Origin of the sequence: Rhodococcus sp. WS1, from assembly GCF_003797745.1 — a bacterium.
GTDB classification, from domain to species: domain Bacteria; phylum Actinomycetota; class Actinomycetes; order Mycobacteriales; family Mycobacteriaceae; genus Rhodococcus_F; species Rhodococcus_F erythropolis.
In genome coordinates this window covers 1,447,719-1,678,404 of the sequence record NZ_RKLZ01000002.1, presented here as the reverse complement: position 1 = coordinate 1,678,404, position 230,686 = coordinate 1,447,719, and the positions used below count along the sequence as shown (strand labels likewise).

Below are 230,686 nucleotides of genomic sequence, written 5' to 3'. Positions count from 1 at the left end.
ACCGCTTCCGATACCCCCGGCGTCCCCAAGACGGTCATCGCCGCCATGGCACCGAACGTGAGCACCGCCGCAAATCAGCTTCTCTCGGGTGAACTCAATGCAGCTCCGATCGCCGGGCCGGACAAGGACCGAGTCGCGGCAGCCAATCTGGACTCGGTTGGCCGGCCGGTGCCCGCAGGCCAGATGTACTTCAACCAGATCGCCAGCAACCCCACCAGTGATCCGGCAGTGCGCAAGGCGCTGATCCAAGCGGTCAATCTCGACGACCTCACTCAGGTCATCACCGCCGGAAACGGGGTCCGGGCAACCAGTCTCGTCGCCGTCGAACCGCGCGCCTGTGTCTACGACTCTGTCGCAGGCAACATTCCGGACTTCGACCTCACAGCTGCAAAGGCAACACTGGACGGCGCTGGTTGGACTGCCGGCGCTGACGGCAAGCGAAGCAAGGATGGCAAGCCGCTCAATCTCCGCCTCGTGTACGACGGCACCGACGATCCCCGCAACGCGGCGGCAGAACTTGCTCAGTCGGCGTGGTCCGAACTCGGCGCAAACGTCGAGGTGACCGGGGGTGACTCGAACAAGATCATCGACGTCATTCTGAGCGGCAAGGACAACTCTGCCTGGGACATCGCCTGGGTCCAGATCAACTCCTCGCTGCCCAGCACGTTCACCGCGTACTTTGCCGGGCCGGTTCCCGCAGCAGGCAAGAATTTCGGATCGGTCAGCAACCCCGCCTACGAAGCAGCAGCCACCAAGGCTTCCGGTCTGACCGGTAGCGACGCTTGTGACGCTTGGGCCGACGCCGAGTCGGAGCTCACCAAGACGATCGCGGCCGTGCCCTTCGCAGATTCCGTCATGAACGTGTACTTCAACAAGGCCGGACTCTCATTCGGTAAGACGCTCACCGGTTCTGCGTTGCGTCTCTACCAGTAAGTCGTTTTCCCGCTCAGCATCTCTTCCCGCCCTGCATCTGTTCCCGCCCTCCGGAAAGACAGCCCATGAGTCAAACTATTGAAGCCGCGAAACCAGAAGCGGCGCCTCAGGCTCGAGCAAAGTGGCTCGAGTCCGACAGCTGGCCCGCATATCTTCTGCGTCGTTTCGGCACCTTCGTGATTTCACTCTGGGCGCTGGTGACTGCGGCGTTCCTGATGCTCCAACTGATTCCGGGCGACCCGGTTCGGTTGGCTCTGGGAATGAACGCACCGGTCGAACTGGTCGAGACAACGAGGTCTCAGCTCGGTTACGACCTTCCCTTGTGGCAGCAGTACTTCCGATTCGTCGGCGGGTTGCTGAGCGGGAATCCCGGTGACTCGATCACCTTGAGGACTCCGGTCTTCGAGGTGATCGCGTCCCGCCTACCGGCAACACTCGAACTGGCTGTACTCACAGTGGTCACGGTGCTGCTACTGGGCATTCCGATCGGCCTCATCTTCGCTGCACTGACCCGCAACGGTCGACGACGCGGAGTCGAGATCGGTTACACCGCAACGTCGGGCACCATCGCCGTGATCCCCGAGTTCATGTTCGGTACGGCGCTGGTCTACCTCTTTGCCGTCACGTTCCCTGTTCTGCCCGTCGCCGGCCGAGGTGGACCGGAAAGCTACATCCTCCCGGTCGCGGCCATGTCGATCGGTGCCATCGCCTCGATGTCGCGCATCGTCCGTGCAGAGGCACTCGGCGTGTTGGACATGGACTACATCCGTACGGCGCGCGCCAAGCGAATGCCCGTGGCACGAATCTACTTCCGTCATGCAATGCCCAACCTCATGACGTCGACGCTGACGCTCGCCGGACTCCTCCTGGGTGGTCTGATTGCCGGCACCGTGCTCATCGAGAGCATCTTCGCCTGGCCCGGCATGGGCATGGCGCTGGTCAAGTCCATCACCGAGAAGGACTACCCGCTCGCCCAGACACTGGTCGTGATCTACGGCGCCATCGTCCTTCTCATCAATTTCATCGTCGACGTGGTGCTCGCTCTCATCGACCCACGATCCACAATTCGGGAGAACTGAGTTGAGCACCTCACCTACGGCCCCCACTGCGGCCCCCAAGACGCCCCCGCGACGACACTGGATCGTCGGAACGTTCCGCACCCCATTGGGAATCCTGGCCCTCACCTTCCTGACCGCTCTGATCGCCCTCGTCATCTTCGGACCGATGATCTGGGGTGACGCCGCTGTCGCAGCCAACCCGAAGGCACTCTCTCAGGGACCGAGTTCCGAGCACATCTTCGGCACCGACGCCGGCGGGCGTGACGTCTTCGCCCGCACGATGACCGCCGCGAGACTGTCGGTGCTCATGGCTCTCGGAGCCGTCGCACTCGGTGTCACAATTGGCCTGATACTCGGTACGCTCCCGACGCTCGCTCCCCGCTGGGTCGGACGAATGGTCGTGGCATTCCTCAACTTCGCCATCGCGTTCCCCGGACTGCTCCTCGCGATCTTCCTGTTGGTCGTTCTCGGACAGGGTGCGGGCAGCGCGGTGATCGCCATCGGCCTCGCCCTGGCCTCGCCGTTCGCGAGGTTGACGTACGCACTGGCTTCGTCGGTCAACGGACGCGACTTCATCGACGCAGCACGCATCCTCGGGGTCACCAAGCCGGGGCTGCTGTTCCGCCACATTCTCCCCAATATCCGTGAACCACTCATCGTCAATGCCAGCATCGCTGTCGGCAGCGGCCTGGTGGTCTTCGCCGGACTCTCGTTCCTCGGCTTGGGCATTCAGCCGCCTGCATTCGACTGGGGCCGGATGCTCAACGAAGGTCTGTCGAAGATCTTCGTCAACCCGGCCACCGCACTTGCCCCCGGCATCGCCGTCGTGCTCGCCGGCTTGACCTTCACGCTGCTCGGCGAGGCCATTGCTCGCGGCGCGGGAGTTCGCAGCCCGATCAGCAGTCGCCTGCCGAAGTGGAAGCCGATCAACCGGAAAACTGCCCAGGCCGATTCGGCGCCCAGTGACGAGGACGCAGTTCTCACCGTCCGCAACATGTCCGTCGCAGTCCCCGCGGGTGACGACTGGCGTCGCCCCGTCGACAACATCAGTTTTACAGTTCATCGCGGCGAAACCGTGGGCATCGTCGGTGAATCCGGCTCCGGAAAGTCACTGAGTTGCATGGCAATCGCGCAGCTGACCGACCACCCCACCGTGGTCGACGCCGGGCTCATCGAGTTCGACGGCACCGTGCTGATGAAGGACGGGAAGCGGCCGGACAACGCGGCTTCGCGCAAGGTTGCCCGCCAACTCGGCACACGTATGGCGATGGTGTTCCAGGATCCGATGTCGTCCATGAATCCGTCTCTCAAGGTCGGATACCAGGTCGCCGAGATCGGTTGGCTCCACGAAGGTATGAGCAAGGTCGACGCGAAGAAGGCGGCAGTCGAGCGACTGAACGCCGTCAAGATCCCCGACGCGCCCAGGCGTGCGAAGCAGTACCCCCACGAGTTCTCCGGCGGTATGCGTCAGCGCGCGATGATCGCCATGGGTCTGATGGGCAAGCCCGCTCTGATCATCGCGGACGAACCCACCACTGCGCTCGATGTGACCGTTCAGCGTGAGGTTCTCGGACTGCTCCACGAGGTTCGCGAGGAAACCGGCGCCGCAATCCTTCTCATCTCGCACGATATGGCCGTCATCACCGGCATGTGCACCCGTGTCCTGGTCATGTTTGCCGGCGAAATCGTCGAAGACATCGCAGTCGACGATCTGATCGCCGGTCGTGCAAAGCATCCGTACACCCGCGCGCTGATCGCCGCGGTCCCCACCATGAGCACCGATCGCGACAAGCCGCTTGCCACCGTCGACGAAGCCTGGCAGGTGGAGAGCCTCGACGCCGAGGAGAGCACCGCCGACCTCGAGTTGGAAGAACTGTTGGCTGTTGCAGAGGAGATCCGATGAGCAGGCTCGAATTCCGTGACGTCAACGTCCACCTCGGTAGCGGTTCGAAAAAATTCCACGCCGTCAAGAACATCAATCTCGACATCCCCTCCGGATCGGTGGTCGGTCTCGTCGGTGAATCGGGTTCCGGAAAGTCGACACTGGCGCGAGCAACTGTCGGCTTGGCCGAGCCCAGTTCCGGCCAGATCCTTCTCGACGGTGTGGACGTCGCTCACGCCCGCGGCGCGACGGCTCGTCTGCGCCACCGGATCCAGATGGTCTTCCAAGATCCGTACTCGTGCCTCGACCCGCGAATGACCATCGGCCAGTCACTCGCCGAGGCGCTGCGGTCCACCGAGCGTCGTGACAAAGCTCGCCGCAGCCGCGGCGACCGCGCTGCCGAGGTGGCTCGACTCCTCACCACCGTCCAACTGCCGGTGGAGAAGGCGCACGAATACCCGTCGTCGTTGTCTGGTGGTCAGCGCCAACGCGTTGCCCTCGCGCGGGCATTGGCAGCCGCACCGGCAGTTCTGCTTGCAGACGAAATCACCTCCGCTCTGGACGTGTCCGTGCAGGGCGCGGTTCTGAATCTGTTGGTGGATCTGCAGAAGCAGCTAGGTCTGACGGTTCTATTCGTCAGTCACAACCTGGCGGTGATCCGCTATGTCTGTGACCACGTCGCAGTCATGCTCGGCGGCGAGATCGTCGAACACGGGCCGGTTCTCGACGTGATCGATTCGCCCAAGGAGCCGTACACGGCAAAGCTGTTGTCCGCGATCCCGACCTTCGGGGAGCCGATGTTCCAATGACAACGCCGACCACTCTCGACTCCCCCGCTGCCGTAGCCCGTGCCGAAGAACGTCGTTCGGCGAGAATCCAGGATTACGCGTCCGTGGTTACACCGACCAGCATCGCCGTCTCGGCGTCGGGACGCATTGCATACGTACGTACCGAAGCGAATCCGGCCGCGGATACCAACGAGCACTCGATCTGGTTGGCTTCCCCGCAACTACAGCTCACCGCGGGACCTGCCGACACCTCGCCGGCATGGCATCCCGTTTCCACGCTGTTGGTCTTCGTTCGGCCGGATTCCTCGGGCACACCGCAACTGTGGAAGGTCGACGCCACCGGCGGGCCCGCCGTTCAGATGACCACCACGGCGCAGCTCCCGCTCGGCGCTGGGGCACCAGTGTTCTCTCCCGACGGTGCTCGAATCGCCTTCAGTGCCCCGGTCGACCGCACTGCCGCCGGATCGTCACACCTCTTGGTGGCGAAACGCCTCAACTACAAGGTCGACGGATCCGGTGTCCGGGGCAGCGTTCGGGCGCACTTGTTCGAGTTCGATCTGGCCGCCGGCTCGCTTCGGCAACTGACGGACGGCGATTGGGACGCTTCGCATCCCGCGTACAGCCCCGACGGCACCGAACTTGCTTTCACCGCGGCGATGGACGGCAATGCCGATCTGACACGGGCGAGCTCCGCGTGGACCGTATCGCTGACTGATCTCGCCTCGGCTCCGCGGATGCTGGGGCACGCACGCGGCATCGCCGGACCACTTACGTGGACACCTGTCGGCGACGCCGTCGTAGCAGTCGGTTGGCACACGCCGATCATTCACAACAACGAACTTCTTGTCCTGCACCGCGACCAGCGAGTGGAAGACCGCAGTCTGACATCCGAACTCGACCGAAACGTCATGCCTGGCGGGACCGGTTATCCCGGCGGCGCACCGTGTTTCACCGCCGACGGCGACATCGTCTTCTGCATCCGCAACCACGGCTCCACCGAACTGCACAAGGTCGATTTCGGATCAGGCTCCGTCTCACCACTTCTCACCGGAGAACAGACAGTGGTCTTCGGTCTTGCCCTGACGTCCGAGAAGGCCGTCGTCGCGCTTGCAACGGCGACGTCCTTCGGTGAGGTCGCCGTCATCGACCTCGAGACTCGTGCAGTCGAAACCGTCACCGAATTGAACACGGAACTGACAACTTCCGTCGCGTTTCCAGTCGCCTCCGAGCGTTGGTTCGACATCAGCGACGGCACCCGTGTTCAGGGTTGGATCTTGCGCGACCCGAACGTCACGGGCGCCGGTCCGCTGGTTCTGGACGTCCACGGCGGACCACACAATGCCTGGACCGGTACACCCACCCCGATGCACGCGTACCACGCGGAACTGGTCGCGCTCGGATACACGGTCTTGATGATCAATCCGCGGGGAAGCGACGGCTACGGCAACGAGTTCTTCGACGGTGTGCGTGACGGTTGGGGTGAGGCGGATCGCGCCGACCTGCTCGAACCAGTCGAAACCCTTGTCGCCGAGGGGATGGCCGATCCGAAGCAACTGGTGCTCACGGGCTACAGCTACGGCGGATTCATGACGTGCGCCCTGACGTCCGTCACCGATCGGTTTGCCGTCGCAGTCGCTGGCGGCCTTGTCTGCGACATCGCGAACACGGCGGGCCCCTCGGACGAGGGCATCTTGCTGCAGACGGTCGAATTCGCCCCGCAGTCATCTCGGGTACAGGAACTTTCGCCGCTGGGGCGAGTCTCCCAGGTGACGACACCGACACTGATACTTCACGGCGGTAGCGACGTCCGCTGCCCGGTCAACCAGGCTGAACAGTGGTTCGGTGGACTGCGTTTGGCCGGCACCCCTACCGAACTGGTGGTCTTCCCGGACGCGTCGCATGCCTTTGTGTTGACTGGTCGGCCCTCCCACCGTCTGGATTACAGCACCCGTCTCGTCGACTGGATCGAACGTCATCTCTCGCCTACGCCGGCACTGACCACGGTCGATCCCGACTACTGGCAGTACCGACTCGACACCCTGAGCGCGAAGTACGGGGTACCCGGTGCTTCGCTCGGAATTCTGACCACTACCCGCAGCGGTTTCGACCGCACCGTGGTGACGTCCGGTGTCGTCAGTACCCGCACCGGTGTCGCGGCCACTCCCGACACGTTGTTCCAGATGGGTTCGATCAGCAAGGTCTGGACGGCCACCCTGATCATGCAACTCGTCGAAGAAGGATTACTGGACCTCGACTCGCCTGTCCGGAACATTCTGCCGGACTTCGCAGTTGCCGACGCGGTAGCCACTGAAACGGTCACCACTCGCCACCTGTTGACTCACACCAGTGGCATCGACGGTGACGTCTTCATCGACGGCGGACGCGGCGACGACTGCGTCGAGCGATACGTCGCAGCCCTGACATCGACGGTGCAGCTCTTCGCACCCGGTACCGATTGGTCGTACTGCAACACCGGCTTCGTCATCGCCGGACGAATCATCGAGGTTCTCCGAGGCAAGAGTTGGGACGCGGTTCTGCGTGAGCGGATCATCGAGCCTCTCGGCCTGACCAAGACCACGACCTTGCCCGAGGAGACGGCACTGCACCGCGCTGCGGTCGGGCATGTCGGCGGTGCCGACAATCTTGCGCAGACACCACAATTCCTCATCCCTCGCTCGATGGGCCCCGCCGGTCTCATCAACAGCACCGCCGAGGACCTTCTTCTGTTCGCGCAGGATTCGATTCGCGAGGATCCGATTCTGCTTCAGCGGTCCACCCATCTGGCGATGCTCGAGGAGCGCCGCCAGATCGGAGAGGTGTCATCTGCAGACATCATGGGAACCACGTGGCTGCTGCACAATTGGGACGGGGTGCTGGCGCATGGTCACAACGGTGGAACCCTCGGACAGCAGTCCTTCTTGCGGGTGGTCCCGTCCTGCGGCATTGCGGTAGTCCTGATGGCCAACGGCGGTGCAATGGACGCCCTCTCGGGCGACCTTCTCGCCGAGGTGATCGGTTCCATCGGCGGCGTCGCCGTGACACCGGCATTTTCGCCTGGAGACCCCGCCACCCGCACCACGTCCTCACCTGAGGAACTCGATGCGCTGTGCGGTCTGTACCGCGATGCTGCTGCCGATTTCGTCCTGGAAAGAACCGGGAGTTCCTTGACCGCCCGCCGCACCGATCACATCGACCCTTCGGTCAACGCCGAAAGCGCAGAGTCCGTCTCTCTCAGCCTGATCGAAGTTCAGCCTGGAGTATTCGCGACCCAACTACCTCAATCAGCGGGTTGGATCCGGATCACTTTCTCCGACAACGGGAGTACACAATTGCTACACGTCGGAAGCCGCGCGTATCCGCGAGTGAACAACCGATGACCATTCTCCGCGATCTGGCCGCGCGCCAACTTCCTCAGATCCTCGAGGACGCCATCGCGCTCATCGAAGTCGAGTCGCCGTCGCACGATCTCGAAGCTGTTGCCCGAAGCGCGAAGTGGACGTCAGACCTTGTCCACGAACGACTCGGAGTGACACCGGAGTCGATAGTGACGGAAGGCCGAACCCATCTGGTGACCCGTTTCGGCAGCTCACCGACGCGGCTGATGCTGCTCGGTCACCACGACACCGTGTGGCCGATCGGAACCCTGACGCGCCTACCCGCAGCGGTCACCGACGGCGCACTTCGAGGTCCGGGTGGCCTCGACATGAAACTTGGTGTCGTTCAGGCAATCCACGCCCTCGCCATCGTCCGAGAGTTGCACGGCGACGATGCACTCGACGGAATCACACTCCTGGTCACCGGTGACGAAGAAATCGGTTCGCCCACGTCGCGGTCACTGATCGAGAAACTCGCGGCGGGCGCGGTACTGGTTCTCGAGGCCGGCGGTGACGGCGGCGAACTGAAGACTGTCCGCAAGGGAGTGTCGCTGTATCGGATCCATGTTGCCGGTCGCGCCGCGCACGCCGGGCTGGAGCCGGAAAAGGGCATCAATGCTGCAGTAGAACTGGCTCGTCTCGTGATCGCGGTCAACGACTTGTCCTCGCCGGCGCAGGCAACCACCGTCACCCCGACTGTCATTTCGGCCGGAACCACCACCAACACCGTTCCGGCAGAAGCCTTTGTCGATGTGGACGTGCGCGCAACCAGCGCTGCCGAGCAGGAACGGGTCGATGCGAATATCCGAGCCCTGCAGGCAATCCACCCTGAAGCCGTAGTCACGGTCTCGGGTGGCGTCAACCGTCCACCTCTCGAAGCGACGATGTCCGCACCGTTGCTGGCGTTGGCGGAACGTGTTGCGCTCGAGCATGATCTGACTCCTCCCGTCGGGCTCGCCGTAGGCGGAGCCTCGGACGGAAACTTCACTGCCGGTATCGGTATCCCCACCCTCGACGGCCTCGGTGGCGTCGGCGGCGGTGCACACGCCGAGACCGAGCATGCGCTCGTGTCCGCGATCGCCCCGAGGACGGCGTTGGTTGCGGGCCTTATTCGTTCGATCACGTCTGAAGGGGGCCCTCGTGTCGAAAAGCAAAGCGGTTGAGTTTCGAGAGCTGGTCGACAATCGCGAAATAGCCGATCTATCCGCCGTTTTCGATGAGATCTGGGCTACCAGCCCCGGACCGGCTCATTTCGGCACGGCGATGTTGGTTGCGCTTCATCACGGTGGTCACTACGTGGTGGGAGCCTTTTCCGAAGGCGAAATGATCGGTGGTTGTGTCGGATTCTTCGTCGAGCCTCTCGGCGAGGTTCTGCACTCACACATCGCCGGAGTACTACCGGGACACGCAGGCAAGGGAATCGGCCGCGCCCTCAAGCATCATCAGCGAGACTGGTGCATCGAGCGCGGTGTCAGGACGATCCGGTGGACCTTCGATCCACTGGTCGCACGAAATGCCTATTTCAACATTCAGCGTCTCGGTGCCGCACCGACCGAATACAACCCGGATTTCTACGGTTCGATGGCAGACGGCATCAACGCAGGCGACGCCAGCGATCGTATGCTCGTCAGTTGGGATCTCGACGTCGATGGATCTCCGAGTTCTGCTGTGGCCGTGAATGATACATTCAAGGTGCTTCAACCCACCGAGGACGGTACGCCTCGAATGCTCCCGATCCCACCCGACTGCATCGATATCGCAGTCGGAATACCCCGAGACATCGAGCATCTGAGAACAGTCGACCGCGCCTCTGCCTTTGCCTGGCGACACGCGCTTCGCGAGTACCTCGAACCACTGATCGCCTCGAAGGAATGGCAATCGACCGGCTTCGACCCCAGCGGCTATTACACGTTCACGAAAATCTGCGAGACAACCGGAGAAGAGCAAGTCCATGCACATTGAGTCCGTCGAATTGCGCGAACTGCGCATCCCTCTCGTCTCCCCCTTCACCACGTCATTCAGCACCCAGCTCGAGCGCAACACCCTCGTCCTGAAGGTGAGCGGCACCACCGACGGCCCCAACGGTCCGGTGGAGACTGTCGGCTGGGGCGAGTGCGGTTCGCTGAGCGATCCGTACTACAACTCGGAGTACACCGCTGGTGCGCGGGCGATGCTTCGCGAGTATCTCGTTCCGACGCTACGTAAGTCGCAGTCGGATCAGCCGCTCTCGGCCGAGACGGTCGGCAGCGTACTTCACCACATCGTGGGCCACCAGATGTCCAAGTCGGCTATCGAAATGGCAATTCTCGATGCTGAATTGCGCGCTCGCGGACAGTCTTTCGCTCGGTACCTCGGTGCCACTCGCACGCGAGTTCCCTCGGGAGTGTCCGTCGGCATCCAGGACAGCATCCCTCAGCTGCTCGAGACCGTCGGCAACTATCTGTCGCAGGGGTACGTGCGAATCAAGCTGAAGATCAAGCCGGGCTGGGACATCGCTCCCGTGGCTGCGGTGCGCAAGGAGTTCGGCTACGACGTTCCTCTGCAGGTCGACGCAAATGCCGCGTACACCCTCGTCGACGCGCAGTTGCTCCGTCGCCTGGACGAATTCGCACTGCTCCTCATCGAACAGCCGCTGGCCGAGGACGATTTGGTGCAGCACGCCAAGCTCGCCCAGTCCCTCTCGACTCCGATCTGCCTCGACGAGTCGGTCGAGTCGGCCAAGGATGCGGCGGATGCCATCACGCTCGGTGCCGCTTCGGTCATCAACATCAAGCCGAGCCGTGTCGGTGGATATCTGGAAGCCAAGCGCATCCACGATCTCGCCTCGGCACACGGTATCGCGGTGTGGTGCGGCGGAATGCTCGAGACCGGAATCGGCCGCGCCGCCAACGCGGCCCTCGCGGCGCTGGACGGGTTCACGCTGCCCGGCGACATCTCGGCGTCCGATCGCTTCTACAAGGAGGACATCACCGAACCGTTTGTCATCGAGGACGGCCACATCGCCGTGCCGCAGGGACCGGGCTTCGGTGTGACTCCACGTGAAGACGTCATGGATCGCTTCACGGTCGGAACCGAGACTCTGTAGGTCCACACAGTCACGCAGCAGCCACCTCCACCTTCACCCGGCGGAGGTGGCTGTTCGTCGTTTCTGTCGGTAGGGAGGTGCATAGTGATTCGGACATGACGTTCTGCACCGAAAGGCCCCCGATGAGTAGCTGGTCCGATCGCCCGATCTGCGCGTTCGACCTCGAGACCACGGGGCGGGATCCGTCGACCGCTCGCATCGTCAGTGCCTGCGTCGCGGTCATCGACGGTTCGAATGTCGAAACACGCACGTGGTTACTCGATCCCGGCGTCGATATCCCCGCCGACGCTTCGGCTATTCACGGAATCAGCACCGAGTACGCGGCGCGGCACGGCCAGAACTACGCCGAGGGCTACGAAGAGATTCGCGATGCTCTGCATAATTCCTGGGCGCGCGATCACGCCGTCGTGGCGTTCAATGCCTCCTATGATCTGACGGTCATGCATGCCGAGGGTCTGCGCATCGGCAAGCCCGCATTCGTTCCCGGGTTGGTCATTGATCCGTACGTGATCGATCGGGCGATGGATACGTTCCGCAAGGGCAAGCGAACGCTTGCGGCCGTGTGCGAGCACTACGGAATTTCATTGGAGTCGGCGCACGAAGCCGAGGCCGATGCCAAAGCGGCGGCGGCGTTGGCCCGCGAGTTGGCCGTGCGGTTCCCCGACCTCCTGGGGCTCGATCTCATGGTCGATCAAGCCGATTGGCACGCCGAGCGCCAGCGTGATTTCGCCGAGTACCTACTCAGCCAGGGCCGGGACGTAGGAGACGTCGACGGCCAGTGGCCGATTCGCGTTATCGCCTGATCCGGGCAATCGAGTACGCCGTCAGTCGGGAGTCACGATCGCGAAGTTCTTGTCGCCGGGATCCAACACCGCGGCAAGTCGCGCCAGAACCGACTCGTCCCCGGTGAGCGCGATGCCGGCATCGGCAAGCCCTTCGGCGGACAATCCGCCGAGAGCCAACGCAGGCAGCGATCGTTTGGTCGTGGACAGGATCGCGTCCGCAGGATCCTTTTGACTGTGCGCACTGTAGGTCAGGACTCCGTTGGCGAGCCGCAATCGGTAGCGTTCGTCGACATCGGTCAGCACGACGTCGATGGACAGTCGTTCATTCCAGGCACTCGGACCGTCAACTTGAATCGCTATGGCGTCGAACAACATTGCAGGTGTCAGCTGCGCGATGACATCCGGGGCGGTGGTTTCGGTGGGGGTGCCGAACTGGCCACCACGCAGTTCTGTGGTACCGGAGAGATACCAGTTGCGCCAGGTGCCGTTCTCCGCACCGTAGCCGAGCTGTTCGTAGGTGTCGGCCAACAGCGCTTTGGCTCCGGCGTGACCAGGCTCCGAGAACACGACGTGATTGAGTACCTGTGCGACCCAACGGTAGTCGCCGGCGTCGAACGAATCACGCGCTTTGGTGACCACTGCGTCGGCGCCACCCATGAATTCGACGTACCTAGTGGATTGCTCAACCGGAGTGTGTTCCCACAGACTGGCCGGGTTGCCGTCGAACCAACCGAGATAGCGTTGATAGATCGCCTTCACATTGTGGCTGATCGAACCGTAGTAACCTTTTGCGCTCCAGGCATTCTCGAGCGACGGTGGCAACTGGATCTCTTCGGCGATTTCAGGTCCGGTGAGACCTTTGTTGATCATGCGCAGCGTCTGATCGTGGACGTAGGCGTACAGATCACGCTGCGTGGCAAGGAATTCGACGACGCGGTCGTTGTCCCAAGTCGGCCAGTGGTGCGAGGCGAAGACAACTTCGACGTCGTCACCGAACATGTCGATGGTTTCGGTGAGGTACTGCGACCAACCGTGAGGATCACGCACAACAGCGCCGCGTAGGGTCAAGAGATTGTGGAAGTTGTGGGTGGCGTCTTCGGCTGCACACAGAGCTTTGAAGCCGGGAAGGTAGATCAACATTTCCGACGGCGCTTCGGTATCGGGTGCCATCTGGAAGATCATGCGGACACCGTCGACGGTCTCTTCGTGTCCGGTGGTGGTGACGATATCGGTCGGCGCGATGAGAGTGACGGTTCCGACCGACACAGTCTGTCCCAGACCTCCACCGACTTGTCCCTGCGGACCCCTGGCCAGTGCGGCACCGTACATGTAACCCGCACGTCGTCCCATCGCGGTACCCGCATACACGTTTTCGGAGACCGCGTGCTCGACGAATCCCTCCGGCGCAAAGATTTTCACGCTCCCGCCGTCGACTTCCTCCTGCGTGACGAATCCCTTCACACCACCGAAGTGATCGACGTGTGAGTGAGTGTAGACGATCGCCTTGATCGGCCGATCTCCCCGATGTTGTCGATAGAGTTCGAGCGCCGCCTTTCCCGTTTCGGCAGACAGGAGGGTGTCGATGACAACTACCCCCTCGTCGCCTTCGATGAAAGACGTGTTCGACAAGTCCATTCCGCGGACCTGATAGATGCCCGGGACTACTTCGAACAATCCGTCGATCGCGGCGAGTTTCGACTGCCGCCACAGACTGGGATTCACAGTCTCGGGTGCATCCCCTTCGAGGAACGAGTAGGTGTCGTTGTCCCAGAGAACTGTTCCGTCTTCGGCGGTCACCGCGTTCGGTTGACGGCGAGCAACAAGCCCGCGAGTGGCGTCGTCGAAATCCTGTGTATCGGCGAACGGCAGACTCCCGAGGAGCGCCTTCTGCTGACGAATGATGGTCTCGGATGCCGCGTTCGATGTCGTAGCCATACCGACATTTTGGCGCGCTGCGGTCGTCTTCGCCTCACCTTCTACGGGTGAATGATGTTCGTGACCAATGTGTCTGACCCGCGAGCGGAGAAACGAGCTTCCTTCGATCTGCGCCGGCCTCGTGATCGACGCAGGCGGGGGTGTTGCAGTCGCGGGTGTATCGGCGGATAGATCAAGCTCAGTGTCGATCCGAGTGTGAAGTAGCTGCGAAGCAGACGGAAGACGAGGTAGGCGGGAACGTACTTGACCGAACTCGGCCGCCAGACCAGGCACACGACGACCGTCATGATCATCGACATACCCAACAATGTCGCGACGATGGGTTGCCATTGCAGAGTCGTGAATGTCGATTGGAATGCGATTCCGGCGATACAGGCGAAAATGAGCAGTGGCGCCAGCATCGCTCGGCGTGCGGCGTTGACCAGGTTGAACGGCAACACGAACGTTCCGATCATCGTCTGCCGATCCAGGAGCAGCGCCCGGTTGCGCGCCGCGAGGTGGTAGATACTGCGAAACCACCGGGTTCGCTGCTCGAGTAGGTGCGCGTAGGACGCCGGAGTCTCGCTGTAGTACACAGCTTTCGGATCCGCCACACTGTGGTAGCCGGCGGCGGTCAGCCGCATGCAAATGTCGGTGTCTTCGCCATTCATCCCCTGCACCATGCCGCCTACCTTGATCAACTGGCTCCGCCGATAGACCGCGAACATCCCGGGAATGCCCATGACGCCCTGATACCCGTCGAGCGAGACCTGGAAGAAGCCGTGGCGCATGTACACCTCGATCAGGCGACACTTGTCGATCCAGGTCTTTTCCTCGCGCGGCATGGGGATCCCACCGACGCAGCCGACGCGCGGGTTCGCGAAATGTCGCATCGCTGTCTCGAGGCAACCCGGGCCGATGACAGTGTCAGCGTCGATCCTGGCTACGAACTCTTCGGTGATGTGGTCGATTCCCTTATTGAGTGCGATTGCCTTGCCCGGTGTCGGGCAGTCGAGGACGGTACCGGTGATGAAGCTGCATTCAGCAATGATCTGTTCTGCGACTTCGTGTGTGTTGTCGGTGGAGGCATTGTCTACGACGTAGAGGTGGATTCGTCCCGGGTATGTTCGCGCTGCGGTGTCGACGGCAGCGATGGTAGCGGCGATATCGTGCGCCTCGTTGTGAGCCGGAACAAGAATTGCCGTAGGCGGCGAGAACTCGTGACCGCGCGACTTCTTCAGCGCACGTACTCCGAGCAGTGCCGTCGAGATCGCCAGGAGTTGCTGCATGAGGAAAACTCCGGCACCGATACCTCCGAGAATTGCCCAACTCTTGAGGAGGTCGACGAGGTCGTACAGGACGTGCAATGCGATCGCGGCTCCAGCGATCGCCAGTACCAGGCATCCTGACAGTTTCAGGAACGCGCTCAGCGGTATTCGCGGGTCGAGTGGCAGCGGCCCCTGCGGGGGAAGTTGTGCCTGACGGAGGATGGTGTGAGGGAAGATCGCGAGGGCGATCAGCCCGGAGATCATCTGAGCTCCGAAGACGGAGATGGAGATGATCCCGGCGTTGTGGAGCAACCACGCCACAGTGTCGACCGCGACGCAGAACAACGCGTACTTACCCAGCAGGGAGAAGGCGAGGAATACTCTGCGCCAGATGTTCGAGTAGGCGCAGAGTGCGTAGGTGAAGAAGAACATGATCAGAAACAGCCGCAGAGGGAAGACGACCTTCCCTCGTCCCTCCGAAAAGATGACCAGGTCTCGCGGCATGTCGGTCAAACCTGAATGTACGAGGAATGTTCGGATGCACATGACGATGATCGACAACCCGGCAAAGGTGATCAGAAATCCGTTGGTCCCGCTCGACGGCCGATCGACGGCGTAGTCGGCCGGCGCGCTGTCGACAGACCGGAAATGATCGACCAGCGCACGGTCCTCGTCAGGAGCACGCAAAGCGTCAGTCATCGCACTCCCCCACTCACCGGGGTCCGTTCGCACGTGCCGGAGCGCCGGGACCCGTTGTGCCGTCGGCGTTCACGATGACGCTGCCCTGAGCCGTCATCAGTCGAGCGGATTCCGTCCCGAACGGCGGTACCGGAATCTTACCGGGTTCCCCGACAAACTGAATGGCGAGTCCCCCGGCACCTGTTGTACTGGTGGCAGTTTCGACCACCATGCCGTTGTCGAACGAGGAAATGTCGAGGGCGGATTGCTCAGGGCCGGCCAGAATTCGTCCATTGTCGATGCGCACCGGTGGATTCACTTCCGGGCTTTGCCCGATCAGCACGAATGGCTGACCCGATGCCGGTTGGGAATTCCAGAGAAACTCCGGGTCGTACCCATTCGGAATGAACTTCGTCAGCACCGGGACGACTGCGTTGAGTTCGTCCACTGCACTCACGCTCGAAGCATCGGGTCGATAAACGGCGAATCCTGGCGCAAGCGTTCGCGGTACGGCCGTGAATCCGATCCCCGGGTCATCACCGAGCACAAGAGCAGAAGTTGTTTCGAGTTGCATCGGGTACGTGGTCACTCGCACATCGCAGCCACCCAGATCACGGTCACGCTGGATGCTGAGGGTCAGAGCATTTTCCAGTAGCTGCGACGTCGGCAAAGGGATCACAGTCTCCACCGAGGTCGCGCGATCGAGGCGGCGACTGTCGACCAACTGATCGTTGAGTTGAACGTTGAGAATCCAGGTGAGGTCGTCGGGAGACGCCGGGAGTTACATCCCGACCCGAACTGATTGCGGTAGACGCCCGCCGGGTAGATCGGCGAGTGAGTACCCGATGCGCCACCGATGGTTTTCGGTGACCTGCACGACGGAGTTGTCACCGCCGAGTGCATCGAGAGCCACGTCGTTGCCGCTCAACGGTTTTGTCACGAGCGCTTGCGGATCGCTCCCTTCTGAATCGGCCGTGGACACAATCGGAGTCGTGAGGAATCTCGAAATCAAGTCACCGTTCGGTTGGGTCATCGCCACCACCGCTGTGCCCTCGGCCTTTCCGAGCGTGATGGGCTCAGCTTGTCCTTCCGGGGCAGACCAGCCCTGATCGACGAGTGCGTCCGTCGGGCCCACCATCACTACGTTTTCATCGCCTTCACCTGGCAACCGGTCCGAGTACGTCACCTCGTACCCTGCTCGGGTCAACGCGATTCCCATTTGTGCTGCGGCGGTTCGCCACTGGTCACTCTGATCGACCAGGACCACGGTGAGTCGACGATCCCAGGAGACGACGGCGTCGCGAACTGTGTGTACAGGTTCCGACAAGGCCGCTTCTACGACGCTGGTGGGATCCAGGTGCACCTGCATTCCGGCCGCATGGTCGGGTGTGCAGGTCCGATTGTCGAGGGTCCCTTGTACCTGCACCTGTACGCGCACCTGTCCGTCGCTCGACAACTGCTCCGGAACGTCGACCATGACGTCCAATCCGGTTTCCCCCGTGTCCAACTCACTCTTGTAGACCTGCTGACCGTCCATCCTCACGATCAGGAATACGACACTGTCCCGGGCCACCTGCGACGTCCCGGTCAATCGCAGTCGGGTCTGTTCCCGCGCCGAATCGACCGGGAAAGTGACGTCGAAACTAGTCGACGGCGAATCGTCGGTGAGCCAGACGCCGTCGTCGAATCCCGCTCCCGACAGCGACTTCGTGTAGTGACGATCCGCCGGAACATCGAGGCGGTTGTCGTCGACGTCGCGCGTGAACCACAACGGCCGCACGAACACGAACACCAGCAAGAGTACGACGGCGGCCGCAAGTACCCACCATGCCGATCGTGGAACCGAACGCCCACGTTCCCCCGGAAAGTATTCGGGCTCGGAATCTTTCGCTCCCGAGCCCGGAGTGCCATCAGGTGGATCTATGGCCGGGCCATCTGTGTCGTCGTTCATGCATCGGCTCCTGCGGCAGATGATCTCCTTGCGCTGTTCCAGTACGAGGTGGACGGTATTCGGCTCACATCGACCCGATCTGCATACTTCTGTGCGATTTCCACCGACTCCTGCAGCAGTCCGGAATCCAGCCGAGTCGGCTCCAGACCGAGGCCGAGCAAGTGGTCGTTGCGTGCACTGAGCAGGTTTTCATCAGCCTCGGCGCGGGGGTTCGGGACCTCACTGATGCGCGCGCCGATCGTCTCGGCAACCAGGCGTGCCAGATCGGATACGCGGTGAGTTTCGGTCACTTGATTCATCACGCGTACCCGGCCTTCGACGGCGTCCCCGGATTCTGCGGCTAATCGTATGCACCGCACTGTGTCACGAATGTTGATGAAGGCCCGAGTCTGCCCTCCGGTCCCGTGCACGGTCAAGGGATGACCGACGGCTGCTTGAACCAGAAAGCGGTTCAGCACCGTTCCGAAATCACCGTCGTAGTCGAAGCGGTTGATCAAACGGGAATCGAGCGCAGTCTCGTCCGTCTGCGTGCCCCAGACGATGCCCTGGTGGAGGTCGGTGATCCGCACGCCGTCGTTCCGCGCGTAGAACTGGAACAGCAACTGGTCCAAGGACTTGGTGAGGTGGTAAACGCTACCGGGCGCCGTCGGGTACAGAATTTCGCGTGAATGAAGATGTCCGTCTCGGTCCGGGTAACTCACGGTCAGATAGCCTTCGGGCAGATCTACCGGCACCGACTCGTATCCGTAGACGCCCATCGTCCCGAGATGAACTACATGGGCGTCGAGGCCGGTCTGAACCACCGCGGCAAGCAGGTTGTGAGTTGCGTTGAGATTGTTGTCGACGGTGTAGCGCTTGAGTTCCGGCGATTTCATCGAGTACGGAGCAGCGCGCTGTTCCGCGAAGTGCACGATCACCTCCGGACGAACCTTGCTGAGGACATCGAGTAAGACGTCGTACTCGTGGGCCAGATCGAATTCGACGACGTCGATTCTTCGGCCGGTCACTTCCGACCAGGCCCGCACACGCTCGGAGAGAGTCGAAATCGGGGTAAGCGACTGCACCCGCAGTTCGTCGTCGATTCGACGACGAACAAGACTGTCGACGATGGTCACCTGATGCTCGTGCGCCGAAAGATGCAGAGCGCTCGGCCAACCGCAGAATCCGTCACCACCGAGTATCAGTATGCGCATGGTTCTCCCTCTGCCGTGGCCATTACCTTTTCATCAGTGTGTAGCGCAGAATCCACGTTCACCTCCCCTTTTGCGCAGCCTCACCCCGCCGCGATCCTCGTCCCGACGGTATGGACGATCTGCACGTCCGGGTTCCACGGAATCAGTGCGTCGATCGATGCCTCCAGTTCATCCAGTGGGGGAAGGGTTTCCGGGCCGAGCACGTCGATGGTGGCGGTGCTGCCCTGCCAGGTGACATCGGTGACCTCGGCTCCCGGAGTGTCTGCGAGCCACTGTTGCGCCGCGCTCCCGATCTGCCTCGCCCACAACGACGACAGGGAGTTGCCGACCATCGGAATCGCGACGACGATCAACAGAGCGGCAAGCACGAGGTATGCCCGCCGCCGCGACGTCTTCAAGATCCCGGCGTCGCGCGCGTACCCAGCTGCGACGAACACGCCTGTCGCAGTGATGATCATGGCAACCACGTTCGATGCGAACAGTACAAACGCGCCCACCGCCAAACTCGGTGACCCCGAGCCGAGACAGACACCTACCACCGCCAACGGTGGGACAAGCGAAATTGCGATGGCAACACCGGGAAGTACGTCGCCGACATCCTTGCGCGCGATCGCGATGGCCCCGACCAAACCGGTCGCAAGTGCTGCCGTCAAGTCCATCAACGTCGGCGAAGTACGCCCAAGCACTTGGGAATTGGTCAGCACGTTGGAGGGATTCGGCAATACCTGAGCGAACGCGACACCCAATACGACGACGAGGCAGATTCCACCGACGACATAGACCAGGCTCCGCCCGACCAAAGCGCCTTGGCCAGTTGTGATGCCCAGCCCGACCCGAGAATCGGCGTCGACAAGGGAGCGACGATCATCGCTCCGATGACGGTTGCCGTGGAATCGCCCACGACACCGGCCACGGCGATCACGGCAGACAGCGTCAGCATCACCCAGAAGGCGGATCGCTTCGAATCTCGTTCCCCCACCGAAAAATTGAGCTTTTCGTCGAGCTCCGCCAATGTGCGCCGTTGTGCTTGCGGAACGACCCCGTTCACGGTCGATACTCCATCACACGCCGATACGGCGAGTGGTCTGCGCTGACCCTGCGACCCCGGTGAGCAACGAGACGATCGCGATGCCGACGACGAAGTAGATTGCGGCGCTGGCGACTCGCGATGCGGTGGTCGCTGCGATCGTGAACGGCCACAGCGCGGTGGCGATCGTTGCGAGGATTCCGATCCACGCGAAGAAGTTCGACGCACGTGGTGTCGACACCATCAACGCATGCAGAAGTGCGGTAGCGACCAGCGCTGCGATCGCGGCGCTGAGAGCAAGCGAGCCGGCTTGGGAATTCCCCGGCATCCGCTCCGGTGTGATGACCGGAGTGTCGAGGATTCCCCGCACGATCAGTAGTCCGACGACCGCGGCCAGGGCCGCGACGAGCGCAGTTGCGGCCCCGCCCGCCCACAGTCGTTGTGCATTGACGGCGGGAGTCGCCGGACTGTCTGGTTGGAACTGGCTCATCGAGAGACTCCTTCACCGATACCGGATAGGGCTGTCCTTCCGAACTGTATGCGTTTCGGGACGGCCCACATTCACCCTCGACGGGTGAAAAGTACGGTGTTCTCGACTCTTCGACGGTGCCGGGGCTACGCCGGGACGGGCGGCCACACTGGGGCAATGCTCCACGGGCGCGCCACCTCGAGCTGCGACGCAACCCGGATCAGCAAATCTTCACGCCCGAACGCACCCACCAACTGCACGCCGATAGGAACGCCGGCCGTGTCATGACCCATCGGCAAGGAAATCGCGGGCTGACCTGAACTGTTGAACGGACTGGTCAAACCGCTGTACCCGGCCGAATGCTCCCAGATCGACATGGGATTTGCCGTATCGAGCAGACCGAGCGGAGCTGCCGGTCGAGCCATCGTCGGCGTCAGCAACAGGTCGTGATCGACAAAGAACGCACCGATCACCTGGGCTGCCCGCTCGAGTTCCTGCAATGCCTTGACGACGTTCGTCGCACTTTCGGACTTCGCGCGGTCGTAGATCATCCGAGCCATCGGCTCGAGGTCGTCGTCGCGGATTGCGCGGTTCAGGGCCTCGAGTCGTTCGTCGACCTCGATCGTCATCGGAATGCCCATCAACACGGAAAGCCCGGCAGTGAGCGCATCGAGCGGAAAGTTCGGGGCACCCTCGGTCACATCGTGACCGAGTTCTTCGAGCAGGCCGGCAACACTGGTTGTGACGGCCGAGCACTCCGGGTCCACCGGGGTGCCATCAGGAAGAGTGTTGCTCAGACCGATCCGCAACCGTCCGGGATCCGCACCAACTTCCTCGACGTACGGCCGCTTCGGCGCCAGGATCACGTAAGGATCGCCGACAGTCGGTCCGGCGGAGAGATCGAGAAGCAGTGCAGTGTCGCGGACACTTCGGGTGAGTGCGTGATGAACACTCATCGGCGACGAGAACAGCGTGCGCGCCGGTGCCGTCGGAGTGCGTCCGCGGCTGGGCTTGAGGCCTACCAAGCCACAGGCCGATGCGGGAATGCGGATCGATCCACCGCCGTCACTGGCATGGCCGCCGGGCACGATCCCGACGGCAACCGCTACAGCCGTGCCACCCGAAGATCCGCCGGGTGAACGATCAAGGGCATAAGGGTTGCGGGTAGACCCGAACAGCGCAGGTTCGGTACTCGCATTCTTACCGAACTCCGGGGTGTTCGTCTTGCCGATGACAACCAGACCGGCCTCACGGTACCGCTCCACGAGCGTCGAATCTTTTTCTGCCACAGCATCGGCGAACAATCGAGATCCGTTGGTGCTCGGCAATCCTGCGACGTCCATGCCCAGGTCTTTGATCACGAACGGGACGCCGTGCAGTGGACCTTCCGGCAAGCCGCCTGATACCTCGTTGCGTGCCTCCTCGCGACGCTCACTGATCACCGCGTTGACTGCCGGGTTGCGCTCGTCGAGTCTGTCCAGGCTGAACTCGAGAACTTCCTTGGCGGAGACGTCGCCGCTCTTGATCGCTTCGGCCAGGCCGGTCATGTCGTTGTTGTCGAACAAATCCTGCATCGATGCCCTCATCACTCGTGTCGAACTCTGCCGATAGTGAGGTCCGTCATACCAACCATGGCGAAGGCATAGCTTTGAAATTCCGCTTGGCGGGACCGGCCCACCGATTCAGCCTTACAGAATCAAGCCCTGCCGCCGCGCTTCCACAACTGCTTCGTGCCGACTGCGGACGTCGAGTTTTCCCATCAGATTCCGCATGTACGTCTTGATCGTTTCGACGCTCAGGGACAACCTCTCGGCGATCTCGGCATTGCGCAGTCCCAGAGCTACGTAGCCCATCACCTCCCGCTCGCGGGGCGACAGGACAACGGTGTTCGCGACTGGAGTGTTCGCGGAAGGTTTCGGCGACGCCAACGCCCGCAACTTTGCCTCGACGGCGAGGACCTGCGCGCTGAGAGCCATGTCCTCGAGGTTCGCCGCGATCTCGCCGAGCGCCAGGACGCTCTCGGTCAACCCTTCGGATATCTGGGCATCGCGATTCGAACCATGTTCCACCGCAGCGGTATCGAGCATCGCCACCCGACGATCCACTTCGTCGCGAATCTCGAATTCGCGGGCCAACGCGTACGACGATCGCATCATCGTCTCGGCGATCACGTCGCCGATCGGCAGGTTGGCGCGCAGTCCTCCGTAGATCGCTCCGCGAGTAACCCCGCGTACGACGATCGGGACTGCCATCAAGGATTCGATGGCTTCGGTGCCCACTTCGTAGTCGTAGTCATGGGTGATGTGCGACGAGTTCGCGTAGTCCTGCACCGCGCCCGGTCGTTGTTCTGCGATCGCACGACCACCGAGTCCGCATTCGGCGTCGATCTTCAAATTTCGCAGGATGTTGCTACGAGTCCCGACGTAGCCGGTGATGGTCAGCGACCGGTCGTCGACACAACCGCCGAACAGAACCGGCAACTCGGTTCGGGGGTGCAGTCGACGCAGTTCGGCGCGCAACGCGTCGTCGTCGCTCGGTCTCAGTACCCTGCTCACTCTCACCTCCACATACCCAATTCAGAGGGTAGCGGCACCTTTGACTGGGCAATAGCGTGCATCCAGGCCATTTGTAGTGCCGATCACAACTACCGTGACACCAACCGTGTCACGTCGCCTTCGGAGGAACCGTGTCTGTCTCGACAGCTCTCGCAGCCAACAACACCCCGCTCAGTCCGCTGCGCTTTCTCGAGCGCAGCGCTGCGGTGTTCCCCGATCGCACCGCCGTCATTCACGGCGACCGGAGCTACACGTACCGAGAGTTCGGTGACGAGGTCGCAGCGCTGGCCCGCGTCCTGCGTGAACGCATTCAGCCCGGTGACCGCGTTGCATACCTGGCGCCGAACGTTCCCGAGATGCTGTTCGCGCATTTTGCCGTCCCACTCGCCGGCGGAGTCCTGATCGCCCTTAACTCACGCCTCGCCGGTCCCGAACTCGAGTACATCATCGATCACTCGGGAACCACGATCCTGTTCGTCGACTCCGAATTCGTCGGCTCGGTCACCTCGTCCAAGGCGAACGTGACGAGCCTGCGCGAGATCATCGAGATCCCGGACTCCACCGTCCCGTCCCCGGAGGTTCCCACCGGAATCGTCACCGGGCAGTACGCCGATCTGATTGCCGAAGGTCAGGCTCTCACCGATCAGCCACTGCACTGGGGCGTCGACGACGAGCAGCAGTGCATCGCCATCAACTACACCTCTGGCACCACCGGAAAACCCAAGGGCGTCATGTACTCCCACCGCGGGGCGTACCTGAACTCGCTCGGCGAGACCTTCCACAACGGCTTCGACGGAGCGACGAAGTATCTGTGGACACTGCCGATGTTCCACTGCAACGGGTGGTGCACGCCGTGGGCCGTCACTCAGGCCGCAGGCACACACATCTGCCTGCGCGCGGTCCGCGCCGACGCGATCTGGGACGCCATCGACAATCTGGGCGTGACGCATCTGTGCGGCGCTCCTACCGTCTGCTCCACCATCGCCGACGCAGACCAGGCCCACAAGGTCGAAGCCCTGCGCATCACCACCGCCGGCGCTCCCCCGTCACCGACGATCATCGGAAAACTCGAAGACATCGGTGTCACCGTCGTCCACGTCTACGGTCTCACCGAGGTATACGGCCCGTACACGATCTGCGAGTACCAGGAAGCCTGGGACGACAAGCCGCAGTCCGAGCGCGCCGCACTTCTCTCCCGTCAGGGAGTCGGCATGGTGCAGGCCGAAAATGCTCGCGTTGTCGATGCCGAGATGAACGACGTTCCCGCCGACGGCCAGACCATGGGTGAGATCGTGCTCCGCGGCAACAACGTGATGCTCGGTTACTACCGTGACGAGGCCGCGACCGCCGAAGCATTTGCCGGTGGTTGGTTCCATTCCGGCGACCTCGGCGTCATGCATCCCGACGGTTACATCCAGCTCAAGGACCGCGCGAAAGACATCATCATCTCGGGCGGTGAGAACATCTCCACCGTCGAGGTGGAGCAGGCGATCATGAGTCACCCTGCCGTGATCGACGTGGCAGTCGTCGGCGTTCCCGACGAGAAGTGGGGCGAGCGCCCGAAGGCATTCGTGGTGCTGGGCAAGGGATTACAGGCTTCCGCCGAAGACATCGTCGAGCACACCCGTGCATTGCTGGCCGGGTACAAGGTTCCCCGCGACATCGTCTTTCCACTCGACCTTCCTCGCACCCCGACCGGCAAGGTTCTCAAGTTCCAATTGCGTGCGTCGAAGTAATTCGGCCGTAGGGTCTCAGCGCACCGAAGTGTGACGCCGGCGCAGATCGACAGGTTGCCCGTCCGAAGGGAACGGCAAGGACGTGAAGTCGAGCGGAGCGACGTAATCTGCGTCGACGTTCCAGTCGAAGCGCATGAGGAGGTGGTGCATGATTGCCTTGATCTCGGCGCCGGCGAAGTGCATTCCCAGGCATTTGTGCACTCCACCGCCGAACGGTTCCCACGCGTACCGATGAACCTTGTCTTCGCGTCGATTCTCGGCGAAACGTTCGGGATCGAAACGCTCTGGATCAGGCCAGTACTGCGCCATGTGGTGCGTGAAGTGAGGGGCGACAGAAACATACGTTCCCGCAGGCACGAAGTGACCCCGTACTTGAGTGTCGCGGACCGCTCGCCGCGCCATGACCGGTACGGGAGAGACGAGTCGGAGGCATTCCTTCATCACCAGGTCAAGGCTGCTCAGGCCGTCGAGATCTGCATAGCTGGGCGTCGAGGTCCCCAGAGCGAGCGACTCGGCACGGCACCTGTCCTGCCACTTCGGATGTTGACCTAGATATTGCATCATCGTGGAAAGGGTGATCGTCGAAGTGTCGTGTGCGGCCATCAGGAGGAAGATCATATGGTCGATCACTTCGTCGTCACTGAAGCGTTGTCCTCCTTCGGATTCGATGTGACAAAGCACGGAGAACAGATCATCGGTTGCGCGAGCTCGACGCGCCGGCAGGTAGCGACGAAAGAAGTCTTCCAGGACCCGGCGGCCGTCGAGTCCTCGCTTCCATCTGGTCCCCGGCACGCGGTAGCGGACCAGAGAAGTAGCCGCCTGCACACAATCCACGAAAGCCTTTTTCACCGAAGATATTTCGCTTTCGGTACTTCCTTCCGCACCGCCCATGAAGATGTCGGTAGCGAGATCGAGGGTGAGTGTCTTCAGCGCTGTGTATGCACGAAATCCGTCAGTGGGGGTCCATGTGTCGAGCGCCGAGTCGATTGCCGGATTGAGAACGTCGACAGACTTCTCGATCCGCGTCCGAGTGAACGCCTGCTGCATGATTCGACGGTGTCGTAGATGTTCTTCCGAATCGAGAAGCATCAGCCCACCGTGAAAAAAGGGGCCGATAAGCACCGACCAGCCGTCGCTGTTCACAAAAGCCCGATCTTTGTTCTGCAGCACTTCCTGGCACGCGTCGGGTCCGAGAACAGCGATCCACTGCCGACCGACCATCGAGAACCAAGAGACCTCGCCGTATCGATCCCAGTTCTCTTGCATCAATGCGAGTGGATCGCGGATGTATGCAAGAGCGTGCCCGACGAGAGGCAGCCCGGAACGGCCCGAAATCGGGTGCAACTGCGAGTTCACGGGGGGACGAGCCAGGATCTTGGACACTGCGACCTCTACTCTCGTTCAATCTGACAGTGCATCCTGTCAGATGGACTGTAGTCTGCGTCACAGTGGTTGCGTCTGTCAATATCGACCTATGACTTCTCCGACGCCGCGGCGGTATGCCGGCCTCAGCGGCGACCAGCGCTCAGCATTGCGGCGCGAGAGCTTGCTAGAGGCAGGGCTGGAACTATTCGCTGTCGCAGGCAGTCGAGGCGCCACGATGACCGCGATCTGTGCGCGAGCCAAGTTGACGGAACGCTACTTTTACGAAAGTTTTTCCAGCAGAGACGAACTGCTGAAAACAATCCTGGACGGAATTGCCGACGAGGTTCGCGACGCCGGCCTGACCGCACTACGAGCGAGCGACGGAACGCTCGAGCAGCGCGTACGAGATGCCATCACGTCGTTCGTCACCCTCCTCACCGACGATCCCCGCAAGGGGCGTGTGGCAATGATCGAATCCGCTGCATACGAGCCCCTTCGCGCACACCGGCGCGCGGTACTGCACGGCTTCGCGCAAATGGTCGCGGACGAAGCCTCGCGAATGTACGGCGACCGAGCTTGGCCATCTCATCAAGGTCAGATCAACGGACTGCTCTTCGTCGGGGGCCTTGCTGAATTGGTCACCGCGTGGCTGAACGAGGAGATCGCTATTACCCCTGACGAGATCGTCGAGGCGGCAACCTACCAATTCACGTCCACCGCACACCGTTGAGATGGAACCCATCGGCATGCGGTTGCTGCCCGCCACACCGGGATGGCGCGAACAGGCGCAATACTTGTCCCCATGAGTGAACGCGCAGACCTGCCCGGAACTGACCCAGCACAGTTTCGGGTACACGTCGCGTCTCAAGCGATCCGGTTGTTCTCGGAGAACGGGTACGAAGCCACCACCGTCGAGCAGATCGCCGCTGCCGCCGGTGTGTCGCGCCGGACGTTCTTCCGGCAGTTCCGCTCCAAGGAAGACGTGATCTTCGCCGATCACGAGTCCCTCCTCGAACACGTGGCCGAGTTCCTCGCGTCCGATTCCGCCGACCCCTGGGCGTCCGTGTGCGAGGCCGCGGGACTGGTCTTCGATTTCTTCCGCAAGAACCGTGACCTGTCGATGCGGCGATACCGCGTCGTACAGCATGTTCCAGCTCTTCGCGACCGCGAACTCGTCACCGGATTCCGCTATGAGCGCCTCTTCGTCGACTACCTGCGCAGCGCTGTTCCCCGCGAACCGGTCCTCGAGGTTGTCGGTTTTGCCGCAGCTGTCACCGCGTGCCACAACTACCTCTTGCGAAGCATGATCAAAGGCGACGAAGACGCCACAGCCGAAGCGCTGAGCCAGGCATTGCTCGACGTTCGGCGGACGTACGGCGTGGCACCCGGGTCCAAGACCAGCACGCCAGAATCGAAGTCTGTGCTGGTAGTAGCATTTCCCCCGGGCACGTCCGCCGAGGAGATCAGCAGAAAAATCCACGAACAACTCGGCTGACGCCGCTCGTGCACCGGAACTTCACACTCCCATCCCTTGACCTGGCACTCAGTGCCGTGTTTGACTGGGGTCATTGGCACCGGTCTGTCCGCGAATCTCGTTGGTAACGCCGGAGCCGCACCGACCGCCTTCAAGCAACCTTCACCAAGGAGCGTTCCCATGGCAGGAAACCCGGATTTCAATCTCTTCGCACTGAACGAAGAGCACGACGAACTGCGGGCTGCTATCCGCGGACTCTCCGAGAAGGAAATCGCGCCGTACGCCAAGGACGTCGACGAGAACGCACGCTTTCCCGAGGAAGCACTCACCGCCCTCAACGCGTCTGGCTTCAACGCCATCCACGTTCCCGAGGCTTACGACGGCCAGGGCGCCGACTCCGTCGCCACCTGCATCGTCATCGAGGAAGTCGCCCGCGTCTGTGGCTCCTCCTCGCTGATCCCCGCCGTGAACAAGCTCGGCACCATGGGCCTGATCCTCAAGGGTTCCGAAGAGCTCAAGTCCAAGGTGCTCCCGGATCTGGTCAACGGCGGAATGGCGTCGTACGCGCTGTCCGAGCGTGAAGCCGGATCCGACGCGGCCTCGATGCGTACCCGCGCGAAGGCTGATGGTGACGACTGGATCCTCAACGGCTCCAAGTGCTGGATCACCAACGGCGGCAAGTCGACCTGGTACACCGTTATGGCTGTCACAGATCCCGACAAGGGCGCAAACGGCATCTCCTCCTTCATGGTCCACAAGGACGACGAGGGCTTTGTCGTCGGACCGAAGGAAAAGAAGCTCGGCATCAAGGGCTCCCCCACCGCTGAGCTGTACTTCGAGAACTGCCGCATCCCCGGCGACCGCATCATCGGCGAACCGGGCACCGGCTTCAAGACGGCACTCGAGACCCTCGACCACACGCGTCCCACCATTGGCGCACAGGCTGTCGGCCTGGCCCAGGGCGCACTCGACGCGGCTCTGGCATACACCAAGGATCGCAAGCAGTTCGGCAAGTCCATCAGCGACTTCCAGGCTGTTCAGTTCATGCTCGCGGACATGGCAATGAAGGTCGAAGCCGCACGTCTGATGGTCTACACCTCCGCTGCTCGCGCCGAGCGCGGCGAGAAGAACCTCGGTTTCATCTCCGCTGCGGCGAAGTGCTTCGCTTCGGACGTTGCCATGGAGGTCACCACCGACGCCGTGCAGCTGTTCGGTGGCGCCGGCTACACCACCGACTTCCCGGTCGAGCGCATGATGCGCGACGCCAAGATCACGCAGATCTACGAAGGCACCAACCAGATTCAGCGCGTCGTGATGTCGCGTGCGCTACTGAAGTAGGGCCTCCGGCCCTGTGCGCGGTCAGGCAGTCCATAGACTCCTTAACCGCGCACGGGGGCTTGACCCCTGTCTGAAGAATCTTGAGGAGAATCGTGGAACTCGTAGGCGTAATCGGCGGCGGCACCATGGGTGCCGGCATTGCCGAAGTTTGTGCAAAAGCCGGTAGCTCGGTACTGGTGCTCGAAACCAAGGAAGAATTTGCCGCCGCTGCTCGCGAACGGATCGCCAAGTCGATCAACCGCGGCGTAGCCAAGGGCAAGATCACGCAGGAAGACGCCGACGCCGCCATCGCACGCGTTCGCGTCACCCTGGACATGGAAGAGTTCGCCGATCGCGACCTGGTGATCGAGGCGGCTCCCGAGATCGAAGCTCTCAAGTACGAGATCTTCGGCAAGCTCGACAAGATCGTCAAGCCTGCAGGCATTCTGGCGACCAACACCTCGTCGATCCCCGTCATCAAGATCGCCAAGGCCACCTCGCGCCCCGGCCAGGTTGTGGGCGTTCACTTCTTCAACCCCGTGCCGGTCATGCCGCTCGTGGAGATCGTGGTCAGCCTCACGACGTCCGAAGAGACCGTCCTCGCCGTCACCGACTACGCCAAGAACACGTTGCGTAAGAAGACGGTTCGCGCGGGCGACCGCTCGGGCTTCATCGTCAACGCTCTGCTCATCCCTTACCTGTGCCAGGCAGTCCGGATGCTCGAATCCGGCTACGCCACAGCAGAAGACATCGACGAGGCCATGAAGGGCGGCTGCGGCTACCCGATGGGTCCGCTGACGCTGCTCGACACCGTCGGTCTCGACATTGCCCTCGCAGCGGCAGAGTCCCTGTACGCGGAATTCGCAGAACCGCACTACGCTCCGCCGGCGCTGCTTCGCCGCATGGTCGACGCCGGTCGTCTCGGCAAGAAGACCGGTCGCGGGTTCTACGAATACGCCTGAGTCCGACCGCTTCACTCTTCCGGCCCCTCACCTGTTGCAGGTGAGGGGCCGGAGTTGTTTTCGGACAGATCTTGTCGAATCGATTGACAAATTCGCGTAGCGCAGTAAAAGTCATCATGTGACAACAACCGTTGTCACATGATGGCAGGCGGAGGGGCACCCTGATGAGCAGCGACGCAGACACGGGCACTCGTCGATCGAAGCCTCGAGAACTACTAGCCGATCCGATCGGCCCCGGCTCTCTGACATGGACACACTTCGGCGACGTTCGCGGCCTGCTGTACCTCGGACGCGCAGGCACCCTGCAGAACATGCACCCCGCGGTAAGCGGAGCGCTGCAAGATCATTCGAATTTCTTCGACAACCCACTCGACCGCCTGTTCCGCTCACTGCCGCCCATCTACGGCGTCGTGTACGACCGGACCGAAGAGGGCACAGGCACGCTCGTTCGCAACTTCCACACCGATCTCAAAGGAATCGACGAAACCGGCGGGCGCTACCACGCCCTCACTCCTGACACTTTCTGGTGGACACACGTCACGTTCTTCGAGGTGATTCTCGATTTCAACGAGCGATTCGCGTACAAGAAGTTCACGCAGGAGCAGAAGGACCAACTTGTCCGTGAGGCCGTAACCTGGTGGCGCTGTTACGGACTCACCGATCGACCGGCTTTCGACGATTACGCCAGCTTCCGCACGTATTGGGAAGACATGCTCGACAACCACCTGATCAACACCCACACCACAAAATGGTCGACGCGCATCGCCGAGCACGACATCGCACCGGCTCCGAAGGTTCCGACGTGGCTGTGGCGTCTTAGCTCTCGCCCCACGATGGCCGTGGCGAACTGGATCGGCAAGGCACTGATGCCGGAGAAGGCACGCAAGACCCTTGAATGGGAATGGACTCCGCGCGACGAACGGATGTACTTCTGGTTCGCCCGCTTCCTGACATTGACAGATCGGTTCTGGCATCTGCTGCCGCTACGACTGCGGTATGCACCGCGCGCCTACTCGGGCATCCGCGCGCAGGGTCTGTGAGCACTCGTCGGTAGGCTGGAGTGCGTGCCAGCCCAACTCCCCTCCGACGCGATCAGTGTCCGCGTGGACAGCTGGACGTGGGCGGTTCGGCTGTTCAAGACACGCTCGCAGGCGGCGACGGCCTGCCGATCGGGACACGTTCGGGTCAATGGAACGTCGGCAAAGGCGGCTCAGCAGGTGAAAGCCGGCGACGAGGTGCGGGTGCGTGTATCCGGCATCGAACGCATTGTCGTCGTGGTCAAGCCGATCACGAAGCGAGTCAGCGCGGTGCTGGCCGCCGATTGCCTGCAGGACAATTCGCCGCCCCCACCACCGCCCGAACTGATTGCGTCCATTCCGCGACGTGATCGCGGCGCCGGCAGACCGACCAAGCGCGAGCGACGTGACCTCGAGAAGTTGCGCGGCCTCGAGCCGTAACCACCGCCTCGAACGCGTCACGACCTCGAAACAGGCTGACGCAGAACCGTCTTCAGTTTCTCGGGCGGTGTACGGCGAGCGTCGCTGAGATAGATCTCGTGATGATCGCCGTTGAAGCTCAGGCCGTTCGACGGGATGAACGTGTTGTGCAGCCGGTCCAGGGTGGGAGCTTCGTCGTCGTACGAGCCGACGTGAAGAATCTGGACGGACAGGCCCTCCTCCAATTCGAGGAACCTGACCTTGTCCAGAGCGGCCACGTTCTTCTTGGCCCGGACGGCTTTGGCTCGGACTGCTGCAATCGCCGCAGACAGTTCGGCCGCCGTGATCCACTCCGGTTGCGAGATCATCATCGTCCAATCCCACGACGCCTTGTCCCGTGTCACGAACACCTCGGGGTCATCTGCCCGCCACAACCCTTCCAGCGGGCCAACGACGAAGTCGCGATCCAATTCCTTCTTGCTCGCGAATTTTGCCGAGTAGGACACCGAATACAGCGCTTCGAGCGCCTCGGAGTACTCGGTGGCAGTGTTGGGGTCGCCGTGACCGTCGACGCCGAAGTAGCCGAAGCGGGGAACGGTCACGAGGGCAAAATCGCGGCGCCCAGGCGAGTAGAGATCCTTGTATGCCTTCTTGACGTCGTACTTCTCCATGCGCCACCCACCTGATCACTGGCCGAGTTTCAACGTTCGGAAACCTATCCGAGAACACCGACATCCCGATAGCGGACCACTGTCCCCTTGTTAATAGACCAGTGGACCTTTACTCTGGACGGGGTGACTACACCCCAGGCGACCGACGTCGCTCGAGTTCCGCGCCGCAGACCGTTGCGGATCGTTGCCATATCCGCGATTGTCGCGTCGATCTTGGCTCTGTTGTTCGTGTACCCATGGTGGAGCTTGTTCATCCGGCCGGACTGGCCGACGGCGGTGGCAGTTTTCGGCACCGTTCTGTTTGCCACCCTCTTGATCGCCCTGCCTGCGAGCATGGTGCTCAGCCACGGACACACCGACCGCGATCCAGTTCGCCTGATCGGCGACGCCCTCCTCGGAATCATCTGGGTCGTGTTCGTGTGGACCCTGCTCGGCGAAGTTCTGAGGCTCGGACTGCTCGTCGGCGGCGTGGATGACCCGCTTCGATCGAGAATTGTCGCCGTTGCCGCACTGATCATCTCGGCCCTTCTGCTGATCTGGGGCTACCGGGAAGCCATGAGACTGCCACGGATCAAGCAGGTCGACGTCACCATCCCCCGCCTTGGTGCGGGGATGGACAAACTTCGGGTAGTCGCGATCACCGACACTCACTTTGGGCCGATCAATCGCGAGAAGTGGTCCGAGCGCGTGATCGCGGCAGTCAACGATCTCGACGCCGACATCGTGGCCCACGTCGGTGACATCGCCGACGGAACGGTAGAGCAGCGCCTCGGCCAAGCGACCCCCCTCGCATCGGTCGAAGCCGGGCTCGCTCGCGTCTACGTGACCGGCAATCACGAGTACTTCCACGAGGCTCAGGAGTGGCTCGACTACATGACCTCGATCGGCTGGGACGCGCTGCACAACCGCCACCTCGTCGTCACCAAGGGCGGAGACAGACTGGTCATCGCCGGAGTCGACGATGCGACAGCGTTGGGATCGAAACTGGACGGGCACGGCGCGAACTTCGACATGGCCCTGGCCGGCTCCGACCCCGAATTGCCGATCCTGATGCTCGCCCACCAACCGAAGCAGGTTACTCAGTCCGCTTCCGCGGGAGTGGATCTGCAGCTCGCCGGTCATACCCACGGCGGACAGATCTGGCCCTTCAACTTTCTGGTGAAACTCGATCAACCGTCGGTGCACGGGCTTACCAGGCACGGAGAACGTACGCAGCTGTACACCAGCCGGGGAACCGGATTCTGGGGTCCGCCCTTCAGGGTGTTCGCACCGAGCGAGATAACCGTTCTGACGCTGCACAGCGCCTGATCGTTCTCAGCTCGTTCGGGTTGCCGCTCGCGCCGACAACCCGACGAGCTGGTTGATCAGACCTTCACGCAGGCCGACTGCGAACATGTCGGAGGCCGGGGGCGCCTGCATCTCGTTCAGTACGACGACCATGGATTCAGTCGGCTCGGCAGTCGGCCACAAGCCGGCAACGATCACCAGGGTCACCTTGGCGAATTGAGCGGCGTCGCCCTCCGAGAGATGGGGCAGTTGCGAATGAACCAGCGACGCAAACCTTCCCGAGTTGACCGTCGCCCGCCTCTTGAAGTCACGGGCGAAGTCGACGGAGATGTTTCTTTCGAGGACACCGGCCATGACACTCATCAACTCGCACAGCAACCGCTGTGAGACAAGCGATTCCGCAACCGCGGATGCCACATGAATTTCAGCGGCAAACGGTGAGTCGTCACTGGTCGGAGTCAACGACTCGGACAACCCGTCCAGCCACGCTACCCAGTTCTCGTCGAGCACTTCGAGAAAGATGGCCTCGCGACTGTCGAAGTACCGGAGCACGTTCGACTTCGCGAGGCCGACGCTCTCACTGAGCTCACGCAGACTGATGTCTGCGACTGGCTTGGACCCGAGCATCGCGCGAGCTGCGTCGAGAATCGCGCACCGACGTGCTTCGATCTGCTCGGGCCTGCGCGCGCGCTGGAATCCATGGGTCGCCACCATCACGCAAGATTATCAGACCATCGTTCTATTGTTTGCTGTACTGCGGGTCAATTGTCCGAAGGTGCATGCTGCGCCACGACTCCCCTCGACGCCAGTTCGCGACGCAGCGAATCGGTATCGACGGACGCGAGATCGACTCGGTGCGTGCGGGTGGCCAAAGCTCGGACCTCCACGGACAGATCTGCCACCTGCTTGCGCGTCGCGGCCTGCCCTGCCTCGTCCTGTTCCGCCACTCGCTCGACCAACCAGGAAGCGAGTGTGGCAGTCACGATGCCCAGCAATGCAATTCCGCCGATCATCAACGCTCCGGCGATCAGGCGCCCGGTTGTAGTGACAGGAGCCATGTCTCCGTAACCGACGGTCGTAACCGTCTCCATCGCCCACCACAACGCCGTCCCGTACGACGTGATGGCGGCGCCCTCAGCGTGCCGCTCGGCGTCGAGCATGGCCAGTGCCGCGACACCGATCAGCAAGGCCGTGGCCCCGGTGGCGTAAACAACCACTCGTCCACGCAAGCTTTGCCCGCTCGAGCGGTGGACTATTGCAAGCAGGGTGACCAATCGAAGGAGGCGCAAGGGACGCAGCATGGGTAGCACCACCATCGCCAAATCCAAGAGATGCCTGACGAACCAGCGACCGCGTGCAGGAGCCAACCACAGGCGAACTGCGTAGTCGACGGCAAATACGACCCACGCGGCCCACATGATCCATTCGGTCAGGCGATGCGGGAAGCCAGTCGGTTGCGCCAGGACTTGGTACGCGTACGCCACCAAGAACAGGCAGGCCGCAGCGGTCAAGGGGATGTCGGTGGTGAGCTGCCACCGCTCCGACGTCCACGCAGTGCGGCGGTGCACCGACTTCCTCGATTCGTTCATCCGAGAAGTCTTACACCACTGCTACCGCGTGACCGGCAGAACCGACTCAGATCCGAGTGTGCGTCAAGATGTTGAGCGCCATGGGAACTGCCTCGATCGTGATGGGCAACGGCCCCACCCGATCACCGTCCGCGTAGGCGATGATGCCCTCGGAGACCAACCGCACCTTCTTCGACCGATACGTCTGCACCGCATCCAAGGAGACGTGAGTTCCCTTGTACACCCGCGGAAACAGGCGCACCAGACGCAACCTCGAACCGTGCCCGACGACGGTCAGATCCAGCAACCCATCAGACTTCGACGCGCCCGGAGTGATGAGCATGCCGCCACCGTACGAGCGGCCGTTGCCGACAGCCACGAGCGTCGCGTCCACCGTGATGACCTCGTCGTCGAGTTCGATCCGGTACGGCAGCGGCTTCATCTTCGCCAACTCGGCGAGCATCGCCAAGTTGTAGCGCATCGGTCCCTTGGGCCACGACATCCGATTGGCCCGTTCACTGACCAGCGAGTCGAATCCGCTGGCGATGATCGTTCCCGACCAGACGACGGAACCGTCGGCAAGCGTGATCTTCGCCAGGTCGGACTGCTGCACGACGCCGTCGGCGATCACATCGGCGGCTGCCTCGGGATCGCCTGTGGGAATGCCGAACTCACGGGCGTGATCGTTACCGGTGCCCGCCGGGATGAGCCCGATAGGAGTATCGGTCAACGCGGCAGCCTGCAATCCGATGCTGATGGCACCGTCACCGCCGACCACCACCAGCGCGTCGGTGCCCTCCTCGATCGCACGACGCGCCAACTTCTTGGCGTCGTCGGCATCGGTTCCGATGATCTCGGTGACGGCAACTCCCCGAGCACGCAGTCGCGCAACACCTTTGCGTCCGGCTGCAGGCGCGTGACCATGTCCCGCCATCGGATTGATCAGGACGGTAACCTTCTCGATCTGACTGCGGGTTTCGGTCACGGAATCAGCTTTCCAGGATTGAGGATGCCGGCAGGGTCCACTGCATTCTTCACTGCGCGAAGGATATTCGCGCCCAATTCGCCGATCTCGTCCTTCATCCACGGGCGATGGTCAGCTCCGACTGCGTGATGATGGGTGATCGTGCCACCGGCGGCGATGATCGCATCGCCAGCGGCAGTTTTCGCCTTGTGCCACTGAGCGATCGGATCCTCGGTCTGCGCGCTGACTACTGTGAAGTACAGCGAAGCACCGGTCTTGTAGGTGTGCGAAATGTGGCACATCACGAGCGGCTGAGTCCCCTGCTCGACGAGAGCCTTGGTCAGCGCTTCGGTGACCGAGGAGCGCAGGTTCGCGAGGTTACCCCAGGTGGTTGCTGTCTCGAGGGTTTCACACAGTGCGCCGACGTCGAGAAGAGCGTCACGCAGATACGGCGCATCGAATCGCCCGTGTTCCCAACTGTTTCCGGGCTCCTCACCGAGCGAAGTCCCACCGTGAGCGGTGAGAATTGCTCGGGCCTCCGCCACCCGTTCAGCGGTGTGCGAAGCGGTGCCCTCGTAGGTGGTGATGCCGAGGCAACCACCGGTGAAGGCGTTCTCGCCGATCTTGTCGGTGGTCGCCAGATTCACGCCGCTCTCGGCCTCGTCGGACAATCGCAGTACGGTCGGAGCCGATCCTTCCTGGACCAGCTCACGCAATGCTGCTGCGCCGGTGGCGAAGTCGGGGAAGCTCCACCCTTCGCGCACGGTGGTCTCGGGCAGGCGGTGAACCCGGACACGCACGTGCGTGATGACGCCGAATGTCCCCTCGGAGCCGACAAAAAGCTCACCCAGATCGGGGCCTGCGGCAGAGGCCGGCGCACGCCCGGTCTCGACCACACCGCTCGGGGTGACAACGGTGAGGCCCTGGACCATGTCCTCGAAACGTCCGTATCCAGCCGACGCCTGCCCCGAAGACCGGGTGGCGGCAAACCCGCCCAGAGTGGCGAACAGGAAGCTCTGCGGGAAGTGCCCGACCGAGAAACCGTGCTCACGCAGAAGCTCCTCGGCCCGTGGGCCGGTGGTTCCGCCGCCGAACGTCGCGATGCCCGATTCCTCGTCCAACCCGACGAGCTGATCGAACCTGTGCAGATCGAGAGATAGAACTGCGTCGAACCCGTCACGAATGGGATCGAGCCCGCCGACGACGCTGGTGCCACCACCGAACGGGACCACTGCGATCCGGTTGGCAGAGCAGTATCGGAGAACCTGCTCGACCTCTGCGCCTGTCCCTGGAGTGACGACTGCGTCCGGTGCGTCCTGCGGCTCGGCGCTACGACGACGAAGCAGATCCGGGGTGCTCTTGCCACCGGCCCGAAGGATTCGATCCGAATCCTCGGTGCTGACGTACTCGGCCCCGACCAGCCCAGCCAGCGCCTCGACGTGCGACTGAGCCAGGGCGGACGGAGTCACCTGAACGTCTTCGATGGCGAGGCGCGAGCGAGTCGGTGCGGACACACCGAGAAATCCGGTCAACAATGATGTGACTGCGTCCGACAGTTCACGCTTCTTGGCCGGATCGCCCCAGGCGTCCCACTGCATCGGCGGTTGCAAGGCAGACTTTTCGGTGCTCATAGACACTAGTGTTACATATTTGTGTGATGTGTAAACATCCCGGTTGATCGAGCTGTCGATCAACCCATCGTCTTGGATCCGTCGATGGCTTCACGAAGCATGTCTGCGTGGCCCGCATGCTGGGCCGTCTCGGCGATGATGTGCAGCAATGCGCGCCGCGCTGACCAGCGAGCGCCGGCTTCGAACCACGGAGCGCTCGGAAGTGGATGAGAGATGTCGAGGCTGTCCAGCGAGGCCACCAACTGGTCGGTCCTGGCCGCGATCCCTTCATACTCGGAAACGATGCTTGCCAAGGTTTCACCCTCGACCATGGCAAATTCGTTCGCCCGTTCCTGTTGCATCTCTTCCGACCACTGGGTCGGGTCGAAGTCCCCGCCAAGTCCGGCCGGCCCTTCCAGAATGAAGTCGACCCAACCCTTCTCCGCCTGACCCACATGCTTGATCAATCCGCCTAGGCACAGTTCGCTCACGGTCGGCCTCGAAGCAGCCTGCTCGTCGGTGAGGTCCTTGACCGTGAAGAGAAGGAATTCACGATGTTGACGCAGGCTCTGGAGGAGATCCGCGCGCTCGCCGGTGACGGTGGTGGTTGGTGCGTTCATGATGTTTTTCCTTCGCTCGTGGGTTCTTTGCCCTGTGAGAACTACGTTAGAAGTCATTGCGGACAGAAACGGTCCTCATTAGAAAACGATCAAAGAAAAAACTCCCGGCACTCACCAATGAGGGTGAGTGCCGGGAGTTCGAGCGAGCTAGAACGAGATCAGACTGTGCGGGCCAAACGATCGGCCAGCAGGCGCGTGAAGTGCGCCGGGTCGCTCAGCTCGCCGCCCTCGGCAAGCAACGCCATGCCGTAGAGCAACTGAGCCGTCTCAGTCAGGTTCTCCGCATTGTCGTTGGCGGCCTGCGCCTCCCGAAGACCCGAGACAAGCGGGTGCTCCGGGTTGAGCTCGAGGATGCGCTTGCTGTGCGGAACAGGCTGACCCGAAGCCTTGTACATCTTCTCGAGCGTCGGAGACATGCTGAACGCGTCGCCGACGATGCAGGCAGCCGAGGTGGTCAGTCGCGTCGAGAGACGCGTTTCCTTGATGTCGTCGGACAGGGTTTCGGTCAGCCACGTCAGCAGCTCGCCGAATTCCTTCTCCTTCTCTTCGCGCTCGGCCTCGGCCGCCTTCTTCTCGTCCTCGGTGTCCAGGTCGACCTCGCCCTTGGCGATCGACTGGAAGGTCTTGCCGTCGAAGTCCGAGACAGCGTCGACCCACATCTCGTCCACCGGGTCGGTGAGAACCAGAACCTCGAGGCCCTTGGCCTTGAAAGCCTCCATGTGCGGAGAGCTTTCGATCAGGTGACGAGATTCGCCCGTCATGAAGTAGATCTGTTCCTGGCCGTCCTTCATACGCTCCACGTACTCGGCGAGAGTGGTCACGCCCTCTTCGCTGTTGGTCGAGGCAAACGAAGAGATGTCGAGCAGCGTCTTGCGGTTGTCGGCATCGGCCATCAGGCCTTCCTTGAGCGCGCGTCCGAACTCGGTCCAGAAGGTCGAGTACTTCTCCGGCTCGTTCGCCTTCATGTCCTTGATGGTCGAGAGGACCTTCTTGGTCAGACGACGACGGATGGCAGCGATCTGCCGGTCCTGCTGCAGAATTTCACGAGAGACGTTGAGCGAGAGGTCTTGTGCGTCGACGACACCCTTGACGAAGCGCAGGTAATCGGGCACCAACTCTTCACAGTCGTCCATGATGAAGACGCGCTTGACATAGAGGTGGATGCCGGCCTTGCGCTCACGCATGAAGAGATCGAACGGCGCCGTCGACGGAATGAACAGCAGCGCTTGGTATTCGAAAGTACCTTCGGCCTTCATCGGGATGACCTCGAGAGGCTCGTCCCAGGCGTGGCTGACGTGCTTGTAGAACTCCTTGTACTCGTCCTCGGACACCTCGTCCTTGGAACGAGTCCACAGAGCCTTCATCGAGTTGATCGTCTCGGTCTCGATGGTGACCTCGGGCTCCTCGCCCTCGGCCGGCGTCGACGTACGAGCGACATCCATGCGGATAGGCCACGCGATGAAGTCGGAGTACTTCTTGACCAGTTCCTTGATCTTCCATTCCGACGTGTAGTCGTGCAGGCCGTTCTCGGAATCCTCGGGCATCAGGTGCAGGGTCACGGAGCTACCCTGAGGCGCCTCGTTCACATGCTCGAGCGTGTACGTGCCTTCGCCGGTCGATTCCCAGCGCGTCGCGTGATCTTCACCGGCGCGGCGGGTCAGCAGCGTGACCTTGTCCGCGACCATGAACGTGGAGTAGAAGCCGATGCCGAACTGACCGATCAGTTCTTCCGATGCCGCTGCATCCTTGGCTTCCTTGAGCTTGCGACGGACCTCGGCGGTGCCGGACTTGGCGAGCGTGCCGATCAGGTCGACGACCTCGTCACGCGACATGCCGATGCCGTTGTCGCGGATGGTCAGGGTGCGTGCTGCCTTGTCGATGTCGATCTCGATATGCAGATCGGAGACGTCGACGTTGAGGTCTTTGTCCTGGTAAGACTCGAGGCGGAGCTTGTCCAGCGCGTCCGAAGCGTTGGAGATCAACTCACGAAGGAAGCTGTCCTTGTTCGTATAGATTGAATGAACCATCAGATCCAGCAGCTGACGTGTTTCTGCTTGGAACTCGAGCTGCTCGGTATGCGCGGTCACTTCGATCCCTTTCTCTTCTCGGACTGATCACAGGGATTTTACTCGACCTCGAATACCACGGGCCGGCCCCCGCACAGACAAGGGAGGCCACGCGACCTGCGCATGACCTCCCGTTATCTTCACCCACCGATCTACTCGGTGACGTCAACCATCGAATAGTTCGAGACGCCGCCGGCCAGCACCCTGAGGTGATCGTCCGATGCGCCCAAAGTGTGTTCGATGGCCACCAGCCGCGAGACGTAGTGCCCGACCGGATACTCGGCTGTCATACCGATACCACCGTGCATTTGAATTGCTTCCTGACCGATCTGATGCGCGGCACGACCGACAGCCAGCTTCGCTCGCGACGCGATGGTCGGATCGATCACTCCGTCGGCGATGGCCATGGTCGCGTACAGACTCATGCTGCTCGCCAGTTCGAGCGCCACGTACATGTCGGCCGCACGATGAGTCAGCGTCTGGAACTTCGCGAGCGGAACACCGAACTGCTTGCGCTGCTTCAGGTAATCTGTCGTCAGTCGGAGCGCCTCGGTCATGATTCCGATCGCCTCGGCGCACAGAGCTGCCTGCGCCCGGACCTCTGCGTCAACGATCGCCGCCGTGACATCGCCGCCCTCACCAAGTTGTTCGGCCGCGGCATCGGTGAACGTGAACTGCGCGCCGCGACGGCCGTCGTGGGTCGCGTACGTGCTCCGTGTGACACCCGAGCCTTCTGCATCCACCAGGAAGAGCCCGGTGCCGCCGCCTGGAAGTGTGGCACTGACGATCACGACGTGCGCGCTGTCGCCCTGCAGAACCGGGTTCTTGACGCCGGTGATCGTCCACCCCGATCCCGCCTTCGATGCCGCGGTCGTGACAGTGGCGACCGGCCAGCGCGTGCCAGGTTCCGTATGGGCAAAGGCCGACAACGTGGTCCCGTCGCTGAGCGCCGGCAGGAGTCGCGCCCGCTGATCTGCCGAACCGATCGCAGCAATCAATCCACCGGGGATCAGAACACCACCCAAATACGGCTCGGGTGCAAGCGCGCGGCCCAGTTCGGTCATCACCACCATGGTCTCGACCGGCCCAGCGCCCATCCCGCCATCGGCCTCCGCGAATGGCAGGCCGAGCAGCCCGAGCTCGGCGAACTGCTTCCACACCGAGGCATTCCATCCCTCGTCAGTGGCCGAGGTGGCGTTGCGCTTCTCCGCGTCGTAGCTGCGGCTGAGTAATTCGCGCGTTGTGTCGCGAAGCATCGTCTGTTCGTCGTCGAGTTCGAAATTCATGTCAGATGCTCACAATCCGAGGATCGAGGAGGCAATGATGGAGCGCTGCACCTCACTTGATCCGCTGTAGATGGAAACCTTCCGGTAGTTCAAGTAGCGCGGCGCCGCCTGCTGCGCCCACTCCGGCGAGTCGATGTCGGCGATGTCTACCGGCAGAGAGTCCGGTCCGGCGACATCCATCAGCAATTCCGTTGCTGCCTGCTGCAATTCGGAGCCACGGAGCTTGAGCAGCGAGGATGCCGGATTCGGCTTTCCGTCTGCCGAACTCGCCACAACTCGCAGTTGAGTCAGATCCAGTGCAAGCAATTCGTTTTCCAACTCGGCCAACCGAGCCGCGAACAACGGATCCTCGAGGAGGGTGCCGGTTCCGACGCGAACCTCCCGCGCCTTCTCTTTTGCCGTGGCGACAAGGGTTTTGGAGAACCCGACCCGTGTGACCCCCGTGCGTTCGTTGCCGAGCAGGAACTTGGCGTAGTCCCAGCCCTTGTTCTCCTCGCCGACAAGATTTTCCGCAGGAACACGGACGTTGTCGAAGAACACCTCGTTGACCTCGACGCTGCCGTCGATCAGTTTGATGGGACGAATCGTGATGCCGGGAGTCGCCAAATCGATGAGCAGGAACGAAATTCCTGCCTGACGCTTCTGGGCACTGGCATCTGTCCGAACCAGACAGAAGATCCACTCGGCGTGCTGCGCGAGAGTAGTCCACGTCTTCTGACCGTTGACGATGTAATCCGCGCCGTCACGGACAGCAGCCGTCTTGAGTGAAGCGAGATCCGAACCGGCTTCTGGTTCCGAAAAACCTTGGCACCACCAGATATCGGCGCTAGCCGTCGCCGGGAGAAACTTCTCCTTCTGCTCCTGCGAGCCGAAGGCTGCGATAACGGGCCCAACCATGCTCACGTTGAACGGCAACGGGTTGGGTACCGACGCCAACTGCATTTCCTCGGAATAGATGTGGCGCTGTACCGGAGTCCAGTCCTTGCCACCCCATTCGACCGGCCAGTGCGGAACCGCCAGTCCGTGTGCGTTCAGAATCTGTTGGCCCGCAACGATGTCTTCACGCGTCAGCTTTCCGAATCCCGCTGCACGTGCACGAAGTTCGGGCGAGAATTCGGTGGTGAAGAACTTTCGCATCTCCTCGCGGAACGCAAATTCCTCACCGGTCAATTCGAGATTCATATGGAGTCTGCTTTCTTCTGGCAGGATTTCAGAACAAGATTCGTGCGACGGTCTGCGCAACAACGGCTGGCTTGTCCACGCCTTCGATCTCGACGGTGTTGGTGATCTGACTCTGCAGCGAACCGTTCGGCAACTCTTCGATCGCAGAGAGCACTGCAGTGTTTCGAACCTTGGCTCCAACCGGCACCGGACTCGGGAATCGAACCTTGTCGGACCCGTAGTTGATAACCATCTTCGCCCCGTCGATGCGGTACACGGACTTCGACAGAAGCGGCAGGAGCGAGAGAGTCAGATACCCGTGGGCAATCGGACCGCCGAAAGGTGATTCACGCTTTGCCCTTTCGTCGTCGACGTGAATCCACTGATGGTCACCGGTCGCGTCGGCAAATTGATGGACCATCTCGCGGGTGACCTCGACCCACTCGCTCGAGCCCAGCGTTTCACCGACCGCCCCCAGGAGATCGGCCTTGTTCTCGAACACCCGCGTCATCTGATCCTCCACGTTCCCGAACACTGTTAGGTTAATTGGATAATAAACTCACGGTGTAAGGTTGTCCAGTACTTTCACACGAAAGGGTGTGCGATGGCGCGACCGCGGATTCCACTACTGAGCAAGCCGATCATCAGGGACACCGCCCTGAAATTGGTCGACGAGCACGGTTTGACCGACTTCTCGATGCGCAAACTCGCCACCGTTCTCGGCGTGCAAGCACCATCGCTGTACAGCCATTACGCCAACAAGGACGAGCTACTCGACGACGTCGCGAACGTCATCATGGAGTCCGTCGACGTGAGCGGCTTCGACTTTGACGATTGGCGCGGTGCGCTTCGCACGTGGGCGCGGTCCTACCACGCTGCCCTGGGCAAGCATCCCAATATCGTTCCCTACTTGGCCTACGGTCCGAGCGTCAGGCCCATCGCCCTTGACCGCGCCAACGCCATCCATGGCGGGTTGGTGCGGGCCGGATGGCCGCAGCGCACGGCAACACTGATCGGCGCTTCCGTCAAGTACGTGGTCATGGGTGCTGCGACAGCGACGTTCTCCGGCGGATTCGTGGACGATCCGGCGATCTACGCCGAGCGTTACCCGCACCTCACGCGAGCACATCTGTTGCGTGAGCGTGCAACGGAAATCGACGGTGCCAGTTTCGAACTCGCGCTGGAATCCCTGCTGGACGGGCTGGAAGCCAAATATGCACTGCTGCAGATTACTTCAGAGTAATCCCCTGAAAACTGGGGGTTGCTACTTTCGGTCGAGCATGCCGAGCATCGCAACGAAGGCCGCCTGACGATCCCCGAGAGCGGCAAAGAATTCCCGATCCGATGCTTCGACCGCACGATTTGCCTTGCCTGCCAGGGCCGCACCCGCCTGGGTCACCACCACTGAACGTGCCCGAGCGTCGGTCGGGTGTGGACGTCGTTCGACCAATTTCTTGGATTCGAGGGTCCGTATCACCTGTGACGTCATCATCGGATCGGTGCGCGCGTACTCGGCAAGATCGCGTTGAGTTATCGGTGTTTCCGCGTCCAGCCACGTCAGTGCGGCGAGCAGAACGAACTGCACGTGAGTCAGGTCGAAAGGCCGCAGCGCCGCGCGAATCGAGGCCTGCCAAGCATTGGTGACACGCCACAACATCAGCCCCGGACTGTCGCCAGCATCCTCGAAGTCGGTTTCCAGTTTCTTCGCCACAGCGTCAGTGTGTCAGCTCGTTGTCGAGCGCAGAATCTCGACGTCGTTGCCATCCAACGGAATCAAGCCTCGGCGGAGCTGATACCCCCAGTTCGGTGTCGAGGTCAATGCCAATCGACTCCGTACGTCGCCGAGAGGAACGGGCGTGAACGGCTCGTATCGCACTCGACGCCGAAACGGCTTGAAGCACCCCTCGTCCGCCTGCCAAATCTCACCCTCTTCGATCACGCCGAGGGCTGTGAACTCGCGCAACGGATCTCGATCACCAATGGACTCGACCGGCGAATAGTAGACAAGCACATCGCCCGCCTTCATCCGCGCCAATCCGGACCTCTTCCCGTGCCCGATCTGCGCGATCCCAAGATCCACTGCACGACACACATGTTCGGCCGAGACAACCCCTAACCAGGCGTTCATCGCCGACCACCTGGCGAACCGATCGCAAGTTCAATCATGAATTTAGTATGCGCGCTTATTATATTCCGCGCAACAGATCGTCTCTTGAACGTGTTCAACTTCTGGGCGTATGCTGAACTTGAACACGTTCAAAGGAAGGGAGCCCATGAGCAGTCGCGGGATCGAAACCAGGGAAAAGCTGGTGGCAACAGCTTTGCGGCTCTTCCGCGACGAAGGCTTCGCAGCGACGACCATGCGCAAGATCGCGACCGAAGCGGAGGTCTCCCTCGGGAATGCCTACTACTACTTCGCCAGCAAGGACGAACTGGTTCACGAGCTGTATCTCGTCATCCAACGTGATCACCGAGAGCGTGCGCTTCCACTCCTGCGGCAGGGTGGCTCACTCGCAGAAAATCTCGCGATCGTTCTGCACACCGGACTCGATGTCATGGGGCCATATCACGGGTTCGGTGGCGCGTTTCTGCACGTTGCCCTACCCACCGCATCGCCGTCCAGCCCGTTCTCGGCCGAGTCGAGCGATGCGAGATCGATGGCCGTCGAATTGATGCGCGAAGCACTGGCGGCGTCGAAGCAGAAGACGCCGGCGTCATTGGAGACCCAGCTCCCCACACTCTTGTGGCTCAGCTACCTGGGCGTGACGCTGCATTGGGTCACCGACTCGTCTCCGGGGCAAACGCGCACTCGTTCCCTGGTCGACGGACTGGTCCCGATCATCGCGAAAACACTCGCCCTCGCCCGGCTACCGGTGGCCCGCGGCCTGGTCGGTGACGTCGCCGCCCTGATGACCAAAGTCGTTTCTCCAGAGGGGAACACAAAATCATGAAGACTGTCGTTGTATCCGGTGCGTCGGGCTACATAGGGCAATCTTTCGTTCGAGCGCTCGAACCCAACGGGGTGGACGTACGAACGATCGGCCGGGGAGGAACGAGCGATGCCACCTGGTCCGACGAGCAAGGTGTTGCCGACGTACTCAGCGGCGCGGATCTGCTGATCAACCTCGCCGGACGCTCTGTGAGCTGCCGATACAACAAGCGCAATGCCGACGAAATCTTCTCCTCCCGCGTGGAAACGACCGCACTGCTGGGTCGCGCACTGGCCCGTACGCCGCAGCCACCTTCGCTCTGGGCGAATGCCAGTACCGGCACGATCTACCGAGACGCGAGGGATCGACCGATGGACGAGAAGAACGGAGAACTGGGTAAGGGATTCTCCGTCGCTGTCGCGCGAGCGTGGGAGCACGAATTGTTCTCCGCCCCAACCCCGGTTCGAAAAGTAGCGCTACGAATGTCGATCGTTCTCGGAGCCGGCGGCGGAGCAATCAACCCCATCGTGAACCTGGCCCGAATGGGTTTCGGCGGAAGAATGGGCGACGGACGACAAATGTTCAGTTGGATACATATCGCCGATGTCGTTCGCTCGGTCATCCACATCTACGAGCATCCGGAGATCTCAGGCCCGGTCAATATCGCATCCCCGTATCCGGTAACCAACACCGACATGATGCGGGTGGTACGAGCGAAACTTGGCCGACAATACGGGTTTCCGACGCCGGGCTGGATGCTCGAGTTCGGCGCACGAATCATCCGCACCGAGGCTGAATTGGTGACGAAGAGTCGCTGGATTTTACCAGGGGTGCTCGCGGACAGCGGCTTCCAGTATCAATTTCCGACGTTGGAGTCTGCGCTGGAACAGATCGCTCAGGAGACCCCGCGAGGGCTGCTTCCGGTCACACTCGGCTGAAGTTCGGTCGCGGTCGCGACCGCTCGCACGATATCCTGCTCGAGCAGATAGTGATTCAGGGCAATCGCAGCCTTCGACCCAGCGGCGGCGGCGGTGATCAACTGTGCAGGCGAGTCCGACACGTTCCCAGCGGCCCATACACCAGGCATGCTGGTACTTCCCGCAGGATCAGTTACCACCCAACCATTTTCGTCAGCTTCACATCCCAGGTCAGTCAGCAAAGCGTCGCGTGGAACAAACCGTGGACCGACAAACACCACACTCCGCGGAACAACCTGACCGGAGGCCAACTCGACGCCGTCCAATCGACCGTCTGCCACCGAGACCCCGGCCACGTCGCCTTCTACGATGCGAATCCCCCTCACAGTCAGCCGCTCCCGCTCGGTGCCGGTCAGCTCGATGCGATTCGGAAAGAAGACAACATCGTCCGACCATTGGCGCACCAACGACGCCTGATGAATGGTGAACGGCCTGTTGTCACCCCCGAGTACACCGATCGGCGTATCACGAACCTCGTACCCGTGGCAGTAGGGACAATGCAAAACGTCGACTCCCCAGCGATCCTGCAGCCCAGCGATGTTCGGCAGCTCGTCACGTAACCCCGTCGCCACCAGAACAGTCCGTGCCTCCAGCGACGCAGTCGCGTCGGTTTGCACAAGAAATCCACCGTCCTCCGTTTGCTCGATTCCGATTGCGGTGCCAGTCGTCATTTCGCCGCCGTACTCGAGAACCTCCTTGCGTCCGGCCGCAAGTAATTGCGTCGGACTCTGCCCGTCCCGCGTCAGGTACCCGTGCAGGTGCTCGGAGACACCATTGCGCGGGTTACCAGCATCGACGATCATCACTCGCCGCCGAGCCCGAGCCAGAACAAGCGCGGCACTCAACCCCGCCGCACCGCCACCGACAATCACCACATCGAACCTCATGCACTCCCCCAGTCCCGCAGTTCGTCCCACCCCAGACGGTGAGCTATTCTGGCAATCTAGCAAATTTGTTTACCAGTTAACAAAACTGAGGAATCGTGAACGAACCAACACTCCGCTCCCGTACGTGCAACCTTTGGGCCGAAAACAATCCTGACCTCGACACGTCGCCCATGGAAGTTGTCGCGCAACTCAAGCGGATCACGGCGCTTCTCGAACTCGCCGTCGAACCGGTGTACCGATCCGCGGACCTCACCGTTTCGGAAGTCGAACTGCTTGTGCCGCTTCGATACGCCGAGGAACCGGTCACCGCGATTCGTCTCGCCGAACGCCTCGGTATGTCTCGGGCCGGAGTCAGCAAGGCACTCGCACGATTGGAGAAGCGAGGCCTTGTCTCCCGCACGAGAAATCCCGAAGACAGGCGATCTGCACTGATCACGATGACGATCCAGGGAAACGCTGTCGTCGATGATGTCTTTCCTCGCGAACTCGCCGCTCACGGTGAATTGTTCACCGAACTCGGACGGGGCCGCGGAAAAATTCTCGCGGCACTCGAGCAGTTGGCGCTATCCATGGAAGGCGGGCTGGATCGAACGCAGGACAAGTAGCTCGCGCTACTTCTGCTCTCCGGTCCGCCCGCCGTACGTCGCAATCTTGTACTCCGTCGCAGCCAAAGACAACGTGAGCTCCTTGATCTGCCGACGAACGGTGTCCCGGTGCTCGAGCAGCATGTCGAGCCTCTCCGGAACTGTCCCTTCACCGGCGTCGACCAGTTCAACGTAGTGCTGCAGGTCGCGAATCGCCATGCCTGAGATACGCATGCGGGTCAGAAACACCAGCCTGCGAATAGATTCCGGCCCGTACACACGATGCCCGCTCGAATCACGATCCACCGCAACCAAGCCGATCTTCTCGTAGTAGCGCAGGGTATGTGCCGAAACATCCAGCAGGTCTGACACTTCGGCGATCGACATCGGATCTTCGACGTCCCCTGCATCGACGAGCCGGTGAATGACCTCGATCGACATGGGCCCGTCCACTTCCCCAAGTGCCTCGAGCGCCTTACGCATCAAGTCTTCGGTAGCCATGACTCCCAGCCTAGAACGGGCGGACAGGTCCGGCAGCATCCGCGAAGTCGGCGCTGCGAGCCAGGTCGGCCCAGACGGATACCTCGGCCAGATTCTTCCGATACGACGCGGATATCCGCTCCACGGCTTCCTTTCCCAGCGGCAGACGCAGTGGCACGTTCTCACTGTGTACCAGCGCATTGATGATTACCGCTGCTTTCTCCGGATCGCCCTCCTGAACACCGTCTGCCGCCGCCATGTCACGCAGAACCGGATCGAGCACTTCACGGTAGTCCGATGAAGATTCGGCGAAACTCAGAACGCCGGGGGTGTTGAATGCCGTGCGGAATCTGCTGGGCTCGACGATCATCACTCGGATGCCGAACTGCCCGACCTCACCGGCGAGAGCCTCCGACCAACCCTCGAGCGCGAACTTCGACGCCGAATACGCCCCGACACCGGGAAACGACATCCGGCCGCCTTGGCTGCTCATCTGCACGATCGTCCCACTTCCCTGCACTCGCATCGAAGGGAGGGCGGCGCGAACCAACGCGGCGGGTCCGATCAGGTGCAGTTCCATGAGATCCCGCAAGGTCGAATCGTCGACCAACTCCGCCGCGCCGACCATCCCACGACCGGCATTGTTGACCAGCACGTCGACGCGACCGAAATGCTCGAGCGCATGTTCGACGACGCTGGGTGCCGCCGCGGTGTCGCGGACGTCGAACGTCACCGCCGAGAACCGATCCGGATGCTCCGACGCGATATCTGCAACGGACTCGGGCCTACGAACTGCCGCGACTACCGCGTCCCCGGTTCGAAGTGCGGACACTGCAAGCTCGCGGCCGAAACCCTGAGAAACTCCAGTGATGATCCAGGTTTTTGTTGTCATGGTCGGCAACGCTAGGGGTTAGAGCGCGCTCCAACGCAAGCCTTTGGTTCTACAGCCGAGCTACACGCCGGCCCAAACCGGTCGCTCGCCGCGAAGGAAACCGTCGACACCGGCTTTGAAGTCGTCACTGCTGTAGATCATGCGCATCAGATCATCGTTGTCGGTGATCGATCGGGTCCTGATGCGGCGCAGGGATTCTCGAATCGTCCACACGGTCATCGGGGCAGCCGCAAGGAGTTCCCGCGATACCTGGGCAGTCAGGCTCGCGAACTCGGTCTCTGTTGCACAGTCGCTGAGGAAGCCGTTCCGCAGAGCCTCGTCGCTCGACATGACCCCCGCCCGAGCGACCAACGACATCAGACGCGAACTGCCGATCCTGTCCGCCAGCAACGCCACGGAATGGACCGACAACGAGTTTCCGAGTGTGCGCGCGATCGGGAGGCAGAAGCGGGACCCGTGCGTCGCGATCCGCACATCGCACGCTGCCGCTAACAACAGCCCGGCTCCCGCGCACACACCGTCGATGACCGCCAGCGTGGGAACCCGCACTTTCTCGAGTTCGGTCAGCACGCCGACGAACCGACTTTCGTAGTCGAGCCCGTCGTGAAAACTCGAGAAGGTCTGAAAATGGCCTATGTCGGAACCCGCCGAGAACGCCTCTCCCCCAGCACCTCGGAGAGTGAGTAACCGGATCTCGCGGTCGGAGTCGGCGCTCCGGCAGGCTCCGGCAATGGCGTCGTACATCTGAGGAGTCAGTGCGTTGTGTTTTTCCGGCCGGTTGAACACGACGTCAAGCGTCTCGCCACGACGGATAATCGAGATGTCTTCGTGCGTTTCAGTCATGACACTGACGCTATTACCGATCAGGAACAAACGAAACACATTGCACTCGAGTATCTTTGCGAATATTCGGTGCGAAGTTGCAGATAGTGCGAACGGAGAAGCGTCGACGAGGCCAGGAGACGGTGATGCCAGAACCGAACCTCGCCGACGCAGCATTAGTGGGGTGTCATGCCACGACTACCAAAACTGTTATGCCACAACGGTCCGCTGCGGCACACCGGAGTACTGGCTCAGCGGCCTGATCAGTGCATTCGACTGCCCCTGCTCGATGATGTGCGCCGTCCATCCGGTGATGCGGCTCATCACGAAGATCGGCGTGAACATCTCGACGTCGAAGCCCACGAGGTAATACGCAGGGCCCGTGGGGAAATCGAGATTCGGCTTGATTCCGGTGGCACTGACCATCGTCTTCTCGAGGATCTCGTACATCTGCACCCACTTTTCGCCGTCAGTGCAAGCAGCGACGTCGACTAGCGCCTGCTTCATGGTCGGAACACGCGAATCACCGTTCTTGTAGACACGGTGTCCGAAGCCCATGACCTTCTCCTTGGCAGCCAATTTCTCCGACATCCAGGCTTCTGCGCGGTCGGGGTCGTCGATCTCGAGCATGTCGTGCATGACAGCTTCGTTTGCACCGCCGTGCAACGGGCCCTTGAGCGTGCCGATCGCAGCCGTCACTGCGCTGTAGATGTCCGAAAGTGTGGACGTCACAACACGAGCGGCAAACGTCGAGGCGTTGAAGGAGTGCTCCGCATACAGGATCAGCGAGACCTCGAAGGCCTTTACGATCGCCGGCTCCGGAACAGCACCGAAGCACATGTTCAAGAAGTTTTCGGCGAAACCCAGGTCCGACTGCGGCGCGATGGGATCCTGGCCGCGCCGGCGGCGGAAATCGGCTGCGACGATGGTCGGAAGCACAGCCGTCATCCGCAGTGCCTTGGCCAGATTGGCCTTCTCAGAGTTGTCGTCCTCCGCCGGATCCTCGGCGCCGAGGTAGCTGATCGCCGTACGGACCACATCCATGGGGTGGCAGTTGTCCGGCATCTTGGTCAGGAGCGAGAGCAGTGATCGATCGGCACGGCGAGCCGCACGCTCACGCAGACAGAGCAATTCGAGCTGCTCGGGTGTCGGCAGTTCGCCGTACCACAGCAGGTGCGCAACTTCTTCGAAGCTACAATTCGCGGCGAGGTCCTGCACTGCGTAACCGCGATACGTCAACGAATTCGTCTCGGGCACTACCTTGGAGATAGCCGTCGTGTCGACGACAACCCCGGCCAAGCCCTTGTAGATCGTCGGAATCTGTTCGGTCATGTCCTACTCCCCTCCACGCTGAAATTGAAAATGCCACTGTCGAATTCGTTGTAACGCTCGTACTCGAGAATCTCGTACAACCTGCTGCGCTGCTGCATCTCGCCGAGCAGTCCTTCTTGCGTGCCCTCCGCAAAAATCTCGCGCAGACCCTTTTCGATAGCGAACATCGCCAGACGAAGGGTGGTCACGGGGTAGATGACGGCGTTGAAACCGATCTCTTCCAATGTCTTCGCCGAAATGAGGTTCGACTTTCCGAACTCGGTCATGTTGGCGAGCAACGGAGTGTCGACTGCTGCGCGGAACTTCTCGAAGTCTGCTTCGGTGGCAAGAGCTTCGGTGAAGATCAGATCGGCACCGGCATCCGCGTAGGCCTTTGCTCGCTCGATCGCTGCGTCGATACCGTCGATTCCGGCAGCATCGGTGCGCGCGCAGATGACGAAGTTCGGGTCACGACGTGCCGAGACTGCAGCACGAACTCGGCGAACCATGTCTTCGGTAGGCACGATCGCTTTGCCGTCGAGGTGCCCACAGCGCTTGGGGTTGATCTGATCCTCCAGGTGCAGACCGGCTATACCGTCGTCCTCGAAGACCGTGACCGTGCGGGCAGCACTCATGGGTTCACCGAAACCGGTGTCGGCATCGATCAGCGTCGGGAGGTCGGTGACCCGCGCGATCTGCTTGCTGTGGGCGGCGACCTCGGTCAACGTGGTCAGCCCGATGTCGGGAAGCGCCAATCCGGCGGAATACGCACCACCCGAAACGTAGACACCTTCGAACCCGATTTCCTGAATGAGCTTGGCTGTCAACGGATTGATCGCACCGGGGAGTCGTTGAATCTTTCCGGACGTCAGCCCGGCCCGGAAGGCAATCCGCTTGTCGGCTGCAGACGTCGATGCGGCAATGAGGCCCGTCATCAGAAGAGTCCCTTGGCGACCTTGGGGGCCCGAGCGAGAACGTCTTCGGAAACGGTGAAGGTCAGCTGATCGAGTTCGCCTGCCTTCAATTCGGCGGTGCGCTGTGCCGCGTCGAGGAAGCGGTCCTGTTCGCTCGGCTCGATGACGCCCTCGGCGAGGGTGCGGAACTTCGCGACGTACTGATCACGAGCGAACGGACGTGCGCCGAGCGGGTGCGCATCGGCCACCGCAAGCTCGTCGACGATGACCTCGCCGCTCTTCAAGGTGATCTCGGCGCGAGCACCGAAAGCCTTCTCGTCCGGATCCGTCGAGTGGTAACGGCGTGTCCATTCGGGATCTTCGCGCGTGGAGATCTTGTTCCACAGCTCGATCGTGTCGGGGCGCTGTGCACGCTCGGGCGCGTAGGAATGCTCGTGGTGCCACGTACCGTCCTGCAGCGCAACGGCAAAGATGTACATCACCGAGTGGTCGAGAGTTTCACGCGATGCGGTGGGGTCGAACTTCTGCGGATCGCCGGAACCGGTGCCGATGACGACGTGGGTGTGGTGACTGGTATGCAAGACGATCGAGGCGATCTGGTCGAGATCACCGACGCGAGAACGCATCCGGCGAGCGAGGTCGATCGGTGCCTGGCTCTGGTACTCCGCGGAGTGTTCCTTCGTGTACGAGTCGAGGATGGCGCGCTTCGCCTCACCCGAACCCGGAAGCGGAACGTGGTACTCCTTGTCCGGGCCACCGAGCAGCCAGGCGATCACGCCGTCTTCGCCTTCCCAGATCGGTGACGGCGCACCTTCACCGCGCATCGCACGGTCGACTGCCTCGACGGCAACCTTGCCGGCCAGCGCCGGCGCGTAGGCCTTCCAGCTGGAGATCTCGCCCTTGCGGGACTGCCGTGTAGCCGTCGTGAGGTGCAGCGCCTGACCGATTGCCTGGTAGACCGTCTCGGTGCCCAGGCCGAGCAAGGTTCCGATACCTGCCGCGACCGAAGGGCCGAGGTGTGCGACGTGATCGATCTTGTGCTCGTGCAGGCAGATAGCCCGAACCAGGTCGATCTGGATCTCGTAGCCAGTCGCCAGACCACGAATCAGGTCTTTGCCGTCACGCCCGGCGTGCTGAGCGACGGCAAGGATCGGCGGGATGTTGTCACCGGGGTGCGAGTACTCGGCGGCCAGGAACGTGTCGTGGAAATCGAGTTCACGAACCGCTACGCCGTTTGCCCATGCGGCCCATTCAGGCGAGAAGGTACCCGAGATACCGAACACGGTGGAACCGGGTGTGTACGGATGAGACTGCGCCTGTGCACGCGCATTCACTACGGGGCGGCGCACCAGGGAAGCTGCGGCAACTGCCGCGTTGTCGATGATCCGGTTGACGATCATGTCGGACGTGGCGTCGGTGACCTCGACGGAATCCGTCGCAACTTCCGCGATCTTCCACGCGAGGTGGTCTTCCTTGGGGAACTCTTCGGCAGAGCGGTGGGTGCGTACGAGATGCGTCTTCATCGATCCTCTTCTCACGTGCTTCGGTATCTATTTGCACGCTACGCAGCTCGTTCACCTCGGGATAGGCCCTCGCAATTGCCTATTTGTGCAATAACGATCCTGCAATGTTGCGAATGTTGCGAATGGCTTCTCGGTAGGGTGAACGCGATCGGCACCGAGGAGATTCGATGAAGAAGATGTACGCGGGAGCGCGGCTGCGACGGCTGCGGGAAGAACGAAACCTGTCACAGTCCGCACTGGCGAAGGCGCTCGAACTCTCCCCCAGTTATGTCAATCAACTAGAGAACGATCAACGACCGCTGACGGTCCCCGTCCTTCTCAAGCTCAACGCCGAGTTCGATCTCGACGTGCAATTCTTCGCTTCCGATTCCGACGCACGACTCGTTGCGGACGTTCATCACGCCTTGGCCGAAACCTCGGAATCCGGGGACGTATCGCTGGCAGAGGTGGACGAATTGGTGGCCCGAATGCCGGCGGTCGGACGCACCCTCGTGATGTTGCACCGCCGCCTTCACGCCGCAACAGAGCAATTGGACCAGTTCTCGACGCAATTGTCCGGCGAGGCAGCTTCTGACGTGTCGCTGGTGCCCATGCCTTACGAAGAAGTTCGGGACTTCTTCTACGACCGAAAGAACCACATCGCCGTTCTCGACGACGCTGCCGAGCGGATGTTCGTGGACAACGGGTTGTCCGTGGGAGCAGTGGATCTGCAGCTGGCACGACTGCTTCGCGATCAGCACGGCGTCACCGTGACGATCCGCACGGACGAACCAGACAAGCTCGGCCCCAAGCGCTTCTACGATCCGGAGAAGTCGATCCTGACCCTGGCGCGGCGTCTGTCGGCAGGCCAACGCGCATTCCAGATCGCGATGCAGTTGGCCTTCTTCACGCAGGCCGACGTGATCGATTCCCTTGTCGCCGAGGACGAATCGTTGAGTGCCGAGTCCGCGGCACTGGCTCGAATCGGACTCGCGCACTACTTCGCCGGCGCACTGCTACTCCCGTACACCCAATTCCTGGAATCGGCCGAGGCGCTGCGGTACGACATCGATCTGCTCAGTCTCAAATTCGAGGTCGGCTTCGAAACAGTTTGTCACCGGCTGTCCACTCTCCAGCGTCATGGCCAACGCGGCATCCCCTTCTTCTTCGTCCGAACCGATCGCGCCGGAAACATCTCGAAGCGTCAGTCTGCTACCGCTTTTCACTTCTCCAGAGTCGGCGGCAGTTGCCCGCTGTGGGTCATCCACGAGGCATTCGCGAGCCCAGGGCGCATCCTCACCCAGGTCGCGAAGATGCCCGACGGCCGGACATACCTCTGGGTGGCGCGCACTACCCACAGCGGCGGGCTCGGGTACCTCGCCCCCGAGCGGAACTTCGCCGTCGGACTCGGTTGCGACATCGGCTACGCCGATCGCATGGTCTACTCCCACGGAATCCAGACGGACGACCCCGCGACCATCGTGCCGATCGGCGCGGGGTGCAAAGTCTGTGACAGACCGGCGTGCTCTCAACGCGCCTTCCCCCAACTCGGCCGCTCGATCTCCGTCAGTCAGAACAGCAGCAGCCATCTGCCGTATCCGCAACAGTAGGGCGCAAACAATAGGGCGCACCGACTCCACCTGCGCTTCCCCGGAGCTACGGCGCCTTTCTGCTTCGATGGATGTCATGCAACCCGATACCGTGACCCCTCGTCGACTGGTTCTTCGCCGCCTTTCGGCCGTGGTTGGTGTGGCCGGAATCGTGACGGGTTTGGTTGCCTTGATCGCAACTCAGCTGGACGTCGATCACAACATCGTGATCGTTCTGGCGTCAGTGGCACCCTTGTTGATGATTGCTCCGCTGATCGGTGCCGTCGTCTCGGGTATCGGGCGTCAGTGGATCGTTTGTGCCGCATCCCTTGTCGTCCTTGCACTGTTCGGATGGTCTGTGAGCCCGCTGTACATCGGCGGAACTGGGGAGTCGACGTCTGCGAACGGTCCATCGATTCGGTTGATGCAGGCCAACTTGATGGTCGGTGCAGCGGATCCGGAGTCGCTTGTGGCGATGGTCCGCGAACGCAACGTCGACGTGGTGACGGTCCAGGAGTTGACGTACCAGGAAGCCGAAGCGCTCGAAGCCGCCGGGCTTGAAGAGGTTCTGAGCCACCAGTTCCTGATCCCCTACGCCGACGGCGGTGGCGGGGCCGGAATCTACAGTCGCTTTCCTCTCTCCAATCCACGTAGCCTCGACGGGTTCTCACCCGAAACGCTGTCCGCAGAGCTGAATGTCGGCTTGGCGCAGCCAGTCACATTGTTCGCCGTGCATCCGGCACCGGCGTACATCTCGCCGGCTTCGGTGTGGGCGGCCGAGCAGCAAAGGCTTGGGTCTTACATGGACGAAGCCGCCGGGATGGACAATGTGATAGTCAGCGGCGATTTCAATGCGTCGTACTCGAACAAACAGTTCCGGAATCTCCTCAGAAACGGATACACCAGCGCCGCCGATCAATTGGATTCCGGCCTGATCCCGACGTACCCGACCGACAAGTGGTATCCGGCGGTGGTCGGTATCGACCACATCATCACCAAAGGCGCCGCGGCGACATCCTTGGAACGGATCGAGATCAAGGGATCCGATCACCACGGCCTGATTGCCGACATCACGTTGTCTTGACTAAATACTGGATTGAGCAAGCACCGGGGCATTGTTGTGCCCCGGTGCTCTCGTCTTCATTTGTCGCGGTTCACGCCGCTGTGGGCGGACTGTTCCCGCCGATCGGCTGCTGATACGGATCGATCGACATCGGTGGATAGAAGATCGACTTCCGATCCGGGCCGATCTCCACCCGCCACTCCGTGTGGTGCAGTGTCCGATGGTGATGACCGCACAACAAGATCAGATTGTCGAGATCCGTTGGGCCACCATCATTCCAGTGAACAATATGATGAGCATCGCACCACCCCGACGGAGTCCCACACCCCGGAAACGCACACCCACCATCCCGAACCGCCAACGCCCGCCGCTGCGGAACCGTCGCCGTTCTCGCTTCCTTACCGCACTCGAGCGGAACACCATTCTCATCCAACAAAATCCGCGCCACGGTGCAGTCGCACGCCAGCATCCGGGCAGTATCGATACTGATCGGACCCACCCAATCCGTCCACGCAAACCCCAACTCCTCAGTGGACGGCAACAGGTCTTTCAGAACTTTAAGGTCCGTCATGTCTTTCGCGGACGCGGTGACCGTGATGTGCGGTTTCACTCCGCCCTCGATCGGACCCAACCCCGCCCGCTCATACCGGCGAAACAACTCGCAAAACCCGTCCGCACGCCGTAAAGCAGGCGTGCGGGTGTCCTTGACACCGTCCTTCTCCGGCGTCGGAGCAGACAGGCTCGACAACAGCGTGATCAGACGCGCCCCGTTCACAGCATCCAGATCACCCTTCACAGACACACGCCCGTACAAGCCTTTCGAGGCGTAGAACTCGTTACGCTCCGAATCCTCCCCGACCGGAACACCGTCCCCACGCTTGCCGTACTGCTTCTCGATCCGCCGAATCGCCGCCCGCACCGCATCACAATCCGCAATATTCTTCGACGCCAACCCCAACAGAATCCCGCGGGCCTTGTCCACATCCGCCAGGGTCATGTTCTTCGGTGGATGCTGACAAAACGACGCCACCTGACGGGCTTTCAACGCATCCACATCACCCCGGTGAAACGCATCGCCCACAACAGGTTCGAGCATCAACAACCGCGCCAACCCGACCAGCAGACTGCACTCACCGATCTCCAGATTCGTCGAACCATGCAACCACTGCGCGATCGACCGAAAACCCTTCCCCCCGAGAACCTCACGGCCAAACATCTCCACGATCAGCAACACCATCCGCGACTGCAACTCGTGCCGGACACGCACCAGATCAAGAACCTCACCCTTGAGGTCCTCACCATCCAGCTGCCACGCATCCCGACTATCCATACCGAAAGCTTAATCGAACATACTTTCGATAGCCAGAGACAAAACGGACAACTTCAGGAGCGCCCAGAAGTCGAGACTCGTTGAAATACAGCCTTATTCGACTGCCACAAACTGCTACGTCGGCGTGACTATCGCAAAGTTCGGGTCAGGCTCGTCAAGGTGCCCCGCAAGTTCTGCAAGCTTCGCCGGGTCGCCGGCCACCGTGATACTGCCATTCGCAATCTCGGCGCCCAGGTCCGCACCACCGAGCAGGACACCGAGCAGGTCGAGACGACTCAAACTGAACGTCGCATCCACAGACCCGGCATCTGCAGACCCACCTTCCACGTCGAAGTGGATCAGCACTCCGTTGCTCAGTTCCGTTCGGTGCACGATGTTTTCGTCGGTGATGTTCCAATCGATGACGATGTGGGAATTCGCTGCACTCACTCCGTCGACACGGAGCGACACGGCGTCGAACACCTGCTTCACCGACAACGCTGCGGTGATATCAGGAGCTGCAGCAACTGTGGGCGTACCCACCGAACCGTTGCGCAGTTCGTATGCACCGGTGAGGTAGAAGTTTCGCCAGGTGCCGTTCTCTGCGCCGTACCCGAGTTGCTCGAAGGTATCGGCCTGCAGGGTCTTGGCCTCCGCGTTGTCCGGTTCAGCAAAGATGACGTAGTTCACCACATGCGCGACCCACCGAAAGTCTCCGCCCTCGTACGATTCCCGAGCTTTTCGGAGCACCTCTGCCGATCCGCCCATGAACTCCACGTGACGCTTGGCCGATTCGACGGGTGGATGCTCCCACAGGTGCGCTGGGTTGCCGTCGAACCATCCCATGTAGCGCTGGTAGATGGCTTTGACGTTGTGACTGACGGAACCGTAGTACCCGTGTGTGTGCCACGCCTGCGCCAAGGCGGCTGGCAGTTCGATGGATTCGGCGATCTCTAGACCGGTCCACCCCTGATTGATTCGACGAAGTGTCTGATCGTGAAGGTACCCGTAGAGATCGCGCTGCAATGACAGGAACTCGGTGAGCCGTTCGGTCCCCCACGTCGGCCAATGGTGGGATGCAAACACGACATCGGATCGTGAGGCGTAGCGATTGATCGATTCGGTCAGGTACGCCGACCACACATGCGGATCTCGCACCAACGCTCCACGAAGTGTGAGCAGGTTGTGCAGATTATGAGTTGCGTTCTCCGCCATGCACAGTGCGCGAAAGTCCGGGAAGTAGAAGTTCATCTCGGAAGGCGCCTCGGTGCCTGGGGTCATCTGGAACTCGATCCGAACGCCGTCGATCGTCTCTGTATGACCAGTCTTCGAGATCGACACCGTCGGTGAAATCAGCGTCGGTGTACCGGTGGAGGTGGTCTGGCCCAGTCCTGCACCGACACCACCTCGAGGGCCTCGAGGCAATGCCGCCCCGTACATGTATGCCGCGCGTCGAGCCATTGCCGTTCCCGCATAGACGTTTTCCTCGACGGCATGCTCCACGAATCCGGTTGGCGCAAAGATCACGCATCGCCCGGCAGCGACGTCGTCTTCGGTGGTCACCCCTTTGACCCCACCGAAATGGTCGATATGCGAATGCGTGTAGATCACCGCGACAACCGGTCGATCACCACGATGCTCCCGATACAACGCGAGACCGGCGGCCGCGGTTTCCCGAGAAATCAGTGGATCGATGACGATGATCCCACTCTCCCCCTCGATCAGGGTCATATTCGACAGATCGAGGCCGCGTATCTGATAGATCGAATCCGTCACCGCAAATAGTCCTTGCTTGGCCACCAACCTCGATTGACGCCACAAGCTCGGATTGACGGTCGGCGGGCACTCCTCATCCAGGAATGAGTACGAGTCGTTGTCCCACAGCACTTTTCCGTCGGGTCCGGTTACCACGCCGGGATCGAGCGCGCCGATGAACCCGCGCTCGGCATCGGTGAAATCGGTCTTGTCGGAGAACGGCAGGGTCTCGGTGACTCGGGAGTTCGCCGCTTCGATTGCGGCCGATGCTGCGCGTGGGTCGATCATAGATCAGCCTCTCATGCTCAATTGTCCAGTGTGGTAAACCCGTTCAAGGCTTCAAGAACCAGCAGGCACTAGCTCAGCAACTGCGACTTTGCCGCAGCGAACTCCGCGTCGGTCAACACGCCGGACTGATGAAGCTGACCCAGCTCCTGCAGCTTGGAGACCAGATCGTCCGCGCCAGAAGGGGGAACGGACTGCACGGGTGCGACCTGCGGCGGCGGCTGTTGCTGCTGGTACTCCTGCTGGTATTCCTGCTGCTGCTCGCTGGCCTTCCGTTGACTCCGTCTATCCATGGCGTTCGACGTCGCTTTTGCGGTTCCAGCCACTACCGCAGTGCGCGCCACCGTGCCGAGCAACCCCGGCCGCCCTCTGCGTCCACCTCGAAAAACCATGCCGAACTCCTTGGGTAATTGTCGCTACTGAAATGCTGCTTCGACCGCTGCGACGACTACCTCGCGCGGTACCTGAACGTGAAGGACTACATCGCCGCCACCGCCGCGAACCGTCGACGCGAGCTCACGCGCCCACGTCTGCTCGTAGACGATGACTGCGGCGGACGTTCCTGGTTCGAGTGACTCACGGACCACGTCCAGATCCTCGTCACTGATCAATGCCTTGGCTTCGATGGACAGAATCGCCAGTCCGATCTCTGTGAGATCTTCGTCGACGTCGATCTGTGACACCTGTCCGTCGGCGTCCTTGGCGATGTACACGAGGTCGAGCAGGGTGACAAAACCTCGTTCCACCACGTTTTGCAGCGCGGCGACGGCTTCAGGATCCACAGTGGAACCTGGGAATGCCAGCACCACGAGCTCGACCGGTCCGATGTTCATTGCGTCGTTCATCCATCAAGCCTGGTGGCTCGGACGCTTGGGGACCTCACCCGCAGGGGATGAATTACCCGATGCGATCGAGTTATTTGTTGCGACGAATGACTTCGCGAATCGGCCGTACGTGTACGCCTTCTGCCGCGAGGGCTCGCCGGGCTTTGCCTCGGGTCACGAGCACGCCGACGATGCCGAGAATCCAGACCGGATACTGCACCATCCAGGCGACACGGAATCCGTCGAACGTGTACCCACCCATGTGTCCGAGGATCACGCCCATCACTTGAATCACGATGAGGGAAGCGAGGAATCCACCGATGTTGACCATGCCCTGTGCGGTGCCCATCGCCGAACTCGGGTTGGACGTACGCGCGTAGTCGAAGCCGATCACCGAACCCGGCCCACCCACCGAGATGACGACCACCAGGATCGTCAACAACCAGAGCGGAGACGGTTCGCTTCGTGAAAGCACGATCGTCCACATGAGCGCGCTGGCGACCATGATGGTGAGAACCAACCACGATCGACGCATGGGATAGCGACCGGTGAGAATGCCGAGTATCGGACCGGCCACGATTGCCGAGATGACCGACAGCGTCAGCAGCGAGCCGACCGTCGTGGAGTCGAGGCCTTGAGCCGATTTCAGGTACGGCACACCCCACAGCAGCGCGAACGTCGTGATCGAGAACTGAGTCCCCATGTGGCTGAAGAACCCGAGGCGGGTGCCGGGCCGCATCCACACCGTCTTGATCTGTCGCCCGATCTCCTTGGCGCCGGCCGGCACGGCGACCACGTCGGCACCGGGCGGCGCGTCGCGGATGACACTCAACGCCAGTGCAAACGCCAACAGTCCGACAGCGGCAGCGCTGCCGTAGGCAAAAGTCCAGCCCGGTCCGGACAACAGCAACATGAACGGAAGCGCAGACATCACCTGGCCCAGCTGACCGAGGATGCCCGTGAACTGCGAGACCAACGGCACCTGCCGGGGCGGGAACCACTGCGGTACCAACCGCAACACCGAGATGAAGGTGAGTGCATCCCCGGCACCGACGGCAATACGTGCACCGATCGCGACGGGCAGCGATTCGGTGAAGGCGAGAGCCAACTGCGCGGACATCATGATGAACGCACCGACTGCGATCATGATCCGCGAACCGTAGCGGTCGAGGAGAACTCCCGCCGGAATCTGCATACCGGCGTACACAACGATCTGCAGCACGACGAAGCTCGACAGAACGCTGGGCGAGATCGAGAACCGATCAGCAGCAGACAGACCCGAGACACCGAACGAAGTGCGGTGAAGCACGGCGATCACGTAGGCAAAAACACCGACACCCCAGACCAACCACACTTTTTTCATCGGGTCTGTATGTTACTCCTGTCTTTCGCAAGGCTCAGGACATGATTATTCGCGGCCCTGAGAGACCCAATTCAAATCAGCCGAACGGAAGCCTTCGGTAATCGCGGCGAGGGAGTCGAGGCGAGCGACCTGGTCTTCGCTCAGAACGATGTCCAACGCTCCGGCGTTTTCCGTGACTCGTGCAGCGAACCGCGTGCCGGGAATCGAAACGGAAGGCAACCCGTACTGACGGCCCTTGGCATCGAGCCATGCCAGGGAAACCTGTGCAGGCGTCGCGCCGAGCTCCTCACCGACGGCGCGGACCACGTCGAGAACCTTCTGATTAGCAGGGAGCGCGGAGTCCGAGAAGCGTGGGAAGCGTCGGCGCAGGTCGTTGTCACCGAGCGTCTCCGCATCGAACGATCCCGCCAGGAAGCCTCGGCCCACAGGTGAGAAGGGCACGAATCCGACTCCGAGTTCCGCGGCGGTGGGTACTACCTTGTTCTCGACGTCCCGACTCCAGATGCTCCATTCCGACTGGATCGCCGCGATCGGATGCACCCCGTACGCACGACGCAGTTCATCGCCGGTCGCCTCGGACAGGCCGATGTTGCGGACCTTGCCCGCCTTCACCTGCTCTGCGATCGCGCCGACGGTGTCTTCGATCGGAACGTTCGGGTCGACCCGGTGCAAGTAGTAGAGGTCGACATGATCGACGCCGAGTCGTCCCAGAGACTCGTCGAGTGCCTGCGGTACGTAGGCCGGGTCTCCGTTGATCCCGCGCTGACCGTTGGCGATGTTGCCGACCAGACCGAACTTCGTCGCCAACTGCACTTCGTCCCGGCGGTCTTTGAGAAGCTCTCCCACCGCACGCTCGCTCGAGCCCTCGCCGTACACGTTGGCGGTGTCGATGAACGTGATCCCGATGTCCACCGCATGGTGCAATGTGGCAAGCGCCTCGGCCGGATCCACCGGGCCGTAGACAGGGGCGACGGACATCGCGCCGTATCCCTGGGCGCTGACAGTGAGACCTTCGGCCAGAGTGACGGTGGGGACGGTCATGAAAACTCCTCGATTCGACTAAGCGACAACCTCGACAGTCTTCACCGAATCGAAGCCTCACGCACCGATTAACGTCACGCTGATCGGGTTACCCTCGAGTGATGGCATTCGATTGGCTCGAACTCGTGCTCACCGCCCACCGCGAATTCGGTTCACGACTCGCCGCAGTCGAGGACTGGAACGCACCCACGCCCGACTCCGACTGGCACGTCGAACACCTCGTCCGCCACGTCATCGAGGAGCAGCAGTGGGTACCGCCGCTCCTGGCCGGACTGACGGTCGGCGAGGCGACACCGGACATCGTTCCCGTCGGGGACGACCTGTGGACCGAATGGCAGAAGTACTCCGATGCCGCCATCAAAGCGTGGAAATCGACGGACCTCAGTGCCCACGTTCACCTCTCGTACGGCACGGTGAAGGTGGAACCCTATCTGCGCCAGCAGACCTCGGACGTCACGATCCACACCTGGGATCTCGCGCGAGCGGTCGGAGCAGACGAGCGACTCGATCCAGACCTCGTCGAGGCCGTCTGGTCCGACCTCGACGGGCAGCGCGACATGCTCGCCGAGAGCGGCCTGTTCTCCGCTCCCGTCGATCTTCCTGACGATGCGTCGTTGCAGGACAAGCTGATTGCCCTGACCGGCCGCGATCCTCGTTAGACGTTCAGCGTCACGCCCGTCGTGCGGGCGACGCCGTCCCAGCCGCCGGCAGGTGCACCGAGGCCGAGCAGAGCCGCAACCGTCGGCGCGACGTCGATCGTGCGAGCCTGCGTGTCGATCTTCCGTCCACCGTCGAGAGCGGGATGCCCGCCGCTGAGGAAGAACGGGATGGGCAGTGTCACGAAATGGCCGTGGTTGCCGGGAATCGGGTTGGACAGTGGAGTCGGATCACTGAACCGCCAGCCCTGAGCGCAAAACGCAACGACGTCACCGACATTGGTGCCGAGATCGAATTCGGCGGGGAGGTGGCTGGATTCGACGCCGTCCACACCATCCACGATCTGCTGAATCCGGCTGACGGCTTCCGCCCGTTCGCCATCGGGTCCGACGAAGTAGATCAGGTCTGCGCCACCGTTCTGGGCGATTCGAATCTTGCCTGCCAGCAACGGGTCCGCGTTCAGCGGTCGATCGAGTCCGATGAGCCGCGCGGGCTCCGACCAGTCCATGGAGTGGTCGGCCAACACGATCAGAATGCTCCGATTCCAGCGACCCGTGTCATGAAGGAAGTCGACGAAGCGGCGAACCTGGTTGTCGGTGTTCTGAAGTGCGGCCGTGCGAGCGATCCGGATGGACGGACCGGACAGATCCAGGTGCCCAACCCGATCGACGTCACCGAGGTTGGTGAACGAGAGCCGCGGCGAGTTCCCGCCGACGATACGGATCAAGGCGTCGATCGTGAAGTTGTCCGGCGCGTGCTCCGTGCCGGGAACGAGCGGCTGGGGATCCCACACCAGTGAGGCGCGGTCACCGAACAGCCCGTGGAGGTAGTGCTTCGACAGCACACTCGCAGTGGTCAATCCGAGTTCGGTGCGCACCCGATCAAGAACCGTCGATGCCTGCAGGTCGGAAGGCCGATCGAGGTCACGCTTCTTGTCGATGGACGGATCGTAGACGGAGTTTGCAGGCACTCCCGAACGCGCCGGCAGCACTCCCGTCATCATCGCCGTGTGATTCGGCAGCGTCTCCGCGATCGTGATGGCGCTGGCGTCCGGGTAGTGAATACCGCCGGCCGCAAGCCCGGTCAGCGTCGGGGTGAGCTCCGATCGCAGCTCGTCCGGACGCATGCCGTCGACGACGATGACATGCACGTCCAGGTCTGGGATGCCTGCGCTGGTGGGAACGCTCGCGCGAGCGGGCGTTCCGAGCAATGCCGTTCCGGCGACAACACTTCCACCGATCAGAACGCTACGACGCGAAACTTCGATACTCACTGGTCGACTCCTGGTCGGTACGAGGCCTGATCGAGGGCGGCCGAAGTGGGCGAGACTCTACTGCCCGCGCCTGCCGGTAGACGGTAGCTCACGGCGTAGTGCGCATTGCTCTGTGGATTGGTGAGATCGTCGACGTAGTACCAATCCATCTGAGTACCTTCGCGGGCGATTTCGAATACGCCGAAGCCGTGCGAATCCAGTTCGACGTACCGCACATGTCGGTTCACTGCCTTGAATGCTTCTTCTGCCGCAACGGTTACCGTTCGCGGCGGCACTTTCAGCATGTCGTCGATGTTGGGCGACGTCACCGACGGGACGACGAACTCAGCGCCGACAGTCGGCCCGCCTGGGTAATTCGCGGCATTGGTCGGTAGGTCGCAAGCCCACGACGTGTGGATGTCACCGGTGATGAAGACGGTGTTGTCCACACCGTTCGAGGTGATCGCATCGAAAAGCCTGGTGCGGTCGGCGGTGTACCCGTCCCACTGATCCGTGTTGTACGGGACACCGGCCTGCGGCACTCCCACCAGTTCGGTCAACGCCGCGGTGGTCGCCGGTTCCAGCGGCGGGAACACGCAGGGCGTGATCATGACCGGATTGCCGACGATCTTCCACTGCGTCGGGGAGGTGACGATTCCGCTGGTCAACCAATCCATCTGTGCGCGTCCGGTAATGGTGCGTGACGGATCGTCGACCTGCTTCATCGTCGGCTGCTCGTCGCGGTAGGTACGCAGGTCGAGCATCGAGATCTCGGCCAGATTCCCGAAGCGGAACCGTCGATACAGCTGAACGCTCGAACCACTACCCGACGGGCGGACAGGCATCCACTCGAAATATGCCTTGGCCGAGTTCGCCTTTCGATCTGCCCAATCGCCTTCGATACCGGGAGTGTGATTTTCGGCGCCGTCCCGGTACGCGTTGTCGGCCGATTCGTGATCGTCCCACGTAGTGATGAACGGGAGTTTCAGGTGAAGAGCAGCCAGATCCGGGTCGGTCTTGTACTGCGCGTGCCGAATTCGGTAGTCGGCCAGCGAAATGATCTCGTGGGCCGGCTCGTGAAGGCGAACGGATCCGTTCCGCGCGCCGTACTCCCCCTGCCCGTACTCGTAGATGTAGTCACCGAGATGAATGATCGCGTCGAGGTCTTCGCGGAATGCGAGGTGGCGATAAGCACCGAAATATCCTGCTTCCCAGTTGGAGCAGGACACGACGCCGAAGCGGAGACGATCGAGATCTGCCGAGTTCGACGGAGCCGTGCGGGTGCGTCCCACCGGAGAAACAGCCGAACCCGCAGTGAATCGGTACCAGTACGTCGTCGACGAATCGAGTCCGGTGACGTCGACCTTCGCGGTGTGATCGGATTCTGCCGAAGCAGCAACACTTCCCGACGCCACAACGCTCGCGAACCCCTCATCGGTCGCGACCTGCCAGTTGAGCGTCACCGCCGCCCCGACGCCCGAACCTGGCGTTGCGTCTGCCGTTGGGGTGATGCGGGTCCAGATGATCACGGCATCCGGCAACGGGTCACCGGATGCCACGCCGTGCGCGAATCCCGGGCTGCCACCCGGAACCTCGGCACCGGCGTGGCTCGCCGAAGCGACACCGAGACCTACTGCGCCGGCGAGAGCCGCCGATCCCTGCAGTAGGCCACGTCTGGATATTCGATCGAAGGCATTCGTGTGCACGCTAGGAGTGAACCCGCACCTGAACGGCCGTTCAAGAGAGCTTCGGGATGTTCACCCAGGCTTCGCCTGCGATTCTCTGAAAGTTTGACCGAGTCGATCCCGATCACAACCGGTAGTCGAGGGCCGAGCCTCGAACCACACCGACCTTGACTCCGATGTAACCGCCGAGTGCACCCCCGGCCGCGATCAGGATCCAGAACGCCGGCGGAATCAGAGCCTCGGACCCGTCGATCTCGGAGAACGCGGAATAGCCGGCGATCAACGCACCGAACAGCACAGGCAGTATCAGCAGTGCGGCAAAGAAAGTCACCCACACCGATACGAAGCGACCCTTCCACCGGGCAATCTCGTGCAGAACCGTCAGAACAACCAGGAAGACACCACTACCGGTCAAGACGGCCGCCAGAACTGCAAACCCGAAAGCTGAAATCAGTTCCGACTCCACCTGAATCCCCCTGTACGTCAATCACCTGCACACTCAGCCCCGACTGCGATGCGACGAGTCTATTCACGACGGACGACGTCTGTTGGCAACTCGAGTCGCTCGTCTGCCGGAAAGACATCCTGCTGACGCCTATGCTTGGAAAATGACCGAACCCGACATCAAGCCCAGAAGTCGTGACGTCACCGACGGACTCGAAAAGACCGCAGCGCGCGGCATGTTGCGTGCAGTAGGAATGGGTGACGACGACTGGGTCAAGTCGCAGATCGGCGTCGCCTCGTCCTGGAACGAGATCACACCGTGCAACCTGTCCCTCGATCGCCTGGCCAAGGCCGTCAAGGAAGGTGTCCGGGAGGCCGGTGGATTCCCCCTCGAATTCGGCACCATCTCCGTTTCCGACGGCATTTCGATGGGTCACGAGGGCATGCACTTCTCCCTCGTCTCCCGTGAAGTGATCGCGGACAGCGTCGAGACCGTCATGCAGGCCGAGCGCCTCGACGGATCGGTTCTTCTCGCCGGCTGCGACAAGTCGTTGCCCGGCATGATGATGGCGGCGGCCCGCCTCGACCTCGCCAGCGTGTTCCTCTACGCCGGTTCCACCCTCCCCGGCGTCGCCAAACTTTCCGACGGCAGCGAGCGGGAAGTCACCGTCATCGACGCGTTCGAGGCTGTGGGCGCCTGCTCGCGCGGACTGATGAGCCGCGCCGACGTCGACACCATCGAACGGGCGATCTGCCCGGGCGAAGGCGCGTGCGGCGGCATGTACACCGCAAACACGATGGCCAGCGCCGCCGAGGCCATGGGAATGTCGCTGCCCGGCAGCGCTTCACCGCCCGCGCCGGACCGTCGCCGCGACGGATTCGCCCGCGAGAGCGGCAAAGCCGTTGTCGAACTCCTTCGTCGGGGCATCACCGCCAGGGACATCCTCACCAAGGAAGCGTTCGAGAACGCCATCGCGGTGGTCATGGCGTTCGGCGGATCCACCAATGCGGTGCTCCATCTCCTCGCGATCGCGCACGAAGCGTACGTTCCGCTGACGCTCGACGATTTCGCTCGCGTCGGCGCGAAGGTCCCGCACCTCGCCGACGTCAAGCCCTTCGGAAAGCACGTCATGACGGACGTCGACCGTATCGGCGGCGTCCCCGTCATCATGAAGGCATTGCTCGACGCGGGACTCATGCACGGAGATTGTCTGACCGTCACCGGCAAGACCGTGGCGGAGAATCTGGCGCACATCACCCCGCCCGATCCGGACGGCAAGGTCCTGCGGGCGATGAACAAGCCCATTCACCCGACCGGAGGCATCACGATCCTGAAGGGGTCACTTGCGCCCGGCGGCGCGGTGGTCAAGTCGGCAGGATTCGAGTCTGATGTATTCGTCGGCACTGCACGGGTTTTCGAACGTGAACGCGCCGCAATGGACGCGCTAGAAGACGGGACCATCACTGGTGGCGACGTCGTCGTCATCCGCTACGAGGGCCCGAAGGGTGGTCCCGGAATGCGTGAGATGCTGGCCATCACGGGCGCGATCAAGGGTGCGGGTCTCGGCAAGGACGTCCTGCTGCTGACGGACGGACGATTCTCGGGCGGCACCACCGGCCTGTGTGTCGGACACGTTGCGCCCGAGGCCGTCGACGGCGGTCCCATCGCGTTCGTTCGCGACGGCGACCAGATCCGGCTCGACGTGGGTACCGGACAACTCGAATTGTTGGTCGACGACTCCGAATTGGAAGTCCGCAAGAAGGACTGGGAGCCGTTGCCGCCTCGCTACACACGTGGTGTGTTGGCCAAGTACTCCAAGCTCGTGGGATCAGCCTCGGGTGGAGCAGTGTGCGGCTGATCCCAGCTCGCAGCTAGATGGGCCGGTACCCGGCGCCGACGCCTCCGTGGGCATTGATCGTGTCCACGATGGAGGTCATGTTGGTGCCGAGTTCCGGCCCCAGGCACGGTACCCAGAGGTAGGCGTTGACCATCGCGACCAGCGTCGTGCCGACCGTGACCGGGGCCCCCGAATCACCGTGGTCGACGCAGATCTGAGTCCAGGTGGATGCGTCGGCGCTCAGGTCTCCCCAGACGACGCCGCAGGTGGTGCCCGTCGTACGACCTTCCTTGCAGGCTGTAGCCGGGAAGCTGGCCGGAGCGCCGATCGAGGTGATGGTTGCCGCGCCCACCGTTCGAACTGGTGTGACCTTGCCCGGATCGAACTGGATGACCCCGTAGTCCAGGTCCGGGTTCGACTCGACGAACGTGCCGACCACGCCTGCGTCCTCGTTGCTTTCCGGGATCACGAACGATCCAGGACCACCGCAGTGACCTGCGGTGATACCCACGAGTCTGCCGCCGTTGTCGTGCCCGATAGTGGTCAACGTGCAGACCAGCTGATTGTCGATGATGATGCCCGAACCACCACCCATGGGCGTGGGTGCAGCAACCGCGTTGCTGCTGACGATGAACCCGAGTCCGAGTGCCAAGACCAACGCTGCCAGAGCCGAAACAATTCGCTGCAACATCACAATCTCTCCGCCGGTAATCTCCCCGCTGCAAAAAACGCATACCCCGGAAAGTGCGGACCTACGCAGCGTTTCTAGTCGGTAGCTCCGAGCGCTTCGAGCATCTTGCGTGCCTCCTCGAGCTGACGACTCAACTCGTCGACTCGCGCTGCAGCCATGTCCCGTGCAGCGACGATGATGGACTCGACAGCCTCGATGGCGGTGGGCTCACCCAACTCGCGGACAGCTCGCTCGACCGCATCGGGTGCGACCGGAACTGCTTTGCCCGGACGCTTGGCGCCCTGTGTGACCGTCACGCTCCAGTCGTTGTCCGCGCCCGCATGGATGGTGACGCTGATTCCGGCCGGCAGTTTCTTCGCACGCTTGACGGCCGGACGAGGTGTCGCGGCAGGGGCAGCAGTGGTAGTCGGTACCGGAGCGGGTGCAGGCTGCGCACGCGGCTTCGGTCGAACAGGCTCTACGAGTGGCTCCATCAGGGGCTCGGACTCCACACCTGGTTTGGGCCGTGGCGCCGGTCTGGCCGGCGCCGCGGAGACGCGGTTGATGCGCAATTCTTCTGCCTCGAAAGGCAATTCGTCGTTCACGCCCTTGGGGCGGATCATCACGGTGTTGCCGTCCACCGACACGACTTTCGCCGAGGTACCGGCTTCGATCCCCAGGCTGGGAGTCGCCTCGCGCAGATAGACGGTGGCGCGCTTGCCTTCGGCGACAGCCGTGGCGAGCGCTGCCAGATTGTCCGCAGTGAGGTGATCCGGCGTTGATGCGGCAGCGCCGGAACGTCTACGGGGTGGCATGCGCAGGTCCTTTCAGAAGTATCTCGTGCATTTCAGTATCGACAGTGCTTTTCTCGGGGCAACTCTTGCACAAGCCACCGACGTGTTGACTCTCACCGCCCGCCTGGGCGCGAGGATCCGTAGCCGGTTCGGCCAATTCAGTACTGTTCTCGGGGCACCGCGTGGAAGATGGTGGACAGAAATTCGTTGCGGCAAGAAGGAGCACGGTGAGCAGTTCGGAGTCAGAGTGGATCGACGAGGTCACCGAACCCGCCCCTGCTGAATCTAACGCTGCTGAATCTCACGCTGCTGAGCCGATCGACGTCGATGCTCATCTGCTCAGCCGGATTCAAGCCGACATCGAGGAGTCCCTCCTCGGCGGACCGCGCTGCTTCACACAGTCGCAGATCGCGGATTTCGCCGGGGTGACACGCGAGCGCGCCGATCGTCTGTGGGTGGCGATGGGCTTTGCCGTCGACGAGGATCCCGACGCGGTCATGTTCACGCAGCAAGACGCCGACGCCCTCAAGACCATCACCGACATGGTCAATCGAGGAGTCATCTCGCAGAACAGTGAGGTGGCAGCTGCCCGTTCTCTCGGACAGTCGATGTCGAGGTTGGCGGAGTGGCAGGTATCGCTGATCAGCACACACATCATCGATCAGCTTGCGGACTCGGTGGATCACGAACCCGACGCCATCAGAAATGTCGTCCTGAGCCTCGGCGCCGAGATCATTCCCGCTGTCGAATCTCTGCAGACGTACGTATGGAAGCGTCACGTCGCGTCGTCGACGGGCCGCAACGTGGGAAACCCGGGCGAAGAAGTCGCGAGTCGTGTTCTGGTCGTGGGTTTCGCCGACATCGTCGGGTACACCTCGCTGACTCGCGGACTCGACTCCGCCGAACTCAACGATCTGCTCGAGCGGTTCGAGTCCGCGTCCACCGAAATCATCGGACGCAACTACGGCTGGGTGGTCAAGACCGTCGGTGACGAGGTCATGTTTGCCGCCGAGAGTCCTCATCACGCCGCCGAGATCGCCTTGCAGATCCAGCAGGCGGTCCTCGCCGATCACGACGATCCACAGCTTCGGGTAGGTCTGGCCATGGGTCCGACGTTGGTTCGCTTCGGAGATCTCTACGGTTCGGTGGTCAACAAGGCCGCGCGCCTGACCAGCTCCGCTCGCCCAGGCACCGTGCTGATCGACTCCGAGCTGGCCACCCAGCTCGGCTCGGACGCCAATTTCAAACTGCGACACCTTCGTCCACGACGAGTGCGCGGCATCGACCGCCTCGAGCAGTACGTGCTACGACGCAATCTGGAGCCGTGAGCTGTCAGTTCGACACTCCGCGTGCAGCCAGAAAATCGTCCACGATCTGCTCACACGCGGCCTCCCCGAGAGGCGTCAGCGTGGCCAGCTTGGTGAGCACCAAAGGTCCGACCAACTGAGCAAGTGCGACGTCGTAGTCGTACTCCCCCAACGCTTCGATCGCATCCGGCGAGCGCAGGATCCGATCGAACGCGTGACGGTACTGCTCGAAGACCGTCTGGCGCAACGATCGCAATTCGGGCTTGTCCGTCGACAGCGCGTCGACGCTCGAGTAGCCCTTCAGCTCCGGCCCCAAGCCGAGCCAGCACATCGCCGTCACCTGGATCGGTGCGCTTTCGATGGCCTTGGCCTGACTGGTCAACAACTCGAGCAATTGCGCGCGGAGGTCACCTTCCCCGGACATCTCGGGCACCGGCGGTAAGAGGCGAGCAAATGCCGCGGCGAGTAACTCCGTGCCGCTGTCGAAATGCCGATACAGCGTCGCACGTGCGACGTTGGCCAATTTGGTGACAGCATCGATCGTCACCGCGTCCACGCCGCCTTCTGCCAGCAGCTTGGTCGCCGCGTCGAGCAACCTGGACCTGGAACGCTGTTTACGCGGATCCTCGTCGCTGACCTGCTTGTCGATTTCCTGCTTGTCGATTCCCGCCGTCACAACCTCAGTTATACCCACTTGGGGGTTGTGGAACTACTGTTCTTGTAACGATACTGATGGTCTTGTTTCTATCGGGAGGTTTCGTGAGTAGCGATACGACGCTCGAACAGTCCACGTGGACCATCCGACAGATCTGGATGCTGACGGTCGCGTGCTGCGCCGTCGCGCTGGTCGTCGCAGCGATGGCAGCTCTCAACACGGCCCTTCCCGACTTGGCCCGCGATACCGGTGCAACACAGAGCCAGCTCACGTGGATCGTGGACGGGTACACGCTCACGCTGGCTTGTCTCTTGTTGCCGGCGGGCGCACTCGGCGATCGATACGGTCGACGAGAACTGCTCATGTTCGGACTACTCGTTTTTGCTGCCGGCTCGTCGATTCCGGTCTTCGCGGACGAACCGTCGTGGATCATCGTCTCCCGCGTGATCTCCGGCGTCGGCGCCGCATTTGTCATGCCGGCGACGCTGTCTCTACTCACTGCAGGTTTCCCGCCGGCGCAGCGTGCCCGTGCCGTCGGAGTCTGGTCCGGCGTCGCAGGGTCCGGTGCAATCGCCGGACTCGTCGTCTCCGGGCTACTCCTCGAAAAATGGTCCTGGCATTCGATTTTCGTCAGCCTGGCCGTCGTCTCGGTCCTCATCCTCGTGGTGTCGTTCACGATCGTGACGTCGAAGGACACGGAGGCAACTCCACTCGATCTACCTGGTACAGCGCTGATCGCCGGCTCGATCGGACTGTTCGTCCTGGGGATGATCGAGGCGCCGGCCCGTGGTTGGCTCGATCCGGTAGTTCTCGCGTTGCTGGTCGGCGGAATTGCCATGGCCGCGGTATTCAGCTGGGTCGAATTACGTACTCGCCATCCACTTCTGGACGTGAGACTGTTCGCCAATCGCGCATTCGGCAGCGGCGCAGCGTCACTGACCCTGCAATTCCTGGCGACTTTCGGCTTGTTCTTCCTGATCGTGCAGTATCTCCAACTGGTGCTCGACTACTCCCCACTGCAATCGGCGCTCGCCCTCATGCCGATCGCTGTGCCGGTGATGGCGTTGTCCGTGGTTGCGCCCCTACTGATTCCGCGTATCGGCCTTCGCGCTCTCACCGCCACCGGTGTTGCCTTCCTCGGAACCGGAATTGCGCTTTTGACGCGCTTGGACGCCAGTTCGACCTATGCCGAAGTCTGTGTCCCCTTGGTAGTAGCCGCTATCGGATTGGGCTTGTCGACAACCCCCGCCACTGCTGCGATCGTCTCCAACGCACCAGACTCCAAACAGGGTGTTGCCTCAGCAGTCAACGACGCAACCCGTGAGATCGGCTCTGCCATCGGCGTTGCACTGGCGGGAAGTATCCTCGCCGCCGGCTATGGCAATCACGTCCAGCCCGCGGTCGACTTGCTGCCCGAACCCGCCAAGGAACCGGTATCCGGTTCTCTGGCCGCCGCTCTCCATGTCGCCGAAGCAGCCGGGCCGCAGGGTGCCCAGTTGGCCGAATTCGCCCGTGAAGCCTTCATCAAAGGCATGGATCAAGGAGCACTCACGCTCGCCGCGATCATGTGGGTATCCGCGATCGTTCTGGGATTCTGGGCTCCGGGTCGTCAGCGAGACTGACCGCCTCGTCGGTATGCCGGGGCCTTGGTCGTCTGCTCCGATTGCAGAGTCTGCAGTAAGGGCATCGACCGGAGCGGCACCACAACCGAGAGAACCATGACGCTGGTCGACCGGGTGGCTATCCCCGACCGATTCAGTTCGAGCAGCGTCGCTTGCAAATCCTCGTGCGACGCAGCGGCAATCCGGCACAGCACGTCGCCGGAGCCTGTGGTGGCAAAGGCTTCGAGCACACCGGGGATTGCCTCGAGTTCCGCGGTGACGGTGTCGAGCGCCCCCTGGGCGATCTGCAAAGTCACGAATGCTTGTACTCCGAAACCCGCTGCAGCCAAATTGATGTGTGGCGCGTATCCGGCGATGACGCCCGCATCTTCCATCCTTTTCAATCTCGCCTGCACTGTCGCCCGCGCCACCTTGACCTGACGCGAAAGCTCCAACGCACCGGCCCTCGGGTGCTTGTTCATCGCGTCCAACAGAGCCAGATCCACTGCGTCGAGATTCACGTCTGCTCCACTCGTCGTTCAACTATGCAAATTGCCTACAAAACAGTGCCACCATCTTCGCATTCCGGCGCTGTGTCTACTTTCAACTACCTCCGTTGACTACCCAACCTCTGAAGGACTTATCTGTTTGTACTGGCAGTGCCGAACATAACTCGAGCACCGCGCTGTGTACATCGCACTCAGAGGGGACTCATCATGACCGTCGAACAGACTCTCACCGACGACGAACAGCTGGCCGGCCTGGATCTGGAGCAATTGCGCCAGTTGGTCGGCTTGGTCGAGTACGACAGCGATCACGATCCCTTCCCCGTGAGCGGTTGGGACGGCCTCGAATGGATCGTCGGAAATGCCACGCAGACTTCACATTTCTTCCAGTCCGCGTTCGGCATGGAATTGGTGGCCTATTCAGGCCCGTCGACGGGAAACCGCGACCACCACGCGTTTGTACTCAAGAGTGGGGCGGTGCGGTTTGTCGTCAAGGGCGCTGTGGATCCGGCAAGTCCGCTGATCGAACATCACAGCCGTCACGGCGACGGTATCCGCGACATCGCGCTCAGCGTCCCTGACGTGGACAAGTGCATCGCACACGCCATCACCCAAGGCGCGACGGTGTTGAGCGAACCGCACGACATCACCGACGAGCACGGCACCGTTCGCCTGGCCAGCATCGCGACGTACGGCGAGACTCGGCACACCCTCGTCGACCGTTCCCGCTACACCGGCCCTTACCTTCCCGGATACGTTGAACGGACGTCGTCGTACCGCAAGCGTGACGGCGCGCCCAAGCGAATCTTCCAGGCCCTCGACCACGTCGTCGGCAATGTCGAACTCGGCAAGATGGACCAGTGGGTCGACTTCTACAACCGGGTCATGGGATTCACCAACATGGCCGAGTTCGTGGGCGGCGACATAGCCACCGACTACTCCGCGCTGATGAGCAAGGTCGTCTCGAGCGGCAATCACCGAGTCAAGTTCCCACTCAACGAACCTGCCATCGCGAAGAAGCGGTCACAGATCGACGAGTACCTCGAGTTCTACCAAGGTCCCGGCGCTCAGCATCTCGCACTTGCGACCAACGACATCCTCGGAGCAGTCGACGCTCTGGTCGACGAAGGAATCGAGTTTCTCTCTACTCCTGCTTCGTATTACGAGGATCCCGAACTGCGCGCGCGTATCGGAGAGGTTCGAGTTCCGATCGAGGAATTGCAGAAGCGAGGCATCCTCGTCGACCGCGACGAAGACGGCTATCTTCTTCAGATCTTCACCAAGCCGATCGGAGATCGTCCCACCGTGTTCTTCGAGATCATCGAACGCCACGGCTCACTGGGATTCGGGCTGGGAAACTTCAAAGCCCTGTTCGAAGCGATCGAGCGTGAGCAGGCCGCGCGGGGCAACTTCTAAGGTAGGTCAGCTGTTTTCGGTCCACGCCCAGACCACCGCGGGTCGCCCGGTGGCACTGACCCGGACTCGTTCGTCCGTACGTTCCAGCCCTGGCAACGCTTTGAGCGTCCGGTTCAAGTTGCCCGGGTCCGGACGCACACCGGAAAGCTCCTCCGCCACGGCCAGCGCGTACGACGCCGGAAACGACGGACCCAGTAATGCCCGCGTGAATGCCTGATCTCGCCACAACAGGGTGTCAGCAAGGATCGGGCGGGTATCGGCGACTATCCGATTGTGGTCGAACGCAAGGTCCCCCGGGTTGTCCCAGCTCACCCATTCGGCCGAACCCGGCACCTCGTCCGACGAGATCACTGCCCACATGGTCACCGAGAGCGTCGGACCGCGGGGGTCTCGATTGGGTTCGTCGAACACGGTCAATTGACCGCTGACGAGGATCTTCTCGTCGGGAATTCCGAGCTTGGTGGTCACGGCTCGCCTGGCGGCGTCCTGCAACCGCTCACCGGCGCCCAGCAGTACACCGGGCAGCGCCAACTGCCCGGTGTACGGCTCCGCTTGCCGCGGAGTGACGGCAAATCGCAACATCCCGGGTTCCGGATTGCCGAACCGGAGCGCGATGACATCGATCGAGACAAGTGACTGGTCCACACCGTCCATCATGCAGGCACTGGGCATCGCACCTGACGATCGACCCGGTCGGCACCGTTCGCGGTCAGCACTACCGGCGCACCCATTTCCTCGCTCAGATACCGGGCGAAATCCTCCGGGTCGGCCGGAAGTTCCTTCGGCACGACCCCTACGGCTTTCAGGGAATCTGTCAGCGCCTGCTGGTGATCGAGATCCTTCCACTCTCCGGCGGGAACGAACGGCAATCCTTCGTACGCGTGCACCCCGTGGATCGGGATGCCTGCAGCCCGCGCGCGATCCATCGCATCGAGATGAGTAAGCGCTAAGCCGTCGACGCCACCACTCACCTCGATTGCGTAGTGCAACAACAACTCGTCGAGGTGGCCCGTCCGGAATCCGCCTTGATACTCACCCGTCCCGTTGTGCAGCTCGGGCAACACCTTCGCCAGCTCCGGATCCTCCGTCGGGAACGGCCCAGCTCCGTGTCGTGTCATGTAGGTGCGGGTGACGCCGAGTACGTAACTGTCCCGGCCCAACTCGTCGATCATCGCTCGCGCGTTGGACGGCTCGACCGTCGACCACGTGGTGTGCGGGTGAAACCCCCGCCACTCGTCGAGAAGGACACCTTGTGCCCCCTCGAACACCAGACGACCACCGGCACCCAACGCGCCCAGCGCATCCGGGTCGGAGATGTCCACGACGGCACCGAATTCGGCGTACATGTCGACCATGTCGTCGATCGGCGGAAAACCGTGGCGACTCTCCGCGATCAACGGTCCGTAGAATGTGGCCAACGCCGACAACTTACGACGCAAGGACTCCGGTCGCCGGCAGTCTCCCACCGTCGGCGCATCGGCAACTTCGAGCGCATACGCCGCGGTCTCGCCGATCCCCTTGCCACACGAGCCGTGTCGGTTATCGCCGCGAGCATCCTCACGGGCCCTGTTGGCGGCCACGTGGATCGGCGTCGTCAACAATGCGCGCGCGTCGATCCGTATCAGGTCGAACGGATTTCGAACTCCGAGCGCTTCCAGTGCACGTGCTTCCCGTGCGAGCACGATGGGTTCGACCAACACGAATCTCGAGAGAAACGTCGGGACGCCGGACAGCGTTCCCGAGCCGAACTGCGAAAACGTGTGGTGGCGCTCGCCGACCGTCACGTTGTGCGCTGCCTGTGCCCCACCGTTGAAGCGGACCACTGCGGCCACATTCAGATCGGCTCGATCGGAGCAAAGCCAATCGACGGTTGCTCCCTTCCCTGCATCTCCGAACCCGAGGTCTACGACGACGATATCGCGGTCTTCGAACGGCTCCATCATGTTCTCCTTCTAGGCGAAATCGACATCGTCCGTGCCGGTTCCGAGATCGCGCGGCAAACCGGCCACCGTCGCGGTGCTGCGCCCTGGAATCAGGGCGAGAGCCTTGCCGACAGTCTCGGCTTCAGCTCTTGAACCGATGTCGCGGAGATCCGCCAGTCCGTCACGCAGGTCGATGCGGTCCTCGCCGATTCCGACCGTCAGCGCGATCAGTTCGCACACCGCGGCGGGATCGTCGAGTTTGACGAAGCGTTCACCGAGCAACGTCTTCCAGTGATCCGCGATTTCCGGATCGTTGAAGTACGACGACTGATCGGGCAGAACGAAGTAGACGTTCCATCTTTCTTCGAGTTCACGGTAGATCGACGGCACCGACACGTCCTGACGTACCTTGTCCCCGATCACCGAACGGATGTGACGAGCCGAGAGCCGCGGCTTGTTCAGCTCGTCACCGATGATGAAGAGGTAGCCTTTCCTTCCGCGCTTCTCCCAGGCATCCGTACTGGTGTGACGTGCCATGAAATATGCTGCCAATTCATAGCTTTCCGACTTCTGACCACCACCGTTACCCTCGAGGAAGATGGTCCGAAGCTGCTCGTCCATCGCGTTTCCCGACTCGAACTGGCCGACTTGTAGTGGCACCTGATCGGAATCGGCGTCGCCGATACCACCGAACAGAATCTGCGGATCATCCGCATATCCCTTGCGTTGCAGCAGTCCGTGCAGCTTTCCGAGCTTGTCCTGCATGATTCGAGGAACAGCGCCCATCGAGCCGGTGACATCGAAAAGCACTGCTATCGGGAGAGAATCGGGGTGCCCGTCCGAGTCTCGGCATTCACGCTTGTCGACGCCGAAGGGGTCGAGGGTCGGGTCCGCTTTCCAACTGCTTCGCGGACGCGACCGAAGCGAATCGGTGTAACCGAAATCGTCGACACCGCGTGCGGCACGAAAAGTCTTGCCCGCCAAATAGGTGTTGTCGTCCCAGTATCCGTAGCCCATGACAATCACTGTCCTTTCGTGGATGGAACGGCGAACGGACGAAATGTCCGCTGGCCATAGAGAAGATCGAGGAGTTCGTCGAACTCGCCAAGTAGGTCGACCGCGTCGGGACGCAATCTCGGGTTGTCCTGCATGCAGCCGTCGGCAAACGCCTTCATCCGTTCGTGGGTCTGCTCGCCCAGCATTCGGAGCATCAAATGATGAGCCATGTACACGTCCCAGGCCGGAGACGCTCCTTCGCCGAGTTCCGGTGGGTACGAATCACGATCGGAACCGATCGTCGCCACCGGGCGGCTGCCCGTACGGGTGGCAAAGGACCAGCCGACCAGCACCACCCCGTGCCGATCAGGCTCGATCAGCACGTTCTCCGCGGTAATCGCGGTGTGCACCCAACCAGTCGCATGCGCTGCTGCCAGAGCACGAAGTAGCCGTCGGTGCATCCACGCCCAGTCCCGTGGATCGAGGCCACCTGGATACGCCTCACGGACCTCGGCGAGACTCACGAAACCTTCGGTCAGATCGTCCAACACATCGATCTGACGTCTCGTGCCGCTGCCCACATGGGTGATTTGATCGATCAATCGCGGGAAGTACGAGACTGCCCAACCGGCTTCGCACGAATTCTCGATGTCCGTCAACACGTTCCGTTCAGCCTCGATCATCGAGTTCGCCCGAGGGTTTCGCGGAATCTTCAGTACGACACCGGCATCGGACCGGTACAGGTTAGCGACCGAGCCGCGCGCTACCAGTCCACCCAACGCGTACTCGCCCCGCTCGCCGACATAAACGGGTCGAGAATCTGCCGGCTCGAACTCCGCTGCCCAACTGCGGTAAAGCTCGTTCAACCGAGATGTTGCGGCCGAGTATCGCACCCGATCTTCGGGCTTCGCCCGGTCCGGATGAATGGCGGAGGCGAGCCGATGAAAACGACGCTTCGCAGCGCGACGGGTGTCGAGATCGCTGGAGTCTCCCCCGAACACATCGGCCGAAACTCGTGCTGCCTCGACGATTTCAAGTGCCGTGCTGATCGTTTTCATGGTTTTAGTCTAACTGACTAAAACGAAGACGGCAAGAATGCGTATTTCATCCGAGTACATGCGCGTTACGTCCTCACCACCGAGATCCAGTTCGCCTGAAGATAGGTATACCTAACTTCAATTGCTTTCAAGGAGCACTTCATGCAAGACACGGCAACGGCAATCCGCACCCGATTCACCACCTATCGCGCTGTCGTCACAAGGAAACGAGAGATAGGACCTCATTTCGTCCGAGTGACGTTCGGCGAACTCGGCGACTACGACTGCCAAGGCATTGCTCCGAAGGTGAAGATCTTTCTGCCCGATGACGCCGACGAGGCCGCAGCCGCCCGAGAACTAACGATTCCGACCGTCGGAGCTCGCGGTTTCGAGTACGCCGACGACGCACCCAAGCCGATAGTGCGGACGTACACGATCCGCGCGCATCGCCCGGAGCTGTGCGAGGTCGACATCGATTTCGTCGTCCACAGCGACGGGCCGGCCGGCAGGTGGGTCACGAACACCGTTCCCGGCGACGTCGTCGGACTGACCAATGCCGGAGGGAACCAACCACTCCCAGAGCTGGCGCATTCTCTGGTGTTGCTCGGCGACGCTTCCGCTCTCCCCGCAATTATGACGATCTTGGAATCTCTGACCGCCGATCAAGAGGCGATCGCGCTTCTGACTGCCGATACCGCGGACGATGAAATTCCACTGGAGTCCGCCGCAGACGGGCGCGCCCGGTGGATCCGCGGCTCTGACGAGGACTCGATGATCGAGGAACTCCGTCAAGCGTTGTCGGCACATCAGCCCGACTACGTCTGGGCGGCAGGAGAGGCTGGTGCCCTCCGTGGAGTCCGGCACCTGCTCCGCCGGGACATTGGCTACTCCCCGATGAACTCGCATATCGTTGGGTACTGGAAACGCAAAGCCGACGCCGACGAGGTGGCCGACGACGTGTTCGCCCGCATGCATGCGGCGGTCGCCGACGGACGGAACCTGACGCCTCAGGAACTCGACGAACTGACAGTCGACGATGTGGAGTACCTACCGACGAAGCCGTGAAGCGTGAGGGGAGGCAGTGGTGCGCGTCAAATCGACGAACGCCGCGGAGTGCGCCGGTCCGCGAGTACACGCCGCGCATCTTCGCCTCGACCACGACGTGGATGTACACAGCCACGACGCCGTGGAATTGGCTCTCGTTCGAGATGGCCGAGCGGTCCAGCGCAGTGCCGACGACGTGACGGACATACGTTCGGGTCACCTACTGATCCTCGCTCCCGGCTCGCGCCACAGCCTCGAATCGAACCGCCTGCTGACTACCAATGTGTTTCTGGATCCGACTCTGTTCGCCGACGAGTTGTCATGGATCACGAGAGTCCCGGGCTGGGGCGCCGCGGTGTCACCGGAGCCGCGCGCCCCTCGGCCCGTTCTGACCCTCGATGTCGACGACCGCACCCCACAACTGGCCGAACTTTTTGACGAACTCGCAGCAGGGACGGGCCGATCCCGAGATCTCGGGACTGGGGTTTTCGAGCAATATGCCCTTCTATTCGCAGCGTTCTCCGTGCTCGAGCCTCTCGTCTCCGCCACGGTAAGCCACAGTGAACAACGCGGTTACCGTGCGACGGTCGAGCAGGCTGTCGAGTTGATGAACAATTCCCTCGATCATCCGTGGACTCTGAGTTCGCTGGCCGCCGAGGTAGCGCTCTCGCCTTCACAATTGAGCCGCGTGTTCGTTGCCGACACCGGCTCCAGCCCGATGTCCTATCTCCAAACTTTGCGCGTCGAGCGTCTCGCATCCCTGTTGCGCACAACGGAACTCAGCGTTGCTGGGGCCGCACGCGCCGTTGGATGGCATGACCCCGGCCACGCAGCGCGCAGGTTCCGGTCCCGGTGGCAGTGCAGCCCGGTCCAGTACCGCGAACGGTTTCGCTGATCACCCGGCCTTTCCGGCACCCAGCCTTCCCGTCAGCTTGTGGTCCTCCCGGCACCCTGGGCCGCAACAGCTTTGCGTAGCTCGATCACTGCCGGACTGCTGTCGCCCTCGCGGGTACACAGATCGATCGAACACTGCTCGATGTCGGAAATGCGCACGAAACTGATATCCGAGCGGGTGTAGTACTCGGCAATGGTTGCTGCCGTTATCACCACCGCCCGACCGTTGGCGACAACCTCGAGTGCTTCGTCCATCGTGCGGACCGAGGGACCGTACCGGACGGGTACACCACTCGGGCGCGGGTCCACCGACCACCATTTCACCCATTCGGGTGGTGCGCCGTCACTCGAAACCTGCACAGTCCCATCTATTTCAGAAATCTCGATGCTCGCGCGACCCGCCAGTTGGTGCCCTCGAGGCAGAGCCACCACCCGCGGTTCGACGCCTATCCGTTCGAGCACCACACCGTCGAGCACCGGCAGTGGCGGTCGCACGAATGCCGCGTCGACGGTCGCGCTCGCCACCGCGGAAACCTGTTGGGACCAATCCAACTGGACGAGCTCCACCTCCGCATGCAACGAATCGATCACCGCACGCCCCAAACTCCCGGCAGCCCCGTTGATGAATCCGATCCGCAACCGCCTGGCCCGCCGACGCTCGAGTGCGTCGAGACCGTTCATCGCGCGAACGGCAAACTCGAGAGCGGGCCGCGCATCCGCGACGAACACCTCACCCGCGGCGGTGAGCACCACCGGATGCGAACTGCGATCGACCAACTCGACTCCCACCTGCTCCTCGAGTCGACGAATCTGCTGACTGAGGGCGGGCGTGGTGACGAACAGCCGGTCTGCCGCTCGCCCGAAGTGCCCTTCCGCTACGACGACGAGCAACGAGGACACCAAACGCAGATTCAGATCTTCGCCTCTTCTCGCCTTCTTCATTACCGTCCATTCGGTTGTTTTCGACCCGCCGACCGACTTAAAGTGACGACCATCACGGTATCTGAACAGCGGAGTTAAGCAAACTGGCAATTCTCGAACGAAGATCTACATGTACAGCGAATGCCTCGCCAGGTCACAGTTGTCGCAGATCCGGACAGCCCGCCGAATCTGCGAAACCAGGAGATGTGATGAGCAAGTACGAGCACGAATTCGTCCACATGATGGATGGCGTCGAAAAGCAATTGGAAACCATCGACAATCCGCGGCACCAGAAGATCCTCCGTAACTACCGACGCCACGCCTTGCTCGAGGTCTCCGGTCGCTACAAGGAAATCCTCTCGCCGGACATGACCGTCGAAGAACCCGTCTACCGGTTGTTCGAAGACGGTCAGTCGATTGTCCTCGACGGCATGGACGCCGTCACCAACTTCTACCAGTCACTCGCCGAGACGGACACCCTTGTCATGTGGACCGGGAAGTCCGACTTCGCGGTATCGGACAGCGGGTTCTCGGGTGAGACACTCTTCAGTCAATTCGTTCCTGGATCGATCCTCGGAGACGGGGTGTTCGGCGCGGTGCACGAATCGGGCGGATCCACGTCCGCAGCCCCTGAACAGTCGTCGGGCATCGACTCCGACGGTTGGTATCTCGTACGTCGGACCTTGGCATTCGTCTGGCCGTACGACGAGCAGGGTCGACTCATCGGTGAGCACGTCTACGAAGATTCTGCTTCGAAAGTCGTCACCAAGGTGGATCCGAGCGAGGTCATCACGGCAGCGCGCGCAGCCGAACTGCTTGCCCCACTGCTCGAAACGCACCTGCCGTGAGCGCGCCCGTAGCCATTGTCACGGGCGCAGCGGCCGGGTTGGGCGCCGCTATTGCCGAGCGGCTTGCCGAGGACTTCGGCACCCTGCTTCTACTCGACATCGAAGAGGCTGCACTCGCCGACACCGCAGCACGCCTGGAAAGCCTTGGCGTAGATCGGTGCCCGCTTGGGCGGTGACATGCTCGCGCACTACGGACCGTCGAAGGCCGCCGTGATCGAGATGAGTCACAGCGTCGCCCGGATCGGCGCGACTCGAGGGCTCCGTTCGAACACGGTCATGCCCGGGCTGATCCTCACCGACATGTGGCTGCGAACCATCAAGGAACTGCGTCGGCGCGATGCTGCACTAGCGGGCGTTTCCGATGCTGATGTCTTCGATTCTTTTGTTGCCCAAATGGTTCCGATGGGTCGAGCCCAGACGCCCGGAGACATCGCCGAGATGGTCGCGTTCTTGCTCAGCGACAAGGCTCGCAACGTCACCGGGCAGACGATTGCCGTCGACGGCGGCGCCGTGATGACCTGATCGAGTCGATGGCGGTCAGCCCCAGCGCGACTGACCGCCGTCGAGCGGGATCGTGGCACCCGTCAGGTAACCGGCGTCTTCACTGACGAGGAAGACGACGGCACGACCGATGTCGGTCTCGGGATCTCCGACGCGTCCCAGCGGGATACCCGCGACAAAAGCCGCCGCCTCTTCCGGATTCTTGTCCATCCACCACTGCAACGCGGGGGTCTTGGCGTGCGGGGCGACGTTGAGAACGCGGATGTTGTCCTTGCCCCATTCGCAGGCGGCAGCGCGGGTCAACGAGCGCATGCCTTCCTTGATGGAACCGTAAGCGCCGTAGTTACTCGCATCCCAGCGCACGGCTGCCGAGGTGACCATGTTGATGATGACGCCGCCCCCACGACTGTTCATGTGCGGGTACGACGCCTGCATCATGCGCAGGGTGGCGAGTGGGCCCGTCGCGAAAGAACGCTCGAAGTCTTCGTCCAGCACGCTCAAGAGCGGGCCGGGCTTGCAGTCGTTGGCGTTGTTGACCAGGATGTCGATTCCGCCGAACAGTTCGACGGTTCGGTCCACGGCCGCCGTGATGTCGTCCTTCTTACTGACGTCACAAACCACGGCCTCACCGCGCGCACCGATGTCAGCGAGTAGTCCGCAGGTGGTGTGCAACTTGGATTCGGTGCGACCGGCAACGGCGATCACGGCGCCCTCTTTGGCCAAGGCCAGGGCAATCCCCTGCCCGATTCCCTGACCCGCACCCGTGATGAGTGCAACTTTGCCTTCGAGCTTGCCCATGTGACTACTCCAATGTCTGTCGACGCAGAGGTCCCTTTGCGGGAGGGACCGGTCGATTCTGGTGACTGCCGCCGTTTGTCGTCTACACTCGACCTACAAAACAACCAAGCACTTGCTTGACCCTAAGGTGTGCGACCACGTCGCGTCAATCACATTGGGCGGCAATTCAGCTCGGCACCGCACCAGGAAGGCTCCACCGTGACACTGCCCAACCCCGTCGATTTCAGCGGACGCTCGGTGATCGTCACCGGCGGCACCAAAGGCATCGGCTACGTCATCGCCGAAACCTTCCTCGCCGCGGGTGCGAACGTGCTGGTCTGTGGCCGTAACGAGCCCGAAAACCTACCCACCGCCGACGGCCGTAGCGCAGCCTTTCGCGCCACTGACGTCCGCGATCCCGCCGACGCCGCAGCCCTCGTCCAGGATGCCGTCGAGCGCTTCGGCCGTCTGGACGTCCTGGTCAACAACGCCGGCGGCTCCCCCGATGCCGATGCTGCGACGGTGTCACCCCGCTTCGTCGAGAAGATCGTGGCCCTGAACCTGTTGGCACCCTTCAACGTTGCCCAGGCCGCCAACGCAGTGATGCAGACTCAGGACGACGGCGGTGCCATCATCAACATCGGCAGTGTCTCGGCAATCGATCCGCAGCCCGGAACCGCGGCGTACAGCGCAGCCAAGGCCGGCCTCCTCGTTCTGACCAAGGCATTGGCCCTCGAATGGGCGCCGAAGGTCCGGATCAACCACATCACCACCGGCCTGATCCGTACCGAGGCTGCCGCCGAGGTCTACGGCGCCGACGGCGGCGCGGCGGTCACCAGGACCATTCCGATGGAGCGCATGGCCGTCCCGGCCGATATCGCAAACTCCTGCCTGTTCCTGGCGAGCCCACTCTCCTCGTACGTCAACGGCGCCGACATCGCCGTTCACGGCGGCGGTGAGTACCCGGCTCGCTACATGGCGACCCATCAGGACTGAACACAAGCACAGAGCAGCCCCTGAGCGAATCGCTCAGGGGCTGCTTCTTCGTGCAAACAACTGCGAGGCGCGACGGGGGGTCAAGCGCCCCGCAGTTGAGTCTGCGGATGCTAGCGAGCGGAGAAGCTCACTCGCGCACCGGAAATCGCTACCTGACCATCCTTGTGCACCTGGAAGGCCAGGTCGTCAGGAGTACCCCACGCAACGATGGACGGCGCCTCACCCGGATGAATAGCCGCCGCAAATCGACCCTCGAGGCTCACGAGGTCTGCCGGATGCACTCCGGCGACCCGGGCAAGCTCGAGCGTGCTGGCAGCCAACGTGCACAGCCCGTGCATGATCGGACGCGGCTGATTGATCCGCGCCGCAGCCTCGGGATCGATGTGGATGTGGTGCATGTCGCCCAGGAGCCGGTACATCGCCGTCTGGTTCTCCGCTGTGGTCAGCACACCGGTCAGCGAAGGCTCACCGGTCGGCTCCGCCGGACGTGAGGGTCCACGTTCTGCGCCGAATCCACCGGCACCGGGAGCAAAAAGTGACCAGGTCGCGACGAAGTACTCGCACTCGACCTTCACTTCGAACACCGCTGCTGCGCCCTTGTCCCACACCTCGCCGACCGAAGCCTTCAACGTCACCTCGCCGCTACGCGGAAGCGGAGCAAGCACTTTCAACTCTTGCGAGCCGTGCAGTGCCGTCGAGGTGTCGAAGGCGCCCGCCGAGCCCAGAGCGTCGGGAGCCCACTGTGCCAGCGTCAGAGCAAAAGTCGGCAGTACCCGAAGCTGATCCTCGAAGACGAGGTCCAGCTCGGTTGACTTGGCGCCCACGGCGAGTGCGTACAAGATCGCGTCGCGCTCGGTGTACGCCACGGTGCGGGTGCCGAGATCGGCTCCGCGCCAATCGCCGGCGGTCTTCGCAGCTTCCGAAGTTGTCACTGTCATTTCCTCTCTTAAACAGCGCCCAGAACGAGACCGCTGGTGGGCACTGCCGTTCCGGCTGTGACCAAGACGTTTTCGACTCCGGCGGGCTGATTGGTCGACGTTCCTCGGACCAGTCGCACACCTTCGGCAATTCCGTTGACGCCGTGCAGGTATGCCTCGCCGACCTGACCACCGTGAGTGTTGGACGGCAAGCGTCCACCGATCTCGAGGTTGCCTTCGCGAATGAAGTCCTTGGCTTCGCCTGGCTTGCAGAAGCCCAGTTCTTCGAGCTGCGGAAGCACCAACGGGGTGAAGTGGTCGTACAGAATCGCGGCGTTGATGTCATCAGGGGTCAGGCCGCTCTGGCCGTACAACTGACGAGCAACCAGGCCCATCTCCGGGATACCCGAGATGTCAGGACGGTAGTAGCTGGTCATCATGTGCTGATCCTTGCTACTGCCCTGAGCGGCGCCCTTGATGATGACGGGCTTGTTGGCCAGATCCTTTGCGCGCTCGGCAGACACGATGACCAATGCCTGGCCGCCGTCGGTTTCCTGGCAGCAGTCGAGCAGGTGCAGAGGCTCGGCGATCCAGCGCGAGTTCTGATGGTCCTCGAGTGTGATCGAACGCTCGTAGAACCAGGCAGCCGGGTTGTTGGCGGCATGCTTGCGCGCCACCACTGCAACTCGTCCGAAGTCCTCACTCGTCGCACCGTACTGGTGCATGTAGCGGCGGGCGAACATGGCGACCCACTGAGCGGGAGTCGACAATCCCTGCGGAGTCATCCACGCATATGCCGCGCGATCCGCGGTGCTGTCCATGGGTCGATCGTGCTGCCCAAGGCCGTAGCGCACACCGGAGCGCTCGTTGAAGGCGCGGTAACAAACCACGACGTCGGCAACACCCGTCGCAACTGCCATGGCCGCCTGCTGCACGGTGGCACACGCGGCGCCGCCGCCGTAGTGAATGCGCGAGAAGAACTTCAGCTCGCCGAGGCCACAGTTGCGAGCCACAATGGCTTCGCCGTTCGTCTCCGACGTGTAGGTGGACAGACCGTCGACCTCGGACGGGTCGATACCGGCGTCAGCGAGTGCCGCGACGATGGCCTCACACGCCAACTGCAGTTCGGTGCGGCCGGAGTTCTTGGAGAACTCGGTGGATCCGATGCCGACGATGGCGGCGGTTCCCGAGAGTGGGCTGATCGCCATCAGGGCCTCTCCTCTTCCTTGAAAGCGACTGCGACGGTGCCGGATGCATGATTGCCGAGGCTGTTTGCACCCTGCACCTTGACCACGACCACTCCATCTTCCTTGGACACGACCTCACCGGTCATCGTCATGGTGTCACCCGGGTAGTTGGGCGCCCCGAGACGAATGGCGATGCGGCGCAAGGTCGATGCAGATCCGGCCCAGTCCGTGACGTATCGACCGACAAGACCGTTGCTCGTGAGGATGTTCATGAAGACATCCTTGGATCCGCGCTCTTGGGCCAGGCTCGGATCGTGGTGCACGTCCTGAAAATCGCGAGTGGCGATTGCCGTGGCGACGATCAACGTACGGGTCAACGGGATCGCCAACTCGGGCAATGCCTCTCCGACAACGACGTCTGCGTAACTACGACCGGCAAGAACGGTCATGCGAGCACCTCCACACCGGATGCGAGCTGCGCACCCAGACGCGCGAGATCGGAGCTGGAACCGCCGAGGGTGGCAGCAATCTGCTTGCCCCACAAGAGGTGACGGTGAACCGGGTAGTCGGTGTCGACGCCCATACCGCCGTGAACATGCGTGGTGCGATGCACGACGCGCTGTCCGCCGTCGGTTGCCCACCACTTGGCGACGAGTACCGAGGTGCCGAGATCCAGTCCCTCGGAGATACGCCAGGCGGCCTGCCACAGTGTCACCCTCATCGCTTCGAGATCGATGTAGCAGTCAGCGAGTTGATGATTGACGGCCTGGAAGGTCGCCAGCGGACGGCCGAACTGCTTGCGGCCGTTCAGGTACGTGACAGCCTGCGCGACTGCACCCGAGCCGACACCCCATTGAATTGCGGCCAACGCCAGTTCAACTCGGTCGATCAGCCACGGAACCGTCTTACCATCGGCCGCACCGATCAGCTGCGCGGGGGCACCGGCAAAGGTGACGTTGGCACAGATCTCCCAGTTGGTGGACTGCGTCTGCTCGAGCGTCACTCCTTCGGCGCTCAGGTCCACCAGCAGCAGTGCCGTACCGGTGGAAGCGGTTGCCGAAACGAGAGCAAGGTTCGCGACGTGAGTCATCGGCACTACTGCCTTCTCACCCGTCACGGTCCAGTTGCCGTCGGCGTCCTGCTCGGCCGTGGTCAGCGGGTCGCCGCCCGTGTACGGCCCGAATTCCTCGAGCCCGACGGTCAGGAATCGACTGCCGTCGGCAACACTCGGAAGGAGCTCGGCACGAAGGGAATCGGAACCGAACTCGTTGACAGCCAATGCCGCAAGGATCGTTTCCCAGATCGGCACGGCCGCAACGTGACGGCCCTGCTCCTCCAGCAGTGCGTACAGCTCGGACAAGCCGAGTCCGCCGCCGCCGAACTCCTCGGGCAGTGCGATACCGAGCAGGCCGGTACTCGCGAGTTCTCGCCACAGTTCGCGGTCGACACGCTCGGCGGAAAGTTCGATCTCCTTGGTGCGCTCGATCGTTGCCTTGCTGGTGAAGACCTCGTCGGCCAGTGAGCGAATCGCGTCCTGCTCTTCGCTGAAATTGAAGTCCATCAGTGCTCCTCGCGTACGGCCGGCCGGAACGCGGGAAGCGTCAGATCCGGGTCGGCGTCGATCCAGTCAAGTTCCACGGGCATGTCGACCACGACATCTTCGGGCGCGATACCCACCATGTTGGCGATCAATCGGGTTCCCTCTTCGAGTTCGATTACCGCAACGATGAGCGGGTAGTCGAACGCGTCGATCTTGGGGTGATGATTGACCACGAAGCTGTACACCGTGCCACGCCCCGACGCGTCGATCGTGTCCCACTCGAGTGACTGGCACTCGCCGCACATCGGGCCGGTGGGATGACGCAACGCCTTGCAGGACCTGCAGCGCTGGATCACCAGACGGTGCTCTTTGGCCGCTTCGAACCAGAAAGCGTTGTCCGCGTTGAGAGCCGGACGCGGACGCAGTGCGCGCGGCGCCTCCGGTGCAGCAGCTTCCTGAGGCTTGAACCGCAGCGTCCGCCACCGTTGGGTGCCGACAACTTCGTCGTCGCCGTTGCGGTACGTCTTGAGCGTCGTCACGAAGTGTCCGACGCCGAGTCCGGTCTTCTTTTCAGGGGAAATCGACTCGATGACCTCGGTGTAGTTCACGCGATCGCCTGGGCGCAGTTCGGCGAAGAACTCCTGATCGGAATCGGTGGCGACGACGGAACTGTAGCCGGCCGCGTCGAGGGTGGCGATCAGATCGGTCCACACCTGTGACGGGTCGTTGCCCGCCATCTTGTCGGTGAACGTCCGCATGATCCAAACCTGAAGCATCTGAGCGGGAGCGACGACGCCGTCACGGCCGGTGGCGCGGGCAGCGTCGTCGTCGAGGTAAACGGGGTTGGTATCGCCCATGGTCTCGGCCCAATGCCGGATCATGGGGATGTTGACCTCGTCTGGCCCCCAGGTTGTGGGAACAAGCGTCTGGCCGACAAAAGCGTCGAGTTGCGCCGAAATGTCGCTCACTTGACCCTCTTTTCGCGAACGAGTCCCAAGCCGATGGTGCCGACCATGTCACGCAGAACCTCGTTGACGCCGCCGCCGAAGGTATTGACAACACCCTGACGGGAGATCTGCTCGATCTGACCGGCAAGCAAAGCGCCCGGAGACTCGGGGCGGATGCGTCCGGCGGAGCCGAGAATTCCGAGCAGGGTGCGGTAGACGTCGACGTGAGTCTCGGTCCCGTACGTCTTGGTAGCGCCGGCGTCGGCTCCGGAGAGCGTGTCCTGTGCGACGGCTGCCGTCATCTTCCAGTTCAGCAGTCGCATGGCCTCGAGCTTGGCGTGTGTACGAGCGAAGTCCTGCTGCACCCACGGGATGTTGATGGCGCCGTTTTCCTTGGCCCAGTCCAGAACCAGGTTCCACAGACCGTACGTGCGACCACCGATGGCCGCCAAGCCGATTCGTTCGTGATTGAGCTGAGCGGTGATGAGCTGCCAGCCGCCGTTGACCTCGCCGACAACGTCCTTCGACGGAACACGAATGCCGGAGTAGTACGTGGACGTCACCATCAAACCGCCGACGGTGTTGATCGGTGACCACTCGAAGCCTGCGTCCTCCGTGGGGACGATCAGGATCGAGATGCCCTTGTGCTTGGGGGCGTCCGCGTCGGTGCGGCAGGCCAGCCACACGTAGTCGGCGGTGTTTGCGCCACTGGTGAAGATCTTGTTGCCGTCGACGATCCACTCGTCACCGTCGAGAACCGCACGAGTCTTGAGTGATGCGAGGTCGGTGCCGGCCTCGGGCTCGGTGTAGCCGATGGCGAAGACGATGTCGCCGGCAAGAATGCCGGGCAGGAATCGTTCCTTCTGCTCTTCGGTGCCGTACTTCATCAACGTCGGCCCGACGGTATTGACCGTCACGAAGGGGAACGGCAGTCCCGCGCGCTGAACCTCGTCGAAGAACACGAACTGTTCTTCGATGGAGCGGCCCTGTCCACCGAATTCCTTGGGCCAACCGATGCCGAGCCAGCCGTCCTTACCCAGCAACTTCACGATCTCGCGGAAGTACTCGCCGCCCACACCTTGCTCGCCGGCCGCGCGACGCTTCTCTTCCGGCAGCAGCGCCGCGAAGTACGCGCGCAACTCCTTGCGGAGCTCCTGCTGCTCGGGCGATTCCCTCAGATCCATCGCTGTTTCTCCTATGGCATTCATGGCTGGCAACTCTTGGTCTGGACGCTAACCAGATGCCCAGGTGGGCGCTGTGAATGTCTCGTTGAGCGGGAAGCCGAAACATGAGCGGCGTCACATAGGGTGAGATATGCCCATGGACTCCTCGGATCGCGTCGCTCTCACCGACTTGGCCGCCAGGTATGCACAGGCCGTCGACCGCCGAAACACCACCGCGCTTGCGGCTCTCTTCACTGACGACGTGGCATTCGTCTTGCCGCCGGCATTGAACGGAACGGATGCGCCGACGGAGATACGTGGGAACACCGTCGTCAGCAGTTCGGTGGTCGACGCCGTCTCACATCTGCACTCGACCCGGCACATCGTCGAGCAGCAGATCCTCGACCTCGACAGCCCCACCACCGCGCACGGTGAGGCCTACTGCTCCGCTCACCACATCTATCCGCGGGGCGAGGGCCACCGGGACAACCGGATCGAGATTCGTTATCAGGACAGCTTCGAAAAGGTCGACGGCACCTGGTTGTTCTCGCGTCGTGAATTGGTAGTCGATTTTGCCGAGGACGTTCCGGTCATCCTGCTCGGACAATAGGTACAGGAAAAAATCGCGGTGATTCTGTATCTCCTCACGGGAGGTTTACCGGGCTAGCGTTCAGCAACTGTCACGCCATCTCGGCGTGACGTTCGGCTATGTCTTGGAGATTCACATGTCACGCTCGCGCACCAGAAGATTCCTCGCTGCCTTCGCAGTGGCCGCCGTCGCAGTCGGAACCGTCGCAGCGTGCTCGAGCGACAGTTCCTCCGATGAGAACGCGCCCCTTCGCATCGTCGCTTCTTCGGTTCCGCACGCCGAGATCTTGAAGTTCGTCGAAGAAAAGGGCCTGCTCGGCGACACCAAGATCGAGGTCAGCGAGATCACCGGCGACCTCGACGCCAACGAGGTGCTCGAAGCGGGCGACACCGACGCCAACTTCTTCCAGCACGTGCCGTACCAGGAATCGTGGTCGAAGGAAAAGGGTGTCGACGACCTGGTCGCCGTGGCGAAGGTCCACGTCGAGCCCCTCGGTGCATATTCCAAGAAGGTCACCAACGTGGCCGACCTGCGCCAGGGCGCAACGGTCGCGTTGTCCAACAACGTGACGAACTTCGCCCGTGGGCTGTACCTGCTGCAGCAGGCCGGTTTGATCAAGCTCGATCAGCAGTTGGGCGCCCCCGGCACCGACATCACGCAGATCAGCGAGAAGAACATCATCGACAACCCCAAGGGACTCACGTTCACCCAGGTCGATCCCCCGCAGCTTCCGCGCACTCTCGACGACGGAAATGTCGATCTTGCAATCATCAACGGCAACTACGCAATCGAAGGCGGCCTCAATCCCGCCAAGGACGCACTGGTGCTCGAGAAGGCCGAGGGCAACCCGTACGCCAACGTCCTGACGGTTCGTACCTCCCTCGAAAACGATGCGCGAGTGCAGAAGTTGGCCGAGGCGTTGACGTCCACCGACGTCGCGACGTTCATCGAGCAGACCTACCAGGGCTCGGTCATTCCGGCCAGCGCTACCTGATCGAGACCCGTCATGGTCTTCTCGATCGAATCGGTCTCCAAGGAATACGGCAGCGGCACAAAAGTTCTGCATGCACTCGATTCCGTGTCGCTGAAAATCGAAGACGGCGAAATCTTCGGCATCATCGGCAAAAGCGGCGCCGGTAAATCGACTCTGCTGCGCTGCCTCAACCTGCTCGAACGCCCGACCAGTGGCCGGATTCTGTTGGGCGACACCGATCTGACCGCGTTGAGCCCGGCGCAGTTGCGCGATGCACGCAAGCGGATCGGTGTCGTGTTCCAGCATTTCAACCTGCTGCACTCCCGCTCGGTCGCCGCCAACATCGCCTTTCCTCTCGAAGTGGCGGGGTACTCGCGGGCAGATCGCCGTGCCCGCGTCGACGAGCTGATCGAGTTGGTCGGCCTGGAAGACCGACGTGACGCCTTCCCTTCGCAACTGTCCGGCGGACAGAAACAACGGGTCGGGATCGCGAGGGCCTTGGCGGCTTCTCCCGATGTCCTCCTGTGCGACGAAGCCACTAGCGCCCTCGACTCGGATACGACCGATTCGATCCTCGACCTGCTCGCCGACCTCAATCGACGTCTGGGTGTGACCATTGTTCTGATCACCCACGAGCTCAACGTGGTTCGACGGATTTGTCACCGCGCCGCCCTGATCGACCAGGGACGCATCGTCGACGAGGGAACGCTCACCGAACTGGTTGCGGACCCGGACTCACCCCTCGGCGAGGCGATACTGCCGACGGGAACGGTGCGAACGTCCCCGACCGGAATTCCGGCACTCCTCACCTTTGTCGATTCGCTGTCGACCTCGCCTGTGATTTCCCAACTCTCGCGCGATCTCGATGTCGACGTCACCGTGATCTCCGGCGGTATCGAGGACATCGGAGCCCATCAGGTCGGCCGCCTTCGCGTGGAGTTCGCCTCGCACACCGGACTCGCCAACGACGAAGAGACAAGAAAGTCTGTCGAAGAACATCTTTCGCAGCGCGGAGTGAAGGTGACGTTCTCATGAACAAGACGTCCTGGCAGGATTCCCTGGGCGAAGCATGGGAAGCCCTACTCGACACGCTCTACATGGTCGGCGTCTCGTTCGTGCTCACCGTGATCATCGGTATCGCCCTCGGCGTTCTGTTGCACGCGAGCGCGCCCGACGGAATCCGTCCGAACCGCGTTCTCAATTCGGTACTGGGCACCGTGGTGAACATCGGCCGTTCGCTGCCGTTCGTCATTTTGTTGGTCCTCCTCATCCCGGCGACGCGGGCGATCGTCGGAACAGCGCTCGGGGCGACGGCAGCGATCGTCCCGCTGACCATCGGCTCGGTGCCCTTCTTCGCTCGCGTCGTCGAGAACGCACTGCGTGAGGTCGATTCCGGACGCGTCGAAGCAGCACGATCCATGGGCGCCACCGACAAGGACATCATCGTCAAAGTGCTACTGCCCGAATCAGTTCCGGGATTGGTAGCCGGAGCAACCCTGACGGCGGTGATGCTGATCGGTTTCTCGGCCATGGCAGGCGCCATCGGCGCCGGCGGTCTCGGCGACTTCGCGATCAAGTACGGCTACCAACGATTCAACACCCCGGTGTTGTTCGTCGCTGTCGTGATCTTGATCGTGTTGGTTCAAGCAATCCAGTCGACCGGCGATCTCGTAGTTCGTTCGATGGCACACAAGCGGTAACCGATCAGCTCGACACCATCGCGATCGCAGTTCGCAGGCCGCGCCGCTTACCGGTCTGCGGATCGACGCCGAAGACTTCCTTGATTCCGCCGCGGATGCGGAACTTCAACTCCGAGTGTGTCTCCGGAGCATCGTCCTGGGACGCGGAGAGAAACCTGTTGGGCAGCGACAACTTCCAGATGGTCCTCAGCGTCAATCCGTACTGCTTCCACAGCGGCCCGGTGGTGTACGGGAGGTCGTACTTGTCACACAAGTCCCGCAGCGGCACCGCGATTTCCGAGTACCGATTGCTCGGCAGGTCAGGGAAGCAGTGATGCTCGATCTGGTAGCAGAGGTTGCCGCTCATGAAGGCCATGACGGGGCCGGCATGAAAGTTGGCGGACCCCAGCATCTGTCGTAAGTACCACTGAGCGCGGGATTCGTTCTCGAATTCCTCGAGCGTGAACTTCTCGGCACCGTCGGGGAAGTGCCCGCAGAAGATGACGGCGTAACTCCAATAGTTACGGATGAGATTTGCAACGGCGTTGGCCGTCAACGTGGTCTTCCACGCCGGGCCGGTCAGGGCGGGGAACAGGATGTAATCCTTCGCCACCTGACGCGCGATCTTCTTTCCGACGTCCTTGGCCATCTCCGATTTCTCGGACCACTTCACCTCGCCCTTGCGAAGCTTGTCGGTCTCGAGGTGATGCAGTGCGACGCCCCACTCGAAGAGGGTCGCCAGCACGAAATTCGTGATCGGTTGGAAGAGATAGTCGGCGTGCCACTTCTGATCGCGCGTGACGCGCATGATGCCGTAGCCGACATCGTTGTCGAGGCCGACGATGTTGGTGAACTTGTGATGAGTGAAGTTGTGCGAGTGCTTCCATCCCGAGGACGGGCAGGTGTTGTCCCACTCCCAGTTGCTCGAGTGAATCTCGGGATCGTTCATCCAGTCCCACTGACCGTGGATGATGTTGTGGCCGAGTTCCATGTTCTCGATGATCTTGCCGACCCCAAGCAGCGCAGTCCCCAGAATCCAGGCAGGCTTCTTCTTGCTGGCGAACAAGACGATGCGGCCGGCCACCATCAGAGAGCGTTGAAACGCGATCGTCCGCTGGATGTATCGAGCATCGTGCGCGCCGCGCTTCTCCTCGATGTCGAGCCGAATGGCGTCCAACTCGCGCCCGAGCGCTTCGACGTCTTCCTCGGTGAGATGGGCATATTCCTTGATGTCGGTGATCGCCACAGTGTTTCTCCGTATCGGTTTTCTCCGTGCCGCAGGACTGGTCCGTCGGGCGGTACCCCTGGGAGCCGGTGCGGAAACGTCAGCCCCGATATTCATGTGCGTCTTCACGCAATCTATGCCAAAGTCGATATACGTGAGCCCCGAAAACAAGATCACCATCCGCACCGCTACCGAGAGCGACTGGCCGGCTCTCCAACTACTCGACTCGGTGGGGTTCGGTTTTCACCCGTCTCCCGCGGTCAGCGAACTGACGAAGGCGCTCTACAAGCCCGAGGACATCATCCTCGCCGTCGACGGTGACCTACCCGTCGGCGTGGCCATCGAAATCGACATGGAATTCACCGTGCCCGGCGGACGCCAGCTCCCCACGCGCGGGATCACCTGGGTATCCGTCGCACCGACTCACCGTCGCCGTGGCGTCCTACGCTCGATGTTCACTGCACTTCACGCCCACATCGAGTCGACCGGAGCACCACTTGCCGCCCTGACGGCCAGCGAGGCCGGCATCTACAACCGCTTCGGATACGGCCCGGCCACCTTCAGCGAGGGCATCACCCTCGATCGCCGCTTCGCGCGGTTCCGCCCCGAGGTGCCCGACAACGGTGGCGTGTCGATTGTCGACGTCAAAGCTGCCTCGACGCTTCTACCCGAGATCTACGATCGCTGGCGACTGCTGACACCCGGCGCTCAATTGCGTCCGCAACCGCTCTGGGACCATATGTTCGCCGACCCGTCCGAGGATCGTGACGGCGCCTCCGGACTGTTCTTTCTGACACACGCGGACGGATACATCGCTTACCGGCACACGAGCGAGGGCCGCGACAGCATCGCCCGGATCGACGAGTTCGTGACGATCACCGAAGACGCGCACGCGGCGCTGTGGCGCACGATCTGCGGCCTCGACCTCGTCACCCGGATCGAGACACGCCAACATCCTGCCGATCCACTCCGGCTGATGCTGACGGACTACCGCCTTGCCCGAACGACGACACGCTCCGATCGACTGTGGCTGCGCATCATGGACGTGCCCGCGGCTCTCGAGGCTCGTGAATATGCTGCTGACCTGGACACCGTCATCAAGGTCGAAGATCCGTTCCTGAAGGCCGGCGGAACTTTTGCACTTCAGGTCAAGGGTGGCAAGGCCACCTGTACGGCCACTGACGCGGAGCCCGCGATCACGATGCCCTCTGATGTCCTGAGCAGCTTGTACCTGGGCGAGCACCAGGCCAAGACCTTCGCGGCGGCGCACCGACTCCACGCGTCCGATCCGCGGGAGATCCGGAATTTCGACTTCGCTTTCAACGCAGAGAAGCCCGCAATTCTCGGGTACGGATTCTGATGATCTTGCCGACACGGGCATCGACGATTTGTGCCGTCGGTCGTATTCAGGGTTAGCCTCGAACAATGGCGTTTGTCGAAAAGATGGTCAATAGGCTTCCTGAGCGGGTTCTCGTGCGCGTCCTGCCGCACGCAGAAATGCTCAAGTTCCTGGTGGTCGGCGGCATCGCCTTCATCGTCACCACGGTGCTGTTCTTCGGCATCAAGTGGACGGTTCTGCCTCAGCACCCGGTGACGGCCAACATCCTTGCGGTCCTGATCGCGACGGTTCTGTCCTACGTCCTCAACCGCGAATGGTCGTTTGCTCAGCGCGGTGGTCGACAGCGCCATCACGAGGCCGCTCTGTTCTTCATCGTCGCGGGTATCGGTTTGGCCATCAACCAGGTACCTCTCTGGACCTCCAGGTACGTGTTCCACCTGCGTCAACCCGAGGTGTCGGTGTTGATGGAGAACTTCGCGGACTTCATCAGCGGATCGATCATCGGGACCCTGCTGGCGACGGCCTTCCGCTGGTGGGCCATGCGTCGGTACGTCTTCCCCGAAGAAGCCACCGACAGCCAGGTCGTTCTCGACATCGAAGCGACTCCCGGCACCAAGACGCCGACAACCGACGCCACCGCCCTCGACTGACGTCCCGGATCGACGCACCCGATCGCTCGCGCTTCGATCAGAGTTCGTCGATACCGATCAGCCCGTCCTGAAGGGCCCGTGCAAGCAGCGCCATCTTCGTCGGGGCTGTCCGGCCCACTTCGTCGTACTTCCCTCGAATACGCGCGAGATGCGTATTAACCGTCCCCTCCGCGATGTACAACTCACGGGAGACTTCGGCTTTCGAGTCGCAGCGAATCCAGGTCAACAGCACCTGCACTTCACGCCTACTGAGGCTGGGTGAGTCAGCAGTCTTCATCGGTGGTGTCCCTTACTTCCAGGCTTTCAGCGCGGTCGAACTCCCATGGAAACGGAGCATGGTCGCAGGGTCACTCCGTTTGTTGACTGGGATAACTCTCGAGCGAGAGTGAACACTCTCAGAACACCACTCGAGTAGGCCTTGACCTCGGTAGAGTCTTGTTTGCCCGTTATGTGCGGGAGAGACTGTCGAACGACCGAAGGACCGGCGATGACTGACCGCGACGCCTCCACCATGCAATTTGTCGATGCCGGCGTGACGTCTCTCGTCGATGCCCCTCGAGACATTCTCGAACGCGGACTTCGGAGCGAACAGGTCGTCAACCAAGCCGGTGCGTCGCAGGCCACGTTCTTTCGCAAGTTCCGCACCAAATCCGAATTCATCGAGGCCGTGATCACCAGCCTCACCGAATCGACCTTGCACAGCGCAGACAAAGTGAAGCAGACCGTGCGTGCGCAGCTGGCCGCAAACGACGACGCGCTTCGTCCGACGGTCACCACTCTCGTCAAAGAGGCATTCGATGCAATCGTCAACGACGCGTCGACTGCAAGAAGCCTTCTCTCACACATTTTTGCGGGCTCGCACCGGCGAACCTCCACCGCTCTGGAAAACGAATATCGTCGACGCGACGAGCTCGTATCCGCGGCCTACGAGGCCCTTTTCGAGAAAACCGACGCAACACTCCGAAGGCCGTTCACCACCAAGACCTTCGCTGTCACGGTCAACGCAGTGATCGACGGCTTCCGCATTCGTAGCCGCATCGATTCCCGCTCCGTCTCACCCGACATCATGTCCGACGCACTGCTCGCGATACTGGGCGCCGTCGTCGACACGTCCGGCCTTCACCAACACCTCGATGACGTTGTCGGTCCCATCGACCAGCCCGCCGAGCCGCGTCCGCTGCCGCGTGATCCGCGAGCCGCGTTTCTCGCCGCTGCGCGTAGCGAATTCGGCAAGCGCGGATACTTCATGACGCAGATCAACGACATCGCCGACACGGCGGCAGTTCCCCGCGCCGCCGCCAACAAACTGTTTCCCACCAAGCCCCACATCTTGGTGGCAGCCCTTCAGAGCCGCGTGGACTCACTGCGAGAGACCGTTGCCGACGACATCCTGATCGGTCTCGGTGACGTCGCGATCATCGAGAACTTCCTACTCCGCTGCGCACAACTAACCTCTGAGGAAACAGAGTTCATGGATGCACTGCTGGTTGCCGTTGCCCACGACACCTACGGCGAGCCCGAGAGCCTGCTCTCGCTCAAAGAGAAACTCAACATCCCCTCGATCATCGCGCCGATTGTGCAGCGCGGCCAGGACAACGGAGCGATGTCGTCCATCAGTGCTCCGATGGACATCGCCGCAGGCATCACCAACACCCTCCTACTGAGGTGCTTCACCCGCCGATCGGACAGCCCAGCCGACAACGCTGCCTTCGTCGGCGCGATGGTCCTGAACGGGCTGGCCCATCCCTGATCAGACGAAGGACTACGCGCCGAGCCCCAGCCGCTTCGAGCATTCAGCCATTTCGTCGATGATCAATTCCAACGACGTGCCACGACGGCTCGCGGACAACACGATTCGATCGGCTCCCAACCCGCGTGCCCACTCGAGTTTCGCTTCGTCGAGCCTGGGCAGTGTCGCACCGAGTACCAGCGAGACGTCGGCAGGATCTCGATCTGCCTTCACCGCAGCCGCTTTCATCGCCGCTACAGCCTTGTCGAGATCTTCACCGGCCAGTCCCAGCGGCTGGAAACCATCACCCAACCGGCCTGCTCGCCGAGCAGCAGCGAGACTGTGTCCACCGATGTAGAGCGGAACTCCGGATTCGCGGTGCGGCTTCGGCCAGCTGTACGCACCCTTGAACGAGAAGTAATCGCCGTCGAAATCGACTGCTTCCTTGCCCTCCCAGAGTGAACGCATCACCGCGATGGCCTCATCGGCTACCTTGCCGCGGCGCTCGAAGTCACCGCCGCACGCTTCGATCTCTTCCTTCATCCAGCCCAGACCGAGACAGATGCGCAATCGCCCACCCGAAAGTCGATCCAGCGTCGCCAAGCGCTTGGCAAGCACTACCGGATTGTGGTTGGGAAGCACCAGAACTCCGGTGGACAGACCCAAAGTCGTTGTGGCGCCGGCAACAAATGACAGTAGTTCCAGTGGATCCGGGATGTCACAGTCATCGGGTAGGTGAGATTTTCCGGTCGGAGAGTACGGGTATTCGCTCGCCGTATCCGCGATGACAACCGAGTGCTCTACGGCCGAGATCTCGTCGAAACCCAACGATTCGGCGGCACGGGCGAATTGCAGAATCCAGTCGGGATCTCCACTTCGACCCAATTCGACCGGAACAACTACGCCGAGCTTCATACCGTTTCCTCCAGTGTCGCCATCAATTTCGGACCGTCCACGACGCGACCGAGGAACCGGTCCGCATCCGGATCTGTTGCAAGCCACACCGCAGCAGCGGCGGGCACGGATGCCGGTGTGGCCGCAAATCCGGCTTCCACTATCGCGTCCGCGCCACCACGGGCTTTCCCTGATTCCGTGATGACAAATCCCGGACTCAGGTTGAACGCTTTGACTCCGGCGCCTCGATACTCCGAGTTGATCGCTCCGGCGATACGTCCGAACGACGCCTTCGACGCGGCGTACGACAAACCCCAACCACCCTCGCCGGGAGGCGCAGGCGGATCCAGGGTCGCCGAACCAGATGCGAGGTTGACGACCACCCCGTTGCCGCTCTTGATCATCGACGGCAGTATCACCTGAATCAACGCAAGCTGGTGCAGATAGTTGCCGATCGCCATCGCCTGGGCGTCGTCGATCTCGATGTCGAGCACCCGGTCCATGTTTCCGACCGTCTGGGCGTAGGCGTTGTTCACCAACACGTCGACATGTCCCCACTCCGCCAGCACCCGTTCACCGGCGCCGCGGACGGAGGCCAGATCGAGCAGGTTCATCGGAACGGCCAATGCGCGCACACCGAAGGACTCGATCTCGGCAACCGTCGTCTCCAGGCTGCCGGGTACCGGAATGACCTGCTCCCCCTGCCTCGTTCGCGGGGCCGCCCGCCCTTCGCCTTCACGAACGGTGCGAGCAGTGATTGCAACGTCGAATCCGGCGCGCGCGAATGCCAGCGCGCACTCACGGCCGATCCCCCGGGAAGCGCCGGTAACCAGCGCAACACCACTCATAGGAACCGCGTGCGGCCGTGTCATAGGAACCGCGTGCGGCCGTGCGTCTCGAACTCCTTCTCCAGGTCCACCACGTCAGCTTCGGTCATCAACGTGTATTCGGGAGTACCGCGGCCCACCCAGTGGAACACTGGTTCGTCCGTCCGCCAGCGGTCGGCTTGAAGTTCACGTTTGAGCACCTTGTTGGAGCCCGTGACGGGCAGATCAGTCGAAACACGAACAAATCGCGGCGCTGCCTTGGTACCCAAATCCGCCTGCGCGGCAAGGTAGGCAGCGAACTCGGCCGGATCGAAATCGGCAAAGTCGGCGACCTCGACAGCTGCCATCACCTGATCGCCCGAACGCGGATCCGGTACCGCGAAGACACCCGTGGCAATCACTTTGGGGTGCCGACGCAGGATGTGCTCGATCATCAAAGCCGAGGTGTTCTCACCGTCGACGCGGATCCAGTCACCCTTACGTCCGGCGAAGTAGATGAACCCGGCCTCGTCGACGTAGCCGAGATCGCCTGTCCAGTACCAACCGTGGCGAATCTTCTCGGCAATTGCGTCTTCGTTCTTGTAGTACCCCTCGAATTTCTTCGATCCGGCCTTGTCGACCATCTCGCCGATGGATTCGTCGGGGTTCAGCACGTGACCGTGCTCGTCGAGAATTGCGCGGGGTCGCTCTTCGCGGGTATCGGGATCGACGATGACGATGTTCTCGCTCGCGGGACGGCCAAGCGCGCCGGCAGGTTGGTTCGGATCGAGCACGACCGAACCGGCACCTTCACTCGAACCGTATCCCTCGAAAAGCTGTGCACCGAAACGTCGGATGAACTCTGCCTTGTCCCCCGGCGACGCCTCGGTCCCGAAGCCGTGCGTGAGGGTGTTCTCGATGTCGTCGGGCAGTTCCGGCGTCGCCATGAGATACCCCAAGGCCTTACCGACGTAGGTGAAATATGTTGCGCCGTAGAACCGAACGTCCGGCATGAATCCCGAGGCGGTGAACTTACGAACGAGGCAGACCGTAGCTCCCTGCGAAAGGGCCGGCGCCCACAGAGCCATCAACGCGTTGCCGTGGAAGAGCGGCATGCAGCAGTAGCAGACGTCGTCGCGGTCGATGTCGTACTTGGCGCAGTTCGCGTAGGCCAACCGCGTCAGACGCCCCTGGCTGCACCGCACCGCCTTGGACATTCCGGTGGTGCCCGAGGTGAAGAGAAGCAAGAACAGCGTCGACGCGTCGACGCCGAGGTCGATCTGAGGCGACTCGACCTGGTGAGCGGAAATCTTGTCCGGGTATGACGCGTCGTCGACCAGAACAAAACGATCTTCGGTCAGTCCGAGGTCAAGGCCGGACAACTTCTCGTAGCCCGCTTTGTCGGTGACGATCAGCTGGCAGTCGACGTACCGAACCTCAGCCTCGAGCTCGGCTCCACGCCTGGTCGGATTGATGCCGACGATCGTGGCTCCGGTCAGGGCCGCGCCGCCGAGCCAGAACAGGAACTCGGGATCGTTCTCCAGAAGTACTCCGATGTGAAACGGTCCAGGCGCGCGAAGCGACTTCGCAAGCGAGCCGCGCGCTGCGCTCTCGCGCACCACCTCGTCCCAGCTCCAGTCCTGCGTCCGCGTCCGCAGACCCAGGTGCTGATCACCGAGACGGTCGATCAACATCTGCGCGACGTCCTCGCGCTGAGGAGCTGCAAGAGCTGCATTCGAAGATGCTTCGGTGGCGGTGTTCGTCATCGTGTCCTGTGTCCTAGTCGATATCGGAATGTCGATTACTCCAACTGCGATACGACTCGAACGTATCGACGCCTCAAAGCCGGAACCGTCCCAGTCTCGCTCAGTGGTAACCGCCGCCACAGATATGATTTTCTCGTGAGATTTTGTGACGTGAAAAGCGCCACAATACGAAAGGCCATTCCATGACTGCCCCCGCAGATCCGCAGTTGCTTCTGGACCAGGCGGTCTCACGCCTCACCGGTCCAGGTGGGCCATTCGAGATCGTCGAAGAAGAGGTTCTCGGCACCATAATGCCCGTGATGAAGAACCGTGGTCACGCCATCGGTGAACTCATCTCGGCATCTCGCGCCTGGGGCGACGGCGACTATCTCGTCACCAGCGATCGTCGAATCTCGTTCACCGAGCACGCCGATTCCGTCGCCGCGCTGGCAACTGCTCTGCGGGACAAGTACGGAGTCCGCAAGGGCGACCGTGTGGGCATCCTCGCTGCCAACACTCCCGAATGGGTCATGACGTTCTTCGCGACGCAGGCGCTCGGCGCGATCGCTGTCGGTCTCAACGGTTGGTGGGTTCCGCGCGAGGTCACCCACGGGATCGAGCTCTCACGTCCGAAGGTTCTGGTCGTGGACGCCAAGCGCGGCGCCGCCCTCCCCGAACTGCCGGCAGACATCACGGTCCTCACCATGGAAGAGGATCTGCCCGCACTCATCGCGGAATATGCAGGCTCCGACGTGCCGAGCACCGACATCGACGAGGACGACCCCGCCGTCATCCTGTTCACCAGCGGTACCAGTGGCCGCCCCAAGGGCGCACTCCACTCGCACCGCAACGTGATGGCCGTCGTCGACTACCACAAATACAGCGACGCGATCGGCGCTGCATTCACCGGCCGTGAGTACGACGCTTCCAAGCCGAGCCCACTGCGTTATCTACTCACCTCCCCGCTCTTCCACATCGCCAGCCTGCACAATCTGGTGGTCCCCCGTCTCGCGACAGGCAGCGCCGTCATCCTGACCGAGGGCGGCTTCGACGTCGACAAGGTGCTCGGGTTGGTCGAACGCGAGCGCGTCACCAACTGGGGTGCTGTCCCCACGATGGCATCGCGGCTACTCGAACACGGCAACATCGCCAAGTACGACGTCTCTTCGTTGACTGCATTCTCGCTGGCATCCGCGCCGTCGTCGCCCGCGTTCAAGGAACGCCTCAAGGAGCAGGTGCCGTTCGCGCGCAATGCTCTGGTCGACAGCTACGGCCTCACCGAATGCAGCACCGCCATTGCGGTCGCCGTCGGCGCCGAACTCGAAGAGTTCCCAGGCACTCTCGGACGTCCGATCATCACCGTCTCGATGGAGATTCGTGATCCCTTCGGCGAGTGGCTGCCGGACGGCATCGAAGGTGAAGTGTGCGTGCGCAGCCCGTTCGTCATGCTCGGATACTGGGAGAACGACGAGGCGACCGAGTCTGCAATTGCACCTGGACGCTGGCTCCGCACCGGCGATTTCGGCGTCATCGAGAACGGACGTCTCCGTCTCACCGGTCGTCGTTCCGACCTGATCCTGCGTGGTGGCGAGAACGTCTACCCCACCGAGATCGAGCAGACGCTCGACGAACACCCCGACGTGATCGAGTGCGCTGTCATCGGCATGCCGCACCCCGACCTCGGCCAGGAAGTGTCCGCCGTGGTTGTACTGCGTCCCGGGGCTGCCACCACGGAGGCGGAGCTGCGCGACTATGCCGCCGAGCGACTTTCCTACTTCAAGGTGCCGTCGAAGTGGCGCATCACCAGCGATCTGTTGCCTCGCAACGCAACCGGCAAGATGGTTCGGCGCGAGATCACCGTATGACCGCGGAGCTGTCACGGATCGTCGCCGAGTCTGCGATCCGTGACCTGCTCTGTGAGTACACGCATCTGATCGATCAGGGCAGATTGCGTGAAGTCGCTGCATTGTTCGCCCAGTCCGACTACGGGCAGTGCGGACCGGACGGGGTTGCCACCACTCTCATTTCGTCCGACGCCGACGCAGTGTTCGCAGCCTGCAGCGGCTTCATTCGGATGTACGGAGATCCGCCGGTTCCACGCACCAAACATCTGCTGACCAACACGCGAATCTCGGTCGACGGTGAATCAGCGACGGCGCTCTCGTACGTAACGGTCATACAAGGTACCGAAGATCTTGCCCTGCAACCTATTTTGTCGGGGCGCTACTTCGATCGCTTCACGTGCATCGACGGGTCGTGGCAGTTCAGCTCGAGGCTCTTCTGTTTGGACAACATGGGCGACATGTCCGCTCATGCCAAGCGGGCACTGTAGAGGAACGACTGTGGAAATCGGTGTCAACGTTTTGGGTCTCGAGGCCCTGTTCGACGGCAAGGTCCGCCCGGTCTTGGACTTCGCCGCGGGTGCAGACCGTGCCGGGATCGATTTGATCTGCACCGGCGACCACCTCGGCTTCAATGCCGACGCTCACGCTCAGCGGGTAGTCGAACACAACTTCCTGTTCCCGTTGGACCACCCTTGGTACGAACCGATTTCATTTCTGTCTTCGATCGCCGCGGTGACGGAACGAGCTCGCCTCGGAGTATCGGTTCTGATCGCCACTGTTCGCCCGGCGGCCCTGCTTGCAAAGCAGGTTGCCACTCTCGACTCATTGTCCGAAGGTCGAACTGTCATGGGTTTCGGCGTTGGATGGCAAGAAGCTGAATACACCGCCACCAACATGCCTTTCGACGCGCGATTCGGGCGCATGGAGGAGACCGTCGCAGCCTGCCGCGAACTGTGGACCAATGCACCGGCCACCTTCAAGGGGCGCGACTTCGCTTTCGAGAACTACCACAGCCTCCCGCTGCCGATCCAACCCCGAATACCGGTGCTCTTCGGTTTCGGACCAAGCCGGCGGAACTTCGACCGCATCGCACGCGTCGCAGACGGCTGGACCGTGAACCCGACCGATCTGGGAACGTTCACCGACAGTGTTGCACTGTTGCGCAACACGTTCGAAGCCCACCAACGTGACCCGGAGTCGGCGCGCGTGCAAGTGTCTGCGGCGCCGGTTCGACGCGACAACGGGTCCGTCGACCTCTCGGCAACCGCAGACAAGGCCCGGGACTGGTTCGCCCGCGGCGCGTCCGTCGTCGTTCTCCGACCCGCCGTATTCGATTGCGCTGCCGAAGAACTACCAGAACTACTCGACTGGATGACCAGCATCAAGGAGGCGTGACATGGACCGGGCACTGCAAGATCTCATCGACAAGCAGGCAATCCGTGAGGTGGTTCTGACGTACTGCCGTGGCATCGACCGCCTCGACTTCGATCTCGTCCGCAGCGCCTACCACCCGGATGCGATCGACCATCACACCGGATTCGACGGCAACATCGACGAGTACATCGCCTGGGTGACACCAAAACTCTCGGCGATCGGCGGCACGATGCATCACATCGGCAACCATCTGGTCGAACTGCACGGCGACCACGCGATCAGCGAGGCGTATTCGATGTCCACACACTGGGGTGGGCCCGAAGGCATCGGGATGATCAACTTCACCAGCGGTGCGCGATTCATCGACCACATGGAGCGTCGCAACGGTCGCTGGGCGATCAAGGAGCGATGGGCCGTACGAGAGTGGACTCGCTCGGACGAGGGCCGCTTCGTCAACCCCGAAGGGCCTGGTCCGCGTGGGCGTCGTGACGCCTCGGATCCTCTGAGCGCACTACGACAGGCCTTGGAAATTCGCTGAGAATCAGAAAACTCGGACTATTCCGACTGATTTGAGAATTCAGTTCATATCGAACACACATTCGAATAGAATGGATGCATGTTCAACCCGACAACAGAGCTCTTCGGTATCTCAGCGCAGCTGACCGGTACCGAAACTGATTGTGCGCTGGTTGATCTCATGACAGACCTGCACGCATGTGAGGCGATGCTGGTCGAACGCAAGCTCGCTGTGATTGCCGAGTTCTTTTCGCGGCGAAGCTCAGAGCATGCCGCCAGTGGTGCGTGGTCGTCGACCGCACACGAGTTGGCTGAATCGGAAGTCGGTGCGTCACTGACGATGGGCCGCGCGGCTGCAGGCAAGCTGATCGGGTTGGGGTTCTCGTTGAAGACTCGTTTGCATCGCACTCGAGCGGCGATGGCGCGTGGCGAGTTGGATCTGTACCGAGTTGGTTTGATCGATTCCGCGACCGCGAACGTGAAAGACGAATTGATCGACGAGGTGGAACGACTACTGCTCGCGCAGGTTCTCGCCCCACCAGTAGCCGGCGGAACGGGCTTGACGGGAAGGCGACTGACAGCGGCGATCGATCGGATCGTGGCGATGGTGGACCCGGAAGGTATGCGAGAACGTCGACGCCGCGCTCTCACCGATCGCTTCGTCGGGGTCAGCGCTGCCGAGGACGGGATGGCAAAGATCTTGGGAAGCATTCCGGCAGAGCAGGCTCGGGCATTCGACGGCCGACTACGCGAGTTGGCAATGTCGGTATGCCGAAACGACTCTCGAACATACGAGCAGCGACGAGCCGACGCGCTCTTCGAGTTGACCAACGGATCACCGTTCTTGCCGTGCAACTGTGACCGAGATGATTGCCCGCAGGATCGTAGCGGTGGTGTTGTCGTTCGTCGGCCCGTGGTTCACGTCGTGATGACTGATTCCACTCTGCGCGGAGGCGGCGAGCCCGCTCACCTCGACGGGTACGGGGTGATCAGCGCTGAGCATGCTCGCGACATCGCCCAAGACGCCGTAATTCGAAACGTCCGAGTACCCGCTGATGCCGCCACCGAACCGGTGCTTGCTTCGGCGTACGTCTACCGGCCGGGTTCAGTTCTCGATACCTGGTTGCGGATCATCGCGGGCAGCTGCCAATGGCTGCATTGTGATGTCCCGGCCTGGAATTCCGATCTGGACCACAATGAACCGTTCCATCATGGCGACCCCGAACGCGGCGGCAAGACAGTCGAATCGAATATGAGTGCGTTCTGCCGCAACCACCATCGCCTCAAGCATTCCGACCGGTGGCAATTCGCGTCGAACCAGGATCGGACCATGTCGCTGACATCGCCGACTGGGCATTGCTACCGAACACGCCCCGCAGGGTTGATGGCCGGGCCGCACGGCCCGATGCCGCCGCAGTGCGGTCGAGATCGGCGGACCCAGGCGGAGAACAAGGCCGCCCGTATCCAGTCCGAACGCAATCGTCAACGCCGACGGATACAGAAACGAGCTGAGGAGCACGTTCAATGCAAGCGGCGGAAATCACCGCGAGCCCACCGAGAACCCATCGACTACGGGGACGACCCGCCACCGTTCTGAGATACCGAGCGGCGTCGAGGCGCGTCGACGTGTCGCAGGGTCAGGTCGACGTGTCGCAGGGTCAGTCCGAGGCCGGCTTGGTGTCGTCATTTCCCGCTGACGGATCGTCTCCAGCAACCGGGTCCGGATCGTCTTCACCAAACGGATCGATGGTGTCGACACCTTCGAGGACGGTCAGCTCTTCTTCAACCTCGGCCAGGAGGCCCTTGGCTTCAGCTTCGAACTTCTTCTCCCAATCGGACATACCGAGCCTCTTCTCTTCCGAAGCGAGTTCCCGCTGTATCTGAACTCAGACTACGTCGCCGGCGACGAGTTTCGCCGTCCCCTCGAGTCAGTACTCATGACCGAGTACTCATGATTCACGACGGACGGAGCCCCCATGCCCGGACAGTTGGAAGGCAAAACCGCACTGATCACCGGAGCCGCCCGAGGTCAGGGCCGAAGCCATGCCGTGCGATTGGCGCAGGAGGGTGCCGACATCATTGCACTCGACATCTGCCGCCAGATCGAATCGGTGGCCTACCCGATGGGTACCGCCGAGGATTTGAGGCAGACAGCGGCAATGATCGAGGCTCTCGGGCGAAATGTCGTCGCGCGAAAAGTCGACGTTCGCGATTTACCCGCGCTGGGAGCCGCAGTGCCCGAAGGTATCGCAGTGTTGGGCAGCCTCGACATCGTCCTGGCCAACGCCGGTATCGGCATGATGTCCCCGGACATCGACGATGCCCGCGCCTTCCGCGACCAGATGGAGGTCAATCTTTTCGGCGTCTGGAATACCGTCCAGGCCGCAGCGCCCGCGATGATCGAGCAAGGGACAGGCGGCGCAATAGTCCTGACCGGATCAACACTGGGACTTGTCGGCCGCGGAGGTGATGGAACCGGCGGATCCGACGGCTACTGCGCGAGTAAACACGCCATCGTCGGGCTGGGGCGCACGTGGGCGCACTGGCTTGCTCCCCACAACATTCGTGTCAACTCCGTGCATCCGGCGGGAGCGAATACACCGATGGTCGTCAACGATGCCGTCGCGAAACTGTTCGCAGACTCCCCCGCATCGAGCGGAGCCGACGTCGGCAATCTCTTGGACGTCGGGCTGATCGAAGCTTCCGACGTCAGCAACGCGATAGCCTGGTTGGTCTCGGATCAGGCTCGATACGTCACAGGTATCGCGTTGCCGGTCGATGCGGGATTCACGGCCAAATAGACGCCTGTTTCTCGAGCCGAATTACTGCCGATCAGTCGACGGTCGGCGCCCACTGCACACCGTTGATGTGCCCACCACCGTCGACGAAGAGAGTGTTGCCGGTGACGTAACGGCTGTCGTCGCTCGCCAGGAAGGCCGCAACGGGGCCGATGTCGTCGAGGGGATCGCCGATCCGCCCCATCGGGTTCTGTGCGGCCATCACTGCCGCGTTTTCCGGATTGGCTTCGGCGACACGCTTGTACGCCGCACTCTGCGCACCGGGACAGATGACGTTGCAGTTCACGTGCTTGGGAGCCCACTCGCGGGCAGCAGTGCGAGTCAATGTTCGCAATGCTTCCTTGGCCGCGTTGTACTGGACCGAGTACATGTGAGCATTCACGCCGTTGAGGCTGCACATGTTGATCACGCGGCCGGTGCCGTGACGCTCGAGTTCTGGCAACGCAGCCTGCATGGCCCAGAAAGCGGCCATCACTGCCATGTCGAAACCGCCACGCAATTGCTCGTCGGTCATCTTCTCGAGCCGAGCGAAACCGAAAGTCCGCCAAGCATTGTTGACCAGGATGTCGAGGCGTCCGAACCGCTCGACGGACTTGTCGACCATGGCAACAACCTGAGCTTTGTCAGTGACGTCGGTCCGGACGAATTCCGCCTCCGCGCCCCATTCGTCCCGCAACCACTGGGTGGTTTCGAGGCCCGCTGCCTCGTCGATCTCGGCAACCAACACCGACGCGCCTTCACGCGCGAACGCGCCTGCCACTCCACGCCCGATGCCCATACCGGCACCGGTGACCACTGCTACACGTCCGTCGAGCTTGCCCACTGGGCCCTCCTTCGTCAGAACCCCTACCTGGGGCGCGGCACGGTCTTGTCGATGAACAATCCCTCTACCGACACACACAATTCGCCGTCCGCAGTCTTGATCTCACCGACGGTGTGAATCTTGCGGCCGTCCTTGGAAAGGAATTTGCCGCTGATCGTGAGGGGCTCGAACAGTGGAGTCGGGCGATGGTACCGAGTGCTCAATTGTGCTGTCATGCCGGAAGTTCCACCCCAGGCGTTCGCGACGCCAAGAACGTGATCGAGCAGCAGCGCCGAAACACCGCCGTGTACATGGCCGGGAGGGCCCTGGTACGGCAGAGTCAACGTGACCACTCCCTGCACCGACCCGTCAGCGAGCCCTTCCAGAACCAGCGGCGGCGCAATGGCATTCTCGGGGCCGGTCACCGGATCGTGACGAGTCACGCCCTCACCGTTCCACATGTCGATCAAGCGCTCGGCCACCTCGGGCGAGTGCTGCTCGAGGTGCTCGGCAATGCTGTTGAGCTCCTCCGCAACCCGATCCAGATTGGCGTTTCCGCGGTCGGTGCGCAGCATCGCGTCGACAACGCGACGCGCTGCTGCCGTGGCCCGGTCGACCGGGGCGTCCTGCGGCGGCGACGTCAAAATCGTGCCGCCCGGGTGTGTGGCTGCCGTGGGGTGCGTGCCGAGGTCCATCAGTTGATCTCCATTGTTGCGTGTGTGAGAACCGGGGAGTTCTCGCGCTCGGGGCACGTCGCTGCCAAGGTCAGTGTGTTGCCGTCCTGCCAAACCGAGGTGGTGATGGATTCGCCGGGGAACAGCGAACCGGCAAACCGCACCGAATAGTTCTTCACCCGCGTCGGATCTCCGTCGAGAATTCCGTCGACCACCGCCTTGCAGACGATGCCGTACGACGCCAGACCGTGCAGAATCGGAGCGTCGAATCCCGCCATCTTCGCGAAGGAGGGATCAGCGTGCAGCGGGTTCATGTCTCCACTGAGTCGGTACACCAGAGCTTGTGAGGGACTCGTGCTCGACGTCAGGACCTTGTCGGGCGCCCGGTCAGGCACCCCGGCAACCACTTCGGGACCGGCGCTGCCGCCGAAGCCACCTTCGCCGCGGGCCCAGATCTGCATTCCGGTGGTCCACAACGGATTCCCGTCAAGGTCCTCGGCCGCCGTCTCGAGCACGATGACGGCAGCCTTGCCCTTGTCCCACACGTCAGCGATGCGAGTGGAAATACGAGCAGCACCCGTCGACGGGATCGGCGCGTGAAGTGTCAGCGACTGCCCACCGTGCAGAATCTTGCGCAGGTAGATGTCGATTCCCGGCATACTCATCGACGCTGCGGGCAGTACACCCGCCGAAACTCCCTGGCCTGCAACCATTGCAAAGGTCGGGAGCACTTTCAGACCCTTTTCGTACACCCAGGTGAGCTCGGCGGGATCCAGAGCGTTCACGCCGGCGCCGAGCCCCAACTGGTAGAGCATGACGTCGCGGTCGGTCCACGACGCTTCGCGCACAGTCGGTTCGGCGGACAATGCCACCTCGAGATCGATAGCCATCAGTTCTCCAAAGTTCCGGCTCGGTAGACGGTCACGACGCACGCGCCGCCCAGTCCGAGGTTGTGCTGCAATCCGATTCGTGCGCCTTCGACCTGGCGAGCGTCTGCGGTCCCGCGAAGCTGCCACGTCAGTTCGGCGCACTGTGCCAGCCCGGTGGCACCCAGCGGGTGGCCCTTCGAGATCAGACCGCCAGACGGGTTGACGACCCACTGGCCGCCGTACGTAGTGGCACCGGATTCGACGAGCTTTCCGCCTTCACCGGCGCCACACATTCCGAGACCTTCGTAGGTGATGATCTCGTTGATCGCGAAGCAGTCGTGCAGTTCGATGACATCGACGTCGTCGATGCTGATGCCGGCTTCGGCAAAGACCTGCTCGGCGGCCGCAGCCGTCATCGGCGCGCCGACTACGTCGATCATCGACTTCTCGGCAAACGCTGCCGAGGTGTCGGTGGTCATGGCCTGAGCGACGATCTCGATCGCACGGTCCTCGAGTCCGTGCTCACGGACGAACTTCTCACTCACGACGACGGCAGCACCGGCACCGTCCGAAGTCGGTGAACACTGCGAGCGCGTCAGCGGCTCGTGAATCATCTTGTCGCCGAGCACCTGTTCGAGGGTGTACTCGTCACGGAACTGCGCATACGGATTGTTGACCGAGTGCTTGTGGTTCTTGACCGCCACGGCCGCAATCTGCTCGACCGTGGTGCCGTACTTCTTCATGTGCTCGACGGCGGCATTACCGAACAACTGAGCGGTCATGGGCGATCGGGCGAAGCCGTAGTCCTCGACCATGATCTTCAGCTGCGAGTCCAAAGTGGTGACCTTGGGCATCTCACCGGTTCCGGTCAGCGCCGTTTTGGTCATCTTTTCGAAGCCGACGGCCAGTGCGCAGTCCGCTTGTCCGGCCTGTACCCACTCGCGCGCCATCATCAGTGCCGTCGAGCCGGTGGCGCAGTTATTGTTGACGTTGAAGATCGGGATACCGGACAGACCCGTTTCGTACAAGGCACGCTGGCCTGCTGTCGACGCGTTGAACACGTAACCGACTGCAGCACGCTGGATCTGGTCGTAGCTGATCCCGGCATCGGTGAGTGCATTCGAGACGGCTTCGGTCACCATGTCCGGGTATTCCCAGTCGCGGGTCTCGATCTTCTCGAACTTGGTCATGCCCACGCCGATGACGAAGGTGCGATTGCTCATGTGCAGGTCACTTTCCCGGTTCGGGGTCGCGAGGCAGACCCAGGATTCGCTCACCGATGATGTTGAGCTGAACATTGGTTGTACCACCCGCGATGGACATGCACTGCGAGTTCAAGAACATCTGGGTTGCAGACATCCGATGCTGGTCGCCCAGAAGTGAACTCGGCCCGGCCCACTCCATTGCCACATCCCAGACCTGCTGGATGTGCTCGACACCGATCAACTTCGCCACCGAGGATTCGGCCCCCGGCTGCGCGCCGGTGAGCGAGCGCAGCGTGGTGCGCAGACCGAGCAGACCGCCGGACTGCGCGTCGCACAGCACCTTTCCGAGCACCGTCAGCTGCTCGTCGTCGATGCCACCGGGTAGTCCGTCGACCAGACTCAGAAGAGCCTCACCACCCGATCCGAGAGACGAGTCGTTGGACAGCGAGACACGCTCGTTGGCCAGTGTGGTGCGAGCGAGCTTCCAGCCGTCGCCCGGCTCGCCGACCAGGCACTCGTCGGGGACGAAGACGTCGTCGAAGAAGACTTCGTTGAACAGTGCTTCACCGGTGATCTCGCGAAGCGGGCGAATGTCGAGGCCGCTGTTCTTGATGTCGATCAGGAAGTAGGACAGGCCCTTGTGCTTGGGGGCGTCGGCGTCGGTGCGCGCGAGGCAGATTCCCCAGTGCGCGTCGCGTGCCATCGATGTCCACACCTTCTGGCCTTGCAACTTCCAGCCACCGTCGACCTTGGTGGCCTTTGTACTCAGCGCGGCGAGGTCGGAACCTGCGCCGGGCTCGGAGAAGAGCTGACACCAGACGATGTCGCCGCGCAGTGACGGCGGGACGAACTTGGCGAGCTGCTCTTCGTTGCCGTGCGCGATGAGCGTCGGGATGACCCAGTTGCCGATGATCATGTCGTGCGGCTTGATCTTCGCAGCGCGCAGTTCTTCGGCGATGACCAGCTGACTGACGGCATCGGCGGATTTGCCCCACGGAGCCGTGAAGTGCGGTGCGGTGTAGCCCTTTTCCGCGAGGTACGTCTTCTGCGCGGCACCTTCGAGTTCGAGAGCCGGAGCGAGCTCGGCGCGGACGTCGGCGCGGATCGCCTCGGCCTCGGGCGGCAACTCGATGCTGAGCACGCGACGGATGCCGGCAATGGTCAGCTCGGCAACGCGACGACGCCAGGATGCCGTGGAACCCAGCAGAATTCGCAGGGACTGCGCGCGGCGCAGGTACAGGTGCGCGTCGTGCTCCCACGTGTAGCCGATTCCGCCGAGCACCTGGATGCAGTCACGCGTGACGGAGAAGCCTGCTTCGAGGGCCGTGGCTCCGGCGACGGCTGCTGCGAGAGAAGCCTCTTCGGCACCGACGCCGTTGGCGGGCGTCAATGCGCGCGCAGCGTCCCACGCGCAGACGCGCGCCTGCTCGGCAAGAGCGAGCATCCGAGCGGCCTTGTGCTTGACGCCCTGGAACTGGCCGATCGGGCGACCGAACTGCTGACGCACCTTCGCGTAGTCGGCCGAGGTCGTGACGGCCCAGTCGGCCAAGCCTGATGCCTCGGCGGCGAACAGTGTTGCGGCAATGTCGAGTACACGCTGCGTATCGATGGTGAGGATCTCGGAATCGGCGAGGATCAGACCGTCGACGGTGACCTCGGAGTTACGACGTACGACGTCGTAACTGGCCAAGTCCGTGACCTCGAGGCGGTCACGTCCGAGCAGAACGAATCCGCTGTCCGTCGCGAGGAGGAACACGTCGCCGACATGGCCACCGAGAATCTGGCTGGACGTTCCACTGAGGGTGGCGGTGTCGCCGTCGCGGGCGATCTTCAGCGAACCCGGCTGCAGTGCAACGGCTCCGAGTGTGCTGCCGTCGACCAGTCCGGCCAGCGGAGCGGTGACTCCGGCGTCGCTGAGAACGGCGCTGACCACGACTGTCGGCAGGAACGTGCCGGGAACCATGGAGCGCCCGAGTTCCTCGACGACGATCGCGAGCTCGACCAATCCGTATCCAGCGCCGCCGAATTCCTCGGCCACGTGTAGTCCGAGAAGTCCCTGCTCGGCAAGCCCGCTCCAGAGTTGGGGGCGAGTTTCGACCTTCGCCTCGACCGCTTCACGGATAGCGGTGGGTGTTGCGTGACGTGCCGCCCAGCCCCGTACGGAGTCGCGGAGGTCACGATCTTCTTCACTCAATCCAATGGTCATGTCTACCTCGTCAATTCGACAGTTTGAGTACGGGTCAGATGCGTTCGATGATGGTGGCGGTAGAGAGAGCGCCACCGGCGCACATCGTGACCAGCCCCGTGGACTTGTTCGAGCGCTCGAGTTCGTGCAGCGCGGTCGTGATCAGACGAGCGCCGGTCGAACCGACGGGATGCCCGAGTGCGATCGCACCGCCGTTGACGTTGACCTTGGACAGATCTGCGTCGTGAACCTGCGCCCAGGAGAGCACTACCGAGGCGAACGCTTCGTTGATTTCGACGAGATCGATGTCGTTCAGAGTCATTCCGGCCTTGTCGAGCACCATCTGAGTGGACTCGATCGGTCCGTCCAGGTGATAGAAGGGATCGGATCCGACCATGCCGGACGCGACGATCCGCGCGCGGGGCTTCAATCCCAGTTCCTGTGCGCGCTCTTCGCTCATCAGCAGTACCGCAGCCGCGCCGTCACTGATCTGCGACGAGTTGCCGGCGGTGTGGATATGGCCTTCGATGACCGGCTTGAGTCCGGCCAGCGCCTCGGCTGTCGTCTCGCGCAGGCCACCGTCGCGCGTGACAGTGGCGATCTCACCGGTCGGCACACCTTCCTTGGTGACGACGGGAGCCTTGACTGGCACGATCTCACGGTCGAAGCGGCCTTCGGCCCAAGCCTGGGCTGCGCGGCGCTGCGATTCCAGGCCGAAGGCGTCGACGTCGGCGCGTGTGATGCCACGCTTCTCGGCGATACGCTGCGCAGAGGTGAACTGGTCACCCATGTCGATGGTCCAGTCGTCCGGGTACGGGTTTCCCGTACCGGGCGCGTTTGCCTGGCCCAGGAACACACGGCTCATCGCCTCGACGCCGCAGCCGATACCGGCTGAGATCTGACCCGAGGAAATCAGGCCGGAAATCAAATGCACTGCCTGCTGGGCAGATCCACAGGCGCAGTCGATGGTGGTTGCCGCTGTGCTGTACGGCAATCCGGCGTGCAGCCACGCTTGCCGCGTGACGTTGTTGGACTGCTCACCTGCCTGGGTGACACAGCCACCGATGATCTGCCCGATGTCTTCCGGTGCGACGCCTGCTCGTTCGAGAACGCCGAGTTGCGCTGCTCCCAGAATCTCGGCGGGGTGCAGCCCCGCCAGGGCGCCGCGACGACGGCCGATCGGTGTCCGAGCGGCCTCGACGATGACTGCATGACCCATGATGTGCGCTCCTTCGTGGAGTTTTCGGTCGGTGAGCTGACTCACCGTCAACTTTTCTGCAATGTATTCTATTGTTGATGTCAGGGCAATGCCGGAATGAACGTCATCTTTGAACCAAGCCTGACTCAAATAATAGAATTGATTTCAATTTTGAGGATACGACGAACCCACCCCGAGAAGGGGCGAGGTCACGTCAGTGTCGTGAGAGATTCACCAGAAGCAGGTCGCACCCCTTGCGGATGTCGTACTCCGCATCCGGGATGGAAATTCGACCGTTGAGGCACGATTGGATGACCCCGAACCACAGCTGCATCAGCAGACGCAACCCGGTGTTGTCTTCCTCGGTCGGGTTCTCGATCCCGGCCGCATCGAGGATGATCTGCCGGAAGCCGCGATCGATCTTGCCCACGTCCGGCACCGTCGCGACGTTGGCGGTACTGGACGACTGCAGCATCGCAGTCGAAAGGGCCGGCCGACGCAGTAACCCGCGAGTCGCGCGCACCAGGACCTCGTACACGGCGTCCTGCGGATTGGCCGACTGCACCTGATGCTTGGCAAAACTGTCGCCGATCTGATCGATCTGCTCGACCATCACAGCGACGAAGAGGTGCGTCTTCGAAGGGAAATAACGGTAGAGAGTGCCGATGGCCACGCCTGCCCGCTTGGCAACTTCGTGCATCTGAACCCGTGAGAGTTCTTTCTCGGTCCCCAATTCGGCGGCCGCTTCCAGCATCCGCACATGGCGCGCCCGCTGCTCGTCCGAACTGGGCTCAGCAGCGTCCCTGACCTCGGCAATTCTCGGCAACGTCGCCCCCATCATCGATTATGTGTCCCGGCCGCGAACGACCGCGCTAATTCTCTCACCTGGACCACCCATCTCGGCATATTGCCCGCTCAGTGGGACCTGGCATGGCCTTCCAGTGCCGTGCGGTATTCCGTGGACACCCCACCCTCTTGGAGTAAGGACGCAATGATGCAGGACTGGACCAGCGAGTGCGACGTGTTGGTAGTCGGCTCCGGCGGCGGAGCGCTGACCGGCGCATATACCGCCGCTGCTCAGGGATTGACGACGATCGTCCTCGAGAAAACCGATCGTTTCGGCGGGACCTCCGCCTACTCGGGTGCCTCGATCTGGCTCCCAGGTACCCAGGTGCAGGAACGCGCCGGACTTCCCGACTCGACCGAGAATGCCCGCACCTATCTGCGCGCGTTGCTCGGTGACGCCGAGTCCGAGCGCCAGGACGCCTACGTCGAGACTGCTCCCGCTGTCGTCGCTCTACTCGAGCAGAACCCGAACATCGAATTCGAGTTCCGTGCGTTCCCCGACTACTACAAAGCCGAAGGCCGGATGGACACGGGACGCTCCATCAACCCTCTCGATCTCGATCCCGCCGACATCGGTGACCTCGCCGGCAAGGTGCGTCCGGAACTGGACCAAGACCGCACCGGTCAGGATCATGCTCCCGGCCCGATGATCGGTGGGCGCGCACTGATCGGCCGTCTGCTGGCCGCAGTTCAGAGCACCGGCAAGGCAGAACTTCGCACGGAATCCGTCCTCACCTCCCTGATCGTGGAAGACGGCCGGGTTGTCGGCGCCGAGGTCGAATCCGGCGGCGAAACCCAGCGAATCAAGGCGAACCGCGGTGTCCTGATGGCAGCAGGCGGCATCGAAGGCAACGCCGAGATGCGTGAGCAGGCAGGCACCCCCGGCAAGGCGATCTGGAGTATGGGTCCCTTCGGCGCCAACACCGGCGACGCGATCTCTGCCGGTATTGCTGTCGGCGGCGCAACAGCCTTGCTCGATCAGGCGTGGTTCTGCCCCGGCGTCGAGCAGTCCGACGGCAGCGCCGCCTTCATGGTCGGCGTTCGCGGTGGGCTCGTCGTCGACAGCGCCGGTGAGCGCTACCTCAACGAATCGCTTCCGTACGACCAGTTCGGACGAGCCATGGATGCTCACGACGACAACGGTTCTGCCGTGCCGTCGTTCATGATCTTCGACTCGCGCGAGGATGGCGGACTGCCCGCCATCTGCATCCCGAACACGGCGCCCGCCAAGCACCTCGAAGCCGGAACGTGGGTCGGTGCCGACACTCTCGAAGAACTCGCTGCCAAGACCGGACTACCGGCCGACGCATTGCGCAGCACTGTCGAAAAGTTCAACGATGCCGCAAAACTGGGCGTCGACGAAGAGTTCCATCGCGGCGAAGACCCGTACGACGCGTTCTTCTGCCCACCCAACGGCGGCGCGAATGCGGCACTGACGGCCATCGAGAACGGTCCGTTCTACGCGGCCCGCATCGTCCTCAGTGACCTCGGCACCAAGGGCGGATTGGTCACCGACGTCAACGGCCGAGTCCTGCGTGCTGACGGCAGCGCCATCGACGGCCTGTACGCCGCAGGCAACACGAGCGCGTCACTGAGCGGCCGCTTCTACCCCGGCCCCGGAGTTCCACTCGGAACGGCCATGGTCTTCTCGTACCGAGCAGCTCAGGACATGGCGAAGTAACCAGCACAACGAGGTCGTGGGGCAGGCAATGTCAGAATCACCTGCCCCACACTCTTTCGCACGGCGACGCGATTTTGTATCACTCCAGGTCGATACCCGGCAAACCGTCCACACTCTTCGCGTTCTTCTCGGCGCGATAGGCGATGAGCCGCTCCGGACCCCTCTTCTCCGCTACGCGGTCGAGCACGTCACGATCGGATTGGTAGTCCATCAGCGGTACTGCGTATCCGCACGAATCCGAAATGCGCGTCAGATCGACCACGACGATCGACCGCAGTCCCGGGTGCTCGGGGAACCTACCGACAAGCTCGTTGAACGGTTCCGACCCTGCGGGCAGAACTTGTCCGTGACCGTGCAGTCGAACGATCTTCGGTGGTCCGTCAAATGCCATGAACATCAGGGTTATTCGCGAGTTCTCGCGCACGTGCGCGATGGTTTCCACACCGCTGCCAGTGAGATCGAGGTACGCCACGCGGGTGGATGTCAGCACCACGAACGATCCGACTCCCCCTTTGGGTGAGCAATTGATCAACCCGTCAGGAGACAAAGGTGCGGTAGCAACGACGAACAGCGGTTGGGCCTGCAACCACGTGGTGAGCTTTTCATCGATGCCTTCGTAGACGCGCCCCATGTCGAGAGTGTAGTTCGCGCCGACTGGACGTCACGGGGCAGACGCTGCGGCGGCTCGAATCTCCTCACACATCGCTGCGTAGGCGCGGTCGTCGGCGGGATCCGCCGGCACTGCCAGTGCAATGCCGTCGCAGAGACTCGCGTATTTCGAACTCAGCACCCCGGGGAGTTCGGCGTAGGTGCATTGCGTGACCAAGATGTCGAGAACATCGTCCGTGAGCACAGCTGGTAGTCGAGCCCAATCACCCGTTCGTGCCATCGCAGTCAGCTTCTCGCCGATCCCCGCCAAGCCGAGAACCTCGAGCGCGGTTCGATATGCCGGTGTGGAGTAGAGAAAGGCAAGTTCACTGCGCACCGCTTCTCGTTGAGCAAGTATCGCGGCACGATCTTTGCCGGCGATCGTCTTCGGAACGGCAATCAGCCGCGGCTTCCTTCCGCCGGCCGTCAATGATGGAATGATCCTCTCCGCGAGCACCTTCGGATGGGAGCTGGTGGGGTGAGCAACAAAGCCGTCGGCGACGGCTCCTGCCAGTGAGCACATGCGGGAGTTCACTCCCCCGGTCCAGATCTCGGGAGCTGGAACGTCGAGCGGCCCCGGATTGAAGTAGGGCTGCAGTCGGTTGAAGGTGTAGTGCGAGCCGGCATAGTCGAGTTCGCCGCCCGTCTGGAACGCTTGAAATATCTCCCTTACAGCACTGACGTAATCGCGCAGTTGTGCAACAGGATTGGTCCACGGCATCGAGTACCGCCCGACGATGTTCCCGCGCACCTGCGTTGCGAGCCCCAGTTGAAATCGCCCACCCGAGAAACCTGCAAGATCCCAGGCAGCCAAAGCCGTCACCATGGGACTGCGCGCAAACGCGACAACCATCGACGTCCGGACAGTGAGAGTACTGCTGTGCTCGACGGCCAGTGCCGCCACGGCAAAGGGGTCGCGAATGGTCTCGGAGATGTGCACCGTGTCGAAACCGAGGTTCTCGATGCGTTCGACGTGCTGAGCCACCTGCCGCAGCGGAGTGTCGGCAGGTAGCGAGGTCACCAATTCCATGTCAGCCCAAAGGCTCCAGACGAATCGACAGCAGCTTTCCTTCTGTTGCCACCTTGCGAGCGTGTTCGTTGAAGTCCGGGGCGGCACAGACGAACAGCGTACGACCGTCGGAACCGCCGAGCCCGCAAGCGAAGACGCCGCTGTCGAAGGCAATTTCATCGATTATCTTGCCAGACGGGTCGACGTGGAGAATTCGACTTCCGAGTGCGTCGGCCACCCACATCGAATCGTCTCCGTCGATGCAACATCCGTCGGGCGCAACGACGATCTCAGCGAGGGTGGTCTCCATCTCGGGTCCACCAGGTACCGGCCCGAACGACGCCCAATCACGGCGTTCGCCCAGAGAGCCGTCGGGCTGGACGGCAAACGCACTGATTCGATTTCCCAGCGTTTCGTCCACGAGCAGATCTCCGGTCGACGCCAGAGCCATCCCGTTGGGGAAGTGGAGATCTCGCGCCACGACGTGCACCGATCCGTCCGGGTCGACGCGGAGGAGATCTGCCGTCTCGACGGGGGCCAGGTTCATCAGGTCGAACCCGAAGTTGCCCACGTACGCTCGTCCCTGCGCGTCGACCAGCATGTCGTTGACGTTGGCACTCACGTACCCGGACAAGTCTGCGTGCACCACCAAATCGCCATCGGATTCTCGCCGCAGAATCTTCTGGTCCCGCATGGAGACGACCAGTAATCTGCCGTCCGGAAGCCACCCCAACCCGGACGGCTGCCCTGGAATCTCCGCCTCGACGCGAACGTCGGTCCCGTCCTCACGGGCCGAAATCACCTGGTAGGTATAGAAGTCCGACACCCAGATTCGGTCCTCGTGCCAGCGCGGGCATTCGAAGTAGGTATATCCCTCGAGAACTACCGCAACCTCTGGTGCCATCAGGCTCTCCCACGTCGGTGATTGAATGGTGTGTTCACTCCATTCAATCACCGGTGCCCCGGTGCCGGTGTCCGATTCCCGACTACTCGCCGCGGTATACCTTGTCCAGCACGTCGAACGCGGATTCCCACCCGTCGTAGACGTTGCCGTCGCCCTTGAAACCTGGGATCCCGACCAGATGGAATGTCATCTCGGTCTTGTCTCCCCGATCTGCGAGCGTGACCGTGATTCGAGGAGCGGTGTCCACCGAATCTCCCGGATCCCCCCAGGTGAAGACTAGCTTCTTCGGCTCGTCGACCTCGAGATAGGTTCCACCGGTGGGAAACTCGGCACCATTCTCGTCGTTGATCATCAGGTAGCGGTACGTTCCGCCAACTCTGGGGTCGATCGTGACGTGCTCCCGAGGGCTGCTGACACCCTCAGGGTGCCACCACCGCGCCGCCTCGTCGGGATCGGTCCACGCTTGCCAGACAAGGTCACGCGGCGCATCGAAGATCCGGGTGATGGTGAATTCTGCGGTGGCATCGGCATTCTGGTCACTCATTGTCCTTCTCCTTCTTCGGTCGACGTTGCTTCAGCTCACGTAGACGCTCGTCGAGGAGGTCGAAGCGTTCGTTCCAACCGCGCCGGTGTTCGTCGACCCATGCGCTGGCGTCGTCGAGCCCCTCTGCGCGAAGGGTGCAGGTGCGCCATTGCGCGGTGGCGGTTCGTTCGATGAGACCGGCTCGCTCGAGCACCTTCAGATGCTGCGAGATGGCGGGCAGACTCATCTCGAACGGCTCGGCCAGCTCACCGACGGTCATCGAACCATCCGTCAGGCGAGAGAGCATTTCACGCCTCGTCGGGTCGGCCAGTGCGCTGAACACTGCATCGAGTCGACCACTTCGCTCGTCCATGTAAGCAACTCCTTAATTAAGGAATAACTTAAACATAGAACTCACGATCCTAAGCGTCAACCCCTTCAACTCCATGTGTATCGAAGCCTCTCGACGGTTGTCGCCTCGTCCATCTGGGAGAACGTCTCCTGCTCAGCTCCCTTCACGGACACCATCGCTTCGATGATCGACTCCCCGAAGATTTCCCTCGCCACCGAGGAGGAGTTGAACTTCTGCACGATCTCGCCGAGATCGGTGGGGACTCGGGTCACCCCGCGCTCATCACGTTCCGCCTCTGTGAGAGTCGACGGATTCACCACGATTTCAGGCGGCAATGGCGCGGCATTGTCAATACCGATCTGCGAAAGACCGAGTACCGCAGCGGTGGCCAGATACGGATTGGCCGATGGATCGATGATCTTGACTTCGACGTTGGCGCCGTGTGGATTCGACGGTGACTCCGCGCAGAACCTCAGTGCCGCTTCCCGGTTCTCGAGCCCCCAACAGACGTAGGCCCCCGACCAATTGTCCGGACGCAGCCTGAGGCCGGAGAGCGGCGAGGAAGCAAAGACGGCCGTGAATTCCGTGAGGTGAGAAAGGATTCCACCCAAAGCTGATGATCCTTCGTCTGTCATCCCGTAGTCCTGACCACCACCGGAGAAGACGGGCCGCCCACCTGAGATCAACGAAAAGTGCTGGTGTGCACCGTTCCCGGCACCTCCGATCGTAGGTATCGGTGAAAACGATGCCGCCAATCCATGGGCTCTGGCAGTGCGGCTGATCAAGATCCGGGCCAGCACCACAAGATCGGCCGCTTGAACAGGAGCGCTCGGAGCGATGGAGATCTCGAATTGATCCGGTCCGTACTCCGCATGAACTTGCTCGATATGAAGTTGTGCGCGTTCGGCATTGCGCAGAAGGTCCTTGAGGAAGTCCTCGCGGCGAAGGACTGCACCTAACCCGTACGCCGACCACGCTCCGTCGCACGCATCACCGAAAAGAGTGAATTCGATCTCGTGACCCACGCGAGCTTCCAGTCCGTCGGCAGCAAGCCGCGCCACGACGGCAGTGAGTGCGGACCGAGTGCACACGGCAGCCGTCGAACCGTCTTGCTCGTACAAAGTGGCCGGCGCCCACGACACGCCCCCGCCGAGATCGCGGAGGTCGGAGCGGTCGATACGCAACCGGAGATCACCCACGACGGAAAAGGAATCGGTGAAGGCAATCCGATCGTCGCTGCAGAAAACATTCCAACTCGGCGAGACCCCCGCACCGACTTCCTCGAAGACACCGCTTCGGCCTGCCGGCATCACTTTCGCCCGCGCGACACCCGCCATGTCCACGATCGAGCCGATAGTCAGCGCCGGAACTTCCCTCATCCAGAGGCAAATACCCCACTCGGCGGCGCGCCAACCGGTCAGATCAGGTTGTCCTCCACCGGCAGTCCGAACGCCGCCCGGCCGTACAGCGCCAACGCGCGCTCGGGTTCGTTGGCAACGTGAACGCTGCCCGCATGAACGTCTCGCCACGCACGCTCGATCGGGTTTCCGCGAGAGAGGGAGTTCCCGCCTGCCGTCTTGAACAGCATGTCGATCGCCTCCACCGAACGTTCCGTCGCGCGAACCTGATCACGACGCGCGCGCAGCCTCATCGAGAGCGGAAGCTCCTTGCCGGCGACAGCAAGTTCGTACATCTCCCGGATATTGCGATCCATCTGCAGAATCGCGGCATCGATCTCCGACGACGCACGCGCGACGGCAACCTGAGCGAACTGGTCCTCACTGAACCGTCCACCACCCAAGCTCAGACGGACCCGCTCACGCATCACGTCCAGGTACCCCTCGTAACAACCGGCGACGATGCCCACACACGGAGCCGCGACCGTCGAGGTGAAGATACTCCCGAACGGAAGCTTGTACAGCGGACCAGGATTGACTGCTTGGCCTGGGCCGCGAAGTTGTGCGGTCTCGTAGTTGCGCTTCAATCGGTGCTCGGGCACAAAGGCCTTGTCGACCACGATCTCGTTGCTCGCGGTGCCGCGCATCCCCACGACATCCCAGACATCTCGGATCTCGTAATCCGTACGCGGCACCAACACCGTCATGAAATCGACCGGCCGGCCGTCCATCCCGACCACCATCGCGCCCAGCAATGCCCAACTCGCGTGATCACAGCCGGAAGAGAAGCCCCACTGGCCCGACAGTTCGTAACCACCGTCCACCGCCGTCAGTCGACCGACCGGCGCGTACGCGGACGAGATGAGCGTCGTCTGATCCTCTCCCCACACGTCGGCCTGTGCCTGGTCGTCGAAAAGCGCCAGATGCCACGGGTGCACTCCCACCACCGACGCGACCCAACCGGTCGAACCACAGGCAGCGGAGATTGCCCTGACCACTTCGTAGAAGTGGACCGGGTCGCTCTCGGCGCCCCCATATCTCTTCGGCGCCAGCATGGAGAAGACGCCGGCTTCGGAAAGCTCCCGGATGGTCCGTTCGGAGATCTTGCGCGAATCGTCGACCTTCTGAGCGCGGGCCGCGATCTTCGGAAGCAGATCACGGACTGAGCTCAGAACCTTGTTGACCATGGAAGACACTCCTCGCACCGAACCGTGAGGGAGCGGATCGGCAGATAGACATAACGGCTGCCCCATCACGATATGTCGGTCACGCGTTCCGATGATCGGAAGTCCCGGAGGCCGGGATCAGCCGCCGGATCCACTCGCTCGCCGCTGGTCCCGGCCAGTGAGACGAGGCCCCAGCGGTAATTCACGCTCCCCTAGCGTCGGGCGTCGACACTGACCCTGGAAAGGACGGGACTCATCGTGACGATCAATCAGTCCGACAACGACGAAGTTCGCGAGATCCAAGCTGGAACCGCGCCTACTCGCTTTGCACGTGGATGGCACTGCATTGGGCTCACGGAGTCCTTCAAGGACGGCCAGCCGCACTCCATCGAGGCGTTCGGCACCAAGCTCGTCGTCTTCGCCGACAGTGAAGGCAACGTCAAGATCCTCGACGCGTACTGCCGTCACATGGGTGGCGACCTGAGCCAGGGCACCATCAAGGGCGACGCCATTGCCTGTCCGTTCCACGATTGGCGCTGGGGCGGCAACGGCAAGTGCCAAAAGATTCCCTATGCACGCCGCGTTCCCCCGCTGGCCAAGACGCGCGCATGGCAGACCCTCGACCAGGACGGCATGCTCTTCGTCTGGCACGACCCCGAGGGCAACCCGCCGACCGACGACGTAGCCATCCCCCGTATCGAAGGCGCGCTCAGCGACGAGTGGAGCGACTGGGTCTGGTACACCACGACCGTCGACACCAACTGTCGTGAAATCGTCGACAACATCGTCGACATGGCGCACTTCTTCTACGTGCACTACTCCTTCCCGACGTACTTCAAGAACGTCTTCGAAGGCCACGCCGCAACGCAGTACATGCGCGGCGTCGCTCGCTCCGATATGCGTCCCCACGCAGCAGGCACCCCGAAGATGGTCGGCAGCAACTCGGTTGCGACATACTTCGGCCCCTCCTTCATGGTCGACGACCTGACCTACGAGTACGAGGACTACAACGTCGACTCTGTGCTCATCAACTGCCACTACCCGGTCAGCGCTGACAAGTTCGTGCTCCAGTACGGCATCATCGTCAAGAAGTCCGATCGCTTCCAGGGTGAAGCCGCCGACGCGATGGCCGCGAACTTCGGTACGTTCATCGCCAAGGGCTTCGAGCAGGACGTCGAGATCTGGAAGAACAAGACTCGCATCGAGAACCCGCTCCTGTGCGAAGAAGACGGCCCGGTCTACCAGCTCCGTCGCTGGTACGAACAGTTCTACGTCGACGTCGCTGACATTGCTCCCGAGATGACCGAGCGCTTCGAATTCGAACTCGACACCGCGCGACCCGTCGCCGCCTGGCAGAAGGAAGTCGAAGACAACCTCGCTGCGAAGAAGGCAGACGAAGATGCAGCCTCTTCAGTGCGCTGAGTGCAAGGCGCAGGTCCTGGTCCAGAAGAACAGTTGGGAACACACCACCGTTCAGTGGAGTGACCAGGCCCGCGCCCAGTGCCTCGAAATCGCCGACGACCGTGAATTCGGGCAACGTGAGGGACGACCCGGTGCTCCCCGCAAGGAGTGCGGCGCCTTGATCGCGTCCATCGTGAACGCTGCAACGGCCGGCAAGCTCGAGATTCTCAACGACGAGCCGGTGCCTCAGCCGATCGTCGACGACAGCGAACCAGTACCCGCTCCGTTTCACTAGCCGAGCCAACATCTTTCGAAGAAGGTAGTAATGATCGATCCCCAGTACTACGGCCCGTGGGCAGTCATCGCCGGCGGTTCCGAAGGTGTCGGCGCAGGGTTCGCCGACGAGCTCAGCAAGATCGGCATCAACCTCGTTCTCATCGCCCGCAAGCCGGGGCCGCTCGAGGAGACTGCGGCCAAGGCACGCGCCAACGGCGTCGAAGTACGCACTCTCGCACTGGATCTATTGGTTCCCGACGCGCTCGACCAGATCAAGGCTGTCACCGACGACGTCGAGGTCGGCCTGCTCATCTTCAACGCCGGCGCCAACAGCTACGGCCACGAGTTCGTGACCGGTGATCTGAAGGGATTTGCCGGAGTCATCGAGCTGAACATCAACAAGCAGCTCGAACTCTCGCACCACTTCGGCGGTTTGATGAAGGATCGCGGACGAGGCGGCATCATGCTGCTCGGTTCGCTGGCCGGATTCATGGGCTCCGAGCACCAGAGCATCTACGCGGCCTCGAAAGCTTTCGGTCGCATCTTCGCCGAAAGCCTGTGGCTCGAACTTCAGCCGTACGGCGTTCACGTCGTCGAGTTCATCCTCGGTGTCACTCGCACGCCGGCCATGATTCGCGCGGGATTGAACTTCGACATCCCGGGCATGAACGTCGCAGAGCCCGAGGATGTTGCACGCGAAGGCCTCGAACACCTTGCCGACGGCCCGATCTGGGTTGCTGCAGGAAACTACGAAGGCGCCAAGAAGCGCAGCGGCTTCCCCCGAGACAAGATGGTCAAGGGCGCTGCCGAAGCGATGCGCAAGCTGCTGAACCGCTGACTTCTGCTGTGCGCCTTTATTAACCCCCCGACGTTAAGAAAGGCGCACAGCATGGGCGTCGACATCACCACTCTTCTCGACGAACGCGAGATCACCCGCTCCATTTTCGAGTTCGCCCGAGCCATGGACGCGCGGGACTGGGATGAACTCCACCGGATCATGACTCCGGACGCTACGGCAGAACTGGGAACCGGAACTCTTCGTGGACCTGCCGAGGTAGTGGCTTCCATCCGCTCGTTCCTCGACGAGTGCGGTCCCACCCAACATCTGATCGGCAACGTGCTGGTCGAGGTGGTCGGTGATATTGCCACCAGCCGCTCCTATGTCAGCGACATGCATGTGGGCACCGGAAGCAAAGCTCACCTGAACTTCTTCACCCTCGGCGACTACCACGATTCTTGGACCCGAATCGACGGAAGGTGGCGAATGACGCACCGCACCAAGCATTCACACGCCAGTCAGGGATCCATCGAGGTTCTGGGCGCCGGCCCCAGCGGTTGGCGGAGCTGACTCAGCTCAACATCGACGAACGGCCGGTCGCGAGTGGACTCTTGCTGGTGAGTCCACCGTCGACCACCAAGGTCTGCCCCGTCATGTAGCGAGATTCGTCCGAGGCCAGGTAGAGCATGGCGTGTGCGATGTCTTCGGGCTCACCGAGGTAGGGCAGCGCGTTTGCCTGCTTCATGCCGTCGATGACATCAGCGGGGATGTTGTCCACGAGTGCGGGTGTCATGATCGCGCCCGGCGCTACGGCGTTGCACCGAACACCGTTTGCTCCGTACTGGACTGCGATGTACTGCGTCAGACGAATAACTGCCGCTTTGGCGGATCCGTAGGCAGACTGCAGGGAATCCCCGATCAATCCACCTACCGAGGCCGTGTTGACGATCGATCCTCCACCGGCACTGTTCATGTGCGGAATGGCAAGTCGTGAAGCGACGACAGTGCTGCGGACGTTGAGCGACATCACGCGATCCCACTCGTCCAGGTCCATCCGGAGCAGGTCGAGATCCTTGCGCGGATTACTACCGCCCACGTGATTGCACAAGACGTTGATGCCACCGAATTCGGCGACCGCCCTTTCGATCATCGCTGCCAGGGACTCCTCGTTCATGACATCGACGCCGAAACCCAGCGCAGTGCCGCCGGTCTCGCGGATCGCCGCCGCTGCTTCCTCCGCTCGAGCTGGATCGAGGTCGGCGACCAGCACCTTGGCGCCTTCTGCCGCCATGAGTTGTGCTGCTGCACGCCCGATTCCGCTGGCGGCGCCGGTGATCACTACATTTTTGCCTTCGAGCCTGTTCATATTCATTCCCTTCGCGGGGAATCGCCGTACCCGGATCTCATGTGCCCGAAATTGACAGCTCGGCGATTACCCGATCACTACCAGTGAACGCAGGATCGACAGCCGCGTCCAACTTTCTTGAATGAACTCACAAGTACGTGACCACGGCCCGCGCACCTGCTACACCGCCGAAATCGAGTGGCGACGGAAGACACCATTGTGCTGAAGTGGCACTATGCAGAATTCTGTTCGACCGCTGTCCATCGACGACCTCGACCGTGCCGCCGAGGTTCTCGGCGAGGCTTTTGCCGACTATCCCTGGACGAACTGGTGCGTCGCCGAAGACTCTCACGTGGAACGGGTCGCCGCTCTGCAACGGATCTACCTCGAACACCTGGCACTACCGTTCGGACGTTCATACATCGATGATTCAGGCAACGGCGTCATCGCAGTCCTGCCGCCCGACGCCCCGGAGCCTGATGAAGCGACTGTCGAGAAGATCGTGGAACTGCACGGAGATCGGTTCGAGCGCGTTCTCCAGGCTGACGAACAACTGTCTGCGCTTCCCGCCCTCGAGCACGCGTGGTCGTTGGCAACGATCGGTACGACACCGCGTTCGCAGGGCAGTGGATTGGGCTCTGCACTACTGAAACATGCCTTGGCGGAACTGGATCGAACCGAACAGGCTTGCTGGCTCGACACGTCGACCGAACGAAATCTCCCGCTGTACCAACGGTTCGGTTTCACGATCGTCGGCCAGACCTCGCTCCCCGACGGACCGGGCGTATGGCGGATGCATCGACTTCAGGGCTGATTGTTCGACTTCAGCACTCGCCGAATCATTTTCGACAACGACGCGTATTGGGTGATCGTGTTGACGGCAATCCACCTCGAGACCGGCCACGTCCGGGTCCACGAGAAAACCCCGACCGACAGCAGTTGATCGTCTTCGAGAGTTCCCACGTATCGACGCAGCGCTGCGACAGCCGCGCGCAAACGATCCCGAAGCTCTCGAACCGAGGTACCTGCACTCGCCTCGACCACCGACTGGTTCAGCGCGGGTGTTTGCGTCCACTTGTAACCCGCAGCCGGCGTCTGCGGTGTCTCGTCTCGCAGTCCGGCACCTATCCACTCTACGACGGCCTCTGCCCACCAGACACGCACAGCGAGTACGTCGTGCACCGTCCACGCATCGACGGCAACGGCGTCGAACGCATCGGCCTCGGCGACGCCGTCGAGTAACGCGTCGAGTTTCGAATACGCCGAGTCCAGCGCACTCGCCAGTTCCTCACGTGACAAGGTCTGCGCCACAATGCCTCCGAACGATCAGTAGAGAAAGAAGAAGCGGGACCATCTCGACTCGATGGCCCCGCATTCAACATTAACGTCCTACGAGTTTCAGTTCAGCTCGCCCAGGAACCTTTCGAGGTTCTCGGCGATCTCCTTCGACTTGGTGTGGTGTAGGTAGTGGTCTCCGTCCAGCAAGACCAGTTCACCATGATCGACCGATGCTGCCTGTTCTTCGTGCAGCTCTGTCCAGCCCTGGACCTTGGAATTCTGTACAGCGAACAACAGAATCGGGAGATCGGCAGGGAACGTCTTGCCGATCGCCGCGGCGAAGTTGCTGGAAAGGTGATCCATTTCGTTGAGATACGTGTCGCTGAAGTTGTTCTTCGCGACGAGTCGGCTCATCTCTGCCTTCTCGGCTTCATCGAGGTAGGCATCGGTTTCCTCACTGCCACCGAGTTTCGCCAGAACGTCGGAGAAGCCCAATTTCTTTGCAACGCGGAAGACTTCGATCGGGAACTTGGTGTCCATGTTCGGCTGCCCCGGGACGCTGCTGTCGATGCCCACGAAAGCGGTGACCTCATCGCCGTACTTCGCGGTGTAGTCCAAGGCATAAACACCTGTGATGGAGTGACCCATGAGGATGTATTCGTCAATCCCCAAGGCCTGCACAGCCTCGTGTATCTCTTCGACGATGTTCTCAGCCGTGCGGTCCTTGTCGGTTGCGTCGCTGTATCCGTAGCCGAAGGGCTCGATCGTGACAACGCGGTAGTCAGGTGCAAGCTCGTCGATGAGTGATTTGAAGTCGAGGATCGGTGCGGACGTTCCGAACCCGGGCAGCAGCACGATGGTCCGATCACCGCTGCCGCGAATCGAGTAGCTCATGTTCTTGCCGTCGACGGACACGAACTGGTTGCCCGTTTCCGCGGTAGGAACGTTCGCCTTGCTGGAGCCGACGTTGAATACGAGCGCTATCGATACCAGCACAACCAGAACTACGGACACCGAAGCAACCACCTTCAGTGCAACGGTACGAATCTTCTTCATTCTCATCCTCATCTTCTCGGGCGTCGATACGGCTAGGAAAGGCTCGATATCGAGGCCGCACTGGTCTCGTCGAGCACACGCAACACGTTGTTGCCCATCAGCTTTGCCAAGTCCTCCGCGGACCAACCGCGTTCCGCCAGACGGTCTATCAACACCGCGAAACCGGATACGTCCTGCATACCGTCCGGAAAGTCGTCGAACCCATCGTAGTCACTTCCCAAACCGATGTGGTCGATGCCCGCGACGTCTCGGGCATGCTCGACGTGATCGGCCAGATGGTCCACCGTCATCGCCGGCCGTGGGCCGACCCGCCCGCCTTTGAACCACTCGTTGTACTCGGAAGAAAGGAACATGGGCACAAAGGCGATCATGATGACCCCGCCGTTGTCCGCGAGCAGCCTCATGACCTCGTCGGGAACATTGCGGGGGTGACCGCATAGCTGAGTGCAGGACGAATGGCTGAAGATCACCGGCGCCGACGACGTCTCGATGGCATCTCTCATCGTTTCCACCGAGACGTGCGACAGGTCGACGAGCACGCCGAGCCGGTTCATTTCGCGCACGATCTCGCGACCGAAGTCGGTCAGCCCGCCGTGTACGCGCGTGTCCGTCGCGGAGTCCGCCCACCCGGTGTTGTCGTTGTGCGTCAGAGTCATGTACCGAAGACCAAGGCGCGCCATCATTCTCAGAACGCCGAGCGAACTGCCGATGCTGTGACCGCCCTCCGCACCCAACAATGACGCGACCTTGCCCTCGCTCCAGATGCGACGCACATCGTCACCGGTGCGCGCGAATTCGAAAGTATCCGGGTACCGCTCGATCATCCGGTATACATAGTCGATCTGTTCGAGTGTGTACTGAACAGCCTCGGCCTCCGTCCTGTCACACGGGGTGTAAACCGACCAGAACTGCGCACCGACGCCACCGCGACCGAGTTTGTCGATGTCGGTTTGGAATATGGAATCCTTCTCCAGATTTTCCACCGAGTATGCGGCAGTTTCGCGAGCCGTCCATGCCAGATCGTTGTGACCGTCGATGACCGGCGCAAGGCCGTAAGCATCCAGTGCCGCTGGGTGATTCACGTCCGGAAAAGGAGCGAGAGGTTTCAACATGAGTTTTCCTCGAGAAAGTAGTGCGGGCAGGTCGAGGGCCCTCATCGCCCTCGACCTGCCCGAGAATTCATTCAGCGGAGAGAATCATCTCGCCGCGGCTAGTCGGAAATCTTCTTGAAAAGCCGTGTCATGTACAGATATTCCTCGCCATCGATCGTGAGGTGAGCCATCTCGCCAGAAGCGCTCTCGTTACTGATCGAGAACCGGGAAGCAGACAGAGGCACGACCTTGGTGGGCGGGGCCGGCGGCTCGCCGTCGATCTCGACCTTGGCGAAGTTCTGAGCCTGGAATCCGCCGTCGTCGCCACGCGTGAGTTCGATTCGAACGGTTGTCGATTCATAGGTCCCGAGAATGTGAGACAGATCGATGTCTGCTGCATCCGGTTCGGACTTCGGCTCCGGCAGAACGAGATCGAGCTCCTGAGCGATCTCCTTCTCGATGTCGTGAGCCAGGGCACCGCCACCACGCGAGTTGGTGACAACTGCCATGGCCAGGCCGAGTTCGGGGAAGGTGTGAAAACGAGTGATCTGGCCGATCGTCGCACCACCGTGCTGCGCGGACGTCACACCGCCCCAGTCGGACAGGATCCAGCCGAGCCCCCAGGCCTGATCGACGCTCGAAACCGCGGTCAGGTCGAACTGTGGGGTGCGCATCAGACGCGCGGATTCTTCGGACAGGATGCGTTCACCCGTCAACGCGAGGCCGTCACGCATGTGTGCAGCACCGAAGGTCAGAAGCGAGCTGACGGATCCGGTGATGATCCCGGCCGGACCGATACCGCGCGGAAGCAGCCACTGCTTGGTCGGAACCACCTTGTCCGGCGACGTCCGATCCGGGTTCGCCACATGACCGACGGCGGTGCGGAACAGCGGGGCATCCTTGGCCTTGGTGATGATGTGCGTCAATCCGAGTGGCTTCCAGAGGTATTCGACCAACGCCTCGTCCCACGTCATCTCACGAAGAACCTCGACGATACGGCCGGCAACGGCGAAACCTGCATTGCTGTAACTCAGATGCCCGCCGGGCTCGGTGACGCTGATCGCGGTCGCGAGTTCGTCGACGTACTTCTCGACGCAGTCGTCGCCGTCGCCGGTGTCGTTGAACAGGTCTCCGTCGATACCGCTTGTGTGCGTGAGCAACTGGCGGATCGTGATTTCCTTCGTGTTGGAAGGATCCGCGATCGTGAACTCCGGAAGCACCTCCACCACCAGGGTGTCCAGCGTCAGCTTGCCCTCGTCGACGAGCTGCATGATCAGAGTCGTCGTCCAGATCTTGCTCGCGGATCCGTACTGGAACAGGGTGTCTGCGTCGACGTCGACACGCGTGTTCAGGCTCGTCACTCCGGTGGTGATGACACGGATATCCGCTGCACCGTCTTCGCCCAGCGCGATCACACCGACCTGCGCGCCAGGTACCGAATGCTTGGCTGCCAGTTCGTCGAGGCGTTCCTGCCACTTCGGGGCGACAAGTAGGTCCTTGGGCAAGTCGGTCACAGGTCGAACTCCTTCGATCATGGAAGCCAGTGGCGTAGACAGCGTTGCTGCGATCCGCTCAGGTCTCACTCGTCGGGAAGTGAGGTTGCGGAAGCAATAACCGTCCACCCATGATCTCAGTGTGCTCGCAGTCACGTCCTGGTCGATTGCACCGAACTCGACCCCGAAAATGGTGCGATCGGACGAGCCTGCGTTCAGGACTCGCCACTCGAAACGATCAGCGCTCGAAGGTTCCTTCCAAGCGATTGCGTGAACCGGGGTGGATCAAGCGCGCCGCACTGACCAACCCGTTGGCCGACCAGGTGCGGCGGCGAATCAGCAGACACGGTTCCCCTCGATCGATGCGGAGCAGCTCGCATTCGTCCGGGCTACCTAACACTGCTTCCACGACATGCTCGCCGCGAACCAGAGGCGCAACGTCACTCAAGTAGTTGTTGGGGGTGATCGCGGTGAAGTCCTGGCGCAGATAGTCGGGCGCCTCGTTCGGATTCACGAACCGGTCTTCCACCTGAATCGGGGTTTCGTCCTCGAAGTGCACCATCAGCGAATGGAACACCCGTTTGCCCACCGATTCACGAAGGAACGTCTGCCCGTGGTCGGTTTCTTCCTCACGAACGAAGACGACCTCGGTTCGATGACGGTGGCCGCGGCGCTGAATCTCGTCGGCGATGTTCTTTACTTCGAACAGCGGGGACGCGGTCTTCGTGGCGGCGACAAAAGTACCGACCCCCATCATCCGCACGATCAGACCGTCGCTGGTGAGTTCACGAAGCGCTCGGTTGATCGTCATACGTGACAACCCAAGTGCACTGACCAGTTGATTTTCCGAAGGCAGCTGATCGCCTTCGGTCCACCGACCCGAATTGATCTGCGAGACCACGAGGTTCTTCACCCGTTCGTAGGCAGGGGCGGACTCGCCGCCTGCCTCGTTGAACAGCACGGCGAGTTCTGCGTCCACTTCAGCAATCGCCATCGCCACCACCCGTTCGTCGAAAACCACCGAGTCGGTTCTCCCGTTCGGCCTTCGAAGTCTATCCGTCTCGCGCACCTTTCCGATCAATCCGCGGGCGTCCGCGCCGGGCCTAGCCCACCATGCGCCGCAATTGGCTCGTCGCAACCGAAAGCGCAGCAAGATCGTGTTGCCCCGATGCCTCGATCTCGGCGAGCGCGAGAGTCGACCTCTCGATTCTCGACGCATTCCTTTCTTCCCACCTGGAGAGTTTTTCCGCTGTCGAGTCACCCGCTTCCGCGTCGGCCAAGACGTCGAGGGTCAAGGCCCGCACCGTCGAGTACAACTCGTCCCGCAGCGACAACCTCGCCAATGCGTTCCATTTTCCGTCCTTGCTCAATGCCGACACTCGATTGAGCATCGGGACGAGCCCAACATGCTCACCGAGCCGGAAGTAGAGTTCACCGGTCTCCGAGATTGCGCGATCGGCGAGGTCAGCGATCTCCACCACATCGAGCAGTCCGAACTGATCGAGCAATATCTCCACTCGCCTGACCAGGTTCTCCGGCGCGCCCTTGTCCGTGATGAGGACCGTTCGCGCAGCCAGGTTCCGCTGATCTGCGCCTACCAGCCAGTCATCGAGCTCGGTCGACGCCTCCGCGATGCGATCACCGAATCTGCTGATCTCGGCCCCGACGGCCAGCGGTTGCGGCCGACGCGTCAGCATCCACCGTGACGCCCGGTCGAGCAGTCGCCTGGTGAGCAGGATCAACTCGTCGGATACGGCGGTCGAGATCGAGGCTTTGCTGATGTCGTGCCACAACTTCCACAGTCCGAACACCTCGGAAACCACGGTGAAGGCACGTACCGCGTCTTCCGGATCAGCGCCGACCTCTTCACCGAGCCGATACGCATAGGTGATGCCGCCCCGATCGATGACGTTGTTCGTCAGCACGGTCGCGACGATCTCGCGCCGCAATGGGTGCCGGTCGAGGGCGTCGCCCCCTGCATCTCGAACGCCCTCCGGAAAGTAGTTCACCAGCGCCTTGCGGTAGATCTGGTTGTCGATCGAGCTTCCCGCCAACAGCGTGGACTTCAGATCGAGTTTGACGTGGGCCATCAGTGTGGCGAGTTCCGGCGACGTCAGCCCCGTTCCCGTCTTCTCGGCCGCGGCGAACTGCTTCTTGGTCGGAAACCCTTCGATGACGCGGTCGACGATTCCGCGAGATTCGAGGTTCGAAATCACTCTGCCGTGCACGCCGATCATTGCCCCCGCATCCGCACGCGTGGTGCCCATCAGTTCGTTCTGTGAACGGTTGTCTGCAAGAACGAGTTCGGCGACCTGATCGGTCAACGATTCGAGCAGTGCGTCGCGATGTGAGTCCGCGACGACGCCTGAGCTGATCAGGGAGTCGAGAAGGATCTTGATGTTCACCTCGTGATCGGAGCAATCGACTCCCGCGGAATTGTCGAGGGCGTCTGTATTGATCCGTCCGCCGATACGCGCGTATTCGATTCGTCCTGCTTGGGTGAGGCCGAGGTTGCCTCCTTCACCGATCACACGTGCACGCACTTCGTTGCCGTTCACCCGAACCGCGTCATTACTCTTGTCGCCGACTTCGAGGTCGGACTCACCGGAGGCCTTGACGTACGTTCCGATGCCGCCGTTCCACAAGAGATCTGCCGGGGACCGCAGAATCGCCCGAACCAGTTGCGGTGGAGTCAGTTCGGTGACGTCGGCGTCGAGACCCAGTGCCTGTCGCATCTCGTCACTGATCGGAACGCGCTTCGCCGAGCGTTCCCACACTCCGCCACCCGCACTGATCAAGGTCGGGTCGTAGTCGGCCCACGACGATCGTGGGAGCGAGAAGAGACGTGATCGCTCGTCGTACGAGCGCTCAGGTGACGGGTTCGGGTCGACGAACACGTGCCGATGATCGAACGCCGCGATGAGACGAATGTGCTTGCTGCACAACATACCGTTGCCGAAGACGTCACCACTCATGTCTCCGATCCCCACCGCGGTGAAGTCGTCGTGCTGGGTATCGACGCCGAATTCCCGGAAGTGCCGCTTGACACTCTCCCAGGCGCCCTTCGCCGTGATACCCATGGCTTTGTGGTCGTAGCCGACCGATCCGCCGGATGCGAAGGCGTCGCCGAGCCAGAATCCGTACTGCGCGGCAACGTCGTTCGCGATGTCGGAAAACTTTGCAGTGCCCTTGTCCGCGGCGACAACAAGATAAGTGTCGTCCCCGTCGTGGCGAACGACCCTTCGCGCCGCGACAACGGCGCCGCTCTGTTTGTCGACGTTGTCGGTCAGATCGAGTAGTCCGCGAATGAAGGATCGGTAGCACTCGATCCCGGCCGCCAACGTGGCTTCTCGGTCCGCGTCTACACCCTGTCCTGGAACCGGCGGGCGTTTGACGACAAATCCGCCCTTCGCACCGACAGGCACGATGACCGCGTTCTTGACTGCCTGCGCCTTCACCAATCCCAGGACCTCGGTGCGGAAGTCCTCTTTCCGATCCGACCAGCGCAAGCCGCCGCGGGCAACCGTACCGAAGCGAAGGTGCACACCTGCTACATCGGGTGAGTACACGAATATCTCGAACTTCGGTCGAGGGAAGGGCAATACGGACAGCTTCTCCGAATCGAACTTCAACGAGAGTGCGCCGAGCGATTCGGTGCCATAAACGAAGTAGTTGGTACGCAACGTGTTACGGACCAGCTCGGACAACGCGCGCAGGATCCGATCGGCGTCGAGTCCTTGCACTTGTGCCACGGCTGTTTCCACCTCCGCTGCTGCACGCGCACCTCGATCTCCGTCTACGACGTCGGGATCGAAACGGCTCTCGAACAATTCGCACAGACCGGCGGCGATCTCGGGATGATCGGCAAGTACCTCGGCGACGCGACTGGTGCTGTACGGAAATCCTGCTTGCTGCAAGAACTCCGCGTATGCCCGCAGCACCACTACTTGTTTCCAACCGAGTCCGGCGATCGCGACAAGTTCGTTGAACGAGTCCGGCTCGGCGGAGCCGTTTCGAACCGCGGCAAACGTCGCCGCGAACCGCGCGGCAAAGTTGTCGAAGCCTTCGACCGGCGCACTCGGATAGTCGAGCGTGAACTCGTAGATCCAGGACTGTTCCGAGCCTGCCGAGACGAGCTCGTACGGACGCTCGTCGACCACGTCGACCCCCAGGCTCTGCAATACGGGCAGCACCTCGCCCAGCGAGAGCGGGTCACCCGATACGTACAGCCCGAGTCGGTGAGTACCGGGTCCGTCGACAGATCGGGCCAACCGTGGGCTCACCTCTCCGAGTTCGAGGCCGTCGAATACCGCCATGTCCTCGGCGGCGCGGACGGCGTCGAAATCCTGCTTGTATGCCACCGGAACTTGCTCGGCGAACTGAGCACGCCTGCGCTGCTCGTCGTAGTGCGAAGCATCCAGAACGAATCGCTCGTCCCACGTCAGGCACGCGTCGACGACGAGATCCCGAATCTCCCGCGCTTGTCGCGCCGATGCAAAGTTCGCGCCGCCGCCGACTGTGGCCGTGAAATGCACGACAGCCAAGGGAGATTCCGATACTCGACTGGAGAACTCGATGGTGCGGGCACCAAGCGCCTCGGCGAGTACCGACTCGGCCGTTGTTCTGATCGTCGTACTGAATTTCTCGCGCGGAACGAACAGCAAAGCCGACAGCTCCTGGTCTTGCCCCGTCGTCGGAGAGCATCCCACGGGTTGCAGGAACAGATGGAACGACGTGCGGCCGTCCACAGAAGTGAGTTCGTCCAGTGCGTCCGCAATTCGGGCCGGGTCGGCGGCAAAGAGGACTGTGATCGGAATCGACTGAATCACCGCCAGCATCGATTGTCCGACAAACGAATCCACGGTGGATCCGGAGGCGTCGAAGATGTCTGCGACGCGCCCTCGCACGAGGGGGGTCCGCCTGACGTCTGCGACAAGTCCGGTCGAGGTGAAGGACCCGATGAATCGGTATTCACGGTCACCGACTGACACGTCGATCTCTGTGGCGTATGCGGATCCACCGAACCCTTGCCCGAGGTACACCACTCCGATCGCGAGGGGCACCGCCTTCGAATCCGAAGAGCCGGTTGGATCGGGGAGCACGCCGAGGGTGTACGGCTCGTGCCTGTCGATTGTTCGCGCACCGCCGACGACACTGAAGTTTCCGGCACTGCACCACTGGAGGAAGTCAGCTTCTTCGGCGTGACCGCCCGAGGCCAGTTGCCCGCGCGCCTCGTCGACGAGATCCCGCAGGGGCGAGGTATCGCGGAAGGCACGCGCGATACGGTCGAGGATTCCGGCGACGTCATCAGCGATCACCTGTGCCTGCGCGTCCGAACAATGTGCGGGTAGTCCTATGTGGATCCATGATTCGGCACGCTCCCCGACCCGGGTGTCTTCAGTGCTGTGCGCCGGTTGCACGACTGTGCGAAGCACTGGGTGCACCACGAATTCCGGCTCCATGCGCGCGCGGGCAAGTGTCGCCAGAACCGCTTCGACGAGCTGCGGCATGTCGTCGCCGACGTATTGAATTGCCGGCCCGTCCCCCAGCTCCCCGGCCGGCGCGAGTCTCGAGATCGACGAGTTGTGTCCCCGTCGGCGCGAAAGATCCATGTGCGCGGCGACCATCGCAAGCTTGCGGTCTTCGGCGAGCGCCGCGTATCGATCAGCCGACAAGCCCTCGAAATACCTACTGCACACCCTCCTCACATTCTCGGAGTCCGGTGTCGTGTCGACTGAAACGAGGCTCATGTCAGCACCTTCCGCCGAAAGCCACGCTGCTTCCGACTTGTAGTGGGTTCGATCCGCGATCAACTTGTCTATACAGGTTTGGACAAGTTGATCATTGCAGAACGTGAGCCGCGACACAACAGCTCCACCCCTGGACAAATTCGCCACCCTCAGCCATAGTCAGTCATGCCAACTAGTGGCAATTAGATTCCATTAGATGAAATTCGTGAACTACCTCGCTTCGAAGGAGCCCCCGTGACCACCCAGACCGCGCACGACATCGACAGCGTTGATCTCGCTGAGTTCCGCAGCACCGTCCGAGCCTTCGCCAACGCCGAGATCCAACCCGGAGCAGCCGCACGCGACGAATCCAAAGAGTTCCCGGCGCAGCTGGTCAAGCGCCTCGGACAGCAGGACCTCATGGGCATTTCCGTGCCGGAGGAATTCGGCGGTCTGGGCCTGTCGACACGAACCCAACTGGTCGCCATCGAAGAAGTTGCACGCACCGACGCCGCACTGGCATCGATTTACACCGCGCACTACCTGGGCCTCGAGCCGATTCTCGTCGGCGGTTCCGAAGAGCAGAAGCACCGCTGGTTGCCCCAGCTCGCGTCGGGCGAACTGCTGGCCGGATTTGCACTCACCGAACCCGACGCCGGCTCCGACATCGCCTCGATGCGTACCGTCGCTCGACGCGAGGACGACGGCTGGCATCTCTCCGGATCCAAGACGTACATCTCCAACGCGAAGGAAGCCGACCTGGTCGTGCTCTTCGCCAAGACGGACCCGAGCGCAGGATTCCGCGGCATCACCGCCTTCGTCGTCCCCAAGGGCACTCCGGGAATCAGTTACTCGGAGCCGCAGGACAAGATGGGAATTCGTTCGGCTCCGACATATACCGTCTACCTCGACGACGTCGTGCTGCCGCTCGACTCGGTGATCGGCACCGAAGGTCGCGGCGGCAACATCGCCTTGACCGCCCTGAACCGTGCGCGCATCGACGTGGCGGCAATGGCGAACGGCATCGCTTTGCGCGCTTGGGAACTGGGACGCGAGTACGCAACGGAGCGAAAGCAGTTCGGCACGCCGATCTTCGACTTCCAGGCAATTCAGCTACTCCTCGGTGGCTGCGACGCGCAACTGGTCGCGTCACGCGTCACCGCAGACTGGGCCGCCGACGTCAAGGACGCCGGTCAGGACATCCGCCGCGCCGCATCGATTTCGAAGTACGTCGCCACCGAGGCCTGCTTCTCGATCGTCGATCAAACCGTGCAGATCCACGGCGGCGCGGGATTCATGCGCGAATCGGAAATCGAACGCCTGTACCGCGATTGCCGCATTCTCCGCATCTTCGAGGGCACCTCGCAGATCCAATTGCTCACCATTGCCGGCAACGCTCCGTCGCCGCGTTCCACCGATTTCTGAAAGGCGCGGACATGTCTGCACTTCCCCCACTCGACGGCATCCGGGTCATCGACCTCTCGCGCGTCCTCGCCGGACCCTACTGCACCGCACTGCTTTCGGACGCCGGTGCGGACGTCGTCAAGATCGAATCCGAACACGGTGAAGACTCTCGGCACCTCGGCCCGTTCCGCGACGGCGAGAGCATCTACTTCAACGTGCTCAATCGTGGCAAGCGTTCGGTGGCACTCAACCTCAAGGACGACGAGGACCGTGAGGCGCTGCTGACGCTCATCGAGACCGCCGACGTCGTCGTGGAAAACTTTCGCCCGGGCGTCACTAAGCGCCTGGGAATCGACTACGAGGCTGCGCGGGCTCGCAATCCGCGGATCGTGTACGCGTCCATCTCCGGTTTCGGACAGGACGGTCCCATGTCCGGCGCCGCCGCCTACGACCTTGTAGTCCAGGCTCTTTCGGGAATCATGAGCATCACCGGTTCGGAGGAATCCGGGCCGACACGGTTGGGTGAGTCGTTCGGAGACCTGGTCGCCGGGCTGTTCGCCGCCTGGGGAATCAGTACCGCCCTGCTGAGTGCACGGGCGACCGGACTCGGGCAGCACCTTGACGTCGCGATGTTCGACAGCATGCTCGCCATGCTGCCGACAGCACACAGCCAACTGCAATCCACCGGGCTCACTCCCCCACGCGTCGGTAACCGTCATCCGGTGTCAACACCATTCGACACCTATCGGGCCGACGACGGACTCTTTGTCCTCGCGGTTGCGAGCCAATCCGGCTTCGAGAAATTGGCGCAGACGATGAATCGCATCGACCTGATCGCAGATCCTCGATTTGCCGACGACACCGCCCGGACCGAGAACGAGCCGGCACTGCGCAAGGAGATCGAAAACTGGGCTGCAGGAAAGACCGTCGCCGACGTGGTCGGCATTCTCGGCGACGCGGGCCTCGCCGGCTCGGAGATCTGGGACGTCCAGCAGGCACTCACCTCCGCACAGGCCGAGTATCGCGGAGTCGTCGAATCGTTCGAGCACCCGGTAGCAGGAAAGATCTCCTACGTACGACAACCCGTCGTGTTCGGTGAGAGCCAACGCCCCGATGTCCGCCGCAGTCCCCTGCTGGACGAGCACCACGGTGAGGTACTGCCGGGCTCGCGATAGATTCAGCGCAGACATCCCTCGGCACTTGGAGTAGGACATGGCCCCCGGCGACGTGACCCGCAGCGCGAATCGCACGTTCGAACTTCTCGGTGCGATCGTCGAGCACGGCGGATTGACGCTCGGCGACGCCGCCAAGGCAACCGATCTGGCAACCAGTACCGCCCTTCGCCTGATCAGAAGCCTCGAACAAACCGAGTTCGTCGTTCGCGGCGAGGACAACGTCTATCGCGTCGGCCCGCGGCTATTGCAGATCGGAGCTCGCGCTCTCGGTGACAATCAACTGTTGCCGAGAGCCCGGCCCGCGATGAAGGCCATCGCCGAAACCACGAGGGAATCGACCTACCTGTCGACGATGGGACCGAAAGACACTGCGCTGTATCTCGATCAGATCGAGGGCACGCACGCGATCCGCCACATGGGGTGGGTGGGACAGAGCGTTCCCCTGGACGGCACCGCCGTCGGCGCAGCGTTGAGCGGCAAGGTAGGTGAGAGCGGGTACGCCATTGCGCACGACACCATCGAGGATCACTCGACCGGAGTTGCCGCGCCGATCTACAACGCAGTCGGTCAGATAGCCGGAGCGCTCAGCGTCGTCGGCCCGACATTCCGTCTGACGGACGAGGTCTGCGCCAGCCACGGTCGCGTCTTGGTGGAGCACTGCGCCCGGTTGTCCGCGGAACTCGGCAGCCAGGCTCCCTGACCACCCCGAGCACTTGGCGATTCAGTCTCGTATCCGAGACAATGTGGTTCCCCGCTCCGGATTTCCTACCTACTCGTAAGGACACACCCCACATGACGACGAGTCGCGTGAAATCTGCTGAGCGCGTGCTCGACGTGCTCGATCTCCTGGCCCGCCGGGGTGTGCCGCTGGCGACGGCCGAAATCTCGAGCGCCCTCGAGCTGCCGAAGAGTACGACGCATCATCTCCTCAATGTCATGCGGGATCGACGGTTCGTCTCGTACTGGGCTGATCAGCGCGCCTGGACCCTGGGTGTCTCGGCGTTCGAAGTCGGTGCGTCGTACATGCGCTCAGGCCCACTTCACCGTGAGGGCCAACGATTCATGCTGGCACTCACTCAGTCGACGGATGAGACGTCTCATCTGGCGGTACTACAGGGCTCTGACGTCATCTACCTCGACAAACGTGAACCACTGAAGCCGGGCGTGCGATTGGTGACCGAAATCGGGACTCGCCTTCCAGCGCATCTCACCGCAGTCGGGCGCGCGATTCTGAGCCGTCTGGACGTGGAACAGATCAGCGCGCTCTACGAGGGATACACCTGGCCGACGCGGACCGGAACGGGACCGTCGACGCTCGCCGAACTGCGAGAACTGCTCGCCGCAGCACGTGAGAGCGGATATGCGGTCGAAGAGAATGCGACGACATCCGGAATCAATTGCATCGCCAGCCCCGTGATCACGCGGGACGGTCGTCCGGTCGCAGCTCTCGGCGTCACCTTCCTCTCGGGCTCCAAATCGGCCGAGGAGAGTGCCCTGATCGCCGACCGAGTGCGCGCCGTCAGCGCCGAGTTCTCCGCCGATCTCGGAGATCGAATGGTGGAGACCCCGCCCGCAGACATGTAGCCAATTTCTCCGTTCCGTACTTTGCGGGCCTTGTTTTCGTCTCATATTCAAGACTAGAGTCTCGTATACAAGACTTGCTGAATCACCGCCGCATCATCATTGGAGTCCCATGAACGCCACCCCTGCCACCCATACAGCCACCCGAACCATTGAGGTCGGAATCGGCGCTGTCACCATCGCCGACGTCGTCGACGTCGCGCGCAACGGTTACGGCGTCGCATTGACCGCGGAATCACTGACCGCGATCGCCGAAAGTCGTGCACGCATCGAGGCCCTGGCCGCAGATCCCACGCCGGTCTACGGGGTTTCCACCGGATTCGGCGCACTTGCCACCCGGCACATTCCGGCGCATCTGCGGACGCAGTTGCAGCGCAGCCTGATCCGCTCACACGCGGCAGGTTCGGGACCGGAAGTCGAACGCGAAGTGATCCGGGCCTTGATGCTTCTGCGCCTGTCGACGCTCGCCACCGGAAGGACCGGAGTGCGCCCCGTGGTCGCACAGGCGTACGCCGACCTACTCACCGCAGGCATCACCCCGGTGGTGCACGAATACGGCAGCCTCGGATGCTCGGGAGATCTGGCACCACTGGCTCATGTGGCGATGGCAATCATCGGCGAAGGTTCCGTCCGCACCGCCGACGGTGAACTCACCGATGCGGCAACGGCATTGGCTGCCCATGGCCTCGAACCGGTGGTTCTGGCCGAGAAAGAAGGCCTCGCACTGATCAACGGTACCGACGGGATGCTCGGCCAACTGGCCCTTGCGATCACCGATCTCGATCATCTGCTCAAGTTGGCCGACATCGCTGCCGCCATGAGCGTCGAGGGCTTGCTCGGCACCGATCAGGTGTTCGCCGCGGACCTCCAAACGCTTCGCCCCCACCCCGGCCAGGGCGCGGCCGCGTCGAACATGGTGCGTCTGCTTGCCGATTCCCCGATCGTCGCCAGCCATGCGGGCCCTGACTGCACCAGGGTTCAAGACGCGTACTCACTGCGGTGCGCACCGCAGGTCGCCGGCGGCGCACGCGACACCGTCGATCACGCCCGCCTCGTCGCCGGGCGCGAATTGGCCAGTGCTGTCGACAATCCCGTTGTCACCCTCGACGGACGGGTTCGATCCAACGGAAACTTCCACGGAGCTCCCGTGGCCTACGTCTTGGACTTCCTCGCCATCGTGACCGCGGATGTCGCGGGTATCAGCGAACGCCGCACCGACCGCTTCCTCGACGTAGCGCGCAATCACGGTCTGACCCCCTTCCTCGCCGACGACCCCGGAGTCGACAGCGGACTGATGATCGCGCAGTACACACAGGCTGCCGTCGTGTCCGAACTCAAGCGACTCGCAAGCCCTGCCAGTGTCGATTCGATTCCCTCCTCGGCGATGCAGGAAGATCACGTCTCCATGGGATGGTCGGGTGCACGCAAGCTCCGCCGGTCCATCGACGGTCTCACCCGAGTTCTCGCGATCGAGATACTCACTGCAGCACGAGGAATCGATTTGCGCTCCCCACTCGAGCCCTCACCAGCCACCGGAGCCGTCCTTCGGACCCTGCGCGAGAAGGTGCAGGGGCCGGGCACCGATCGCTTCCTGTCCCCCGAGATCGAGGCCGCGGTGGACTTGGCGGCATCCGGTGCACTCGTTGCGGCCGCGGAGAACGCGATCGGCGCCCTGGCATGAGCGCGCCCGGAGCGCTGCGGCCTCGCCCCCGACCCGAAATCGAAGCACTCCCTCGATACTCCAAAGCCGCAGGCCTCGAGCAGGTTCGGTGGCGGGCGTCGAGCAACGAGTCGACGGTTGCACCCTCGGCGGCAATTCTCGAGGCCGTCAATCTCGCGGCCTCACACTCGCACTTGTATCCGTCGCTGTTCGGCGACACGCTGATCGCCCGGTTGAGCGACCGCCTGGGCGTCGGCGACGACCAGGTACTGGTCGGCGCCGGGTCGTTGGCACTGCTCCAGCAGGTATTGACCGCATACACGGGCCCGGGCACCGAAGTCGTCTACCCGTGGCGCAGCTACGAGGCGTACCCGATTCTGATCGGAATCGCCGGGGCGAGCGGTGTACCCGTCGCACTCGATTCCGAACACCGGCACGATCTGAGTGCAATGGCGGCAGCCGTGACTCCGCAGACCCGCGCGGTACTCGTCTGCAACCCCAACAATCCGACCGGAAGCGAGTTCTCGACCGCCGAGTTCGTCTCGTTCGCCCGCTCGATCCCGGGTGACGTCCTCATCCTTCTGGACGAGGCTTACCGGGAGTTCGCGACCAGCGATGTCGACGGCGTCGACCTGCTTCGAGCCTTTCCCAACATCGTCGTATTCCGAACCTTCTCCAAGGCTTACGGATTGGCCGGCCTTCGTGCCGGCTATGCCATCACCAATCCGGCGATCGCAGCGGATCTTTCCAGCGCGGCACCGCCCTTCGGGCTCAGCGCCGTTGCCGAGGCCGCGGCCTGCGCAGCGTTGACCGATCCGGCGCACACCGATTCGATAGTCGAAACGGTAACCGCGGGTCGCGCTCACCTACGTGAGCAACTCGCTGTGCGCGGCGTCGAGTCCGTCCCCAGCGGAGCGAACTTCGTCTGGATCCCTCTCGGCGAGAGAGCTTCTGCACTAGAAGCGGCTTGCGTCGCCCAGGGTGTCTCGGTCCGGATGTTCCCCGGCGAGGGAGTGCGGGTCACCGTCGGCGAGCGGGCCGCAGAAGACGCCGTGATCGCCGCTGTGGATGCTCTCGCACACAACCTTTGACCGACTGGAGAAAAGAATGTCCATCCACGAACTCGCTCGGTCGATCGGTTCGAGTCGCCTGATCACCGACCCGGCGGTAATGGACTCGTACCGTCGCGACGAGGCCCATCTCGCCGAACCCGGCCATCCGGCAGCCGTCATGCTCGCTGAAACTGCGGCCGACATTTCCGAGGCTCTGAAATGGGCTACTGCTCACCGTGTCCCGGTGGTAACCCGCGGTGCGGGAACCGGTTTGGCGGGTGGCGGGGCAGCCGTCGAGGGCTGCCTGGTCATCTCGACCACTCGCATGCGCTCGATTCTCGAGGTCAATCCGGACGATCAGCTGGCTGTCGTGGAAGCCGGGGTGATCAACGCTGACATCAGCCGAGCAGCAGACGAGTACGGGCTGATGTACGCCCCCGATCCGAGCAGCTTCGAGATCTCCACGATCGGCGGAAACATCGCCACCAACGCCGGTGGACTGCGTTGCGTGAAGTACGGCGTCACCCGCGATTCAGTCCTGGGTCTCGAGGTTGTGCTCGCCGACGGTCGGATCGTGCGGACAGGCCGAAGGACCGTCAAAGGTGTTGCGGGATACGACTTGACCAGTCTTCTCGTCGGTTCGGAAGGAACACTCGGAGTCGTCACGAGTGCCACGCTCAAGTTGCAGCCCAAGCCCAAGAGAGCACCGGTCACCGTCGTCGGCAGTTTCGACTCTCTCCGCTCCGCAGCGGACGCGGTTGCCGCGGTCGTTCGCGACGGGATCGGGCCGAGCCTGCTGGAGCTGATCGATCGAGCAACCCTTCGCGCAGTCGACGACTGGAAACGAATCGGGTTGGAAGACAACACTGCCGCGATGCTGATCGCACAGGCCGATGGGGTCGACGCCGACGCAGCAGCCGCGGCGATGCAGAAACACTTCGAGCAGGCCGGCGCCGATTTTGTCGCCGTCTCACAGGACGCAGCAGAAGCCGCACAGCTACTCGAGATTCGCCGACTCGCCTATCCGGCATCCGAACGACTCGGTCAATGTCTGGTGGAAGACGTCGGGGTCCCGCGGTCGAAACTGCCCGACATGCTCGAAAGTATCGACCGGGCGGCCGCCGAGCACTCGGTCAAGATCATGACCGTCGCGCACGCGGGTGACGGCAACGTCCATCCGACCTTCGTCTTCGACCGCACAGCCGACGGCTCGGTCCCCGAAGCCGTGTGGACCGCCGCGGACGAGGTCTTCCGGCGTGCTCTCGAACTCGGCGGAACTCTGACCGGAGAGCACGGCGTCGGCGTTCTGAAGCGTCGCTGGCTCTCTCTCGAGCTCGGCGAGGACAGCATGCAACTGCACCGATCGATCAAGGCCGCGTTCGATCCACTCGGAATCCTCAACCCTGGTAAGGGTTTCTGATTCTCGAGCGGTGTTACACAGCATTTACGCGAAATCGGGTTTCAGGTATTGACGCCTGTATATACAGGCATATACATTTATCCGCAGTGACAGTGACCCAGCGCACAGAGCACCAGGCGCAAAGCACCAAGCACGAAGAAGGTGGGCAATACCCCGACGTCGATTCCGTCGCTCGACGGGCTCGCAGCAGAAAGACAGGCCTATGACTCACGATGGACCGGCCGAGGTCATCCTCACTCCGGAACGACGCACTATCGACGTCGTCCCGGATGCAGAACGACACGGCACCCCGCGCAGCCAGTTCACTCTCTGGTTCGGCGCCAACATGCAGATCACGGCAATCGTCGACGGTGCTCTCGCCGTCGTATTCGGCGCGGACGCCATCTGGGCAATCGTCGGACTTCTGATCGGCAACATCTTCGGTGGCGCTGTCATGGCGCTTCACTCCGCACAGGGCCCGCGCATGGGCCTCCCCCAGATGATCTCGAGTCGCGCCCAGTTCGGCGTCAAGGGAGCCGTCGTACCGCTAGTTCTCGTCATCCTGATGTACCTCGGCTTCGCTGCCACCGGCACCGTGTTGGCCGGCCAAGCCGTCAACAAGATCCTGCACATCGACAGCCCCACCGTCGGCATCGTCGTCTTCGGTCTCCTCACCGCATTCGTCGCGGTCACCGGCTACAAGCTGATCCACATCGTCGGCAGGATCGCCACCGTCGTGGGCATCGTCGGATTCTCCTACCTGGCCGTTCGACTGTTCCTCGAGTACGACGTCGCCTCGTACGTCGGCATCAAGGGCTTCGACATCGTCACCTTCCTGCTCGCGATCTCGCTGGGTGCCGGTTGGCAGCTCACGTTCGGCCCGTACGTCGCCGACTACTCGCGTTACCTGCCGCGCAGCACCTCCGAGAGCACCACTTTCTGGTCGACGTTCCTCGGTAGCGTCATCGGATCACAGTGGTCCATGACTTTCGGCGCCCTCGTCGCGGCCTGCGCCGGCGACGCGTTCCTGGGTAACCAGGTCGGCTTCATGGGAGATCTGGCCGGACCCGCTGCCATCGCCTTCCTGATCTACTTCGTCATCCTGGTCGGCAAGCTGACGGTGAACGTGCTCAACGCGTACGGCGGATTCATGTCGATCCTGACCACCGTCACAGCCTTCAACGGCCAGTCGCGAATCTCGAGCACCGCCCGTACCCTCTACATTCTCGGGTTCACCGCCGTCTCGGTGTTGATCGCGATCGCCGCCAGCGCCGACTTCCTGGACAACTTCAAGAACTTCGTCCTGGTGTTGCTGATGGTGTTCACGCCGTGGAGTGCGATCAATCTGATCGACTACTACCTGATCTCCAAGGAGCGCATCGACATTCCGGCGCTCTACGACGTCAACGGTCGATACGGAGCATGGAACTTCACCGCATTGGCTTGCTACGCCGCCGGCGTTCTCGCCCAGATCCCGTTCCTCGCCCAGAAGATGTACACCGGCCCCGTCACGGACATGCTCGGCGGCGCCGACATCTCCTGGATCGTCGGCATCGTGTTCACCGGGCTGATCTATTACCCGCTCGCCAAACGCACCAGCAATCCACCTTCGTCGATGATCTACCCCGATCACACCGCGATGACCGACTCTCGCGTCTGATCCCCCAACATCTTTCGAACTTCAGTTAAGCAAGGAGAACACCATGGAAATCAGCACCCCCGGCCACGAGCCGCGCCCCGTCCGTGCTCCCCGCGGCCCCGAGCTCACGACGCTCGGTTGGCAGCAGGAGGGCGCCCTGCGCATGCTCATGAACAACCTCGACCCCGATGTTGCCGAGCACCCGGACAGCCTCGTCGTCTACGGCGGAACCGGTCGCGCAGCACGTAGTTGGGCGGCATTCGACGCCATGGTCGCCACGCTGAAGACGCTGAAGAACGACGAGACCATGCTCGTGCAGTCCGGCAAGCCGGTCGGTGTCTTCCGCACCAACGAGTGGGCACCGCGAGTGCTGATCGCCAACTCCAACCTCGTCGGTGACTGGGCGAACTGGGAAGAGTTCCGCCGTCTCGAAGACCTCGGCCTGACCATGTACGGCCAGATGACCGCAGGCTCCTGGATTTACATCGGCACCCAGGGAATCCTGCAGGGCACCTACGAGACCTTCGGCGCCATTGCGAAGAAGCGCTACAACGGATCGCTCGCCGGAACGATCACGCTCACTGCAGGTCTCGGCGGAATGGGCGGCGCCCAGCCTCTCGCCGTCACCATGAACGACGGCGTCGCGATCTGCGTCGACTGCGACATCACCCGCATCGACCGTCGCATCGCCCACAAGTACCTCGACACCAAGGCCGACAGCATCGAGCACGCGCTCGAACTGGCGACAGCGGCACGTGACGCCAAGAAGCCGCTCTCCATCGGCCTCGAAGGCAATGCGGCAGAGATCTTCCCGGCTCTGCTGGAGATGAAGGCCCCCATCGACATCGTCACCGACCAGACCTCGGCGCACGATCCCCTCGCCTACCTGCCGATCGGGATCGACTTCCCCGACATGAAGATCATGTCGGAGAAGGATCCGCAGAAGTTCACCGAAGATTCCCGCAACGCGATGGCCGCGCACGTCAAGGCCATGGTCGGATTCATGGACGCCGGCGCCGAGGTGTTCGACTACGGCAACTCCATCCGTGACGAGGCCCGCAAGGCCGGCTACGACCGCGCTTTCGACTTCCCAGGATTCGTTCCGGCCTACATCCGCCCGCTCTTCGAAGAAGGTCTCGGCCCCTTCCGCTGGGCAGCTCTCTCCGGTGATCCCAAGGACATCGAGGCCACCGACAAGGCCATCCTCGAACTCTTCCCCGAGAACGAGCACCTGCGTCGCTGGATAACCATGGCAGGCGAAAAGGTTGCCTTCGAGGGCCTTCCGGCCCGCATCTGCTGGCTCGGATACGGTGAGCGCCACCTCGCGGGCCTCAAGTTCAACGAGATGGTCGCCTCGGGCGAACTGTCCGCGCCGATCGCCATCGGCCGCGATCACCTCGACTCGGGATCGGTCGCCTCGCCGTACCGCGAAACCGAATCGATGATCGACGGGTCCGACGCGATCGCCGACTGGCCGCTGCTCAACGCCCTGGTCAACACCGCGTCCGGCGCTTCGTGGGTTTCACTTCACCAAGGCGGCGGCGTCGGTATGGGACGCTCCATCCACGCGGGACAGGTGTGCATCGCCGACGGCACCGAACTCGCGGCCAAGAAGCTCGAAGCGGTTCTCACCAACGATCCCGGGATGGGCGTCATCCGGCATGCGGATGCAGGATACGACCACGCCATCGACACGGCGGCCACGCGCGGCGTCCGTATCCCGATGACCGAGAACTGAAACAGCTCCACCACCTCACACTGAGTTAGGAATTACATTGACCACGAATGGTTCTCGAACCACAGTTCTGACCAACATCGGAACCCTCGTCACCAATGACCCGACTCTGGGTGAGGGCAAGCTCGGCGTACGACACGACGCGGCAATCGTTTTCGACGACGGCGTTGTTGCTTGGGTCGGCGATTCCGCCGACGCCCCGGCTGCCGATATCGGTCAGGATATCGGCGGTCGGGCCCTGCTCCCCGGTTTCGTGGAGAGTCACTCGCACCTGGTGTTCGGTGGCGAGCGGGCCGAGGAATTCGCAGCTCGCATGGCGGGCGAGAAGTACGCCGCCGGCGGCATTCGCAACACCATCGAAGCGACGCGCTCGGCCACCGACGAGCAATTGCAGGCCAATGTTCGGCGCCTACTCGACGAATCCCTGCGCTCGGGCAGCACAACCGTCGAATGCAAGACCGGGTACGGGCAGAACACCGAGAGCGAACTACGCAGCGCACTGATCGCCGGGCAGTTCACCGACGAGGTCACACTGCTGGCCGCCCATGTTCCACCACCCGAATATGCCGGCCGCGCCGATGATTACGTCGCCATGGCGTGCGACGAGATGATCCCTGCCTGTGCGCCACACGCAAAGTGGATCGATGTCTTCTGCGAGCGAGGAGCATTCAACCGCGAACAGGCTCATGCAGTCCTGAGCGCAGGCGTAGCCGCCGGACTGATCCCCCGCGTCCACGGCAATCAGCTCGGCGAAGGGCCAGGAGTTCAGCTCGCCGTCGAGATGGGAGCAGCGTCCGTCGACCACGTCACGTACGTCACCGCCGAGGACATCGATGCCCTGGCTCAGAGTTCTACCGTCGCAACGCTGTTGCCCGGCGCCGACTTCTCCACCCGCAACAAGTACCCCGACGCCCGCGCACTGCTCGACGCTGGAGTCACCGTAGCTCTGGGCGCCGACTGCAATCCCGGTACCTGTTACACCACGAGCCTTCCGTTCTGCATCGCAATTGCGGTGCGAGACATGCACATGACGCCCGCTGAGGCAGTCTGGGCAGCCACTGCAGGTGGCGCTCGGGCGCTGCAGCGCACCGACGTCGGAACCCTTTCTCTCGGAACACGTGCCGACGCCATCGCGCTCGATGCACCGTCGTACCTCCACCTCGCCTACCGCCCGGGCGTCCCTCTGGTGCGCGAGGTCTGGAAAAACGGCGCACTCGCCACAAGCTACTGAAATACACTCACCGGGAGGCCGTCGTGGCACATCAGATCGCAGTCGACATCGAACCCAAGCCGTGGACCGGGCGCTCCGACGGCACCACTGCCGAGCATCTGCGGTGGCATCATGCCGTGCAACCGTATTCAGCCGAAACAGCTCCCGGCGACTGTGTTCTGATCGGATTCTCCAGTGACGAAGGAGTCCGCCGCAACAAGGGCCGCCGCGGCGCCGCGGACGGCCCGGACGCGTTGCGAGCGGGGTTGGCCTCCATGGCGCTGGCCGAACCACTGCAGATTCAGGACGCGGGAACCGTTGCCGTGTCGGGTGAAGAACTCGAGGCCGGTCAGGCCGCACTCGGGAACGCCGTCAGTGCCGCGCTCGATTCGGGACACTTCCCCGTGGTTCTCGGGGGAGGACACGAAATCGCCTACGGTACATACCTCGGCGTCGCGGGCTCCGAGTTGCGAACAGCCGGAGCCAAACTCGGAATCCTCAACTTGGATGCGCACTTCGATCTACGTGGCGACCCGATCCCCAGTTCCGGCACGCCTTTTCGTCAGATCGCCGAGGACGAAGCCGCGGCAGGCACCTCACATCAGTACAGCGTGATCGGAATCAGCCAACCGAGCAACACCACTGCTCTGTTCGACACGGCTCACCGCCTTGGCGTTCGCTATCTGCTCGACGAAGAATGCGGAGTGATCGGTCGAGGCGTCGTGGATCAGTTCCTCGCAGACTTCCTCGACGACGTCGATCTGGTCTACCTGACCATCGACCTCGACGTGCTTCCCGCCGCCGTGGCGCCGGGCGTCAGCGCACCCGCGGCCTACGGCGTCAGCCTGGAAACAATCCAATACGTATGTGATCGAGTCACATCCAGCGGAAAGCTCGCGGTTCTCGATGTCGCCGAACTGAACCCGAGCCTCGACATCGACAATCGCACTGCCCGGACCGCTGCTCGCCTGATCCACCGGATAGTCACGAAGCACGTGCCGGTTCAGCGCTAGCCTCGGCGCGCCTCCAGCGCATCGAGAATGAGATCGAGACCGTAGGCGAACTCACTCGTGTGGTCGTAAGCCGGACTCAGACCGTGATCGACGATCATCTCGTGAAGGAAGGGCAACTCTTCAGCCGGAAGGTGCTCGAGGATGTCACTCGCAACTTCTTCGACGTCGACGGGCCCGCTGATCGGCAGATTCGCCTCCTGGAGAACATATCCGCCGATGTAGCTGTCGATCAGCGAGGCTCCGTGGGCGGCCATCGGCAGCGTGAACCCGGCCTTCCGGAGGACTCCGAGCACAGCGTCGAGATGACGCATGGTCGCCGAGCCAGGGTTGCGTCGCGAATCCAGCAAACCGAGAGCCCAACGGTGCTGCGACAGGACTGTGCGAGCGGAAAAGGCGCGTCCGCGGATTGCATCTCGCCAATCCGCGCACTCGCCGTCGGGTAGGTCGATCGCCTCGAAGACCGCATCGACGAGGCCGTCGAGAATCGCATCTTTGTTGGGCACGTGGTGGTAGAGCGACATCGCCTCGATGCCCAACTCCTGGGCCACCCGTCGCATCGTGACAGCCTCGACACCACCCGCGTCGGCAACGCGGATCGCACCCTCGATTACGCGAGTCCTGTTCAGCGACTGTCGCGGCTGCCGTGACACACAGACTCCCCTCCGAGGAACGAATACGTTGACAACCTTACATCCGTAAGTCACCCTTACAGGTGTAAGCCAGCCTTACGCTCGTAAGGCGCTCGCGAAGGGAGACCGCAATGCCGATGCCGAGATGGTGGGGACACGTCAACAAGCGAGTGTTCAATCCGCGAGCGATCTCGAGCGGAAAGTGGCCGGTACTGACACACGTCGGACGCACATCCGGCACGACCTACCGGACCCCTCTCGACGCCTATCCGGTCGAGGGTGGCTACGTCTTCATTCTGGTGTACGGATCAGGCTCGGACTGGGTGCAGAACGTCTTGAAAGCGGGAAGCGCTCGACTGTCGGTCGACGAGACGGAGGTGCGCCTTGGCGCCCCGCGCCTCGTCACGAAAGACGAAGCATTTCAAGCACTTTCCTCAGACGTGTCCCAACCCCCGAGACTGCTCCGCATCACCGAGTACCTTCGGATGGATCTGATTACGGCCTGAGGCTGCCCGTCACGCGAGGACCTCACGCACGGCGGACCTGACTTCGTCCATGCTGCAACCGGATTCGATCAGTTCAGTACCCGTATGCACCAGCGAGTTGATCAACTTGGCGGTGAGCTTCGGGTCCGACACGCCACGGAGGCGAAGGGCCTCGACAAGCGGAAGTACAAGACTGTCGTGCATTTCCATGATCCGCGAATCTCGAAACGTTTGCGGGGTCAGCGTCGCCAGCGCTCCGACTATCGCATGCTCCCCGTCTGCTACCAGTTGGAGGTTTGCTTCGACGTAAGCCCATATCGGATCGTCTGCGCCTGCCATCGCCTCGACGATCTTGTCGTTCCAGCGCGGGAACATATCTTCGACGACGGCACTGAGGAGATCTTCTCGGGACCGGAAGTAGTGGTAGGCACTCGACCTGGCGAGCCCGGCCTTCGCTGCCACCTCACCGAGCCCCGGCGGCCGGTCCGGGGTCTCGGACAGAAGAGCGTGTGCAGCGTCGAGGAGGGCACGCCGCTGAGCAGCACGATGCTCGACCACAGTGGGGGCATCGATCCTCGGCACCGAATCTCCTCCAGTCCCCTTGCGGGCTTACTCGCTCTGACGCAATCGACCGTCAACCATTTCGAGGATGCGGTCGCAGTGCCCGAGCACGTCGTGATCGTGGGTCACCATGATCGTAGCGACGCCGGCCTCGTGAGTTTCGCGCGAGAGCAGTTCAACCACCTCATGGCTACGCTTTCGGTCGAGAGCAGCCGTCGGCTCGTCGACGAGCAGTAGCGAGGGATTGCTCATCAATGCCCGAGCGATACCGACGCGCTGTCGTTCGCCGCCGGAGAGTTGACCAGGTCGACGATCCGCACGGTGGCTCATACCGACCGAGTCGAGCAATTCCTCGGGATCGCGCCCCGGCCGCCCCGTGAGCTTGGGAATCAGCCGAAGCTGATCGCGCGCCGTCAGCGCTGGAATCAGATTGCCGGATTGAAAGACGAAGCCGACCTTGTCTCGTCGAAGTTTGGCCAATGCACGGGCCGGCATCGCCGACACGTCGACGCCGTCGATGACAATCGTTCCACTCGACGGCCGACCGAGTCCGCCTGCCACAGCGAGCAAGCTCGACTTTCCAGCCCCTGACGGCCCGACGATCGCGACGAGTTCGCCGCCCGTGACCTCGAGGTCCACGTTGTCGAGGGCGAGCACTGTGGAGTCACCGTCACCGAATCGAAGACTGACAGCGGTCAATACCAGTCCGGTAGTGGTTTTTTCGACTGTGGTCATCGGTTTTCCCCCAATGCGGTGAGCGGGTTGACACGCGTAACGCGGACGATGGAAACGGCTGCGCCGATCAGCCCGAGTACCGCCAAGAGCACTGCGCCGTTGACGACAGGGCCGGACTCCAGAGCGAACGGCATCCCACCGCCTTCGAGTCCCGAGCCGAGCCCCAAGCCCAGCAACACACCGATGCCGATGGAACCAAGCAGCACTACCAGTGCCTGTGCCATGCCGTCGCGAAGCAGAAAGCCGGTGGAGGCTCCCATCGCACGCAACACTGCGAGTTCGCGACCACGCTGAACTGTCCAGATACTGAAGAATGCGCCGACGACCAGTGCGGAGATCGCGTACAGAAACGCCTTGATCATCGACATTGTCATCATTTCCGCGGAGAAGCCCGGTGAGGAGTCGAAAGATTCCTCGAGCGTCTTTGCGGACGTTCCCGCCGCCGCATCTCCCGACACGAGGTCCGGCACTACATCGTCCAGGCCCCGAATCGCGACAACACTCGCTTCGGAATACGCACTGGCGTTGGCGGTTTCGCCGATCTTGGCACCGGCGTGAACCTCCTGCCAGGTACGCAGGGGCAGGTAGGCGACGTCTACGTGCCCGAAAGTGCGCTTGTCTTCGGTGAAACCGACAACTGTCAGCTCCGTACCGAGTCGATCGAGTATCACCGTGTCACCGATCGCAACACCATCATCACGGAAGGTAGAGCTGACGATGATGTCCGTGTCGGCTTGCAGTCCCCTCCCGTCGGCGGTGACGGGCTCGAGGAAGGAGCCAGGTTCGATACCGAAGAGCGTGAGATCGACAGGCGTGCCACTGCGAGTTTTTGCATTGACGATCATGTTGCCGAAGAGCTCGGCGTCTTGGACATCGGGTTGCATGCGCCATGCCTGCGCCTGCTCCTCGGTGACGACCGAGCGCGAAAACGCCGAGTCGGCTTTGGTGTCCGGGGCGAAGGCAAACGCCTGGATCGGCGTCCGCTGCAAAGCGGAGACACCGTCGTTGACCAGGCCGGACGAGAGGCCGGACAGGATCACCATCAAGATCGAGATGAGGGCAACCACGGCGCCCATCAAGAGGAATCGGTTTCGCGCAAACCACAGTTCACGCAGGGCGAGGAACATTCGGGAAGCTCCAAAGTCGTCGGTGCGAGTCACGCCGACTTTTATCGACGCCTTGTCGAAATCATATCGACAAGGCGTCGAAAAACTATGTGAGGTGCGTTACTACTATTCGTAGTAGACATCGTGAGGCGCTGAGCGTCGTATCAGTCCCCGACGCCCACTGGCCGATCGCCGACAATCGAGATTCGATCCATCACACGACGAGCCGGGAAGTAGTCACTGGCCGCGTAATGCTGGCAGGTCCGATTGTCCCAGAAGGCAACAGTATTCGGCTCCCACTTCAGTCGGACCTGGAATTCCGGACGATTGACGTGGCGATACAGCATCGTGAGAAGTTCGTTCGATTCCTCTTCGGATACGCCCAAGATCCGTTGCGTGAAGGTCATGTTGACGAACAACACCCGCCTGCCGCTTTCCGGAATGACCCGAACCACCGGATGCTGCACCGCGGGGAACTTCGGACGCAACATCTCGACCGCATCCGCCGGCATCGACCGACCGAACGAGTTGATCCAATCATGTTCTGCAACAAGCGGGTCGATACGCTTCTTGACGTCTTCCGGAAGCAGATCGTAGGCAGCAGCGGTGTCAGCCCACAACGTGTCACCACCCACCTCTGGCACCTCGACTGCACGAAGTACGGCGGCAAATGAAGGAAACTCGTGCCACGTCACGTCGTTGTGCCAGTTGTTCTCGACGCCGCCGACCATTGCATCCTTGGCCAGCGTCGTGACATCGACGTCCGTCTGCCCTGGCTGCGTGTACTTGAAGAACGGATGCTGTTCGAGATCGCCCCAACGCTCGGCAAAAGCTCGATGTTCTGCTCGGCCGAGGTCCTGATCCCGAAAGAAGAGGACTTTCCATTCGAGGAGAGCGCGGCGAAGTTCCGCAATCACGGCATCAGACAGGTCCCCACCGAGTCGAATGCCGGAGATTTCCGCTCCGATCGTCGGCGTGACCGCCTTGACCGCAAAGTGTTCGTACGGCGCCGGAACTACGGACTCGGGATTCCGGCGAGCGACAAGTGGACCATAGGCAGCAAGCGGATCGGTGGGGATCGGAAAGATCGTTGCCGCAGGCAAAAGGGTAGCCATCAAGGCACTTCCTCGGAATCGACGATGTCGTAACGGACAAAATCCAGATTAAGGCTATCTCCTTAACGTGTCAACGGTCACGTTCTCCGGCGCGCACCTTGACCCTGACGCCGCGTCAGGGTTGGAGAATGGTTTCCACTGACGAAATCCGAATCGACAAACGGGAGGGCGAGGCGATGATGACCATCGGCGAGCTGGCGAATCTGGCCGGCACCACCGTCAGATCCGTGCGCTACTACCACTCGAACGGGCTTCTCGAAGAACCACAACGCCAACCCAACGGCTACCGCATGTACCGGGCGGTGGACCTGGCACGACTGAGCCGCATCCGCCGCCTGCGCGATCTGGGGATTCCTGTTGCCAAGATCGCCGAACTGCTCGACGGCGACGCTCACGACACCCGGTCCGCACTCGACGCACTCGACAAGGAACTGGCAGCCAAGGCCGAACAGATCGCGGTTCAACGTGCTCACATCGAGTCGCTACGCCGCAACGCCGATCCCGAACTACCCGACGCGTTTTCGGAAGTGCTCGCACAGTATGTCGTTGCCGGTGCACCGACAGCGTGGATCGACAACGAGCGCGAACTCCTGATCCTCGCGCTCACCGTCTCCGGGGGTGATCCCGAAGTCTGCGATTCACTCCTGAGCGCACACCGCCGGGCGTTGGCGAAGCCGAACCGCAAGCAGGCAATCGAATTGATTACTCGCATGTACGCCCTCACCGACGCTCCGGCGGACGCCGACACGATTGCGGCCCTTGCCATTCAGTTCTGCGATTTCACCGAGAGAGTGCTTCCTGAACAGGCCGCACCGGAACGCCCTTCACCCACCCGGTTGGTAGCGGTGCTGCGCGAGCACCAAGCAGATCGAAGAACCCCGACCCAGGAAAGATTCGCGAAGGCTGTAGCGGCCGAGTTCGCTGCCCGCCAGTCTCGACCCTGAAACTCCGCCACTGAATCCCCACATCGGAAGTGGGGTGATCAACGCTGCCCGAAAATGGGCTCGAAACAAGGACACGACACGACAATGACTGGATCCATCATGCCTAGATCACGCACGCCTCGACCACGAAAGTGGCTGGCTACCACAATCGCCGCTGCCGCACTCGCAGTACCTGCGCTGGCGGCGTGCTCGGATCCTGCTGCTCCACAGGAAGATCCACAATCGAATCTCAGCGCGTTCCACGACCAGGATGTCGAATGGGGGCCATGCGCCACAGACACCGGAACATCGACGGCAAGTGACTGTGCCATGGTCACAGTACCTTTGGACTATTCCGCCCCTGACGGCAAGACGATCGAAGTGGCGATCTCGCGGGTCGCATCCACCGACCCCGCACAGCGACGCGGGATCCTGCTCACCAACCCTGGTGGCCCGGGTGGCCGAGGACTGGGATTGCCCGAGATTCTGAATGCCGGGATGACACCGGAAGTCGCAGCGGCATACGACGTCATCGGCATGGACACCCGAGGGCTCGGCAAGAGCACGCCGATCGACTGCGGCGTCGAGCAGATGACATGGATGCGTTCACCGGGTACCACAGAGGAAGGGTGGAACGAAAGTGTTGCGCTCGCACGCGAGGCCGCTGACACATGCTGGGACAAGTACCCGGACTATCTGCCGCACATCAATACTCAGAACATCGCCCGCGACCTCGACGTGATTCGTGGTGCCCTCGACCAGGAGAAGGCGTCGTACTTCGGGTGGTCGTACGGCACATACCTTGGTGCGACCTATGCTCAAATGTTCCCAGACAGGATCGACCGTGTGGTTCTCGACAGCGCACCGGACCCGAAGAAATACGGATACGAGATGTTCCAGGACATGGGCCCGGCCAATGAGAAAGCGATCGACGGATTCTCACAGTGGGCAGCAGACCACAACTCCACCTATGCACTCGGATCGACGCCCGCCGAAGTTCGCGCCCTCGTCGAGAAGCTGATCTCGGACGCCGCCACCACTCCGATTCAGATCGGTGACTACGCCGTCGACGATCACGTCCTTCCATTCCTGATGTACGTCAACGGAACCGGGGACACCGAAAAGGAAAGCGAGGCATTCGCGCAGGTATTGGTTCAGTTGCGCGAACTCGCCGCAGGCAAGACCGTCGAGGACATCCATCCCCAGCTGACGGGACTGATGCAGGCGTGGTTCCAGACCGAATTGGGGACCGGCCCTGACTATGCCGGAACAATCGCCATTGTCTGCGGAGACGTGTCGATGCCGAGCGATCCCGCGTGGTATCGCAACAAGTTGGAGGAGCACCGTGGTGATCAGCCGATCTTCGCCGGCACGCACAACACGATCATGCCCTGCGCGTTCTGGCGCAGTGAGGCCCCGAAGCGGATCGACATCGACAACAACGTTCCGGCATTGCAGATCCAGGCAACCGGTGACACCCGCACGACGTACGACGAAGGCCTCGGCATGCACGAAGCGATGAAAGGCTCACGGCTCGTGACAGTTCCAGGCCGCACTCATGCGGTGTTCCCGGGCTACGCGAATACTTGCGCAAACGCCGCCGTCAACTCGTACCTGCTCGACGGCTCACTGCCCGCCGAAGACGTGGTGTGCGAGTCGTGATCTCAGCCAGTCAGCTCGCTCTTGATCTCGTTCTTGAGAACTTTGCCGACCTTGGAGCGAGGTAGATCGTCCCAGACGATGACTTGCTTCGGAGTCTTCACACTTCCGATGCGAGACTTCACGAAAGCCATCACCTCGGCGCCGTCGATGTCGGCGCCGAGGTGTGGCTGCACCACTGCCACAACACGTTCGCCCCACTTGTCGTCCGGCAACCCGATCACTCCGCAGTCCTGAATCCCCGGATACGCCATGAGTGCCTGCTCCACCTCGACCGAATAGACGTTGAAACCGCCGGTGATGATCATGTCCTTCGCACGATCGACGATGAACAGGAAATTGTCCTCGTCCAGGTACCCGATATCGCCGGTGTGATGCCAGCCGTGGGCTGACGCTTCCGCCGTTGCGTCGGGGTTCTTGTAATAACCCGCCATCACCAACGAACTGCGAATCACCACCTCACCACGCTCGCCACGTCCGAGCAGCGCGCCTTTGTCATCCATGATCCCCACGGTCACCAGCGGCGACGGTCGACCCGCCGACGAAAGTCGTGACGTTGCGACAGTGCCGTCCGGGCCGAAATGCTCCTTCGGTGACATCGTCGAGATCATCATGGGGGCTTCACTCTGCCCGAACAGCTGAGCCATGACCGGTCCGATCTTGTCGATCGCCTCCTCTAACCTGGTCGGGGAGATCGGTGCCGCGCCGTACCAGAAACACTGCAGCGAGCTACGATCCGTTACCGCGAGGTCCTCGTGCTCGAGCAACATGTAGATGAGCGTCGGCGGCAGGAAGGTGTGAGTCACCTTGTGCTTCTGAACGTTCGCCAGGAAGTACCCGAGATCGGGCTTCGGCATGATCACCACTTCGCCGCCGAGGGCCATGATCGGGAAGCACAAAACACCGGCGGCGTGAGTCAACGGCGCCAACGCCAGATACACCGGGCGCCCCTCGAATGGATAACTCATCAAAGTGATTGCGGTCATCGTCTCGATGTTGTGCCCGGTCAACATCACGCCCTTGGGGCGGCCCGTCGTACCACCGGTGCCGACCAGCATGGTGACGTCGTCGGGCGCCGCGGCGTCGAGTTCTTCTTCCCCGAGCCAGCTTTCGAGGGACTGTGCCGAATCCCATTCGCCGTCGATACAGACGAGCGTCACCAACTGTGGAAGCGCGTCCTTGATCTGGTCGACGAGCGGCGCATAGGACTTCTGGAAGAACAGAGCGCGACAATCGAACAGATCCAACAGGTCTCGGTTCTCCGCAGCTTCGTTGCGAGGGTTGATCGGGCACCAGACCGCGCCAGCCCTACTGATACCGAATACGCAGGAGAACGAGATCGGGTCATTGCCGGACAAAATCGCGACCTTCTCGCCCGCCGCGATGCCCGAAGCCGCGAGCGAAGCTGCGAAGCGTCGGCTGAACTGTTGCACCTCGCCGTAGGAGAGAGTGCGCTCCCCCATCGTCAAACACGGTGCGGTGGAACCAAGAGAGGCTCCCTTGTCGAGATAGTCGGTCAAACGCATGGGGAGCCTCCAGGGCGGGGCTCCCGGCGCGATGCACGCCGGGAGCCGTGAACATGATGACGAGGGCGACGAGCTAGGCGTTGATGGTTACTTCCGGCTCCAGAGCCAGCCCGAAACTACGTAGCGCGCCGAGCAGTTCGCGATGGCCGAACGCCTGGCAAGCCGAGGCAAGCCCGGTCCGCTTGGGCGCCTGCTGAAGCAACGAATGCGCTGCATAGGCGTGCAGGAGGCCCGTCTGCTTGTAGTTGCAGTTTCCGTGGATCACGACGTGCGAGCGACCCAGCGGACCCGACGCGTAGACCGAGTCCAGTGAGGTGTTGATGCGCGGATTTTCACGAGGGGGCATACCCGCCTGAACCGAACCGGCGATCTCGGCCAAGGCGGCTTCCTGCTCGTCGGCGGGCAGGGTCTTGATCTGCTCCTCCACGATCTTCTGTGTCGCGACAACACCTTCCATCACGGTGCGGTCGAACACCCCGCCCGCAGCCTTGACGTTGGAAACTCGCGGATCGTTCTTGAACCACACGGGGTGGCAAGTTCCGCCCCACGGCAATGCAAGCGCAGTTTCGTGCTGGCCAGGAACGACGACGTCGAAAGTCTGGCCGGGCGCCCACTGCACGTACTTGTTCTGCTCGAGGTAGTACCAGTTCGCTTTGAGGATGGTGAAGATCGTCTGAGTGGAGGCATAGGTGGGAAATCCCTTCCACAGCACGAGAATGTCGAGCGTATCGAGACCCGGCGTTTCCAGTGCGATGTTGGCCGCGATCTCACCGGTGGTGTACATCTGCGCGATACCGGGCGAGAGAAGCTGACCCTTCTCCTGGTACTTGTCGCCGAATTTCTCCTGGACGTCGAGTACCCAGTCCTGCTCACCGGTGGTGTCCATGTAGTGGCAACCGGCATTCAACGCAGCCTCGACGACGGTGCCGCCAAGCTTGATGAACGGCCCGACCATGTTGCTGACAACCTGTGCGCCGGTGAACAGTTCAGTGAGCGCCTCGACGGTGTGCTCGACCTCGACGACCTCGTGATCGACGGTGTCCAAACCGGGGATCTTGTCGAGGACCTCTTGGATGCGAGCGGCGTCGCGACCGGCCGCGATGAACGGGATGTTGAACTCGCGCAGGTATTCACACACCAGACGGCCGGTGTACCCGGAGACGCCGTAGACGATGACTGGCTTCTTTTCGGACATGTTCGTGGAACCTTTCGAAGACGTGAGGAGGGTGTACGTGCGAATGGGGAGGGCGAGTTACATGCCCATGCCACCGTCGACCGGTAGGCCGATTCCGGTGATGAATCGCGCGGCGTCGGAGGACAAGAACACCACGGCGTCAGCCATGTCGTTCACTTCACCGAGGCGGCCGAGCGGGGTGAGACCGATGACGTCGCCGACTGCCGCTTCGGCACTGGGCCACAGGCCGAGCTTCTCCATGTCCGCCGCGAGTCCGAGACCCATCTCCGTGGCGACGAGGCCCGGGTAGATGCAGTTGACGCGGACTCCGTAGCCGAGCTTGCCCGACTCGGCGGCGGCAACTCTGGTGAAGCGATCGACCGCGGACTTGGTCGCGGAGTATCCACTTATCCCGGGAAACGGAATGGTTGCGGCCACTGAAGAGATGTTGATGATGGAGCCGCCGGTTCCGGCTACGCCACCCGGACGCATGCTGCGCAGTCCGTGTTTGGTTCCGAGCGCTGTTCCGAGGATGTTGACCTCACACATACGGCGGATGTCGCCCGGATCGAGGTCAACCACCAGCGAGGAAATCTCGATGCCTGCGTTGTTGACGAGGATGTCGAAGCCGCCGAGAGTCTCCGCGGTGGCGGCGACTGCCTCTTCCCAGTTGGCGTCGTCGGTGACGTCCAGCTTTACGAACCCGGTTTTGACTCCGCCCGAACCAACGGCCTCTGCGGTGGCACGACCTTCGTCTTCGAGAACATCGCCGATCATCACCGACGCCCCCGCCTTCGCCAACGCCTCAGCCATTCCGGCTCCGAGCCCCTTGGCACCACCTGTGACCAGTGCTTTTCGTCCCTCGAGATCAAACACGCTCATTTTCGACTGCCTCCATGACTGAAACGACTCTCGCGATGCCACCGTTCACAGCGACGCTGCCAAGTGGTGTGAGTCACAGAGTATTCAACTTTGGACGAGTGTCAAGAGAAATCTTGACGACTGTCAAGATTTTGTTACACGCTCGTCAAAGACCAGGGGTTACACTGATTCGGACGCGGCGATCGTGCCGCTGTGGAAATCGCAGGGAACAGGACGTGCCATCGTGACCACGACAGTCGAGAAGCCAAGTGGGGCAGGAAAAAAGGCGGTTCCTGTCTCTTCGGAGAAGCGGTCCAACGCAGACAAGGTGTCACGTCGTCAGGTCGACAAATTCTCCGAGCGACGTGATCAACTGGCCGAGGCCGCACTGCAAACGCTGGCCGAACTGGGCTACGCACGCACGAGCCTGCGCGAAATCGCCCAGAATTCGGAGTTCTCACACGGCGTCCTGCACTACTACTTCAGCGACAAGGTCGATCTCATCACCCACTGCGTGCGCCACTACAAGGCACGCTGCGTCACCCGCTACGACGGCATCGTCGCCACCGCTCAGACGCCGGAGGAACTGAAAACGGGTTTCGGCGCGCTGCTCGCCGAGACCATGATCGACGAGCCGACGATGCACCGCCTCTGGTACGACCTGCGCGCGCAGTCGATGTTCGAGGAGTCGTTCCGAACCGACGTGGCCGCGATCGACGAGAGTCTCGAAAACATGATCTGGCGCATCGTCTCTCGCTATTCCGAGCTTCTCGACGTGGAGCCCTCGGTCACCTCGCCGGCGATGTACGCGATCTTCGACGGCCTGTTCCAGCAGAGTCTTCTTCGCCACCTGTCCGGTGATCAGACTGCCGCGAACTATCTTTCGGAGAGTGTCCAGCAGATGCTGCCCATGGTAGTGCCCACACCCTGAGCCGGCACCACGTCCTGAGTCGACTCAGCGAGCAGCGATGCCTTCCGCGACGTACCTGGCACCGCGATCGAATTCGCCGACCACGTCGTAATCGGCGTCTTGCCGCCAGAAGCGGACCAACGCTCCGTACGTACCGCCGATCATCTGCGCGAGAAACAGCGGCGGGTAGTCCGATCTCACTTCGCCGGCTTCGATACCGGCAGTGACGATCCGCAGAAGTTCCACATGGAACCGATGATCGTGTGCCGCCCCCGCTCCGGAGGAGGCGAAGTCGCGCTCGAGTTCTGCAGTCACCATGCGCAGATAGCGCGGATGCATGATCGCTTGTTGCGCAAAGTCCTGAAAAATCCGGGAGATCCGATCAGAGGTCGGCATCGGAGATTCCATGAGCTGATCCACCAGTGCCGCAAGCTGATCGAGATGATCACTGTGCAGCGCCTCGAGAACCGAGTCCTTGCCCTGGAAGTAATTGAAGAAGGTGGCTCGCGACACCTCGGCTCGCTCGGCGATGTCGTCGACGGTCGTGCTGGCGAAACCCTTTGCCGAGAACAGAATTCGAGCAGCTAAGAGCAACCTGTCGTTGGTATCGCGCTTGTTCTGTTCTCGTTTGGAAATCACGTCGACCTGCCTTTCTCCGCCTCAGGACACAGTCTTCGCCACAGTCCGGAATGTGTCCAATGTCGGTCTCGCCAGTTGACGCACCACCCCCTCGATAGATGGACTACAGTCCAATTATGTCGACTGTTTCCACAGAACGCCACGACCGCGTTCTCATCGTCAGGATCGAACGCGAAGAACGTCGTAATGCGATCAATCGTGAAACTGCCGAGGGAATCGAAGCCGCACTGAACCTTCTCGACGACGACCCTGCGCTGTGGGTCGGCATCATCACCGGAACCCCCAACATCTTTTGCGCCGGAACCGATATCCGAGAGCGAGCCGACCTTCGCATGCCTCGCGGCGGTGAGTACGGCGTCATTCGGCGTCAGCGAAACAAGCCTCTGATCGCCGCAGTGGAGGGATACGCGCTGGGTGGCGGATTCGAAATCGCATTGGCCTGCGATCTGATCGTCGCTTCCGCCACAGCCCAATTCGGTCTGCCCGAAACCAAACGCGGTCTGGTTGCGACGTCCGGTGCGCTCTTTCGGGCGCCACGTGCCCTTCCGATCAATGTCGCTCGCGAACTCCTGATCACCGGGCGCACTCTCGATCCCGATCGGGCCAAAGATCTCGGCGTCGTCAATGCAGTGACTGCCCCGGGTAAGGCGCTCGACGAGGCTCTGGTGATGGCGGCCGAGATCTGCGAGTCCTCTCCGACCTCGGTAAGCCTGAGCCTGAAGGCAATCGACGCTCTTTACGCCGAGGCCGATACTGCCGGATGGACCATCACCGACGACGCCAAGGACGCGGTGCTCCGATCGCCGGACATCGCCGAAGGACTCGACGCTTTTGCGAGCCGTCGGACGCCGCAGTGGAGCGGACTGCCGCCCACATGAGCGACCACGATCCGAGACGGATTTCCTATAGGGCTGGTCGGAAAGGGTGGGAACCGGTTACAGTCTCTTCCGTGACGGGAATTGGCGCATACGAGACGGGCACGCTGCTGACGCGGCGACGCCATGTCGATTTTGCGCACGTCTGTACATCCGGGTGTCCGATCTACTGATCGGACCTACGACGTGAGCGCCGCTCACGTCGATACTCGTATGTACACCCAGATCAGGGGACATTTCTGTCATGACCACCGCTTCGATCTCGCACCTGAGTTCCGTCGTAGCAGCCAATGCCGACGCCATCGACAAGGACGCAAGCAAAGCGCACGTCGTCTTCAAGGCATCCGCTCAGGCGCACGACGCCGTTGCCAGCACCATTTCTCTCGGTAAGTACACCGTCGAGGTCGACGAGCCGCCGGCCCTCGGCGGCGAGAACACCGCAGCCAATCCCGTCGAGTACTACCTCGCATCCCTGCTCTCCTGCCAGGTGGTCACCTACCGTGTGTGGGCGGACAAGCTCGGTATCGCGCTCGACGACATCTCGGCCAGGGCAGAAGGCGACCTCGACGTTCGTGGATTCTTCGGATTCGACGATGCCGTCCGCCCGGGATTCTCCGAGGTTCGCGTCGTGGTGACCCTGACCGGTCCGGAAACTCGCGAGCGATACCTCGAGTTGCAGGAGACGGTCGACGCCCACTGCCCCGTACTCGATCTCACCCGAAATCCCGTCCCAGTGCATACAGTCGTCGAAACCGCCTGACCCGCACCAACCCACCTTCACCACGGAGTATGAATTCATGAGCGAGAACACCCCCGTCGACACCGATCCGACCGCCGATTGGTCGTTCGAAACCAAGCAGGTCCACGCCGGACAGGGCCCGGACAGCGCTACCAACGCTCGAGCGCTTCCGATCTACCAGACCACCAGCTACGTCTTCGACAACACCGACCATGCGGCGGCGCTCTTCGGCCTCGCCGAGCCGGGCAACATCTACACCCGCATCATGAACCCGACGCAGGACGCCGTCGAGCAGCGCATCGCCGCTCTCGAAGGCGGAGTCGCGGCTCTGCTGGTTGCGTCCGGTCAGGCCGCCGAGTCCTTCGCGATCCTCAACCTCGCCGAGGCCGGGGACCACATCGTCTCCAGCCCCCGCCTGTACGGCGGCACGTACAACCTCTTCCACTACACGCTGCCCAAGCTCGGCATCACCGTCGACTTCGTCGAGGACCCGGACAACCTCGATCACTGGCGTGAGGCAATCCGTCCGAACACCAAGGCGTTCTACGGCGAAACCATCTCCAACCCCAAGAACGACGTGTTCGACATCCCCGGCATCAGCGCAGTCGCCCATGAACACGGCATCCCACTGATCGTGGACAACACGGTTGCAACTCCGTACCTCATTCAGCCGCTGAAGCACGGCGCCGACATCGTCGTCCACTCCGCCACCAAATACCTTGGTGGACACGGCACCGCGATCGCCGGCGTCATCGTCGACGGCGGCACCTTCGACTGGACCCACGGACGCCACACCAACTTCACGACCCCCGACCCCAGCTACCACGGCGTCACCTTCGCAGACCTCGGTGCACCCGCCTACGCCCTCAAGGCACGCGTTCAGCTTCTGCGCGACCTCGGCTCGGCCATCGCACCGTTCAACGCCTTCCTCATCTCGCAGGGCATCGAGACACTGAGCCTGCGCATCGAGCGCCACGTGTCCAACGCCCAGAAGGTCGCGAAATTCCTCGAGGGCCGCGCCGAAGTCACGTCGGTCGCGTACGCCGGACTGGAATCCTCACCCTGGCACGAGCGTGGAAAGCAGCTGGCTCCCAAGGGAACCGGCGCCATCGTCGCGTTCGAGCTCGCCGGCGGAGTCGACGCAGGCAAGAAGTTCGTCAACGCACTGACGCTGCACAGCCACGTCGCCAACATCGGTGACGTTCGCTCACTCGTCATCCACCCCGCGTCGACGACGCACTCGCAGCTCACCCCCGAGGAGCAGCTCGCTTCGGGTGTCACCCCGGGGCTCGTCCGCCTCGCGGTCGGTATCGAAGGAATCGACGACATCCTCGCCGACCTCGAAACCGGTTTGGCAGCAGCAGCTTCCTGATCGAGCACACGAAAAAGCTCGGTCCCGACAGGCGTCGGGACCGAGCTTTTTCGTTGCGTCAGAACTAGCTCTTGGGAGTGAACGCGGCCAGCGGTTCACTGTCGGACCAGTCATGGCCCCAGTAGCTGTCCGCCGTGATTTCCTCAGCGGTGTAGAAGGTTTCGTCGACAAGCATGCCTTCGCAACCGAACTCGAGATCCCAACCACCGGGTGCGCGCACGTAGAACGAGACCATCTTGTCGTTCGTGTGGCGACCCAACGTCGAGGAGATCGAGAAGCCGAGCTTGGCAACACGATCGAGAGCCTGACCGACGGCGTCGAGAGTCTCGGCTTCCATCATCAGATGCACGAGACCGGGTTCGTCAACCGGCGGCGCCGGGCACAGCGCCAGGCTGTGGTGGCGCTGGTTGACACCCATGAAGCGAACGCGGCGAGCCGGCGGCGGCGCATCGATTCCGCCGAGACGGATGGAACCGCGCGGGAGGAATCCGAGCACCTCGGTGTAGAAGGTGTACGCCTCGTCGAAACGCGTAACCGGAAGCACCACATGGCCGAGTCCCTGATCACCGGTGACAAAGCGGCCGCCGTGCGGGGTGACCAACGGGCTGTGGTCGAGTACCGGTCCGAAGAAAACCTCGACGCGGTTGCCGTTGGGATCGTCGAATGCGATGACCTGCTCGGCATCGCGGTAGCTGGCGTCGACCTCGGAAAGAACCTCGACCTCGACTCCGGCCTTCTCGACCTCTTCACGAACACGCTGGAGCGCGAACTGATCTCGCACTTCCCAACCCACTGCGAGAGCCTTGTCCGTCTCACCGGGCAGGACGATCAGTCGCGCACGACGCTCGTCGAGGCGCAAGTAGAGGCCGTCGGCTTCCGGGCCACTACCGACCGCGAGGCCGAGTCCGTCGACCACGAGCTCGCGCCAGCGAGCCACGTCCTGCGTTTGGATCCTGAGATACCCCAGGCCCCGAATTTCAGTCATGCCTAACCGTCCTTGCTTCGAGAGTGATTGTGGGACTAGATCATCGAGCGGTGGATGCCCTGCGGTTCGCCACCGAGCTGCGAGAGCGTCGACGCGTGGAAGATGGAACCGGGTACGTGGATCGCGTGCGCGAGACCGGCATGCGCGTCACGCCAGAACCGCTGCATCGGCGTGTTCAACTGCAACGCGCCACCACCGGAACGAGCAAAGATCTCGTCCACCGCCCGCACCGCACGCCACGCCGCAGCAGTCTGCGTGCGTCGTCCGATCGCACGAAGCTCGAACGAAACTTCCTGCCCCTTCTCGGTCATGTCCCAGAAACGATCCACCGTCTCCAAGATCGCAGCCCGAGAAGCAGCGATCTCGGCCGCCGCCTCACCGATCGCGAACAGCACGTACGGATCTTCCTTGATCGGAACACCACTGACCGTCACACGCTCACGCTGCGCCGCCATGTTGCACGCCAACGCACCCTCAGCGATACCGATCAACGACGAGGTGATCCCCAGCGGGAAAATGCAGGAGAACGGGAACTTGTACAACGTCTCCGTACGGCCCGCTTCCTTCCACGCCGTCCCGTCGTACACCTTTCCGGCGTCGATCGTGCGGTAGGTGGGCAGGAACGCGTCCTTGACGATCAGGTCCTTCGACCCGGTTCCGCGCAGGCCCACGACATTCCAGCTGTCCTGGTCGATGTCGTAATCGGAGCGCGGCAGCAGTACGTGCAGGTGCTTCGGCGGCATCAACGGCTTGCCGGACTCGTCACCGACCATCGCGCCGATCATGATCCAGTCACAGTGATCGGTACCGGAGGAGAACGACCAGCGACCGTTGAGGATGTAGCCACCCTCGACCGGCCTCGCCACGCCCATCGGCGCATACGGTGACGCCATCCACGTATCGGGATCGGTTCCCCACACCTCTTCCTGAGCCTTGCGGTCGAAGAACGCAAGCTCCCACGGATGAACACCGACGATGCCGCTGACCCAGCCCGTGGCACCGTCCATCGCACCGATAGCCATTGCCGTCTCGGCGAATTCACGCGGATGTGCCTCGAGGCCTCCGAACTCCTTCGGCTGGAACATCCGGATGACGCCGGAGTCGCGCAGGCGCTTCGCGCTGCCGTCCGTCAAGCGCATCAGCTTGTCGCCCTCGACTCCGTCGGCGCGGATCTCGTCGGCGAACTGTGAGATGTTGTCCAGAACCTGACCCATGATTTTTCCGGCTTTCTGGTTTCGCTACCCGGCGAGTGCCTGGGCAGAATGAAAATCTGTTGGTGAAACGGTGGCAGGTAGCCCGCCGAAGTGCAGAAACGCTTCCCGGTGAGTGGGAGCACCCCCTGTGCGCCTTTTTGGTAGTGGGAGCTACCAAAAAGGCGCACGGGGGCGAAGCCCCTTACTTGCCTTCTGGACGCGTCAGGAATGCCAGAACGGACGCGACCCAGGCGTCACGGGCTTCGATCATCGTCCAGTGTCCGCAGTTGGGGAAGATGTGAACTTCGCCGTTGGGGATGTCGCGCATCGGCAGTATCGCCATGTCCACGGGGCTGACGCGGTCGTCGCGTCCCCAGGTCAACAGCGTCGGCGCCTTGATCTTGTTCAGCTGCGCCCAGTACGGCACGGCGGTCGACGCAGCGGCAGCCGCGCCCATGGCGGCCATGGCCTTGCTGCTGTACATCCGTCGGGCGATCTCGAGCGTCGTCGGCTCGGTGGCCAGGGCCCAGCGCTCTTCGATGAGCTGCTCGGTGACGACCGCGCGGTCGAAGACCATCGAGTGCAGCCACCGGACGAGAGCTTCGCGAGTGGGGTTGTCGGTGAACTCCATGAGGAGTTTGATGCCTTCACCGGGGCCGGGAGAGAAGGTGTTCTTGCCCATGCCGCCGATGGTGACGAGCTTGCTCACCCGGTGCGGTTCGTCGATCGCGACCTTGGTGGCGACGATGCCGCCCATGGAGTTGCCGATCATGTGGACAGGTCCGAGGCCGAGGCCGTCGAGGAACATCCCCACCGATGCCTGCGCCATCATCATCGGGTGGTCGGGGCCGGGATCGCTGACGCCGAATCCGGGGAACTCGAGAACGTAGCAGTGGAAGTGCTCGGCGAAGTCCGCGAGAACGCCGCGGTAATTGCGCCAACCGGTGACACCGGGGCCCGAACCGTGCAGCAGCAGGAGCGGCGGGCCGTCGCCGGCTTCGTGGTACCGGAGCACACCGAGATCGGTCTGCAGTTCCTTCAGGGTTCCCTCGTAGCTCAGTTCAGTCGTCATGGTCCGAACGGTGCCATCAGTACCGCTGAGCTGCTATGACTCGTCCCGATCAGCGAGACAAGTCGATCAAAATACGTCAGATCCAGTGGTCGGACGACGCTGCCAGCAGGCGATCCATCGTCTCCGCCGAGAACGTATTGGTCGGAACGGGAGGCGTCTTGCGGCCGCGGCGAGGAGCACCCAGTTCGGGGTACAACGTCCGCGAGACCTCGCGAGCCGCGTCGACGACCAGCGGAGCAACTCGCTCGAGCTGAGCGGTCCGCATGTCACCACACAAGGCGATGCTGCCGACGGGGCCCTCGTGTCCGCGAATTGCCGAAGCCACACATGCGACTCCACGCGCCGACTCCCCGCGTTCGAAGGCCAGTCCCCGACGCTGACGGATGCGGTTCAGTTCCTGATGGAGCACGGCGACGTCGGTGATGGTGTTCTCGGTGCAGCGGGGAAGTGCCGACCCGAACAGAGCGTCGACGCGCTCGGGGTCGATCCATGCCAGCATCGCCTTGCCGCCGGCCGTCGAATGAGCGAGCACTCTGCCGCCGACGCGGGACGGCAGCGCCGCGGCGAATCGTCCGCCGACCTTGTCGAGGTAGACGCTCTCGCGTCCGTCGAGCACCGACAGGTGAACGACCATGCCGGTCTGCAGGTGCAGTTCGTGCAGAAGCGGTGCTGCGGCTTCGCGGATCTGGCTGTGGCCGCCGTCGCCACCACCGAGGCCGAGCGCGCGGCGCCCGAGGCAGTAGCCGAACGATGCATGATCGACCCAGTCCAGCTTGACGAGCTGATCGAGAATGCGGTGGACGGTGGACCGCGGCAACTGAGTGCGGCACGCGACTTCTTCCAGCGTCAGCCGCGCGGCGCGGCCGTCGAAGGCGTCGAGAATCAATGTCATCCGCTCGACCATCGACGGCGGCAGATCCTTCTTGGGTTGCCCGGCGGCGTTCTGGACGGTGGACAGTGTGTCGTTCATGTCAACGATGGTCATGGACGCCTCCCGAAAACTGGAATTGATTCTACCGACTATAACCCAGGTCACAGTTTCTGGAAAGTGAATCGGTCGTTTCGATCCCGATCAGCGGTAATTCACCCGCCGCCGCGCCGGTGGGAGCGCTATAAACGCCCGATGCACCTGGGAATCGTCACGCCGGTCCTGATTCAGCACCCGAGCACGCGTTCGGAGTGGGAGGCAAGTGCTGACATCGGCGAGATCGCCACAGTGGCTGCCACGGCGGATCGACTCGGTTTCCATCATCTGACCTGCAGTGAACACGTAGCCGTTCCAGAAGAAATTGCCACCGAACGCGGCGGAACCTATTGGGATCCGCTCGCCACGCTGGGCTACCTGGCCGCACGCACGTCACGGATCCTCCTGGCGACGCAGGTGCTGGTACTGGGTTATCACCACCCCCTCGAGATCGCCAAACGCTACGGAACGCTTGATCGCGTCAGCAACGGACGCCTGATACTCGGGCTCGGAGTGGGGACTCTGAAACAAGAATTCGATCTCATAAATGCTCCGTTCGTCGACCGAGGAGCACGTGCCGACGACGCTCTGGCAGCACTTCGAGCATCACTGTCGACTCCGTCTCCGGAGTATCACGGCGAGTTCTACGACTACTCCGGATTTGTCGTCGAACCCCATGCCGTCCAGAAACGTGTGCCCCTCTGGATCGGCGGCCGGACCAAGAGATCGTTGCGCCGGGCCACCACACACGGCGACGGGTGGGTGCCGTTCGGGCTGCGATTCTCCGAACTGAAGGAAATGCTCGACGCCACGACACTCCCCGACGGATTCGACGTAGTGCTTCCCGCCGGTGCTCCGCTCGATCCCCTCGGCAATCGCGAATCCACCCTTCGCGCTTTGACACGCGTCCGTGACGCCGGGGCGACCATCGCCAGTTGCTCGGTCGGCGCTCGAAGCGTCGAGCACTACTGCGAACAACTCGAAGAACTTCACCGAATCGCCCTCGCCGAGGGCTTCTCTTTCACCACTTCCTGATTTGCCGACAATCCAATGCAAAGGACGTACCGATGACCGACTCGACCGCCCTGATCGAATCTCTGCTCGCCCGAGTGGAATTGCTCGAGGACAAGCTCGCGATCACCGAACTGCTGACCACGTACAGCCCTGCCGTCGACAGCGGATCAGCCGACGAGGTCGCGAACCTGTGGCTCGAGGACGGTGTCTACGACGTCGACACCGGCGCGATGCACGGCCGCGGCGAACTGCGTGCGATGGTTCACAGCGCCTCTCACCAGAACTGGATCATGAACGGCGCGGCTCACATGATGACGCCCGCGCACATCCGCATCGACGGCAACAAGGCCGTCGCGACCTGCCATTCGCAGTTGGTCATCAAGGACCCCGAGAACCCGACGGGGTTCAAGGTCCTCCGCATCACCGCGAACCGCTGGGAACTGATCAAGACCGACGGCGAGTGGAAGGTCGAACTGCGTACCAACGCGCTCCTCGACGGCCGACCCGAGGCCCGCGCTCTCCTGGCCGCCGGGGTGACTGCCTAACCCCTGTGCGCGGTTAGGGACCCTCTGCGGTCGCTGACCGCGCACAGCTGTTGAAAGTTCGGCTCCCCGAACTCTATAGTTCACATATTCGAACCAACAGGTCCGAGTACGTGTGACCAGGAGACCGATGAGCACCAGTACGCAAGAGCCGACGACTCCGCGCCGACGACCTACGGGAAGATCCATCGCCCTGCTCGGTCCGGCGTTCGTCGCGGCAATCGCGTACGTCGATCCGGGTAACGTCGCCGCCAACCTCACCGCCGGCGCCAAGTACGGCTACCTCCTCATCTGGGTACTCGTACTCGCCAACGCGATGGCCGTCCTGGTGCAGTACCTGTCCGCGAAACTCGGGCTGGTCTCCGGCAGATCCTTGCCCGAAATGCTGGGTCAGCGCCTGCGTAAGAACAACCGCCGCGCCTTCTGGCTCCAGGCCGAGATGATGGCGATCGCGACCGACGTGGCCGAGGTCATCGGCGGCGCCATCGCACTCAACCTGCTCTTCAACATCCCGCTCTTCCTCGGCGGGCTGATCACCGGATGCGTGTCGATGGTGATCCTGACGATCCAAAGTCGGCGCGGACAGCGCACTTTCGAGTTCGTGGTCATGGGATTGCTGGCCATCATCACCATCGGCTTCCTGACCGGGCTCGCCTTCACCGACGTCTCCGGCAGCGAAGCCGTCGCCGGGTTGGTCCCCCGCTTCGAAGGAACCGAGACCGTACTGCTCGCCGCCAGCATGCTCGGAGCAACGGTCATGCCGCACGCGATCTACCTTCACTCCGCATTGGCACGTGATCGCCACGGCCACATCAAACCCGGGCCACGGTTGCAGCGACTACTCAAAGTCACCCGTTGGGATGTCGTCGTCGCGTTGATCATCGCCGGCGGCGTGAACATCGGCATGCTGCTTCTGGCCGCTTCGGCGCTGCGCGGAGTACCCGGCACCGACACCATCGACGGCGCGCATGCCGCGATCGAGAATTCACTCGGTCCGGGTGTAGCCGTGGTGTTTGCGATCGGACTCCTCGCCTCCGGACTCGCGTCGACCTCCGTGGGATGCGCGGCCGGCGCCGAGATCATGCATGGTCTTCTGGCCATTCGCATTCCGGTGATCACACGCCGAATCGTCACTCTCATCCCGGCACTGATCGTGCTCGGACTCGGCGTCGACCCGACGCTGGCACTCGTGCTCAGCCAAGTGGTCTTGAGCCTGTGCATCCCCTTCGCGATCATCCCGCTGGTGCGAATGACCTCGGACCCCGAACTCATGGGCGACGCGCGCAATGCCCCGCTCACGACCGTCGCGGCATGGATTGCGGCCGGCTTGATCGTTGCGCTAAACGTCGCTCTGCTGGTTCTGACGGTGACAGGCTAGAGCACCGGAGCCACCCAACGCGTCCCTCACAAACGCGCTGGATGGCTCCGGCCGGACTAGGAAACTTGCTCGGCGAGAGTGGCCTTGGCCCAGCGATAGTCGGCCTTTCCGCTGGGAGAACGCCTGATCGACGGAACGTTCATGACGGTGCGCGGCACTTTGTACCGAGCGACCTGCGACGCGCAATGCTCACCGATCTCGGCAGCGTCCGGGACGTCGAAGCCTTCGCGGGTCGTGATGACCGCAGCGACGCGCTCACCGAACTTCGCATCCGGAATTCCCGCGACCAGAGCGTCGAGCACCGCCGGGTGACTCTTGAGTGCCTGCTCGACCTCTTCGGGGTACACCTTCTCCCCACCGGTGTTGATGCACTGAGAACCACGCCCCAGCAGGACGATCGAGCCGTCGGCTTCCACGCGCCCGACGTCGCCGAGCACCGACATCCGCACCCCGTCGATCACCGGGAACGTAGCCGCGGTCTTGACCGGATCGTTGAAGTAACCGACCGGCACGTGACCACTGCGAGCGATGTAACCGGTCTCGGGCGATCCAGGCTCGAGCGGCCGCATCCTTTCGTCCACGACGCGGGTCTCGTCGCGAGCGGCGATGCGCATCAGGCCGTCTTCACCGATTTCGAGATTGCCGTCGACGCCCGACTCCGAGGAGCCGAATCCGTCGCGGATCACCAGGTTCGGAAGTATCGACTTGAGCTGCTCCCGCAGTGAGAGCGAGAACAAGGCCCCGCCGGACGAGACCATGCCGACCGTACTGAGGTCGTAATCTGCTGCGTTTGCTGCCAATTCGTCTGCGAGCGGACGGGCCATCGCGTCTCCGACGACGGTGATGGAGACGGCCTTCTCACTCCCGGCGAGCTGCAGCGTCGTCTTCGCGTCGAACCGCGCCATGAGAATTGCGTTGGCGCCCATGAAGAATCCGGTGAACAGCGAGTACGACGCCGCACCGTGCATCAGGGGTGCGGTACTGAGCATGTTCATCGCGGGAACGTTCGGCACCGCGGCGAACAGAGCCTCAGCGGTCGTGTGCGGCGGACCGAACGGATTTCCGCCGGTGAGCGCCGCGAAGTAGAAGTCTTCATGACGCCACATGACACCCTTGGGCATCCCCGTCGTGCCGCCGGTGTAAATGACAAAGAGGTCGTCGTTGCTGCGGGGCGCGAAGTCACGAGTAGCGGGCTGCTCCGCGGCAGCGTCGGCAAATCGAACGACGTCGACGCCTTCGATATCGCGGACGGCTGACTCGCCGACGACAACGACGTGCTTGATGCCGGGCGCGGCCGGGAGAACCGTCTCCACGACGGAAACGAACTCCTCGTCCACGATCAGTGCCACCGACTGCGAATCGTTGTACAGATAGGTCAGTTCGGCGTCGACGTAGCGATAGTTGACGTTGATCGGGACCGCACGAATCTTGAGGCAGCCGAGCAAACTCTCGACGAACTCGACGCTGTTGCGCATGTGCAGAGCGACGTGATCGCCCGGCCCGACACCGACACTCGCCAAGTGGCGGGCAATGCGGTTCGATCCCTCGTCCAGTTCGACGTAGGTGCGACGACGGCCGTCGCACACGAGCGCCGTGCGGTCCGGAATCAGATCCGAAATGCCCTCGTACAGATCTGCCAAATTCAGTGACACTGCTGGTGCCTTCCTTGATGTCCGGCCCGGTGAATTCGGGGCCGACCGTACTGCGTTTTCGGTGAGAACTATCCGACCCTGGAGCCGACGAGTGCGGCCGAGAACTGAGCGGATCGGTGGTGACGCAAACGCGTACGCGGTGGGATCGCCGCGTCGACCCAAGGTGGCATGCAGCGCTCGTGACCCAGATCACCGCTCCCGCTGAGTGAGACTGCTCCTCAGTTGGTCAAACTTCTGCTCAAAACTAGAACTAATTCTGATTTCGTTCGAATGATTTTTTCGGAAAGACTGCCGAACTCTCGACTTCAAATTAGAATGAATACTAATTTTGCTGTACCTACCCGCCAGACCGGATCGAAGGAGCACGACATGACGCAATCACTGAGCTTGGAAGGCAAAGTTGCCGCCGTCACCGGCGCCGGCGCCGGCCTGGGTCGCGCCGAAGCACTCGGACTCGCGGCTGCCGGTGCAGCCGTCATCGTCAACGACATGGGTGCAGCGGCCAACGACGTGGTCGACGAGATCAAGGCCGCAGGTGGACAGGCGCTCGCCATCACCGGCGACGTCTCCGACTGGTCGCTCGGCGGGCGCATCATCGAAGAGGCTGTCAAGAACTTCGGATCCTTCGACATCCTCGTCAACAATGCAGGCATCCTGCGCGACAAGATGATCTTCAACCTGACCGAATCCGATTGGGACGACGTCATCCGCGTGCACCTCAAGGGCCACGCCGCCACCTCGCACGCGGCCGCAGTCCACTGGCGCGCAGCCAGCAAGGCAGCCGACGCACCGGTCTACGGCCGCATCATCAACACCTCTTCCGAGGCCTTCCTCTTCGGCAGCGCCGGACAGCCCAACTACTCGGCAGCCAAGGCCGGCATCACCGCTCTGACGCTCTCGAGCGCAGCAGGTCTCTCCCGCTACGGCGTCCGCACGAACGCGATCTGCCCCCGTGCCCGCACCGCCATGACGGCAGAAGCCTTCGGCGAGAACAACACCGGCGTCGTCGGCCTCGATCCGCTTGCACCCGAGCGCGTCGCGACCCTGGTCAGCTACCTCGCATCCCCCGATTCCGACGAGATCAACGGACAGGTCTTCGTCGTCTACGGCAAGATGGTGGCGTTGATGGAAGCACCCAAGGTCGAGAACCGTTTCGACGCAGCCGGATCCGCGTTCACCGTCGAAGAACTCGGTGGTCAGCTCTCGTCTTACTTCTCCGGCCGTGGGCCGTACGAGACCTACGCTGCCTACAGCATCGCCGGCCTCGAAAAGATCGCACTTGCAGTCGACGAGACCGCAACAGTTTAAGCAGCACTTACGAAGAGGAGCGTTTTCATGAGGTTGAACGGCAAGGTAGCGATCGTCACCGGCGGCGCCGGCGGAATCGGTCGCGCTATCACCCGAGTCTTCGCCCGTGAAGGCGCGAAGGTCCTGTTCGTCGACATCAACGACGAGCAGGGCCAGGCCCTCGAACAAGAACTGGCCGGCTCCGGCAAGTTCCTGAACGTCGACCTTGCTGCCGCCGGTTCGGCCGAGCAGATCCGTGACGCCGCGCTCGAGGCTTTCGGCAAGCTCGACATCCTGGTGAACAACGCTCACGCATCCCGTCAGGCTCCGTTGCTCGAAACCACGCAGGACATGTTCGACCTGTCCTTCAACACCGGTTTCTACCCCGTTGTCCACCTGATGCAGGCATGCCACGACGAACTCGCGAAGACCAAGGGTTCGGTCGTCAACTTCGCATCGGGTTCAGGTTTGGACGGAATGCCCACCCAGACGTCCTACGCTGCGGCCAAGGAAGCTGTGCGAGGCCTGACGCGCGTCGTCGCCAACGAGTGGGCGCCGGAAGGCATTCGGGTCAACGTGGTCTGCCCGTTCGCCGCCACCGAAGGCGTCGTCAAGTGGCAGGAAGCCTTCCCCGAGCGCGCAGCCGCATCGGTTGCCAAGGTACCTCTCGGACGCATCGGTGATCCCGAAACCGACATCGCTCCCGTCGTGGTATTCCTGGCGAGTGAGGATTCCAAGTACATGACCGGACAGACGTTGATGGCCGACGGCGGCAGCATCAAACTGCGCTGAGCGAAATACTTCTCGGTGGGCTCAGCTCACCGAGAAGAGTTTCGCAGCGTTGTCGTGCACGACGGCTCGCAGCCATTCGTCTCCGAGATCGAAGCGCGTAACCGCTTGCAAGGCTGTGAGATACGGGTACGGAATGTTCGGGAAGTCGCTACCGAACAGAATCCGGTCCTGCATGTCGACGAGCCGTGATACGTCCGCCTTCGGGAAGGCACACTGTTCTTCCGTGAAATCGGTGAACGCCATGGTCGTATCCAGGCGGACGTTGCCGTAAGCCTCTGCCAGATCGAGGAATTCGCTGTACTCGGGCATCCCCATGTGGGCGACGATCAACGACAGGCGCGGGTACCGTGCGAGCAGCGAAGCAATGCGGTCGGGTCCCGTGTACTCCCCCGGCGCCGGTCCCGATCCACAGTGAATCACGATGGGCGTCTCGGAGTCCTCGAGCTGACCCCAGACCTTGTCGAGCAGAGGGTCGTTCGGGTCGTAGTTTCCGACCTGGATGTGGGACTTGAAGATTCGCGCGCCCGACTCCAGAGCCTTTCCGACGTACGACGCCGCCGACTCCTCGGGGTAGAACGTGGCCGTGTGCAGGCAATCAGGTGTTTGCGCGGCAAATTCGACGGCCCACTGATTGAGCCACTCGGCCATCGCGTGCTTGTGCGGGTAGATCATCGACGTGAAAGCCCGGACACCGAACTCGCGGAGACGGTGTACCCGCTCCTCCTCGGCAAGTCGGTACGCGATCGGCCATGGTCGACCGATCATCGGTCCCGCTGAATCGAAGTAGCCCCACACCTTGTCCATGACGCTCTTCGGCATGAAATGGGTATGGACGTCGATCACGCCAGGAACACCCAACTCGCGCCAGAAAGCCCGAACCTCGGCGATCTCCTCCGGTCCGGTCGATGGGACCTCTTCGGTACACACGTCTGACACCCCTTTCGTTCGCTCGACCATACCGAGTGCCGTCGCGCTCACCGGGACAGGTCGTTGACGGCCCGCGCTGAGCACCCGAATGTGAACCCATCTTGCCGATCACCGTTGGAGGTTGAATGTCTCAGGCCGAGTCCGAAGTGGGATCGATCAGTGCCGTCCAGGAACTGCTCGCAATCGAGGAAATCAAACGTGTCTTCGCCGCGCGCCTACGCTGCATGGACACCAAGCAGTGGCACGTCTACCCAACCCTGCACACCGCAGACGTCGTCAGCGAGACGTGGGGCGGACTCCCGACAGACAAGCAACCCAAGACCGGTGACACCTCGAACCAGGTAGTGGGCATCGACAAACTCACCGCGGCAATTCGGAACATGCTCGACGGCGACATCCCCCTCACCACGGCGCACCACGCACACACTCCCGAAATCGTGCTGACCTCACCCACCACCGCAACCGGTATCTGGGCGATGGAAGACATGCTGTGGTGGAACGACGGCGAGAAAGAACTACACCTGCACGGCTACGGCCACTACCACGAGGAATACCGCAAAGAAGACGGCAAGTGGCTGATCAGCTACCGAACCCTCACCCGGCTCCGTGTCGACCAGGACCCCGGATTCTTCCGATTCATGAAAGCGCTGTGACGAAGTGACCAACCCGCTGTTCCAACCGCTCCGCATCCGTTCGCTCGAACTGTCCAACCGCATAGTCATGTCGCCGATGACGCGCACGTACTCCATCGAGGGCGTGCCTGGCCGCGACGTCGCCGACTATTACCGCCGACGCGCCGAGGGCGGTACCGGACTGATCGTCACCGAAGGCGTCGCGATCGATCACGAGACTGCTGTCGACCACGCCAACGTCCCCAACCTCCACACTCCCGCTGCTCAGGCCGGATGGCGGAAGGTAGTCGACGACGTGCACGCTGCGGGCGGCAAGATCGTGCCGCAGCTCTGGCACGTCGGGCCTCTGTGGGGCGCGATGACGCAGATGGACCCTTCGCTCAAGCCGATGCGTCCCTCGGGCGAGTGGGGTCCGCTCGGCGTCACCTCGTACTCCGCGGCCTACGTCGAACGCGCGCAGGCGAGCACCGAAGCGATGACCGAGCAAGACATCCAGGACGTCATCGACGCGTATGTCCGTAGCGCGAAGCACGCCGTCGAACTCGGCTTCGACGGTATCGCGATCCACGGCGGTCACGGCTACCTCCTCGATTCCTTCTTCTGGGAGGGCACCAACCAGCGCGACGACGCGTGGGGCGGCGACCTGGAGCGTCGAACCAAGTTCCCGGCCGCCGTCGTCGCTGCGATCCGCGCGGCCATCGGACCGGATCTGCCGATCATCTACCGTTTCTCGCAGCACAAGCAGCAGGATTTCACCGCGAAGATCGCGGAGACTCCCGAGGAGTTGGGCGTCATCCTGGGCGCGCTGGTCGACGCCGGAGTCGACGTTCTCGATGCCAGCATCAGGCGCTTCGACGTCCCCGCCTTCGAAGGCAGCGATCTCTCGCTGGCCGGTTGGGCGAAAAAATTGACCGGCGCCGTCACGATGGCCGTCGGCAGCGTCGGTATCGGAAAGTCGCTGCGGGACAGCCGCATTGAAGGCGTCGCCCCTGTCGTCGACAACATCCCACAGCTCGAGGAGCGCATCGGCAGTGGAGAGTTCGATCTGATCGCGATCGGCCGTCTCCACCTCGCCGATCCGGCATTGGCGACAACCCTGCGCGACGGTAGTCCGCTGCCGGCCTTCGATCGAGCGTTGCATGAGGGCAGCTTGATCTAGGGGCTCCGCCCCTGTGCGCCTTTCCGGTAGTTCGCACTACCAAAAAGGCGCACAGGGCCGAAGGCCTTTATGTTCGACCCATGACTACTTTCAACGCCTGGGTCGCCCGCGAAAGCGACGGCACCATCGACTTCGCCCCCGAAACCGTCGACGAATCCTTCCTCCCGGCAGGTGAGGTCACCATTCGCGTCGAGTATTCGAGCGTCAACTACAAGGACGCGCTCGCGGTCACCCCGAAAGGCGGGGTGGTTCGCGAGTACCCGATCGTCCCCGGCATCGACGTCGCCGGCGAGGTCATTGCCTCCGAGTCCGACGCATTCGCCCCGGGCGACAAGGTCGTCGCACATGGCTACGAGATCGGGACCGCCCGCAACGGCGGCTACGCCGAGATCGCCCGTTTGCCTGCCGAGTGGGTCGTGAAGCTCGACGGCATTTCCACCGCCGACGCTGCTGCAATCGGCACGGCAGGATTCACCGCAGCCATGAGCGTCCAAGCCATTCTGGCCAGCGGAGTGAAGCCCGCCGACGGTCCCGTCCTGGTGACGGGCGCGAGCGGCGGAGTCGGCACCGTCAGCGTCGACCTTCTGGCAAGCGCAGGCTTCGACGTGGTCGCCTCCAGCGGTAAGCCAGGCGCGGCAGACCTTCTGACGTCACTCGGTGCGTCTTCGGTGATCGGCCGGCTCCCCGAAGATCCCGACGCCAAGCCTCGCCCGCTCGGAAAATCTCAGTGGGCGGCGGCCGTCGACTGCGTCGGTGGAAAGACCCTCGCTCACGTTCTGAGCACGATCAACTACGGCGGTGTTGTGGCCGCCAGCGGTTTGACCGGCGGCGCCGCGCTGCCAACGACCGTGCTGCCGTTCATTCTCCGCGGAGTCTCACTGCTGGGCATGGACTCGGTATTGATGCCGATCGAACCCCGTCGCGCGCTGTGGGCCCGTCTGGGCTCCGACTTGGCCCCACGTCATCTGAAGGAGATCACGAACCTCGTTGCCGTCCGCGACGTCGTCTCGGTGATCGATCAGGTACGCGAAGGCAAGTACACCGGCCGGGCGCTGGTTCAGGTTGCCGACGGTTTCTGAACCGCTCAGAAAAGTGTGAACAGATCTGCCGGTTCTTCGGCCGTCGTGGACTTCTCCTTGTAAGGGGAGTTCACGGCGGTCGGTTCCTTCTTCACCGGGGCAGCAAGCGGGACCGATGCGATGTCCCCCGAGACGATGGCGCGTGCGGCTTCGCCGGCCAGCTTGTCTGCCATTTCGTTGTAATGGTTGCCGACGTGCCCGCGCACCCAACGAAAGCGCACCGGACCGACTCGATCGGTGATGGCTCGGTCGATGCTCTGGACCAGTTCCAGGTTCTTGACCGCCCCACCGCTCGCGGTCTTCCAGCCCTTGCGCTTCCAACTCGGCAGCCATTCCGACGCGCACTTGATGGCGTACTGCGAGTCGGATTCGATGAGCAGAGGATCAGCACCGGGATGGGCGACGACGGCCTCGAAGAGCGCACGCAACTCGGCAATCTGATTGGTGCCGGACGCTTCTCCGCCGGACATGCTCGGACCCTCGTGATTGACCCACGCCCAGCCGATAGCCCCGCCGGGGTTTCGCAGACAGGATCCGTCGGTGCTCACGATGATCATGGCTCGGACAATACGTTGCGCCACCGACACACGCCTTAACGGAGGATGGACGGTGGCGATACGCTGACCTCGATGACGCCGCTATCTCCGGTCGACGAAGTCACGGTGACTTCTCAGCGACCACTCGATGCCGCGCTGACGCTCAGCCCGCATCAGCGCGGACCCGGCGACCCCGCACATCGACGGTCAGCCGACGGAGCGATCTGGCGAGTTTCCCGCCAACTTTCGGGTCCTGTGACCTACCGCATCACACAGTCGGATCGCCATACGGTCCGGGTACAGGCCTGGGGTCCCGGCGCCACGGAATTTCTGACCGGCGCCGAAGCTCTGCTCGGTCTCGACGACGAGGCCGAAGATTTTGCGCCCGAGCATCCCAAGCTCGCCGAAGCTCATCGACGCTTCCCTCATCTGCGCATCGGCCGCACCGGACGCGTCATGGAAGCCCTCGTTCCCGCGATCCTCGAGCAACGCGTCCACGGCATCGACGCGTTTGCCGCATGGCGCCGGCTGCTGACCAAATTCGGGGAGCGCCCACCCGGCCCCGCGCCCGACGGAATGCGAGTTCCACTCACCGCGGACCAATGGCGACGAATGCCGTCGTGGGAGTTTCATCGCGCAAATGTCGATCCCGCGAGATCCAAGACGATCGTTCAGTGCGCTCGGGTCGCCGACCGCCTCGAGCAGGCGTCATCGTTCCCCAGGGCCGAAGCGACCAAACGATTGCGAGCGGTGCCCGGCGTCGGGATCTGGACTGCCGCGGAAGTGGCTCAGCGCGCCTTCGGCGATTCCGACGCACTCTCGGTCGGCGACTACCACCTCGCTGCGGTCGTCGGCTGGTCGCTCCTGGGTGAACCGATCGACGACGCCCAGATGGTGCAGTACCTCGCTCCCCTCCAACCGCATCGATACCGTGCCGTGAGGCTTCTGCAGGTCAGCGGCCAAGCCGTCAAACCCAAGTTCGGTCCGCGAACTGCCGTTGCCGACCACCGCTGGCACTGAGCACCAGGAGATAAAGAATGTCGACCCGATACGCACACATCGCCTTCTCCCCCGCTGCGGTGGAGCGTCAGCGGTCGACCGGGAGTTTCACCGTCTACGGTTCAAAGCTCGATCAGCCCGACGAAGGCCCGATGGAATTCGATTTCCGCGCTCAGGGATTCGTGAAATCCGTGGATTCCTTCTTCATGTCCACGGTGACGCCCGACGGTTGGCCGTACGTCCAACATCGCGGCGGCCCGCGCGGATTCCTGCATGTGTTGGGCCCGAATCGAATCGGATTCGCCGATCTCCCCGGCAATCAGCAGTTCGTGACGCTCGGCAATCTGGAAGAGAACAATCGCATCTCGCTGTTCGTCATCGATTACCCGACGCGAACGAGATTGAAGATCTACGGGCGTGCACACGTGATCGAAGCGGACGAGGACCCTGAACTGCTGCAACAACTCTTGCAGGTCCCCGGCGGCACCATGACAGCAAAAGCGCAGCGCTCCATCGTCGTCGAGATCGAAGCGTTCGACTGGAACTGCAGTCGAAACATCACACCTCGCTTCGACAAGGAGCGCATGGACGAATCCCTCGCTCTGGCACGCCAACCCCTGCAAGCCGAGGTCGATCGGCTTACTGCCGAGGTCGAAGAATTGCGCGCGCGGTTGTCGAAAAACGAATGAGACTGGGCGGTTTCAGGGCACCCAGAGTCGGGTAGCCACCAAACACGGCCCGTCGCGCGGAGACGACGGGTCCCGTTGTGCCCGAGGAGGTCCGCACGATCGATCCAGACGGTGGAGTTCTGGTTAACGAACTGCACCGCCACCATTCACGACTGGTTCCACACAGACAGATTGGCCGTCCCCATGAAACTGTCCCGAACTCTCACCATGTCCGTTCTCGTTGTCGCCGCTGTCGGCGCCGGAGCCGGCACCGCGGTCGCAGCGCCCCCGAATGCGGGCTTCGATCCGTCCCAACCCCTACTGACACCGACCGCCGAGTCGAACAGCCAGGCGGCGTTGATGCTCTTCCCCGGTAACGATCCGAAGCAAGCCGCGTTCGACACGATGGCCAACGAGGTCAATATCGGCTGGAACAACGGCGGCGTGCAGTCGACGCTCATCGGAGCCAACCTCGGCGTCGGAATCGGCTGCCTGTCGATCTTCCCGAACTTCATCGCCGGCTGCATCGTCGGTGGAGTCATCGGCACGGTTGCCGGAGTCGGCGCGGGAATCACCAACGGAAACCCGAACGCTGCGCCGGCCGTCGAGAAGTTCTTCGCGACTCCTTGAGAGACGCTCAGCTGTGCGTGTGCCCGGGGGTGGGTGTCTCGTCGTGAAAATGTGTGGCGCCGATCGAATGCAACAGCTGGTGAACGGTGTCGTCTGCCAGTTGGTATCGCATCGATCGGCCGTCGCGCGTCGCGCTCACCCACCCCTGGCTACGCAGTAGCCGCAGCGCATGTGAGACGGCTGTGCCGCTCATCCCCAGCGCCACGGACAGATCCGTGACGCAGATACCCGGTGCGTGGTGAAGGCAGAGCAACAGACGCAGACGGTTGGCGTCGGAGAGAAGCTCGAAGCGACCGGACCAACTGGTGACATCGAGACCCTCGAGTGCAGCCCTGGCGCGACGAACATCCTCGACGCTCAGCGCGCCACTGGTGTCTGCTGCGCCTGCATTCGTCAACCGACTGCCTCCGTAGAACTTCCGATCCCCCGCCGCAAGTGTACCCAGAAGCGAACCTCGTCAGGCAGACTCCACCACGGCTGCCATGCCCTGGCCACCGCCGATACACATGGTCAACAGCGCTTTTCCGCCGCCGCGACGGCCGAGTTCGTGAAGCGCGGTTGTTGCCATACGCGCACCCGTCGCTCCCACGGGGTGCCCGAGCGAGATGCCGGAACCGTTGACGTTCAGTCGATCGAGGTCCTCGAAGCCCCATTCCTTCACTACGCCGAGAACCTGGCACGCAAACGCCTCGTTCAGCTCGACCAGATCGAAATCGGCAAAGCCTGCCCCTGTGCGAGCAAACAGTTTCGAGACGGCGGCGACCGGTCCGAGGCCCATCAGCGCCGGTTCACAACCGGCCGCGGCCCAACTGTCGAGGAACCCGATGGGTTCCAGCCCCAGCTCGTCCAGACGATCCTCGGCGACCACCAGCATCGCTGCCGCAGCGTCATTCTGTTGGCTGGCGTTACCGGCGGTCACGACGCCTCCCTCGGTCACCGCACGCAGCCGTGCCAGGGTTTCGAGTGAGGTATCCGGACGGATCCCCTCGTCAGCACGAAACTGTGTGACGTTCCCTTTTCGATCCGTCAGTTCGACGGCGACGATTTCGGCATCGAATCGGCCGGATTCTCTTGCCAGTGTAGCTTTTCGGTGACTCTCGACGGCGAAGGCGTCCGACTCTTCCCGCGTGATCCCGCAGCGTGTCGCGACGTTCTCGGCCGTTTCGATCATTCCGCTGATCCGGCCGAAACGCCACTCGGGTTGCGAGCGCTCTCGACCACGATCGAGGCGGTCGAACAGTTGCAGCCCACCGGATTTGGTGCCCCACCGCGCTCCGGTGGTGTAGTGCTCGATCCCGCTCATCGATTCGACGCCACCCGCGAGAACCACGTCGGCCGCACCCGTCTGGACCATCATGGCCGCGGTAACGATGGCCTGCAGACCCGTTCCACATCGGCGATCCGTCTGGAAGCCGGCTACCGAAATCGGCAACCCGGCCTCGAGCGCCGCCCACCTTCCGATGCACGGTGCCTCCGAATTGGCATACGACTGCCCCATCGCGACGTCGTCGATGCGGGACGGATCGATTCCGCTACGACGCACGGTCTCCTTGACGACAGTGGCAGCCAAACTTTCCGCAGGCACGTCACGAAGTGCCCCTCCGAAACGGCCCACCGCGGTTCTGACCGGCGCGACCAATGCTGCTCGTTTCACAACTGACCTCGAATCTCGTTCTGGAAGAATGGAAAAGGATTCAGGAGACCAACAGGCGCACGGTATCCGCCACCAGCGCAGGTTTACCTGCTCCTTCGATTTCGATCGTGTACCGCACGACAATCGTCGCGCCCTTCGCGGTGCGCTCGAAGGAAAGAATCTCCGCACCTGCCCGCACCGAAGAACCGACCTTGACCGGTTCGGGGAATCGCACCTTGTTGCTGCCGTAGTTCACGGTCATGGAGATTCCGTCGACACGCATCACCTGAGCGCCGAGCACCGGCAACAACGAAAGAGTCAGATAGCCGTGGGCGATGGTGCCGCCGTACGGACCCTGCGCTGCGCGCTCGGGATCCACGTGAATCCACTGGTGATCCTCGGTGGCGTCGGCGAACTTGTCGATCCGATCCTGTGTGACCGGAAACCACGCGCTGTAGCCCAAGTGCTCACCGACAGCCGTCTCAACTTCGTCGATTCCGTTGAAAATTCGCATAGTTCTCTCCTGAAAGGTGTTGAACAGCAAAGAAAAGTGCAGCGCTAATGTGCGCCGCGGCGCAGCGTGACCCGATACGTGTACTGCTCCGGCAAGAAATAGCTCACCGACAACTCGTTGGCAACGCCCTGCGCGTTGGAGTACAAACGGTCCACCCGCAACATGGCGTGGCCGATCTCGCAATCGACATCCCTGGCAACGTCTGCCGTTGCCGGGGACACCGTGATCGATTGTGCTGCTTCGACAATCGGACTGTCGATCAGCGGTTCCAGCAGACCGATCACCGTATTGGCGCTCACCGCACCGGCCGCCATGGCGGGCAGGTCGATGATCTGCCGAGCTATCGCCTCCGGCAGATGCGCCGTCGTCTGCACGAACGGAACTCCCTCGTGTATCCGTCGGAAGACCACGGTGTACACGACGTCGGTGTCGAGCCGAAGTCGACTGGCCGCCTCGATGTCCACGCGCCGTTGCAGCGGTGACACCACTTCCATCGTCGTGTCCCGCGAAAGGTTCATGAGATCTTCGATGGATCCGAGATGACGGAGATAGCGGCCGCTGTTCTCGGTCACGAAAGTTCCGCGCCCGGGTACTCGGTACACGATGCCCTCGGCAACAAGATCGTGAAAGGCTCGGCGGACCGTCTGCCGACTCACGCCGTGATGCTGCGCCAGTTCGGATTCGGTGGGCAGTTGAATGCCGTCGCGGTAGGTACCGGCAGAGATCTGCTGACGAAGCTCACGAGAGAGGCGTTGGTACGCCGGCTCCGTCTCTCTTTCCTTACCGCTCATAGCGACATGATCCTACTTGCTCACCGGTCCGTCACAGACCGCCGCGGGCAACCAGCTGCGAAACGATCACGTTGCGCTGAATTTCGTTGGTTCCCTCCCCGACGATCATCAGTGGTGCATCACGGAAATACCGCTCGACGTCGTACTCCGTCGAGTAGCCGTAACCGCCGTGGATGCGGACGGCGGACAACGCGATTTCCATCGCCACTTCGGAGGCGTACAGCTTGGCCATGCCTGCCTCCATGTCGCACCGCTCGCCGCTGTCGTACATCTGCGCCGCGTGCCAGGTCAGCTGCCGCGCGGCCGTCAGCTTCGTTGCCATGTCGGCGAGGTAGTTGCCGATCGACTGGTGCTTCCAGATCGGCTGGCCGAAGCTCTCGCGCTGCTGCGCGTACGCAAGTGAATCTTCGAGTGCGGCCGTGGCGACGCCCAGTGCACGGCAAGCCACCTGGATACGGCCGGTCTCGAGCCCCTTCATCATCTGCCCGAAACCCTTTCCGGGAGTACCACCCAGAATGGCCGACTCGGCGATGCGGTAATTGTCGAAGGACAGTTCACAGCTCTCGACGCCCTTGTATCCGAGCTTCGGGAGGTCGCGGGACACGGTCAGGCCTTCGCCGTGCTCGACGAGAACGATCGAGATGCCCGCATGACGAGGGCTTGCGCTTGGATCGGTCTTGCACAGCAAGGCGATCACGCCGGATCGGCGGGCATTGGTGATCCATGTCTTGGCGCCGTTGACGACCAGATCTGTGCCGTCGCTCTTGGCATTGGTTGTCATGGCCTGCAGATCGGAACCACCGCCGGGCTCGGTGAGGGCCATCGTTGCCCGGATCTCGCCGGTTGCCATTCGCGGCAGGTACTTCACCTTCTGCTCTTCGGTACCGAACAGCGAGATGAGCTTGGCGACCACTGTGTGTCCACCCATCGCTCCTGCCAGGGACATCCATCCGCGCGACAGTTCCTGCGTCACCTGCGCATAACAGGGCATGGACACCGGTGATCCGCCGTACTCCTCGGGAATCGCGAGGCCGTAGATCCCGATCTGCTTCATCTGATCGATCCACTTCTCGGGATACTCGTTCGCGTGCTCCACCTCCTGGACCGTGGGCTTGACCTCTCGGTCGACGAACCGGCGCACGGTTTCGATCAGGAATGTCTCTTCGTCGTTGAGCTTGAGCATGAATCCGCCTCGACTTGAAATAAGTTTGTACGGCCATATTTCGATATTGTTCGCGCAATGTCAATACCGCGCCTTGACATCGATACGCAGCAACTGCCAGCATCGAGGCAGTTCGCTGCACATCAACGCCGTTCACGGCAGCACATCTATTTCGCAACTGGCCGTACATTTGATCACCAGATCGAGGTAATCGACACACTATGGACGAGAACCACTACCGCGCGACCAGACGCCGCGCGTCCCTGGTCGCTCCGGGTTCAGACGAGCGCAAGGCCCGCAAGGCACTCTCTTCGAACGCAGACGAGGTGATTCTCGACCTCGAAGATGCCGTCACTTCGGCGAACAAGGACCTTGCGCGAACCCTCGTGAGCTCCTTGGTGCACGAGTTCGGTAAGGCGCGCACCATCTCGGTCCGAATCAACGGCCTCACCACACCATGGGCCCGCGACGACCTGATCGCCTGCGGCACCCTCGGAGAATCGCTGACGAGCGTGATCGTCCCGAAGGTCGAGTCCGCCGACGAACTCCTCGAGGCCGAGCACATCCTCTTCGCTGCCGGTGGGCACCACACCACCCTGCAAGCCCTGATCGAAACTCCGCTCGGCGTCCAGAATGCCGACTCCATCGCCCGCGCGACTCCTCGTCTGCAGGCCGCGATCATCGGATACGCAGATCTCGGTGCAGCGCTGGGTCGCTCACGCTCGGCACTGCCCGAACACTGGCTTGCCGTCCAGGACAGAATCCTGATCGCCTGCCGCGCAGCCGGCGTCGCCGCCATCGACGGACCCTTTCTCGGCATCACCGACGACGACGCCTTCCGCCGCGCCGCGCACTGGACCAGCGCTCTCGGGTTCGACGGTAAATGGGTCATCCACCCGGCGCAGATCGACTCGGCCACTACCGCATTCACTCCTTCGGACGACGCCGTCGATGACGCCAGACGGGTGTTGACCGCACTCGAAGAAGCCGAAACCCTGGGTTCCGGCGCCGCCCAGCTCGACGGCCAAATGCTCGACGAAGCAGTGGCCGTGGCAGCGCGTCGTACGCTTGCCCGAGCCGAAGGAGTCACCGTATGAGCGAGCACTACGTAGGAGGACCGTACTTCGACGAACTCACCCACGGTCAGATCTTCGACGAAGCACCAGCGGTGACGTTGACCAGTGGACTCGCCGCCTCCCATCAGGCGATCCTCGGTGACCGCATGCGCTTGCCTCTCGACGCACACCTGTCGTCGAGCGTCACAGGTTCCGCTGCACCAGTGGCGAATCCAGGACTGGTCACCGACGTCGCCATCGGCCAGTCAACCGTGGTCACACACCACGTCAAGGCAAACCTCTTCTACCGTGGACTGCGATTCCACCGTTTCCCGGTACTCGGTGACACCCTGTACACGCGCACCGAGGTTGTCGGTCTACGCGAGAACTCGGCCAAGCCGGGACGCGGCGCCACCGGACTTGCCGCGCTACGGATGACGTCCGCTGATCAGAATGGCAACACGGTCCTCGACTTCTACCGCTGCGCCATGCTCCCACTGAGCCCCGACCCGATCGAGACGAGAACTCGCCACGCCGACGACCTCTCCGTGATCGGTCCGTCCGAACCGGCGCCGTACGTATCACCTGACGGTTGGGACCTCGACACATATCGAGATCGGGTACCCGGCAGGCACTTCGAGTCGGATTTGGTGGGCTCGGTATTCCGTAGCAGCGGCGACGTCGTCACCAGTGCACCCGAACTTGCCCGGCTGAGCTTGAACATCGCAGCGACGCACCACGACGATCGCGTCGGCACCCACGGTCGCCTCGTCTACGGCGGCCACACCATCGGAATTGCACTTGCCCAGGCAACTCGCGCTCTGCCCAATGTGGTGACGGTTCTCGGATGGCACTCGTGCGATCACACCGGGCCCGTTCACGAGGGCGACACCCTCACGAGCGAACTGCACGTCGAAAGTTCGTCGCCCCTCGAACACGGAACCGCAGTGCAACTGCGTTCGCTCGTATTCTCCCACAATGCTTCTGCAACACAGACTCCGGTTCTCGACTGGCGTTTCACCGTGTTGATGGCATGATCGCACACTCTTCTACCACGGAGGATCACAGATGACTCAGACCCAAGGCCCGCTGTCCGGGCTTCGCATCGTCGAGGTCTCGAGCTTTGTCGCCGCACCCCTGTGCGGACTGACTCTCTCCCAGCTCGGCGCCGAGGTGATCCGGATCGACCCGATCGGAGGTGCCTCCGATTACAAACGCTGGCCCGTCACCGACACGGGTGAAAGCATCTACTGGACCGGACTCAACAAAGGCAAACGGTCACTGTCAGTGGACATGCGCGCCGAGCGCGGTCAAGAACTGATTCGCCAACTGGTCACGGCTCCGGGACCTGGCGGCGGAATCCTGGTCACCAATGCCGGCGGTCGCACCTGGATGAGCCACGACTCCCTGGCCCAGTTGCGTAGCGACGTCATCACCCTCGAGGTTCTCGGACGCCGCGACGGCAGCCCCGGGGTCGACTACACGGTCAACGCCGCGTTGGGATTTCCACAGATCACCGGCCCCGCCGACTACGCCGGAGTTGTCAACCACGCACTGCCCGCCTGGGACGTCGCCTGCGGGCTCTATGCCGCCCTGTCGATCACTGCCGCAGTGCGCCAACGTGACTCGACCGGACACGGCACGCAGATCACGCTGCCACTCGAAGACGTCGCATTGGCCACCGCAGGAACACTCGGCTACCTCACCGAAGTACAAGTGAACGGTCGCAGTCGCGAGTCCGGCGGAAACGCCGTCTACGGCACGTACGGAATCGATTTCGTCTCCAGCGACAACGAACGGTTCATGATCGTTGCACTCACTACTCGGCATTTCCGTGACCTTGCGTCGGTCACCGGCACCACGGCGGCTGTCGACGCCGTCGAAGGTGCCCTCGGAGCCGACTTCTCCACCGAAGCGGATCGCTACCGTCATCGAGAGGTACTCACTGCTCTGTTCTCACATTGGTTCCGGGAACACAGCGGCGCCGAGATCGCTGCAGCGCTGGACACATCGTCGGTTCTGTTCGAGAGGTACCGCAGTTTCGATGAAGTGGTGAATTCCGGTGAACTGGAGAACAACCCGATGTTCTCCGCACTCGATCAGCCTCGAATCGGAAGTTATCTGGCTGCCGCGAACCCAGCCTCGTTCGACGGCGCACACCTGAGCACCGGACCGGCCTCCGAGGTCGGCGGCGATTCGATTGCGGTGCTCGCGGATGTCCTCGGAACCACTGCTGATCACGCTTCGGCACTGATCGCGGACGGCATCGTCGGCGTTCCGGCGAACTGATCTACCTGGAACATGTTTTCGGCCTCGGAACAAATGTTCCGAGGCCGAAAACATGTCGAGAGTGCGTCAGAGACCAAGATCCTTCGCGATGATGGTCTTCATGACTTCACTTGTGCCACCGTAGATTCGTGTGACACGCGTGTCTGCGTAAAGACGCGCGATGGGATACTCGGTGATGTAGCCGTACCCGCCGTGCAATTGGAGGCACTTGTCGATAACTCGACCTGCTGCCTCGGTGCAGAACAGTTTCGCCTTCGCGGCGTCGGGAATCGTCAGAGTGCCGCGGTCATGACATTCGAGTGCGTTGTCGGACACCAGCTGGATGGCATCAACCTCGGTAGCACATTCGGCCAGAACGAATTTGGTGTTCTGGAATGCCGCGACGGGCTTACCGAACACCTTGCGGTCTTTGACGTAGTCGATGGCAAAGCGAAGCGCTGCACTGGCAGTGGCGGCCGCTCCGAAAGCGATGGTCAACCGCTCCTGAGCCAGGTTGTGGGTCAGATAGCTGAATCCGTCGCCCTCTTCTCCGAGCCGGTCCTCGACGGGCACCTGTACGTCGACAAACGAAAGCTCCGCAGTGTCGGAGGTCTTGAGACCGATCTTGTTGATCTTGCGCCCCACCGAGTATCCGGGCGACGACGTGTCGACCACCAGGATCGACAACCCGGTGCGTCGGTTCTCCGCTGTGCTCGGCGCGGTGCGGCACACTACCAGGACGCGATCGGCAAGTACCCCGCCGGTGATGAACGTCTTGGAACCATTGACCACGTAGTGCGTACCGTCCTCCGACAGCTTGGCCGTCGTCGCGATGTTCGCCAGATCCGACCCTGTTCCCGGTTCGGTCATCGCAATCGCGAACATCAGATCGCCGGAGGCGAAGCCCGGCAACCAGCGGCTCTTCTGCTCGTCGTTCGCGTACTCGAGCAGGTAGGGCAGGATCAGGTTCGTATGCACCGACTGCGAGCCGAAAGACGCCCCGGCGGCAGCAACCTCCTCGGCGACGACGACGTTGAACTTGAGCGACTTCTCGCCGCCTCCGCCGTATTCCTCCGGCACCTGAATTCCGAGTACGCCAAGCTCTCCGAGTCGTCGGTAGAAGTCACGGGGCGGGTGACCGTCCTCTTCCCACTTCTCGTGGACCGGGGTTACTTCCTTCGCGATGAAATCGCGGACGGTAGCCCGGAATGCCTCGTGATCCTCGTTGAACACGGTGCGCTGCATGTATGAACTCCAGTCGGTCAAGGGAACAGGGTGATCCTGATCTCACCTTGCCTCAACGTTCCGTATTCGATCCAACACTCATCGGCTATGCGTCCGATAGGGCGTACCAATATGGCCTGACCTGCGATACATAGGCAACCGCTATCGTTCCGATCATCGACGCGACATTGCTCAAAGTGATCCAGAACACGTTGAATGGGTCAGCCGGCAAACACAACACCACCGATCGCTTCGAGGCCGCGCTTCGAGCACGATCGCATCCGCCCACCAGTCTCGAAGGGACGCCACGTGACCCCCATCGCGCCACAGCGTAACGACGTCCAGCCCGAAGCAACAGCAACGCCAGATTCGTCAGCAGTCCCCGTCTTCGGTACCCGCAAGCGTGCGTGGACGATGACCGGGCTCGTCGTCTTCCTCTACATCGTCAACTACGCGGACAAAGCAGTCCTCGGAATCATCGCTCAGCCCCTCGCTCGCGAGCTCGGACTGAAGTCTTCGCAAATCGGCATGGTCGGCTCGCTGTTCTTCCTGATGTTCTGCATCGGCGGATTTCTCGCCGGACCGCTCAACAAGTACCTGACCCTACGTTGGGCTCTGTTGATCCTGGCCGCAATCTGGTCCGTGGTCATGCTCCCCCTCGTTCTCGGTGCCAGCCTCGCGATGTTGATCGTCTCGCGCATGCTCCTCGGATTTGCCGAAGGCCCCAGCTCGGCGCTGATGCACACCGCCGCGTACTCGTGGCACCCGCCGGCCAAGCGCGGCCTTCCCGGTGCAATGCTCGCCGGATCCGCCTCCGTCGCGAAGATCGCCCTCGCGCCCGTACTGACCTTCATCGCCGTTCACTACGGCTGGCGCGCAGCGGTTCTCTCGCTCTCTGTCCTCGGACTCGTGTGGATGGGTTGCTGGCTGGCCGGTTGGTCCGAAGGCCCGTACACGAGCAAGGCCGTCAAGGCGACCAAGACTGCAGATACAGAAGCAACCGAGGCGACCGGGACGGCAACGAAGGCAGTCACCGAGCCCAACGTTCCGTGGCGCAAGATCCTGCTCTCCCGCACCTTCGTCAGCTGCTGCTTCCTCATCGCCACCATCTACGCACTGACCACCGTCGTTCTCACCTGGTTGCCGTCGTACTTCGAGGTCGGCCTCGGATACAGTGCGATGCAAGCCGGTTCGATGTTCGCACTGCCCTCGATCGTCGGCCTCGTCCTCATGATCACCTCCGGTTCCGTCACGGACAAGTTGATCGGCCGCGGCTTCACCTCTCGCACGGTTCGCGTCATCGTTCCCTGCGTCGGCGTTCTGATCTGCGGATCGATTCTCCTGTTCCTGCCACAGATCTCCACTCCCATCGTCGCTGTCGCCATGGTCTCGATCGGCTACGGATTCTCGGCAATCACCTTCCCGCTCATCAACGCTGCGATCTCCGAACTGTGCCCGCCGCAGCAGACTGCAGGCACCATGGGATTCTTCCTCGCCATCATGTCGATCGGCGGCCTGATTGCTCCCTACGCAACGGGAGTCATCGTGGACAACGCAGCAACCCCGGCCGACGGTTACGCCCAGTCCTTCCAGGCAATCGGCATCATCGGAGTCGTCGCCGCGGTTCTGGTCCTCGTCTTCGCCAATCCCGAGCGCGATCGCAAGCTCATCCGCGGCTGAATGCTCCACGTATAGCCATTCGCTAACAAAGCCATTCACCGAAAGACATTGCCGGGTCGACCCGCTCGTGATCGACTCGAGGCACGCCCCGACCGCACAATCGCAACACCGGGCACGAACAGCAGGAGAGATACATGCGAGATGCCGTCATCGTCGACGCAGTACGTACACCGATCGGCCGTCGAGGACGCGCCCTCTCGGAGATCCATCCGGCCGAACTGTCCGCACATGTACTGCGTGCACTCGCTGAACGGACCGGACTCGACGCGGCCACGGTCGACGACGTGATCTGGGGATGCGTCAGTCAGGTCGGCGAACAGGCCGGAAGCATCGCCCGCACAGCGGCACTCGCCGCCGGCTGGCCCGACAGCGTTCCCGGCGTCACATTGACCCGGGCCTGCGGATCGAGCCAGCAGGCAGTTTCCTTTGCTGCGGCCACCGTCATCTCCGGTCAGAACGACGTGGTCGTAGCCGGAGGCGTCGAATCGATGTCGCGAGTTCCGATGGGAACCGCCAGCAAGAACGGTGAGCATTTCCCGGCTTCGGTACTCGAACGCTACGGTGTGGACAGTTTCAGCCAGGGGACCGGCGCCGAGATGATGGCCCGGAAATGGGCACTCACCCGAACGACCCTGGACGAATATTCCCTCCGCTCACACGAGTTCGCGGCCAGCGCCACCGATGCAGGAGCATTCATCGGGCAAATCACTCCGATCGCCGGGTTGTCCCAGGACGAAGGCATTCGGCGAGGCGGAAGTCTGGAGTCGCTCGCGAAGTTGCCCCCGGCCTTCGACGCCGACGGTGTCATCCACGCCGGCAACTCTTCGCAGATCTCCGACGGGGCGGGCGCCACACTCGTCACGACCAGCGAGTACGCCCGGGCACGCGGTTGGAAGCCGCTCGTTCGTATCCACACCGCAGTGGTCGCAGCCGACGACCCGGTCATCATGCTCACCGGTCCGATTGCCGCCACCGCAAAGGCACTGGACCGCTCCGGATTGTCCATCGACGACATCGGTGCCTTCGAGATCAACGAGGCATTTGCCCCCGTCCCGCTTGCCTGGCAGGCTGAAACCGGCGCAGCCATCGATCGTGTGAATCCGCTCGGCGGCGCTATCGCGGTCGGCCACCCACTCGGCGGATCAGGTGCGATCTTGATGACTCGCCTGGCACATCACATGCGCGACAACGGAATTCGATACGGTCTCCAGTCGATGTGCGAGGCCGGCGGCATGGCCAATGCGACCATTCTCGAATTGATCTGACCCGACAACGCTTTCGGGCTGACACGTCATCCAGCAGGAAAGAAGAATTGATCCATGAAACTCGAGGGACTTTCCACCGCGATCACCGGCGGCGCTTCAGGTCTCGGCCTGGCAACCGCTCGACGGCTGCTCGACGCCGGAGCGCAGGTCACGTTGATCGATCTGCCTTCGTCCGACGGTAAGCAGGTGGCGGCCGATCTCGGAGCTGCCGCGCAATTCGCCCCGGCCGACGTCACCGACAGCGAACAATTCGCCGAAGCACTCGACGCGGCGCACGAGCGCGGCGGCCTTCGCGGCGTCGTCCACTGCGCGGGTGCCGGGCGTCGCATGCGCATTCTCGACAAGGACGGAAAAGCCGGATCGGTCGAAGATTTCGAGTTCGTCGTCAAACTGAATCTTGTCGGTTCGTTCAACGCACTCCGTCTCGGCGCCGAGCGGATGGCAGAACTCGATGCCGTGGACGGTGAGCGAGGAGCCATCATCATGACGGCGTCGGTCGCAGCATTCGAAGGTCAGATCGGTCAGATCAACTACACGGCGTCCAAAGCCGGCATCGTCGGTATGACGGTCACCGCTGCGCGCGATCTCGCCAGCCGCGGAATCCGCGTCAACACCATTGCTCCCGGCATCATGGACACTCCCCTGCTGGCGCGCCTGCGCGAAGATGTGCGCACGGCCCTCGAAGCCTCGGTTCCCAACCCCTCACGGCTGGGTCGCCCGGACGAGTTCGGCCAGCTGGCCGTCTCGATGCTCGAGAACGGCTATCTCAACGGCGAAACCATCAGACTCGACGGCGCGATCCGAATGGCTCCCCGGTGACGGGCATCAGCGTGATCGCCAATCCACAACTGCGCCACAAGATGCACTACCCGGACACCACCATGGCTTACTGGGCACCCAGCATGGCGGCGCTCTACGGTGATCGCCTCGCCGTCGTGGACGGCGAGCGCATGTGCACGTTCCGCGAACTCGGTCAGCGCAGTGCACAATTCGCCGGCGCTCTGCGGCAGGCCGGGGTCGGCGTCGGCGACGTCGTGTTGCTACATCTCGGGAACTGCGTCGAGTTCCTCCAGGCCTACTACGGCTGCCTGCAGGCCGGGACGACCGTTACATTGGTCAATCCGCTGCAGCCAGAACTTGGACTGCGCAAGCAGATCGAGGAGACGTCCGCCGTTGCTGCGGTCACTCAGAGTTCGCAGCTGCACACACTGCTCGCGGCCTCTTCCGGAACCTCCGTACGTACGATCGTGATGGTCCAGGACACCGAGGGTGCGCTCGACACACCGGAGTCGGTCGTCGCGTTCGACGCCTTCATCGCCGATCTACCCACCGAATTCACCCCTGCCTCCGTCCGAAGCGACGACATCGCACACATCGCGTTCACCGGCGGAACCACCGGAGTATCCAAAGGTGTTCGTGTTCTTCACCGCAACGTCGTCGGCAACATCACGCAGATGTGTGGGTGGAGAACCGGGCACGAGTTGGAGGCAGGTCCGGACGGTCTCGTCACGCCTCGACGCATCGACGGCCTCGACGTGCTCGGTCCGACGCCGGGAACAGGGGCGACCATCGTGGTCTCACCTCTCTTCCACGCACATTCGTTGCTCAACACGTCGTTCCTGTTGATCTCCGGTCTCACCCAGGTATTTGCCGGTCGGTTCGAACCCGGCCGGATGCTCGAGCTGATCGAAAAGCACGAGGCCACCTACCTCACCGGGTCTCCCGCTATGTGGCACGCACTGTCGGTTCATCCCGACGCTACGGTGCGCAACACCGACAGCGTGTGCGTCGTCTCTTCGGGCGCTGCCCCGATCGACAGCGTCACGCTCGCCGCACTCCGCCGGGCATTTCCCAAAGCGCTCGTCGTCGAGGGGTACGGGCTGACCGAGGCCACCTGTGTGGTCACGGCAGCTCCGCTGATCAACGGCTCGGAATACCGGCAGAGCAGCGTCGGCCTCCCGATCTTCGACACCGAAATCCAGATTCGCGATCAGCTGGACCGGAAGACCGTTCTGGGCGAGAACGAACGCGGCGAACTGTGGGTGCGTGGGCCTCAAGTCACCGACGGCTATCTCGGACACCCGGAAACCACCGCAGAACAGTTCGTCGACGGCTGGTTGGACACGGGTGACATCGCGTACCTGGACTCGGACGGATACCTCTTCATCTGTGACCGGGCGAAGGACATGCTCATCTACAAGGGGTACAACGTCTATCCGCGTGAACTCGAAGAGATTCTGGTTTCGCACCCGGCGATCTCGACTGCCGCGGTTGTCGGCCGCGAAGTGGGGAGCAACGGCCAGGAGCCCGTAGCCTTCGTGGTGATGATTCCGGGCGCCGAGTTCGACGCCGAGCAGATCAAGGCGTTTGTCGCCGAGCAGGTGCTGCCGTACAAGAAGATTCGCGAGGTCGTCGAGGTAGAACTCCTTCCGACATCGGCTGCCGGTAAGGTCCTCAAGACCGACCTCCGCTCGAGACTTCTCGAATCCGTCGATCAGAAAGGCGGTTCCAGGTGACGACCTTCGCAGACCTGACGTCGCAACTGCGTGTCCCGGTTCTCGCTTCACCGATGTTCATCATCTCGACTCCTGACCTCGTCATCGCGCAGTGCACCGCTGGGATCATCGGGTCCTTCCCGGCACTGAATGCTCGTCCGCAGTCGGCACTTCGGGATTGGCTCAAACTGATCACGGTCGCTCGTGAGGACCATGATCGTGAGCACCCGGAAAATCCGTCGGCGCCATTTGCCGTCAACCTCATCGTCCACCGGTCCAACAACCGCCTGGAAGAGGACCTGGCGACCATCGCCGAGTTCGAGGTTCCGATCGTCATCACGTCCCTCGGCGCTCGCACCGACATCAACGACGCCGTCCACGCATACGGTGGAATCGTTCTTCACGACGTCATCGACAATCGCTTTGCACGCAAGGCGATCGAGAAGGGCGCCGACGGACTGATCGCGGTAGCTGCCGGGGCCGGTGGTCATGCCGGTAGGCAGTCGCCGTTTGCCCTGATTCGGGAGATTCGTGAGTGGTTCGCCGGTCCACTGCTGTTGTCAGGTGCCATCGCTCATGGTGATTCGATTCTCGCTGCGCTCGCGGCCGGAGCCGATTTGGCATACGTCGGATCAGCTTTCATCGCAACCGAAGAGGCTAACGCGGATCCTGCGTACAAGGAGATGATCGTGGGTTCAGGGGCCTCCGACATCGTCTATTCCAACCTGTTCACCGGAGTACACGGAAACTACCTGCGGGGCAGCATCGTTGCCGCCGGCTTGGACCCCGACAACCTAGCCGAATCCGATCCTTCCGCAATGAGTTTCGCGACCACCGACACCGATACCAAGGCGTGGCGCGACATCTGGGGCGCCGGACAGGGCATCGGAGCGATCGACGCCGTACTTCCGACGCATGCAGTAGTAGAGCGTCTCGCCGCCGAGTACGCTGCCGCTCGAGAACGCATCTGCCGACTCTAGTGCTGTGACCGGTGTTCGTCAGAGAGGGATTCGTCGGACAGGTACTCGTGGATCAGGTTCACGAATACCTGTCCCACCGGCGACAACGTCGAGGGGTCGAAGGCGAGACCGTACGCACGCAGGAATCTCGGCTCGCAGGCCCGTTCCACGACCTGACCAGGCATCGATTTCGCCACCGAGCGCTCGACCAACGAACCGCCGAGGCCGGCGATGACCATCGGGAGCCTCGACTCCCGTTGCTCGGTCACTACCGCGAGTTCCGTTCTAATACCGGCCTTTCGGATCGAATCTTCGATCGCGTCACCCATTGCTGCCCCGCGAGGAACGAATACCATGGGAATGTCCGGCATTTCCGAAAGGCGTACCGGCCCCTCGGGCAGTTCGGTTCCCGCCGGGTAGACCAGGCGGTACTCCTGCTCCCCCAATTCGACGATCTCGAGCCCTTCGCCCGCTTCGAGTGGCAGATGAGCCACCGCGAATTCGCAGTGGCCGTCCCGGATGAGACTTTCCAGATTGTCCTCACGCTCGAGTTCCGAGAATCTGACTCGTGCTTGCGGATAGCGTCGACAGAACTCCGCAATCAGATCGACGATCGTCCCCGAGGTCAGTGCAGGGAAAGCCATGATGTCGAGGCGTCCGACGATGGCGCCATCGGATGCCGTCAACTGTTCAGCCGCCGAAGCTACGTCTCGCAAAACCTGTCGACTCGGGCCGACCAGGCTGCGACCGGCCGCACTGAGCACCATGCCGCGCCCGATGCGATGGAAAAGCCTCACTCCCAGTTCACGTTCGAGCCCGCGCAACGCTTGTGACACGGTCGGCTGAGCAACTCCCAATGCAGCTGCGGCGCCGTTGATTCCCTTGTTTTCGACGACCGCGAGGAAGTACTCCATCTGCCGGAATTCCACAGTTCACTCCTCTTCCTTGGACGGAACGGCGGAGGTGGCCATTTCCGCAGCCGTCGCGATGAATGCGGCGGCGGCCGGGGATTGCTCGCCCGAGCGATAGACGATGCCGACGTCGCGTGTCAGCGGCGGATCGAAGGAGAAGGCGCAGACGTCTGTCATCTGCTGCTGTGCAACCCTTCTCGGCACGACAGTGGCGCCGATTCCGCGGCGAACCAGTTCCCACGTGGTCACAGGGTGGACACAGTCCACGACTACGTTCTCGGCGCCTTCGCTCAGTAGACCCCGGAACTGATTCGATTGATCACCGAGATCGACCACCAGCGGCAAACTGTGCAAGAGGGCTCGCGGAACCGGATCCGCCAACGGCGTTGCAAGCCGGCCGGACAACGACGCATGGGTGGCGAGTACCAACTCCTGAGCGGCAATCGGAGCCGTGACCAAACCTTCGTACCCGATACTCAGATCGCTGACGCCGACCTCGGCCGACCCTCGCCGTAACGCATTGTCGACCCCGGCCGGGCCGTAGGTGTCGAGGACGCGCACGACGATCTTCGGAAAGTTGGCCCGGAATCGACGAACCAACTCGACCATCGGATCGATGGAGAACGCCGAGTACGAGACGACGTCCACCCGGCCGAACTCGAGTTCGCGAACGGCGGTCACTTTAGCCTTCGCGCGCTCGACGTCGGCAAGGATTCTCCTGGCCGCGAGATCGAACGTGCGGCCCGCGTCGGTAAGAACCAACCGCCTACCGGTCCGATCGAACAGCGTGGCGCCGAGTCGACGCTCGAGCGTGCGAATTGCCTGAGACAGCGAGGGCTGCGAAATGTAGAGAGCCTGAGCGGCCTTCGTTATCCCACCGTGGTCGACGACAGCGACGAAGTAGGTAACGAAATGCAGATCCACTCATCCATCATACGACCAGCGATCTGACGCTCACTCCACTCGAGTTAGCCCTGGTACGGCCCACTCTCCGGTGAAGACCGGCTCCCGCTTTTCCACGAAGGCACGAACCGCGTCGGTAGCATCCGTCGCAAAATTGACCGCTTGCGCCCTCGCCTCGTTGTCCAAGGCTTCCCGCAACGAGAGTGAGGTGTGATGTTCGAGCATGGCGGCAGACTGACTCAGTGCGGCTGGCGGACCGTCAGCGAGCCGCTGCGCAAGCTTCGACGTGTGTTCGTCCATTTCACCCGGCTCGACCAGATAGGTCACCAACCCGAGCTCGTAGGCTTCCTGTGCGTCGATCGTCTCGGCGAGCATCACCAGTCGCTTCGCTTGCTGGAGGCCGACCAGTCTCGGCAGGATCCACGAACCCCCGAAGTCGACAGACAACCCCCGTTTGGCAAAGATCTGGCTGAACTTCGCGCCCTTGGCTGCTACGACGAAGTCACAGAGCAACGCCATGTTCCATCCGGCTCCGACGGCAAACCCGTCGACCTTCGCCACCAGAGGCTTGGGAAACTCACCCAGTGCGATCGCCGTTGCGTTGATGACACGCATGCGATCGAGCGGGTGCGACGAGCCGCGTTTGTCCAGATCGGAGCCCGCACAGAAGGTCCCGTCCGCGCCGGTCAGGATCACAGAGCGAATCTGCGAATCCTCTTGAAGTTCGAGGACTGCTTCACGTAGTGCGATCCAGGCGTCGAGATCGAGAGCGTTGCGGCGGTGCGGCCGACAGAGAACAATCGTCGCGACAGCACCGTCACGTTCGATGCTTACGGCCGCGCGCTCGATCGTCTCGGCACTCATGAGCCACTCCACACGGGAGAGCGCTTCTCGGCAAACGCCGTTGCACCTTCCTTGGCGTCACGTGAGGTGAATACCGGATCGATGAATTCGCGTTGCGCGACAAAGGCATCCGGGTCGGTGTACTTGGCGGACATTGCCAGTACCTGCTTGGTCGCGCGAACAGCCAGTGGACCGTTTGCCGCTACTCGGGCCGCAAGCTCGCGTGCGACGGTCAGCGCCTGTCCAGGTTCGGCGAGCCGATTGACCAAGCCGTGATGATGCGCCACGGTGGCACTGAGCGGATCCCCCGTGATCGCGATTTCCATGGCCAACTGATACGGGAGGATCTTGGGCAGACGCAGAAGGCCACCGGCGGCCGCGGCAAGTCCCCGCTTCACCTCGGGCAAGCCGAATTTCGCGTCGGTGGACGCCACGATCAGATCGGCTGCCAACGCCAGTTCGCACCCGCCGGCGAGGGCCCACCCCTCGACGGCTGCGATCAGCGGCTTCGACGGCGGAGCTTCAGTCAGACCGGCAAAACCACGACCGGGCAGCGATGGCCGTTCTCCGCGCGCAAATCCCTTGAGATCCATACCGGCGCAGAAGGTTCCACCAGCTCCGGTCAGAATGCCGATGGTGAGATCGGCCCGTTCCTCGAACTCGTCGATGGCCGCAGCCAAGGCTTCGGCAAGTTCGAGATTGACCGCGTTCTTGGCCTCGGGACGATTGAGGGTGATGACGGCAACGCCGTCGGCGAAGTCGGTGAGCACGACGCTCATGTTCGGTTCCTACTTCCGTGATGAGATTCTTGAAAGGTCACTGCGCGCGAATGCTCCAGCGCACGGGTGTGCCGCCGGACGGTGTCACGATCTCCCGCTTGGCCAAAACAACGAGATGAGCATGGGTTTCGCGGACTGCCAAGCGAAGTAGTCGCGGCGACATCTGTTCGAACGGGCGAGACCAGGAGATCGTGCGTGAGAGTTCCCAGGCCGTGGATTCGGGCTCATCCTGAACCGCAGCCACGATCTCCGCCAATCGCTCCTCGTGGTGCCCCATCAATTGACGTGCACGATCGGCGATCCCACGGAATCGATATTCATGTGCCGGAAGCACTTCGCACTCGCCCAGTGTTGTCGTCGCCTCGAGCGAGAGAAGATAACGATGAAGCGGGTTCTCGAGTTCACCGGGAATCGTGGAGATGTTCGGGCTGATCCTCGGCAGCATGTGATCGCCGCTGAACAACAAGCCTCTGTCCTCTTCCACGAAGCAGAGATGTCCGGGAGTGTGCCCCGGTGTCCACTGAGCCCGGAGATTCCACCCGGGAAGATCGAGTGAATCACCATCTCCCAGAACAATGTCGATGGTTTCGTGCTCGGCGAACCGCACCAGGTCGACCCGAGACGCGTCGAGCACTTCGGCCGGTGCGCCGAGTTCGGACAATTGCAGGTTCCAGCCACTGATGTCGTCGCGGGTCTGCTCGGGACCGTGGTATCCGAGGAGCGTCGCGTCGGCCACGTGCATCGCAAGCGTTGCGCCGCTGACCTGCCGAAGACGCGGCGCCAGACCGAAGTGATCGGGATGCAGGTGCGTGATTGCCGCATAGCGCACTTCGGAAACGTGGTATCCGATCGATGCTATGCCGTCGACGAGAGCCTGCCACGACTGTTCGTGATCCCAACCGACGTCGATGAGGGCAAGTCCGTCGTCGAGCGCGAGTGCGTAGACGAGCACGTAACGCAAAGGGTTGTCCGGCATGGGAACAGGGATCGACCACAGTCCGTCCCGCACCTGTTCCACCGGTGGAAGGACTTTGTTCGCCCACGCCTCACGTTGTGCGACACCGACGTCTTCGGTCACGATCATGATGCTTCTCCGCTCGCGTTCAGCATGGTCCGCAGGCTCGACTTGAGCAGTTTCCCGCTCGCGTTGCGAGGCAAGGAGTCCACGAAATGGATCTGGCGAGGTTTCTTGTACGACGCCAACTTCGCTGTGCTGAACGCGATCAACTCGTCGACGCTCGGCACGTCGGCACCGTCGACCAGTTTGACCACCGCGGTGACGGATTCACCCCAGCGCTTGTCCGGAACCCCGACCACCGCGACCTCGGCAACCGAGGGGTGTTCGGCCAGAATGGATTCCACCTCGATCGGATAGACGTTCTCACCGCCGGTGATGATCATGTCCTTGAGGCGGTCGGTGACGAACAGATACCCCTCGTCGTCCAGATGGCCGGCGTCGCCTGTTCGGAGAAAGCCGTCCTTAGTGAACAGTTCCGCGGTCTCTCGGTCACGTCGCCAGTACCCGCGAGTGTTGTTTCTGCTGCGTGCAACGATCTCACCGGATTTGTTGGGCGGCAATACCTCACCGGTTGTGACGTCTCGAATGGAGATCTCGACGCCGATCATCGGTTTTCCCGCAGAGCGGAGCAACTCCGAACGCGGACCGCTCACATGATGGTCGAAGGCACGAAGGACGGATACCGAACCAGTTGTCTCGGTCATCCCGTATCGCTGGACGAATTTGCAGTTCAAGACAGTCATCGCATGAGCGAGGAGTGCCGGAGTGATCGGCGACGCCCCATAGGCGACCACCTCCAGGCTGGCCAGATCGAAACTGTCGAGAGTGGGCAGATCTACCAGCGTCTGAATGACGGCAGGCACCAGAAATGCGTGGGTGACGTGGTGAGTCGCGATGGCATCAGCGACCCGAGCCGGCGCCATGTCTCCGAGCAGCACCAATGGCACTCCGGCCGACAAGCACGTACTCATCCAGCCGGCGCCGGCGATGTGAAAGAGGGGAAGTGCGTCGAGTGCGACTGCATTCGAACCGAATTCGTAGACATCGAACCCCTCTGGCTCGTTGTACAGATTCCGGTGCGTGGCCACGACGCCCTTGGGCCGGCCGGTTGTCCCGGAGGTGTACAGCTGCAGAACTGCTGCGTCCGGATCGTGCCCCTGTCCGGGGTCGACGCCGTTCCCGGAGGCCACGAACTCCGCCCAGGTTCGCGAATCCGGCAGGCCCCCTGCAGCTCCCACGGTTATGACCTCGATCTCCGGCAACGCTGCGGACATCGCCGCCGCCCCCGCGGCGAACTCGTCATCGACGATCAAGACGTCGAGCTCCGCATCCTCGGCGATGTCGACGAGTTCGAGTGGGTTGAGCCGCCAGTTCAACGGGATGAACACAGCGCCTGCCTTCGCACACGCGATGAAGGTTTCCGCACCTTCGAGCCCCATCCGCAGTAACGCACCGACGCGAGCACCGGCTGCGGTCACTTCTGCCAACGCGCTCGCCAAGGTACTGGTCTCGCCATCCAGCTCAGCCCATGTCAAACTTCGGTCGCCGCACGTGATCGCCGGATCGGACGGCCGTGTCGACGCCGAGTGGCGTATCCGGTTGGGTAGGTGAAGCTCGCTCACATCACGCTCCTGTGTTCCAGGTACTCACCGAGCACGAACCGCGGGCGGTGGTACTGGAACAGTCGACCATCGCTATGGCCTGCGCCACAAAGACGAGAAGGCGCACAGAGCCATAGCTGAGACCTATGTCTGCAGGTCGCAGCAAGTCGCAGGCGCCAAGGCGTCGTCATCTGCGAGAATTTGTCAGATGCAGGCACCCGGGATGGACATACGCAGCGCGCAGTATCTCGTCGCCGTCGTCGATCACGGCAGCGTCACCGCCGCCGCGGACGTCCTGCGTATCTCGCAACCGTCACTCTCGCAGGCCGTACGCAACCTCGAACGAGCACTCGGAGCCACACTCTTCGAGCGCACCACTCGCGGTCTGGCTCCCACCACAGTCGGACTGGCGATTACCGATTCTGCACGTGCGTTGCTCGCCGACGTTGCTCGGGCCGAAGCCGCGGTGGCCGCAGTAACCGCTTTGCGCGCCGGCGAACTCGCCATAGCCGTTCAGTCCGATCTTGCCATCGACCCTGTCGCAGAGGTCGCGGGACGCCTCCATCTGACGGCGCCCGGCATTCGGTTCTCCACGAACGCCGTCCCGAACGCACAGGACGTGCGCGCGCTGGTCAGAGCGGGCACGTGTGAACTCGGGTTTCTCGAGACCCACCCGGGTACCGATGTCTCCGACGGGCTTCGAGAAATTGCCGTGAGTACCCAGGAAACGGTCTTGTCGATCCCCGTTCGCCTGGCCACAGACCTACCCGATCCGGTTCCGCGCGCCGTGGTTGCGCGCCTGCCGATGGTGGTCGAGGCATCGACATTTCGGCGCGGGCGTTCGATCGACGGCGATCTGGAGCTCACCAACGTCGTCGTGGAAGTACCTGATCGCCTTGCCGTCCGGGAAATGGTCGGGCAAGGTGTAGGCGCCGCGCTGCTGCCCAGATCGATCGCCGAACAAGACTCCCCAGCATCTGAGGTTCGCTCGCTTTTCCCGCCGATCACGCGGCAGACGATCTTGGTCTACCGCGACGGCCCGCTCTCGCCGGCCGGGTCTGCGTACATCGAGAACGTCTCCACACGTCACAAGCCGTCCACGAACAGCCTGCCCAACGGCGAGAGCGTCTCCGGATCGAACTCGATGCCGTAATTCAGTGAGATCGCGGGCTCCACCGGAAATATCTCCGCGCCGGACGCGACCGATCTCTCGGCCAACGAACGCTCCATGAATGCCATACCCAAACCCGCAAAGACGAACGCGCCGACGGTCTCCCGCTGCGCCAACTCCGTCGACATCCGAGTCCGGGCCCCGGCGGCCTGCAGAGACGACTCGATGGCAAGCCGAGCCCGCGAGTGTTTGAGCACACCCACCACGGGGAGATCGGGCAATGCCGTCAATGACACCGGCACTCCCGCAGCGGGTTTCACACCATTCGGCCAGACGTCAGGATGAACCCCCGACGGCACTGCCAGCCAGTATTCGTTCACCCCGATCACTTTCGTGGACAGCGCCGACATGTCGGGTGGCCAATAGCTGAAGACCACCTCACATGCGCCGTCTGCCAACACCTGCTCAGACGTTGCGCCCTGCGGCAGTTCACCGACCCGAACGGTCACAGCAGGCCACCGCTCACGAAAGTCCGCCACGATGCGTGCGATCGGACCTTCGAGACCATGTGCCGCGGAGCAGATGTCGAGCCGCCCACGAGGCTCGTCGGCCGTCCCGGTCGCGACATTGAATGCGGCCGCACTGCTGCGCATCATCTGCCTCGCCGGCCCTACCAACGCCCGACCTGCCGCCGTCAGAACCAAACCGCGACCGACACGGTGAAACAGTTCGACTCCGAGTTCACGCTCGAGACCACGAATACCCTGCGACAGCGACGGCTTGGTGACCGACAGATTCTGCGCAGCCGTCGACAAGGACTCCCCACCGGCAACGGCAAGGAAGTACTCGATCTGACGTAGGTCCACGCCATCGACTTTGCCATAAGCGCAGCCGACAGTACCGCCGGCAAGCGCAGACGGTGTTCATGCACGCTTCACTAGTCGGACATACAGGACACACCTTTTTCTACCCGGCGCCACCTAGCGTAATTGGTCCAGACCAATTACGGATGGGTCTGAACCACCGCGTCGAAGACAAAGGAATCCTCGTGAGACGTACGACCATCGCGATAGCAGCCGTGACCGCGGCTCTCGCCGTTCCCGGCATCGCCCCCGCCGAATCCCAAGCCGAACCCAGCTGGGGCAGTTCGTCCTTCGAATGGGGTAGCTCTTCGGGCGAGAACAACACGCCGCCCGCAGCGCCCGGCGTCAGCGTCCCCGGCGGACGGTACGAGCACCCTGTCGATCTGACCTTCACCGCCGAGCGCGGCGCCACTGTCCGCTACACCTTGGACGGAACGACACCCACCACCGACAGCCAAGCTGCCACACCGGGACGTCCGCTGCAGATCGCACAGGACACCAACGTCACTGTCGCCGCTTTCCGCGGCGATCACGCGAGCGCGGCCGTCTCGTTCGGCTACCTGATCAAGACCTCGGAGAAGCCGCTGGCTCAGGTCGTCGTAATGTCCGACGTCCACGTCGGCGACCACGCGAACAACGACAAGAAGTACGAAAGCTTTTTCGACACAATCGGTTCCATCTTCCCGAAACCCGACGCGATCCTCTCCAACGGCGACATGATCAACGACAACGGAGACGGCAAGGGGCCTGACCACAAGATCGTCGCAGAAATCTTCCAGGCAAACCTCGCCAGGAAGGGCATGAACGACACACAACTCCTGATCTCCAACGGCAATCACGATGCAAGTCTCGCGGCAATCAGAGCCGGATATCCGGCGGAGTGGTTCCCGGATTCCGGTGGCGGATACTACGAATCCGATGTCAGCGGTGTCCATCTCTTCACGGTCAACACCGAGACATACAACAATGATTCAGCGCAACGTAATTGGCTGAAGTCCCGCCTGACCGAAATCACCGCGGAGTCCGGGAACCTGACCAAGCCGATCCTGGTCCAGGGACACCGACCGGCAAGCAACACAGCCATGGACGGCCAGCAGGCGTCGAACCCTCGACTGACCGAAGACTTGAGCGCCTTCCCTCAGGCAATCTTCTTCTCCGGGCACTCGCACCTGAACAACAACGACGACCGGTCGATCCATCAACGCGACTTCACGGCGGTCAACGACGGCTCGATGTCCTACATCGAAATCGATCACGGCTACCAGATGGTGACCGAGTCCGGTCTCGCGAACCGTTTCGAATCACCCACTGCCCAAGCTCTCTTCGTGGAGGTCTACCAGGACCGCACGGAAATCAACCGCATCAACATGGCGGCAGACAAGCACGACATCTACACCGGAGGTGCGTGGTCAGCCAACTGGCAGCCGCCGTACTCGAGCGCGGGCACGCTGAGCGGCTCGGGTTGGACGGTCGAACTCGACGGGTCGACCAACCAGCAGATCAAGGACAACTTCCGCTACACCTCGGGCGCACGGAACACACACGCGCCGGAGTTAACCTCGAGCACTCCGCTCTCGGTGACGACCGGCGAAAACGGTGCGACCGCACTGAGGATCGCGCAGGCCAAGGACGATCAGATGGTGCACCACTACGCCGTCGAGGTCACGGACACAGCCACCGGAGCGAAGGTGGTCTCGTCGAAGGTGCTCTCGGACTTCTACTTCATGCCGCGGCCGAACAGCCTCGACATTCCGATTCCCGATGCCGCAGCGGGCACCGCATACGAAGCCCGCGTCGAAGCCGTTGACGCATACGGCAATCGGTCACCGGTGACGACCTTGGCCTTCACCCGCTGATATTTACCCACTGACGTCCACCCGCTGATCCGACACGACAAAACGGCACCGCGCATGTTCGCGGTGCCGCTTGTCGGTTCAGTTGTAGGTGCGCAACAAGCCCTTGCTGATGATCTGCTTCTGGATGTCGCTGGTGCCTTCTCCGATCAGAAGGAACGGCGCCTCACGCATCAACCGCTCGATCTCGTATTCCTTGGAGTAGCCGTATCCACCATGGATACGGAAACTGTCCTGCGTGACCTCCGAGCAGAATTCACTCGCCAGATACTTCGCCATACCCGCTGCGACGTCGTTGCGCTCACCCGAGTCCTTGAGCCTGGCTGCGTTGACCATCATCAGATGTGCCGCTTCGACTTTGGTGCCCATTTCGGCGATCCGGAACGCGATGGCCTGATGCTCGGCGATCGGCTTGCCGAACGTCTCGCGCTGCTTGGCGTAGGTGACAGCCAGTTCGAAAGCGCGCTGGGCGATTCCGCACGCACGCGCGGCGACGTTGACCCGGCCGACCTCGACGCCGTCCATCATGTGCCGAAATCCCAAGCCGGGAGTGCCACCGAGAACCTCTTCGGCTCCGATCTCGAAGCCGTCGAAAATCATCTCCGTGGTGTCGATTCCCTTGTAGCCCATCTTCTCGAGCTTGCCCGGAATGGTCAGGCCCGGGAGTACCTCGCCGAAACCTGCGGGCTTCTCGATCAATATCGTCGTCAGATTGTTGTGCGGCTTCTCCGCGCCCTCGTCCGTCTTGACGAGGACTGCCACCAACGTCGACGAACCACCGTTGGTCAGCCACATCTTCTGGCCGGTGATCACGTAATCGCCGGACTCCGTACGCTTCGCCTTGGTCGATATGGCAGCAACATCGGAACCCAGGGCCGGTTCCGACATGGAAAATGCGCCGGTGAGTTCCCCGGACGCCAGACGTGGCAGGTACTTCGCCTTCTGTTCCGGCGTCCCGTGCGCGGAGATCATGTGAGCCACGATGAAATGCGTGTTGATGACGCCGGACACGCTCATCCATCCACGGGCCAGCTCTTCGACGCACAGCGCGTAGGTGAGCAATGATTCGCCGATACCCCCGTACTCGGGGTCGATGGTCAGTCCGAACAGACCCATGTCCTTCATCTGCTTGACGATGTCGGTCGGGTACGTATCGGAGTGTTCGAGCTCCTGCGCCGCGGGGATGACCACACGATCGACGAACTCGCGTACCGCCCCGACGATGTCGCTCTGGGTCTCGGTCAATCCCGCCGTCTGCGCCAAACGAGTCACTGTTCCACCTGTCTGTCGGTACTTCGTGCTCTCCTGTCGACGAAACTGATTCGACTCCAGGAACTTTCACCCCACCGCGACATGTGTGCGGCAGAGACGCTGCATCCATTCAATCCCCGAACGGTATATGTGTCAAAGTCGATTTCGCATACGAACCGTATGGCGGAAACTATGTCCGAACAGGTCGTTCCTGCTGTTGACAACCGCGCCACGCGTGCTGGATATTCGAGTGGCCAGGTCGCGATGGGGCCCTTCGATCGGCCCGTTCACGCGACGCATTCCCCACCTCTCCTCGAGACAGGCGCATTCCATGCACGACGCAGTCATCTGTGAACCCGTTCGCACCCCGGTGGGCGGATTCGGCGGAGTCTTCAAGGACGTTCCCGTCACCACTCTCGCCAGCACTGTTGTGCGTGGCCTCGTCGAACGAACCGGCATTGCGTCCACCGATGTCGACGACGTCATCTTCGGTCAGGGTTACGCCAACGGAGAGGCCGCGGCCATCGGGCGAATCGCGGCACTCGACGCCGGTCTGGACGTGTCCGTTCCCGGAATACAACTCGATCGCCGTTGCGGTTCGGGATTGCAGGCGATCATCTACGCCGCGATGCAGGTACAGACCGGGATGAGTGATCTGGTCATCGCCGGCGGCGCCGAGAGCATGAGCGGAACCGAGTTCTACTCCACCGATATGCGTTGGGGCACAAAGCGCCCTTCGGTCGAGTTCCACGACCGATTGGCCAAACCGCGCACGAACTCCGGCGGAGTCAACTTCCCGGTCGAAGGCGGCATGATCGAGACCGCCGAGAACTTGCGCCGGGAGTACTCGATCACCCGCGACGAGCAGGACCGATACGCGGTGCGATCGCACGAACGGGCCGTTCATGCCCAGGACAGCGGGTATTTCGACGACGAGACCATTCCCGTTTCGGTGCGCGGGCGCCGTGGTGAGCAGACAGTCGTCACTCGCGACGAGCATCCACGCCGAGGGATTCAGCTGTCCGATCTTGCTGCACTGCGCCCCATTCGAGGTCGAGTCGACCCCGAAGCCACAGTCACCGCCGGAAACGCCTGCGGCCAGAACGACGCCGGAGCCGCGGCCATCGTCACCACTGCGGCCAACGCCGAACGCCTTGGCCTGCGACCGTTCGCGAAACTGGTCAGCGGGGGTGTGGCGGGTGTGGAGCCGAACCGAATGGGTATCGGACCGGTGCCTGCCGTGGCGAAAGCTCTCTCCCGTGTCGATCTGTCGCTCGACGACATCGACCTCATCGAAGTCAACGAGGCATTCGCCGCACAGGTTCTCGCGTGCGCCAAGGCCTGGGGATTGAGCGCGCAGGACATCGAGGAGCGCTTCAACGTCAACGGTTCCGGGATCTCGCTCGGACATCCTGTCGGTGCCACCGGTGGGCGGATCCTCGCCAATCTGCTGCGCGAACTCGACCGGCGCCAGGGACGGTACGGGATCGAGACCATGTGTATCGGTGGCGGACAAGGGATTGCAGCGGTGTTCGAGAACCTGCGACGCTAGAAGCGTTAACCGATCGATCCGTCGCGGCGAAGGTCCGCGATCTGGTCACCCGTACGCCCCAACTCGGCCAGTAGAGAATCCGTCTGCTGGCCGAGGGCCGGAACGTCACCCATGCGCATTTCGACGTCCGAGTACGTCATCGGAGGCAGCACGGCATCGATCGGTCCGTTTTCGGTGCCCACGGACCTCCACCTGGCACGCTTCTCCAACTGCGGATGTTCCAGTAGACCTGCCATGTCGTTGAGTGCAGCGGCCGGGACACCGGCGGCGGCAAGGCGTTGATCCAGATCTGCCGTCGAATACAGACGAGTCAGGGAACCCACCAATTCGTCTACCTCGCCGCGATTTTCGACGCGCACGATGTTGGTGGAAAAGCGCGGATGGTCGACCAGATCCTCTCGCTCGAACACGTCCACCATCAGTGCACGCCATCCACGATCGTTCTGGACGCCGATCAGGATCTCGCCGTCGGCCGTGGGATACGAATCGTAGGGAACGATCGCCGCATGGCCGAGCCCGACCCGCGGAATCTGCTTTCCTGCATACATTTTCATGTACATCGGATGCCCGAGCCACTCGACGGTGGAATCGAACATCGAGACCTCGACGAGCGCTCCCTTACCCGTTCGCTCTCTACGGAACAGGGCGCTCAGAATCGAAGTCAGCGCGTACATTCCAGCGGCGATGTCCGAGACCGGGATACCCGTCTTGGTGGCCGTCTCCGGTGTGCCTGTCACGGAGATCATTCCGGTCTCGGCTTGGACCAGCATGTCGTACGCCTTGCGCTCACGCCGTGGGCCGGCACTGCCGTATCCGGACATGTCGATCACGATGAGCTGTGGGAATTTCTCGCGCAGTTCCTCCGCGCCGAACCCCAGTCGCGCAGCTGCGTCAGGTGCCAGATTCTGTAGGAACACATCGGCTCGCGCGACAAGATCGAGAACGATTTGCCGGCCGGATTCCGACTTCACGTCGACAGCGATCGATTCCTTGGAACGGTTGAGCCACACGAAGTGTGACGCCTGACCATGAACCGCCCGGTCGTAGTGACGCGCAAAATCGCCCTCGCCGACGCGTTCTATCTTGATCACCCGCGCACCCATGTCCGCGAGATGCCTGGTGGCGAGCGGTGCCGCCACCGCCTGTTCGAGTGCAACCACGGCGATTCCGTCGAGCGGAAGATCCGAGTTCGGCTGTCCCATGTCAGTAGTCACCCCAGAAGTTTTACACCCAGAAGTTTTACACTCTGAATTCTTGCACTCGAACAGGACGGGTCAGATGTGGCGGCCGCCGGTGATCTCGAGAACCGTGCCCGTCATGTAGCTCGAGAGTTCGCTCGCGAGGAACAGTACAACCGAAGCAACCTCCGAGGGCTCGGCCGCACGCCCCATCGGGATCTCGGCAAGCTTCTCGTTCCAGATCCGTTCGGGCATTGCCTCGGTCATCGCCGTGCGGACAAGTCCGGGCTGAACGGCGTTGACGCGAACATTCTTGAACGCGACCTCCTTTGCCGCGGCCTTCGTCAGACCGACGATGCCGGCCTTGGCGGCCGAGTAGTTGGTCTGCCCGAGCATGCCCACCTTGCCGGAGATCGACGAGATGTTCACGATTGCGCCCGTCTCACGCTCGCGCATGCGGGCTGCGGCAGCGCGTGTTCCGTTCCAGGCGCCCTTGAGGTGAACGGCGATCACGTCGTCGAAGTCCTGCTCGGTCATCTTCCGCATCGTGGCGTCGCGCGTCATGCCGGCGTTGTTGACCATGACATCGACTGGACCGAAAGCACTTTCGGCCAGATCGAGCATGGCCTCGACCTGTCCGGAATCACGCACGTCGCAGGAAGCGAAACGGGCGACCGACTCTCCACCGAGTTCGGCGACCGCAGCCGTTCCGACGGTTTCGTTGATGTCGCCGAGAACGACGGTCGCACCTTCCTTGATGAAGGTGCGCGCAATTTCGAGCCCGATGCCCTGCGCTCCGCCGGTCACTACCGCAACCTTGCCGTCCAACAATCCCATGTCCACTCCGTTCGTGAGGTTAAAGCTCGTCAGGTAAAGGTGTCAGCGCTGGTTTTGCTTTTTCGCTTGCGCCACGAGCCCACCGCCGAGAATCAGTCGCTGGATCTCGCTGGTTCCCTCGTACAGGCGCAACAGGCGAACTTCACGGTAGATGCGTTCGACCGGCACACCGCGCATGTACCCGTTGCCACCGTGGATCTGCACGGCGAGATCCGCGACCTTGCCCACCATCTCGGTGCAGAAAAGCTTTGCCGCCGAGGGGCCGAGACGTCGATCCTCACCGCTGACGTACCGCGCAGCCACCTCACGCACCATCGCACGCCCGGCCATGACACCGGCCTGCTGGTCAGCCAGCATCGCTTGAACCAGCTGGAAGTCACCGATAGCGGTGCCGCCCTGTTCCGTGACCACGGAGAACGCGACAGATTCGTCGAGCGCTCGCTGTGCTGCTCCCACCGAGAGCGCCGCGATATGGACTCGTCCGCGCGCGAGAGACGTCATCGCTGCGCGGTATCCGGTGTCCTGGTCGCCACCGACGAGGGCCGACTCGGGAACCCGGACGTTGTCGAAGGTGACCTCGGAGGTCCAGGCACCTTCCTGACCCATCTTCTTGTCCTTGGGACCAACTGTGACTCCTGGCGTGTCAGCAGGAACCAGGAAGACTGCAATTCCCGGACCATCGGAATCCGCCGGGCGAGTGCGCGCGAACACCACGAACAGCTGTGCCAGTGGAGCATTGGTGATGAACCGCTTGTTGCCGTCGATCACCCATTCGGATCCGTCCAGAACGGCCTTGGTCCGAAGGCCGGCCGGGTTTGAGCCCGCGCCGGGTTCGGTGAGAGCAAAGGAAGCCACGACGTCGCCGGAGGCGATGCGCTCTAGCCACTGAGCCTTCTGCTCGTCGGTACCGAAGCCGACCAGCACCTGCCCGGCAATTCCGTTGTTGGTACCGAACATCGAACGCAGCGCCAGGGACGTGTAGCCGAATTCCATTGCCAGTTCGACGTCTTGGGTGAGATCGAGTCCGAGCCCACCCCATTCCTGAGGAATCGCGTAGCCGAACAGCCCGATGGCTGCGGCCTTCTTGCGTATGTCCTCAGGAATGGCGTCGGTGTCGGCAATCTCCTGCTCACGCGGAACTACTTCCTTACGGATGAACTCCCGCGCAGTCGCCAAGATATCTGCGAAGTCATCTGCATCGACCTGCATTCCCACCACTCACCTTGCTGTTTCCGAAGTCCATGCCGTCCTCCGAAGTCAATACCGTGAGGCAATCGGAGTCAAAGACCTGAAAACGAACCGAAGGTAAGGCAGAACCTATAGCAGGTGTCAGACGGTGCGCAGTTCCCGCTTGAGCAGCTTTCCGCTCTGATTTCGCGGGAGTTCGGCCACGAAACGCACGTGCTTGGGGACCTTGAACGGGGCAATTCGCTCCTTGACGTGGGCAATCAACGCCTCAGGCGTCAACTCGTCGTTGCCGTCCTTGAGCACGACGATCGCGGTGACGGCCTCGATCCACTTCTCGTCGGGCGTACCGATCACGGCAACTTCTGCCACAGCCGGGTGTGTGTAGACCGCATCTTCGACCTCGCGCGACGCCACCAAGATGCCGCCGGTGTTGATGACGTCCTTGATTCGGTCGACGACCGTGATGAACCCTTCTTCGTCCCGCACGACAAGATCGCCCGAATGGAACCAGCCGTCGCGGAAGGCGTCGGCGGTGGCTTCCGGATTTTCCCAGTAGCCGTTGCACAGCTGCGGTGAGCGGTAGAGAACCTCACCGGACTCACCGTCGGCAACGTCGTTTCCGTCGGCGTCGACGACACGGGTTTCGACGAAGAACACCGCTCGCCCGCAAGAAGACGGACGATCCGCATGCTCGCCGGGCTGGAGAACTGTTGCCAGCGGACCGATTTCGGACTGGCCGAAGCAGTTGTAGAAGCCGATGTCCGGGTAACGCTCACGCAGACGATTGAGCACCGTGACCGGCATGATCGAGGCGCCGTACTGCGCCTTCTTGAGCGAAGACAGATCGCGGGTCTCGAGGTCCGGATGGTTGGCCAACGGTACCCACACGGTCGGGGCCAGGAACAGCGATCCGATCTTTTCTGCTTCGACGCGGCGCAGGATCTCCGGGATGTCCGGCGCCTGCATCAGACTGACCGTCGCACCGACGGACAGGTACGGCAGCATGAAGACGTGCATGCCCGCGGAGTGGTACATCGGCATGCAGATCAGCGGGTTGTCGTTCTTGTCGAGCCCGAGCGCGATCACCGAGGACACGTACTCGTGAACCAGTGCGCTATGAGACATCATGGCGCCCTTGGGCTTCGAGGTGGTGCCCGAGGTGTACAGCAGTTGCGCCAGATCCGTCGACGTCGCACGCGGTTCGAAAACAGGCACCTCGCCGGCCTCGCCGATCGTGACCACCGACAGTTCCGCGTCCCGCAGTGCGATCACGTGGTCGAGATCGAGGTCGGAGCGAACCGAGTCGAGCGTCGACGCCAATGCCGGATCCACCAACACCGCGCGGGCGCCTGACTGCGCCACGAGGTACCGGAGTTCCTCCCCCTTGAGTGCGTAATTGACCGGAACATGCACCAAACCTGCTCGCGCACAGGCAAGGAATCCGATTGCATAGGCGTCGGAGTTGGTTCCGTATGCCGCGACGCGGTCGCCGTGTTCGAGGCCCAGACCGAGCAAGTGGGCCGCGACCCGCGTCACCGCGTCGTCGAGTTCGCGGTAGGTGCGAGTGCGATCTTCGAAGACGACGGCTACGCGGTCGGGGTACTTGGCTGCCGAGCGCCGAAGCACTCCGTCGACGGTGTTGGTGCGTGGATCCAGGCTCATTCGCTCAGGTTATAGGACGTCCAACTAATCCGGAAGAGCGATCGTTACTTATTGCGCCATTCAGGCTTTCGCTTGTCCACAAAAGCTTGCATACCTTCTTGAGCGTCGCAGGTCACGGCATTGGTTGCCATCGTTTTTGCCATCGCCTCGTACGCCTGGGCTTGCGGCAGATCGATCTGGTGATAAAACGCTTGCTTACCGATCTTCACCGTCAGGGGGCTGGCCGTCGTGATCTTGCCGGCCAGTTCGCGCACCTCTCGGTCCAGGTCTTCGGGCGCGACGACGAAGTTCACCAGACCCCAGTCCGCAGCGGTGTCGGCGTCGATCGTCTGCCCGGTGAGCAACATCTGCATCGAGCGCTTGCGCCCTACTGCCCTGCTCAGGGCCACCATGGGCGTCGAGCAGAACAGTCCGATCTTGACGCCGGGAGTACCGAAGACAGCGTTCGACGCAGCAACAACCAGATCACACGACGCGGCCAGTTGGCAGCCCGCCGCGATAGCCGGGCCCTGTACTGCGGCAATCACCGGCTGCGGAATCCGCTGTACGGTCTCCATCATCTCGGTACAGCCGTCGAAGATCGCCCGCTCGTCTTCGAGGGTTCTCCCGATCATCTCCGTCAGATCGTGGCCGGCGGAGAACACCGGGCCTTCGGCGCGCACGATCACGACCCGCACGCGCTCGTCTGCAGACAATTCGAGAAGGGCAGCCGTCACCTCGCGCATGGTCTCCGCCGAGAGCGGATTGCGCCGCGCCGGCCGATCGAGCGTCAGGAATCCGAGTCCCACCGACTCCTCGACGGAAATCTTCACTGCAGTGTTTTCTACCTGTGTCTGCGACATGTGTTCTCTCTACCAATCGAATCCGTCCCGGTCAACGAGACGAAAGGGGCATCTGTTCGCGCCGCGTCGATACGGTCCGGTCAATACTTCGCCACTACGAGGAGTGCCCATGAGCACCGATGCCGCCGTCACCACCGATCTCGAAGAGATTCTGCGGGCCCAGCAGGAAGCAACTCGCGCCGCTGGTCTTCCGTCCGCGCAGACACGACGCGAGCGCATCCAACGCGTCGTCGATCTTCTGGTGGCAAACCACAAGGATCTGACCGAAGCGATCAACGAAGACTTCGGCGGCCGAATCCCGGCCTACTCGGTGATGAATGATGTTCTGGGATCCATGGTTTCACTCAAGCACGTTCGTGATTCACTCGAAGAGTGGATGATTCGCTCACCGAGAGCCACCGGGGCTATGCAGGATCCGCTGGGTGCCACGGCGTACGTGTCGTACCAGCCGAAGGGTTCGATCGGCATCATCGGAACCTGGAATGCTCCCCTTTTCACTCTCCTGAGCCCGCTCGCCTGCGCCCTCGGAGCGGGAAATCGCGCCGTTCTCAAACCGTCGGAGATCGTGCCGAACACTGCGGCGGTCCTGGCCGAGGCGGCGCGTCGAACGCTCGACCCCGTGGAGGTCGCGGTGGTGACAGGTGGACCGGAGGTCGCTGATCTGCTGACGTCGCTGCCTTTCGACCACCTCGTCTTCACCGGCAGCACAACCGTCGGAAAGCTGGTCATGGCCAATGCTGCGAAGAACCTGGTGCCGGTCACCCTCGAACTCGGCGGCAAGTCACCGAGCGTCTTGAGCCGCAGTGCCGATATCAGCTCTGCTGCATCACGTTTGGCCATCGCGAAGTCGACCAATGCCGGCCAACTCTGCGTCTCTCCCGACCTGATCTACGTCCCGCGCGAGAACACAGAAGCGTTCATCGACGCGTTCACCGATCAGTTCACCGGACTGTTCCCCACGATCGCCGACAACAAAGACATGGTCTCGATAGTCAGCGATCGTCACCTCGCACGCATCGAGGGGTACATCGCGGACGCGGAAGAGCGTGGGGCACGAATCATCACGGTTCCCGACGAAGAACTCTCCGCAGACACTCGTCGCCGCCCACTGCGAATCGTGGTCGACCCTCCGACCGACGCGCAGATCATGAAGGAGGAGATCTTCGGACCGGCCGTCGTGATCCTGCCGTACGACCAACTCGACAGCGTCGTCGCCGACATCAATTCACGGCCGAAACCGTTGGCGCTGTATTACTTCGGAACCGACCTGGACGAGAAGGAATCCGTACTCGAACGCACCGTCTCGGGCGGCGTCACCATCAACGACGCGATGTCACACCCAGGGCTGAGCGACGCACCCTTCGGCGGCGTCGGCGCTTCGGGTATCGGGCACTACCACGGCCGCGAGGGTTTCCTCGAGTTCAGTCACGCCCGAACGGTATTCGAAGCAGCGCAGCATGACCCGCGCGGTGAATGGGGAATGCTCCCGCCGTACGGTGAGAGTTTCGAGCAGATGATGCTGGCTCAGGTCACGCCCTGAGGCCTCCGGCCCCGTGCGCCTTTTTGGTAGTGCACGCTACCGGAAAGGCGCACCGGCAAGGCCGCGGCTGAGGAACTCCACCAGCTGACCGGGTTCGGTATCCACCGACTCGATCAGTTGGATCAGTTCCCTCTTGTCCTCTGCTGCAAGCGGTTCGATGCCACCGAAGGTGCGCATCGTGGAGCCGGCGGGGAGAACGCGTGCACAGACGAGCGTGCCCGGCTCGAGATTGACTGAGCCCCACTCGTCCGTGACCTTCACCAGATGCCCGTTGCGGACGTCGCTGAGGGTCACCAACTGTCCCGGCTCCGTCGAGGCGACCTTGTACACCGAGCGCGGAATCGACAACCACTGATCGGCCAGTTCGCGTTCGTCGGCAGGCAACAGTTCTCCGCGCCGCTCGACAAATGCCGCGAAAATACCCGCATCGAACAAGGCAGCGTCGACGGCCAATCCGCCTTCGACGGCCAACGTCAGTGCTTCTTCGCTGTTGAACTGCTCGGCACGGATGAGCGCAAGATCGAACACGGCGTCGAAGTACTCCGGTGTGCGCGAGAACAACTGAGCCTTGACGTAGAGCCAGTTGGCCCGATCATCGAACGTCACCTCGGACTTGCCCAGATGGCAGACCTTGAACTTCCGACCGGAACCGCACCAGCACTTGTCATTTCGGCCGAGTTCGGGGTGCTCGGCCGGGGCATAGCGCTGAAGAACCTCGTGCAGAACCTCGGACTCGCCACCCTCGATCCGGCCGAGAAGTGCCAGCGCGCGGGTCACGTCGCTGCGATCGGCCGCCAGCAGTGCCAGATCGAAGATCGCGGGAGTCCAGTCGGGATCGAGATCGTGCGCCGTTTCGTACGACGCCTCAGCGACAAGGATCTTGCCGAGACGATCCGAAGCCTTGCCTGCCAGCCAATGCGCTGCCGGCTTGACACGACGCGACCCTGTCTCGGCGAGAGCAGTTGCAACAGAATGCAATACGGAATCATGATCGTCGAGTTCGGACAACAGCTCCAACGCTGCCGCAGCCGCGGGCGGCTCGGCGATGCCGGCGAAGGTCTGCGGATCCTCCTTGATCTGCTTGCGCGCCCAGTCCGAGACATCCTCGACGGCTTCGGCTTTCGCGGCCATGACCACATCGACGAAGGCAATCACCGAGGCGGCTTCTTCCGGGTGCAGGTTCTCCCGAACCTCGAGCATGCGGGCTCGGTTCGCCAGGTGGTATGCCTCGAAATCGAATCCGTCGACCGCAACGTAATCACCGTCGCGGACGTAACCTGCCGCCTCGAGCATTTCGCCCAGCGGTGCGGTGGGCTGACGGAACAGCGACGGCTCGTCGAGCATCAATTGCCAGACAATGGCATCGAGGGTGTCAGCACCGGTGTCTGCGAGGACCGTCCCCAGACTCTCGCCGAATCCGGGTGCGGGATCCAGTACCTCGGGGATGGTGCAGAGCGTCAGCTCACGGTCAGCGACGAACAGTCCGATCAAATCGCCCGCAGAACATTCGGCGAGAGTATCGGTGTCGAGGAGAAAACCCTCGTCGTGCGGGAACTCCGGATCTTCGATCCCACGATCAGCCAACAGGTCGTCGTCGATCCCGCGGTGCACGACGCTGATGCCATGAATCTCGTCGTCGTCACGATCGAGGAACACCCGCAGCATCATCAGATCAGGGTTCGCGTCGAGAACGCCGGACTTTATTTCGGCTTCGGTGAGCCGATGGGTCAGCACTCGATGCTCGAACAACGTGTCGAGTGCGGCGTACCGCTCCTCACTCAAGTAGCCGAGCAGTGGGTCCTCGACGTACTCGACGAATTCGGCCATGTCGTCGGCTGTACCGTGGCCGGCATCGGCCAACAGGGTGCCCCAGTCCGCCGCTGTCTGCGGGCCGTGCTCACGCAACAACTCCATCGCGGCTTCGGCGATCAAGTCATTGGCATCCATCGGTTCGTTCACCTATCCAACTTTAACGGGGTCGACTCGATACATCGTCACCGGTCATCGGTCGAGTGATCGGCGCCTCCACGCGACTCGCGGACCAGTTCTTCGGCGTCGAGTTCCTCGGAAGCGAGAACCTCGAGTACCCTCGCAGCCTGCGATTCCGAGGACATGACGACAACGCCCACCGCAAGCGCACCAGTGGGGGCCGTCAGGAGCCTGGCACTGATCAGGTCGCCGGGCTTTCCTTCGACCGGGTGACCAACGGTGACGGTTTCCTCGGACACACGATCGAGCAGCACGACGCCGGTGTCGGAAGTTTCGATCACCTCGTACACCGACCTCCGGACCCCGAGCCACTGTGCGGCTGTCACTACTTCCGCCTCGGGAAGTAGTTCGCTGCGTCTGGCCAGGAAGTCGGCAAAGATCCCACCCTCGAACAGAGCCACGTCCAGTGCCGAGCCGTCGAAGATCGTGGCGGCGATCAGTTCGTCCTCGGAGAGATTCGCGTTTTCGAGATCGTCGAGCCCGGTCACGACGTCGACGAATTCGGAGGCAAACGCAAACAGGCACGCCTTCTTGTACAACCAGCGACCATCTGCCTTGACCGATTCATCGGCCTTTCCGAGGTGGCAGACCTTGTACTTGCGGCCGGAACCGCACCAACACTTGTCGTTTCGCCCGAGTTCCGGGTGATCGACTGGGACGAAGTCCTGCAGTACGGCGTAGAGATTCTCTTCACTTCCGCCGTCGATCCGCCCGAGTAGTGACAGCGCCCGGGTCGCGTCGCCGCGGTCCGACGCGAACTGAGCCAGCTCGAACAAGGCCGGACCCCAACCGGATTCGGCAAGGAGCGCTTTCTCGTAGTGCGCCTCCGCTTCGAGGACGCGCCCCAGCCGATCGACGGCCTTACCGGCGAGCCAATGAGCCGCCGCCCTGACCGACCGTGGCCCTCGCTCGGCCAGTTCGGACGCAAGCGCTTCGAGGATTGCGTCGGTCACCGGGTCCTGATTCCGAAATCCGAGATCGAACACGGCCACTGCAGCACCCGGATCTGCCAGTGAGACAAAGAAGTCCGGGGCGGCGCTGACGTGACGGCGAGCCCAGTCCACGATGTCGAAGTCGGCGATGACGGCATCGGTGTATCCGCGGTCCGCCAGATCTACAAATGCAACAGCAGCGACGGCCTCGTCGTGGGTCAGGTCGTAGGTACTGGCGACCAAAGCTGTCCGAATCTGCAGGTCGTAGGCATCGAAGTCGAATCCCCGCCGAGCCAGTAGTTCACGCTCGTGCTCGTAACCTGCCGCCTCGAAGATCTCACCCAGCGGCGCAACAGGAACCGTGAAGAGAGACGGATCCTCGAGCAGGAGTTGCCAGCACACCGAATCCAGGGCCTCGACTCCGTCCTCCTCGAAGAGTTCGCCGAGCGCCGGAGCAAGATCGGGTTCGTCCTCGATCTCGACCAGACGAAACGCAAGTCTTCCGTCTTCGACTGCCAGGCCGATGAGATCACCGTCGGCGCACTCGCCGAGGGTTCCGGCTGGAAGAACCACAACTCGTCGACTCCGGAAGGGAGCAGCTCCACGTTCCACGGCCGCTTCTTCCGCCAGGGCCACCCGGATCGCCCCGTCCTCGCCGTCGCCGTCGCCGTCGCCGAATGCCAAGATCGGCTCCAGGTCGGGGCTCGCGTCGAGGATGTCGGACGCAATCTCGAGCTCACTTAGCCGGTGACTGAACACGAGCCCTTCGAGGACCGTGTCGAGGGCGACGTACTTTCCGTTGGGCAGGTACCCGAGCATCGGTTCGGACAGATACTCGAGCACGTCGGCCAACTCGGTCGCAGTTCCGTACTCCTCGAGATGGGTCGCCCACTCTTCGAGACTCAGCGGGCCTTGCTCGCGCAGAACAGCCAAAGCAGCGGAGGCAATGGAACCAGCAGCGTCGGAACCAGCGGTTTCGTCGTCGAAATCAGTCACCCGCCAATGGTAGGCGACTTATTGCAGTCCACTGAGCCCCTCGCCCAGCACGGTCGCACCGAGGATTGCCAGGATGACCGTCATCATCACTGCGTTGTTCGCGGTCATCCATGACTTCGCTGATGCGAGGATCTCGTCGGCTCGCTTGCCGGAGAACACCTTGACCAGGATCGGCGACGCGATGCCGACGCTCGCGATGACCGTGAAGATCACCGCGGCAACAATCTGTTGGGCAACAACATTCGTGGCGACCGCGATAGTGGCCGCACCGGATACCGCCAGCGCTGCATTTTTGGGATTGACCGCCGCGGACAAGAACGCCAACCCGAACGCCTTCCGCGGAGTCAACCCGTCGATGCTCTTCATCCACTTCGGAACTGTCGGATCACTTCCGTCCCTCGGACGCGCTCGCCACTGCTTGTACGCCAATCCGAACAGAACGAGCCCCAACACGATTCGTACGACGCTCGACCACACCGAAGTCTGCGACGACTCCGACTCCGCAAACGAATAGTCCGCGATCACGATCGTCACCGCAACGACTGCCGAGATTCCGAGGACCCACCCGAGTAGAAAAGATGCCGCCCCTCGATGTGCTCCAGCGGTGATCATGACGAGCACGATCACCGCCATGGGCATCGAGACGAAAAGCAAGCCGAGGGCAATCGGAAGAGACAGACCGATCGCAGCTAGCACCGAAAACCTCCAGTTGAATGCACGATCGACGATCGATTCGAGGTCGAAATCACGACGGCGGAGGCAGCATGACCTCGATGAGATGCGGGCCGGGTTCCGCCAGCGCTGCGGCAAACTGTTCGGCCAACTCCTCCGCTGTGTTCGCCCGCGACGCGGGCACTCCCAACCCCTCGGAGATCTTGACGTAGTCCATGTTCGGAGACGACAGATCCAACATCGACTGTGCGACGACGCCGCCACCTTCTGCGCCGACTCGTTGCAGTTCGCCACGCAGAATGGCGTACGCGCGATTGTTGAGCAGAATCGTCGTGACGTTCAACTGTTCTCGCGCCTGCGTCCACAACGCCGTGATGGTGTACATCGCGCTTCCGTCGGCTTCGAGATTGATCACCGGCCGCTCCGGCGCTGCCACAGCGGCTCCCGTCGCCACCGGAATGCCCTGGCCGATGGCACCTCCGGTGAGCGTGAGCACGTCGTGGCGCGGCGCTCCGGCAAGGGCAATCGGGATCGCCCAACCGGAAGTGGCCGCCTCGTCGGAGATGATGGCGTCGTCCGGCAGCAGGGCCCCGATCACGTCGGCCCAATTTCGCACGTCGAGAGGCCCACTCGGCAGCGACGGCCGATTTGCCTCCTGCAGAACGGGTTCCACTCCGGGTGCCACGAGTTCCGCCACTGCTTCCAACGCGCCGACAACGTCGTCGCTGACATTCGCCAGCGTTGTCACCGCGGCGCCGTCCGGGACCAGATCGCTCGGTTTTCCGGGATACGCAAAGAACGAGACCGGCGAAACCGCGCCGGCCAGGACGAGCTGAGTTGTTCCGCGAAGTTGTTCGGTGGCGTGCTCGGCGAAGTATCCCAAGCGCTCGAATGACGGTAGTCCCGCACCGCGTTGAAGCCTGGCCGGAAAGGTCTCGACCAGAATCTGTGCACCGGTCGCGACTGCAATTCGGGAAGCGGCGCGCAGTCCGGCTTCGGAACACGCTGCGCCGCCCAGCAGTAGCGTGGCGCGCCCCTCGGCATTGAGCGCGCCTACCACCGAGTCGATCTGTGCTGCAGTTACTTCCGCCCGCCCCGGTATGTCTCGAGGACCCGCAAGAACTCCACCTTCGCTCCACGAGACGTCGGCGGGGAGGACAAGTGTGGCAATGCGTCCGGGCGGATCCATGGAGGCGGCAACGGCGTCGGCCGCATCGCTACCGACGGTCGCGGTGGAGTCGGAACGTCGACTCCATCCCTCCAGCCACTCGGTCAGCGCGTCGATATTCGATTCGAGTGGAGCGTCGAAACCGTGGTGGTAGGTCGCGTGGTCCCCGACGATGTTCACGATGGGGGTGTGGGCGCGGCGCGCGTTGTGAAGGTTCGCCAGTCCGTTCGTCATTCCGGGGCCGAGGTGAAGCAGCGTCGCGGCAGGCTTTCCGGCGATACGCGCGTACCCGTCCGCGGCACCGGTGACGGCGCCCTCGAACAAGCCGAGTACCGCACGCATCTGGGGAACGGAATCGAGTGCGGCAACAAAATGCATCTCGGACGTTCCGGGATTGCCGAAGCACACCTCGACACCCGAGTCGACCAAGCTCTGGATAAGCGATTGTGCACCATTCATTTCGGTCACCTCTTCTTCATGAAAGCTGCGAAGGCTTCTTGCGCTTCGTCGGATCGCCGCCGTCTCGCGAAATGATCCGACTCCACGTCGATGGTTTCCAGCAGGGCATCGAGATGTGGGCGGCGGAGGAGCATCTTCGTCAGCGTCACCGATTCAGCCGGGGAGTCTGCAATGCGCACCGCGCGCTCCAATGCCACGTCGAGCGCGGTCTCGGCCTCCACAACGCGATTGATCAGGCCGGCTTCGGCAGCCTCCTCCGCCCCGAACATTTCTCCGAGCATCAGTAGTTCCGTTGCCCGCTTGAGCCCCGCGATCTGCGGCAACAGGTAACTCGATCCGCCCTCGGGCGAGAGCCCGAGCGGAACGAACGGCAATCGGAATCGTGTATCTCGCCCCGCGAATGCCAAGTCGCAGTGCAACAACATCGTGGTGCCGATTCCGACTGCAAACCCTTCGACCGCTGCGACAATCGGTTTGCGTGCGGTGACGAGTGCGATCAGCAGGTCTTTGGCCTCGCCGCCGTCTTTCCCGGCAGTGTCCTGGAAACTTCCGATGTCGTTGCCGCTGGTGAAGACACCACCGGCGCCCGTCAGCACCGAAACCCGCACTGCGTCATCGTCGTCAGACTCCAGGATCGCGTTCGTGAGCTCGCGGTAAGTCTTCGCGTCGAGCGCGTTGCGCCTCTCCTGGCGGTCCATCGTGAGCAACCGGACTCCCGGTGCGTGCTCCTCGATCCGAACAGTCATCCGTACCTCCGTCGTGGCCGAGAGTCTCGATTCAAGCTACTCGGTCGGGAGTTCAGCGTTCATAGCCCTTGCGCATATCGTCGACGATGCGCGGCCGGTCGAGTGTTGACGGCTCCAACTCCCGCCTCGGGCGATCGCGAGGAAACACCGAGGCCGACGCCAGGGTGGGCTCGTCGAGGAACCGCAGGTTCGGCACATCAGCGGGCAGACGAAGCTCGGGCGGCGTGGAACCTCTTTGCGCGAGCACGTATCCCCAGTCACCGAAGCTCGGCACGAAAACGTGATAGGGCGAGACGCTCAGTCCGACAGCCGATACCGTCGACACCGTTCTCCAGTACGCATCCGGTGTCGAGTACGGACTGCCGGACTGGACGACCATCAGCCCGCCCGGATTCATCGCGGCAGCGGCAAGTCCGTAGAACTCCATCGAATACAAGCGGCCAAGTGCGGGGGTGTCAGGATCCGGGAGGTCGACGATGACCGCATCGAAGCCTGGATCCGGACGCTCGCGCAACCACCGAAACGCGTCGTCGAGTACGACGTCCACCCGTGGATCCTCGAGTGCTCCCGCGTTCAGATCACGAAGACGCGTGTTGGCCAACTCGATGACTGCCGGATCGAGTTCCACCTGAACTATCTGCTCGACGCTGTTCATTCGCAGCACTTCTCGTGCAGCGAGGCCGTCACCTCCGCCCAGAATCAGCACGCGCCGCGGGTCGTTGACCAGGGCCGGATACACCAGCGACTCGGTATACCGATGCTCGTCGACACTGGAGAACTGCAGGTCTCCGTCGAGGAACAGTCGCACGTCGTTTCCCCGCTCGGTGACGACGATTTCCTGGTACACCGATCGCTCGGCGGCCACCACGGGATCGGTGTAGAGCCGCTGCCTCGACGTGGTCTCGATGTCCGAGGCCGCGATCAGCAGCCACCCGATCAAGCTCGCCGCCAACAGCATTGCGACGACGGCGATCAATCGTGCACGCAGGCTGAGCTGCCACCGAAGAAGTATCAGCGCAACAACTGCCGCAGCCACGAGATTGATCATGCCGGTGAGTGCGGCACCGCGAATCATGCCCGCCCACGGCAACAATACGAACGGCCACAGGAGGCCGCCGATCAGCGCGCCGAGATAGTCGGCTGCATTGAGGTTGGCCAATACCTTTCCGGTGCTCTGTGCGTCGTTGTCGCTGCGACCGGACTGCAACAGCGTCATCAGCAGAGGCACTTCGGCACCCACGAGGATACCGATCAGCGCGGTCGCAGCCACCAGAACTGCTGCGCTGGAACCGAAGAACGTGAAGGTCACGTACAGCGTGACGGCACTGAATCCGCCGATCAGCCCGAGCAGGATTTCGACGGTCACAAACGAGATGGCCGCATGCCCCAACAGCGGTTTGGCGGCCAGCGCTCCGATACCCAGCGCCGCAACAAATCCCGCGACGATCAACGACGTCTGGGTGATGCCGCCGCCGGTCAGACTCACGCTGAGCGTCAACAGGGCCAGCTCGTAGATCAGGCCGCACGCCGCGCACGCGGCAACAGCCGCAAGGAGAAGCACGCGTGCGCGTGAGCCGAGCATCGTCGAACGCTCGGCAACTTTCAGATCGCGATCAGCGGCAACCATCAGGTGAGCGCTGCGGCGTTCACCAAACCGATGGACAACAAGCTCACACCCACCGCCCACGCGGCGCCGCACATCTTCGGATCCTGCACCAGTGCAACCAACTTGCCGGGAAGGAATGCGTTCATCAAACGCAGCGCGATCGCTTGCAACACGATCGCGAACAGTCCGTACACCGCGGAGTCGGCGAGTCCCTGGGCAAAGCCGTCCGAACTGGTCAGGATTGCCGTCACCACGATGATCGCCAGCGCAAGATGGTTGGAAGCCAACAGAATCGCAGCGTTCGGGTTCTTGTCGACGTAAACCTGGTGGCGGAGATTTCCGGGTGTCATAAGGTCGAGGACCAGGAATCCCGTCGCCAGAACCGCTACGCCGACGACGAAGTAGGCGAGGGTGCCGAGAACGCCCCCGACGAGCAATGCCGGATCCACCGTTCCGATCTCGACGGAAGTGGATGCAAAGATGTTCGTCACGCCGTTCTCCTTCTCATTGAGCACTACCGTCATTTGGCACTACCCGAGCCGCCGCTGCCACTACTTCCACCCGCCGGGGATCCCGGGTTGAAGCCCGGTCCCAGGTACGCGTATCCGCCGCTGCGATACGTGCCGTCGATGTCCTCTACCTTGATGGTGCTGCCGCCGCCCGAAGCCGAACTGACAGTGACGATGTCATCGTCGTAGCGCAGGTATTCGTTGCCGCCGTCAGCACTTCGCGCCGCTGGTTCGTCCGCGTCGACAATCCGTGAGACGGTCGTGCCCACTGGATCTTTCGACGAGTACAACACGACGTCGCCATCCTGGGACGTCTTGGAATAGTTGTCCGCGATGAAGTCTTTGGCTCCAC

General features: G+C 62.2%; 217 protein-coding genes and 1 pseudogene (2 of these 218 only partly in view). 94 read left to right on the top strand and 124 right to left on the bottom strand.

The features are described 5' to 3' along the window. The 9 genes from EEB12_RS20495 to EEB12_RS20455 form a co-directional block, all read left to right on the top strand. Window positions 1-933 carry the 3' portion of an ABC transporter substrate-binding protein gene (locus EEB12_RS20495; RefSeq protein ID WP_019745231.1) on the top strand. 669 nt of this gene lie to the left of the window's left edge, so only the last 933 of its 1,602 coding nucleotides appear in the window; its start codon lies beyond the left edge, outside the window; its stop codon occupies window positions 931-933. Window positions 934-998: 65 nt separating this feature from the next. Next, entirely contained in the window at window positions 999-2,012 is a 1,014-nt protein-coding gene (locus EEB12_RS20490) for an ABC transporter permease (protein WP_019745232.1), read from the top strand. A gap of 1 nt (window position 2,013) precedes the next feature. Further along, a complete protein-coding gene (locus EEB12_RS20485) occupies window positions 2,014-3,894 on the top strand; it encodes a dipeptide/oligopeptide/nickel ABC transporter permease/ATP-binding protein (RefSeq protein WP_258537166.1) in 1,881 nt (626 codons plus the stop codon). Then, window positions 3,891-4,682, top strand: a complete 792-nt coding sequence (locus EEB12_RS20480; protein WP_003940215.1) for an ABC transporter ATP-binding protein — start codon at window positions 3,891-3,893, stop codon at window positions 4,680-4,682. Before EEB12_RS20485 ends, EEB12_RS20480 begins: the two co-directional genes overlap by 4 nt. Further along, window positions 4,679-8,038: a serine hydrolase gene (locus EEB12_RS20475; RefSeq protein ID WP_141488399.1), complete on the top strand. Its 3,360-nt coding sequence runs from the start codon at window positions 4,679-4,681 to the stop codon at window positions 8,036-8,038. The genes EEB12_RS20480 and EEB12_RS20475 overlap by 4 nt, the downstream gene beginning before the upstream one ends. Then, entirely contained in the window at window positions 8,035-9,198 is a 1,164-nt protein-coding gene (locus tag EEB12_RS20470) for a M20/M25/M40 family metallo-hydrolase (RefSeq protein WP_141488398.1), read from the top strand. Before EEB12_RS20475 ends, EEB12_RS20470 begins: the two co-directional genes overlap by 4 nt. After that, window positions 9,176-9,997: a GNAT family N-acetyltransferase gene (locus EEB12_RS20465; RefSeq protein WP_029256203.1), complete on the top strand. Its 822-nt coding sequence runs from the start codon at window positions 9,176-9,178 to the stop codon at window positions 9,995-9,997. The genes EEB12_RS20470 and EEB12_RS20465 overlap by 23 nt, the downstream gene beginning before the upstream one ends. Continuing rightward, the gene (menC, locus tag EEB12_RS20460; protein WP_020909062.1) at window positions 9,987-11,120 is read left to right on the top strand and encodes an o-succinylbenzoate synthase; all 1,134 of its coding nucleotides are present in this window, start codon (window positions 9,987-9,989) and stop codon (window positions 11,118-11,120) included. The genes EEB12_RS20465 and menC overlap by 11 nt, the downstream gene beginning before the upstream one ends. 122 nt (window positions 11,121-11,242) lie before the next feature. Then, window positions 11,243-11,923 (top strand): 3'-5' exonuclease, encoded by a 681-nt coding sequence (locus tag EEB12_RS20455; protein WP_042952889.1) that lies wholly within the window; start codon window positions 11,243-11,245, stop codon window positions 11,921-11,923. Window positions 11,924-11,944: 21 nt separating this feature from the next. Here EEB12_RS20455 and EEB12_RS20450 read toward each other — a convergent pair whose 3' ends face one another. The 9 genes and pseudogenes from EEB12_RS20450 to EEB12_RS20415 all read right to left on the bottom strand — a co-directional run bounded on the left by EEB12_RS20450 (window position 11,945) and on the right by EEB12_RS20415 (window position 22,960). Beyond that, window positions 11,945-13,840: an alkyl/aryl-sulfatase gene (locus EEB12_RS20450; protein ID WP_092764364.1), complete on the bottom strand. Its 1,896-nt coding sequence runs from the start codon at window positions 13,838-13,840 to the stop codon at window positions 11,945-11,947. Between the two features lie 41 nt (window positions 13,841-13,881). Then, window positions 13,882-15,786, bottom strand: a complete 1,905-nt coding sequence (locus EEB12_RS20445) for a glycosyltransferase (RefSeq protein ID WP_047889706.1) — start codon at window positions 15,784-15,786, stop codon at window positions 13,882-13,884. A gap of 13 nt (window positions 15,787-15,799) precedes the next feature. After that, window positions 15,800-16,444, bottom strand: a complete 645-nt coding sequence (locus EEB12_RS30900) for a hypothetical protein (RefSeq protein ID WP_258537164.1) — start codon at window positions 16,442-16,444, stop codon at window positions 15,800-15,802. Window positions 16,445-16,546: 102 nt separating this feature from the next. Continuing rightward, entirely contained in the window at window positions 16,547-17,716 is a 1,170-nt protein-coding gene (locus EEB12_RS30895; RefSeq protein ID WP_258537162.1) for a hypothetical protein, read from the bottom strand. Beyond that, window positions 17,713-18,909 (bottom strand): NAD-dependent epimerase/dehydratase family protein, encoded by a 1,197-nt coding sequence (locus EEB12_RS20435; protein WP_141488397.1) that lies wholly within the window; start codon window positions 18,907-18,909, stop codon window positions 17,713-17,715. The genes EEB12_RS30895 and EEB12_RS20435 overlap by 4 nt, the downstream gene beginning before the upstream one ends. 80 nt (window positions 18,910-18,989) lie before the next feature. After that, window positions 18,990-19,957: pseudogene (locus EEB12_RS20430) on the bottom strand (TIGR00341 family protein). A 13-nt stretch (window positions 19,958-19,970) separates the two neighbouring features. Next, window positions 19,971-20,426 (bottom strand): DUF6069 family protein, encoded by a 456-nt coding sequence (locus EEB12_RS20425; RefSeq protein WP_020909071.1) that lies wholly within the window; start codon window positions 20,424-20,426, stop codon window positions 19,971-19,973. A 125-nt stretch (window positions 20,427-20,551) separates the two neighbouring features. Further along, the gene (locus EEB12_RS20420; RefSeq protein WP_141488396.1) at window positions 20,552-21,979 is read right to left on the bottom strand and encodes an amidase; all 1,428 of its coding nucleotides are present in this window, start codon (window positions 21,977-21,979) and stop codon (window positions 20,552-20,554) included. A gap of 114 nt (window positions 21,980-22,093) precedes the next feature. Next, window positions 22,094-22,960, bottom strand: coding sequence for a helix-turn-helix transcriptional regulator (locus EEB12_RS20415; protein WP_042952912.1), 867 nt, complete (start codon window positions 22,958-22,960; stop codon window positions 22,094-22,096). A gap of 131 nt (window positions 22,961-23,091) precedes the next feature. Here EEB12_RS20415 and EEB12_RS20410 point away from each other — a divergent pair, with 131 nt between their 5' ends. Next, entirely contained in the window at window positions 23,092-24,696 is a 1,605-nt protein-coding gene (locus tag EEB12_RS20410) for an acyl--CoA ligase family protein (protein ID WP_141488395.1), read from the top strand. Between the two features lie 15 nt (window positions 24,697-24,711). Here EEB12_RS20410 and EEB12_RS20405 read toward each other — a convergent pair whose 3' ends face one another. Further along, on the bottom strand, window positions 24,712-26,079 hold the full coding sequence (locus EEB12_RS20405) for a cytochrome P450 (RefSeq protein ID WP_141488394.1): 1,368 nt from the start codon (window positions 26,077-26,079) through the stop codon (window positions 24,712-24,714). A gap of 91 nt (window positions 26,080-26,170) precedes the next feature. Between EEB12_RS20405 and EEB12_RS20400 the strand changes: the two genes are divergently transcribed. The 6 genes from EEB12_RS20400 to EEB12_RS20375 all read left to right on the top strand — a co-directional run bounded on the left by EEB12_RS20400 (window position 26,171) and on the right by EEB12_RS20375 (window position 31,271). Further along, window positions 26,171-26,791, top strand: coding sequence for a TetR/AcrR family transcriptional regulator (locus tag EEB12_RS20400; RefSeq protein WP_021345503.1), 621 nt, complete (start codon window positions 26,171-26,173; stop codon window positions 26,789-26,791). 72 nt (window positions 26,792-26,863) lie between these two features. Beyond that, window positions 26,864-27,556, top strand: a complete 693-nt coding sequence (locus tag EEB12_RS20395) for a TetR family transcriptional regulator (RefSeq protein WP_080909658.1) — start codon at window positions 26,864-26,866, stop codon at window positions 27,554-27,556. Between the two features lie 159 nt (window positions 27,557-27,715). Further along, a complete protein-coding gene (locus EEB12_RS20390) occupies window positions 27,716-28,873 on the top strand; it encodes an acyl-CoA dehydrogenase (RefSeq protein ID WP_003939784.1) in 1,158 nt (385 codons plus the stop codon). A gap of 92 nt (window positions 28,874-28,965) precedes the next feature. Further along, on the top strand, window positions 28,966-29,814 hold the full coding sequence (locus EEB12_RS20385) for a 3-hydroxybutyryl-CoA dehydrogenase (protein ID WP_020909078.1): 849 nt from the start codon (window positions 28,966-28,968) through the stop codon (window positions 29,812-29,814). Window positions 29,815-29,978: 164 nt separating this feature from the next. Next, on the top strand, window positions 29,979-30,854 hold the full coding sequence (locus EEB12_RS20380) for an oxygenase MpaB family protein (protein WP_060938011.1): 876 nt from the start codon (window positions 29,979-29,981) through the stop codon (window positions 30,852-30,854). 24 nt (window positions 30,855-30,878) lie between these two features. Then, window positions 30,879-31,271, top strand: a complete 393-nt coding sequence (locus tag EEB12_RS20375; RefSeq protein ID WP_029256216.1) for an RNA-binding S4 domain-containing protein — start codon at window positions 30,879-30,881, stop codon at window positions 31,269-31,271. A gap of 17 nt (window positions 31,272-31,288) precedes the next feature. On the opposite strand, the gene EEB12_RS20370 is transcribed toward EEB12_RS20375, so the two are convergent. Next, complete coding sequence (locus EEB12_RS20370) at window positions 31,289-31,921, bottom strand: GyrI-like domain-containing protein (RefSeq protein ID WP_020909081.1); 633 nt, start codon at window positions 31,919-31,921, stop codon at window positions 31,289-31,291. A 123-nt stretch (window positions 31,922-32,044) separates the two neighbouring features. On the opposite strand from EEB12_RS20370, the gene EEB12_RS20365 reads away from it, so the two are divergent. Further along, window positions 32,045-33,229, top strand: a complete 1,185-nt coding sequence (locus EEB12_RS20365; protein WP_029256218.1) for a metallophosphoesterase — start codon at window positions 32,045-32,047, stop codon at window positions 33,227-33,229. Between the two features lie 6 nt (window positions 33,230-33,235). On the opposite strand, the gene EEB12_RS20360 is transcribed toward EEB12_RS20365, so the two are convergent. The 9 genes from EEB12_RS20360 to EEB12_RS20320 form a co-directional block, all read right to left on the bottom strand. Further along, window positions 33,236-33,922 (bottom strand): TetR/AcrR family transcriptional regulator, encoded by a 687-nt coding sequence (locus EEB12_RS20360; protein WP_060938009.1) that lies wholly within the window; start codon window positions 33,920-33,922, stop codon window positions 33,236-33,238. 47 nt (window positions 33,923-33,969) lie between these two features. Next, window positions 33,970-34,797: a potassium channel family protein gene (locus EEB12_RS20355; RefSeq protein WP_021345508.1), complete on the bottom strand. Its 828-nt coding sequence runs from the start codon at window positions 34,795-34,797 to the stop codon at window positions 33,970-33,972. Between the two features lie 46 nt (window positions 34,798-34,843). After that, window positions 34,844-35,761: a diacylglycerol kinase gene (locus tag EEB12_RS20350; protein ID WP_003940547.1), complete on the bottom strand. Its 918-nt coding sequence runs from the start codon at window positions 35,759-35,761 to the stop codon at window positions 34,844-34,846. Then, window positions 35,758-37,338, bottom strand: a complete 1,581-nt coding sequence (locus EEB12_RS20345) for an FAD-binding oxidoreductase (protein ID WP_141488709.1) — start codon at window positions 37,336-37,338, stop codon at window positions 35,758-35,760. Before EEB12_RS20345 ends, EEB12_RS20350 begins: the two co-directional genes overlap by 4 nt. 92 nt (window positions 37,339-37,430) lie before the next feature. After that, complete coding sequence (locus EEB12_RS20340) at window positions 37,431-37,970, bottom strand: DinB family protein (RefSeq protein WP_097386903.1); 540 nt, start codon at window positions 37,968-37,970, stop codon at window positions 37,431-37,433. 158 nt (window positions 37,971-38,128) lie between these two features. Further along, entirely contained in the window at window positions 38,129-40,057 is a 1,929-nt protein-coding gene (gene htpG / locus EEB12_RS20335) for a molecular chaperone HtpG (protein WP_020909088.1), read from the bottom strand. Window positions 40,058-40,188: 131 nt separating this feature from the next. Next, entirely contained in the window at window positions 40,189-41,322 is a 1,134-nt protein-coding gene (locus tag EEB12_RS20330; protein ID WP_070795688.1) for an acyl-CoA dehydrogenase family protein, read from the bottom strand. Between the two features lie 9 nt (window positions 41,323-41,331). Next, window positions 41,332-42,504 (bottom strand): acyl-CoA dehydrogenase family protein, encoded by a 1,173-nt coding sequence (locus EEB12_RS20325; protein ID WP_141488393.1) that lies wholly within the window; start codon window positions 42,502-42,504, stop codon window positions 41,332-41,334. Window positions 42,505-42,532: 28 nt separating this feature from the next. Next, on the bottom strand, window positions 42,533-42,994 hold the full coding sequence (locus tag EEB12_RS20320; protein WP_020909091.1) for a MaoC family dehydratase: 462 nt from the start codon (window positions 42,992-42,994) through the stop codon (window positions 42,533-42,535). Between the two features lie 93 nt (window positions 42,995-43,087). Here EEB12_RS20320 and EEB12_RS20315 point away from each other — a divergent pair, with 93 nt between their 5' ends. Beyond that, window positions 43,088-43,726: a TetR/AcrR family transcriptional regulator gene (locus EEB12_RS20315; RefSeq protein ID WP_141488392.1), complete on the top strand. Its 639-nt coding sequence runs from the start codon at window positions 43,088-43,090 to the stop codon at window positions 43,724-43,726. Between the two features lie 21 nt (window positions 43,727-43,747). Here the strand turns inward: EEB12_RS20315 and EEB12_RS20310 are convergent, their stop codons facing one another. Beyond that, window positions 43,748-44,194: a MarR family winged helix-turn-helix transcriptional regulator gene (locus tag EEB12_RS20310; RefSeq protein ID WP_042952904.1), complete on the bottom strand. Its 447-nt coding sequence runs from the start codon at window positions 44,192-44,194 to the stop codon at window positions 43,748-43,750. A 12-nt stretch (window positions 44,195-44,206) separates the two neighbouring features. Beyond that, on the bottom strand, window positions 44,207-44,611 hold the full coding sequence (locus tag EEB12_RS20305) for an EVE domain-containing protein (RefSeq protein WP_134999039.1): 405 nt from the start codon (window positions 44,609-44,611) through the stop codon (window positions 44,207-44,209). 145 nt (window positions 44,612-44,756) lie between these two features. On the opposite strand from EEB12_RS20305, the gene EEB12_RS20300 reads away from it, so the two are divergent. Further along, entirely contained in the window at window positions 44,757-45,434 is a 678-nt protein-coding gene (locus tag EEB12_RS20300; RefSeq protein ID WP_095968852.1) for a TetR/AcrR family transcriptional regulator, read from the top strand. Continuing rightward, the gene (locus tag EEB12_RS20295; RefSeq protein ID WP_134999038.1) at window positions 45,431-46,351 is read left to right on the top strand and encodes a TIGR01777 family oxidoreductase; all 921 of its coding nucleotides are present in this window, start codon (window positions 45,431-45,433) and stop codon (window positions 46,349-46,351) included. The genes EEB12_RS20300 and EEB12_RS20295 overlap by 4 nt, the downstream gene beginning before the upstream one ends. Here the strand turns inward: EEB12_RS20295 and EEB12_RS20290 are convergent. Then, entirely contained in the window at window positions 46,309-47,277 is a 969-nt protein-coding gene (locus EEB12_RS20290) for an NAD(P)/FAD-dependent oxidoreductase (protein ID WP_060938000.1), read from the bottom strand. The two genes, EEB12_RS20295 and EEB12_RS20290, sit on opposite strands and share 43 nt — an antisense overlap. A gap of 95 nt (window positions 47,278-47,372) precedes the next feature. Between EEB12_RS20290 and EEB12_RS20285 the strand changes: the two genes are divergently transcribed. After that, window positions 47,373-47,882, top strand: a complete 510-nt coding sequence (locus EEB12_RS20285) for a MarR family winged helix-turn-helix transcriptional regulator (protein ID WP_060937999.1) — start codon at window positions 47,373-47,375, stop codon at window positions 47,880-47,882. 6 nt (window positions 47,883-47,888) lie between these two features. On the opposite strand, the gene EEB12_RS20280 is transcribed toward EEB12_RS20285, so the two are convergent. From EEB12_RS20280 to prpD, 6 genes are all read right to left on the bottom strand, one after another. Continuing rightward, window positions 47,889-48,362: a MerR family transcriptional regulator gene (locus tag EEB12_RS20280; protein ID WP_134999037.1), complete on the bottom strand. Its 474-nt coding sequence runs from the start codon at window positions 48,360-48,362 to the stop codon at window positions 47,889-47,891. A gap of 10 nt (window positions 48,363-48,372) precedes the next feature. Further along, window positions 48,373-49,233 (bottom strand): SDR family NAD(P)-dependent oxidoreductase, encoded by an 861-nt coding sequence (locus EEB12_RS20275; protein ID WP_134999036.1) that lies wholly within the window; start codon window positions 49,231-49,233, stop codon window positions 48,373-48,375. Window positions 49,234-49,293: 60 nt separating this feature from the next. Beyond that, window positions 49,294-50,076: an enoyl-CoA hydratase gene (locus EEB12_RS20270; RefSeq protein WP_141488391.1), complete on the bottom strand. Its 783-nt coding sequence runs from the start codon at window positions 50,074-50,076 to the stop codon at window positions 49,294-49,296. Window positions 50,077-50,265: 189 nt separating this feature from the next. Continuing rightward, window positions 50,266-51,387 carry a bifunctional 2-methylcitrate synthase/citrate synthase gene (locus EEB12_RS20265; protein WP_141488390.1) on the bottom strand — a complete coding sequence of 374 codons (1,122 nt, stop codon included), beginning with the start codon at window positions 51,385-51,387 and terminating at the stop codon, window positions 50,266-50,268. Beyond that, complete coding sequence (gene prpB, locus EEB12_RS20260; RefSeq protein WP_020909099.1) at window positions 51,384-52,301, bottom strand: methylisocitrate lyase; 918 nt, start codon at window positions 52,299-52,301, stop codon at window positions 51,384-51,386. The genes EEB12_RS20265 and prpB overlap by 4 nt, the downstream gene beginning before the upstream one ends. Continuing rightward, window positions 52,301-53,803 carry a 2-methylcitrate dehydratase PrpD gene (gene prpD / locus EEB12_RS20255; protein ID WP_046379277.1) on the bottom strand — a complete coding sequence of 501 codons (1,503 nt, stop codon included), beginning with the start codon at window positions 53,801-53,803 and terminating at the stop codon, window positions 52,301-52,303. Before prpD ends, prpB begins: the two co-directional genes overlap by 1 nt. A gap of 167 nt (window positions 53,804-53,970) precedes the next feature. Here prpD and EEB12_RS20250 point away from each other — a divergent pair, with 167 nt between their 5' ends. Both EEB12_RS20250 and EEB12_RS20245 read left to right on the top strand, forming a co-directional pair. After that, the gene (locus EEB12_RS20250; protein ID WP_046379278.1) at window positions 53,971-55,392 is read left to right on the top strand and encodes a short-chain fatty acyl-CoA regulator family protein; all 1,422 of its coding nucleotides are present in this window, start codon (window positions 53,971-53,973) and stop codon (window positions 55,390-55,392) included. Between the two features lie 67 nt (window positions 55,393-55,459). Further along, the gene (locus EEB12_RS20245) at window positions 55,460-56,455 is read left to right on the top strand and encodes an endonuclease/exonuclease/phosphatase family protein (protein ID WP_141488389.1); all 996 of its coding nucleotides are present in this window, start codon (window positions 55,460-55,462) and stop codon (window positions 56,453-56,455) included. A gap of 70 nt (window positions 56,456-56,525) precedes the next feature. Here EEB12_RS20245 and EEB12_RS20240 read toward each other — a convergent pair whose 3' ends face one another. The 6 genes from EEB12_RS20240 to EEB12_RS20215 all read right to left on the bottom strand — a co-directional run bounded on the left by EEB12_RS20240 (window position 56,526) and on the right by EEB12_RS20215 (window position 63,011). Further along, the gene (locus tag EEB12_RS20240) at window positions 56,526-57,764 is read right to left on the bottom strand and encodes an HNH endonuclease signature motif containing protein (RefSeq protein WP_141488388.1); all 1,239 of its coding nucleotides are present in this window, start codon (window positions 57,762-57,764) and stop codon (window positions 56,526-56,528) included. Window positions 57,765-57,878: 114 nt separating this feature from the next. Further along, complete coding sequence (locus EEB12_RS20235; RefSeq protein ID WP_141488387.1) at window positions 57,879-59,786, bottom strand: alkyl/aryl-sulfatase; 1,908 nt, start codon at window positions 59,784-59,786, stop codon at window positions 57,879-57,881. Between the two features lie 68 nt (window positions 59,787-59,854). After that, entirely contained in the window at window positions 59,855-60,175 is a 321-nt protein-coding gene (locus EEB12_RS20230) for an SHOCT domain-containing protein (protein WP_019745273.1), read from the bottom strand. Between the two features lie 24 nt (window positions 60,176-60,199). Next, window positions 60,200-60,628 (bottom strand): DUF6325 family protein, encoded by a 429-nt coding sequence (locus EEB12_RS20225; protein WP_019745274.1) that lies wholly within the window; start codon window positions 60,626-60,628, stop codon window positions 60,200-60,202. A 70-nt stretch (window positions 60,629-60,698) separates the two neighbouring features. Continuing rightward, window positions 60,699-61,970, bottom strand: a complete 1,272-nt coding sequence (locus EEB12_RS20220) for an MFS transporter (RefSeq protein WP_007732605.1) — start codon at window positions 61,968-61,970, stop codon at window positions 60,699-60,701. A 45-nt stretch (window positions 61,971-62,015) separates the two neighbouring features. Then, on the bottom strand, window positions 62,016-63,011 hold the full coding sequence (locus tag EEB12_RS20215) for an aldo/keto reductase (protein ID WP_020909117.1): 996 nt from the start codon (window positions 63,009-63,011) through the stop codon (window positions 62,016-62,018). A 101-nt stretch (window positions 63,012-63,112) separates the two neighbouring features. Here EEB12_RS20215 and EEB12_RS20210 point away from each other — a divergent pair, with 101 nt between their 5' ends. Then, entirely contained in the window at window positions 63,113-63,670 is a 558-nt protein-coding gene (locus tag EEB12_RS20210) for a TIGR03086 family metal-binding protein (protein ID WP_020970773.1), read from the top strand. Here the strand turns inward: EEB12_RS20210 and EEB12_RS20205 are convergent. The 3 genes from EEB12_RS20205 to EEB12_RS20195 all read right to left on the bottom strand — a co-directional run bounded on the left by EEB12_RS20205 (window position 63,667) and on the right by EEB12_RS20195 (window position 67,071). Beyond that, entirely contained in the window at window positions 63,667-64,941 is a 1,275-nt protein-coding gene (locus EEB12_RS20205) for an alkaline phosphatase family protein (RefSeq protein ID WP_141488386.1), read from the bottom strand. The two genes, EEB12_RS20210 and EEB12_RS20205, sit on opposite strands and share 4 nt — an antisense overlap. Further along, entirely contained in the window at window positions 64,938-66,626 is a 1,689-nt protein-coding gene (locus EEB12_RS20200; RefSeq protein WP_020970775.1) for an alkaline phosphatase D family protein, read from the bottom strand. The genes EEB12_RS20205 and EEB12_RS20200 overlap by 4 nt, the downstream gene beginning before the upstream one ends. A 103-nt stretch (window positions 66,627-66,729) precedes the next feature. Further along, a complete protein-coding gene (locus EEB12_RS20195) occupies window positions 66,730-67,071 on the bottom strand; it encodes a hypothetical protein (RefSeq protein ID WP_019745280.1) in 342 nt (113 codons plus the stop codon). A gap of 142 nt (window positions 67,072-67,213) precedes the next feature. On the opposite strand from EEB12_RS20195, the gene ilvD reads away from it, so the two are divergent. Next, complete coding sequence (ilvD, locus tag EEB12_RS20190; RefSeq protein ID WP_141488385.1) at window positions 67,214-68,908, top strand: dihydroxy-acid dehydratase; 1,695 nt, start codon at window positions 67,214-67,216, stop codon at window positions 68,906-68,908. A 13-nt stretch (window positions 68,909-68,921) separates the two neighbouring features. Here the strand turns inward: ilvD and EEB12_RS20185 are convergent, their stop codons facing one another. Next, window positions 68,922-69,578, bottom strand: a complete 657-nt coding sequence (locus EEB12_RS20185; RefSeq protein ID WP_007732621.1) for a S1 family peptidase — start codon at window positions 69,576-69,578, stop codon at window positions 68,922-68,924. Between the two features lie 74 nt (window positions 69,579-69,652). Beyond that, complete coding sequence (locus EEB12_RS20180; protein WP_141488384.1) at window positions 69,653-70,372, bottom strand: DUF6319 family protein; 720 nt, start codon at window positions 70,370-70,372, stop codon at window positions 69,653-69,655. 206 nt (window positions 70,373-70,578) lie between these two features. Between EEB12_RS20180 and EEB12_RS20175 the strand changes: the two genes are divergently transcribed. Further along, window positions 70,579-71,679 carry an adenylate/guanylate cyclase domain-containing protein gene (locus tag EEB12_RS20175; RefSeq protein ID WP_020970778.1) on the top strand — a complete coding sequence of 367 codons (1,101 nt, stop codon included), beginning with the start codon at window positions 70,579-70,581 and terminating at the stop codon, window positions 71,677-71,679. A gap of 4 nt (window positions 71,680-71,683) precedes the next feature. On the opposite strand, the gene EEB12_RS20170 is transcribed toward EEB12_RS20175, so the two are convergent. After that, on the bottom strand, window positions 71,684-72,334 hold the full coding sequence (locus EEB12_RS20170) for a TetR/AcrR family transcriptional regulator (protein ID WP_020970779.1): 651 nt from the start codon (window positions 72,332-72,334) through the stop codon (window positions 71,684-71,686). Between the two features lie 56 nt (window positions 72,335-72,390). On the opposite strand from EEB12_RS20170, the gene EEB12_RS20165 reads away from it, so the two are divergent. Further along, window positions 72,391-73,935, top strand: coding sequence for an MFS transporter (locus tag EEB12_RS20165; protein ID WP_019745285.1), 1,545 nt, complete (start codon window positions 72,391-72,393; stop codon window positions 73,933-73,935). Here the strand turns inward: EEB12_RS20165 and EEB12_RS20160 are convergent. Beyond that, window positions 73,923-74,435 carry an Lrp/AsnC family transcriptional regulator gene (locus tag EEB12_RS20160; RefSeq protein WP_003939810.1) on the bottom strand — a complete coding sequence of 171 codons (513 nt, stop codon included), beginning with the start codon at window positions 74,433-74,435 and terminating at the stop codon, window positions 73,923-73,925. The two genes, EEB12_RS20165 and EEB12_RS20160, sit on opposite strands and share 13 nt — an antisense overlap. A 195-nt stretch (window positions 74,436-74,630) precedes the next feature. Between EEB12_RS20160 and hppD the strand changes: the two genes are divergently transcribed. Continuing rightward, window positions 74,631-75,836 carry a 4-hydroxyphenylpyruvate dioxygenase gene (hppD, locus tag EEB12_RS20155; protein ID WP_019745286.1) on the top strand — a complete coding sequence of 402 codons (1,206 nt, stop codon included), beginning with the start codon at window positions 74,631-74,633 and terminating at the stop codon, window positions 75,834-75,836. 6 nt (window positions 75,837-75,842) lie between these two features. Here the strand turns inward: hppD and EEB12_RS20150 are convergent, their stop codons facing one another. Genes EEB12_RS20150 through EEB12_RS20135 form a run of 4 tightly spaced genes read right to left on the bottom strand, consistent with a single transcriptional unit; the run spans window position 75,843 to window position 79,812 of the window. Continuing rightward, window positions 75,843-76,493 carry an NUDIX domain-containing protein gene (locus tag EEB12_RS20150; RefSeq protein ID WP_020909123.1) on the bottom strand — a complete coding sequence of 217 codons (651 nt, stop codon included), beginning with the start codon at window positions 76,491-76,493 and terminating at the stop codon, window positions 75,843-75,845. Then, window positions 76,490-77,779, bottom strand: coding sequence for an adenylosuccinate synthetase (locus EEB12_RS20145; RefSeq protein WP_410055711.1), 1,290 nt, complete (start codon window positions 77,777-77,779; stop codon window positions 76,490-76,492). The genes EEB12_RS20150 and EEB12_RS20145 overlap by 4 nt, the downstream gene beginning before the upstream one ends. 9 nt (window positions 77,780-77,788) lie before the next feature. Continuing rightward, window positions 77,789-78,775, bottom strand: a complete 987-nt coding sequence (locus tag EEB12_RS20140; protein ID WP_020970783.1) for a hypothetical protein — start codon at window positions 78,773-78,775, stop codon at window positions 77,789-77,791. A gap of 5 nt (window positions 78,776-78,780) precedes the next feature. Further along, entirely contained in the window at window positions 78,781-79,812 is a 1,032-nt protein-coding gene (locus tag EEB12_RS20135; RefSeq protein ID WP_141488382.1) for a hypothetical protein, read from the bottom strand. A gap of 141 nt (window positions 79,813-79,953) precedes the next feature. Between EEB12_RS20135 and EEB12_RS20130 the strand changes: the two genes are divergently transcribed. Beyond that, window positions 79,954-80,856, top strand: a complete 903-nt coding sequence (locus EEB12_RS20130; protein WP_081051142.1) for a siderophore-interacting protein — start codon at window positions 79,954-79,956, stop codon at window positions 80,854-80,856. Between the two features lie 19 nt (window positions 80,857-80,875). Next, window positions 80,876-81,730 carry an AraC family transcriptional regulator gene (locus EEB12_RS20125; protein ID WP_158510638.1) on the top strand — a complete coding sequence of 285 codons (855 nt, stop codon included), beginning with the start codon at window positions 80,876-80,878 and terminating at the stop codon, window positions 81,728-81,730. A 32-nt stretch (window positions 81,731-81,762) separates the two neighbouring features. Here EEB12_RS20125 and EEB12_RS20120 read toward each other — a convergent pair whose 3' ends face one another. Continuing rightward, complete coding sequence (locus tag EEB12_RS20120) at window positions 81,763-82,671, bottom strand: LysR family transcriptional regulator (RefSeq protein ID WP_141488381.1); 909 nt, start codon at window positions 82,669-82,671, stop codon at window positions 81,763-81,765. A gap of 188 nt (window positions 82,672-82,859) precedes the next feature. Between EEB12_RS20120 and EEB12_RS20115 the strand changes: the two genes are divergently transcribed. From EEB12_RS20115 to EEB12_RS20110, 3 genes are read left to right on the top strand one after another with little or no spacing between them, the layout of a single operon-like run. Beyond that, on the top strand, window positions 82,860-83,498 hold the full coding sequence (locus tag EEB12_RS20115) for a hypothetical protein (RefSeq protein WP_021345538.1): 639 nt from the start codon (window positions 82,860-82,862) through the stop codon (window positions 83,496-83,498). Then, on the top strand, window positions 83,495-83,674 hold the full coding sequence (locus tag EEB12_RS30890; protein WP_020909129.1) for an SDR family NAD(P)-dependent oxidoreductase: 180 nt from the start codon (window positions 83,495-83,497) through the stop codon (window positions 83,672-83,674). The genes EEB12_RS20115 and EEB12_RS30890 overlap by 4 nt, the downstream gene beginning before the upstream one ends. 1 nt (window position 83,675) lies before the next feature. Further along, window positions 83,676-84,020 (top strand): SDR family NAD(P)-dependent oxidoreductase, encoded by a 345-nt coding sequence (locus EEB12_RS20110; RefSeq protein WP_019745294.1) that lies wholly within the window; start codon window positions 83,676-83,678, stop codon window positions 84,018-84,020. A gap of 15 nt (window positions 84,021-84,035) precedes the next feature. Here EEB12_RS20110 and EEB12_RS20105 read toward each other — a convergent pair whose 3' ends face one another. Continuing rightward, a complete protein-coding gene (locus EEB12_RS20105; RefSeq protein WP_020909130.1) occupies window positions 84,036-84,797 on the bottom strand; it encodes an SDR family NAD(P)-dependent oxidoreductase in 762 nt (253 codons plus the stop codon). Between the two features lie 198 nt (window positions 84,798-84,995). On the opposite strand from EEB12_RS20105, the gene EEB12_RS20100 reads away from it, so the two are divergent. Then, window positions 84,996-85,772: an SDR family oxidoreductase gene (locus EEB12_RS20100; protein ID WP_003940546.1), complete on the top strand. Its 777-nt coding sequence runs from the start codon at window positions 84,996-84,998 to the stop codon at window positions 85,770-85,772. Between the two features lie 110 nt (window positions 85,773-85,882). On the opposite strand, the gene EEB12_RS20095 is transcribed toward EEB12_RS20100, so the two are convergent. The 6 genes from EEB12_RS20095 to EEB12_RS20070 are packed head-to-tail and all read right to left on the bottom strand — an operon-like array spanning window position 85,883 to window position 91,547. Then, a complete protein-coding gene (locus EEB12_RS20095) occupies window positions 85,883-86,704 on the bottom strand; it encodes a MaoC/PaaZ C-terminal domain-containing protein (RefSeq protein WP_141488380.1) in 822 nt (273 codons plus the stop codon). Between the two features lie 14 nt (window positions 86,705-86,718). Next, a complete protein-coding gene (locus tag EEB12_RS20090; RefSeq protein ID WP_141488379.1) occupies window positions 86,719-87,897 on the bottom strand; it encodes a lipid-transfer protein in 1,179 nt (392 codons plus the stop codon). Next, complete coding sequence (locus tag EEB12_RS20085; protein WP_003940399.1) at window positions 87,897-88,325, bottom strand: MaoC family dehydratase; 429 nt, start codon at window positions 88,323-88,325, stop codon at window positions 87,897-87,899. The genes EEB12_RS20090 and EEB12_RS20085 overlap by 1 nt, the downstream gene beginning before the upstream one ends. Then, window positions 88,322-89,437 carry an acyl-CoA dehydrogenase family protein gene (locus EEB12_RS20080; protein ID WP_141488378.1) on the bottom strand — a complete coding sequence of 372 codons (1,116 nt, stop codon included), beginning with the start codon at window positions 89,435-89,437 and terminating at the stop codon, window positions 88,322-88,324. The genes EEB12_RS20085 and EEB12_RS20080 overlap by 4 nt, the downstream gene beginning before the upstream one ends. Then, complete coding sequence (locus tag EEB12_RS20075) at window positions 89,437-90,384, bottom strand: bifunctional MaoC family dehydratase N-terminal/OB-fold nucleic acid binding domain-containing protein (protein WP_141488377.1); 948 nt, start codon at window positions 90,382-90,384, stop codon at window positions 89,437-89,439. The genes EEB12_RS20080 and EEB12_RS20075 overlap by 1 nt, the downstream gene beginning before the upstream one ends. Then, the gene (locus EEB12_RS20070) at window positions 90,381-91,547 is read right to left on the bottom strand and encodes an acyl-CoA dehydrogenase family protein (protein WP_020970792.1); all 1,167 of its coding nucleotides are present in this window, start codon (window positions 91,545-91,547) and stop codon (window positions 90,381-90,383) included. The genes EEB12_RS20075 and EEB12_RS20070 overlap by 4 nt, the downstream gene beginning before the upstream one ends. Before the next feature lie 130 nt (window positions 91,548-91,677). On the opposite strand from EEB12_RS20070, the gene EEB12_RS20065 reads away from it, so the two are divergent. The 4 genes from EEB12_RS20065 (at window position 91,678) to EEB12_RS20050 (ending at window position 94,788) form a co-directional block, all read left to right on the top strand. Next, window positions 91,678-92,136, top strand: coding sequence for a nuclear transport factor 2 family protein (locus EEB12_RS20065; protein WP_141488376.1), 459 nt, complete (start codon window positions 91,678-91,680; stop codon window positions 92,134-92,136). Window positions 92,137-92,251: 115 nt separating this feature from the next. After that, window positions 92,252-93,109, top strand: coding sequence for a MetQ/NlpA family ABC transporter substrate-binding protein (locus tag EEB12_RS20060; protein WP_084324961.1), 858 nt, complete (start codon window positions 92,252-92,254; stop codon window positions 93,107-93,109). A 12-nt stretch (window positions 93,110-93,121) separates the two neighbouring features. Further along, the gene (locus tag EEB12_RS20055) at window positions 93,122-94,123 is read left to right on the top strand and encodes a methionine ABC transporter ATP-binding protein (RefSeq protein ID WP_141488375.1); all 1,002 of its coding nucleotides are present in this window, start codon (window positions 93,122-93,124) and stop codon (window positions 94,121-94,123) included. Continuing rightward, window positions 94,120-94,788 (top strand): methionine ABC transporter permease, encoded by a 669-nt coding sequence (locus EEB12_RS20050; protein WP_021345548.1) that lies wholly within the window; start codon window positions 94,120-94,122, stop codon window positions 94,786-94,788. Before EEB12_RS20055 ends, EEB12_RS20050 begins: the two co-directional genes overlap by 4 nt. Window positions 94,789-94,792: 4 nt before the next feature. Here the strand turns inward: EEB12_RS20050 and EEB12_RS20045 are convergent, their stop codons facing one another. Beyond that, window positions 94,793-96,013, bottom strand: a complete 1,221-nt coding sequence (locus EEB12_RS20045; RefSeq protein ID WP_003939858.1) for a fatty acid desaturase family protein — start codon at window positions 96,011-96,013, stop codon at window positions 94,793-94,795. A 133-nt stretch (window positions 96,014-96,146) separates the two neighbouring features. Here EEB12_RS20045 and EEB12_RS20040 point away from each other — a divergent pair, with 133 nt between their 5' ends. Together EEB12_RS20040 and EEB12_RS20035 are read left to right on the top strand one after the other, a co-directional pair. Beyond that, window positions 96,147-97,352: an enhanced intracellular survival protein Eis gene (locus EEB12_RS20040; RefSeq protein ID WP_029537021.1), complete on the top strand. Its 1,206-nt coding sequence runs from the start codon at window positions 96,147-96,149 to the stop codon at window positions 97,350-97,352. Between the two features lie 65 nt (window positions 97,353-97,417). Then, on the top strand, window positions 97,418-97,981 hold the full coding sequence (locus tag EEB12_RS20035) for a GtrA family protein (RefSeq protein ID WP_003939753.1): 564 nt from the start codon (window positions 97,418-97,420) through the stop codon (window positions 97,979-97,981). A 37-nt stretch (window positions 97,982-98,018) separates the two neighbouring features. Here EEB12_RS20035 and EEB12_RS20030 read toward each other — a convergent pair whose 3' ends face one another. After that, window positions 98,019-98,258, bottom strand: coding sequence for a LuxR C-terminal-related transcriptional regulator (locus tag EEB12_RS20030; protein WP_020909141.1), 240 nt, complete (start codon window positions 98,256-98,258; stop codon window positions 98,019-98,021). A 210-nt stretch (window positions 98,259-98,468) separates the two neighbouring features. Between EEB12_RS20030 and EEB12_RS20025 the strand changes: the two genes are divergently transcribed. Continuing rightward, complete coding sequence (locus EEB12_RS20025; protein ID WP_141488374.1) at window positions 98,469-99,731, top strand: TetR/AcrR family transcriptional regulator; 1,263 nt, start codon at window positions 98,469-98,471, stop codon at window positions 99,729-99,731. 12 nt (window positions 99,732-99,743) lie between these two features. On the opposite strand, the gene EEB12_RS20020 is transcribed toward EEB12_RS20025, so the two are convergent. From EEB12_RS20020 to EEB12_RS20010, 3 genes are read right to left on the bottom strand one after another with little or no spacing between them, the layout of a single operon-like run. Then, window positions 99,744-100,625, bottom strand: a complete 882-nt coding sequence (locus EEB12_RS20020; protein ID WP_019745306.1) for an LLM class F420-dependent oxidoreductase — start codon at window positions 100,623-100,625, stop codon at window positions 99,744-99,746. Then, entirely contained in the window at window positions 100,622-101,452 is an 831-nt protein-coding gene (locus EEB12_RS20015) for an SDR family NAD(P)-dependent oxidoreductase (RefSeq protein WP_020970801.1), read from the bottom strand. The genes EEB12_RS20020 and EEB12_RS20015 overlap by 4 nt, the downstream gene beginning before the upstream one ends. Before the next feature lie 20 nt (window positions 101,453-101,472). Beyond that, on the bottom strand, window positions 101,473-103,104 hold the full coding sequence (locus tag EEB12_RS20010) for an AMP-binding protein (protein WP_030245657.1): 1,632 nt from the start codon (window positions 103,102-103,104) through the stop codon (window positions 101,473-101,475). Between the two features lie 254 nt (window positions 103,105-103,358). Here EEB12_RS20010 and EEB12_RS20005 point away from each other — a divergent pair, with 254 nt between their 5' ends. The 5 genes from EEB12_RS20005 (at window position 103,359) to EEB12_RS19985 (ending at window position 108,486) form a co-directional block, all read left to right on the top strand. Further along, window positions 103,359-105,020 (top strand): class I adenylate-forming enzyme family protein, encoded by a 1,662-nt coding sequence (locus EEB12_RS20005; RefSeq protein WP_003940339.1) that lies wholly within the window; start codon window positions 103,359-103,361, stop codon window positions 105,018-105,020. Then, window positions 105,017-105,487, top strand: a complete 471-nt coding sequence (locus EEB12_RS20000) for a nuclear transport factor 2 family protein (protein ID WP_070795669.1) — start codon at window positions 105,017-105,019, stop codon at window positions 105,485-105,487. Before EEB12_RS20005 ends, EEB12_RS20000 begins: the two co-directional genes overlap by 4 nt. Before the next feature lie 10 nt (window positions 105,488-105,497). Then, window positions 105,498-106,394 (top strand): TIGR03619 family F420-dependent LLM class oxidoreductase, encoded by an 897-nt coding sequence (locus EEB12_RS19995; protein WP_080909627.1) that lies wholly within the window; start codon window positions 105,498-105,500, stop codon window positions 106,392-106,394. A 1-nt stretch (window position 106,395) separates the two neighbouring features. Beyond that, window positions 106,396-106,911, top strand: a complete 516-nt coding sequence (locus tag EEB12_RS19990) for a nuclear transport factor 2 family protein (RefSeq protein ID WP_042952939.1) — start codon at window positions 106,396-106,398, stop codon at window positions 106,909-106,911. A gap of 78 nt (window positions 106,912-106,989) precedes the next feature. Continuing rightward, window positions 106,990-108,486, top strand: coding sequence for a DUF222 domain-containing protein (locus EEB12_RS19985; RefSeq protein ID WP_070795668.1), 1,497 nt, complete (start codon window positions 106,990-106,992; stop codon window positions 108,484-108,486). A gap of 61 nt (window positions 108,487-108,547) precedes the next feature. On the opposite strand, the gene EEB12_RS19980 is transcribed toward EEB12_RS19985, so the two are convergent. Next, complete coding sequence (locus EEB12_RS19980; protein WP_019745315.1) at window positions 108,548-108,730, bottom strand: hypothetical protein; 183 nt, start codon at window positions 108,728-108,730, stop codon at window positions 108,548-108,550. Between the two features lie 135 nt (window positions 108,731-108,865). Between EEB12_RS19980 and EEB12_RS19975 the strand changes: the two genes are divergently transcribed. Further along, on the top strand, window positions 108,866-109,690 hold the full coding sequence (locus tag EEB12_RS19975) for a mycofactocin-coupled SDR family oxidoreductase (RefSeq protein ID WP_141488373.1): 825 nt from the start codon (window positions 108,866-108,868) through the stop codon (window positions 109,688-109,690). Between the two features lie 31 nt (window positions 109,691-109,721). Here the strand turns inward: EEB12_RS19975 and EEB12_RS19970 are convergent, their stop codons facing one another. The 7 genes from EEB12_RS19970 to EEB12_RS19940 all read right to left on the bottom strand — a co-directional run bounded on the left by EEB12_RS19970 (window position 109,722) and on the right by EEB12_RS19940 (window position 117,461). Continuing rightward, on the bottom strand, window positions 109,722-110,510 hold the full coding sequence (locus tag EEB12_RS19970; RefSeq protein ID WP_029256266.1) for an SDR family NAD(P)-dependent oxidoreductase: 789 nt from the start codon (window positions 110,508-110,510) through the stop codon (window positions 109,722-109,724). A 23-nt stretch (window positions 110,511-110,533) separates the two neighbouring features. Then, the gene (locus tag EEB12_RS19965; RefSeq protein ID WP_019745318.1) at window positions 110,534-111,184 is read right to left on the bottom strand and encodes a PaaI family thioesterase; all 651 of its coding nucleotides are present in this window, start codon (window positions 111,182-111,184) and stop codon (window positions 110,534-110,536) included. Next, window positions 111,184-112,053, bottom strand: coding sequence for a MaoC/PaaZ C-terminal domain-containing protein (locus EEB12_RS19960; RefSeq protein ID WP_141488372.1), 870 nt, complete (start codon window positions 112,051-112,053; stop codon window positions 111,184-111,186). Before EEB12_RS19960 ends, EEB12_RS19965 begins: the two co-directional genes overlap by 1 nt. Then, window positions 112,053-113,255 carry a lipid-transfer protein gene (locus EEB12_RS19955; RefSeq protein WP_020970808.1) on the bottom strand — a complete coding sequence of 401 codons (1,203 nt, stop codon included), beginning with the start codon at window positions 113,253-113,255 and terminating at the stop codon, window positions 112,053-112,055. The genes EEB12_RS19960 and EEB12_RS19955 overlap by 1 nt, the downstream gene beginning before the upstream one ends. A gap of 7 nt (window positions 113,256-113,262) precedes the next feature. Continuing rightward, window positions 113,263-115,443, bottom strand: coding sequence for an acyl-CoA dehydrogenase (locus EEB12_RS19950; protein ID WP_046379301.1), 2,181 nt, complete (start codon window positions 115,441-115,443; stop codon window positions 113,263-113,265). A gap of 34 nt (window positions 115,444-115,477) precedes the next feature. Continuing rightward, a complete protein-coding gene (locus tag EEB12_RS19945; protein WP_029256270.1) occupies window positions 115,478-116,641 on the bottom strand; it encodes a steroid 3-ketoacyl-CoA thiolase in 1,164 nt (387 codons plus the stop codon). Window positions 116,642-116,834: 193 nt separating this feature from the next. Continuing rightward, window positions 116,835-117,461, bottom strand: coding sequence for a TetR family transcriptional regulator (locus tag EEB12_RS19940; protein ID WP_019745323.1), 627 nt, complete (start codon window positions 117,459-117,461; stop codon window positions 116,835-116,837). 153 nt (window positions 117,462-117,614) lie between these two features. Here EEB12_RS19940 and EEB12_RS19935 point away from each other — a divergent pair, with 153 nt between their 5' ends. Continuing rightward, window positions 117,615-119,147, top strand: coding sequence for an FAD-dependent oxidoreductase (locus EEB12_RS19935; protein WP_181447534.1), 1,533 nt, complete (start codon window positions 117,615-117,617; stop codon window positions 119,145-119,147). A gap of 79 nt (window positions 119,148-119,226) precedes the next feature. Here the strand turns inward: EEB12_RS19935 and EEB12_RS19930 are convergent, their stop codons facing one another. The 7 genes from EEB12_RS19930 to hsaA all read right to left on the bottom strand — a co-directional run bounded on the left by EEB12_RS19930 (window position 119,227) and on the right by hsaA (window position 125,167). Beyond that, on the bottom strand, window positions 119,227-119,778 hold the full coding sequence (locus tag EEB12_RS19930; RefSeq protein WP_141488370.1) for a pyridoxamine 5'-phosphate oxidase family protein: 552 nt from the start codon (window positions 119,776-119,778) through the stop codon (window positions 119,227-119,229). A 30-nt stretch (window positions 119,779-119,808) separates the two neighbouring features. Next, complete coding sequence (locus tag EEB12_RS19925; RefSeq protein ID WP_141488369.1) at window positions 119,809-120,825, bottom strand: TIGR03617 family F420-dependent LLM class oxidoreductase; 1,017 nt, start codon at window positions 120,823-120,825, stop codon at window positions 119,809-119,811. Window position 120,826: 1 nt separating this feature from the next. Continuing rightward, the gene (locus EEB12_RS19920; protein ID WP_141488368.1) at window positions 120,827-121,708 is read right to left on the bottom strand and encodes an SMP-30/gluconolactonase/LRE family protein; all 882 of its coding nucleotides are present in this window, start codon (window positions 121,706-121,708) and stop codon (window positions 120,827-120,829) included. An 82-nt stretch (window positions 121,709-121,790) separates the two neighbouring features. Then, entirely contained in the window at window positions 121,791-122,252 is a 462-nt protein-coding gene (locus tag EEB12_RS19915) for an SRPBCC domain-containing protein (RefSeq protein WP_021345567.1), read from the bottom strand. After that, window positions 122,245-122,604 carry an ArsR/SmtB family transcription factor gene (locus EEB12_RS19910; protein WP_141488367.1) on the bottom strand — a complete coding sequence of 120 codons (360 nt, stop codon included), beginning with the start codon at window positions 122,602-122,604 and terminating at the stop codon, window positions 122,245-122,247. The genes EEB12_RS19915 and EEB12_RS19910 overlap by 8 nt, the downstream gene beginning before the upstream one ends. 65 nt (window positions 122,605-122,669) lie before the next feature. Further along, window positions 122,670-123,962: a glutamine synthetase family protein gene (locus EEB12_RS19905; RefSeq protein WP_141488366.1), complete on the bottom strand. Its 1,293-nt coding sequence runs from the start codon at window positions 123,960-123,962 to the stop codon at window positions 122,670-122,672. Window positions 123,963-124,000: 38 nt separating this feature from the next. Further along, window positions 124,001-125,167 (bottom strand): 3-hydroxy-9,10-secoandrosta-1,3,5(10)-triene-9,17-dione monooxygenase oxygenase subunit, encoded by a 1,167-nt coding sequence (gene hsaA / locus EEB12_RS19900; RefSeq protein WP_020970820.1) that lies wholly within the window; start codon window positions 125,165-125,167, stop codon window positions 124,001-124,003. 237 nt (window positions 125,168-125,404) lie between these two features. Here hsaA and EEB12_RS19895 point away from each other — a divergent pair, with 237 nt between their 5' ends. The 4 genes from EEB12_RS19895 to EEB12_RS19880 are packed head-to-tail and all read left to right on the top strand — an operon-like array spanning window position 125,405 to window position 128,171. Further along, a complete protein-coding gene (locus tag EEB12_RS19895; RefSeq protein WP_019745333.1) occupies window positions 125,405-126,568 on the top strand; it encodes a Rieske 2Fe-2S domain-containing protein in 1,164 nt (387 codons plus the stop codon). Continuing rightward, window positions 126,546-126,842, top strand: a complete 297-nt coding sequence (locus EEB12_RS19890; protein ID WP_019745334.1) for a hypothetical protein — start codon at window positions 126,546-126,548, stop codon at window positions 126,840-126,842. Before EEB12_RS19895 ends, EEB12_RS19890 begins: the two co-directional genes overlap by 23 nt. 30 nt (window positions 126,843-126,872) lie before the next feature. Beyond that, on the top strand, window positions 126,873-127,661 hold the full coding sequence (locus EEB12_RS19885) for an SDR family NAD(P)-dependent oxidoreductase (RefSeq protein ID WP_020970821.1): 789 nt from the start codon (window positions 126,873-126,875) through the stop codon (window positions 127,659-127,661). Between the two features lie 51 nt (window positions 127,662-127,712). After that, window positions 127,713-128,171, top strand: coding sequence for a nuclear transport factor 2 family protein (locus EEB12_RS19880; RefSeq protein ID WP_021331968.1), 459 nt, complete (start codon window positions 127,713-127,715; stop codon window positions 128,169-128,171). A gap of 1 nt (window position 128,172) precedes the next feature. Here EEB12_RS19880 and EEB12_RS19875 read toward each other — a convergent pair whose 3' ends face one another. Continuing rightward, on the bottom strand, window positions 128,173-128,967 hold the full coding sequence (locus EEB12_RS19875) for an SDR family NAD(P)-dependent oxidoreductase (RefSeq protein ID WP_019745337.1): 795 nt from the start codon (window positions 128,965-128,967) through the stop codon (window positions 128,173-128,175). Window positions 128,968-129,181: 214 nt separating this feature from the next. Here EEB12_RS19875 and EEB12_RS19870 point away from each other — a divergent pair, with 214 nt between their 5' ends. Further along, window positions 129,182-129,760, top strand: a complete 579-nt coding sequence (locus tag EEB12_RS19870) for a GNAT family N-acetyltransferase (RefSeq protein WP_070386370.1) — start codon at window positions 129,182-129,184, stop codon at window positions 129,758-129,760. Here the strand turns inward: EEB12_RS19870 and EEB12_RS19865 are convergent. From EEB12_RS19865 to EEB12_RS19840, 6 genes are all read right to left on the bottom strand, one after another. Continuing rightward, on the bottom strand, window positions 129,751-130,257 hold the full coding sequence (locus EEB12_RS19865) for a ClbS/DfsB family four-helix bundle protein (RefSeq protein ID WP_019745339.1): 507 nt from the start codon (window positions 130,255-130,257) through the stop codon (window positions 129,751-129,753). The two genes, EEB12_RS19870 and EEB12_RS19865, sit on opposite strands and share 10 nt — an antisense overlap. A gap of 87 nt (window positions 130,258-130,344) precedes the next feature. Next, window positions 130,345-131,280 (bottom strand): alpha/beta fold hydrolase, encoded by a 936-nt coding sequence (locus EEB12_RS19860; protein WP_029256278.1) that lies wholly within the window; start codon window positions 131,278-131,280, stop codon window positions 130,345-130,347. Window positions 131,281-131,312: 32 nt separating this feature from the next. Further along, window positions 131,313-132,392 (bottom strand): dipeptidase, encoded by a 1,080-nt coding sequence (locus EEB12_RS19855; protein ID WP_019745341.1) that lies wholly within the window; start codon window positions 132,390-132,392, stop codon window positions 131,313-131,315. Between the two features lie 98 nt (window positions 132,393-132,490). Beyond that, on the bottom strand, window positions 132,491-133,885 hold the full coding sequence (locus EEB12_RS19850) for a serine hydrolase domain-containing protein (RefSeq protein ID WP_241896042.1): 1,395 nt from the start codon (window positions 133,883-133,885) through the stop codon (window positions 132,491-132,493). Window positions 133,886-134,102: 217 nt separating this feature from the next. Then, a complete protein-coding gene (hutC, locus tag EEB12_RS19845; protein ID WP_024487384.1) occupies window positions 134,103-134,858 on the bottom strand; it encodes a histidine utilization repressor in 756 nt (251 codons plus the stop codon). Between the two features lie 109 nt (window positions 134,859-134,967). Beyond that, complete coding sequence (locus EEB12_RS19840) at window positions 134,968-139,614, bottom strand: NAD-glutamate dehydrogenase (RefSeq protein WP_020970829.1); 4,647 nt, start codon at window positions 139,612-139,614, stop codon at window positions 134,968-134,970. A gap of 234 nt (window positions 139,615-139,848) precedes the next feature. Here EEB12_RS19840 and EEB12_RS19835 point away from each other — a divergent pair, with 234 nt between their 5' ends. The 11 genes from EEB12_RS19835 to hutG all read left to right on the top strand — a co-directional run bounded on the left by EEB12_RS19835 (window position 139,849) and on the right by hutG (window position 153,461). Beyond that, window positions 139,849-141,018, top strand: a complete 1,170-nt coding sequence (locus tag EEB12_RS19835; RefSeq protein ID WP_019745344.1) for an acyl-CoA dehydrogenase family protein — start codon at window positions 139,849-139,851, stop codon at window positions 141,016-141,018. Between the two features lie 11 nt (window positions 141,019-141,029). Next, entirely contained in the window at window positions 141,030-142,172 is a 1,143-nt protein-coding gene (locus tag EEB12_RS19830; RefSeq protein WP_029256282.1) for a CaiB/BaiF CoA transferase family protein, read from the top strand. A 37-nt stretch (window positions 142,173-142,209) separates the two neighbouring features. Beyond that, on the top strand, window positions 142,210-142,872 hold the full coding sequence (locus tag EEB12_RS19825; RefSeq protein WP_020909174.1) for an IclR family transcriptional regulator: 663 nt from the start codon (window positions 142,210-142,212) through the stop codon (window positions 142,870-142,872). A 92-nt stretch (window positions 142,873-142,964) separates the two neighbouring features. Further along, on the top strand, window positions 142,965-143,756 hold the full coding sequence (locus EEB12_RS19820) for an IclR family transcriptional regulator (RefSeq protein ID WP_141488365.1): 792 nt from the start codon (window positions 142,965-142,967) through the stop codon (window positions 143,754-143,756). A 109-nt stretch (window positions 143,757-143,865) separates the two neighbouring features. Further along, complete coding sequence (gene hutH / locus EEB12_RS19815) at window positions 143,866-145,434, top strand: histidine ammonia-lyase (protein ID WP_141488364.1); 1,569 nt, start codon at window positions 143,866-143,868, stop codon at window positions 145,432-145,434. Further along, on the top strand, window positions 145,431-146,504 hold the full coding sequence (locus EEB12_RS19810) for a histidinol-phosphate transaminase (RefSeq protein ID WP_046379311.1): 1,074 nt from the start codon (window positions 145,431-145,433) through the stop codon (window positions 146,502-146,504). The genes hutH and EEB12_RS19810 overlap by 4 nt, the downstream gene beginning before the upstream one ends. A 16-nt stretch (window positions 146,505-146,520) precedes the next feature. Continuing rightward, entirely contained in the window at window positions 146,521-147,885 is a 1,365-nt protein-coding gene (locus EEB12_RS19805) for an FAD-binding oxidoreductase (protein WP_046379312.1), read from the top strand. Between the two features lie 202 nt (window positions 147,886-148,087). Next, window positions 148,088-149,524 (top strand): purine-cytosine permease family protein, encoded by a 1,437-nt coding sequence (locus EEB12_RS19800; RefSeq protein ID WP_020909179.1) that lies wholly within the window; start codon window positions 148,088-148,090, stop codon window positions 149,522-149,524. A 43-nt stretch (window positions 149,525-149,567) separates the two neighbouring features. Beyond that, complete coding sequence (hutU, locus tag EEB12_RS19795; RefSeq protein ID WP_019745352.1) at window positions 149,568-151,241, top strand: urocanate hydratase; 1,674 nt, start codon at window positions 149,568-149,570, stop codon at window positions 151,239-151,241. 37 nt (window positions 151,242-151,278) lie between these two features. Continuing rightward, a complete protein-coding gene (hutI, locus tag EEB12_RS19790) occupies window positions 151,279-152,469 on the top strand; it encodes an imidazolonepropionase (RefSeq protein ID WP_029256288.1) in 1,191 nt (396 codons plus the stop codon). Window positions 152,470-152,492: 23 nt separating this feature from the next. Beyond that, window positions 152,493-153,461, top strand: coding sequence for a formimidoylglutamase (gene hutG / locus EEB12_RS19785; protein ID WP_141488363.1), 969 nt, complete (start codon window positions 152,493-152,495; stop codon window positions 153,459-153,461). Here hutG and EEB12_RS19780 read toward each other — a convergent pair. Next, window positions 153,458-154,111, bottom strand: coding sequence for a TetR/AcrR family transcriptional regulator (locus EEB12_RS19780; RefSeq protein WP_141488362.1), 654 nt, complete (start codon window positions 154,109-154,111; stop codon window positions 153,458-153,460). The genes hutG and EEB12_RS19780 overlap by 4 nt on opposite strands. Window positions 154,112-154,221: 110 nt before the next feature. Between EEB12_RS19780 and EEB12_RS19775 the strand changes: the two genes are divergently transcribed. Next, window positions 154,222-154,596, top strand: a complete 375-nt coding sequence (locus tag EEB12_RS19775) for a nitroreductase family deazaflavin-dependent oxidoreductase (RefSeq protein ID WP_021331953.1) — start codon at window positions 154,222-154,224, stop codon at window positions 154,594-154,596. 9 nt (window positions 154,597-154,605) lie between these two features. Here EEB12_RS19775 and EEB12_RS19770 read toward each other — a convergent pair whose 3' ends face one another. The 4 genes from EEB12_RS19770 to EEB12_RS19755 all read right to left on the bottom strand — a co-directional run bounded on the left by EEB12_RS19770 (window position 154,606) and on the right by EEB12_RS19755 (window position 158,092). Further along, window positions 154,606-155,157 (bottom strand): TetR/AcrR family transcriptional regulator, encoded by a 552-nt coding sequence (locus EEB12_RS19770; RefSeq protein ID WP_019745357.1) that lies wholly within the window; start codon window positions 155,155-155,157, stop codon window positions 154,606-154,608. 27 nt (window positions 155,158-155,184) lie between these two features. Further along, window positions 155,185-155,871, bottom strand: a complete 687-nt coding sequence (locus tag EEB12_RS19765) for an ABC transporter ATP-binding protein (RefSeq protein ID WP_020970838.1) — start codon at window positions 155,869-155,871, stop codon at window positions 155,185-155,187. Then, the gene (locus tag EEB12_RS19760; protein ID WP_031330803.1) at window positions 155,868-156,998 is read right to left on the bottom strand and encodes an ABC transporter permease; all 1,131 of its coding nucleotides are present in this window, start codon (window positions 156,996-156,998) and stop codon (window positions 155,868-155,870) included. The genes EEB12_RS19765 and EEB12_RS19760 overlap by 4 nt, the downstream gene beginning before the upstream one ends. Before the next feature lie 143 nt (window positions 156,999-157,141). Continuing rightward, entirely contained in the window at window positions 157,142-158,092 is a 951-nt protein-coding gene (locus EEB12_RS19755) for a TauD/TfdA dioxygenase family protein (protein WP_020970840.1), read from the bottom strand. Between the two features lie 128 nt (window positions 158,093-158,220). On the opposite strand from EEB12_RS19755, the gene EEB12_RS19750 reads away from it, so the two are divergent. Both EEB12_RS19750 and EEB12_RS19745 read left to right on the top strand, forming a co-directional pair. Next, window positions 158,221-159,036: a MerR family transcriptional regulator gene (locus EEB12_RS19750; RefSeq protein ID WP_019745361.1), complete on the top strand. Its 816-nt coding sequence runs from the start codon at window positions 158,221-158,223 to the stop codon at window positions 159,034-159,036. 99 nt (window positions 159,037-159,135) lie between these two features. Beyond that, entirely contained in the window at window positions 159,136-160,677 is a 1,542-nt protein-coding gene (locus EEB12_RS19745) for an alpha/beta hydrolase (protein ID WP_258537160.1), read from the top strand. Between the two features lie 2 nt (window positions 160,678-160,679). Here the strand turns inward: EEB12_RS19745 and EEB12_RS19740 are convergent, their stop codons facing one another. The 3 genes from EEB12_RS19740 to EEB12_RS19730 form a co-directional block, all read right to left on the bottom strand. After that, complete coding sequence (locus EEB12_RS19740) at window positions 160,680-162,200, bottom strand: AMP-binding protein (RefSeq protein WP_070386354.1); 1,521 nt, start codon at window positions 162,198-162,200, stop codon at window positions 160,680-160,682. Window positions 162,201-162,273: 73 nt separating this feature from the next. Next, complete coding sequence (locus EEB12_RS19735) at window positions 162,274-163,395, bottom strand: DUF5938 domain-containing protein (protein WP_141488360.1); 1,122 nt, start codon at window positions 163,393-163,395, stop codon at window positions 162,274-162,276. A 57-nt stretch (window positions 163,396-163,452) separates the two neighbouring features. Then, window positions 163,453-164,256, bottom strand: a complete 804-nt coding sequence (locus EEB12_RS19730; RefSeq protein WP_019745372.1) for an SDR family NAD(P)-dependent oxidoreductase — start codon at window positions 164,254-164,256, stop codon at window positions 163,453-163,455. 307 nt (window positions 164,257-164,563) lie between these two features. Between EEB12_RS19730 and EEB12_RS19725 the strand changes: the two genes are divergently transcribed. Further along, window positions 164,564-165,166 (top strand): TetR/AcrR family transcriptional regulator, encoded by a 603-nt coding sequence (locus EEB12_RS19725; RefSeq protein WP_371326914.1) that lies wholly within the window; start codon window positions 164,564-164,566, stop codon window positions 165,164-165,166. A gap of 24 nt (window positions 165,167-165,190) precedes the next feature. Here EEB12_RS19725 and EEB12_RS19720 read toward each other — a convergent pair whose 3' ends face one another. Beyond that, a complete protein-coding gene (locus EEB12_RS19720) occupies window positions 165,191-165,784 on the bottom strand; it encodes a TetR/AcrR family transcriptional regulator (RefSeq protein WP_019745374.1) in 594 nt (197 codons plus the stop codon). 116 nt (window positions 165,785-165,900) lie between these two features. On the opposite strand from EEB12_RS19720, the gene EEB12_RS19715 reads away from it, so the two are divergent. The 3 genes from EEB12_RS19715 to EEB12_RS19705 all read left to right on the top strand — a co-directional run bounded on the left by EEB12_RS19715 (window position 165,901) and on the right by EEB12_RS19705 (window position 168,770). Then, entirely contained in the window at window positions 165,901-166,662 is a 762-nt protein-coding gene (locus EEB12_RS19715) for an enoyl-CoA hydratase-related protein (RefSeq protein ID WP_181447521.1), read from the top strand. A gap of 241 nt (window positions 166,663-166,903) precedes the next feature. Then, a complete protein-coding gene (locus tag EEB12_RS19710) occupies window positions 166,904-167,419 on the top strand; it encodes an OsmC family protein (protein ID WP_019745376.1) in 516 nt (171 codons plus the stop codon). Between the two features lie 37 nt (window positions 167,420-167,456). Further along, the gene (locus tag EEB12_RS19705) at window positions 167,457-168,770 is read left to right on the top strand and encodes a bifunctional o-acetylhomoserine/o-acetylserine sulfhydrylase (RefSeq protein ID WP_141488358.1); all 1,314 of its coding nucleotides are present in this window, start codon (window positions 167,457-167,459) and stop codon (window positions 168,768-168,770) included. A gap of 64 nt (window positions 168,771-168,834) precedes the next feature. Here the strand turns inward: EEB12_RS19705 and bphC are convergent, their stop codons facing one another. From bphC to EEB12_RS19685, 4 genes are all read right to left on the bottom strand, one after another. Then, entirely contained in the window at window positions 168,835-169,755 is a 921-nt protein-coding gene (bphC, locus tag EEB12_RS19700; RefSeq protein WP_019745378.1) for a biphenyl-2,3-diol 1,2-dioxygenase, read from the bottom strand. Between the two features lie 35 nt (window positions 169,756-169,790). Further along, window positions 169,791-170,969 carry an acyl-CoA dehydrogenase family protein gene (locus EEB12_RS19695; RefSeq protein WP_003940250.1) on the bottom strand — a complete coding sequence of 393 codons (1,179 nt, stop codon included), beginning with the start codon at window positions 170,967-170,969 and terminating at the stop codon, window positions 169,791-169,793. 181 nt (window positions 170,970-171,150) lie between these two features. Then, a complete protein-coding gene (locus EEB12_RS19690) occupies window positions 171,151-172,020 on the bottom strand; it encodes an alpha/beta fold hydrolase (protein ID WP_019745379.1) in 870 nt (289 codons plus the stop codon). Window positions 172,021-172,096: 76 nt separating this feature from the next. After that, complete coding sequence (locus tag EEB12_RS19685) at window positions 172,097-173,005, bottom strand: IclR family transcriptional regulator (RefSeq protein ID WP_020970849.1); 909 nt, start codon at window positions 173,003-173,005, stop codon at window positions 172,097-172,099. A gap of 138 nt (window positions 173,006-173,143) precedes the next feature. Between EEB12_RS19685 and EEB12_RS19680 the strand changes: the two genes are divergently transcribed. The 3 genes from EEB12_RS19680 to EEB12_RS19670 all read left to right on the top strand — a co-directional run bounded on the left by EEB12_RS19680 (window position 173,144) and on the right by EEB12_RS19670 (window position 175,918). Continuing rightward, a complete protein-coding gene (locus tag EEB12_RS19680; RefSeq protein WP_141488357.1) occupies window positions 173,144-174,019 on the top strand; it encodes a TIGR03619 family F420-dependent LLM class oxidoreductase in 876 nt (291 codons plus the stop codon). 32 nt (window positions 174,020-174,051) lie between these two features. Next, window positions 174,052-174,543 carry a nuclear transport factor 2 family protein gene (locus EEB12_RS19675; RefSeq protein ID WP_003939809.1) on the top strand — a complete coding sequence of 164 codons (492 nt, stop codon included), beginning with the start codon at window positions 174,052-174,054 and terminating at the stop codon, window positions 174,541-174,543. A 127-nt stretch (window positions 174,544-174,670) separates the two neighbouring features. After that, entirely contained in the window at window positions 174,671-175,918 is a 1,248-nt protein-coding gene (locus EEB12_RS19670) for an Nramp family divalent metal transporter (protein ID WP_020909201.1), read from the top strand. 56 nt (window positions 175,919-175,974) lie between these two features. Here the strand turns inward: EEB12_RS19670 and EEB12_RS19665 are convergent, their stop codons facing one another. Beyond that, complete coding sequence (locus EEB12_RS19665; RefSeq protein WP_070386352.1) at window positions 175,975-177,570, bottom strand: acyl-CoA synthetase; 1,596 nt, start codon at window positions 177,568-177,570, stop codon at window positions 175,975-175,977. Between the two features lie 369 nt (window positions 177,571-177,939). Between EEB12_RS19665 and EEB12_RS19660 the strand changes: the two genes are divergently transcribed. Both EEB12_RS19660 and EEB12_RS19655 read left to right on the top strand, forming a co-directional pair. Next, window positions 177,940-178,878 (top strand): 3-oxoacyl-ACP reductase, encoded by a 939-nt coding sequence (locus EEB12_RS19660; protein ID WP_007729451.1) that lies wholly within the window; start codon window positions 177,940-177,942, stop codon window positions 178,876-178,878. 27 nt (window positions 178,879-178,905) lie between these two features. Then, on the top strand, window positions 178,906-179,649 hold the full coding sequence (locus EEB12_RS19655; RefSeq protein WP_019745385.1) for an SDR family NAD(P)-dependent oxidoreductase: 744 nt from the start codon (window positions 178,906-178,908) through the stop codon (window positions 179,647-179,649). A gap of 21 nt (window positions 179,650-179,670) precedes the next feature. Here EEB12_RS19655 and EEB12_RS19650 read toward each other — a convergent pair whose 3' ends face one another. Further along, window positions 179,671-180,576 carry an amidohydrolase family protein gene (locus tag EEB12_RS19650; RefSeq protein ID WP_003940342.1) on the bottom strand — a complete coding sequence of 302 codons (906 nt, stop codon included), beginning with the start codon at window positions 180,574-180,576 and terminating at the stop codon, window positions 179,671-179,673. 125 nt (window positions 180,577-180,701) lie between these two features. Between EEB12_RS19650 and EEB12_RS19645 the strand changes: the two genes are divergently transcribed. From EEB12_RS19645 to EEB12_RS19635, 3 genes are all read left to right on the top strand, one after another. Beyond that, window positions 180,702-181,229: a nuclear transport factor 2 family protein gene (locus tag EEB12_RS19645; protein ID WP_141488356.1), complete on the top strand. Its 528-nt coding sequence runs from the start codon at window positions 180,702-180,704 to the stop codon at window positions 181,227-181,229. A 4-nt stretch (window positions 181,230-181,233) separates the two neighbouring features. After that, window positions 181,234-182,367 (top strand): 12-oxophytodienoate reductase, encoded by a 1,134-nt coding sequence (locus tag EEB12_RS19640; RefSeq protein WP_141488355.1) that lies wholly within the window; start codon window positions 181,234-181,236, stop codon window positions 182,365-182,367. 80 nt (window positions 182,368-182,447) lie between these two features. Then, window positions 182,448-183,446 carry an MDR family oxidoreductase gene (locus tag EEB12_RS19635; RefSeq protein WP_019745389.1) on the top strand — a complete coding sequence of 333 codons (999 nt, stop codon included), beginning with the start codon at window positions 182,448-182,450 and terminating at the stop codon, window positions 183,444-183,446. A gap of 5 nt (window positions 183,447-183,451) precedes the next feature. Here the strand turns inward: EEB12_RS19635 and EEB12_RS19630 are convergent, their stop codons facing one another. Then, a complete protein-coding gene (locus tag EEB12_RS19630) occupies window positions 183,452-184,003 on the bottom strand; it encodes a ribonuclease H (protein WP_007729467.1) in 552 nt (183 codons plus the stop codon). Window positions 184,004-184,048: 45 nt separating this feature from the next. Here EEB12_RS19630 and EEB12_RS19625 point away from each other — a divergent pair, with 45 nt between their 5' ends. The 3 genes from EEB12_RS19625 (at window position 184,049) to EEB12_RS19615 (ending at window position 186,279) form a co-directional block, all read left to right on the top strand. After that, window positions 184,049-185,002, top strand: coding sequence for a DNA-3-methyladenine glycosylase family protein (locus EEB12_RS19625; RefSeq protein ID WP_019745390.1), 954 nt, complete (start codon window positions 184,049-184,051; stop codon window positions 185,000-185,002). A 17-nt stretch (window positions 185,003-185,019) separates the two neighbouring features. Continuing rightward, a complete protein-coding gene (locus tag EEB12_RS19620; protein WP_141488354.1) occupies window positions 185,020-185,670 on the top strand; it encodes a pyridoxamine 5'-phosphate oxidase family protein in 651 nt (216 codons plus the stop codon). A gap of 111 nt (window positions 185,671-185,781) precedes the next feature. After that, on the top strand, window positions 185,782-186,279 hold the full coding sequence (locus EEB12_RS19615; RefSeq protein ID WP_019745392.1) for a glycine zipper family protein: 498 nt from the start codon (window positions 185,782-185,784) through the stop codon (window positions 186,277-186,279). Between the two features lie 7 nt (window positions 186,280-186,286). Here EEB12_RS19615 and EEB12_RS19610 read toward each other — a convergent pair whose 3' ends face one another. Genes EEB12_RS19610 through EEB12_RS19590 form a run of 5 tightly spaced genes read right to left on the bottom strand, consistent with a single transcriptional unit; the run spans window position 186,287 to window position 190,400 of the window. Then, window positions 186,287-186,676, bottom strand: a complete 390-nt coding sequence (locus EEB12_RS19610) for an ArsR/SmtB family transcription factor (RefSeq protein WP_019745393.1) — start codon at window positions 186,674-186,676, stop codon at window positions 186,287-186,289. 60 nt (window positions 186,677-186,736) lie between these two features. Beyond that, window positions 186,737-187,933, bottom strand: a complete 1,197-nt coding sequence (locus EEB12_RS19605; protein WP_019745394.1) for an acetyl-CoA C-acetyltransferase — start codon at window positions 187,931-187,933, stop codon at window positions 186,737-186,739. Window positions 187,934-187,973: 40 nt separating this feature from the next. After that, window positions 187,974-188,426, bottom strand: a complete 453-nt coding sequence (locus EEB12_RS19600; RefSeq protein WP_003940415.1) for a MaoC family dehydratase — start codon at window positions 188,424-188,426, stop codon at window positions 187,974-187,976. 44 nt (window positions 188,427-188,470) lie between these two features. After that, window positions 188,471-189,217: a GntR family transcriptional regulator gene (locus EEB12_RS19595; RefSeq protein ID WP_003940169.1), complete on the bottom strand. Its 747-nt coding sequence runs from the start codon at window positions 189,215-189,217 to the stop codon at window positions 188,471-188,473. 31 nt (window positions 189,218-189,248) lie between these two features. Further along, window positions 189,249-190,400, bottom strand: coding sequence for an acyl-CoA dehydrogenase family protein (locus EEB12_RS19590; protein WP_019745395.1), 1,152 nt, complete (start codon window positions 190,398-190,400; stop codon window positions 189,249-189,251). Between the two features lie 200 nt (window positions 190,401-190,600). On the opposite strand from EEB12_RS19590, the gene EEB12_RS19585 reads away from it, so the two are divergent. Genes EEB12_RS19585 through EEB12_RS19575 form a run of 3 tightly spaced genes read left to right on the top strand, consistent with a single transcriptional unit; the run spans window position 190,601 to window position 193,723 of the window. Further along, window positions 190,601-191,476 (top strand): HpcH/HpaI aldolase/citrate lyase family protein, encoded by an 876-nt coding sequence (locus EEB12_RS19585; protein WP_047888282.1) that lies wholly within the window; start codon window positions 190,601-190,603, stop codon window positions 191,474-191,476. Beyond that, on the top strand, window positions 191,473-192,471 hold the full coding sequence (locus tag EEB12_RS19580) for a MaoC family dehydratase (protein WP_047888283.1): 999 nt from the start codon (window positions 191,473-191,475) through the stop codon (window positions 192,469-192,471). The genes EEB12_RS19585 and EEB12_RS19580 overlap by 4 nt, the downstream gene beginning before the upstream one ends. A 31-nt stretch (window positions 192,472-192,502) precedes the next feature. Further along, on the top strand, window positions 192,503-193,723 hold the full coding sequence (locus EEB12_RS19575; RefSeq protein ID WP_097386845.1) for a CoA transferase: 1,221 nt from the start codon (window positions 192,503-192,505) through the stop codon (window positions 193,721-193,723). Window positions 193,724-193,789: 66 nt separating this feature from the next. On the opposite strand, the gene EEB12_RS19570 is transcribed toward EEB12_RS19575, so the two are convergent. Continuing rightward, window positions 193,790-194,947 carry an acyl-CoA dehydrogenase family protein gene (locus tag EEB12_RS19570; RefSeq protein ID WP_020970861.1) on the bottom strand — a complete coding sequence of 386 codons (1,158 nt, stop codon included), beginning with the start codon at window positions 194,945-194,947 and terminating at the stop codon, window positions 193,790-193,792. Window positions 194,948-195,142: 195 nt separating this feature from the next. Here EEB12_RS19570 and EEB12_RS19565 point away from each other — a divergent pair, with 195 nt between their 5' ends. The 5 genes from EEB12_RS19565 (at window position 195,143) to EEB12_RS19545 (ending at window position 201,346) form a co-directional block, all read left to right on the top strand. Further along, window positions 195,143-196,606, top strand: coding sequence for an MFS transporter (locus tag EEB12_RS19565; protein ID WP_176450530.1), 1,464 nt, complete (start codon window positions 195,143-195,145; stop codon window positions 196,604-196,606). Between the two features lie 134 nt (window positions 196,607-196,740). Next, complete coding sequence (locus tag EEB12_RS19560) at window positions 196,741-197,871, top strand: thiolase family protein (RefSeq protein ID WP_133727133.1); 1,131 nt, start codon at window positions 196,741-196,743, stop codon at window positions 197,869-197,871. A gap of 54 nt (window positions 197,872-197,925) precedes the next feature. Further along, on the top strand, window positions 197,926-198,690 hold the full coding sequence (locus EEB12_RS19555) for an SDR family NAD(P)-dependent oxidoreductase (RefSeq protein WP_007729494.1): 765 nt from the start codon (window positions 197,926-197,928) through the stop codon (window positions 198,688-198,690). 41 nt (window positions 198,691-198,731) lie between these two features. Beyond that, window positions 198,732-200,387 (top strand): class I adenylate-forming enzyme family protein, encoded by a 1,656-nt coding sequence (locus tag EEB12_RS19550; RefSeq protein WP_166655079.1) that lies wholly within the window; start codon window positions 198,732-198,734, stop codon window positions 200,385-200,387. A 53-nt stretch (window positions 200,388-200,440) separates the two neighbouring features. Beyond that, on the top strand, window positions 200,441-201,346 hold the full coding sequence (locus tag EEB12_RS19545) for an NAD(P)H-dependent flavin oxidoreductase (protein ID WP_250884952.1): 906 nt from the start codon (window positions 200,441-200,443) through the stop codon (window positions 201,344-201,346). Here EEB12_RS19545 and EEB12_RS19540 read toward each other — a convergent pair. Genes EEB12_RS19540 through EEB12_RS19515 form a run of 6 tightly spaced genes read right to left on the bottom strand, consistent with a single transcriptional unit; the run spans window position 201,343 to window position 207,401 of the window. Continuing rightward, window positions 201,343-202,254, bottom strand: coding sequence for a LysR family transcriptional regulator (locus EEB12_RS19540; RefSeq protein WP_113682594.1), 912 nt, complete (start codon window positions 202,252-202,254; stop codon window positions 201,343-201,345). The two genes, EEB12_RS19545 and EEB12_RS19540, sit on opposite strands and share 4 nt — an antisense overlap. Before the next feature lie 3 nt (window positions 202,255-202,257). Next, window positions 202,258-203,160: a LysR family transcriptional regulator gene (locus tag EEB12_RS19535; RefSeq protein ID WP_133727135.1), complete on the bottom strand. Its 903-nt coding sequence runs from the start codon at window positions 203,158-203,160 to the stop codon at window positions 202,258-202,260. 30 nt (window positions 203,161-203,190) lie between these two features. Then, the gene (locus EEB12_RS19530; protein WP_020909220.1) at window positions 203,191-204,003 is read right to left on the bottom strand and encodes an enoyl-CoA hydratase/isomerase family protein; all 813 of its coding nucleotides are present in this window, start codon (window positions 204,001-204,003) and stop codon (window positions 203,191-203,193) included. Continuing rightward, window positions 204,000-204,761, bottom strand: a complete 762-nt coding sequence (locus EEB12_RS19525; protein WP_019745407.1) for a crotonase/enoyl-CoA hydratase family protein — start codon at window positions 204,759-204,761, stop codon at window positions 204,000-204,002. Before EEB12_RS19525 ends, EEB12_RS19530 begins: the two co-directional genes overlap by 4 nt. 37 nt (window positions 204,762-204,798) lie before the next feature. After that, complete coding sequence (locus tag EEB12_RS19520) at window positions 204,799-205,845, bottom strand: MBL fold metallo-hydrolase (RefSeq protein ID WP_003940131.1); 1,047 nt, start codon at window positions 205,843-205,845, stop codon at window positions 204,799-204,801. Then, entirely contained in the window at window positions 205,842-207,401 is a 1,560-nt protein-coding gene (locus tag EEB12_RS19515; RefSeq protein ID WP_141488353.1) for a long-chain-fatty-acid--CoA ligase, read from the bottom strand. Before EEB12_RS19515 ends, EEB12_RS19520 begins: the two co-directional genes overlap by 4 nt. Before the next feature lie 187 nt (window positions 207,402-207,588). Here EEB12_RS19515 and EEB12_RS19510 point away from each other — a divergent pair, with 187 nt between their 5' ends. After that, window positions 207,589-208,533, top strand: a complete 945-nt coding sequence (locus EEB12_RS19510) for a LysR family transcriptional regulator (RefSeq protein WP_081341445.1) — start codon at window positions 207,589-207,591, stop codon at window positions 208,531-208,533. On the opposite strand, the gene EEB12_RS19505 is transcribed toward EEB12_RS19510, so the two are convergent. Continuing rightward, the gene (locus EEB12_RS19505; RefSeq protein WP_020909225.1) at window positions 208,467-209,357 is read right to left on the bottom strand and encodes a LysR family transcriptional regulator; all 891 of its coding nucleotides are present in this window, start codon (window positions 209,355-209,357) and stop codon (window positions 208,467-208,469) included. The two genes, EEB12_RS19510 and EEB12_RS19505, sit on opposite strands and share 67 nt — an antisense overlap. Window positions 209,358-209,539: 182 nt before the next feature. On the opposite strand from EEB12_RS19505, the gene EEB12_RS19500 reads away from it, so the two are divergent. After that, window positions 209,540-211,210, top strand: a complete 1,671-nt coding sequence (locus EEB12_RS19500; RefSeq protein WP_141488352.1) for a chitobiase/beta-hexosaminidase C-terminal domain-containing protein — start codon at window positions 209,540-209,542, stop codon at window positions 211,208-211,210. A 78-nt stretch (window positions 211,211-211,288) separates the two neighbouring features. Here EEB12_RS19500 and EEB12_RS19495 read toward each other — a convergent pair whose 3' ends face one another. Then, on the bottom strand, window positions 211,289-212,479 hold the full coding sequence (locus EEB12_RS19495; protein ID WP_019745412.1) for an acyl-CoA dehydrogenase family protein: 1,191 nt from the start codon (window positions 212,477-212,479) through the stop codon (window positions 211,289-211,291). 310 nt (window positions 212,480-212,789) lie between these two features. On the opposite strand from EEB12_RS19495, the gene EEB12_RS19490 reads away from it, so the two are divergent. After that, entirely contained in the window at window positions 212,790-214,010 is a 1,221-nt protein-coding gene (locus tag EEB12_RS19490; RefSeq protein ID WP_141488351.1) for an acetyl-CoA C-acetyltransferase, read from the top strand. 5 nt (window positions 214,011-214,015) lie between these two features. On the opposite strand, the gene EEB12_RS19485 is transcribed toward EEB12_RS19490, so the two are convergent. The 5 genes from EEB12_RS19485 to EEB12_RS19465 form a co-directional block, all read right to left on the bottom strand. Beyond that, on the bottom strand, window positions 214,016-215,212 hold the full coding sequence (locus EEB12_RS19485) for a CaiB/BaiF CoA transferase family protein (protein ID WP_141488708.1): 1,197 nt from the start codon (window positions 215,210-215,212) through the stop codon (window positions 214,016-214,018). A 72-nt stretch (window positions 215,213-215,284) separates the two neighbouring features. After that, entirely contained in the window at window positions 215,285-216,025 is a 741-nt protein-coding gene (fabG, locus tag EEB12_RS19480) for a 3-oxoacyl-ACP reductase FabG (RefSeq protein WP_029256327.1), read from the bottom strand. A gap of 42 nt (window positions 216,026-216,067) precedes the next feature. Beyond that, window positions 216,068-217,234: an acyl-CoA dehydrogenase family protein gene (locus EEB12_RS19475; protein WP_019745415.1), complete on the bottom strand. Its 1,167-nt coding sequence runs from the start codon at window positions 217,232-217,234 to the stop codon at window positions 216,068-216,070. 120 nt (window positions 217,235-217,354) lie between these two features. Further along, the gene (locus tag EEB12_RS19470) at window positions 217,355-218,875 is read right to left on the bottom strand and encodes an acyl-CoA synthetase (RefSeq protein WP_069145555.1); all 1,521 of its coding nucleotides are present in this window, start codon (window positions 218,873-218,875) and stop codon (window positions 217,355-217,357) included. A 44-nt stretch (window positions 218,876-218,919) separates the two neighbouring features. Continuing rightward, window positions 218,920-219,717 carry an enoyl-CoA hydratase gene (locus EEB12_RS19465; protein WP_020909231.1) on the bottom strand — a complete coding sequence of 266 codons (798 nt, stop codon included), beginning with the start codon at window positions 219,715-219,717 and terminating at the stop codon, window positions 218,920-218,922. A gap of 109 nt (window positions 219,718-219,826) precedes the next feature. On the opposite strand from EEB12_RS19465, the gene EEB12_RS19460 reads away from it, so the two are divergent. After that, window positions 219,827-221,257 carry a coniferyl aldehyde dehydrogenase gene (locus EEB12_RS19460; protein ID WP_141488350.1) on the top strand — a complete coding sequence of 477 codons (1,431 nt, stop codon included), beginning with the start codon at window positions 219,827-219,829 and terminating at the stop codon, window positions 221,255-221,257. 36 nt (window positions 221,258-221,293) lie between these two features. Here EEB12_RS19460 and EEB12_RS19455 read toward each other — a convergent pair whose 3' ends face one another. The 8 genes in view from EEB12_RS19455 to EEB12_RS19420 are tightly spaced (at most 52 nt apart) and all read right to left on the bottom strand, a layout consistent with a single transcriptional unit that may run on beyond the window. Continuing rightward, window positions 221,294-223,216: an SEC-C domain-containing protein gene (locus EEB12_RS19455; RefSeq protein WP_258537232.1), complete on the bottom strand. Its 1,923-nt coding sequence runs from the start codon at window positions 223,214-223,216 to the stop codon at window positions 221,294-221,296. A gap of 35 nt (window positions 223,217-223,251) precedes the next feature. Then, window positions 223,252-225,174: an SEC-C domain-containing protein gene (locus tag EEB12_RS19450; RefSeq protein ID WP_141488349.1), complete on the bottom strand. Its 1,923-nt coding sequence runs from the start codon at window positions 225,172-225,174 to the stop codon at window positions 223,252-223,254. Between the two features lie 18 nt (window positions 225,175-225,192). Next, on the bottom strand, window positions 225,193-225,870 hold the full coding sequence (locus EEB12_RS19445) for a GAP family protein (protein ID WP_019745421.1): 678 nt from the start codon (window positions 225,868-225,870) through the stop codon (window positions 225,193-225,195). Window positions 225,871-225,919: 49 nt separating this feature from the next. Further along, entirely contained in the window at window positions 225,920-227,482 is a 1,563-nt protein-coding gene (locus EEB12_RS19440) for an acetolactate synthase large subunit (protein WP_141488348.1), read from the bottom strand. After that, window positions 227,479-228,219 carry an enoyl-CoA hydratase/isomerase family protein gene (locus tag EEB12_RS19435; RefSeq protein ID WP_141488347.1) on the bottom strand — a complete coding sequence of 247 codons (741 nt, stop codon included), beginning with the start codon at window positions 228,217-228,219 and terminating at the stop codon, window positions 227,479-227,481. Before EEB12_RS19435 ends, EEB12_RS19440 begins: the two co-directional genes overlap by 4 nt. 52 nt (window positions 228,220-228,271) lie before the next feature. Further along, on the bottom strand, window positions 228,272-229,846 hold the full coding sequence (locus tag EEB12_RS19430; RefSeq protein WP_141488346.1) for a polyamine aminopropyltransferase: 1,575 nt from the start codon (window positions 229,844-229,846) through the stop codon (window positions 228,272-228,274). Then, window positions 229,846-230,349, bottom strand: coding sequence for a DUF350 domain-containing protein (locus tag EEB12_RS19425; RefSeq protein ID WP_019745424.1), 504 nt, complete (start codon window positions 230,347-230,349; stop codon window positions 229,846-229,848). Before EEB12_RS19425 ends, EEB12_RS19430 begins: the two co-directional genes overlap by 1 nt. Then, on the bottom strand, window positions 230,346-230,686 hold the 3' portion of the coding sequence (locus tag EEB12_RS19420) for a DUF4247 domain-containing protein (RefSeq protein WP_044480673.1). The gene runs 37 nt beyond the window's last position; only the last 341 of its 378 coding nucleotides appear in the window; the start codon falls outside the window, past its right edge; the stop codon is at window positions 230,346-230,348. The genes EEB12_RS19425 and EEB12_RS19420 overlap by 4 nt, the downstream gene beginning before the upstream one ends.

Bases quoted from the DNA above. Each gene is read 5' to 3' on its own strand.
- EEB12_RS20490 (WP_019745232.1), top strand. From the start codon at position 999: ATGAGTCAAACTATTGAAGCCGCGAAACCAGAAGCGGCGCCTCAGGCT.
- EEB12_RS20480 (WP_003940215.1), top strand. From the start codon at position 3,891: ATGAGCAGGCTCGAATTCCGTGACGTCAACGTCCACCTCGGTAGCGGT.
- EEB12_RS20475 (WP_141488399.1), top strand. From the start codon at position 4,679: ATGACAACGCCGACCACTCTCGACTCCCCCGCTGCCGTAGCCCGTGCC.
- EEB12_RS20470 (WP_141488398.1), top strand. From the start codon at position 8,035: ATGACCATTCTCCGCGATCTGGCCGCGCGCCAACTTCCTCAGATCCTC.
- menC (WP_020909062.1), top strand. From the start codon at position 9,987: ATGCACATTGAGTCCGTCGAATTGCGCGAACTGCGCATCCCTCTCGTC.
- EEB12_RS20455 (WP_042952889.1), top strand. From the start codon at position 11,243: ATGAGTAGCTGGTCCGATCGCCCGATCTGCGCGTTCGACCTCGAGACC.
- EEB12_RS20450 (WP_092764364.1), bottom strand. From the start codon at position 13,840: ATGGCTACGACATCGAACGCGGCATCCGAGACCATCATTCGTCAGCAG.
- EEB12_RS20445 (WP_047889706.1), bottom strand. From the start codon at position 15,786: ATGACTGACGCTTTGCGTGCTCCTGACGAGGACCGTGCGCTGGTCGAT.
- EEB12_RS30895 (WP_258537162.1), bottom strand. From the start codon at position 17,716: ATGAACGACGACACAGATGGCCCGGCCATAGATCCACCTGATGGCACT.
- EEB12_RS20435 (WP_141488397.1), bottom strand. From the start codon at position 18,909: ATGCGCATACTGATACTCGGTGGTGACGGATTCTGCGGTTGGCCGAGC.
- EEB12_RS20425 (WP_020909071.1), bottom strand. From the start codon at position 20,426: ATGAGCCAGTTCCAACCAGACAGTCCGGCGACTCCCGCCGTCAATGCA.
- EEB12_RS20420 (WP_141488396.1), bottom strand. From the start codon at position 21,979: ATGCAGGATTTGTTCGACAACAACGACATGACCGGCCTGGCCGAAGCG.
- EEB12_RS20400 (WP_021345503.1), top strand. From the start codon at position 26,171: ATGACTTCTCCGACGCCGCGGCGGTATGCCGGCCTCAGCGGCGACCAG.
- EEB12_RS20395 (WP_080909658.1), top strand. From the start codon at position 26,864: ATGAGTGAACGCGCAGACCTGCCCGGAACTGACCCAGCACAGTTTCGG.
- EEB12_RS20390 (WP_003939784.1), top strand. From the start codon at position 27,716: ATGGCAGGAAACCCGGATTTCAATCTCTTCGCACTGAACGAAGAGCAC.
- EEB12_RS20380 (WP_060938011.1), top strand. From the start codon at position 29,979: ATGAGCAGCGACGCAGACACGGGCACTCGTCGATCGAAGCCTCGAGAA.
- EEB12_RS20370 (WP_020909081.1), bottom strand. From the start codon at position 31,921: ATGGAGAAGTACGACGTCAAGAAGGCATACAAGGATCTCTACTCGCCT.
- EEB12_RS20360 (WP_060938009.1), bottom strand. From the start codon at position 33,922: ATGGTGGCGACCCATGGATTCCAGCGCGCGCGCAGGCCCGAGCAGATC.
- EEB12_RS20355 (WP_021345508.1), bottom strand. From the start codon at position 34,797: ATGAACGAATCGAGGAAGTCGGTGCACCGCCGCACTGCGTGGACGTCG.
- EEB12_RS20345 (WP_141488709.1), bottom strand. From the start codon at position 37,338: ATGCAGTGGGACGCCTGGGGCGATCCGGCCAAGAAGCGTGAACTGTCG.
- EEB12_RS20340 (WP_097386903.1), bottom strand. From the start codon at position 37,970: ATGAACGCACCAACCACCACCGTCACCGGCGAGCGCGCGGATCTCCTC.
- EEB12_RS20330 (WP_070795688.1), bottom strand. From the start codon at position 41,322: ATGAATTTCGAACTCGACGACGAACAGACGATGCTTCGCGACACAACG.
- EEB12_RS20325 (WP_141488393.1), bottom strand. From the start codon at position 42,504: ATGAATCTCGAATTGACCGGTGAGGAATTTGCGTTCCGCGAGGAGATG.
- EEB12_RS20320 (WP_020909091.1), bottom strand. From the start codon at position 42,994: ATGACGCGGGTGTTCGAGAACAAGGCCGATCTCCTGGGGGCGGTCGGT.
- EEB12_RS20315 (WP_141488392.1), top strand. From the start codon at position 43,088: ATGGCGCGACCGCGGATTCCACTACTGAGCAAGCCGATCATCAGGGAC.
- EEB12_RS20305 (WP_134999039.1), bottom strand. From the start codon at position 44,611: ATGAACGCCTGGTTAGGGGTTGTCTCGGCCGAACATGTGTGTCGTGCA.
- EEB12_RS20300 (WP_095968852.1), top strand. From the start codon at position 44,757: ATGAGCAGTCGCGGGATCGAAACCAGGGAAAAGCTGGTGGCAACAGCT.
- EEB12_RS20295 (WP_134999038.1), top strand. From the start codon at position 45,431: ATGAAGACTGTCGTTGTATCCGGTGCGTCGGGCTACATAGGGCAATCT.
- EEB12_RS20290 (WP_060938000.1), bottom strand. From the start codon at position 47,277: ATGAGGTTCGATGTGGTGATTGTCGGTGGCGGTGCGGCGGGGTTGAGT.
- EEB12_RS20280 (WP_134999037.1), bottom strand. From the start codon at position 48,362: ATGGCTACCGAAGACTTGATGCGTAAGGCGCTCGAGGCACTTGGGGAA.
- EEB12_RS20275 (WP_134999036.1), bottom strand. From the start codon at position 49,233: ATGACAACAAAAACCTGGATCATCACTGGAGTTTCTCAGGGTTTCGGC.
- EEB12_RS20270 (WP_141488391.1), bottom strand. From the start codon at position 50,076: ATGACTGAAACGCACGAAGACATCTCGATTATCCGTCGTGGCGAGACG.
- EEB12_RS20265 (WP_141488390.1), bottom strand. From the start codon at position 51,387: ATGACCGAACAGATTCCGACGATCTACAAGGGCTTGGCCGGGGTTGTC.
- prpB (WP_020909099.1), bottom strand. From the start codon at position 52,301: ATGACGGGCCTCATTGCCGCATCGACGTCTGCAGCCGACAAGCGGATT.
- prpD (WP_046379277.1), bottom strand. From the start codon at position 53,803: ATGAAGACGCATCTCGTACGCACCCACCGCTCTGCCGAAGAGTTCCCC.
- EEB12_RS20250 (WP_046379278.1), top strand. From the start codon at position 53,971: ATGAAGAAGATGTACGCGGGAGCGCGGCTGCGACGGCTGCGGGAAGAA.
- EEB12_RS20245 (WP_141488389.1), top strand. From the start codon at position 55,460: ATGGATGTCATGCAACCCGATACCGTGACCCCTCGTCGACTGGTTCTT.
- EEB12_RS20240 (WP_141488388.1), bottom strand. From the start codon at position 57,764: ATGGATAGTCGGGATGCGTGGCAGCTGGATGGTGAGGACCTCAAGGGT.
- EEB12_RS20235 (WP_141488387.1), bottom strand. From the start codon at position 59,786: ATGATCGACCCACGCGCAGCATCGGCCGCAATCGAAGCGGCGAACTCC.
- EEB12_RS20230 (WP_019745273.1), bottom strand. From the start codon at position 60,175: ATGGTTTTTCGAGGTGGACGCAGAGGGCGGCCGGGGTTGCTCGGCACG.
- EEB12_RS20225 (WP_019745274.1), bottom strand. From the start codon at position 60,628: ATGAACGACGCAATGAACATCGGACCGGTCGAGCTCGTGGTGCTGGCA.
- EEB12_RS20220 (WP_007732605.1), bottom strand. From the start codon at position 61,970: ATGAAAAAAGTGTGGTTGGTCTGGGGTGTCGGTGTTTTTGCCTACGTG.
- EEB12_RS20215 (WP_020909117.1), bottom strand. From the start codon at position 63,011: ATGACCGTCCCCACCGTCACTCTGGCCGAAGGTCTCACTGTCAGCGCC.
- EEB12_RS20210 (WP_020970773.1), top strand. From the start codon at position 63,113: ATGGCATTCGATTGGCTCGAACTCGTGCTCACCGCCCACCGCGAATTC.
- ilvD (WP_141488385.1), top strand. From the start codon at position 67,214: ATGACCGAACCCGACATCAAGCCCAGAAGTCGTGACGTCACCGACGGA.
- EEB12_RS20185 (WP_007732621.1), bottom strand. From the start codon at position 69,578: ATGTTGCAGCGAATTGTTTCGGCTCTGGCAGCGTTGGTCTTGGCACTC.
- EEB12_RS20180 (WP_141488384.1), bottom strand. From the start codon at position 70,372: ATGCCACCCCGTAGACGTTCCGGCGCTGCCGCATCAACGCCGGATCAC.
- EEB12_RS20165 (WP_019745285.1), top strand. From the start codon at position 72,391: ATGGTCTTGTTTCTATCGGGAGGTTTCGTGAGTAGCGATACGACGCTC.
- hppD (WP_019745286.1), top strand. From the start codon at position 74,631: ATGACCGTCGAACAGACTCTCACCGACGACGAACAGCTGGCCGGCCTG.
- EEB12_RS20150 (WP_020909123.1), bottom strand. From the start codon at position 76,493: ATGATGGACGGTGTGGACCAGTCACTTGTCTCGATCGATGTCATCGCG.
- EEB12_RS20145 (WP_410055711.1), bottom strand. From the start codon at position 77,779: ATGATGGAGCCGTTCGAAGACCGCGATATCGTCGTCGTAGACCTCGGG.
- EEB12_RS20140 (WP_020970783.1), bottom strand. From the start codon at position 78,775: ATGGGCTACGGATACTGGGACGACAACACCTATTTGGCGGGCAAGACT.
- EEB12_RS20135 (WP_141488382.1), bottom strand. From the start codon at position 79,812: ATGAAAACGATCAGCACGGCACTTGAAATCGTCGAGGCAGCACGAGTT.
- EEB12_RS20130 (WP_081051142.1), top strand. From the start codon at position 79,954: ATGCAAGACACGGCAACGGCAATCCGCACCCGATTCACCACCTATCGC.
- EEB12_RS20120 (WP_141488381.1), bottom strand. From the start codon at position 82,671: ATGAAGAAGGCGAGAAGAGGCGAAGATCTGAATCTGCGTTTGGTGTCC.
- EEB12_RS20115 (WP_021345538.1), top strand. From the start codon at position 82,860: ATGAGCAAGTACGAGCACGAATTCGTCCACATGATGGATGGCGTCGAA.
- EEB12_RS20110 (WP_019745294.1), top strand. From the start codon at position 83,676: ATGCTCGCGCACTACGGACCGTCGAAGGCCGCCGTGATCGAGATGAGT.
- EEB12_RS20105 (WP_020909130.1), bottom strand. From the start codon at position 84,797: ATGGGCAAGCTCGAAGGCAAAGTTGCACTCATCACGGGTGCGGGTCAG.
- EEB12_RS20090 (WP_141488379.1), bottom strand. From the start codon at position 87,897: ATGGCGATCAGCCCACTCTCGGGAACCGCCGCCATCGTCGGCATCGGA.
- EEB12_RS20085 (WP_003940399.1), bottom strand. From the start codon at position 88,325: ATGACCGTTCTTGCCGGTCGTAGTTACGCAGACGTCGTTGTCGGAGAG.
- EEB12_RS20080 (WP_141488378.1), bottom strand. From the start codon at position 89,437: ATGGACTTCAATTTCAGCGAAGAGCAGGACGCGATTCGCTCACTGGCC.
- EEB12_RS20070 (WP_020970792.1), bottom strand. From the start codon at position 91,547: ATGGATCTGAGGGAATCGCCCGAGCAGCAGGAGCTCCGCAAGGAGTTG.
- EEB12_RS20065 (WP_141488376.1), top strand. From the start codon at position 91,678: ATGCCCATGGACTCCTCGGATCGCGTCGCTCTCACCGACTTGGCCGCC.
- EEB12_RS20060 (WP_084324961.1), top strand. From the start codon at position 92,252: ATGTCACGCTCGCGCACCAGAAGATTCCTCGCTGCCTTCGCAGTGGCC.
- EEB12_RS20055 (WP_141488375.1), top strand. From the start codon at position 93,122: ATGGTCTTCTCGATCGAATCGGTCTCCAAGGAATACGGCAGCGGCACA.
- EEB12_RS20050 (WP_021345548.1), top strand. From the start codon at position 94,120: ATGAACAAGACGTCCTGGCAGGATTCCCTGGGCGAAGCATGGGAAGCC.
- EEB12_RS20035 (WP_003939753.1), top strand. From the start codon at position 97,418: ATGGCGTTTGTCGAAAAGATGGTCAATAGGCTTCCTGAGCGGGTTCTC.
- EEB12_RS20030 (WP_020909141.1), bottom strand. From the start codon at position 98,258: ATGAAGACTGCTGACTCACCCAGCCTCAGTAGGCGTGAAGTGCAGGTG.
- EEB12_RS20025 (WP_141488374.1), top strand. From the start codon at position 98,469: ATGACTGACCGCGACGCCTCCACCATGCAATTTGTCGATGCCGGCGTG.
- EEB12_RS20020 (WP_019745306.1), bottom strand. From the start codon at position 100,625: ATGAAGCTCGGCGTAGTTGTTCCGGTCGAATTGGGTCGAAGTGGAGAT.
- EEB12_RS20015 (WP_020970801.1), bottom strand. From the start codon at position 101,452: ATGAGTGGTGTTGCGCTGGTTACCGGCGCTTCCCGGGGGATCGGCCGT.
- EEB12_RS20010 (WP_030245657.1), bottom strand. From the start codon at position 103,104: ATGTTGATCGACCGTCTCGGTGATCAGCACCTGGGTCTGCGGACGCGG.
- EEB12_RS20005 (WP_003940339.1), top strand. From the start codon at position 103,359: ATGACTGCCCCCGCAGATCCGCAGTTGCTTCTGGACCAGGCGGTCTCA.
- EEB12_RS20000 (WP_070795669.1), top strand. From the start codon at position 105,017: ATGACCGCGGAGCTGTCACGGATCGTCGCCGAGTCTGCGATCCGTGAC.
- EEB12_RS19990 (WP_042952939.1), top strand. From the start codon at position 106,396: ATGGACCGGGCACTGCAAGATCTCATCGACAAGCAGGCAATCCGTGAG.
- EEB12_RS19985 (WP_070795668.1), top strand. From the start codon at position 106,990: ATGTTCAACCCGACAACAGAGCTCTTCGGTATCTCAGCGCAGCTGACC.
- EEB12_RS19980 (WP_019745315.1), bottom strand. From the start codon at position 108,730: ATGTCCGATTGGGAGAAGAAGTTCGAAGCTGAAGCCAAGGGCCTCCTG.
- EEB12_RS19975 (WP_141488373.1), top strand. From the start codon at position 108,866: ATGCCCGGACAGTTGGAAGGCAAAACCGCACTGATCACCGGAGCCGCC.
- EEB12_RS19965 (WP_019745318.1), bottom strand. From the start codon at position 111,184: ATGGACCTCGGCACGCACCCCACGGCAGCCACACACCCGGGCGGCACG.
- EEB12_RS19960 (WP_141488372.1), bottom strand. From the start codon at position 112,053: ATGGCTATCGATCTCGAGGTGGCATTGTCCGCCGAACCGACTGTGCGC.
- EEB12_RS19955 (WP_020970808.1), bottom strand. From the start codon at position 113,255: ATGAGCAATCGCACCTTCGTCATCGGCGTGGGCATGACCAAGTTCGAG.
- EEB12_RS19950 (WP_046379301.1), bottom strand. From the start codon at position 115,443: ATGACCATTGGATTGAGTGAAGAAGATCGTGACCTCCGCGACTCCGTA.
- EEB12_RS19945 (WP_029256270.1), bottom strand. From the start codon at position 116,641: ATGGGTCATGCAGTCATCGTCGAGGCCGCTCGGACACCGATCGGCCGT.
- EEB12_RS19940 (WP_019745323.1), bottom strand. From the start codon at position 117,461: ATGATGGGGGCGACGTTGCCGAGAATTGCCGAGGTCAGGGACGCTGCT.
- EEB12_RS19935 (WP_181447534.1), top strand. From the start codon at position 117,615: ATGCAGGACTGGACCAGCGAGTGCGACGTGTTGGTAGTCGGCTCCGGC.
- EEB12_RS19930 (WP_141488370.1), bottom strand. From the start codon at position 119,778: ATGGGGCGCGTCTACGAAGGCATCGATGAAAAGCTCACCACGTGGTTG.
- EEB12_RS19925 (WP_141488369.1), bottom strand. From the start codon at position 120,825: ATGGAATTGGTGACCTCGCTACCTGCCGACACTCCGCTGCGGCAGGTG.
- EEB12_RS19920 (WP_141488368.1), bottom strand. From the start codon at position 121,708: ATGGCACCAGAGGTTGCGGTAGTTCTCGAGGGATATACCTACTTCGAA.
- EEB12_RS19915 (WP_021345567.1), bottom strand. From the start codon at position 122,252: ATGAGTGACCAGAATGCCGATGCCACCGCAGAATTCACCATCACCCGG.
- EEB12_RS19910 (WP_141488367.1), bottom strand. From the start codon at position 122,604: ATGGACGAGCGAAGTGGTCGACTCGATGCAGTGTTCAGCGCACTGGCC.
- EEB12_RS19905 (WP_141488366.1), bottom strand. From the start codon at position 123,962: ATGAGGGAAGTTCCGGCGCTGACTATCGGCTCGATCGTGGACATGGCG.
- hsaA (WP_020970820.1), bottom strand. From the start codon at position 125,167: ATGGTCAACAAGGTTCTGAGCTCAGTCCGTGATCTGCTTCCGAAGATC.
- EEB12_RS19890 (WP_019745334.1), top strand. From the start codon at position 126,546: ATGCAGCCTCTTCAGTGCGCTGAGTGCAAGGCGCAGGTCCTGGTCCAG.
- EEB12_RS19885 (WP_020970821.1), top strand. From the start codon at position 126,873: ATGATCGATCCCCAGTACTACGGCCCGTGGGCAGTCATCGCCGGCGGT.
- EEB12_RS19880 (WP_021331968.1), top strand. From the start codon at position 127,713: ATGGGCGTCGACATCACCACTCTTCTCGACGAACGCGAGATCACCCGC.
- EEB12_RS19875 (WP_019745337.1), bottom strand. From the start codon at position 128,967: ATGAACAGGCTCGAAGGCAAAAATGTAGTGATCACCGGCGCCGCCAGC.
- EEB12_RS19870 (WP_070386370.1), top strand. From the start codon at position 129,182: ATGCAGAATTCTGTTCGACCGCTGTCCATCGACGACCTCGACCGTGCC.
- EEB12_RS19860 (WP_029256278.1), bottom strand. From the start codon at position 131,280: ATGAAGAAGATTCGTACCGTTGCACTGAAGGTGGTTGCTTCGGTGTCC.
- EEB12_RS19855 (WP_019745341.1), bottom strand. From the start codon at position 132,392: ATGTTGAAACCTCTCGCTCCTTTTCCGGACGTGAATCACCCAGCGGCA.
- hutC (WP_024487384.1), bottom strand. From the start codon at position 134,858: ATGGCGATTGCTGAAGTGGACGCAGAACTCGCCGTGCTGTTCAACGAG.
- EEB12_RS19840 (WP_020970829.1), bottom strand. From the start codon at position 139,614: ATGAGCCTCGTTTCAGTCGACACGACACCGGACTCCGAGAATGTGAGG.
- EEB12_RS19830 (WP_029256282.1), top strand. From the start codon at position 141,030: ATGTCTGCACTTCCCCCACTCGACGGCATCCGGGTCATCGACCTCTCG.
- EEB12_RS19825 (WP_020909174.1), top strand. From the start codon at position 142,210: ATGGCCCCCGGCGACGTGACCCGCAGCGCGAATCGCACGTTCGAACTT.
- EEB12_RS19820 (WP_141488365.1), top strand. From the start codon at position 142,965: ATGACGACGAGTCGCGTGAAATCTGCTGAGCGCGTGCTCGACGTGCTC.
- hutH (WP_141488364.1), top strand. From the start codon at position 143,866: ATGAACGCCACCCCTGCCACCCATACAGCCACCCGAACCATTGAGGTC.
- EEB12_RS19810 (WP_046379311.1), top strand. From the start codon at position 145,431: ATGAGCGCGCCCGGAGCGCTGCGGCCTCGCCCCCGACCCGAAATCGAA.
- EEB12_RS19805 (WP_046379312.1), top strand. From the start codon at position 146,521: ATGTCCATCCACGAACTCGCTCGGTCGATCGGTTCGAGTCGCCTGATC.
- EEB12_RS19800 (WP_020909179.1), top strand. From the start codon at position 148,088: ATGACTCACGATGGACCGGCCGAGGTCATCCTCACTCCGGAACGACGC.
- hutU (WP_019745352.1), top strand. From the start codon at position 149,568: ATGGAAATCAGCACCCCCGGCCACGAGCCGCGCCCCGTCCGTGCTCCC.
- EEB12_RS19775 (WP_021331953.1), top strand. From the start codon at position 154,222: ATGCCGATGCCGAGATGGTGGGGACACGTCAACAAGCGAGTGTTCAAT.
- EEB12_RS19765 (WP_020970838.1), bottom strand. From the start codon at position 155,871: ATGACCACAGTCGAAAAAACCACTACCGGACTGGTATTGACCGCTGTC.
- EEB12_RS19760 (WP_031330803.1), bottom strand. From the start codon at position 156,998: ATGTTCCTCGCCCTGCGTGAACTGTGGTTTGCGCGAAACCGATTCCTC.
- EEB12_RS19755 (WP_020970840.1), bottom strand. From the start codon at position 158,092: ATGGCTACCCTTTTGCCTGCGGCAACGATCTTTCCGATCCCCACCGAT.
- EEB12_RS19750 (WP_019745361.1), top strand. From the start codon at position 158,221: ATGGTTTCCACTGACGAAATCCGAATCGACAAACGGGAGGGCGAGGCG.
- EEB12_RS19745 (WP_258537160.1), top strand. From the start codon at position 159,136: ATGCCTAGATCACGCACGCCTCGACCACGAAAGTGGCTGGCTACCACA.
- EEB12_RS19740 (WP_070386354.1), bottom strand. From the start codon at position 162,200: ATGCGTTTGACCGACTATCTCGACAAGGGAGCCTCTCTTGGTTCCACC.
- EEB12_RS19735 (WP_141488360.1), bottom strand. From the start codon at position 163,395: ATGTCCGAAAAGAAGCCAGTCATCGTCTACGGCGTCTCCGGGTACACC.
- EEB12_RS19730 (WP_019745372.1), bottom strand. From the start codon at position 164,256: ATGAGCGTGTTTGATCTCGAGGGACGAAAAGCACTGGTCACAGGTGGT.
- EEB12_RS19715 (WP_181447521.1), top strand. From the start codon at position 165,901: ATGTCGACTGTTTCCACAGAACGCCACGACCGCGTTCTCATCGTCAGG.
- EEB12_RS19710 (WP_019745376.1), top strand. From the start codon at position 166,904: ATGACCACCGCTTCGATCTCGCACCTGAGTTCCGTCGTAGCAGCCAAT.
- EEB12_RS19705 (WP_141488358.1), top strand. From the start codon at position 167,457: ATGAGCGAGAACACCCCCGTCGACACCGATCCGACCGCCGATTGGTCG.
- bphC (WP_019745378.1), bottom strand. From the start codon at position 169,755: ATGACTGAAATTCGGGGCCTGGGGTATCTCAGGATCCAAACGCAGGAC.
- EEB12_RS19695 (WP_003940250.1), bottom strand. From the start codon at position 170,969: ATGGGTCAGGTTCTGGACAACATCTCACAGTTCGCCGACGAGATCCGC.
- EEB12_RS19690 (WP_019745379.1), bottom strand. From the start codon at position 172,020: ATGACGACTGAACTGAGCTACGAGGGAACCCTGAAGGAACTGCAGACC.
- EEB12_RS19685 (WP_020970849.1), bottom strand. From the start codon at position 173,005: ATGACCATCGTTGACATGAACGACACACTGTCCACCGTCCAGAACGCC.
- EEB12_RS19680 (WP_141488357.1), top strand. From the start codon at position 173,144: ATGCACCTGGGAATCGTCACGCCGGTCCTGATTCAGCACCCGAGCACG.
- EEB12_RS19675 (WP_003939809.1), top strand. From the start codon at position 174,052: ATGACCGACTCGACCGCCCTGATCGAATCTCTGCTCGCCCGAGTGGAA.
- EEB12_RS19670 (WP_020909201.1), top strand. From the start codon at position 174,671: ATGAGCACCAGTACGCAAGAGCCGACGACTCCGCGCCGACGACCTACG.
- EEB12_RS19660 (WP_007729451.1), top strand. From the start codon at position 177,940: ATGACGCAATCACTGAGCTTGGAAGGCAAAGTTGCCGCCGTCACCGGC.
- EEB12_RS19655 (WP_019745385.1), top strand. From the start codon at position 178,906: ATGAGGTTGAACGGCAAGGTAGCGATCGTCACCGGCGGCGCCGGCGGA.
- EEB12_RS19645 (WP_141488356.1), top strand. From the start codon at position 180,702: ATGTCTCAGGCCGAGTCCGAAGTGGGATCGATCAGTGCCGTCCAGGAA.
- EEB12_RS19635 (WP_019745389.1), top strand. From the start codon at position 182,448: ATGACTACTTTCAACGCCTGGGTCGCCCGCGAAAGCGACGGCACCATC.
- EEB12_RS19630 (WP_007729467.1), bottom strand. From the start codon at position 184,003: ATGATCATCGTGAGCACCGACGGATCCTGTCTGCGAAACCCCGGCGGG.
- EEB12_RS19625 (WP_019745390.1), top strand. From the start codon at position 184,049: ATGGACGGTGGCGATACGCTGACCTCGATGACGCCGCTATCTCCGGTC.
- EEB12_RS19620 (WP_141488354.1), top strand. From the start codon at position 185,020: ATGTCGACCCGATACGCACACATCGCCTTCTCCCCCGCTGCGGTGGAG.
- EEB12_RS19600 (WP_003940415.1), bottom strand. From the start codon at position 188,426: ATGCGAATTTTCAACGGAATCGACGAAGTTGAGACGGCTGTCGGTGAG.
- EEB12_RS19595 (WP_003940169.1), bottom strand. From the start codon at position 189,217: ATGAGCGGTAAGGAAAGAGAGACGGAGCCGGCGTACCAACGCCTCTCT.
- EEB12_RS19590 (WP_019745395.1), bottom strand. From the start codon at position 190,400: ATGCTCAAGCTCAACGACGAAGAGACATTCCTGATCGAAACCGTGCGC.
- EEB12_RS19585 (WP_047888282.1), top strand. From the start codon at position 190,601: ATGGACGAGAACCACTACCGCGCGACCAGACGCCGCGCGTCCCTGGTC.
- EEB12_RS19580 (WP_047888283.1), top strand. From the start codon at position 191,473: ATGAGCGAGCACTACGTAGGAGGACCGTACTTCGACGAACTCACCCAC.
- EEB12_RS19575 (WP_097386845.1), top strand. From the start codon at position 192,503: ATGACTCAGACCCAAGGCCCGCTGTCCGGGCTTCGCATCGTCGAGGTC.
- EEB12_RS19570 (WP_020970861.1), bottom strand. From the start codon at position 194,947: ATGCAGCGCACCGTGTTCAACGAGGATCACGAGGCATTCCGGGCTACC.
- EEB12_RS19565 (WP_176450530.1), top strand. From the start codon at position 195,143: ATGGGTCAGCCGGCAAACACAACACCACCGATCGCTTCGAGGCCGCGC.
- EEB12_RS19560 (WP_133727133.1), top strand. From the start codon at position 196,741: ATGCGAGATGCCGTCATCGTCGACGCAGTACGTACACCGATCGGCCGT.
- EEB12_RS19555 (WP_007729494.1), top strand. From the start codon at position 197,926: ATGAAACTCGAGGGACTTTCCACCGCGATCACCGGCGGCGCTTCAGGT.
- EEB12_RS19550 (WP_166655079.1), top strand. From the start codon at position 198,732: ATGCACTACCCGGACACCACCATGGCTTACTGGGCACCCAGCATGGCG.
- EEB12_RS19545 (WP_250884952.1), top strand. From the start codon at position 200,441: ATGTTCATCATCTCGACTCCTGACCTCGTCATCGCGCAGTGCACCGCT.
- EEB12_RS19530 (WP_020909220.1), bottom strand. From the start codon at position 204,003: ATGAGTGCCGAGACGATCGAGCGCGCGGCCGTAAGCATCGAACGTGAC.
- EEB12_RS19525 (WP_019745407.1), bottom strand. From the start codon at position 204,761: ATGAGCGTCGTGCTCACCGACTTCGCCGACGGCGTTGCCGTCATCACC.
- EEB12_RS19520 (WP_003940131.1), bottom strand. From the start codon at position 205,845: ATGATCGTGACCGAAGACGTCGGTGTCGCACAACGTGAGGCGTGGGCG.
- EEB12_RS19510 (WP_081341445.1), top strand. From the start codon at position 207,589: ATGCAGGCACCCGGGATGGACATACGCAGCGCGCAGTATCTCGTCGCC.
- EEB12_RS19490 (WP_141488351.1), top strand. From the start codon at position 212,790: ATGCACGACGCAGTCATCTGTGAACCCGTTCGCACCCCGGTGGGCGGA.
- EEB12_RS19485 (WP_141488708.1), bottom strand. From the start codon at position 215,212: ATGGGACAGCCGAACTCGGATCTTCCGCTCGACGGAATCGCCGTGGTT.
- fabG (WP_029256327.1), bottom strand. From the start codon at position 216,025: ATGGGATTGTTGGACGGCAAGGTTGCGGTAGTGACCGGCGGAGCGCAG.
- EEB12_RS19475 (WP_019745415.1), bottom strand. From the start codon at position 217,234: ATGCAGGTCGATGCAGATGACTTCGCAGATATCTTGGCGACTGCGCGG.
- EEB12_RS19470 (WP_069145555.1), bottom strand. From the start codon at position 218,875: ATGAGCCTGGATCCACGCACCAACACCGTCGACGGAGTGCTTCGGCGC.
- EEB12_RS19465 (WP_020909231.1), bottom strand. From the start codon at position 219,717: ATGTCGCAGACACAGGTAGAAAACACTGCAGTGAAGATTTCCGTCGAG.
- EEB12_RS19460 (WP_141488350.1), top strand. From the start codon at position 219,827: ATGAGCACCGATGCCGCCGTCACCACCGATCTCGAAGAGATTCTGCGG.
- EEB12_RS19435 (WP_141488347.1), bottom strand. From the start codon at position 228,219: ATGACTGTTCGGATCGAGGAGCACGCACCGGGAGTCCGGTTGCTCACG.
- EEB12_RS19430 (WP_141488346.1), bottom strand. From the start codon at position 229,846: ATGGTTGCCGCTGATCGCGATCTGAAAGTTGCCGAGCGTTCGACGATG.
- EEB12_RS19425 (WP_019745424.1), bottom strand. From the start codon at position 230,349: ATGACGGTAGTGCTCAATGAGAAGGAGAACGGCGTGACGAACATCTTT.